Annotated in this window: 217 protein-coding genes and 1 other RNA gene (1 of these 218 cut by a window edge); 95 read left to right on the forward strand and 123 right to left on the reverse strand. The window is 61.9% G+C overall.

The annotated features are described in order from the left end of the window. Positions 1-134: 134 nt before the first annotated feature. The 9 genes from J3364_RS13265 to J3364_RS13305 all read left to right on the forward strand — a co-directional run bounded on the left by J3364_RS13265 (position 135) and on the right by J3364_RS13305 (position 4,036). Positions 135-557, forward strand: a complete 423-nt coding sequence (locus tag J3364_RS13265) for a hypothetical protein (protein ID WP_349558810.1) — start codon at positions 135-137, stop codon at positions 555-557. Between the two features lie 151 nt (positions 558-708). Then, positions 709-951, forward strand: a complete 243-nt coding sequence (locus tag J3364_RS13270) for a type II toxin-antitoxin system Phd/YefM family antitoxin (protein WP_123636482.1) — start codon at positions 709-711, stop codon at positions 949-951. After that, positions 948-1,211, forward strand: a complete 264-nt coding sequence (locus tag J3364_RS13275; RefSeq protein ID WP_349558811.1) for a Txe/YoeB family addiction module toxin — start codon at positions 948-950, stop codon at positions 1,209-1,211. The genes J3364_RS13270 and J3364_RS13275 overlap by 4 nt, the downstream gene beginning before the upstream one ends. A gap of 109 nt (positions 1,212-1,320) precedes the next feature. Further along, positions 1,321-1,659 (forward strand): DUF2750 domain-containing protein, encoded by a 339-nt coding sequence (locus J3364_RS13280; RefSeq protein WP_349558812.1) that lies wholly within the window; start codon positions 1,321-1,323, stop codon positions 1,657-1,659. Between the two features lie 7 nt (positions 1,660-1,666). Further along, positions 1,667-2,065 carry a hypothetical protein gene (locus J3364_RS13285; RefSeq protein WP_349558813.1) on the forward strand — a complete coding sequence of 133 codons (399 nt, stop codon included), beginning with the start codon at positions 1,667-1,669 and terminating at the stop codon, positions 2,063-2,065. Between the two features lie 86 nt (positions 2,066-2,151). Continuing rightward, positions 2,152-2,544, forward strand: coding sequence for a hypothetical protein (locus tag J3364_RS13290; RefSeq protein ID WP_349558814.1), 393 nt, complete (start codon positions 2,152-2,154; stop codon positions 2,542-2,544). Between the two features lie 201 nt (positions 2,545-2,745). After that, on the forward strand, positions 2,746-3,123 hold the full coding sequence (locus J3364_RS13295; protein ID WP_349558815.1) for a nuclear transport factor 2-like protein: 378 nt from the start codon (positions 2,746-2,748) through the stop codon (positions 3,121-3,123). A gap of 67 nt (positions 3,124-3,190) precedes the next feature. Then, on the forward strand, positions 3,191-3,523 hold the full coding sequence (locus J3364_RS13300; protein ID WP_349559005.1) for a YnfA family protein: 333 nt from the start codon (positions 3,191-3,193) through the stop codon (positions 3,521-3,523). Between the two features lie 114 nt (positions 3,524-3,637). Next, positions 3,638-4,036: a GFA family protein gene (locus J3364_RS13305; protein ID WP_349558816.1), complete on the forward strand. Its 399-nt coding sequence runs from the start codon at positions 3,638-3,640 to the stop codon at positions 4,034-4,036. A 24-nt stretch (positions 4,037-4,060) separates the two neighbouring features. Here J3364_RS13305 and J3364_RS13310 read toward each other — a convergent pair whose 3' ends face one another. Further along, the gene (locus tag J3364_RS13310; protein WP_349558817.1) at positions 4,061-5,044 is read right to left on the reverse strand and encodes a zinc-dependent alcohol dehydrogenase family protein; all 984 of its coding nucleotides are present in this window, start codon (positions 5,042-5,044) and stop codon (positions 4,061-4,063) included. Between the two features lie 146 nt (positions 5,045-5,190). Here J3364_RS13310 and J3364_RS13315 point away from each other — a divergent pair, with 146 nt between their 5' ends. After that, on the forward strand, positions 5,191-5,415 hold the full coding sequence (locus J3364_RS13315; RefSeq protein ID WP_349558818.1) for a hypothetical protein: 225 nt from the start codon (positions 5,191-5,193) through the stop codon (positions 5,413-5,415). Here J3364_RS13315 and J3364_RS13320 read toward each other — a convergent pair. Next, on the reverse strand, positions 5,412-5,852 hold the full coding sequence (locus tag J3364_RS13320) for an RrF2 family transcriptional regulator (protein WP_349558819.1): 441 nt from the start codon (positions 5,850-5,852) through the stop codon (positions 5,412-5,414). The two genes, J3364_RS13315 and J3364_RS13320, sit on opposite strands and share 4 nt — an antisense overlap. A gap of 157 nt (positions 5,853-6,009) precedes the next feature. Between J3364_RS13320 and hmpA the strand changes: the two genes are divergently transcribed. The 6 genes from hmpA to J3364_RS13350 all read left to right on the forward strand — a co-directional run bounded on the left by hmpA (position 6,010) and on the right by J3364_RS13350 (position 10,969). Beyond that, complete coding sequence (hmpA, locus tag J3364_RS13325; protein WP_349558820.1) at positions 6,010-7,233, forward strand: NO-inducible flavohemoprotein; 1,224 nt, start codon at positions 6,010-6,012, stop codon at positions 7,231-7,233. A gap of 256 nt (positions 7,234-7,489) precedes the next feature. Further along, entirely contained in the window at positions 7,490-8,509 is a 1,020-nt protein-coding gene (locus tag J3364_RS13330; RefSeq protein ID WP_349558821.1) for a branched-chain amino acid aminotransferase, read from the forward strand. Between the two features lie 161 nt (positions 8,510-8,670). Continuing rightward, a complete protein-coding gene (locus J3364_RS13335; RefSeq protein ID WP_349558822.1) occupies positions 8,671-9,459 on the forward strand; it encodes a sulfotransferase family 2 domain-containing protein in 789 nt (262 codons plus the stop codon). Positions 9,460-9,494: 35 nt separating this feature from the next. Next, positions 9,495-9,710 carry a hypothetical protein gene (locus J3364_RS13340; protein WP_349558823.1) on the forward strand — a complete coding sequence of 72 codons (216 nt, stop codon included), beginning with the start codon at positions 9,495-9,497 and terminating at the stop codon, positions 9,708-9,710. Between the two features lie 28 nt (positions 9,711-9,738). Then, positions 9,739-10,209 (forward strand): protein tyrosine phosphatase family protein, encoded by a 471-nt coding sequence (locus J3364_RS13345; RefSeq protein ID WP_349558824.1) that lies wholly within the window; start codon positions 9,739-9,741, stop codon positions 10,207-10,209. A 91-nt stretch (positions 10,210-10,300) separates the two neighbouring features. Continuing rightward, positions 10,301-10,969 (forward strand): substrate-binding periplasmic protein, encoded by a 669-nt coding sequence (locus J3364_RS13350; RefSeq protein WP_349558825.1) that lies wholly within the window; start codon positions 10,301-10,303, stop codon positions 10,967-10,969. On the opposite strand, the gene J3364_RS13355 is transcribed toward J3364_RS13350, so the two are convergent. The 15 genes from J3364_RS13355 to J3364_RS13425 form a co-directional block, all read right to left on the reverse strand. Next, complete coding sequence (locus J3364_RS13355) at positions 10,970-11,773, reverse strand: PaaX family transcriptional regulator C-terminal domain-containing protein (RefSeq protein ID WP_349558826.1); 804 nt, start codon at positions 11,771-11,773, stop codon at positions 10,970-10,972. Between the two features lie 96 nt (positions 11,774-11,869). Beyond that, positions 11,870-12,907, reverse strand: coding sequence for a threonine aldolase family protein (locus J3364_RS13360; protein ID WP_349558827.1), 1,038 nt, complete (start codon positions 12,905-12,907; stop codon positions 11,870-11,872). Between the two features lie 28 nt (positions 12,908-12,935). Continuing rightward, on the reverse strand, positions 12,936-14,231 hold the full coding sequence (gene pepQ, locus J3364_RS13365) for a Xaa-Pro dipeptidase (RefSeq protein ID WP_349558828.1): 1,296 nt from the start codon (positions 14,229-14,231) through the stop codon (positions 12,936-12,938). Continuing rightward, a complete protein-coding gene (locus J3364_RS13370; RefSeq protein WP_349558829.1) occupies positions 14,224-15,138 on the reverse strand; it encodes a LysR family transcriptional regulator in 915 nt (304 codons plus the stop codon). Before J3364_RS13370 ends, pepQ begins: the two co-directional genes overlap by 8 nt. 100 nt (positions 15,139-15,238) lie before the next feature. Further along, on the reverse strand, positions 15,239-16,258 hold the full coding sequence (locus J3364_RS13375; protein WP_203142892.1) for an ABC transporter ATP-binding protein: 1,020 nt from the start codon (positions 16,256-16,258) through the stop codon (positions 15,239-15,241). Then, complete coding sequence (locus J3364_RS13380) at positions 16,255-17,253, reverse strand: ABC transporter ATP-binding protein (RefSeq protein WP_123636507.1); 999 nt, start codon at positions 17,251-17,253, stop codon at positions 16,255-16,257. The genes J3364_RS13375 and J3364_RS13380 overlap by 4 nt, the downstream gene beginning before the upstream one ends. 3 nt (positions 17,254-17,256) lie before the next feature. Further along, positions 17,257-18,201, reverse strand: a complete 945-nt coding sequence (locus J3364_RS13385) for an ABC transporter permease (protein WP_349558830.1) — start codon at positions 18,199-18,201, stop codon at positions 17,257-17,259. After that, positions 18,198-19,247: an ABC transporter permease gene (locus J3364_RS13390; protein ID WP_349558831.1), complete on the reverse strand. Its 1,050-nt coding sequence runs from the start codon at positions 19,245-19,247 to the stop codon at positions 18,198-18,200. The genes J3364_RS13385 and J3364_RS13390 overlap by 4 nt, the downstream gene beginning before the upstream one ends. 313 nt (positions 19,248-19,560) lie before the next feature. Beyond that, on the reverse strand, positions 19,561-21,126 hold the full coding sequence (locus J3364_RS13395) for an ABC transporter substrate-binding protein (RefSeq protein ID WP_349558832.1): 1,566 nt from the start codon (positions 21,124-21,126) through the stop codon (positions 19,561-19,563). Positions 21,127-21,524: 398 nt separating this feature from the next. Further along, positions 21,525-22,844 carry a sensor histidine kinase gene (locus J3364_RS13400; RefSeq protein WP_349558833.1) on the reverse strand — a complete coding sequence of 440 codons (1,320 nt, stop codon included), beginning with the start codon at positions 22,842-22,844 and terminating at the stop codon, positions 21,525-21,527. Beyond that, positions 22,841-23,572, reverse strand: a complete 732-nt coding sequence (locus tag J3364_RS13405; protein WP_349558834.1) for a response regulator transcription factor — start codon at positions 23,570-23,572, stop codon at positions 22,841-22,843. The genes J3364_RS13400 and J3364_RS13405 overlap by 4 nt, the downstream gene beginning before the upstream one ends. 9 nt (positions 23,573-23,581) lie before the next feature. Then, positions 23,582-25,048 (reverse strand): ArnT family glycosyltransferase, encoded by a 1,467-nt coding sequence (locus J3364_RS13410; protein WP_349558835.1) that lies wholly within the window; start codon positions 25,046-25,048, stop codon positions 23,582-23,584. Continuing rightward, complete coding sequence (locus J3364_RS13415; RefSeq protein ID WP_349558836.1) at positions 25,032-26,054, reverse strand: glycosyltransferase family 2 protein; 1,023 nt, start codon at positions 26,052-26,054, stop codon at positions 25,032-25,034. Before J3364_RS13415 ends, J3364_RS13410 begins: the two co-directional genes overlap by 17 nt. Then, positions 26,047-26,445, reverse strand: coding sequence for a GtrA family protein (locus J3364_RS13420; protein WP_349558837.1), 399 nt, complete (start codon positions 26,443-26,445; stop codon positions 26,047-26,049). The genes J3364_RS13415 and J3364_RS13420 overlap by 8 nt, the downstream gene beginning before the upstream one ends. Positions 26,446-26,516: 71 nt before the next feature. After that, positions 26,517-27,596, reverse strand: coding sequence for a PA0069 family radical SAM protein (locus J3364_RS13425; RefSeq protein ID WP_349558838.1), 1,080 nt, complete (start codon positions 27,594-27,596; stop codon positions 26,517-26,519). A 328-nt stretch (positions 27,597-27,924) separates the two neighbouring features. On the opposite strand from J3364_RS13425, the gene J3364_RS13430 reads away from it, so the two are divergent. The 5 genes from J3364_RS13430 (at position 27,925) to J3364_RS13450 (ending at position 32,650) form a co-directional block, all read left to right on the forward strand. Continuing rightward, positions 27,925-29,517 carry an isocitrate lyase gene (locus tag J3364_RS13430; RefSeq protein ID WP_123636517.1) on the forward strand — a complete coding sequence of 531 codons (1,593 nt, stop codon included), beginning with the start codon at positions 27,925-27,927 and terminating at the stop codon, positions 29,515-29,517. A gap of 416 nt (positions 29,518-29,933) precedes the next feature. Beyond that, positions 29,934-30,902 (forward strand): dentin sialophosphoprotein, encoded by a 969-nt coding sequence (locus J3364_RS13435; protein WP_349558839.1) that lies wholly within the window; start codon positions 29,934-29,936, stop codon positions 30,900-30,902. A 57-nt stretch (positions 30,903-30,959) separates the two neighbouring features. Continuing rightward, positions 30,960-31,310, forward strand: coding sequence for a hypothetical protein (locus J3364_RS13440; protein ID WP_349558840.1), 351 nt, complete (start codon positions 30,960-30,962; stop codon positions 31,308-31,310). Positions 31,311-31,322: 12 nt separating this feature from the next. After that, positions 31,323-32,021 carry a C39 family peptidase gene (locus tag J3364_RS13445; RefSeq protein ID WP_349558841.1) on the forward strand — a complete coding sequence of 233 codons (699 nt, stop codon included), beginning with the start codon at positions 31,323-31,325 and terminating at the stop codon, positions 32,019-32,021. A gap of 5 nt (positions 32,022-32,026) precedes the next feature. Continuing rightward, positions 32,027-32,650, forward strand: a complete 624-nt coding sequence (locus J3364_RS13450; RefSeq protein WP_349558842.1) for a hypothetical protein — start codon at positions 32,027-32,029, stop codon at positions 32,648-32,650. 14 nt (positions 32,651-32,664) lie between these two features. Here the strand turns inward: J3364_RS13450 and J3364_RS13455 are convergent, their stop codons facing one another. From J3364_RS13455 to J3364_RS13465, 3 genes are all read right to left on the reverse strand, one after another. Beyond that, complete coding sequence (locus tag J3364_RS13455; protein ID WP_349558843.1) at positions 32,665-33,711, reverse strand: transporter; 1,047 nt, start codon at positions 33,709-33,711, stop codon at positions 32,665-32,667. Further along, the gene (locus J3364_RS13460) at positions 33,708-35,108 is read right to left on the reverse strand and encodes a sigma 54-interacting transcriptional regulator (protein ID WP_349558844.1); all 1,401 of its coding nucleotides are present in this window, start codon (positions 35,106-35,108) and stop codon (positions 33,708-33,710) included. The genes J3364_RS13455 and J3364_RS13460 overlap by 4 nt, the downstream gene beginning before the upstream one ends. A gap of 222 nt (positions 35,109-35,330) precedes the next feature. Then, on the reverse strand, positions 35,331-35,564 hold the full coding sequence (locus tag J3364_RS13465; protein WP_349558845.1) for a hypothetical protein: 234 nt from the start codon (positions 35,562-35,564) through the stop codon (positions 35,331-35,333). On the opposite strand from J3364_RS13465, the gene J3364_RS13470 reads away from it, so the two are divergent. From J3364_RS13470 to cadR, 3 genes are read left to right on the forward strand one after another with little or no spacing between them, the layout of a single operon-like run. Continuing rightward, positions 35,555-37,558: a CASTOR/POLLUX-related putative ion channel gene (locus tag J3364_RS13470; protein WP_349558846.1), complete on the forward strand. Its 2,004-nt coding sequence runs from the start codon at positions 35,555-35,557 to the stop codon at positions 37,556-37,558. The two genes, J3364_RS13465 and J3364_RS13470, sit on opposite strands and share 10 nt — an antisense overlap. Then, a complete protein-coding gene (ybaK, locus tag J3364_RS13475) occupies positions 37,555-38,025 on the forward strand; it encodes a Cys-tRNA(Pro) deacylase (protein WP_349558847.1) in 471 nt (156 codons plus the stop codon). Before J3364_RS13470 ends, ybaK begins: the two co-directional genes overlap by 4 nt. A 17-nt stretch (positions 38,026-38,042) precedes the next feature. Next, positions 38,043-38,495 (forward strand): Cd(II)/Pb(II)-responsive transcriptional regulator, encoded by a 453-nt coding sequence (gene cadR / locus J3364_RS13480; RefSeq protein WP_123636470.1) that lies wholly within the window; start codon positions 38,043-38,045, stop codon positions 38,493-38,495. 20 nt (positions 38,496-38,515) lie between these two features. Here cadR and J3364_RS13485 read toward each other — a convergent pair whose 3' ends face one another. From J3364_RS13485 to J3364_RS13545, 13 genes are all read right to left on the reverse strand, one after another. Beyond that, positions 38,516-40,093, reverse strand: a complete 1,578-nt coding sequence (locus J3364_RS13485; RefSeq protein WP_349558848.1) for a cation:proton antiporter domain-containing protein — start codon at positions 40,091-40,093, stop codon at positions 38,516-38,518. Positions 40,094-40,184: 91 nt separating this feature from the next. Then, positions 40,185-40,958 carry a substrate-binding periplasmic protein gene (locus J3364_RS13490; protein WP_349558849.1) on the reverse strand — a complete coding sequence of 258 codons (774 nt, stop codon included), beginning with the start codon at positions 40,956-40,958 and terminating at the stop codon, positions 40,185-40,187. A gap of 76 nt (positions 40,959-41,034) precedes the next feature. Continuing rightward, positions 41,035-41,991 (reverse strand): alpha/beta fold hydrolase, encoded by a 957-nt coding sequence (locus tag J3364_RS13495; RefSeq protein ID WP_349558850.1) that lies wholly within the window; start codon positions 41,989-41,991, stop codon positions 41,035-41,037. A gap of 65 nt (positions 41,992-42,056) precedes the next feature. Further along, positions 42,057-43,346 carry a phosphoribosylamine--glycine ligase gene (gene purD / locus J3364_RS13500; protein WP_349558851.1) on the reverse strand — a complete coding sequence of 430 codons (1,290 nt, stop codon included), beginning with the start codon at positions 43,344-43,346 and terminating at the stop codon, positions 42,057-42,059. 18 nt (positions 43,347-43,364) lie between these two features. After that, positions 43,365-44,942: a bifunctional phosphoribosylaminoimidazolecarboxamide formyltransferase/IMP cyclohydrolase gene (gene purH, locus J3364_RS13505; protein ID WP_349558852.1), complete on the reverse strand. Its 1,578-nt coding sequence runs from the start codon at positions 44,940-44,942 to the stop codon at positions 43,365-43,367. Between the two features lie 83 nt (positions 44,943-45,025). Then, on the reverse strand, positions 45,026-45,343 hold the full coding sequence (fis, locus tag J3364_RS13510; RefSeq protein ID WP_123636464.1) for a DNA-binding transcriptional regulator Fis: 318 nt from the start codon (positions 45,341-45,343) through the stop codon (positions 45,026-45,028). Further along, positions 45,340-46,338: a tRNA dihydrouridine synthase DusB gene (gene dusB, locus J3364_RS13515; RefSeq protein ID WP_349558853.1), complete on the reverse strand. Its 999-nt coding sequence runs from the start codon at positions 46,336-46,338 to the stop codon at positions 45,340-45,342. Before dusB ends, fis begins: the two co-directional genes overlap by 4 nt. Before the next feature lie 233 nt (positions 46,339-46,571). Continuing rightward, positions 46,572-47,894 (reverse strand): DUF3426 domain-containing protein, encoded by a 1,323-nt coding sequence (locus J3364_RS13520; protein ID WP_349558854.1) that lies wholly within the window; start codon positions 47,892-47,894, stop codon positions 46,572-46,574. A 205-nt stretch (positions 47,895-48,099) separates the two neighbouring features. Beyond that, positions 48,100-48,996: a 50S ribosomal protein L11 methyltransferase gene (gene prmA, locus J3364_RS13525; RefSeq protein ID WP_349558855.1), complete on the reverse strand. Its 897-nt coding sequence runs from the start codon at positions 48,994-48,996 to the stop codon at positions 48,100-48,102. Positions 48,997-49,152: 156 nt separating this feature from the next. Next, positions 49,153-50,493, reverse strand: coding sequence for an acetyl-CoA carboxylase biotin carboxylase subunit (accC, locus tag J3364_RS13530; protein ID WP_502882516.1), 1,341 nt, complete (start codon positions 50,491-50,493; stop codon positions 49,153-49,155). Between the two features lie 23 nt (positions 50,494-50,516). Further along, a complete protein-coding gene (accB, locus tag J3364_RS13535) occupies positions 50,517-50,981 on the reverse strand; it encodes an acetyl-CoA carboxylase biotin carboxyl carrier protein (RefSeq protein WP_123636459.1) in 465 nt (154 codons plus the stop codon). Positions 50,982-51,028: 47 nt separating this feature from the next. Further along, a complete protein-coding gene (aroQ, locus tag J3364_RS13540; protein ID WP_203142870.1) occupies positions 51,029-51,463 on the reverse strand; it encodes a type II 3-dehydroquinate dehydratase in 435 nt (144 codons plus the stop codon). 332 nt (positions 51,464-51,795) lie between these two features. Then, positions 51,796-53,409, reverse strand: a complete 1,614-nt coding sequence (locus J3364_RS13545; protein WP_349558857.1) for a diguanylate cyclase — start codon at positions 53,407-53,409, stop codon at positions 51,796-51,798. 337 nt (positions 53,410-53,746) lie between these two features. Here J3364_RS13545 and J3364_RS13550 point away from each other — a divergent pair, with 337 nt between their 5' ends. Both J3364_RS13550 and J3364_RS13555 read left to right on the forward strand, forming a co-directional pair. Further along, on the forward strand, positions 53,747-55,729 hold the full coding sequence (locus J3364_RS13550; RefSeq protein WP_349558858.1) for a bifunctional diguanylate cyclase/phosphodiesterase: 1,983 nt from the start codon (positions 53,747-53,749) through the stop codon (positions 55,727-55,729). 118 nt (positions 55,730-55,847) lie between these two features. Next, positions 55,848-56,894 carry a DUF2333 family protein gene (locus tag J3364_RS13555; protein WP_502882515.1) on the forward strand — a complete coding sequence of 349 codons (1,047 nt, stop codon included), beginning with the start codon at positions 55,848-55,850 and terminating at the stop codon, positions 56,892-56,894. Between the two features lie 94 nt (positions 56,895-56,988). Here the strand turns inward: J3364_RS13555 and ppa are convergent, their stop codons facing one another. Beyond that, positions 56,989-57,519: an inorganic diphosphatase gene (gene ppa / locus J3364_RS13560; protein WP_349558860.1), complete on the reverse strand. Its 531-nt coding sequence runs from the start codon at positions 57,517-57,519 to the stop codon at positions 56,989-56,991. Between the two features lie 299 nt (positions 57,520-57,818). Here ppa and J3364_RS13565 point away from each other — a divergent pair, with 299 nt between their 5' ends. Beyond that, entirely contained in the window at positions 57,819-58,142 is a 324-nt protein-coding gene (locus tag J3364_RS13565; RefSeq protein ID WP_123636452.1) for a DUF883 family protein, read from the forward strand. Between the two features lie 2 nt (positions 58,143-58,144). Beyond that, positions 58,145-58,636: a hypothetical protein gene (locus J3364_RS13570; RefSeq protein WP_349558861.1), complete on the forward strand. Its 492-nt coding sequence runs from the start codon at positions 58,145-58,147 to the stop codon at positions 58,634-58,636. Positions 58,637-58,653: 17 nt separating this feature from the next. Here the strand turns inward: J3364_RS13570 and J3364_RS13575 are convergent, their stop codons facing one another. After that, positions 58,654-59,796, reverse strand: a complete 1,143-nt coding sequence (locus J3364_RS13575) for an acyl-CoA dehydrogenase family protein (RefSeq protein ID WP_349558862.1) — start codon at positions 59,794-59,796, stop codon at positions 58,654-58,656. A 285-nt stretch (positions 59,797-60,081) separates the two neighbouring features. Here J3364_RS13575 and J3364_RS13580 point away from each other — a divergent pair, with 285 nt between their 5' ends. Beyond that, positions 60,082-61,503: an acetyl-CoA carboxylase biotin carboxylase subunit gene (locus J3364_RS13580; protein WP_123636449.1), complete on the forward strand. Its 1,422-nt coding sequence runs from the start codon at positions 60,082-60,084 to the stop codon at positions 61,501-61,503. A 12-nt stretch (positions 61,504-61,515) separates the two neighbouring features. Beyond that, positions 61,516-63,318 carry a sodium-extruding oxaloacetate decarboxylase subunit alpha gene (oadA, locus tag J3364_RS13585; protein WP_349558863.1) on the forward strand — a complete coding sequence of 601 codons (1,803 nt, stop codon included), beginning with the start codon at positions 61,516-61,518 and terminating at the stop codon, positions 63,316-63,318. Positions 63,319-63,676: 358 nt separating this feature from the next. Here the strand turns inward: oadA and rpiA are convergent, their stop codons facing one another. Continuing rightward, the gene (gene rpiA, locus J3364_RS13590) at positions 63,677-64,348 is read right to left on the reverse strand and encodes a ribose-5-phosphate isomerase RpiA (RefSeq protein ID WP_349558864.1); all 672 of its coding nucleotides are present in this window, start codon (positions 64,346-64,348) and stop codon (positions 63,677-63,679) included. Between the two features lie 220 nt (positions 64,349-64,568). On the opposite strand from rpiA, the gene ilvA reads away from it, so the two are divergent. Both ilvA and J3364_RS13600 read left to right on the forward strand, forming a co-directional pair. After that, positions 64,569-66,098 carry a threonine ammonia-lyase, biosynthetic gene (gene ilvA / locus J3364_RS13595; protein WP_349558865.1) on the forward strand — a complete coding sequence of 510 codons (1,530 nt, stop codon included), beginning with the start codon at positions 64,569-64,571 and terminating at the stop codon, positions 66,096-66,098. Between the two features lie 330 nt (positions 66,099-66,428). Beyond that, complete coding sequence (locus J3364_RS13600) at positions 66,429-66,590, forward strand: hypothetical protein (RefSeq protein ID WP_190294844.1); 162 nt, start codon at positions 66,429-66,431, stop codon at positions 66,588-66,590. Positions 66,591-66,642: 52 nt separating this feature from the next. Here J3364_RS13600 and J3364_RS13605 read toward each other — a convergent pair whose 3' ends face one another. The 4 genes from J3364_RS13605 to J3364_RS13620 form a co-directional block, all read right to left on the reverse strand. Next, a complete protein-coding gene (locus tag J3364_RS13605; RefSeq protein ID WP_349558866.1) occupies positions 66,643-67,362 on the reverse strand; it encodes a 5-formyltetrahydrofolate cyclo-ligase in 720 nt (239 codons plus the stop codon). Positions 67,363-67,411: 49 nt separating this feature from the next. Then, a non-coding RNA gene (gene ssrS, locus J3364_RS13610) (6S RNA) lies at positions 67,412-67,593 on the reverse strand. Between the two features lie 85 nt (positions 67,594-67,678). Next, positions 67,679-67,969 (reverse strand): cell division protein ZapA, encoded by a 291-nt coding sequence (locus J3364_RS13615; RefSeq protein ID WP_123634067.1) that lies wholly within the window; start codon positions 67,967-67,969, stop codon positions 67,679-67,681. A 54-nt stretch (positions 67,970-68,023) separates the two neighbouring features. Continuing rightward, the gene (locus tag J3364_RS13620; protein ID WP_123634066.1) at positions 68,024-68,230 is read right to left on the reverse strand and encodes a TIGR02449 family protein; all 207 of its coding nucleotides are present in this window, start codon (positions 68,228-68,230) and stop codon (positions 68,024-68,026) included. Positions 68,231-68,527: 297 nt separating this feature from the next. Here J3364_RS13620 and J3364_RS13625 point away from each other — a divergent pair, with 297 nt between their 5' ends. Genes J3364_RS13625 through J3364_RS13640 form a run of 4 tightly spaced genes read left to right on the forward strand, consistent with a single transcriptional unit; the run spans position 68,528 to position 72,964 of the window. Next, on the forward strand, positions 68,528-69,118 hold the full coding sequence (locus J3364_RS13625) for a UPF0149 family protein (RefSeq protein WP_349558867.1): 591 nt from the start codon (positions 68,528-68,530) through the stop codon (positions 69,116-69,118). Positions 69,119-69,132: 14 nt separating this feature from the next. Beyond that, positions 69,133-70,449, forward strand: coding sequence for a Xaa-Pro aminopeptidase (gene pepP, locus J3364_RS13630; protein WP_203142860.1), 1,317 nt, complete (start codon positions 69,133-69,135; stop codon positions 70,447-70,449). A 14-nt stretch (positions 70,450-70,463) separates the two neighbouring features. After that, entirely contained in the window at positions 70,464-71,738 is a 1,275-nt protein-coding gene (gene ubiH, locus J3364_RS13635; protein WP_349558868.1) for a 2-octaprenyl-6-methoxyphenyl hydroxylase, read from the forward strand. Next, positions 71,735-72,964: an FAD-dependent monooxygenase gene (locus tag J3364_RS13640; protein WP_349558869.1), complete on the forward strand. Its 1,230-nt coding sequence runs from the start codon at positions 71,735-71,737 to the stop codon at positions 72,962-72,964. Before ubiH ends, J3364_RS13640 begins: the two co-directional genes overlap by 4 nt. A gap of 4 nt (positions 72,965-72,968) precedes the next feature. On the opposite strand, the gene J3364_RS13645 is transcribed toward J3364_RS13640, so the two are convergent. The 9 genes from J3364_RS13645 to ubiE all read right to left on the reverse strand — a co-directional run bounded on the left by J3364_RS13645 (position 72,969) and on the right by ubiE (position 79,204). Then, positions 72,969-73,691: a 16S rRNA (uracil(1498)-N(3))-methyltransferase gene (locus J3364_RS13645; protein ID WP_349558870.1), complete on the reverse strand. Its 723-nt coding sequence runs from the start codon at positions 73,689-73,691 to the stop codon at positions 72,969-72,971. Next, the gene (gene tatC, locus J3364_RS13650; protein ID WP_349559006.1) at positions 73,688-74,419 is read right to left on the reverse strand and encodes a twin-arginine translocase subunit TatC; all 732 of its coding nucleotides are present in this window, start codon (positions 74,417-74,419) and stop codon (positions 73,688-73,690) included. Before tatC ends, J3364_RS13645 begins: the two co-directional genes overlap by 4 nt. Before the next feature lie 104 nt (positions 74,420-74,523). After that, a complete protein-coding gene (tatB, locus tag J3364_RS13655) occupies positions 74,524-74,973 on the reverse strand; it encodes a Sec-independent protein translocase protein TatB (RefSeq protein ID WP_349558871.1) in 450 nt (149 codons plus the stop codon). An 11-nt stretch (positions 74,974-74,984) separates the two neighbouring features. After that, entirely contained in the window at positions 74,985-75,218 is a 234-nt protein-coding gene (tatA, locus tag J3364_RS13660) for a Sec-independent protein translocase subunit TatA (RefSeq protein ID WP_349558872.1), read from the reverse strand. Positions 75,219-75,338: 120 nt separating this feature from the next. Beyond that, entirely contained in the window at positions 75,339-75,683 is a 345-nt protein-coding gene (locus J3364_RS13665; protein ID WP_349558873.1) for a phosphoribosyl-ATP diphosphatase, read from the reverse strand. Next, positions 75,680-76,105, reverse strand: coding sequence for a phosphoribosyl-AMP cyclohydrolase (gene hisI, locus J3364_RS13670; protein ID WP_349558874.1), 426 nt, complete (start codon positions 76,103-76,105; stop codon positions 75,680-75,682). The genes J3364_RS13665 and hisI overlap by 4 nt, the downstream gene beginning before the upstream one ends. A gap of 26 nt (positions 76,106-76,131) precedes the next feature. After that, positions 76,132-77,775 carry a ubiquinone biosynthesis regulatory protein kinase UbiB gene (gene ubiB, locus J3364_RS13675; protein ID WP_349558875.1) on the reverse strand — a complete coding sequence of 548 codons (1,644 nt, stop codon included), beginning with the start codon at positions 77,773-77,775 and terminating at the stop codon, positions 76,132-76,134. Beyond that, positions 77,772-78,419, reverse strand: coding sequence for a ubiquinone biosynthesis accessory factor UbiJ (locus J3364_RS13680; RefSeq protein WP_349558876.1), 648 nt, complete (start codon positions 78,417-78,419; stop codon positions 77,772-77,774). Before J3364_RS13680 ends, ubiB begins: the two co-directional genes overlap by 4 nt. After that, positions 78,419-79,204: a bifunctional demethylmenaquinone methyltransferase/2-methoxy-6-polyprenyl-1,4-benzoquinol methylase UbiE gene (ubiE, locus tag J3364_RS13685; protein ID WP_349558877.1), complete on the reverse strand. Its 786-nt coding sequence runs from the start codon at positions 79,202-79,204 to the stop codon at positions 78,419-78,421. The genes J3364_RS13680 and ubiE overlap by 1 nt, the downstream gene beginning before the upstream one ends. A gap of 222 nt (positions 79,205-79,426) precedes the next feature. On the opposite strand from ubiE, the gene J3364_RS13690 reads away from it, so the two are divergent. Continuing rightward, positions 79,427-79,708 (forward strand): polyhydroxyalkanoic acid system family protein, encoded by a 282-nt coding sequence (locus J3364_RS13690; protein WP_123634052.1) that lies wholly within the window; start codon positions 79,427-79,429, stop codon positions 79,706-79,708. A 125-nt stretch (positions 79,709-79,833) separates the two neighbouring features. Here J3364_RS13690 and J3364_RS13695 read toward each other — a convergent pair whose 3' ends face one another. After that, complete coding sequence (locus J3364_RS13695; RefSeq protein ID WP_349558878.1) at positions 79,834-80,763, reverse strand: alpha/beta hydrolase; 930 nt, start codon at positions 80,761-80,763, stop codon at positions 79,834-79,836. 494 nt (positions 80,764-81,257) lie between these two features. On the opposite strand from J3364_RS13695, the gene J3364_RS13700 reads away from it, so the two are divergent. From J3364_RS13700 to J3364_RS13715, 4 genes are all read left to right on the forward strand, one after another. Continuing rightward, positions 81,258-82,646: a WS/DGAT domain-containing protein gene (locus J3364_RS13700; RefSeq protein WP_349558879.1), complete on the forward strand. Its 1,389-nt coding sequence runs from the start codon at positions 81,258-81,260 to the stop codon at positions 82,644-82,646. A gap of 213 nt (positions 82,647-82,859) precedes the next feature. Beyond that, on the forward strand, positions 82,860-83,954 hold the full coding sequence (locus J3364_RS13705) for a porin (protein ID WP_502882517.1): 1,095 nt from the start codon (positions 82,860-82,862) through the stop codon (positions 83,952-83,954). A 230-nt stretch (positions 83,955-84,184) separates the two neighbouring features. Beyond that, positions 84,185-85,348 (forward strand): nitric oxide-sensing protein NosP, encoded by a 1,164-nt coding sequence (gene nosP, locus J3364_RS13710; RefSeq protein WP_349559008.1) that lies wholly within the window; start codon positions 84,185-84,187, stop codon positions 85,346-85,348. Continuing rightward, positions 85,341-87,923, forward strand: a complete 2,583-nt coding sequence (locus tag J3364_RS13715; RefSeq protein WP_349559009.1) for a hybrid sensor histidine kinase/response regulator — start codon at positions 85,341-85,343, stop codon at positions 87,921-87,923. Before nosP ends, J3364_RS13715 begins: the two co-directional genes overlap by 8 nt. A gap of 40 nt (positions 87,924-87,963) precedes the next feature. Here the strand turns inward: J3364_RS13715 and J3364_RS13720 are convergent, their stop codons facing one another. Together J3364_RS13720 and J3364_RS13725 are read right to left on the reverse strand one after the other, a co-directional pair. Further along, positions 87,964-88,638, reverse strand: a complete 675-nt coding sequence (locus J3364_RS13720) for a response regulator (protein ID WP_349559010.1) — start codon at positions 88,636-88,638, stop codon at positions 87,964-87,966. 109 nt (positions 88,639-88,747) lie between these two features. Continuing rightward, positions 88,748-89,329 (reverse strand): rhodanese-like domain-containing protein, encoded by a 582-nt coding sequence (locus tag J3364_RS13725; RefSeq protein ID WP_349558880.1) that lies wholly within the window; start codon positions 89,327-89,329, stop codon positions 88,748-88,750. A 176-nt stretch (positions 89,330-89,505) separates the two neighbouring features. On the opposite strand from J3364_RS13725, the gene J3364_RS13730 reads away from it, so the two are divergent. The 3 genes from J3364_RS13730 to J3364_RS13740 are packed head-to-tail and all read left to right on the forward strand — an operon-like array spanning position 89,506 to position 91,938. Next, positions 89,506-90,474 (forward strand): ABC transporter substrate-binding protein, encoded by a 969-nt coding sequence (locus J3364_RS13730; RefSeq protein ID WP_349558881.1) that lies wholly within the window; start codon positions 89,506-89,508, stop codon positions 90,472-90,474. Between the two features lie 11 nt (positions 90,475-90,485). Next, positions 90,486-91,280 (forward strand): ABC transporter permease, encoded by a 795-nt coding sequence (locus J3364_RS13735; protein WP_349558882.1) that lies wholly within the window; start codon positions 90,486-90,488, stop codon positions 91,278-91,280. Beyond that, positions 91,273-91,938, forward strand: coding sequence for an ABC transporter ATP-binding protein (locus tag J3364_RS13740; protein WP_349558883.1), 666 nt, complete (start codon positions 91,273-91,275; stop codon positions 91,936-91,938). The genes J3364_RS13735 and J3364_RS13740 overlap by 8 nt, the downstream gene beginning before the upstream one ends. A 311-nt stretch (positions 91,939-92,249) precedes the next feature. On the opposite strand, the gene J3364_RS13745 is transcribed toward J3364_RS13740, so the two are convergent. The 3 genes from J3364_RS13745 to J3364_RS13755 are packed head-to-tail and all read right to left on the reverse strand — an operon-like array spanning position 92,250 to position 95,411. Continuing rightward, on the reverse strand, positions 92,250-92,594 hold the full coding sequence (locus J3364_RS13745) for a YdbL family probable chaperone protein (protein ID WP_123634044.1): 345 nt from the start codon (positions 92,592-92,594) through the stop codon (positions 92,250-92,252). A 28-nt stretch (positions 92,595-92,622) separates the two neighbouring features. Beyond that, positions 92,623-92,826, reverse strand: a complete 204-nt coding sequence (locus J3364_RS13750; protein ID WP_123634043.1) for a YnbE family lipoprotein — start codon at positions 92,824-92,826, stop codon at positions 92,623-92,625. Positions 92,827-92,828: 2 nt separating this feature from the next. Further along, positions 92,829-95,411, reverse strand: coding sequence for an intermembrane phospholipid transport YdbH family protein (locus J3364_RS13755; RefSeq protein WP_349558884.1), 2,583 nt, complete (start codon positions 95,409-95,411; stop codon positions 92,829-92,831). A gap of 206 nt (positions 95,412-95,617) precedes the next feature. On the opposite strand from J3364_RS13755, the gene J3364_RS13760 reads away from it, so the two are divergent. The 3 genes from J3364_RS13760 (at position 95,618) to J3364_RS13770 (ending at position 98,312) form a co-directional block, all read left to right on the forward strand. Continuing rightward, complete coding sequence (locus J3364_RS13760) at positions 95,618-96,469, forward strand: cytochrome b/b6 domain-containing protein (protein WP_349558885.1); 852 nt, start codon at positions 95,618-95,620, stop codon at positions 96,467-96,469. After that, the gene (locus J3364_RS13765; protein ID WP_349558886.1) at positions 96,459-97,223 is read left to right on the forward strand and encodes a molybdopterin-binding protein; all 765 of its coding nucleotides are present in this window, start codon (positions 96,459-96,461) and stop codon (positions 97,221-97,223) included. The genes J3364_RS13760 and J3364_RS13765 overlap by 11 nt, the downstream gene beginning before the upstream one ends. An 87-nt stretch (positions 97,224-97,310) precedes the next feature. Beyond that, positions 97,311-98,312, forward strand: coding sequence for a Gfo/Idh/MocA family protein (locus J3364_RS13770; protein WP_349558887.1), 1,002 nt, complete (start codon positions 97,311-97,313; stop codon positions 98,310-98,312). 403 nt (positions 98,313-98,715) lie between these two features. Here the strand turns inward: J3364_RS13770 and J3364_RS13775 are convergent, their stop codons facing one another. Then, positions 98,716-100,641, reverse strand: a complete 1,926-nt coding sequence (locus J3364_RS13775) for a methyl-accepting chemotaxis protein (RefSeq protein ID WP_349558888.1) — start codon at positions 100,639-100,641, stop codon at positions 98,716-98,718. 620 nt (positions 100,642-101,261) lie between these two features. On the opposite strand from J3364_RS13775, the gene J3364_RS13780 reads away from it, so the two are divergent. Further along, on the forward strand, positions 101,262-102,197 hold the full coding sequence (locus tag J3364_RS13780) for a choline ABC transporter substrate-binding protein (protein WP_349559011.1): 936 nt from the start codon (positions 101,262-101,264) through the stop codon (positions 102,195-102,197). Positions 102,198-102,204: 7 nt separating this feature from the next. On the opposite strand, the gene J3364_RS13785 is transcribed toward J3364_RS13780, so the two are convergent. The 8 genes from J3364_RS13785 to J3364_RS13820 all read right to left on the reverse strand — a co-directional run bounded on the left by J3364_RS13785 (position 102,205) and on the right by J3364_RS13820 (position 110,112). Then, entirely contained in the window at positions 102,205-103,320 is a 1,116-nt protein-coding gene (locus tag J3364_RS13785; protein WP_349558889.1) for an ABC transporter permease, read from the reverse strand. After that, positions 103,317-104,249: an ABC transporter ATP-binding protein gene (locus J3364_RS13790; RefSeq protein ID WP_349558890.1), complete on the reverse strand. Its 933-nt coding sequence runs from the start codon at positions 104,247-104,249 to the stop codon at positions 103,317-103,319. Before J3364_RS13790 ends, J3364_RS13785 begins: the two co-directional genes overlap by 4 nt. Then, the gene (locus tag J3364_RS13795; RefSeq protein ID WP_349558891.1) at positions 104,239-105,216 is read right to left on the reverse strand and encodes an HlyD family secretion protein; all 978 of its coding nucleotides are present in this window, start codon (positions 105,214-105,216) and stop codon (positions 104,239-104,241) included. The genes J3364_RS13790 and J3364_RS13795 overlap by 11 nt, the downstream gene beginning before the upstream one ends. A 157-nt stretch (positions 105,217-105,373) precedes the next feature. Beyond that, positions 105,374-105,886, reverse strand: coding sequence for a hypothetical protein (locus tag J3364_RS13800; RefSeq protein ID WP_349558892.1), 513 nt, complete (start codon positions 105,884-105,886; stop codon positions 105,374-105,376). 510 nt (positions 105,887-106,396) lie between these two features. Further along, on the reverse strand, positions 106,397-106,828 hold the full coding sequence (locus tag J3364_RS13805; RefSeq protein WP_349558893.1) for a c-type cytochrome: 432 nt from the start codon (positions 106,826-106,828) through the stop codon (positions 106,397-106,399). Between the two features lie 176 nt (positions 106,829-107,004). Beyond that, positions 107,005-107,793 carry a hypothetical protein gene (locus J3364_RS13810; protein ID WP_349558894.1) on the reverse strand — a complete coding sequence of 263 codons (789 nt, stop codon included), beginning with the start codon at positions 107,791-107,793 and terminating at the stop codon, positions 107,005-107,007. Between the two features lie 72 nt (positions 107,794-107,865). Beyond that, positions 107,866-109,056, reverse strand: coding sequence for an AGE family epimerase/isomerase (locus J3364_RS13815; RefSeq protein ID WP_349558895.1), 1,191 nt, complete (start codon positions 109,054-109,056; stop codon positions 107,866-107,868). Between the two features lie 111 nt (positions 109,057-109,167). Further along, positions 109,168-110,112: a LysR family transcriptional regulator gene (locus J3364_RS13820; protein WP_349558896.1), complete on the reverse strand. Its 945-nt coding sequence runs from the start codon at positions 110,110-110,112 to the stop codon at positions 109,168-109,170. Positions 110,113-110,259: 147 nt separating this feature from the next. Here J3364_RS13820 and J3364_RS13825 point away from each other — a divergent pair, with 147 nt between their 5' ends. From J3364_RS13825 to J3364_RS13835, 3 genes are read left to right on the forward strand one after another with little or no spacing between them, the layout of a single operon-like run. Next, positions 110,260-111,501: an argininosuccinate synthase-related protein gene (locus J3364_RS13825; RefSeq protein WP_349558897.1), complete on the forward strand. Its 1,242-nt coding sequence runs from the start codon at positions 110,260-110,262 to the stop codon at positions 111,499-111,501. A 1-nt stretch (position 111,502) separates the two neighbouring features. Continuing rightward, the gene (locus tag J3364_RS13830) at positions 111,503-112,279 is read left to right on the forward strand and encodes a 2OG-Fe dioxygenase family protein (RefSeq protein WP_349558898.1); all 777 of its coding nucleotides are present in this window, start codon (positions 111,503-111,505) and stop codon (positions 112,277-112,279) included. A 19-nt stretch (positions 112,280-112,298) separates the two neighbouring features. Then, a complete protein-coding gene (locus J3364_RS13835) occupies positions 112,299-113,207 on the forward strand; it encodes a DMT family transporter (RefSeq protein ID WP_349558899.1) in 909 nt (302 codons plus the stop codon). A 2-nt stretch (positions 113,208-113,209) separates the two neighbouring features. On the opposite strand, the gene J3364_RS13840 is transcribed toward J3364_RS13835, so the two are convergent. The 6 genes from J3364_RS13840 to J3364_RS13865 all read right to left on the reverse strand — a co-directional run bounded on the left by J3364_RS13840 (position 113,210) and on the right by J3364_RS13865 (position 119,962). Then, positions 113,210-113,893: a YoaK family protein gene (locus J3364_RS13840; protein ID WP_349558900.1), complete on the reverse strand. Its 684-nt coding sequence runs from the start codon at positions 113,891-113,893 to the stop codon at positions 113,210-113,212. A gap of 9 nt (positions 113,894-113,902) precedes the next feature. Next, complete coding sequence (locus J3364_RS13845; protein WP_349558901.1) at positions 113,903-114,856, reverse strand: bile acid:sodium symporter family protein; 954 nt, start codon at positions 114,854-114,856, stop codon at positions 113,903-113,905. A gap of 175 nt (positions 114,857-115,031) precedes the next feature. Beyond that, positions 115,032-115,877: a substrate-binding periplasmic protein gene (locus J3364_RS13850; RefSeq protein ID WP_349558902.1), complete on the reverse strand. Its 846-nt coding sequence runs from the start codon at positions 115,875-115,877 to the stop codon at positions 115,032-115,034. Between the two features lie 126 nt (positions 115,878-116,003). Further along, a complete protein-coding gene (locus J3364_RS13855; RefSeq protein WP_349558903.1) occupies positions 116,004-117,017 on the reverse strand; it encodes an asparaginase in 1,014 nt (337 codons plus the stop codon). Beyond that, entirely contained in the window at positions 117,014-118,417 is a 1,404-nt protein-coding gene (locus tag J3364_RS13860; protein WP_349558904.1) for an aspartate ammonia-lyase, read from the reverse strand. Before J3364_RS13860 ends, J3364_RS13855 begins: the two co-directional genes overlap by 4 nt. A 69-nt stretch (positions 118,418-118,486) precedes the next feature. Next, complete coding sequence (locus tag J3364_RS13865; protein ID WP_349558905.1) at positions 118,487-119,962, reverse strand: alanine/glycine:cation symporter family protein; 1,476 nt, start codon at positions 119,960-119,962, stop codon at positions 118,487-118,489. A gap of 173 nt (positions 119,963-120,135) precedes the next feature. On the opposite strand from J3364_RS13865, the gene J3364_RS13870 reads away from it, so the two are divergent. Together J3364_RS13870 and J3364_RS13875 are read left to right on the forward strand one after the other, a co-directional pair. Then, on the forward strand, positions 120,136-120,963 hold the full coding sequence (locus tag J3364_RS13870; RefSeq protein ID WP_349558906.1) for a helix-turn-helix domain-containing protein: 828 nt from the start codon (positions 120,136-120,138) through the stop codon (positions 120,961-120,963). Positions 120,964-121,053: 90 nt separating this feature from the next. After that, complete coding sequence (locus tag J3364_RS13875; protein WP_349558907.1) at positions 121,054-121,905, forward strand: nuclear transport factor 2 family protein; 852 nt, start codon at positions 121,054-121,056, stop codon at positions 121,903-121,905. Positions 121,906-121,956: 51 nt separating this feature from the next. Here the strand turns inward: J3364_RS13875 and yghU are convergent, their stop codons facing one another. Continuing rightward, positions 121,957-122,829: a glutathione-dependent disulfide-bond oxidoreductase gene (gene yghU / locus J3364_RS13880; protein ID WP_349558908.1), complete on the reverse strand. Its 873-nt coding sequence runs from the start codon at positions 122,827-122,829 to the stop codon at positions 121,957-121,959. Positions 122,830-123,420: 591 nt separating this feature from the next. Here yghU and J3364_RS13885 point away from each other — a divergent pair. Next, a complete protein-coding gene (locus J3364_RS13885) occupies positions 123,421-124,869 on the forward strand; it encodes a helicase HerA-like domain-containing protein (protein WP_349558909.1) in 1,449 nt (482 codons plus the stop codon). Between the two features lie 111 nt (positions 124,870-124,980). Here the strand turns inward: J3364_RS13885 and J3364_RS13890 are convergent, their stop codons facing one another. Further along, a complete protein-coding gene (locus tag J3364_RS13890; protein ID WP_349558910.1) occupies positions 124,981-125,904 on the reverse strand; it encodes an NAD(P)/FAD-dependent oxidoreductase in 924 nt (307 codons plus the stop codon). 124 nt (positions 125,905-126,028) lie between these two features. On the opposite strand from J3364_RS13890, the gene J3364_RS13895 reads away from it, so the two are divergent. After that, positions 126,029-126,463, forward strand: a complete 435-nt coding sequence (locus J3364_RS13895; protein WP_349559012.1) for an Rrf2 family transcriptional regulator — start codon at positions 126,029-126,031, stop codon at positions 126,461-126,463. A 168-nt stretch (positions 126,464-126,631) separates the two neighbouring features. Here J3364_RS13895 and gcvA read toward each other — a convergent pair whose 3' ends face one another. Further along, positions 126,632-127,543: a transcriptional regulator GcvA gene (gcvA, locus tag J3364_RS13900; RefSeq protein WP_123634016.1), complete on the reverse strand. Its 912-nt coding sequence runs from the start codon at positions 127,541-127,543 to the stop codon at positions 126,632-126,634. A gap of 126 nt (positions 127,544-127,669) precedes the next feature. Between gcvA and J3364_RS13905 the strand changes: the two genes are divergently transcribed. Beyond that, positions 127,670-127,843: an RSP_7527 family protein gene (locus J3364_RS13905; protein WP_190294841.1), complete on the forward strand. Its 174-nt coding sequence runs from the start codon at positions 127,670-127,672 to the stop codon at positions 127,841-127,843. 161 nt (positions 127,844-128,004) lie between these two features. Here J3364_RS13905 and J3364_RS13910 read toward each other — a convergent pair whose 3' ends face one another. After that, positions 128,005-128,733, reverse strand: a complete 729-nt coding sequence (locus tag J3364_RS13910) for a hypothetical protein (RefSeq protein WP_349558911.1) — start codon at positions 128,731-128,733, stop codon at positions 128,005-128,007. 148 nt (positions 128,734-128,881) lie between these two features. After that, entirely contained in the window at positions 128,882-131,056 is a 2,175-nt protein-coding gene (gene katG, locus J3364_RS13915; protein ID WP_349559013.1) for a catalase/peroxidase HPI, read from the reverse strand. A gap of 812 nt (positions 131,057-131,868) precedes the next feature. Between katG and J3364_RS13920 the strand changes: the two genes are divergently transcribed. Continuing rightward, entirely contained in the window at positions 131,869-132,396 is a 528-nt protein-coding gene (locus tag J3364_RS13920) for a PEP-CTERM sorting domain-containing protein (RefSeq protein ID WP_349558912.1), read from the forward strand. 195 nt (positions 132,397-132,591) lie between these two features. Here the strand turns inward: J3364_RS13920 and J3364_RS13925 are convergent, their stop codons facing one another. Beyond that, positions 132,592-133,536: a LysR substrate-binding domain-containing protein gene (locus J3364_RS13925; RefSeq protein ID WP_349558913.1), complete on the reverse strand. Its 945-nt coding sequence runs from the start codon at positions 133,534-133,536 to the stop codon at positions 132,592-132,594. Positions 133,537-133,632: 96 nt separating this feature from the next. Between J3364_RS13925 and J3364_RS13930 the strand changes: the two genes are divergently transcribed. From J3364_RS13930 to J3364_RS13940, 3 genes are all read left to right on the forward strand, one after another. Beyond that, positions 133,633-134,574: a DMT family transporter gene (locus J3364_RS13930; protein ID WP_349558914.1), complete on the forward strand. Its 942-nt coding sequence runs from the start codon at positions 133,633-133,635 to the stop codon at positions 134,572-134,574. A 358-nt stretch (positions 134,575-134,932) separates the two neighbouring features. Then, complete coding sequence (locus J3364_RS13935) at positions 134,933-135,415, forward strand: MarR family winged helix-turn-helix transcriptional regulator (protein WP_349558915.1); 483 nt, start codon at positions 134,933-134,935, stop codon at positions 135,413-135,415. 301 nt (positions 135,416-135,716) lie between these two features. Next, entirely contained in the window at positions 135,717-137,000 is a 1,284-nt protein-coding gene (locus tag J3364_RS13940; RefSeq protein WP_349558916.1) for a porin, read from the forward strand. A gap of 295 nt (positions 137,001-137,295) precedes the next feature. Here the strand turns inward: J3364_RS13940 and J3364_RS13945 are convergent, their stop codons facing one another. The 6 genes from J3364_RS13945 to J3364_RS13970 form a co-directional block, all read right to left on the reverse strand. Beyond that, positions 137,296-139,023, reverse strand: a complete 1,728-nt coding sequence (locus tag J3364_RS13945) for a tannase/feruloyl esterase family alpha/beta hydrolase (RefSeq protein WP_349558917.1) — start codon at positions 139,021-139,023, stop codon at positions 137,296-137,298. A gap of 118 nt (positions 139,024-139,141) precedes the next feature. Continuing rightward, the gene (locus J3364_RS13950) at positions 139,142-140,467 is read right to left on the reverse strand and encodes a TRAP transporter large permease (protein ID WP_349558918.1); all 1,326 of its coding nucleotides are present in this window, start codon (positions 140,465-140,467) and stop codon (positions 139,142-139,144) included. Further along, positions 140,464-141,024: a TRAP transporter small permease gene (locus J3364_RS13955; protein ID WP_349558919.1), complete on the reverse strand. Its 561-nt coding sequence runs from the start codon at positions 141,022-141,024 to the stop codon at positions 140,464-140,466. The genes J3364_RS13950 and J3364_RS13955 overlap by 4 nt, the downstream gene beginning before the upstream one ends. Before the next feature lie 95 nt (positions 141,025-141,119). Next, positions 141,120-142,157 (reverse strand): TRAP transporter substrate-binding protein, encoded by a 1,038-nt coding sequence (locus J3364_RS13960; RefSeq protein ID WP_349558920.1) that lies wholly within the window; start codon positions 142,155-142,157, stop codon positions 141,120-141,122. 351 nt (positions 142,158-142,508) lie between these two features. Beyond that, complete coding sequence (locus tag J3364_RS13965; RefSeq protein ID WP_349558921.1) at positions 142,509-144,047, reverse strand: DHA2 family efflux MFS transporter permease subunit; 1,539 nt, start codon at positions 144,045-144,047, stop codon at positions 142,509-142,511. Next, entirely contained in the window at positions 144,044-145,150 is a 1,107-nt protein-coding gene (locus tag J3364_RS13970; protein WP_349558922.1) for an HlyD family secretion protein, read from the reverse strand. The genes J3364_RS13965 and J3364_RS13970 overlap by 4 nt, the downstream gene beginning before the upstream one ends. A 108-nt stretch (positions 145,151-145,258) precedes the next feature. Between J3364_RS13970 and J3364_RS13975 the strand changes: the two genes are divergently transcribed. Continuing rightward, positions 145,259-145,903, forward strand: coding sequence for a TetR/AcrR family transcriptional regulator (locus J3364_RS13975; protein ID WP_349558923.1), 645 nt, complete (start codon positions 145,259-145,261; stop codon positions 145,901-145,903). A 44-nt stretch (positions 145,904-145,947) separates the two neighbouring features. On the opposite strand, the gene J3364_RS13980 is transcribed toward J3364_RS13975, so the two are convergent. From J3364_RS13980 to J3364_RS14010, 7 genes are all read right to left on the reverse strand, one after another. Continuing rightward, on the reverse strand, positions 145,948-147,252 hold the full coding sequence (locus J3364_RS13980; RefSeq protein ID WP_349558924.1) for a TRAP transporter large permease: 1,305 nt from the start codon (positions 147,250-147,252) through the stop codon (positions 145,948-145,950). After that, complete coding sequence (locus J3364_RS13985; RefSeq protein WP_123634002.1) at positions 147,242-147,736, reverse strand: TRAP transporter small permease; 495 nt, start codon at positions 147,734-147,736, stop codon at positions 147,242-147,244. Before J3364_RS13985 ends, J3364_RS13980 begins: the two co-directional genes overlap by 11 nt. A gap of 60 nt (positions 147,737-147,796) precedes the next feature. Beyond that, positions 147,797-148,807, reverse strand: a complete 1,011-nt coding sequence (locus J3364_RS13990) for a DctP family TRAP transporter solute-binding subunit (protein ID WP_349558925.1) — start codon at positions 148,805-148,807, stop codon at positions 147,797-147,799. Between the two features lie 364 nt (positions 148,808-149,171). Next, positions 149,172-149,792 carry a hypothetical protein gene (locus J3364_RS13995; protein WP_349558926.1) on the reverse strand — a complete coding sequence of 207 codons (621 nt, stop codon included), beginning with the start codon at positions 149,790-149,792 and terminating at the stop codon, positions 149,172-149,174. 153 nt (positions 149,793-149,945) lie between these two features. After that, positions 149,946-151,907 carry an aconitate hydratase gene (locus J3364_RS14000; protein WP_349558927.1) on the reverse strand — a complete coding sequence of 654 codons (1,962 nt, stop codon included), beginning with the start codon at positions 151,905-151,907 and terminating at the stop codon, positions 149,946-149,948. An 88-nt stretch (positions 151,908-151,995) separates the two neighbouring features. Further along, on the reverse strand, positions 151,996-152,961 hold the full coding sequence (locus J3364_RS14005; RefSeq protein ID WP_349558928.1) for a zinc-binding metallopeptidase family protein: 966 nt from the start codon (positions 152,959-152,961) through the stop codon (positions 151,996-151,998). A 69-nt stretch (positions 152,962-153,030) separates the two neighbouring features. Further along, positions 153,031-153,381 (reverse strand): hypothetical protein, encoded by a 351-nt coding sequence (locus J3364_RS14010; RefSeq protein ID WP_349558929.1) that lies wholly within the window; start codon positions 153,379-153,381, stop codon positions 153,031-153,033. Between the two features lie 222 nt (positions 153,382-153,603). On the opposite strand from J3364_RS14010, the gene J3364_RS14015 reads away from it, so the two are divergent. After that, positions 153,604-153,936, forward strand: coding sequence for a tRNA-binding protein (locus tag J3364_RS14015; RefSeq protein ID WP_349558930.1), 333 nt, complete (start codon positions 153,604-153,606; stop codon positions 153,934-153,936). A 71-nt stretch (positions 153,937-154,007) separates the two neighbouring features. After that, positions 154,008-154,238: a ChaB family protein gene (locus J3364_RS14020; RefSeq protein ID WP_349558931.1), complete on the forward strand. Its 231-nt coding sequence runs from the start codon at positions 154,008-154,010 to the stop codon at positions 154,236-154,238. 16 nt (positions 154,239-154,254) lie between these two features. Here the strand turns inward: J3364_RS14020 and J3364_RS14025 are convergent, their stop codons facing one another. Next, positions 154,255-154,635: a DUF2750 domain-containing protein gene (locus J3364_RS14025; RefSeq protein ID WP_349558932.1), complete on the reverse strand. Its 381-nt coding sequence runs from the start codon at positions 154,633-154,635 to the stop codon at positions 154,255-154,257. Between the two features lie 80 nt (positions 154,636-154,715). After that, the gene (locus tag J3364_RS14030; protein ID WP_349558933.1) at positions 154,716-155,612 is read right to left on the reverse strand and encodes a LysR substrate-binding domain-containing protein; all 897 of its coding nucleotides are present in this window, start codon (positions 155,610-155,612) and stop codon (positions 154,716-154,718) included. 100 nt (positions 155,613-155,712) lie between these two features. Here J3364_RS14030 and J3364_RS14035 point away from each other — a divergent pair, with 100 nt between their 5' ends. Further along, positions 155,713-155,994 (forward strand): hypothetical protein, encoded by a 282-nt coding sequence (locus J3364_RS14035; RefSeq protein ID WP_349558934.1) that lies wholly within the window; start codon positions 155,713-155,715, stop codon positions 155,992-155,994. A 4-nt stretch (positions 155,995-155,998) separates the two neighbouring features. After that, complete coding sequence (locus J3364_RS14040) at positions 155,999-156,850, forward strand: alpha/beta fold hydrolase (protein ID WP_349558935.1); 852 nt, start codon at positions 155,999-156,001, stop codon at positions 156,848-156,850. 9 nt (positions 156,851-156,859) lie between these two features. Here J3364_RS14040 and J3364_RS14045 read toward each other — a convergent pair whose 3' ends face one another. After that, positions 156,860-158,239 carry an aminotransferase family protein gene (locus tag J3364_RS14045; RefSeq protein ID WP_349558936.1) on the reverse strand — a complete coding sequence of 460 codons (1,380 nt, stop codon included), beginning with the start codon at positions 158,237-158,239 and terminating at the stop codon, positions 156,860-156,862. Between the two features lie 331 nt (positions 158,240-158,570). On the opposite strand from J3364_RS14045, the gene J3364_RS14050 reads away from it, so the two are divergent. Further along, the gene (locus J3364_RS14050; protein ID WP_349558937.1) at positions 158,571-159,068 is read left to right on the forward strand and encodes a cytochrome b/b6 domain-containing protein; all 498 of its coding nucleotides are present in this window, start codon (positions 158,571-158,573) and stop codon (positions 159,066-159,068) included. 151 nt (positions 159,069-159,219) lie between these two features. Continuing rightward, a complete protein-coding gene (locus J3364_RS14055) occupies positions 159,220-159,912 on the forward strand; it encodes a class I SAM-dependent methyltransferase (protein WP_349558938.1) in 693 nt (230 codons plus the stop codon). A 9-nt stretch (positions 159,913-159,921) separates the two neighbouring features. Here J3364_RS14055 and J3364_RS14060 read toward each other — a convergent pair whose 3' ends face one another. Further along, the gene (locus J3364_RS14060) at positions 159,922-160,518 is read right to left on the reverse strand and encodes a hypothetical protein (protein ID WP_349558939.1); all 597 of its coding nucleotides are present in this window, start codon (positions 160,516-160,518) and stop codon (positions 159,922-159,924) included. A 223-nt stretch (positions 160,519-160,741) separates the two neighbouring features. Between J3364_RS14060 and J3364_RS14065 the strand changes: the two genes are divergently transcribed. The 6 genes from J3364_RS14065 (at position 160,742) to J3364_RS14090 (ending at position 171,535) form a co-directional block, all read left to right on the forward strand. Continuing rightward, positions 160,742-161,056: a co-chaperone GroES gene (locus J3364_RS14065; RefSeq protein WP_123633986.1), complete on the forward strand. Its 315-nt coding sequence runs from the start codon at positions 160,742-160,744 to the stop codon at positions 161,054-161,056. Next, the gene (groL, locus tag J3364_RS14070; protein WP_349558940.1) at positions 161,053-162,687 is read left to right on the forward strand and encodes a chaperonin GroEL; all 1,635 of its coding nucleotides are present in this window, start codon (positions 161,053-161,055) and stop codon (positions 162,685-162,687) included. The genes J3364_RS14065 and groL overlap by 4 nt, the downstream gene beginning before the upstream one ends. A gap of 545 nt (positions 162,688-163,232) precedes the next feature. Then, positions 163,233-165,200 (forward strand): methyl-accepting chemotaxis protein, encoded by a 1,968-nt coding sequence (locus J3364_RS14075; RefSeq protein WP_349558941.1) that lies wholly within the window; start codon positions 163,233-163,235, stop codon positions 165,198-165,200. A 175-nt stretch (positions 165,201-165,375) separates the two neighbouring features. Next, positions 165,376-167,694, forward strand: a complete 2,319-nt coding sequence (locus tag J3364_RS14080) for a hypothetical protein (RefSeq protein WP_349558942.1) — start codon at positions 165,376-165,378, stop codon at positions 167,692-167,694. 28 nt (positions 167,695-167,722) lie between these two features. Next, complete coding sequence (locus J3364_RS14085) at positions 167,723-169,342, forward strand: toxin-antitoxin system YwqK family antitoxin (RefSeq protein WP_349558943.1); 1,620 nt, start codon at positions 167,723-167,725, stop codon at positions 169,340-169,342. Positions 169,343-169,426: 84 nt separating this feature from the next. Then, a complete protein-coding gene (locus J3364_RS14090) occupies positions 169,427-171,535 on the forward strand; it encodes a WD40/YVTN/BNR-like repeat-containing protein (RefSeq protein WP_349558944.1) in 2,109 nt (702 codons plus the stop codon). Positions 171,536-171,601: 66 nt separating this feature from the next. On the opposite strand, the gene J3364_RS14095 is transcribed toward J3364_RS14090, so the two are convergent. From J3364_RS14095 to J3364_RS14110, 4 genes are all read right to left on the reverse strand, one after another. Beyond that, positions 171,602-172,348 carry a phosphatase PAP2 family protein gene (locus J3364_RS14095; RefSeq protein WP_349558945.1) on the reverse strand — a complete coding sequence of 249 codons (747 nt, stop codon included), beginning with the start codon at positions 172,346-172,348 and terminating at the stop codon, positions 171,602-171,604. Positions 172,349-172,457: 109 nt separating this feature from the next. Further along, a complete protein-coding gene (locus tag J3364_RS14100; protein WP_349558946.1) occupies positions 172,458-172,970 on the reverse strand; it encodes a P-loop NTPase family protein in 513 nt (170 codons plus the stop codon). A 293-nt stretch (positions 172,971-173,263) separates the two neighbouring features. Further along, positions 173,264-173,638 (reverse strand): DUF2569 domain-containing protein, encoded by a 375-nt coding sequence (locus tag J3364_RS14105; RefSeq protein WP_349558947.1) that lies wholly within the window; start codon positions 173,636-173,638, stop codon positions 173,264-173,266. A 105-nt stretch (positions 173,639-173,743) separates the two neighbouring features. Further along, positions 173,744-175,948, reverse strand: coding sequence for an OsmC domain/YcaO domain-containing protein (locus J3364_RS14110; RefSeq protein WP_349558948.1), 2,205 nt, complete (start codon positions 175,946-175,948; stop codon positions 173,744-173,746). A 197-nt stretch (positions 175,949-176,145) separates the two neighbouring features. Here J3364_RS14110 and J3364_RS14115 point away from each other — a divergent pair, with 197 nt between their 5' ends. Together J3364_RS14115 and J3364_RS14120 are read left to right on the forward strand one after the other, a co-directional pair. Continuing rightward, positions 176,146-177,108 carry an MBL fold metallo-hydrolase gene (locus J3364_RS14115; protein WP_349558949.1) on the forward strand — a complete coding sequence of 321 codons (963 nt, stop codon included), beginning with the start codon at positions 176,146-176,148 and terminating at the stop codon, positions 177,106-177,108. 512 nt (positions 177,109-177,620) lie between these two features. Continuing rightward, the gene (locus J3364_RS14120) at positions 177,621-179,246 is read left to right on the forward strand and encodes an arylsulfatase (RefSeq protein WP_349558950.1); all 1,626 of its coding nucleotides are present in this window, start codon (positions 177,621-177,623) and stop codon (positions 179,244-179,246) included. A gap of 64 nt (positions 179,247-179,310) precedes the next feature. Here J3364_RS14120 and J3364_RS14125 read toward each other — a convergent pair whose 3' ends face one another. Next, complete coding sequence (locus J3364_RS14125; RefSeq protein WP_349558951.1) at positions 179,311-180,198, reverse strand: LysR family transcriptional regulator; 888 nt, start codon at positions 180,196-180,198, stop codon at positions 179,311-179,313. A gap of 110 nt (positions 180,199-180,308) precedes the next feature. Between J3364_RS14125 and J3364_RS14130 the strand changes: the two genes are divergently transcribed. Next, a complete protein-coding gene (locus tag J3364_RS14130; RefSeq protein ID WP_349558952.1) occupies positions 180,309-180,950 on the forward strand; it encodes an NAD(P)-dependent oxidoreductase in 642 nt (213 codons plus the stop codon). Positions 180,951-181,026: 76 nt separating this feature from the next. Here the strand turns inward: J3364_RS14130 and J3364_RS14135 are convergent, their stop codons facing one another. Further along, complete coding sequence (locus tag J3364_RS14135) at positions 181,027-181,968, reverse strand: LysR family transcriptional regulator (RefSeq protein WP_349558953.1); 942 nt, start codon at positions 181,966-181,968, stop codon at positions 181,027-181,029. A 118-nt stretch (positions 181,969-182,086) separates the two neighbouring features. Between J3364_RS14135 and J3364_RS14140 the strand changes: the two genes are divergently transcribed. Beyond that, positions 182,087-183,124 (forward strand): zinc-binding alcohol dehydrogenase family protein, encoded by a 1,038-nt coding sequence (locus J3364_RS14140; RefSeq protein ID WP_349558954.1) that lies wholly within the window; start codon positions 182,087-182,089, stop codon positions 183,122-183,124. Between the two features lie 42 nt (positions 183,125-183,166). Here J3364_RS14140 and J3364_RS14145 read toward each other — a convergent pair whose 3' ends face one another. Next, positions 183,167-184,111 carry a homocysteine S-methyltransferase family protein gene (locus tag J3364_RS14145; RefSeq protein WP_349559014.1) on the reverse strand — a complete coding sequence of 315 codons (945 nt, stop codon included), beginning with the start codon at positions 184,109-184,111 and terminating at the stop codon, positions 183,167-183,169. Between the two features lie 284 nt (positions 184,112-184,395). Here J3364_RS14145 and J3364_RS14150 point away from each other — a divergent pair, with 284 nt between their 5' ends. Next, the gene (locus tag J3364_RS14150; protein ID WP_349558955.1) at positions 184,396-186,681 is read left to right on the forward strand and encodes an FdhF/YdeP family oxidoreductase; all 2,286 of its coding nucleotides are present in this window, start codon (positions 184,396-184,398) and stop codon (positions 186,679-186,681) included. Here J3364_RS14150 and J3364_RS14155 read toward each other — a convergent pair. Then, entirely contained in the window at positions 186,678-187,349 is a 672-nt protein-coding gene (locus tag J3364_RS14155; RefSeq protein WP_349558956.1) for an HAD-IA family hydrolase, read from the reverse strand. The genes J3364_RS14150 and J3364_RS14155 overlap by 4 nt on opposite strands. A 59-nt stretch (positions 187,350-187,408) precedes the next feature. Beyond that, the gene (locus J3364_RS14160) at positions 187,409-188,806 is read right to left on the reverse strand and encodes a DHA2 family efflux MFS transporter permease subunit (protein ID WP_349558957.1); all 1,398 of its coding nucleotides are present in this window, start codon (positions 188,804-188,806) and stop codon (positions 187,409-187,411) included. Between the two features lie 159 nt (positions 188,807-188,965). Between J3364_RS14160 and J3364_RS14165 the strand changes: the two genes are divergently transcribed. Together J3364_RS14165 and J3364_RS14170 are read left to right on the forward strand one after the other, a co-directional pair. Beyond that, positions 188,966-189,568, forward strand: a complete 603-nt coding sequence (locus tag J3364_RS14165; RefSeq protein ID WP_349558958.1) for a TetR/AcrR family transcriptional regulator — start codon at positions 188,966-188,968, stop codon at positions 189,566-189,568. Between the two features lie 139 nt (positions 189,569-189,707). After that, positions 189,708-190,970, forward strand: a complete 1,263-nt coding sequence (locus J3364_RS14170) for a DUF2254 domain-containing protein (RefSeq protein ID WP_349558959.1) — start codon at positions 189,708-189,710, stop codon at positions 190,968-190,970. A gap of 39 nt (positions 190,971-191,009) precedes the next feature. Here J3364_RS14170 and J3364_RS14175 read toward each other — a convergent pair whose 3' ends face one another. From J3364_RS14175 to J3364_RS14200, 6 genes are all read right to left on the reverse strand, one after another. Then, positions 191,010-193,589, reverse strand: a complete 2,580-nt coding sequence (locus J3364_RS14175) for an EAL domain-containing protein (RefSeq protein ID WP_349558960.1) — start codon at positions 193,587-193,589, stop codon at positions 191,010-191,012. Between the two features lie 264 nt (positions 193,590-193,853). Then, positions 193,854-194,030, reverse strand: coding sequence for a DUF1289 domain-containing protein (locus tag J3364_RS14180; protein WP_349558961.1), 177 nt, complete (start codon positions 194,028-194,030; stop codon positions 193,854-193,856). Next, positions 194,031-194,396, reverse strand: coding sequence for a hypothetical protein (locus tag J3364_RS14185; RefSeq protein ID WP_349558962.1), 366 nt, complete (start codon positions 194,394-194,396; stop codon positions 194,031-194,033). It abuts the gene before it with no gap. A gap of 106 nt (positions 194,397-194,502) precedes the next feature. Then, positions 194,503-195,570: a DUF1176 domain-containing protein gene (locus J3364_RS14190; protein WP_349558963.1), complete on the reverse strand. Its 1,068-nt coding sequence runs from the start codon at positions 195,568-195,570 to the stop codon at positions 194,503-194,505. A 231-nt stretch (positions 195,571-195,801) separates the two neighbouring features. Further along, a complete protein-coding gene (locus J3364_RS14195) occupies positions 195,802-198,240 on the reverse strand; it encodes a YbcC family protein (RefSeq protein WP_349558964.1) in 2,439 nt (812 codons plus the stop codon). After that, entirely contained in the window at positions 198,237-199,850 is a 1,614-nt protein-coding gene (locus tag J3364_RS14200) for an NADH-quinone oxidoreductase subunit L (protein ID WP_349558965.1), read from the reverse strand. Before J3364_RS14200 ends, J3364_RS14195 begins: the two co-directional genes overlap by 4 nt. A gap of 100 nt (positions 199,851-199,950) precedes the next feature. Between J3364_RS14200 and J3364_RS14205 the strand changes: the two genes are divergently transcribed. Beyond that, on the forward strand, positions 199,951-200,859 hold the full coding sequence (locus tag J3364_RS14205) for a LysR family transcriptional regulator (RefSeq protein ID WP_349558966.1): 909 nt from the start codon (positions 199,951-199,953) through the stop codon (positions 200,857-200,859). Positions 200,860-200,920: 61 nt separating this feature from the next. Here the strand turns inward: J3364_RS14205 and J3364_RS14210 are convergent, their stop codons facing one another. Next, positions 200,921-202,225: an MFS transporter gene (locus tag J3364_RS14210; protein ID WP_349558967.1), complete on the reverse strand. Its 1,305-nt coding sequence runs from the start codon at positions 202,223-202,225 to the stop codon at positions 200,921-200,923. Positions 202,226-202,515: 290 nt separating this feature from the next. Here J3364_RS14210 and J3364_RS14215 point away from each other — a divergent pair, with 290 nt between their 5' ends. The 4 genes from J3364_RS14215 to J3364_RS14230 all read left to right on the forward strand — a co-directional run bounded on the left by J3364_RS14215 (position 202,516) and on the right by J3364_RS14230 (position 204,122). Then, the gene (locus J3364_RS14215; RefSeq protein WP_349558968.1) at positions 202,516-202,857 is read left to right on the forward strand and encodes a hypothetical protein; all 342 of its coding nucleotides are present in this window, start codon (positions 202,516-202,518) and stop codon (positions 202,855-202,857) included. A 139-nt stretch (positions 202,858-202,996) separates the two neighbouring features. Then, positions 202,997-203,476, forward strand: coding sequence for a helix-turn-helix transcriptional regulator (locus J3364_RS14220; RefSeq protein ID WP_349558969.1), 480 nt, complete (start codon positions 202,997-202,999; stop codon positions 203,474-203,476). Further along, complete coding sequence (locus J3364_RS14225) at positions 203,473-203,904, forward strand: VOC family protein (RefSeq protein ID WP_349558970.1); 432 nt, start codon at positions 203,473-203,475, stop codon at positions 203,902-203,904. Before J3364_RS14220 ends, J3364_RS14225 begins: the two co-directional genes overlap by 4 nt. After that, positions 203,901-204,122, forward strand: a complete 222-nt coding sequence (locus J3364_RS14230; RefSeq protein ID WP_349558971.1) for a hypothetical protein — start codon at positions 203,901-203,903, stop codon at positions 204,120-204,122. Before J3364_RS14225 ends, J3364_RS14230 begins: the two co-directional genes overlap by 4 nt. A gap of 54 nt (positions 204,123-204,176) precedes the next feature. Here the strand turns inward: J3364_RS14230 and J3364_RS14235 are convergent, their stop codons facing one another. The 3 genes from J3364_RS14235 to J3364_RS14245 form a co-directional block, all read right to left on the reverse strand. After that, positions 204,177-204,500 carry a hypothetical protein gene (locus tag J3364_RS14235; RefSeq protein WP_349558972.1) on the reverse strand — a complete coding sequence of 108 codons (324 nt, stop codon included), beginning with the start codon at positions 204,498-204,500 and terminating at the stop codon, positions 204,177-204,179. Between the two features lie 188 nt (positions 204,501-204,688). Further along, complete coding sequence (locus J3364_RS14240) at positions 204,689-205,150, reverse strand: GFA family protein (protein ID WP_349558973.1); 462 nt, start codon at positions 205,148-205,150, stop codon at positions 204,689-204,691. A gap of 120 nt (positions 205,151-205,270) precedes the next feature. Next, complete coding sequence (locus J3364_RS14245; protein WP_349558974.1) at positions 205,271-206,350, reverse strand: aldo/keto reductase; 1,080 nt, start codon at positions 206,348-206,350, stop codon at positions 205,271-205,273. Between the two features lie 197 nt (positions 206,351-206,547). On the opposite strand from J3364_RS14245, the gene J3364_RS14250 reads away from it, so the two are divergent. Both J3364_RS14250 and bla read left to right on the forward strand, forming a co-directional pair. Then, positions 206,548-207,480 (forward strand): AraC family transcriptional regulator, encoded by a 933-nt coding sequence (locus J3364_RS14250; protein ID WP_349558975.1) that lies wholly within the window; start codon positions 206,548-206,550, stop codon positions 207,478-207,480. A 66-nt stretch (positions 207,481-207,546) separates the two neighbouring features. Next, positions 207,547-208,428, forward strand: coding sequence for a class A beta-lactamase (gene bla / locus J3364_RS14255; RefSeq protein WP_349558976.1), 882 nt, complete (start codon positions 207,547-207,549; stop codon positions 208,426-208,428). 64 nt (positions 208,429-208,492) lie between these two features. Here bla and J3364_RS14260 read toward each other — a convergent pair whose 3' ends face one another. Beyond that, positions 208,493-209,611, reverse strand: a complete 1,119-nt coding sequence (locus J3364_RS14260; protein ID WP_349558977.1) for an FAD-dependent monooxygenase — start codon at positions 209,609-209,611, stop codon at positions 208,493-208,495. A 103-nt stretch (positions 209,612-209,714) separates the two neighbouring features. On the opposite strand from J3364_RS14260, the gene J3364_RS14265 reads away from it, so the two are divergent. Next, positions 209,715-210,617, forward strand: a complete 903-nt coding sequence (locus J3364_RS14265) for a LysR family transcriptional regulator (RefSeq protein ID WP_349558978.1) — start codon at positions 209,715-209,717, stop codon at positions 210,615-210,617. Positions 210,618-210,642: 25 nt separating this feature from the next. Here the strand turns inward: J3364_RS14265 and J3364_RS14270 are convergent, their stop codons facing one another. Further along, the gene (locus tag J3364_RS14270) at positions 210,643-211,101 is read right to left on the reverse strand and encodes an Lrp/AsnC family transcriptional regulator (RefSeq protein ID WP_349558979.1); all 459 of its coding nucleotides are present in this window, start codon (positions 211,099-211,101) and stop codon (positions 210,643-210,645) included. Between the two features lie 158 nt (positions 211,102-211,259). On the opposite strand from J3364_RS14270, the gene J3364_RS14275 reads away from it, so the two are divergent. Next, positions 211,260-212,222, forward strand: coding sequence for a hypothetical protein (locus tag J3364_RS14275; RefSeq protein ID WP_349558980.1), 963 nt, complete (start codon positions 211,260-211,262; stop codon positions 212,220-212,222). 43 nt (positions 212,223-212,265) lie between these two features. Here J3364_RS14275 and J3364_RS14280 read toward each other — a convergent pair whose 3' ends face one another. Further along, a complete protein-coding gene (locus J3364_RS14280) occupies positions 212,266-213,099 on the reverse strand; it encodes an oxidoreductase (RefSeq protein WP_349558981.1) in 834 nt (277 codons plus the stop codon). Between the two features lie 163 nt (positions 213,100-213,262). Here J3364_RS14280 and J3364_RS14285 point away from each other — a divergent pair, with 163 nt between their 5' ends. After that, the gene (locus J3364_RS14285) at positions 213,263-214,213 is read left to right on the forward strand and encodes an AraC family transcriptional regulator (RefSeq protein ID WP_349558982.1); all 951 of its coding nucleotides are present in this window, start codon (positions 213,263-213,265) and stop codon (positions 214,211-214,213) included. A gap of 24 nt (positions 214,214-214,237) precedes the next feature. Here J3364_RS14285 and J3364_RS14290 read toward each other — a convergent pair whose 3' ends face one another. The 3 genes from J3364_RS14290 to J3364_RS14300 form a co-directional block, all read right to left on the reverse strand. Further along, positions 214,238-215,161, reverse strand: a complete 924-nt coding sequence (locus J3364_RS14290) for a M14 family metallopeptidase (protein ID WP_349558983.1) — start codon at positions 215,159-215,161, stop codon at positions 214,238-214,240. Positions 215,162-215,264: 103 nt separating this feature from the next. After that, complete coding sequence (locus J3364_RS14295) at positions 215,265-216,431, reverse strand: YbfB/YjiJ family MFS transporter (RefSeq protein WP_349558984.1); 1,167 nt, start codon at positions 216,429-216,431, stop codon at positions 215,265-215,267. Beyond that, a complete protein-coding gene (locus J3364_RS14300) occupies positions 216,428-217,303 on the reverse strand; it encodes a LysR family transcriptional regulator (RefSeq protein ID WP_349558985.1) in 876 nt (291 codons plus the stop codon). Before J3364_RS14300 ends, J3364_RS14295 begins: the two co-directional genes overlap by 4 nt. Positions 217,304-217,394: 91 nt before the next feature. On the opposite strand from J3364_RS14300, the gene J3364_RS14305 reads away from it, so the two are divergent. Further along, positions 217,395-218,459 carry an NAD(P)H-dependent flavin oxidoreductase gene (locus J3364_RS14305; RefSeq protein WP_349558986.1) on the forward strand — a complete coding sequence of 355 codons (1,065 nt, stop codon included), beginning with the start codon at positions 217,395-217,397 and terminating at the stop codon, positions 218,457-218,459. Positions 218,460-218,555: 96 nt separating this feature from the next. Here the strand turns inward: J3364_RS14305 and J3364_RS14310 are convergent, their stop codons facing one another. Beyond that, complete coding sequence (locus J3364_RS14310; RefSeq protein ID WP_349558987.1) at positions 218,556-219,146, reverse strand: YdeI/OmpD-associated family protein; 591 nt, start codon at positions 219,144-219,146, stop codon at positions 218,556-218,558. Between the two features lie 609 nt (positions 219,147-219,755). On the opposite strand from J3364_RS14310, the gene J3364_RS14315 reads away from it, so the two are divergent. Beyond that, the gene (locus J3364_RS14315) at positions 219,756-221,426 is read left to right on the forward strand and encodes a methyl-accepting chemotaxis protein (RefSeq protein ID WP_349558988.1); all 1,671 of its coding nucleotides are present in this window, start codon (positions 219,756-219,758) and stop codon (positions 221,424-221,426) included. Between the two features lie 124 nt (positions 221,427-221,550). Beyond that, complete coding sequence (locus tag J3364_RS14320) at positions 221,551-222,405, forward strand: delta-class carbonic anhydrase (RefSeq protein WP_349558989.1); 855 nt, start codon at positions 221,551-221,553, stop codon at positions 222,403-222,405. Between the two features lie 106 nt (positions 222,406-222,511). Here J3364_RS14320 and J3364_RS14325 read toward each other — a convergent pair whose 3' ends face one another. Next, the gene (locus tag J3364_RS14325) at positions 222,512-222,796 is read right to left on the reverse strand and encodes a hypothetical protein (protein WP_349558990.1); all 285 of its coding nucleotides are present in this window, start codon (positions 222,794-222,796) and stop codon (positions 222,512-222,514) included. 434 nt (positions 222,797-223,230) lie between these two features. Between J3364_RS14325 and J3364_RS14330 the strand changes: the two genes are divergently transcribed. Continuing rightward, positions 223,231-224,025: an alpha/beta fold hydrolase gene (locus tag J3364_RS14330; protein ID WP_349558991.1), complete on the forward strand. Its 795-nt coding sequence runs from the start codon at positions 223,231-223,233 to the stop codon at positions 224,023-224,025. Between the two features lie 11 nt (positions 224,026-224,036). On the opposite strand, the gene J3364_RS14335 is transcribed toward J3364_RS14330, so the two are convergent. Further along, a complete protein-coding gene (locus J3364_RS14335) occupies positions 224,037-224,945 on the reverse strand; it encodes a LysR family transcriptional regulator (RefSeq protein ID WP_349558992.1) in 909 nt (302 codons plus the stop codon). 329 nt (positions 224,946-225,274) lie between these two features. On the opposite strand from J3364_RS14335, the gene J3364_RS14340 reads away from it, so the two are divergent. Beyond that, positions 225,275-226,045: an SDR family NAD(P)-dependent oxidoreductase gene (locus tag J3364_RS14340; protein ID WP_349558993.1), complete on the forward strand. Its 771-nt coding sequence runs from the start codon at positions 225,275-225,277 to the stop codon at positions 226,043-226,045. A 222-nt stretch (positions 226,046-226,267) separates the two neighbouring features. Here the strand turns inward: J3364_RS14340 and J3364_RS14345 are convergent, their stop codons facing one another. Further along, positions 226,268-226,813: a type 1 glutamine amidotransferase domain-containing protein gene (locus tag J3364_RS14345; protein ID WP_349558994.1), complete on the reverse strand. Its 546-nt coding sequence runs from the start codon at positions 226,811-226,813 to the stop codon at positions 226,268-226,270. Between the two features lie 39 nt (positions 226,814-226,852). Further along, positions 226,853-227,215: the 3' portion of a hemerythrin domain-containing protein gene (locus J3364_RS14350; protein ID WP_349558995.1), read on the reverse strand. The gene runs 78 nt beyond the window's last position; 363 of the gene's 441 nt are visible here — the last part of the coding sequence; the start codon falls outside the window, past its right edge; the stop codon is at positions 226,853-226,855.

Below are 227,215 nucleotides of genomic sequence, written 5' to 3' on the forward strand. Positions count from 1 at the left end.
AAACGGACGGCATTTACGCCTGATATTGGCTATTTTATGGTCAACCCCGGCGTTGCCGGATGAATCGGCAGAGACCGGTAAATTGCTGGCTGTCTGAAAACGGCGTTTTTGCAGGGGCGACTAAGTATCTCGACATGATTGAGATACAAGAAACCTATAAAGACTGCCTCAGGATAGTGATAGCTGAGGCTGGTGTATCTGATGTCGCCCCGGAAATATCATCAGATGAAGAGCCAAATAAGGCGCTACGAAAGTTATTGAACGAGAGTAGGCCCATAGAGGTAACCGACGACAGTGCCCGCTATGAAATTGTCTTCGATGACTACATAGCGTATGCAGTTACGAATGAAAGCTATGCTGGAGGCATCGAAGAGAAATTCGAGGGTAGGCTTGCACGAATTTACTCGGAGTCAGCGTTTCTAAACTATATTGGCCAAGGAACATTCGCTACGGCAGATTATCCGGGCCCGTTTGTACACTATGGCTTTTGCTGCCTAAACCAAATCATAGATGTTGTATCTGAAAGGCCACCAACGGTGAAATTGATCAATGCCTAACAAGGCCAGTCACGGCGACGTCTACTCCATTGCGGCTTCGCCTTCATTCCGCAGCCGCGCGTGCTGGCGGCATTATGCGTGGCGTTCGTCTTGACGTACGTACCTATAGGCGTACACTTTGATTAAAAGTTAAACACGCAAGAGGTGCGTCATGACCGGAATCACAGCAACTGAGGCGCGCAGCAACCTTTATCGGTTGATTGATGAAACTGCGGAGTCCCACCAACCGATCATCATCACGGGTAAGCGGAACAAAGCTGTTCTGGTATCCGAAGAAGACTGGTCTGCTATTCAGGAAACACTATACCTGCTCTCAGTACCAGGTATGCGGGAGTCTATTCGTGAGGGGATGGATACCCCCGTGGACGAATGCGATAAGGAGCTGGACTGGTGACATGGAAGTTGGTTTACACCAAGCAAGCCCAGAAAGATGCAAAGAAGTTGGCCTCCAGTGGCCTAAAACCAAAAGCCCAGGAACTCTTAGCGCTGATAGCGGATGATCCATACCGCAAGCCGCCTCCGTTTGAGAAGCTCATTGGTGATCTTGCGGGAGCCTATTCACGCCGAATCAATATTCAGCACCGTCTGGTTTACCAAGTGCTAGAGGACGAGCAAGTGGTAAAAGTCCTCAGGCTCTGGAGCCACTATGAATAATGCATAACCAGCCGCTGTTGCCGGACAATTTTTCCACCGCTTCGCGGCTCCAAAATTGCCTCAAAGCTTCGCGTTGCGTTTCGTCGTCGACAATGCATCGAGTATTTGAATGAATGTAGAAGTCATCGGTGATCGCGAATTTATCGCCTCCGTTCAGGAGCAAGATGGTGTTTGGGTGCTCATGGCTGGCCAATCACTTTATGCCTTACCAACAGAGGGCGGCAGGGCTCTTCCTGTTTGGTCGTCAGCAGAAAAAGCAGAAGTGTTTTCCGAGAAGTTGGGCCAAAAAGGGCTGTCATCGATGTTTGTCCCGATGAGCAATTTCCTGGGTACTGCCTGGTTGGGTTCGCCAAGCCTACAAATCGTCGATGTTTTGGCTTCGCCTCGCTACGGCCAAGAGTCTCTCACTTACACCGCAGACGAACTCAGTGCCAGACTCAAAACGTAACAGGTGGGTGAAGCTGACCGTGGACTTCCCCCAGCGCGGTAGCGCCTCCAAATTGGTCGATTCGCATGGTGTTAAATGTAAGGAAATGATGAACAACATTCCTCGCTTCAAAAAGGTAGAGGTCTTGGTATTGGGTGTTGTTATGCCCGTGGTGCTGATTAGTCACACGGTGCTGCTTCTGTCGAACGCTGAAGCAGTTTTCTTGGGGCGTGGTTCGAACGCTGTTTATCATGGCTCCGGTGCTTATCTGGTCTCACAGTTGTGGTTTGGTGTGGCGGGCCTGCTTGTCGGGCACTTTTGTCTTCGGACATACCAGATATTTTCACCGGCAAATCACAGGATGCTCATGTGGGTGTCGGCCATCCTGGTGCTGGTGGGCTTGGTCTCAGCTATTGTGCTGGTCTAGACATATAACAAGGGCCGTGGACTTCCCCAGGGGCTTCGTGTGAAGCGATACCAAACGCCCGTTGATGACAACAAAGGAGCAAAGGAATGCTGGACGTCATCTTCTTCGTCGTGTTCTTGATCGTTGCCGTTCGAATTGCACTGTCTGTCCGTCGGGAATCATCGATTTTTGACGAATTCCAAAGTCCCAAGAGCCTTGCCTGGTTCGTTCTTTTGTTGCCTCTCGCTCCGCTCGTGTTAGTTCTCCTTCCTTATCAAACCGGCTGGCTACCGGCGGCTATTCTGGCCATCGTTTGCTGTTTGCCGGCTTTGTTGGCGTCTCGCCGATGTATTGCGGTGCTTGAAACGTCGGGAACATCCCGGAGCGATGTGGCGCTCAAGTCTGCACATACCGCCTTCGGTGCGTCGCTTGCGGGTCTGATATACGTGGCTCTCTCCGTGGTGCTGATCGTCTATGTGAGTGGCCTTGGTCAGTCTTGATGGCCTGAGCAAAGGACGGAAGCCCGCCATCGATGGCTCTGTTGCTGATCAGCACCCTTGCCCCAGCACTGAAAATTAATCCCCAAAGACTCGTTGTCATCACCCCACTTCTGGTATACACGTGAAACGGATGCCGGAGTTTTGTAGCATTCACCTGAATCCAGACGTCCAAACCGCCCCCACAGGAAGTGGAGTCCACCTATGCAGCCAAAAGACATCGTGGCGCAGTTTATCGCCGATATTCAGGCCCAGCGTTTCGATGAGGCGAAGGCCCTGCTTGTTGATCAGGGGTTCGAGTATGTCGGGCCGAACATGCACTTGCTCAGCCGCGACGACATGCTGGCCTATCAGTTCGGCATGGCGGCCATCCAGAAAGACCTGATCGTGCGCCAGCTCAGTGCTGACGATGATCACGTCTTCGCGATCCTGGATTACCAGACTTATTTCGAGCCCATCGGGGATGTGCGACTGGCGGTCTGGTTCCGCGTCCGGGAGGATAAAATCCAGACCGTTGAAACCTTCTACAACGCCGCGGTGGTCGAGAACATGCTGGGCGGCAATCTTCCTTCGGCCGAGTAACGGCATCGGTTTTCCCAAGCTGTCCTGAGCGCTCCAGGCTGATTCGAACGACGATAGGTCAATGCTTTTGCCTGTGTTCAAAACACTCTTTCTCTTCCTGTTAACCGCCCTCGCGGAAATCATAGGCTGTTATCTGCCGTACCTGTGGCTGCGCGAGGGGAAGACGGCCTGGCTGCTGGTGCCGGGCGCGTTGAGCCTGGCGGCTTTCGCGTGGTTGTTGTCCCTTCATCCGACCGCGGCCGGTCGGGTATATGCGGCGTACGGGGGCGTCTACATCTTTGTCGCCATCCTGTGGCTCTGGGCGGTGGATGGCATCCGGCCGACCGTTTGGGATCTGGTCGGGGCCTGTGTGGCGTTGGCCGGTATGGCCATCATCATGTTTGCGCCCCGAGGCTCCTGATGCATCGTTCCGGGCAGAGTAAACCCATGGAAGCGGCTATTCAGGAAGAATCGATCGGCTGCGGGATAGCGGCCTGTGCTGCGTTATATTTGAACCTCGAAAAGGGAACTACCGATGATCCATAAAGGCAGCTGCCTTTGCGGCGGCGTGACTTATGAAATCCATGGTGAACTGACGGATGTACTGAACTGCCATTGTTCCATGTGCCGCAAACTGCACGCCTCGGCGTTTCGCACGCGGGCGAAGGTGAATGCGGCGGACTGGACGACGTTGACCGGCGCGGAGTTGATCACGTTCTTTGAATCGTCGCCCGGCGAGCACAAGGGATTCTGCTCGCGCTGCGGTTCCAGCCTGTATACCCGCTTTGATGAGCATCCCGACATTTACGGCTTCCCGCTGGGAACGCTGGATACGGACCCGGGCGTCAAAGCGGAGCGCCATGTGTTCGTGGGGAGCAAGGCGCCGTGGTTCGACATCACCGACGACCTGCCGCAAGCCGCTGAATACGATTGAGGCCGACCTGGTCGGCTGAGGCTGTCACAGCGTCAATACGGCGGAGCCATTGAAGCGTCCGGCTCGCAAATCATCCAGTGCCTCGTTCGCCCGCTCCAGGGGGTAGGTGTGGACGGTGGTTTCCACCGGAATCCGGGCCGCCAGGGGCAGGAAGGCTTCGCCGTCGCGCCGGGTCAGGTTGGCGATGGAACAGAGTTCCCGCTCGCCCCAGAGCAGGTCGTAAGGGAACGACGGGATGTCTGACATGTGGATGCCGGCACAGACGACGCGACCGCCCTTGCGCACGGTGTGCAAAGCCTCGGGCACCAGTTCGCCGGCCGGGGCGAAGATGATGGCGCCGTCCAGAAGGTGTGGGGGCGTCATGGATGCATCCCCGACCCAGGTCGCACCGAGGGACAGCGCAAACGATTTGGCCTCGGTATCCCCCGGCCGGGTGAAGGCGTAGACGGCCTGGCCGGCATGGCAGGCGACCTGGATCAGGATATGCGCCGCCGAGCCGAAACCGTACAGGCCGATGTGTTGGCCATCGCTGATCCGCTGGTAGGCTCGGTAGCCGATCAGGCCGGCGCAGAGTAATGGCGCGGCCTGCTGGTCGCTGAAGCCGTCGGGAATCGGGAAGCAGTAGCGAGCGTCGGCGACGGTATATTCCGCGAAGCCGCCGTTGATCTGGTAACCGGTGTAGCGGGCGTTGTCACAGAGGTTTTCCCGGTCGCTTTTGCAATAATCGCAGTGGCCGCAACTGCCGCCCAGCCAGGGCACGCCGATACGCTGGCCCACCTCGAAGCCGCGCACGTTGCGGCCGGTTCTGGAAACGATGCCCACGATCTGGTGGCCGGGAATCAGCGGAAGCACCGGTTCGGTCAGGTCGGCATCCACCACGTGAAGATCCGTCCGGCAGATGCCGCAGGCGCTCACTCGGATCTGCACCTGATGGTCGTCGGGTTTCGGGATCGGAACTTCCTCTAGGCGGAGGGGCTGGCGTTGCTGGTGGAGAACCATGGCACGCATGGGCGGTGCTTCCTGCAGACTGAAGGTTGAACCATCAGCCTAACGCCGGTGGGCGATGGGGATATTGCCCCGGATCAATCTCATGGCCGGTTGCCCGATTGTGGTCGATTTTCCATACTCGGGTTTCCAACCGCGAGGGCAGGCCCATGGAGTATCAGGACGAACGTGATTTTATCCCCGATGTGCGCGATGGGCTGAACCGCGTGGAACGGCTGATCCTTTACGTGCTCAGCGAGACCCAGAAGGAGTTGGGCGGGCGCAATGTCCCCACGGCCATGCTCTATGGCCGGGTGGTCGAGCACATCAACATGAGCGAAGCCGAGCTGCATGTGTTTCTTGACCGGCTCGGCGTCAAAGGCAACACTTTCTAACTCGCCGCCTGTTTCGCCAGCAGTCCCCGCAATTCCTGCCGGTTCTCCACCACATCCGACAGCATGTACCGGTCCAGCACGTCGATAAACGCCTGTAGCGCTTCCCCCAGCACGCCTTTCAGGGCGCAGCCGGGTTCGATGGGGCAGGTGGAATTCGGCCCGAAGCATTCCAGCAGCCGCAGGTTTTCCGTGTTGCGGACCACTTCCCCGATGTTGATCTCGTTGGGCGCCCGGGTGAGTTCCAGTCCGCCGCCGCGACCCCGATGACTGGTCAGGTAGCCCAGCTGCACCAGGGTGCGGGCCACTTTGGCCACGTGGTTGGCGGAAATCCCGTAATGCAGCGCGACATCCTGCACAGTGGCCGGCTCGGCGTCCGTACGCACCGCCATGTAGATGAGCAGGCGTAGGGAGTAATCAGTATGCGCGGTGAGTTGCATGCCTATTGACCTTTCATAATTTGGTAAATAATATGCCTATTTAAAGAGGTAAGTAAAATACCAATTTAAGCGGCGCGCCCGAATCGCGATCGCTTTGGTGTCCTTGAAACTTGTGTCCTTGAAACCGCGTGCTTTTGATCCAGAAAGGAGATCGGCCATGCTCAATCCCACCACCATCGATGTCATCAAACAGACCGTGCCTGTCCTGCAGGAACACGGCGAAACCCTGACCCGCCATTTTTACCAGCGGATGTTCAGCCACAATCCGGAAGTGAAAGCGTTCTTCAACCCGGCTCACCAACAGGCCGGCACCCAGCAGCGGGCCCTGGCCGGGGCAATCTGCGCCTACGCCCAGCACATCGACAACCCGGCGGCCCTGGCCGGTGCGGTGGAGCTGATCGCCCAGAAGCACGCGTCCCTGGGGATCAAGGCGGAGCATTATCCGATCGTGGGTGAGAACCTGCTGGCGTCCATCCGTGAGGTGCTGGGCGAGGCGGCCACCGACGACATCATCAACGCCTGGGGTGAAGCCTATGGGGTGCTGGCGGATCTCTTCATCCAGCGCGAAGGCCAGATTTACCAGCAGCAGGAAGACACCTACGGCTGGGAAGGCTTCAAGCCGTTCCTGGTGGAGAAGCGCGAGCGGTGCAGCGACAACATCGAATCCTTCTACCTGTGCCCGGCGGACGGTAGCCCGCTGGCGATGCACCAGCCCGGCCAGTACCTCACTGTGCGGATTCCACTGGCGGACGGCACGACCACCATGCGCAACTACAGCGTTTCCAACATGCCGGGTGAGCCCTGGTTCCGCATCAGCGTCAAACGCGAAACGGGTGATGGCGCGGGCCTGCCGGACGGTGTGGTGTCCAGTTACCTGCACGACAAACTGCGCACCGGTGACAGCATCGAGGTAGCACCGCCGGCCGGCGAGTTCACCCTGGACCTGCCGCAGGAAGCCGACAAGCCGCTGGTCTTCGTGGCCGGCGGCGTGGGCATCACCCCGCTGATGTCCATGCTGCAGGTGGCGCTGGACGAATCCCCGGCCCAGCGGCCGATCGTGTTTATCCAGGCGGCCCTGAACGGCGCGGTCCAGCCCTTCGCGACGGAGCTTGAGGCGCTGGAGAAGCAGTACGACAATCTCACCCTGCACGTGCGCTTCAGCGAGCCGCAGGCCGGTGAGCTGGTGGCCGGTCGTTGCGACAGCGAGGGCTTTGTGGACAACGCCTTGCTGGATGAACTGGTGGGCGGTGAAAAGGCGGCCTGGTACTTCTGCGGTCCGACGCCGATGCTCCAGCATGTGCGCCAGCTGTTGAAGCAACGTGGCGTGGCGGACGAAGACCAGCACTTCGAGTTCTTCGGCCCGGCCAAAGCCCTCGACTGAGGGGCGAACCGGACACCTCTCCCGTCCCGCGCCGGGCCGTTGCGATCCCGCGGCTGCCCGGCGTCCTGTCCTGATGCGGTACAGTTTCCCGCTTTTTGACGAAAAGATCATTTCCCAAATCAACTGTACCGGTCCCGATTTTGAATCTGTCTCTGTGCGGTTTGCGCTGCAGGTGGTATTTTGAACAGTTCCCCCGGCCCGTCTTGTAACCCGCCGGGTGGGTCTCGCCACGCCACCGTTTTATGAGGACAGATTGATGGAAGAGGTTGCTCCCGAAACCGCAACAGCCAAGACCGCCGCACCGTTCGGCACGGCGTTCACCAGCCAGATGACCCTGGCGCGTTACAGCGACGGTCAGTGGCAGGGCGTGGAAACCGTACCGGTGGGCCCGTTGCCCTTGCATCCGGCATCGCACGTGCTGCATTACGGGAGTACCTGTTTCGAAGGCCTGAAGGCGTATCGCATGCCGGACGGCGAGATCAAGATTTTCCGTCTCGACCAGCACATTGCCCGCTTTCAGCGCAGTGCCGCCCTGCTGTGCCTGCCGCAGCCGCCGGCGGATATGATGGAAGCCATGATCCGTGAGGTGGTGGCCCTGGGGCACGACGACATTCCCGACGCGCCGGGTGCCCTGTACCTGCGCCCGACACTGATCGGCACCGAAGAGAACATCGGCGCGGCCGGTGCGCCGTCGGCGGAAGCGATGGTGTACGTGCTGGCCTCGCCTGTGGGGGATTACTTCGCCGGTGGCCGGGGCCTGAACATCCTGATCGAGGATCAGGAAATGCGCAGCACGCCGGGCTTCGGCCAGGCCAAGACCGGTGGCAACTACGCCTCGGCCTTGCGCCACGTGATGCGGGCTAAGAAGGAGTTCAGTGCCGACCAGGTGCTGTTCTGCCCCAACGGCGACGTCCAGGAAACCGGCGCCTCCAACTTCTTCCTGATCGACGACAACCGGCTGCTCACCAAGCCGCTGGATCCGTCCTTCCTGCACGGCATCACGCGGGATTCGGTGATCACCCTGGCCCGGGACCTGGGCTACGAGGTCATCGAGCGTGACTTCACCGTGGACGAGATCAAGGACTGGATCCGCACCGGCGAGGCGGCCCTGTCCGGCACCGCGGCGGTGCTGTCCGGCGTTGGCGCTTTTATCCACGACGGCGAACGCTATCAGGTGGGCGACGGTGGCGTTGGTCCCAACACCCGCAAGCTGAGCGAAGCCCTGCGTGCACTGCAATCCGGTCGCACGCCGGATCGTTTCGGCTGGCTCAGCTAAAAGTCACATAACCCGCTAACGCGGGCGTCCAATCTGCAGACAAAGTGGCCGTGTCGTTCCTGACCACACTGGTCACACTGGTTTGCGCCGCTATCCTTGGCGGTGTGGGCAGGGGAGAGCGTGTTCTCCCCTGTTCATCCGCCAGATAGGGAGATTGGGCCATGAAACACGACATCTGGGAGAAACTGCCCTCCCACCTGTATTTGCAACTCAAACGCTGGGACTATCGCCTGAAGGCAAAGGAAGCCTTCGAGGTGGAACAGCAGCGGCGTACCACCGTGACCGAGGATGGCTTTTCCTACCGGTCGTTCGACGAACAGCAGGCGATCTTCGTACACATCCCCAAGTGTGCCGGCGACGCCATCAACCAGTGCCTGTTCGGCAACCGGGGTGGCGGTTACACCACGCTGGAGCAGTACCTCAACATCTTCGAACCCCGCTGCATCGCCGACTACTTCAAGTTCACCTTTGTCCGCAATCCCTGGGATCGGCTGGTGTCCGCTTACTTTTACCTGAAGCGCGGCGGTGCCGGTGAACAGGATCGCCACTGGTATGAAGACCACCTGAGCGGCTATGCCGACTTTGACGAGTTTGTGCGTCACTGGCTGACCCGCCGGCAGGTGCGCCAATGGCATCACTTCACGCCGCAGTACTACTACATGCTGGATCGGCGTGAGAAGGTGCGCCTGGACTTTGTCGGCTTTGTCGAGAATATCGAGGCCGACTTCGCCCACGTCGCCGACCGCATCGGGGTGGATGCCCGGCTGAGCGAAGCCGCCACCGGGCATCACGCGGATTACCGGGACTACTACACGCCCCAGACCCGCGACATCGTTGCCGAGGTCTATGCGGAGGATATAAGGTTGCTCGGGTACAGCTTTGATAACGGCAACCTGCCCCAGCAGATCGCCAGTCGGGACAGCGGCCGGATCTACACGTTGCGTTCCTGAGGCACGATGGCGCTGGTGGCCAACCGGAGTGCGCCATGGCGATGAGCCTGAATGAAGTGGGACTGATCGCTGCTGCCTGCATGCTGATCGGCGGCAGTTTGAGTTTTTACCTGGGGCGGCGCAAGACCCGGACGCCGTTTCTTGTGGGCATCATCGGCACCTTTTTGTCGCTGATCCCGGTCCTGGGCCTGATCTATTTGGCGGTGCTCAGCGTGCGGCCGGATGTCAGCTCCGATAAACCGGCTGAATGATCCGCCAACCCATCACAGGGAGCCTGCCATGGATCGCATCTTCAATTTCGTGCCGCTCACGGAGCATTTCGGGACCGCGGGCCAGCCCACGCCGGAGCAGTTTGCCCTGATCGCGCGCCATGGCTATACGACGGTCATCAATCTGGCCATGCCGGACCATCCCCGGGCCCTGACCAACGAAGGGGAACTGGTCACCCGTGAAGGCATGTCCTACCTGCACCTGCCGGTGCCGTTCGATGCGCCGCAACCCAGCCATGTGCGACGATTCTGCCGGCTGTTGCAGGCCTTGCGCGTCGATGACCCAGAACAGAAAATCTTTATCCACTGCATCATGAACTACCGGGTGTCGGCCTTCATGTGCCATTACCTGCACCTGGTTGAAGGCCATGACGCCGAGGCGGCCCGCTCGCCCCTGTTCGGGCAGTGGCAACCCAATGCGACCTGGCAGGCACTGCTGGCCTGGGATCGGGACGACATAGGTCTGTGGCCGTTGTCCTGACGGGGGGCCGGTATACGACTGAAGGCCAGCGTCGCACCCGTCAGCGGGCTGGTAAGATGACCGATACGCTATCCAACCGAGGCCCTGATCCATGGCGATTCCTGCTGTTTTACATCGCCGCTTGCGGGCGGCTGTTGCCGGCCTTTGCCTGCTGGGTGCCAGCAGCCTGGCCTCGGCGGAATCGCTGCATCTGGTGACCGAAGCCTGGCCGCCGTTGGTGGACCAGCAGGACGGCCGGCCCAGCGGCCCGCTCTGGTCGGTGACCGAAGCGGTGTTCGAGCGCATGGGATACGACTCCCAGTTGGTGTTCGTTCCCTGGAAGCGGGCGCTGGATCTGGTGGCCCGCAATCGCGCCGATGCGGTGGTCGGAGCTGGCAAGACGAAGGACCGGGTGCGCCTGTTCCAATACCCGGACGAGCCCCTGGCCAACAGTGAAACCACCCTGTTTTCCAATCGCAAAGAGCCCGTGCAATTCACCGACTTTGATGCGTTGGCTGGCAAGACCATCGCCCTGTCCTCAGGGTATTCCTACACCCCGGAAATCTGGTCGGCACCGGGGGTGACACGGGAAGAGGTGCGCGATATCCGGTCCGGCCTGCAGATGGTGGCGCTGGGGCGCGTCGATGCGTTTGTCGCTAACCGGCAGGTGGGCTGGTACGAGGCCAATCGGCTGGGGCTGGCGGACAAGCTGACGGCCTTTCGCCAGACGGCGGACTATCGACGCCTGATGGCCGATTTTTCGGCTCCGGAAGCGGAATAGTCAGGCGGGCGCCGTGGCCCCGGAGCTGAGGTGATAGAGCCGGCGCCAGATGGCGTGGCCGGTCTGGTCGAAGGCGAGCAGGGTATCCAAAAAGGTCTGGCGGGCGGTGGTGTCGATCATCGGTGCCGGCAATAACGGGTCGAACACGATCTGACGAATGGCCCGATCGCCGATCACAAACGACTCCCGGGCCGCGGCGTCGGGCTCCAGCCGGTCGGCCTTGTCCAGCCACTTTTTCAGACGGCTGGCGGAATCCCGGTAACGCTGTTCCAGGGCGCTGGTGTCCCAGAGGCGCTGGGCGAGCCCGGCGTGGTGGTCGTCCAGGTCACTGAGCAGGAACACCGGGGCGCTGCTTTCCAGCCCCAGTCGATAGAGCCGCTCACGAATGCCGGTCACACCGCCGCTCAGGTTATCCGGCCGGATAAACAGATCCCGGCTCAGTTCCCGGAACCCGTTCATTTCCAGCGCCCGGTTGCGCCGGCGCAGGGCCGGTTTGTCGCTGCGACCCAGTCCACCCACGTGCGCGCCGATCCAGTGACCGCTCCAGTTTTCCAGGCGCTGCAGGGCAGTGCGCCAGCGACGCAGGTCGTCCGCGAGTTGGTGGGCGCGGTCGGTGAGCTGGTATTGGCCGCGACCACAGGATTCGATCAAGCCGTCGCCTGACAGTCGGGTCAGGGCCACCCGGGTGCTGTTGCTGGTGACCCCGAACAGGTCGCACATGCTGATGGCATCCCGAACCTGCAGGACATCTTCATCCATGGCGGTCATCAGGTTCATGATCAGGCGCTGGGGTTTGGGCTTCACGGGACTTCCTCTCCGGTCCAGAAGGCATTCCTGGCGCCGAGCATCAGGGCGCCGGGTCCGCAGATTAACATGGCCGCCCCGGTCGCTGTACCGACGTCAGCGATGGCGCATGACATCGCCGATATCGTGGACCAGCTGATCCACCCGCGCCAGGGTGCTGGACCAGGAGCAGACAAAGCGGGCGGCGCCGCCGATAAAGGTGTAGAAGTGCCAGCCCCGGTCCCGCAGGGCGGTCTGGACGTCTTCCGGCAGCTCTACGAAAACGGCGTTGGATTGCCGCGGGAAGCACAGTTCCAGTCCGTCGATCTGGCGGATGCCGGCTTCCAGGCGCTCGGCGCAGGCGTTGGCGTGGGCCGCGTTTTTCAGCCAGGTGTCGTCTTCCAGCAGGCCGCACCAGGGTGCGGAGATGAAACGCATCTTCGAGGCCAGTTGCCCGGCCTGCTTGCAGCGCCACTCGAAGTCCTCGGCCAGCTGGCGGTTGAAAAACAGGATCGCCTCGCCCACCGCCAGGCCGTTCTTGGTGCCGGAGAAGCACAGCACGTCGACACCCGCTTTCCAGGTGATCTCGGCCGGGGTGGCGTCCAGCGCGGCGGCCGCATTGGCAAAACGGGCGCCGTCCATGTGGATACGCAGCCCGTAGCGGTCGGCGACTTCGCGAATCGCCTTGAGTTCCTCGATGCTGTACAGCGTGCCCACTTCGGTGGACTGGGTGAGGGTGATCACCCGCGGCTTGGGGTAGTGGATGTCCGTGCGCCGGGTCACCATGCGCTCGATGCTCTCGGGCGTCAGCTTGCCGTTGGGGCCGTCGCCCACCAGCAGCTTGGAGCCGTTGGAGGCGTATTCCGGCCCGCCGCACTCGTCGGTTTCCACATGGGCCAGTTCGTGGCAGATCACGCTGTGGAACGACTGGCACATGGCAGCCAGGCTCAGGGAGTTGGCGGCCGTGCCGTTGAATACGAAGAACACCTCGCAGTCCGACTCGAACGTTTCGCGAAGGCGATCTGCCGCCATCTGCGTCCACGGGTCTTCACCATAGGCGCTGGCGTCGCGCTCATTGGCGCGGGCCATGTAATCCACGGCCTCGGGGCAGATTCCGGCGTAGTTATCACTGGCGAACTGTTCGTGGTGCGGCATGGGACTCCTCATGGCGATCGTGTCCGGTTCAGACGGGCAGGTGGGTGCGGGTGAGGTTGCGGGCGCCGGCTTCAGTGACCAGCACGTTGTCCTCGATGCGGATGCCACCGCAGCCGCGCAGCTCGTCGATCAGGCTCCGGTTCAGATACTGGCCGTCGGCGCTGTCCAGCAGCGGATCGAGCAGGGACGGGATAAAGTAGAGACCGGGTTCGATGGTCACCACCATACCCGGCTTCAGACTGTGCGTCAGTCGGAGAAAAGGCGCATGCTCGGGCGCCGGGCGCGGCTTGCCGGCCACGTCATGCACCTGGATCCCAAGGAAGTGGCCGAGCCCGTGCGGGAAAAAGGCGCGGGTGATGCCCTTGGCCACCATGGCGTCGTCGTCGATGTCCTGGACCAGTTCGCTGGCCTTGAGCAGCGCCGCCAGGCCCAGGTGGGCGCGCTGGTGCAGCTCGATGTAATCCACGCCCGGGGCGACCGCATCACACAGTCGCTTCTGCAGGCTTTCCAGGCCGGCGATCAGGGCGCCGAACCGGTTTTCGCCAGGCGCGGCGGTGGTGCGGGTGATGTCCGAGCAGTAACCGCGGTAACGAACGCCGGCGTCGATCAGCAGGCTGCGAGGGCGCCGGGGTGTGAGGCTGTCGTAATGCTGGTAATGCAGCGTGCCGGCGTGTTCGTTGAGGCCGATGATGCTGTGGTACGGCGCCTGGGCTTCCCGCTGGCCGGTGGCCTGCTGGTAGGCCAGGTTGATCTCGAACTCGCTGGCGCCGGCCAGGAAGGCGTCGCGGGCGGCGTTATGGCCGCGGGCGGCGATGGCGCTGGCCTGGTCCATGCAGGCGACTTCGTAAGCGGTCTTGATGACCCGCAGGTTGTCCAGGGCGGCCTGCAGGCTGGGCGGGTTGGCGTCGCCCGGTGCGCGGTTGATCTGCGCCGGGTCGCCGATCACGGCCAGGCGTTCGGGATAGACGATGTCGGGCGCGTCGATGCCGGCCTGGCCGGTCACCTCGATCAGCCGGGTCCAGCCTTCATCCGGAATCGGCGTGACGGCGTGCCAGAAGTCCACCGGGGCGTGCAGCCACAGGCGGACGCGGCCGTCTTTCTCCACCAGCAGCCAGCTGTGCTCGACGTCGGAGAGTCCGATCCAGTGCAGGAAATGGCCGTAGCCGTGGTGGTGATGGGCCTGGTCGTCGGCGTAGCGCATCGGCGCCGCCCCTGAACTGATCAGGACGCCGTCGTATCCCTGCTGGCTGAGGATGTCCGCATAGGCGGACTGCAGGTGTTCGATGTGTTCCGCTTGCAGGGTGGCGAGGCGACTGTCAGGCATACTGTTTCACCAGTTCATTCCAGAGCGTGAGTGTGTCGTCGGCGCGAGGTTGGCGCAGACGGATGAGCCGGATATCCACGAACACATCCCAGGTCTCGTCGCCGGCGCGCACCAGCTGGCCAAAGTGTTCGCTTTTCTCGCCCATCCGGTAGGGCAGCCAGCCCATGCCAAACCCCTGCTTGACCAGGGCCTTGACGCTGGCAGAGTGCGTGTTTTCATTCAGCGGCAGCAGGTGCGCCTGGGGATCGGTGCGCCCCAGGTGCGACAGGATCGCCGACGCCAGGAAGCCGCGCGGGTGATAGGCGATCACAGGTACCGGCTGTTCCGGCGTCCCGGGCAGCGTGAAGCGGGGTTCGCCGCTGTCCTGGCTGATGGTGAAGGGCGTTACCCGCTCCTTTTCCAGTGTCAGCCACTCGTAGCGCGCCGGATTCAGTCGGCTGCTCCACGGCAGGTTGTCGTGCCAGTAGCACAGCACCATGTCCACTTCGCCGTTATCCAGCGCATCCAGGAAATCCTCGCCCACCCAGTTGGTGGACTTGAGGTTGATCTCCAGCCGGTCGCGCATCCCGGTGCGTTCCACCCACCCGGAAAAGAAATGGGAGAACAGACCCTGGGTGGAGCCGACGCTGATACGGGTCGCGGCGTCGGCTTCCAGGGCCGTGATCTGGTCACGGGTGTCGCGCACGTCGCGGGTGATGCGCTCGCACATCTCCAGGAACACTTCACCCGCCGGAGTCAGCGACAACGGCAGGGTCTGGCGGTTGATGAGCGTGGTGCCCATCGCCTCTTCCAGCAGTTTGATGCGCCGGCTGAAGGTCGGTTGGCTGACGTGCTGCATTTCCGCGGCACGCGAGAAATGCTGCGTCCGCGCCAGCGCCATAAAGTCTTCCAACCAGCGTACTTCCATGCCTCGATTACCTGATGTGTGTGTTCACTATCTTGCACCTCAACGATACGCACCGTTGGCGTCATAACGATGAGTCACAGAACACTAATATAGACGGCCTCTACAAACGGCCTTCCTCGACGGCATGACACGCCACCTGCGCACCGCCATCGGTGGCAATCAGGTTCGGCACTTCAGTCCGGCAACGTTCGTTGGCATAAGGGCAGCGACCGTGGAACACGCAGCCTGACGGCAGGTTCACCGGCGTCGACACCTCACCGTGCAGGCGGATGTGGTTCGGGCGGTCGTCCTCCAGCCGCGGAATGGCCGACAGCAGCGCCTGGGTGTACGGGTGGCGCGGGCTGTCGAACAGCGTCTTGGTGTCCGCCAGTTCGCACACGGTGCCCAGGTACATGACCGCCACGCGGGTGCCGAAGTGTTCCACCACCGACAGGTCGTGGGTGATGAACAGGTAGGTCAGCCCGCGATCTTCCTGGGCGTCCATCATCAGGTTCAGGACCTGGGCCTGGATGGACACGTCCAGGGCGGAGATGGGTTCGTCGGCGACGATGAATTCCGGATCCACCGCCAGGGCGCGCGCAATGGCGATTCGCTGGCGCTGGCCGCCGGAGAACTCGTGGCCGAAGCGTTTGCCCCAGTCCGGATCGATCCCGACCGACTGCATCACGTCGTAGACCTTGTCCTGTACGGTCTGGCGGTTCCAGTCCGGATGGTGGAAGCGGATCGGTTCTTCCAGGGTCTGCTGGATCGTCATGCGCGGATTCAGCGACGCGTAGGGGTTCTGGAAGATCATCTGCATCTTGCGGCGATAGGGCAATACGGTCTTACCGTCAAGATCGTCGATGCGCTGGCCGTCGTAGTGGATCTCGCCGCCGGATGGCGACAGCAGCCCCATCACGGTGCGCGCGACGGTGGACTTGCCGCAGCCGGATTCGCCCACCACACACAGGGCCTCGCCCTTCTGGACCTCCAGGTTAACGCCGTTGATGGCGTGCACGTATTCCTGGTGCCGGGTGAAGCGGCCGTTGCGGAAGCGCAGCTGCTCCAGGAAGTTGCCGGACAGATCGAAGCGTTTCTCCAGATCCCGGATTTCGACTAACGGTTTTGCCGGGGCATTCATGACGTCATCTCCCGCTGTTGTTGCTCTTCCTCGATCAGCTTGCGCACCTCATGGCAGGCCACATCGACGTTGCCGGAGGTCACATACTCCGGCATCTCCTGCTTGCACAGATCGGTGGCGAACTGGCAGCGCGGATGGAACGGACACCCGGTGGGTATCCGGTTCAGCGAGGGCATGGCGCCCGGAATCTGATACAGGCGACGGCCCGGTTCCCCCATCTGCGGCAGGGCGTTGATCAGGCCCTGGGTGTAGGGGTGCTGGGCGTCGTTGATGATTTCCTTGGTCGGGCCCTGTTCGATGATGCGCCCGGCGTACATGACCAGCATGTTCTGGGTGACCTGCGACACCACACCCAGGTCGTGGGTAATCAGCATCAGGGCCACGTTGCGCTGCTCGCACAGCTCCAGCAGCAGGGCCATGATTTCCGCCTGGATGGTCACGTCCAGGGCGGTGGTCGGCTCATCGGCGATGATGATTTCCGGGTCCAGCAGCAGGGCGATGGCGATGATCACCCGCTGGCGCATGCCGCCGGACAGCTCGTGCGGGTACTGGTCCAGCCGCTTGTCCGGGGACGGGATCTGCACCTGCTTAAGCCGGTCCAGTGCAATTTGCCGGGCCGCCTTGGTGCTGATGCGCCGATGCGCCTTGAGCGCCTCGACCATCTGATTGCCGATGGTCAGGACCGGGTTCAGGGTCATCATCGGGTCCTGGAAAATCATGGCGATGCGGTTGCCGCGGATCTTGCGCAGCTCGCGGTCGCTCATGGCCGCCAGGTTCTTGCCTTCGAACAGGATCTCGCCGCCGGCGATGTAGCCGGGACGGGCGATCAGGTTGAGGATGGAGAAGGCCGCGACGGATTTACCGGCGCCGGATTCCCCGACCAGACCCAGCCGCTCGCCCTTGTCCAATGAGAAGCTGATCTTGCGCAGGGCCTTGAGGTCGCCGCCACGCACCGCAAAGCGGACATCGAGATTCTTAACTTCCAGCAGTGCCATGGTTTACCCCTTGTACAGTCTTGGGTTCATCACATCACGCAGCCAGTCACCCAACAGGTTGATGACCAGCACGAGGACCACCAGCACCAGGCCGGGAATCAGCGTGATCCACCAGGAACCGCTCTGGATGTAATCAAAGCCGGATTTGATCAGTGAGCCCAGCGACGGCTGGGTCTCCGGCATGCCCAGGCCGAGGAACGACAGCGCCGCCTCGGAGATGATCGCGTTGGCGATCTGCACCGTGCCGATGACGAAAATCGGCGACAGGGTGTTGGGCAGGATGTGCCGGAACATGATGCGGTTGGTGCGGTAGCCCATCACCTTGGCCGCATCCACGTATTCCTTCTTTTTCTCGGCGAGCACGGACGCACGTACGGTGCGTGCGATCTGCGGCCACTCGGCCACGCCGATGATCAGGATCAGCAGGTAGATGGCGATCTCGCCGAACATCAGGTTGCCGAAGCTCGCCTTGAACACGGCACCGACGATGATGGCGACCATCAGCGTGGAGAAGGACAGCTGCACGTCGGCGATGCGCATCAGGATGGAATCCACACGACCACCCAGGTAGCCGGCCAGCAGGCCGAACAGGATGCCTAGCGCCGCCTGGAGGATCACGGCACCGAAGCCGATCAGCAGCGACACGCGGGTGCCGTAGAGGATGGTGGATAGCAGGTCGCGGCCCTGGGCGTCGGTGCCCAGCGGGAACGACGGGTCACTGCCGTCCATCCAGACCGGTGGCAGTTCGGAGTTCATGATGTTGATGGTGGCCAGATCGTACGGATCATGGGGGGCCAGCAGCGGCGCCAGGAAGGCGGCAGCCGCAATCAGCATGAACACGATGAAACTGACGATGGCGACTTTGTCGCGCTTGAAGCTGTACCAGAGGAACGACTCCCGGAACCGGCTCCAGCGGGACGCGTTTGCGGTGGCGGTTGCTGTGGTCATGCCTTCTTACCTGTCAGTTTGACGGTCGGGTTCACCAGGCCATAGACCAGGTCAACCACCGTGTTGGTGATCACGAAAATCAGGCCCACGACCATGAGGTAGGCCACGATCAGGGGAATGTCGCTGCGGGTGATGGCCTCGAGGAACATCAGGCCCACACCCGGCCACTGGAACACCGTCTCGGTCAGGATGGTGTAGGCCACCATGATGCCGATCTGGACCCCGCCGACGGTGATCACCGGCAGCATGGTGTTCTTCAGCGCGTGCAGGAAGTTGATGCGCCAGGGCGAGATGCCCTTGGCCTGGGCGTAGCGGATGTAGTCGCTCTGCAGCACTTCCATCATTTCCGCGCGGATCAGGCGGATGAACAGCGGCAGCATGATCGACGCCAGCGACACCGCCGGCAGCAGCAGGTGCAGCAGGCCGTCCCAGGAGAAGAAGTTGGAATCCCAGGTGCCGAACAGGTGCGTCAGCTCCTGCCCGCGGCCGTAGGAGGGCATGCCGCCGTCGGTGGAGAAGAAATCGTTCAGCCATTGGCCCCAGCCGGTGTCCGCCGGGAACCAGTCCACCGTCACGCCGATGGAGAACAGCTGGATCAGGACGATGGCCGTGAGGAAGACCGGGATCGAGATCCCGACGGTGCTCACGCCCATGAAGAATTTCGACAGCCAGGCCCGGGGGCGGATGGCGGCGTAGACCCCGATGGGGATCGACAGGAAGATGATCATCAGACTGGCGGCAATGACCAGCTCCAGGGTGGCGGGCAGGTGATCCATGATCACGTCGAGCGTCGGCTCGCCGTAGAAATAGGAGTTGCCCAGATCGCCCTGGACCGCATTGGTCGCAAAGCGTGCGTATTGCACGACGATGGGATCGTTCAGCCCGAGATCCTCTCGCAGCTGTTCCCGCTCGGCGTCGGATACGGACTGGCCGACCATCTGTCGAAGCGGATCGCCCAGGCCATCCTGGATGGCGAAGCTGATCATGCTGATGACGAACATGACCAGGATGGCCTGGCCAATTCGCTGAACCAAAAAAGCTAACATGGGGTACACCGATAGCTGGCTTGGGCTTCACAGACGCTCGTGACGGCTGCTGGCCCGGGTTGTTTTGATTAACGGCTGTCTTGCTCTCTGTTTAGAGCCGCTGGAAACCCCCTCTCCCCCAGCCCCTCTCCCTCCAGGGGAGAGGGGAGGTTGAAACCCGAGTAAGCGGGCCTGTAAGCCTCTCTCCCCTGGTGGGAGAGAGGTTTGGAGAGAGGGGGTGCAGGCCGTTGGCCTGCCCAGTGTTCGCTCTGGATACAAAAACCGGGCCCCAGCGAGATGCTGAGGGCCCGGCTTCCGTGTCAGGCCCTTCGACTTACTTGACGACCAGGTCGCCGATGTAAGGGGAGTTCATTACGTTGAGGATCGGTTCGATCTCGACGTTCTTCTTGGAGGCCCAGGCCAGATCCTGCCAGTGCAGCGGGATGAAGGCCGCGTCGTCGTACAGACCCTGCTCGACTTTCTGCAGCATCTGGGCGCGCTTGTCCCGGTCGGTCTCGACGTTGGCCTGCTCGACCAGCTTGTCCAGTTCCGGGTTGCAGTAGTTGCCCGCGTTGTACTGGCCGGCACCGGTATCGGTGTTCGGGCACATGGTCAGGAACTCGTAGAAGTTGGCGGAGTCCTCGGTGTCCGCGTGCCAGCCGATCATCATCATGTCCGCGGCGCGGTTGTCGAACTCGGGCCAGTACTGCGCTTTCGGCAGGGTCTTCAAGTCCACCTTGATGTTGATGCGCGCCAGCATGGCGGCCACCGCCTGGGCGATCTTGTCGTCGTTCACGTAGCGGTTGTTCGGCGCCATCATGGTGATGGTGAAGCCGTCCTCGTAGCCCGCTTCCTTCATCAGCTCTTTCGCCTTGGCGATGTCGTAGCGCGGCTTCAGGCCGTCCACATGGCCCTGATAGCCTTCCGGCGACAGCTGGGCAGCCGGGGTGGCAAAGCCTTTCATGATTTTGGCGGCGATGCCTTCCTGGTTGATGGCGTAGGCGATGGCCTGACGGACACGCTTGTCCTTGAAGGCTTCAACCCGCTTCTGGTTCATCTCGAAGATAATGATGCGGGTACCGCTCATGGTGACCAGATCGGTGTTCGGGTCGCGTTTGATGCGGTCCAGATCGGTCGGCGGTACCGGCGCAATGAAGTCCACGCCGCCGGACAGCAGGGCGGAAACGCGGGTGTTGTTTTCCTTGATCGGGGTCAGGGTGATGTGACCGACGTTGCCCGGGGAGTCTTTGTCCCAGTAGTCGTCAAAGCGTTTGAACTCGACTTTCACGCCCTGCTGACGCGACGTCACGATATACGGGCCGGTACCGGACTCGTGACGCGAGGCGAAGGTGTCTACCTGCTTGGAAACCATGTCCTTGTCGCGACCCTGGTCGTCCTTGCCTGAGTAGAACTTCTTGTCCATCGGGAAGATGTAGGTGGCGGCGTTCAGCAGCAGCGGGTAGGGCTCTTTGGTGATCAGGTCGAAGGTGGTGTCGTCGATGATCTTGAGGTCGCTGAACGGCTGGAAGATGGCCTTGAAGTCCTGGCTCTTCTTCAGACGGTCGAAGGTGAACTTCACGTCTTCACTGGACAGGGTGTTGCCAGAGTGGAACTTGACGCCCTCGCGCAGGTGGAAGCGCATGGTTTTGTCGTCAATCCGTTCCCAGCTCTTGGCCAGGCGCGGTTCGAATTGCAGGTCCTTGGTCCAGCGGATCAGCGGGTCGAATGTCATGTGTGACAGCTGGAGGATGCCGCCGGAGAGCTGCTCGTGGATGTCCAGTGTCACCGGGTCGGCGTCATAGGCCATCTTCAGCTCTTTATTGGCTTCCGCGGCAGAGCCTGCCATGGGTGCCCCAGCCAGAGCCACGCAGCTCACAAATGCAGTGAGGAGTCGTTTCATAGCGATGCGTTTCCTGTCGGTCTTTTTTCTGAAATTTATTGGATCGTTCTTAAACGTTTTTAAGACAGTTCTGTCGCAATCTGCGGTAAGTACAGATTGCAGTGGTTTGTAAAGCTAGTGACTGACTGTTCACTGAGCAATCGAAAAAACGACATGCCCCTATTCGTGGGGTGAATGAACTGAATGGAGTCAGAAAAGCCGTTGTCCGACAGGATTGGGAAAGCGTTTTAAAAACAGAGGGGTAACCGCGTTTTTCGGAGGCGTTGACGGGAGCGGTGTGCCAGCTTGATGCGTGGATGCACCAGATCGGTCCGATGACTTTCGTAATGTTTTCGTGAACATTGGCGGCCTGATCGCGCCATTTCGATGAGAAGAAGTCGCATTTGGAAGGGCTGGCGTCAGGTCCGCTCGTGCAGCATCCGCCTGCTGGTGTCAGGCGTCCGGTCGAGCACCGAAGTGCCGAACGAGATGAACATCGCGGTGCCGTCGGGGCCGGATTCGGCCACATCCAGCGTCCAGCCCAGACGTTCGCAGATCAGCTGCACGATGAGCAGGCCGAAGCTGCTTTCCTGCATACCGGCCTTGCCATGCAGCGGTGTCGACAGGCGCTGGATGATCCGGTCCGGCAGGCCGCTGCCGTAATCGACAATCTGCAACCCATCGGCGGTGACGTCGATATCGACGGGGCCGCGGGTATGCTTCAGGGCATTCTGGAGCAGGTTGCGGATCAGCATCCGCAGCAGGGCCGGATCCGCCAGCAGGGTCAGGTCAAGGTCGCCCGCCTGCAGGCGCAATCGGCCGGGCGAACTGCCCGGGGTGCTCTCCAGATCCGCGATCGTGTCGTCGATCGCCTGGCGCAGACCGAGCCGGGCCCGCTGCTCTTCGTCCAGATTGCCGCGGGCCAGTCGAAGCAGCACGTTGACGTCGGCCTGCATGTCCGTGGCCGCTCGCCGGATACGGCTGACCGTGCGCGCATCGGCCTCCGACAGGGTGGCCCGCTTCTCGATGATATCCAGCGCGCCGGTGATGACGGCCAGCGGTGTCCGCAGTTCATGGCTGGCCAGTTTGACGAAGGATTTTTCCCGGTCGACGAATGCCTCGAGGGCGTCGAGGAAGCGGTTGAACGCCGAGGCAATGTCGGCAAATTCCGCGTCCTGGTAATCGGTGGACAACCGCCGCATGGATGACGCTGGAGCGGTGGCCTGAATCTGGTGAGTCAGCTGTTGCAGGGGGCGGGTCAGGCGGCGGGCGGTCAGGCGCGAGAGCATCAGGCCGATCAGCGCCATCGCGCCCAGCACCCCCAGGACGATCAATTGCAGCAGCAGCTGCTTGCTCTCCATGATGGTGATGTCCTGCGACAGGTAAAGGCGGCCGGTCGGTTGGTCGGTCGCGGCGATGAGCATAAGATAGGTTTTGTCACCGACCTCGATTTCGGCGGAATACGGTGTGGGCCGATCCTTCATGTAATCCGGCAGTCGGGTTTCGGGCTGGCCGTCACCAAGAAAGATGGCGTGCAGCAGGGCTGTGTCCCATTCCTGGAAATCATCGCGGTCGATGTGTTGGCGAAAGTGCGCCTGCTCTTCGGCCAGTTCGAGGTCGAGGATGGTGTCTTCCATATCCTCGAAAAACACCTCAATAGCGATGATCGAAAGAATGGCGGTCGCCAGGCTGACGGCAAAGACCGTTCGAAAAAGACGCGTGGTCAGCGAGGGTCTCAAGCCTCGGACTCCTCAGGCGCTTCCGGAGGATCGATCCGATAGCCCCGGCCATAAACGGTCCGGATCAGCGAGTGGCCAAACGCCCGTTGCAGGCTCTGGCGCAGCGAGTAGATGTGGGTACGCAGGGAGTGACCGTCGGTTTCGCCGGTGCTGTCGCCCCAGATGGCCTCGCTCAGTGCTTCATGGCTGAGGAAGTTGGGATAGGCGCGGATCAGCAATTCAAAGAGCCGAGCCGGGATGCCGGTCAACTCGGTGTCGGCGCCGTTGAGCTCGACCCTCAACGTACCGGGCTCAAAGTGGATCGTGCCGGCCTTCAGGCTGGTCCTGCGCGGCGTATAGCGGCGGTAAAGGGCATCGATGCGCAATTGCAGCTCGCGCAGCTCAAACGGTTTGACCAGGTAATCGTCGGCGCCGCACTCGAACCCCCGTTCCTTGTCGGCCAGGGCGCCGCGGGCCGTCATCAGGATGATGGGCGTGTCGCACTGGAGATCCTGACGGATGCGCTGGCACAGGTCGAAACCGGAGACGCCGGGCAGCATCAGATCCAGCACGATGACGTCGTAAGGATTGGTGGCCAGCAGATGCAGGGCGGTGAGCCCGTCCGCCGCAAAATCCAGGGCATAACGGGTATCTCCCAGGAATTCGAACAGGTTTTCAGCCAGATCGATCTGATCTTCGACAATCAGCAGTCTCAGGGCCTGCCGGTTGGCAGGAGCGGATGCAGACATCGTGAGTATTTAGCCTTTGTTAGTGGTCGCCGGATCGCTAAACGACAGCAGGGAGTAGCGCCGGTTGCTGTCATGGACTTGCGCGGTCGGGGGCAGCCGACTCAGCAGACGATCCGTCTCTTTCTTGGGAACGGCCAGAAAATACCGTTGGTACCGGTGATTCTGGCGCATAACGCCCAGCTGTTCCATGGTGATCTGTCTGGCCTGGCCCTGACTGTAATATTGGGCGGAGAACGGCAGGTCATCGAGGTAGAGCAGGTGGCTGTCGCCGGGTTGGCGGTTGTCGACGTAGTCGTCGACGATGGACTGTTCGGTCTTGAGCTGGCGGGTGTCGTGCATCGCGTAGAAGACGAACCCGGTGGTCAGCACCGGTACGCACACCGCTGCAGACACCGCCATGCGCCGGAATCCCCGCCAGGACAGGTTGAGCGACAGCAGCAGCCGGGCCAGGACCAGGGCCGAGAAGGGCAGGGCCGGCAGCACGTAAGTCCACAGCGTATTACTCGCCATCGTGAAGAACAGCATCGGGCCCAGGGCGGCCATCAGCACAAACTGGGCATTGGCGCCGGTCACTCCGATGGCCAGTCGAGCCCGCCCGTCGCGACGGAACAGCAGCCAGGCCGCGACCATCAACCCGACGATGCCCCAGGGGAAGGATGCCCAGATCCAGAACATCCAGATCATCCCCTTCGGTTGCAGGTGCGCGGTGCCGTACAGGTCGCCCGCCCAACCCGGATCCAGGAAACGTTTGAAGTGCTCGCCAATGATGAAGTAATCGATAAAGCCCGGTGTTTTCAGCTCCGCTGCGATGTACCAGGGCAGCACCAGGGCCAGTGTCAGCAGTGTCCCCCGAACCCAGGGGAACGCACCCAGCAGACGAAAACGGTCGCGGGCCATGATCAGCCACAGGCCAATCGGTAATCCCGTCAGGACCAGCGTCAGCGGCCCTTTGGCCAGCAGGCCGATCACCAGTCCCAGGAAAAACAACCAGCGCCAACCTCGTTCACGGCCATTGGCGACCATGCCGAAGCTGACCAGACTCAGGGTGGTGCCCAGGGTCAGGAACGGATCGGTCATCACGGTGCCGGCGCTGATGAAGGTCAGCGACATACTGGCAAAGATGATCGCCGTCCAGCGCGCCACCTGTTCGCCATACAGCTCCCGGGCAAAACGCCAGATCAGGTAGACCAGACCCAGGTTGGCCAGCCAGGCCGGCAGGCGCAGGGCAAATTCACTGAGGCCGAAGGTCAGGATCGACAGGGCCTGGAGCCAGAACGACAGCGGCGGCTTGCCCCAGAACGGGACGCCCGGCGAGAACCAGGGCGTGATCCAGTCACCGGTCTCGGCCATCAGCCGGGCAATTTCGGCGTAGCGTGGCTCGGTGGTGTCCACCAGGGGGAACAGGGCCATCCCGATCAGGCGGGTGGCGAGGATGGCCAACAGGGCCCACAGCCAGGGTTCAACCCGCTTCAACATACGATGAATCCTCGGTACGGGGTACGGCATGACCGGTTGTGGCTCGCGTCTGCTCAATGACATCGCGGGTGAGGTACACCGGCCGCTGTTTGGTTTCGATGTAGGTTTTACCCACGTATTCCCCGAGGATGCCCAGACCCATCAGCTGGATGCCGCCCAGGAACGTAATGATGGCCACCAGCGACGGATAGCCGGCGGTGGCGTCACCGAGGAGGGTCGCCTTGACCACAATCCACAAACCGAAAATGGCGCCGACGCTAGCCGCCAGCAGGCCCATTACGGTGGCCCAGCGTAGCGGTGCGACGGAAAACGACGTCAGCCCTTCCAGCGCGAGACCGACCAGGCCCAGGACATCCCACTTGGTTTGTCCGGCCGGCCGGGCTTCGCGGTCGTAGGTGAGGACCACGGTGGGCATACCGATCCAGGCGAACAGGCCTTTCATGTAGCGGTTGCGTTCACCCAGCCGGAGCAGGGCGTCCACCGCCTTGCGGCTCATCAGCCGGAAGTCGCCGGTGTCCACCGGGATCGTGGTGCGGCAGGTGCGATTCAGTAACCGGTAAAACGTGTAGGCGCTGGCGCGTTTGAACCAGCTCTCGCCGGCGCGGGAACGCCGCTGCATCAGCACCACGTCGGCGCCGGCTTCCCAGCGCTGGATCATGTCGGGAATCAGTTCCGGCGGATCCTGCAGATCGGCGTCGAGGATAATGACGGCTTCGCCCCGGGCGTGCTCGATGCCGGCGGTCAGCGCGGCTTCTTTGCCGAAGTTGCGGCTTAACCGGACCAGGCGAATGTTGGCCTGGTAACGCAGCGCCTGGATCAGGAAGGCGTCACTGCCGTCGTCGCTGCCGTCGTCGACAAAGACCACCTCGGCGGTGTGGGGCAGACCGGCCAGCACTTCCCGGATGCGGTCGAGAAACAGCGGCAGGACCGCCCGTTCGTTGTAGACGGGCACGACGATCGAGAGCAACGGTGGTGTAGCCGGTATACGGGATTGCGGACTATTCATGGAAGACGAGCCTCTCGTACATGAGGTAGTTGAGGCCGGTCACGAGTCCGGTGGTCAGCACCTGGGCGGGTGCCGCCGGCAGGCCGGCGACCTCAAACAACACACGGAAAACGACGAGATTGGCGAGCCAGCCCGTCGCACAGGAAAGCACATATCGCGGCAGGGTCCGTGTGTGCGGGCCGGCATTGCGAAACGCCAGCCGCCGTTGCAATCCGTAGTTCGCTGCCGCTCCCGTCAGGCTGCCGATGGCCGTGGCCATGGCGGCGGACAGGCCACCGCTCATCAGCAGCGCCATAGTGGCCCAATGGACCAGCGTGGCCGTGCCGCCTGAAACCAGGAATCCGAGGTAAGGCCGACGGCCGGACACAATCACGCTGACGAGTGCTTTCATGGGCCGACACCTTAATGGGCGACCCGTCAGGCAGGCGTTCAGGAAATGTCAGGAAAGTATCAAAGTGGCACTCAGCCGACGGTCTGCAGGGGGATCAGGTCCAGCTGTTCACCGCCGGGCCGGCGGAACAGGTCGGTCCGCAGGGGTTCCGATTCGTGCAGGTTGAGGCCGACTTTGCGGGCCTTGCGGTTGAACCGCTGGCGGATCAGGTCGGCATAGATGCCCTGGCCGCGCATACGGTGGCCGAAGCGGTTGTCGTAGACCTGGCCGCCGCGCATATCGCGGATGCGGCTCATGACGTGGCGGGCGCGGTCGGGGAAATGGCGCAGCAACCAGTCCTCGAACAGCTCATGAATTTCCAGCGGCAGGCGCAGCATGATCCAACTGGCGCGGCTGGCGCCGTTATCGGCCGCGGCGTCCAGGATGGCTTCGATTTCCGCGTCATTGATGAAGGGAATCACCGGGCCCAGGATGATGCCGGTCGGAATGCCGGCGTCGGACAGTTCCCGGATCATGCGCAAACGGGTTCCCGGCGAGGCGGTCCTCGGTTCCATGCGCCGCTTGAGGTCGCTGTCGAGGGTGGTGAGGCTGACCCGGACGGAGCACAGACCGTCCGCGGCCAGGCTGGCCAGCAGGTCCAGGTCGCGAAGGATCAGCGCGCCTTTGGTGATGATGGACACCGGCTGGTTGTACTCACGCATCACTTCCAGCACCTGTCGGGTGAGTCGCAGGCGTTTCTCCAACGGCTGGTAGGCATCGGTGTTCACGCCCAGGGCAATGGGCTTGCACTGGTAGCCGGGCTTGTCGAGGGCTTCCCGCAGGCGACGCGCGCCGTTGGGTTTGGCGATCAATCGGGTCTCGAAATCCAGGCCCGGTGAGAGGTCCCAGTAGGCGTGGGTGGGCCGCGCAAAGCAGTAGACGCAACCATGCTCGCAGCCCCGGTACGGGTTGATGGACTGGTCGAAGGGCACATCCGGCGACTGGTTGTGGCTGATGATGGATTTGACCTTTTCCTCGACGACGGTCGTTGCCAGGGAGTCCGGGCACAGCATGTCATCAGGGTCCCGGTACCAGCCGTCGTCGGTGGTCCGGTCCGAGGTCAGGGGCTGATAGCGGTTGTGGGGATTCCGGCCGGTGCCGCGTGTGCGCATGGTGACGTCCTGCCCTGTTGATGGAAGTCGAGGGCCAACAAAATACTGTATGTATAAACAGTATCTGATTAAAGCATAACCAAGGGTGGGGGCGGACGCAAGGCGCCGGGTGCGGCGACATGACATGTCGCCGCCCTGATTGTTTTTCGACCAAACAGGGTGTTGGCGTGCGTTTTTCTACATTCACCAAAAAAATATCCGGAATACACGATATAAATTTTAATGATGGATTCGACGTTCGTAGAATGGCTCCCATCGTCGGTCAGCAGCGGGTTGGGTGAAGTGCTGCGGCCGAACGTTGGCTCATCAACTGATAACAGGATCGACCATGTCACAGTACAACCAAGACATTGAGGCCATCAAAGCTCTGAAGGAAAAGATGAAGGGCTGGGATGCGATCAACCCTGAGCACGCCGCTCGCATGCGCGCCCAGAACAAATTCCACACCGGTCTGGATATCGCCAAGTACACCGCGAAGATCATGCGTGAAGACATGGCGAACTACGACGCGGATACCGCCCAGTACACCCAGTCCCTGGGCTGCTGGCACGGCTTCATCGGTCAGCAGAAGCTGATCTCCATCAAGAAGCACTTTGGTTCCACCAAGCGTCGTTACCTGTACCTGTCCGGCTGGATGGTTGCCGCGCTGCGCTCCGAGTTCGGTCCGCTGCCGGACCAGTCCATGCACGAGAAGACGTCTGTTGCCGCTCTGATCGAAGAGCTGTACACCTTCCTGCGTCAGGCGGATGCCTGGGAACTGAACCACCTGTTCCGTGACCTGGAAGAAGCCAAGAAAGCCGGCGACAGTGCCAAAGAGCAAGAGCTGCTGAACAAGATCGAAAACCACGAAACCCACGTGGTGCCGATCATTGCCGACATCGACGCCGGTTTCGGTAACGCCGAGGCGACGTACCTGCTGGCCAAGAAGATGATCGAAGCCGGTGCCTGCTGCATCCAGATCGAGAACCAGGTGTCTGACGAGAAGCAGTGTGGCCACCAGGACGGCAAGGTGACCGTTCCGCACGCTGACTTCCTGTCCAAGATCAACGCGGTTCGTCTGGCGTTCCTGGAGCTGGGTATCGACGACGGCGTTATCGTGGCGCGTACCGACTCCCTGGGCGCCGGCCTGACCCAGAAGATCGCCGTGACCAACGAGCCGGGCGACCTGGGCGACCAGTACAACAGCTTCATCGATGGCGACGTCATCGAGAAAGCCGAAGACATCAACAACGGCGACGTGGTGATCAAGCAGAACGGTCAGCTGGTCAAGCCGAAGCGTCTGGCGTCTGGTCTGTTCCAGTTCAAGCCGGGCACTGGTGAAGACCGTGTTGTGCTGGACTGCATCACCAGCCTGCAGAACGGCGCTGACCTGCTGTGGATCGAAACCGAGAAGCCGCACGTGGGCCAGATCGCTGCCATGGTGAACCGCATCCGTGAAGTGGTGCCCGATGCCAAGCTGGTCTACAACAACAGCCCGTCCTTCAACTGGACCCTGAACTTCCGTCAGCAGGTCTTCGACGCCTGGAAGGAAGAAGGCAAGGACGTGTCGGCTTACGAGCGTGGCGACCTGATGAACGCCGAGTACGACGACACCGAGCTGGGCAAACTGGCTGACGAGTGGACCGCTGACTTCCAGCGCAAGGCGTCTGCAGAAGCCGGCATCTTCCACCACCTGATCACGCTGCCGACTTACCACACTGCGGCCCTGTCTACCGACAACCTGGCCAAGGGCTACTTCGGTGACGAAGGCATGCTGGCCTACGTGGGTGGTGTTCAGCGCAAGGAAATCCGTCAGGGCATCGCCACAGTCAAGCACCAGGACATGGCAGGTTCCAACATCGGCGATGACCACAAAGAGTTCTTCGCCGGTGACGCCGCCCTGAAGGCCGGTGGTAAAGACAACACGATGAACCAGTTCTAAAACCGGTTTATCCGTTGTCATCGGTCGGGACACCCCCGTCCGTCCCGGACCGATACCCGAAAGCCCCGCCATCCGGCGGGGCTTTTTTGTGCCTGAATGACGCCGTCAGTTGCAGATACACCCCATTGCTTCCCTATCTGATTGAGTTGCCAATCAATTTTTCCCACGCCTCAGAAGAAACCGCCATCGGCCTGTTTCAACGGTGAAACAATCCCGTAGGCCTGATCCACAGGCACGGTTATGGGGCGCCTTGAAAATCCTTATGGATGAGAGTGTTAGGCCGAAAATCGGGCGATTGGCACGGGAATCGCTCTGGTTACCTTCGCGGATCATGCGTCCTTGGTCCGCCGTCGTCGAATGGACACGGCACCGACGTGGATCCATAACAATGCCAATACGATAGAAGGAATGGGATCATGAGAGCACAGAAAAGCTTGCTAGCGATGGCTATTGCGATGAGTCTTGGTCTGTCCGGCGTCGCGCTGGCGGATCAGGGTGGTGATGGCGACCCGAATACCAACGCGGATGACACCTCCACTGCGAACAACGGCTATTCCGGCAATACCGACTCCGGAAACGACAACTCCACGGATAATTCCGACAACTCTGACAACAGCACCAATACCGCCGCGTCCAATAACACGCTTGCCAGTGGCAACGACAATTCGGACAACAGCGACAACTCCGATAACAGCACCAACACTGCGGATTCGAACGACGACAATTCGAACAACAGCACCAACACGGCTGCGTCCAACAACACGCTTGCCAGTGGCAATGACAACTCGGATAACAGCGACAATTCCGACAACAGTGACAACTCGGACAACAGTACGAACACCGCTGCGTCCAACAACACGCTTGCCAGTGGCAACGATAATTCGGATAACAGCGACAATTCCGACAACAGTGATAACTCGGACAACAGCGACAACTCCAACAACAGCACCAATACCGCTGCGTCCAACAACAATCTTGCCAGTGGCAACGACAATTCGGATAACAGCGACAATTCCGACAACAGCGACAACTCGGATAACAGCGATAACTCCGACAACAGCATGAATACCGCTGCTTCCTACAACACAGTGGATAGCGGTAACGACAACTCAGACAACAGCGACAACTCGGACAACAGCACCAACTCGCTGAGTCTGAGCGTGTTCCTGAACAACGCTGATCTGGAAGGCAGTGTGTCCGGTGTGACCACCAACTACGGCAGTGCCGACAAGAAAGGTGCATACACCTGGGTCAACCACTCCAACGAGATCTCCGGTGGGTCGGCCAACTTCACCGGTGTCGGTGCCTTTGCCCAGAACGCCGGCAATGCCAGCGTGACTCAGGCCAATGTGAGTGTGCAGTCCAACCTGACTGCAGGTCAGTGATCGGTTCGGATCACGCCCCAGCTGCGGGCGTGATCCTTTTTTCCAGGAGGTGCAGCCATGGTTGAAAGACGGCGTAATACCCGGCACGCACTCTGGATAGTTCTGCCATTGTTGAGTTCGCTGGCCGCTGCCGATGACGCATTGTTCACCGGTGAAGCGCTCAACGCGGACCAACTCCAGGAGGCGAATGGCCGTCAGGGCATTCCCTTCCAGTGGCAGGTGAACGACACCGACCAGAATGCGATCGTCGCCGACAACGTGCTCAACGGTACGGTTATCACGGGTGACAACGTCATTTCGGATCATGCCTTTGACAATATGAATGGTGTCGCGACGGTGATCCAGAACACCGGTAACCACGTGGTGATTCAGGACAGCACACAGATCAATGTCCTGATCAACCACTAGAGGAGAAGCGCCATGGGGAGCAGGGCTGCCGCACTTGTGTGGGCCGGGCTGGTCGCTGTCAGTCCCCTGGCGTTGGCAGGGACCGTCCGGTTGCCCGGACTGGGCGGCGATATGCCCGTCAAGGTCATGAGCTTTCAGGAGCGTCGCTTCCTGACCGTCGTGCAGCAGCAGTATGACTTCAGCTGCGGCTCGGCGGCCCTGGCGTCGCTACTGACCTATCATTACGGCCACCCGGTGAGTGAACAGACCGTGTTTCGTTCGATGATCGCGGTGGCCGATGAGGAGAAGGTCCGGCAACAGGGCTTCTCCATGCTCGATATGAAGCATTACCTGGAGAGCCAGGGATTCCAGGCGGACGGTTTCCGCATGGGCCTGGCGGATATCCGGGACAAGGTGAGGATTCCCCTGATCGTCCTGCTGGACATGAATGGCTTCCGCCACTTCGTCATCGTCAAGGGGATCACGGAGAAGGAAGTCCTGGTGGGCGATCCGGCCCGCGGGCTCAAGGTCTTCACCCATCAGGATTTCGAGTCACGTTGGGATGGGGTGGCGTTTGTGATTCGCAGCCACCTCGGTGATGGACGGGCGCACTTCAACCGGGATGTGGAGTGGCGACAGGTGGCCCGTGCCCCGATCAGCAACAACAATGCACCGGGCGACTCGGCCCTCGCGGCACCGACGTTGTTTGCGCCGCTCGGTGTGGAATGGTGACACTTATGGAAACCCACAAAGAATACGGACAACCGCTACGCCGCAGAACGCTCGTCCTGGCGCTGCTGGTGGCGGGTCTCGCCGGAGCCGGACCGGTCGGTGCGGCCACCGAATGGGGATTGTCGACCCTGGACGATCCGATTCTGGATCAGCAACGGGGTGGCTTCCGCATCGGCAATCTGGAAATCAGCATCGGGCTGGAGCAGGTGGTGGCCATCGACGGCCAGATCGAAGTGATCAACCGGCTGCTGATTCCTAACCTGAATCAGTCCGTCGGCAGTGGCGCCGTAGCGCACCAGATTGAGCAGGTGCGAGTATCTCGCCCGGCAGCGTCTCCGACATCCGGCAGCAGCGGCAGTGGTGTGGGCGGCAGCTCGGACCAGTCCACCCCGGTGGCCTCATCATCGCCCACCCAGGGCACGACCATCAGCTCGCCGATGATCAGCACCGGCGCCAATGCGACCACGATCGTTGCCAGCGAGTTGCGCAGCGGCGCCTGGGCGACCCGCATCCAGAATGACGTCAATGAACGGGTTATCCAGAACATCCGCTCGCTGAATATTCAGCTCAACAACGTCGGCCTGCCCAGTTACCTCCCTGACAACTTCCTGCAAACCCCGGCTCGCTGAGCCGGGGCGTGTCTTCAGAAGGCGATCGGCAACTTGAGGGTGAGTTCCGTCGTGGGGGCGTTTTCGGTGACGCCGATGCTGACGGACAGACTCATGCTGGTATCCGGCGTCAGCTGCTGGGACAGTCCGAAGGACAGTGAGCCCACCTGGATGCGATCGAACTGCGCGTTGTTCAGGTCGTTGTCGAACTCGACATCGGTCTTGGGAATCACGGAATGATCATAGCCGAGACTGAACGACGTGCGCTCGTTGAAGGCAAACCCCATCCCGAACCCGAAGCGGATGATATCGCCGGGATCAATGGTGCCGCCGTTCTCGAAGCCCTCGTCTTCCTCGATGGTGTAGGTGTAGCTGAGGTTGCCGAACAGCACCGCCGGATCGGAGGGGTAGATGAATGAGAAGCCGGGCTCCACGCCCCAGAAGCCGGAGCCGGTGGGGCGCTCTGTGAAGGCCACCCCAATCGGGTTGCCCTGGCTGTCTTCCAGCACACGCCGGTCCACGTCGTAGGGCCCCTCACCGGTCGGGGCCTTCACCCGGAAGGTGCCGATGATGTAGGGCCAGCCCTCGACGCCGTCATTGAACTGATAGCGGAGCGTGGCCTCCACGTCCCCCAAACCCTGGCCGGACGATTCGGTCAGCCGGTCCACCGGTGTGCCCTGGAACGCCTCGCGCTCGCGCAAATCTTCGTGGATATCCAGGTAGGGAACCCGGATCGTGGTTTCCAGACGGCTGGTAATGCCGTATTTCAGGGTCAGCGCGCCGACAAAGATATCGCGCTGCACTTCGGAGACATTGATCAGCCCGACCAGCAGCGCCGGAATGACCGTGTACCCCTCGATCGCCACCAGCGTCGAGTTGCTGTTGGCGTAGGAAAACGCGGGTTCGATGACGAACTTGCCGGGGCGCGTCACGATTCCGCGATCGGTGGTGATCGACGCGATTTCGCTGGCCTTTTCGTTGACACGTTGGGCCTGCTCGTCGGCGGTTGACGTCTGGGCGAGGGCGGGTTGCAGGAGCAGACTGCTGCCAAGGACAGCGGGAACCAGGGCATAACGGATCATGACAATCCTCCTTTGCGGACGACCGATGACCGACCGGATTCCGGCGTGGTGGGGCCGGTACCGTGCTTCGCCATCAGCCGATAGAGCGACAGGCGCGAGATCTGCAGCATGCGCGCGGCCGCGGAAATGTTGTTGTTGGAGAGATTCAGGCAATGGGTAATGGCTTCGCGCTCGGCGCGGGCGCGGAAGCGGGCGAGGGAGAATTGGGCAGAGACAGTGGCATCCGGGGTATGATCCTGCAGGCCCAGGTCGGCCGGCGTAATGGTGTCTGACTCACTCAGCAGGATGGCCCGTTGCAGCCGGTTTTGTAGTTCACGCAGATTGCCCGGCCAGTTGTGCTCCAGCAAGCTGGCCATGGCGTCTTCGGACAATCGCCGGCGATGGTGGCGGCCATGCCGGGCGGCGGCCCGCAGGATCGAGCTGGCCAATTCGGGCAGATCCTCCAGGCGATCGCGCAACGGAGGCAGCGACACCTGCAGGTTGCCCAGCCGGTAGAAGATATCGGCACGGAACTGATCCTGCGCCACCAGCGGCTCCAGCGGTTGCGAACTGGTGGCGATGACGCGGGCGTGAACCCTGCGCTGGCGCTGGCTGCCCAGGCGCTCCACCAGCCCTTCCTGCAGGAAGCGCAACAGGGTGGATTGCTGTTCCGGCAGCAGCTCGTCAATGTCACGCAGGATCAGCGTGCCGCGATCCGCCTGTTCGATGCGGCCAGGGCGGGCGGTCAACGCATGGGTGAAGGCGCCTTTCTCGTGGCCGAACAGCTCGCTCTGGGTCAGGTTGACCGGCAGGGCCGCACAGTTAACGGTGACGAACGGCCCCTGCTGGACCGCCGAATGCTCGTGGATGAACTGGCAGGCCGCGTTCTTGCCGGTGCCGCTCTCGCCGGTAATCAGCACCGGTTCGGCGGTCTGGGCCAGGCGCCGGAGCAGGGCCCGGGTTGCCTGGATGGCCGGCGAGCGTCCGGCCAGCGCGTGGAGCTGGAACGGCTGGCGGACACGGCCTTGCAGGCGGCTCAACAGATCCGCCATGCCCCACAAATGACCCAGGGCGTTATCCATGCGCAGCATGTCGTAGGGCAGGGTGTGGTAATCCATGCAGTGAGCGGCAACAATCTCACTCAGCGGGCTGTCCGGTTCCGGCTGTTCAGCCAGCAGTCCGACCCATTGGGTCGGGCAGAGCGCTTCGATCCAGCCCTCCAGCAGCGTGGTCAGTTCCGGCGTGAAGTGAGTCAGGTCGATCACGCCGACCCGTACCTTCGGCAAGTTGGCGGTCCGGCGACGCGGCGGTATCGTAAGATCCGCCGGGTAAAGGGCCCAGTGTCGGGCCAGTTCGCTGCACGAATCCGGTACCGCTCCACCGGGCGCCAGCCAGATGAGGGTTTTATGGTTGTGCATAGCCTAGTGCCTCTGAACACAAGTTCGTCGTGAGTCGGCGCAACTGTGCGGCTACCTTGACCGGAGCCGCGTTCACTAGGCAGGAATCAGGGCGGACAGCCTCGGCCGTTCTTATAGGCACTCAATGCTCCTGATGCCCGGGGAGACTGCCCTCTTTCCAGGCGCCGTTTAATTGTCTGGCGGCAAGCTGGAGAATGCTCCCTCAGGGCCAGTCAGATCGCCTTACACTGGCAGGCTGAACAGGCCCCGGAACTGGAATTGAGCATAATTGGTGCCATCCGGGAAAATGCTGTGGTTTCTGACCACTTGCAGATCCTGAACAGCTAGCGCCGGCTCTTCCTGTAAATATTGTCGACGTACCGCTAACTGCGTCGGAGGTAGTGGCTTGCCTTGACCGCTTCCGGATTTGCCAACATGATGATTTTGTTCACGTAAGAGGACAGCCCATGCTGCCATTGCCGTTCCTGGACCGAGTGAAGTACATCGTTGAACGCCAGTTTGTGAAGGGCGCGCTCTTCCAGTTGCTGGTCGTTGGTGTCTTTATCGGACTGATTTCACTGGTCGGCGGACTGCTGGTCTGGCCGGGAAGCGACTCCTTTAGCGACCTGGGCGACGCGGTCTGGTGGGCCTTCCTGCGGCTGACGGACCCGGGCTATCTGGGGGATGACCAGGGCGACTGGCGGCGGTTGGTGTCGACCCTGCTGACGATCACCGGCTACGTGGTGTTCATGGGCACGCTGGTGGCGATCCTGACCCGATCGCTGATTGCCCGCATGACCGATCTTGAACGCGGGCTGACACCGGTCACCCTGCGCCATCACGTGGTGGTTCTCGGCTGGAACAATCGGACGATTCCCCTGATCCAGGAGCTGCTGGCCTCCAGTGGCCGGGTGCGGCGTTTCCTGGCCTTGCATGCCACGCGTCGACTGCGCATGGTGGTGCTGTCGGATGAAGTGTCGTCGGAACAGGTGCTGAGCCTGAGCAGCGACCGGGAGATTGGCCGGCGCGCGCGCCAGATCGTACTGCGCTCGGGCACGCCTCTGCAGCCGGAAGCCCTGCACCGGGTGGCCTGTCTGGACGCGGCGGCGGTGATCGTTCCCAGCGGGCGGGAACATGGCTCCGACAGCCTCGTATCGGCCGATGTCCGCACGGTCAAGGCGCTGCTGTCGATGGCGTCCCAGGCCCAATATCAGCACCGGTCGCTGCCTTATGTGGTCGCCGAGATCGACGATATCCGCAAGCAGGCGGTGGTGGAACGGGCCTATCCCGGACCGCTGGAGGTGATTGCCGGCGATGCGGTGATCAGCCGGCTGATGGTACAGACCATCCTGCATCCCGGGCTGTCGGAAGTGCTGAACGAACTGCTCACGGCGCGGGTGGGTAATGACATCTATGTGCGTTCCGGCGATATCGCCGAAGGCCTGACCCTTGGGGAATTTGCCCGGACCTGTCCGGAGGCGATTGTGCTGGGGATCCTGCAGGACGGATCGGGAGGCTGGCAGGTTCGCCTGAACGCCCCGTCAGACACGCCGATTCGGGACGAGGACCGGCTCATTATCCTGGCCCGGGATTACTCGGAAACCCAGCCGCCGGCCGATCTCAAGACCCCATTGGATTCGATTGAGCGCAGCGCTACGCCGGTGCTGTCGCTGACCCATACCGGCCCCCGCCACCGAATCCTGATGCTGGGCTGGAACGATCGGGTGCCGGCGTTGCTGGCGGAAATGGCGGGTTATGACAGCCATGCCTTCCAGGTTGATCTGGTGTCGATCGTGCCCGCCGACGATCGGCAACTGGCGATCGACCGGTACTTTGGCGACAGCCAGGGCGTCCGCCACCATCAGATCGAGGCGGATTTTGTCGTGGACGCCGAGCTGCGTGCGCTGGAACCGGCGGGGTACGATTGCATCCTGCTGCTCAGCAGCGATCGGCTGGCGTCCGGTGAGGAAGCCGATGCCCGCACCATGATGGGCTATCTGCAACTGCAGGAAGTGCTGGCTGGCGCCGACGTCCAGCCGCAGGTGATCCTGGAACTGAGCGATCCGGACAACGAAACCCTGCTGGTCACCAACCAGAGCGAGACGATGGTCAGCCCGATGATCCTCAGTCACATTCTTGCCCAGGTGGCCCTGCGTCGGGAGCTGCGGGTGGTATTGGAAGAACTGTTTACCCCGGGCGGTGCTGAAATCATCTTTCGCGACCCCGCCGATTACCACCTGCCTGCGGGATCGGACTTTGCGGCCCTGGAAGCGGCGGCCGGACGTCACGGCGAGACCGCGCTGGGCGTCTTCCGGACCCGGCCGGACAGCAACGGCTCTTGGGTCATGCTGAATCCCGATCGGCCGACACCGCTGGATTTGCAGACCGGAGACCGGTTGGTGATTCTTGGCGGCAGTGCCGGCCAGACCAGCGCATCCGCCGAACATGAACCCAGGGAGGTCCCTGTATGACACCGGCCATAGACCAGGCCCGCAAGGCCGGCATTGCCTTCGAGATTCAGGAATACGATCACGATCCGAACGCTGAAAGTTACGGTGAGGAAGCCGTTGTTAAACTGGGCCTGTCACCGGACCAGGTGTTCAAGACGCTGGTCGTGAAGCTGGACAGCGGGGCGCTGGCGGTGGGCGTTGTGCCGGTCACCGGCAAGCTCAATCTCAAGCAGATGGCCAAGGCGGCCGGCGCCAAGAAGGCGACCATGGCCGAGGCCCGGGACGTGGAGCGGGTGACCGGCTACGTGCTGGGCGGGGTGAGCCCGCTGGGCCAGAAGAAGCGCCTGAAGACCGTGGTGGATGCCTCCGCCGAGTCCCTGCAGACGGTGCATGTGAGCGCCGGTAGGCGGGGGCTGGAAATCGCGCTGGCGCCAGCGGATCTGGTGGCCCTGACCGGCGGGGCCTTTGCCCCGATCGCCCAAAACTGATAGCGAGGCAACGAGTCATGCGAATCGGAACCCTGGCGCGCAAGACCGGTTTTTCCCAGGAAACCATCCGTTACTACGAAAAGATCGGCCTGATCCCTCAGCCCGGTCGCAACGAGGCCAACTACCGGGACTATGGGGACGCCTTCCTCGATCGGTTGCGCTTTATCGCCAACTGCCGGTCACTGGACATGACCCTGGATGAAGTCCGCCACCTGCTCGAGCTGCGGGACAATCCCGAGGCTCGCTGTGGCGAGGCCAACGCCCTGCTTGGGGAGCACCTGGAGCATGTCCGCCACCGCGTTGAGGAGTTGAATCAACTGGCGCGTCAGTTGGAAGTGATTCAGGGTCAGTGCGATGTGGATCAGCCAGCACGAGACTGCGGCATTCTGAATGAGCTGGACCGGATGGAGCCGGTGGAGGAGCCGGAAAACAGCCACGTGCCCGGCAGTCACGGTCACCGTCCCGGCTGAGGGCATCGCTCAGAAGTTCCCTAGCCAAGACTCTCCGGCAGGGGGGTGCGGTCCACGGGGTTGAGGTGCTGGTTGACGTGGCCGGCCAGGGCCACACCCGTCTCGTTCATGGTCAGGTAGGCGTCGTCGGCGCCGGCCTCGCGAATTTGCGGCACCTCGTCCTCATGCAGGGTGTGCGCCGCAATGAAGCCAGTGAAGCCCCGTTCCCGGAGTTTGCGGGCCGCAATCTTCTTACCCTCGATATCGTGCAGACACAGGATGACCGCTTCCAGTTCAGGCATGTCCAGGGTTTGCCAAAAGTTAAAATCCTCCGCGTCGGCGAAGGACACGTTGCGGCCGGCGGTGCGGTGGCCCTTGAGCCGCGCCGGGTCGGAATCCAGCCCCATCAGTCGGGGCTCGGTGTGTCGCAGTTCTTCGTAGGCGGCCGTGCCGGTCCGGCCCATACCGATGATCAGCACCCGGGTGTCGCCCAGGGAAACCGGTTGCTCGTCCGGATGGCGCTTGCTCGATTCCAGCGGGTCGATGTAGCGGGCCAGGCGAGCGTAAAGCGGATGGGCGAGGCGGTTGAGCGGCGCCGAGATGATGAATGACAGCGCCACGGTCACGGCCAGTGGCACCAACCACTGGGGCAGGGCAACGCTCGCCAGGATCAGGCCGAATTCACTGTAGTTGGTCAGCAGCAGGCTGGACAGGAAGCTGCTGCGTGCCCGCAGACGGAACACCAGCAACAGCCCGAAGAAGAGCAGGCCCTTGAGCGGCAGCAATAGGGCCGCCACGATGGCAAACAGCAGCGCGTGGTCGTCCGGCAACCCGCCCATCCCGATCTGCAGGAAAAAGCCCACCAGGAAGACTTCCTTGACGCTCCACAGGGAATTGGACAGCTCCACCGCGCGTGGGTGCTTGGCCAGCAATGCCCCCATCAGCAGGGCGCCCAGCTCGGAGCTGAGGCCGGCCAGTTCAAAGCCGATGCCGCCGACGGCCAGGGCCAGCATCAGACCCAGCAGCACCAGCAATTCATCGTGACCGGACGCATCCAGCAAGCGGAACAGCAGAGGTCGCAAGAGCGGCAGCGCAAACACCAGGAGCGCGTAGACAGATGGGGAATGGCCGGCGGTCAGGCTCATGACGACCAGGGCAATCAGGTCCTGCATCACCAGGATGCCGATGGCCACCCGGCCATGAAATGCCCGCAACTCCTGTTTGGATTCCAGGACCTTGGCGGCCAGCACGGTGCTGGAAAACGACAGGGCGATCGCCAGCATCAGCGCGTCGGTGGTGTTCAGATCCAGCAGCAGGTACAGCCCGGGCATGAAGACCAGGCAGGTGATGGCGAAATGGAGCAGGCTGCCGCCGATCACCTCCGGGCGGATGATGGAGCGGAATTTCAGCTTGAGGCCGACGGTAAACAGCAGGAGCAGGACGCCCAGGTGAGCCAGCTCCCTGAGGATGAGATTGTCTTCGGTGTGCAGGTCAAACGGCGCCGCCAGGCCGTTGAGGGTGAAGCCGGCAACCAGGTAACCCACCAGCGGCGGTAGCCCGGCGGAGCGGGCCAGCAAGCCCAATGTGAAAGCGAAAAAAATCCAGAGTGCTTCAGTCATGGTTGGCCTGTCGTGATGTCCCTATGCGCTTTCGCCACGGCCCGATTGTTACAAGTTCTGTCGGGGCTCGCCAGTGCTGTGGAAGCGGGTCTTAATCCTGGGGGCTGTTCAGGACGATGCGGTACTTGTCGGCCAGTTGGTCCAGTTCCCCCGATTCCCGGAGCGCCTGCACCCCCTTGTCGAGAATGTCGGCGTAACGCTGGGCGTTGGGATCGGCTGGGGAAAAGGCGATGAACAGGGGCTCGCTGGACGCAACGCCGGCCTTGCGCAGGGTCGTGGGATTGCGGGATTGGCTCAGGTAATAGCGCATGACGGCCTCCTCCTCGACGAAGGCATCGATGCGCCTCAGGCCCAGCATGTCCAGAAAACGGCCGAGGACATTCTGGCCGTTGAGGATCATCAGTCGCTGCCGGTCCGCGCGATGGGGAAGAATGTAGCGATCATTGAGGTCGCCGTAGGAATAGTCGTCGATCACGCCCAGCCTGATATCGGATAGGGAATCGTCGTCCCTGTATTGCCAGGTGGAATCGCTCTGGGTGAAGAAGGTGTGCCGCGCCATGGCGAGATAGCGTTTGGGAAAGACGAGGTTCGAGACTTCTTTTCGGCCGGTGCCGACAAGGGCGGTGTATTGGCCCGATTCCACTTCCTTGATGGCGCGGCTCCAGGGGCGGGTCAGGTAAATGACGGTGTAGCCGGCGCGACCGAAAATCCGGTCGGCCACTTCGATCATGAACCCAGGATCGTCGCTTTCCGGCTGACAGTTGAACGGGCACCAGTAATCGGCCACCAGGGTCAGCGTTTCGGCACGTAGTGGGAGAAGCCAGGCAAACAGAACGAGGCCAACCGCAACCCGGAAACAATGCAATGGAGGTGTCCCTGACTGTGAGAGCGTGCCGTTATTATATGAAAGCTGGAAGTGTTTGCCAGTGCCCGGACGGCCTTCAGCTGTCGGGCTGTCCCTCGATAAAGTGGCGGATCAGTCGGGCGGTCTGTTCCGGAACTTCGATCATCGGCGCATGGCCGACGTGGTCCAGGATGACCTTGCGCGCATTGGGGATACGCGTCTCGAACACGTCGGCATTGCGATAGTCGATCACCCGGTCGTCCCGTCCCCAGACGATCAGCACCGGGGCTCGGATGCTGGCCAGTTGGTCGCGAAAGGCGGTGTCATAGCCGGAGTTTTCAATCTGCTCAAAGATCCTGTGATAGATGGCCCGGTTGGCCAGCGCCCGGTCTTCCATCACGCTGTAGATGGGCCAGGGCACAAAAGGTTTCTGCTCCAGGGCAAAGTCCACCAACTTTTCGAAGTCGCCAGGCTGCTCCACGATCAGCGGATTGTCTCCCGCCTTGACCCGCTCCACGAGTTCGCTGTCGTACGTCATGACGCCGGCCGGATCCAGTAGTGTCGCGCTGGCCACCCGGTCCGGGTAGGTGGCGGCAAACTGCGCGGTAATCGCCCCACCCATGGAATTGCCCACAAGGTGCACCCGTTCCAGTGTGAGCGCATCCAGGATGCCCTTCACATAGCCGGCCTGGGCGGCGATGCTGTAGTCCCAGTCCAAGCTCTTGTCGCTGGCGCCGTGCCCAGGAAGGTCAATGGCGTAGACGTTGTAGTGGTCGGTCAGTTCGCGGGACAGGCGCAACCAGTTTTCCTTATTGGCGGCGAAGCCGTGCAGCAGGACCAAGGTGGGGCCGTCGACGGGGTATTCGTTGTGCAGGTAGGCCATGGTCCGGTCACCCACCTCAATTTGTGCATCCAGCAGACCGGCGGCCTTGCGTTCGTGGGCCATCATGGCGTCGTAGACGGCCTCCCGGGAGCAACCGGACAGCAGCAGGATCGACAACACGAGTGTCAGCATCGCATAGGGGCGGGTAGCGGCAGGCAGCGGCGACGGCATAGCGGGTCCTTGTCTGTGGATCGGGCACAAAAAAGCCCGGTCGGTGACCGGGCTTGGGGCTCAGCTTAGTCCTTGGTCTCGCGGGCAATGGCCCGGTAGGCGATGTCCTTGCGATAGAAGGCGCCGTCCCAGTGGATGCGGCTGGCCAGTTCATAGGCCCGCTTCTGGGCCTCGGTGACGCTGTCGCCCAGGGCCGTCGCGCAGAGCACCCGGCCGCCGCTGGTGACCACGGTATCGCCGTCGAGCTTGGTGCCGGCGTGGAACACCTTCTCACCTTCGATCTCGCTCTCCGGCAGACCGCTGATGGCCTTGCCCTTCTCGTAGCTGCCCGGGTAGCCGCCGGCAGCCAGTACGATGCCGACAGACGCGCGCGGATCCCAATTGGATTCGCACTGGTCCAGTTTGCCGTCGACCGCTGCAGAGCACAGTTCCGCCAGATCGGACTGCATGCGCAGCATGATCGGTTGGGTTTCCGGGTCGCCAAAACGGCAGTTGAATTCGATCACCTTGGGTGCGCCGTTGGTGTCGATCATCAGGCCGGCATAGAGGAACCCGGTATAGGGATGACCTTCTTTCGCCATGCCTTCGACGGTGGGTGTGATGACCTCGTCCATGATGCGCTGGTAGACCGCATCGGTGACCACCGGTGCCGGCGAGTAGGCGCCCATGCCGCCGGTATTGGGGCCGGTGTCGCCGTCGCCGACACGCTTGTGGTCCTGGCTGGTGGCCATCGGCAGCACGTGCTGGCCATCCACCATGACGATGAAGCTGGCTTCCTCGCCGTCCAGGAATTCCTCGATCACCACGCGACTGCCCGCATCGCCGAAGGCATTGCCGGCCAGCATGTCACGGATGGCGTCTTCGGCCTCTTCCAGGGTCATAGCGACGATGACGCCCTTGCCGGCGGCCAGGCCGTCGGCCTTCACCACGATCGGTGCGCCCTGTTCACGGACGTAGTCCAGTGCTTCGTCCATGTCGGTGAAGTTGGCGTAAGCCGCGGTGGGAATCTGGTGGCGGTCCAGGAAGTCCTTGGTGAAGGCTTTGGAGCCTTCCAGCTGGGCCGCGCCCTTGTCCGGGCCGAACACCCGCAGACCGCGCTTGCGGAACAGGTCCACCACGCCGGCGACCAGCGGAGCTTCCGGGCCGACGATGGTCAGGCCGACATTGTTGGCTTCGGCAAAGTCGGCCAACTTGTCCAATTCCATCACGTCGATGTCGACGTTTTCCAGGTTCGGCTCGCGAGCGGTGCCGGCGTTGCCCGGGGCCACGAAGACCTTGTCTGCGCTGGGGGACTGGGCGGCCTTCCAGGCCAGGGCGTGTTCACGGCCGCCGCTGCCAATAATCAGAATGTTCATGGTTGTCGTCCTGTCGGCTCAGTGGCGGAAGTGGCGCATGCCGGTGAAGACCATGGCGATGCCGTGTTCGTTGGCCGCGTCGATGACTTCCTGATCGCGCATGGAACCGCCCGGCTGGATGACGGCCTTGATGCCGGCGGCTGCCGCCGCGTCGATGCCGTCCCGGAACGGGAAGAAGGCGTCGGAGGCCATGACGGAGCCCGGCACTTCCAGGCCTTCGTCCGCCGCCTTGATGCCGGCGATCCTGGCGCTGTAGACCCGGCTCATCTGGCCGGCGCCAATACCAATGGTGCGGCCGGCCTTGGCGTAGACGATGGCGTTGGATTTAACGTACTTGGCCACTTCCCAGGCGAACAGCAGGTCGTTCAGTTCGTCCTCGCTGGGCTGGCGCTCGCTGACGACTTTCACATCGTCCATGGACACCATGCCCAGATCGCGATCCTGCACCAGCAGGCCACCGGTCACGCGCTTGTAGTCCATGGCCTTTTCGCGTTGGTCGGCGAATTCGCCGCAGGCCAGCAGGCGCACGTTCTTCTTGGCGGCGACAATCTCGACGGCCTCGTCGGCGATGGTCGGCGCGATGATCACTTCCACGAACTGCCGATCGATGATGGCCTTGGCGGTCTCGGCATCCAGTTCCCGGTTGAAAGCGATGATGCCGCCAAACGCGGAGGTGGGATCGGTGGCAAAGGCCAGGTCATACGCCTGGCGGATGTCCGCGCCGATGGCTACGCCGCAGGGGTTGGCGTGCTTGACGATGACGCAGGCCGGATCCGCGAATGGCTTGACGCATTCCAGGGCCGCATCGGTATCCGCCACGTTGTTGTAGGAGAGTTCCTTGCCCTGCAACTGTTTGGCGGTGGCTACGGACGCTTCCTGCGGGTTGCGCTCAGCATAGAAGGCCGCGCGCTGGTGCGGGTTTTCGCCGTAGCGCATGTCCTGCACCTTCACGAACTGGGTGTTGAAGGTACGCGGGAAATCCGGGTTGTCGTTGTCCGCGGTGCGCCCGCCCAGATAGTTGGCGATGGCGCCGTCGTAGGCCGCGGTGTGCTCGAAGGCTTTCACGGCCAGATCGAAACGGGTGCCGTAGCTCAGGGCGCCGTCATTCTCGAGCTCGTCCAGGACACGATCATAGTCCGTGGCGTTGACCACGATGGCCACATCGTCGTGGTTCTTGGCAGCGGCGCGGACCATGGTCGGGCCGCCGATGTCGATATTCTCAATGGCCGTAGGCAGGTCGCAATCCGGTTTGGCGACGGCCTGCTCGAACGGGTACAGGTTCACCACCACCATGTCGATGGGCTTGATGCCGTGTTCATCCATCACGGTGTCGTCGGTGCCACGACGGCCGAGGATGCCGCCGTGGACTTTCGGATGCAGGGTCTTGACGCGACCGGCCATCATTTCCGGGAAACCGGTGTAATCTGACACTTCGGTGACCGGAATGCCGTTTTCCTGGAGAAGGCGGAAGGTGCCGCCGGTGGAGAGGAGTTCAACGTCGCGGGCGCTCAGGGCGCGGGCGAAGTCAACGATGCCGGTTTTGTCGGAGACGCTGATCAGGGCGCGTCGGATCGGGGTGGGAGCCTTGTTTGCCATGAGAGTACGATTTTTCCGGGGACTGAACGAAATGAGGGCCGCGCGGTGGTTACCGGAGGCCCTCGTCGAAACGGGTTACGCGATTATAGCAGACCGTACTGCTTGAGCTTCTTGCGGAGTGTCCCGCGGTTGAGGCCCAGCATGGTGGATGCCTTGGTCTGGTTGTTGCGAGTGTAGCGCATGACCTGCTCCAGCAGCGGCGCTTCCACTTCGCTCAGCACCAGCTGGTACACGTCGGTGACCGGGGCGCCGTCGAGCTGCTCGAAGTAGTTGGTCAGGGCAACCTCGACGCTGTCGCGCAGGGTCACGGTGGTGCCGTTATGCCCGGGCGTCTGCAGGCCGGGATTGCCGTCGCCGTTGGGGTTGGTGGTCTGTTCGTTGGCCAGTGTCTCAGCGGTCATGCTGCGAATACCTCTCCATTTCGTAAGCCTGAAAAGTACTGTTCAATGTGGTCGAGTTGCGCCTGGGCCACTTCAAGCTGGTTGAAGTGGCGGCGGAACTGTTTGTCCTCGTCGTGGGACTGGAGGTACCAGCCCACATGCTTGCGGGCAATGCGAACGCCCATGTGTTCGCCGTAAAACCCGTGCAATGCGATCAGGTGCTCAATGAGCAGCGTCTCGACCTCGTCCAATGAGGGGCCGGCCATATGCTGGCCGGTTCGCAGGAAATGCTCGATTTCCCGAAAAATCCAGGGGCTGCCCTGGGCGGCCCGTCCAATCAGCAGGCCGTCGGCGCCGGTATGCTTTAGCACATGCTGTGCCTTTTCCGGCGAGTCGATGTCGCCGTTGGCAAAGACCGGAATCTCGACACTGGCCTTGACCGCGGCAATGGTGTCGTACTCGGCTTCCCCCTTATAGGCGTCTGCCCGGGTCCGGCCGTGAATCGACAGGGCCTGGATGCCCGCGTCCTGTGCCATGCGCGCGATCAGTGGCGCATTTCGGTGCTCGCGGTCCCAGCCGGTGCGCATCTTCAGGGTGACCGGTACATCCACGGCGTCGACAACCGCATGCAGGATGTCGCGAACCAGCGGCTCGTCCTTCATGAGCGCGGAGCCGGCGGCCTTGTTGCAGACCTTCTTGGCCGGGCAGCCCATGTTGATGTCGATGATCTGGGCGCCGTTTTCGACGTTCAGTCGGGCGGCGTTGGCCAGCATCTCGGCATCGCCGCCGGCGATCTGCACACTGCGGGGCTCTGGCTCACCGGCGTGGTCCAGACGCAGCCGGGACTTGCGGGTATGCCAGAGCCGGCTGTCGGCAATCACCATCTCGGACACCGCGAGTCCGGCGCCGAGACGACGGCAGAGCAGACGAAACGGTCGGTCCGTCACACCCGCCATGGGCGCAACGATTAACGAGTTGGGTAGTGTGTAGGGACCGATTTTCGCTTCGGGTAGCATCTGCTCGCACCTCGTTGATCTGGTTAAAAGTCAACCAGTTCTCAAGGGGCGACAATGATACCCCTGACCCTCACGGGATTGAAGGGGTAATGTCGCGAAAAAATTGATTATTTTTCGCTCTATCTGGTTGACTTTTCGACGCCGTGATGCGTTTCGGGGGCGGGCTTCTCGTCAATCGGCTATTGACGAAAAGGCCGCCCGGCGTTCACTGCCGGGCGGCCTGTCAGGCGGTTCTACTTCGTCGAACGAGCGATGAAGGTGATGTTGTAGTTGACGGCATCCCGACCCGGATCGCGAATGTGGATGGAAATCCGGATGGGTGTCTGGCTGGGCATCATCGACAGGTCCTGGGCCTCGCCGGACAGGTATTCATCCGGCTCGAACAGGCTTTGCGCCACGACGTCGCCGTTGAGGTTGGAGAACGTCAGGCCGATGTTGGGGAAGGGTTGCTCGAAGCGCGCTTCGTTGACCAGGACCGCATCCACCACCAGCGTGCCGCGCTGTTGCGGATCGGTGCGCACCACCAGTTTCTGGCTCTGGATGCGGTCGATGGCTACCAGCGGCGGCAACTCGCAGCCCAGGACCTCGCAGCCCTGTTCGTAATAAGGGCGCAGTTCCGGAATGCTGGACAGGCGATCGAGCTGGAAATAGGTGACCTGTGAGACCAGCACGCCCAACAACGCCAGGATGAGCAGCGTCCAGATGCTGCGGCGCAACCAGGAGCGTTGTGGTTTGCCGATGGCGATCGGTTCGTGGCGCAGATCCTGGAACGCGTTGCTGCTGCCCAGTCGGCGGGTGGCGGCCAGTGGGTCGTCCCGTTCCGGTCGAAAGGCGTCTGGCTCCGGCTCGAGTTCTGGTTGGGCCGGCTGCTCCGACCGGGCGCGCGGCGTTTCCGTCGCCGGACCGAAGGATTCGGTGTCCGGTTCAGGCGCGGGCTCCGGTTTGGCCTTGGGGCGAGGTTGCGGGCGCTCCGTCTCGGATTTGGGGGCCTGGAAGGCGGTACGCTGGCTGAACGGGTCGTCCAGCAAGTCCTCGTCGTCCGACGGCGGCGTCGGTTCCGGCTCAGGCTGGCTGGGCCTGGAGGCCGGCGGCTTGCGGGTCATGGACTCGCTTTCGTCGAGAATGGCCTCTGCCCAGCTCTCGTCGATGTCGGTCTCGATCTCGTCTTCGTCGTCGCGGTATCCGCTATCCCGGGTTTCGTCAAAATTCAGGAAGCTGTCGCTCAGCTCGTCGTCATCGAAGGTGGTCTTGGTGCCGGCGTAGTTGCCCTCGGCGGCGTCCTCTTCGGGATCGTCTTCGAAGATGAGTTCTTCTTCCTCCATAAAGGAACTGGAGGATGCGCTGGGCGACGGTGCCGATTCAGGTTTGGAAGGGGATGCGGTCGTCGCGGCAGGCCGGGGCTTGCTGGTTTCGGTTTCGCTGTGTTCGAGGGCGTTGAACACTTCCATGCAATTGCCGCAGCGGACCTTGCCGCGGGCAATGCCGAGCTGTTCCTCGGTGACCCGGAAACGGGTGTCGCAATGGGGGCAACGTGTCAGCGTACTGCTCTGGCTCATCCTTTATTCCTGTCGCAGGTCACGGCTCGGAATCCCTGTCGCATCGTAAAGGCCCGGCGAACCTCGCAAGCGCCTCGATTGTGGGCTCGCAGGAGGCTCGCCGATGTTGGCCTGGCCGGCTACCCGTCCTTGTTGTCCGCCCCGATGGGAGCGGCGGGCCGCAGGATCTGTGAGGGCCACAGTGTAGACGGTCCGCCGGTTGTCGTCATCTGTCGCGACGTTGTCCGGTGAGGCGGACCCAATCCTCCTGCTGGACCGGCTCGTCCATGATAAACCAGGGCTCGTAGGCGTCCATTACCTCCCGGGCCTGGTTGGACAGAATACCGGACAGCACGATGTCACCGCCATCCTTCACCCGGCTGGCCAGTTTGGGAGCCAGGCCAAGCAGCGGCTGGGCGAGGATGTTGGCCAGCAGGACGTCCGCCTGGGTGTCCGGCTCCTGGTCCGGCAGGTACAGGTCGAGCCGCGGATCATCGATGCTGTTGCGACGCGCATTGTCGCGGCTGGCTTCGAGGGCCTGGGGATCGGTATCGACGCCGATGACGTGTTTGGCGCCCAGCAGCAGGGCCGCCAGTCCCAGAATGCCAGAGCCGCAGCCGTAGTCGATTACCTGGGTGTCCTGCAACGGCTTGCCGTCGAGCCATTCCAGGCACAGGGCGGTGGTCGGGTGGGTGCCGGTGCCGAAGGCCAGGCCCGGGTCGAGCATCAGATTGGCGGCTTCCACATCGGGAACGTCGTGCCAGCTGGGCACGATCCACAGGCGCTGGCCGAAGCGCAACGGCTTGAAATCGTCCATCCAGGCCCGTTCCCAGTCCTTATCCTCGAGCAGGGAGACCTCGATCTCGCCGATTTCCTGCTGGGTCTTCTGGTGGTAAGCCTCGGCCAGCATGGCCTTGAGGCTGTCGATGCCGGTGTCGGCATTGAACAGGCCGGTTACCCGGGTCTGGCCCCACAGCGGCGTGGTGCCCGGGTCGGGTTCGTAGAGGGGCTGGTCGGCGGCATCCTCCATGGTGACGGCGTCGGCGCCGGCTTCCATGAGGATATCCTCCAGTAAATCCGCGTGTTCCGGATCGGTGGGAACGCGCACCTGGATCCAGCGCATAGGGGTACTCCGTCAATGTGAGGGTGGCGACTGCAGTCGGTCTGGCCCCGAGTGCGAAAAGATCAGCCTTCCTGAAGGCAGTGCCCCCAATGCCGCATCGCGTCGGCGCATCATTGGGGGCGCTGAGGCCGTCAATACCACATTGACGCGGCACGACTAGTCTTTGATCAGCTTCTCGAGATAGTGGATGGTAAATTCCACATTCTTGAAGCCGCCGTCAAGGATCAATCGGCGGTGCAGGGGCTGATTGGTCTTGATGCCTTCCACGACCAGCTCGTCCAGCGCGTTCTTCATGCGCTTGCGGGCGGTTTCACGATCCTCGCCAAAGCTGATGAGCTTGCCGATCAGAGAGTCGTAGTAGGGTGGGACCGAATAGCCGGTGTACATGTGGGAATCGACCCGCACGCCATTGCCGCCGGGGGCGTGGTAGTGCTTGACCTGACCCGGGCTGGGAATGAAGGTCTGCGGGTCTTCCGCGTTGATCCGGCACTCCATGGCGTGACCGGTCACCCGGATCTCGTCCTGGGAGAAGGTGAGCGGCAGGCCGCTGGCCACGCGCAACTGCTCCTTGACGATGTCCACGCCGGTGACCATTTCCGACACCGGATGCTCCACCTGGACCCGGGTGTTCATCTCGATGAAGTAAAAGCGGCCGTCCTGGTACAGGAATTCGAAGGTGCCGGCACCGACGTAACCGATTTCCTTACAGGCATCGACACAGGCCTGCAGGGTCTTCTCGCGCGCTTCCGGATCGATGTTCGGTGCCGGGGCTTCTTCGATCACCTTCTGGTGACGACGCTGCATGGAGCAGTCGCGATCGCCCAGGTGAATCACGTTGCCGTGCATGTCCGCCAGGACCTGGACCTCTACGTGACGGGGCCGCTCCAGGTACTTCTCCAGGTAGCAGGTCTCGTCACCGAAGGCGTTGCGGGCCTCGGATTGCGTAATCTGAATGCTCTTCAGCAGCGACGCCTCGGAGTGCACCACCTGCATGCCGCGACCACCGCCGCCGGAAGCGGCCTTGATGATGACCGGATAGCCGATCTTGCGGGCCACTTCCAGCGTGTGCGCATCATCATTGGTGATCGGACCGTCGGAGCCCGGTACGGTGGGGACGCCGGCCTTCACCATCGCGTTGATGGCGGACACCTTGTTCCCCATCAGGCGGATGGTTTCGGCGCGCGGGCCGATAAAGCGGAAGCCGCTCTTCTCGACCTGTTCGGCGAAATCGGCGTTCTCTGCCAGGAAACCATAGCCCGGGTGGATACCGACCGAGTCGGTTACTTCCGCGGCGCTGATGATGGCAGGAATATTGAGGTAGCTTTCAGTCGCACTGTTGGGGCCGATGCAGACGGATTCGTCGGCGAGCCGGACGTGCATCAGGTCACGGTCGACCTGGGAGTGAACGGCAACCGTGCGGATGCCCAACTCCTTGCACGCTCGCAGGATACGAAGCGCGATCTCGCCCCGGTTGGCGATCAGGACTTTTTCAATCATGGCCATGGGTCAGTCGTCTTCGATCAGGAGATAATAAAGAGCGGCTGGTCGAACTCTACCGGCTGCCCGTTCTCTACGAGAATATCGACAATGGTACCGCTCTTGTCGGCTTCGATCTGGTTCATCATCTTCATGGCTTCGACGATGCAGATGACGTCGCCGGCGGCAACTGTCTGACCGACTTCAACGAAAGCCTTGGCGGTGGGCGACGGCGAGCGATAGAAGGTGCCGACCATCGGTGAGCGAACCTGGTGGCCCGCCGGCGTGTTGTCGGCCGGCGCTTCGGCGGCGGCAGGCTCTGAAGCCGGCTGCGGTGCCGGTGCGGCCGCGGGTGCCGGTGCATAATGGGCCGGCATCATCTGCGCGAATTCGGCCTGGCCGCGGCGACGGGTGATGCGAACGGTATCCTCGCCTTCGCGGATCTCCAGTTCTTCCACGTCCGATTCTTCAATCAGTTCGATCAGCTTCTTTACTTTACGAATATCCATAGTCTGTTCTCGCCGGAATTAATTGACAGCTCTCGTCGACATTGAATCTAAAGTCGTGCCAGTGCGGCCTGCAGCGCCAGGTCATAGCCCTGGCTGCCGAGGCCGCAAATCACGCCGACCGCCACATCCGAAAAATAGGAGTGATGGCGGAAGGGTTCACGGGCGTGCACATTGGACAGGTGCACCTCGATGAAAGGGATCTCCGCCGCCAATACGGCGTCGCGCAGGGCAACGCTGGTGTGTGTAAAGGCCGCTGGATTGATCAGGATGAAATCCACCCCTTCCTGTCGTGCCTCGTGGACACGGTCGATCAATTCATACTCTGCGTTGGATTGCAGATGCAGCAGATGATGACCCGCCTGACTGGCCTGCCGATGCAGGCGATCGTTGATGTCATTGAGGGTCTCGTGGCCGTAGACGTCCGGTTCCCGAACGCCAAGCATGTTCAGGTTGGGGCCGTGCAGCACGAGAATCGTGGCCATGGGGAAAACCTTGTTATTGGCTCGTTTTCTGACAGGATCGCCGAATATAGCGACATTTTCCAGTCATCATGACCAGTATAGTCTATGACTTCAACACATTTTGACAATCGGGCCGGGTCAGTCACGCCGACATTGGCACCATTGTTGTCAAGCGAGGTAGACCCGTCCATAAGACGTTGGTTTCATATCGGGTGGTCTAAGGCGCCGAAAGCCCTTCTTTGCGGAGTCTGCCGGTAATGGTCAGGAAGTGGCAGGGAACGGGGAGGTTTGTGCGGTCGTGAGTGTCTGTGGAATCGCGCTCCGACCCTCGGGCGGGCCGGAGCGTTGACCGGTTACTGACTGGCCGAGACGACCGTGTTGCGACCCAGGCCCTTGGCGTCGTAGAGGGCGCGGTCGGCCCGTTCGCACAGGCTCTGGGCACTTTCGCCCTGCCAGGCGGCAACACCGCAGCTGAAGGTGACCTTGAACTCCTGGGCGCCGGCCGGTTGCAACAGCTCGGCAAAGCGCTCGCGAATTTCGTTGATCACGTTCTTGGCGTCACTCTCCCGGGTGTTGGGCAGGATCAGCGCGAATTCTTCACCGCCGTAGCGACCGATGTGGTCGGTCTTGCGCAGACGCTGCTTGAGGAACATGGACAGGCTGCGCAGCACCCGGTCGCCAATCGGATGGCCGTAGGTGTCGTTGATTTTCTTGAAGTAGTCGATGTCCAGCATCGCAAAGCACAGCGGCTGGTCCTTCTGCTTCGCCTTGACGATTTCCTGGTCGAGCAGGTGCAGCGTGTGGGTGTGGTTGTACAGGCCGGTCAGGCTGTCGCGGATCATCAGCGCCAACAGGGAGCGGGCGCGCCGGCCCCGGTTGTGAATGGTGGCGATCAGGTGCTTGGGATCGATCGGCTTGGTGAGGAAGTCGTCGCCGCCCAGGCTCATGGCGTGCAGCTGTTTGGAAACGTCGTCCTCCGCGGACAGGTAGATGATCGGCACGCTGTGCAGGCGGTCCTGCTGGCGGATCACCCGGGCGATTTCCATGCCGGTGCAGCCGGGCATGTACATGTCCAGCACGATAATTTCCGGTGAGAATGCTTCCAGCGCGTGGATGATCTGCATGGGATCGGTAATGATGTGGGCGGTCATGCCGGCCCGGGTCAGGACGTTCTCCATGAATTTTGCCTGGGCGCGGGAATCGTCCAGGACCAGCACGCGGTAGGGTTCGACCGTGTTGCCGTGGGTATAGGTCTCGATCTTCTCGATCAACTGGCCCGGATCCACCGACGGGAAGAAGAACTCCTCGCCGCCGCAACGGGACGCGCGCAGCCGGGTCTCAATGGTGCCGTCCTCATCGCTCATGAAGATCACGGGGATCGGCGTGTCGTGGCGCTCCTGCAGCGCCTCGACGGTGGCGATGCCGGCCAGTGCGCTACCGCCGAAATTGACGTCCATCAGGATGGTTTCCGGCTTGTGGCGGCTGCAGGCGTCCATCAGCCCTTCGGCGTCTTCGAAAGCAGCAGCGCGGAATCCAAAGAACTCCAGCTGCTTGATCAGGCGGTTGGCCATTTCCAGTTCGCAGAGGGCCACATAAACCGGGGTGCGCAGGTAAGTGCGGGGCGCTTCGTCCAGATCCTGGTCGGTGCGGCGCAGGGTGCACTGGCTGAGCTGGTCCATCGCCCCCTGCAGTTCCTCGCGCACGGTGTCGGGCAGCGAGGCGTCAGGGGCCCAGCGTTGCAGGATGCCCAGCAGGGCCTCGCCGGCGCTGGCGTGCTTGACCATCTCAAAGCGCTGGGCGTAGCGCACCAGCTTTTCGGTCGCACTGGACAGGTCGCGGTGCAGGATTTCCGCCTGACTGTCGGATTCCTTCACTTTTTGCCAGGTGTCGAGGACGACTCTTGCCTGAGTCGTAACGCGCCGCGCAAAATGCTGTTTCAGCTTTTCCTTTTGATTGTCGTCAGTCATTGGGTCTCTGGCCTGTCTTCTTGCGCAGTGGCCGAGCCAGGTTGCTGTCTCCGGCCACTTCCTGGTCCGGTACGCTTTCGCAGCCGTTCCGGATGGTCGGTTCCCTCACGCCAAGGCAGTGAAGCTGAGAACATCGTTTTTATGGGGCGTTGAACGCCGTCAGGCGATTCAGACGCTCTGTTGTGATTGTAGAGCTCTCAATGGCTCTCTGGAGAGTCTATAGTGTTTTATGTTGTCGGCGTAGGTGACGCTGTGTAAATGTTTGTCATATCCGACGCTTTTGTCGCGTCGGGAGCCATTGAATCCGATCGATTCATGCCAGGGGGCTGGCCAGGGAATGCGGAAAACACGCCGTGGCATCATTTCATTGCAACTGCTGTTGCTGCTGTTCACCGGCAGTCTGATCCTGCTGCTCATGGTGGCCAGCCTGCTCGCCGGTATGATCGGCTTTCGCGGGTATATCGTCGAGCAACTGGAGGGGCACGCCCATGACGGGGCGGTCGCCGTGGGCCTGTCACTGTCCAACGCCATCGACGGACGGGATGCGGTGGCGGCGTCCTCGCTGATTGACGCGACCTTCGACAGCGGCCGCTACCTGGTCATTCGCTACAAGAATACGTCAGCCGATTTCGAGATCGAGCGCCGCGATCGTTTGCGGACACCGGGAGTTCCGGGCTGGTTCGTGTCTCTGGTGGATCTGCCCATCGAGCGCTTCGGCCAGCGCGCCGAGGTGGTTCGCGGTTGGCAGCGCCTGGGGTTCGTCGAAGTGGTCAGCCACCCCGGGCAGGGCTACCGGGATCTGTGGCGAATGGCGCGGCAGATGGCGCTGGGGGCGCTACTGATCGGCATCGTCGCCTTGCTGATTCTCTTCTTTATCCTGCGCCGGGTTCTGCGGCCACTGGCCGGGCTGGAGCGTCAGGCCGAAGCCATCCGCAACCGGGATTTCCGATCGCGGGCGCCGGAGGCGGGCACCCGCGAGCTGGCGCGGGTGACGTCCGCCATGAACCAGATGACCCACGACCTGGGTGCCCTGTTTGAGGGGCAGGCCAAGCTGATCCAGCATCTGCGGCGCATGAGCAACGAAGACCGCCTGACCGGCCTGGCCAGTCGCAGCGCGTTTGAACAACGCATGTCGGTAGCCGTCGAGAGCCGGGATTCCCGGCGCCAGGGCGCGCTGGTGCTGCTGCAGCTGGCGGATTTCGGACGCTGCAACCAGCTGGAGGGTCGTCAGGCGGCGGATAATCTGTTGCTGGCGGTGGCCGAACGCATCCAGGCGTTCGTGCGCGAGCATCCCGGCAGCTTTGCCGGTCGCCGTAACGGGGCCGAATTTGCCTTGTTCCTGCCCGGTGCAGCGCCGGTGGACGCCGAGTTCTGGGTGCGCCAACTGCTGGCGGACCTTGATGGCATCTACGCGGATCGTTCGGCCGGCCGCGATGTGGCCGTCCACGCCGGGCTCGCCGCTACCAATGGCCATATGGCCGGCACCCGAGAGCTGCTGGCCGCCTGTGACGAAGCCCTGCGCCAGGCCCAGATGTCGCGGGAAACCGACTGCAAAGTGTTCGACACCACGCAATCCGTGCAGCACAGTGTCGAACAGTGGCGCGAGCACCTGGAATCGTCCCTCGACGCCGAACGCATCCGGTTGGTCTACCAGCCCATGCTGCGGACCGTCGATCAATCCGTTCACCATTACCACGTGCTGTCGCGCATCGAGGTCAATGGCGAGTGGGTGGCTGCGGGTATCTTCCTGCCCATGGCCGAGCGGTTCCGGATGATGGCGCGGCTGGATCGTATCGTGTTCCGGCGGGTGCTCGATCTGCTCCGCCAGTACCCGCTGCAGTCCTTCAGTCTGACCCTGGGGAGTTCCTCCATTGCCGATGCCGGTTTCCGGGACTGGCTGGCGAGGACGTTGTCCGAGGAAGGCGCTGCGGTGCTGGCCCGGCTCTGGGTCTACCTGCCTGAGGATGCGGTGCACCACCACCGGGCGGATGTGGGCAACTGCGTCAAGTTGCTGCGGCGACATGACGTGCGGGTGCTGGTGGATCACTTCGGCGTCGGCGGCGTGCCGTTCAGTTACCTGCGTAATCTGCCCTTCCAGGCCCTGCGTATTGACCCCAGCTTTATCCGCAATATCGATACGCATCCGGACAACCGTTTTTATCTGGAGTCCATTGTGCCGATCGCTCACAGCCGTGGCGTCGAGGTGTTTGTGGCGGGCGTCGAAACCGCCGCTGAATGGCACTTGGTTTCGGTGCTTGGCGTCGATGGGGGCATCGGTTACCACCTGGCTCGGCCGGGGGATACCTTACCGTCGGCCTGAGTGGCCCGTCCCACAATTGCGGTGCCCATGACAATCCGGCAAGGTATGGGCTCCCGGTGGCCAGGAGGCTCCGGCGGCGTTCGAATAACGACGAATCAGAACGAATGACACAAGGTGGATGGTTATGTTGAGCAAGACCAGAGGATTTTTCCGGGAGCGGCTGGAGGACATCCAGGACTATCTCGGTGGCGGCAAAGTGTTCAAGGGCCTGATTGTCCTGCTGGTGATCTACCTGATCGTCGCGGTGGTGCTGGGGATCTACTGGAGCAGCGAGCCGGACACCTACTCGGTCCGCGATGAGGCTCAGCAGCGGGCCCAGGCCATGAATCGGGAGATGGTGACCGGCTTCACCACCACCTCGACGCTGATTCACATGGCCGAGACCCTGCTCGACAAGCCGGGCGGCTACATCACCAACGACATCATGCCGCCGGGGCTGTGGATGGATAACATGCCGCACTGGGAATACGGGGTGCTGATCCAGCTGCGCGACATGTCCAGAGCGCTGCGCCAGAACATCAGCCGCTCCCAAAGCCAGTCTGCGGAAGACCCGGATCTGACCATCGCCGAACCCCAGCTGCACTTCGACAACGGCAGCTGGATGCTGCCCTCCACCGAATCCGAGTATCGGCGGGGTATTGCCGCGCTCAAGCGTTATCTGGATCGCCTGTCCAACCCCAACGGTCCCCAGGCCCAGTTTTACGCCCGGGCGGACAATCTCAACAGCTGGTTGGCGGATCTGGAAACCCGTCTGGGCAGTCTGTCGCGCCGGTTGAGCGAGAGCGTCGGCAAGCAGTCGGTGGACGAGAACATGGAAGAACTGCCGGACCAGGCGAAGGAGGACGACATCGCCTCGGTGCAGACGCCCTGGACCGAGATCGACGACGTGTTCTACGAAGCCCGCGGGACCTCCTGGGCCCTGCTGCACATTTTCAAGGCCATCGAGGTGGATTTCCGCGATGTCCTGAAAGACAAGAACGCGCTGGTGAGCGTGCGGCAGATCATCGTCGAGCTGGAGGGTTCCCAGAAGGCGATGTGGAGTCCTGTGATCCTCAACGGCAGCGGCTTTGGCATCCTGGCCAATCACTCGCTGACCATGGCGTCCTATCTGGCCCGGGCCAACTCCGCCATCATCGATCTGCGGGAACTGCTGAGCAAAGGCTGAGTCGACCCGTCAGCCATAAAAAAGGCAGCGGCCCTATGGCTCGCTGCCTTTTTTGTGTCCGGCCGCTACGGGCGGGAAATCCGTACCGGAGCGCTTACTTCCGGTAGGCGGCGACGGCGGATTCGATGGCCTTGCAGGCTGCGGCGGCGTCATCCCAGCCGTCGACCTTGACCCACTTGCCCGCTTCCAGGTCCTTGTAGTTCTCGAAGAAGTGCTGGATCTGGTCGCGCAGCAGTTGCGGCAGGTCGTGTACGTCTTTTACGTCGGTGTACTGCTTGGTGACCTTGTCGTGAGGGACGGCAACCAGCTTGGCGTCGCCGCCGGCTTCGTCTTCCATGTTCAGGACGCCCACCGGACGACAGCGGATGATGCTGCCCGGCATAACCGGATACGGCGTGACCACCAGTACGTCCAGCGGGTCGCCGTCGTCGGCCAGGGTATTCGGGATAAAGCCGTAGTTGGCCGGGTAGAACATCGGCGTGGCCATGAAGCGGTCCACCACAACGGCACCCATGTCCTTGTCGACCTCGTACTTGATCGGGGAGGAGGCGTTGGCCGGAATCTCGATCAGTACGTTGATGTCTTCAGGCGGGTTCTTGCCGGGCGGGATATTGTCGAAGTTCATGAGGCGTCCTTCTTTACTGTCGTCGGTGAAGTGAAATGGAACCGGTGAATGGCCACGGATTATACCCGTCGGTCCCGTGGGGTGAAACATACCTTCGGGCCTGTTCGTCGGACAGTCGCCATCCTGTACGAATGGTCATGTGCTCGTCAGAGGTTCAGCCACTGCTGTGCTACAGTGAAAAAGTCTGGTGCGTCATACCGGTACACAGAGAGCGGTAGCGCCAGATGGCGGGCGGATTTGCCAGTGACCGAACAGTGCGGGCGGATCCGCCGGGTATGTTTCATTCAGGGAGACACACCATGGAAGCGCAAACACCCCAGGACGATTACAAGCGGGTCAAGGAAGACATCCAGTTACTGCGTGAAGATCTGGCCAAGCTGACCCGGGCGGTGGCTGACGGCCAGAAAAGCAACATCAGCAACCTTCGCGACGAAATCCGCAAGGAAAGCCGCGAGGCCCTCCGGCATGCCCGCGAGCGGGGAGATGAAGCGTTCAATCGCGCCCGAGAGGCCGGCGACAAGGCCATTCACGACGTCGAGCACAAGATCGAGGAACGTCCGTTCCTCAGCGTGGTGATCGTATTCCTGGTCGGCCTGCTGGTCGGCAAGCTGCTCGATCGCTGATCATGCCTTTTTCCGGCGAGTTGCAAGCCCTGCTGCGTAAAGCCCTGGCCGCGCTGATTGGCGCGGCCCTGGGGTTGGTGTTTCTCAGCGCGCTGCTGATCGGCGGCTTTGTGCTGTTGGTAAAAGCCGCCGCCCTTGGGCTTGAGCCTTGGGTGGGGCAAGCCGGCGCCTTCGGGATCACCGGTGGTGTCTGTTTTGCGCTGCTGGGCCTCTTTTTCTACCGGATGATGCGCACGCCGGCGCCGTCCCGTGATGCGTCGACCGGTGGTGGATCGTCGCCGCTGGCGGCATTCCGCAAGTTGATTGTGGAAAACCCCTGGGAATCGGTGCTGACGGCCTTTGCCCTCGGTATTACCGAACAGAGCGATCCGCGCATGCGGCAGTTCCTGATCCAGAGCGGCCTGGCGTTCCTCAAGGCCGCCAACGCCATGGACGACGGGGAGGCCGAGAATGACGAACCGCCGCCGGAGACGTCTGCCAACGACGGCGCCTGACATTCGTTTTACCGGCCTTAAAGGCCCATCTGTTTGCCGATCATTTCCTTCATGATCTCCGTGGTGCCGCCGCCAATGGAGAGCAGCTTGCCGTCGCGGTAGAGCCGTTCGACACCGGTCTCGCGCATATAGCCCATGCCGCCGTGAAGCTGGATCGCCTCCCGGGTGACTGTTTCGCACACCTCGGCCGCGAAGTTCTTGGCCATGGCCACTTGCTTGATCGGATTCTTGCCCGCCTGCATCAGCGCTGCGCAGCGGTAGGTGTATTCCCGCGCAATCTCCACTTGAGTCGCCATGTCCACCAGCTTGTGGCGCGTGACCTGGAAACCGTTCAGGTTGCGTCCGAAGGCTTCACGCGATCGACAGTAATCCAGAGAGGCTTCCAGGGCGAGCTGGGCGCCCATGTAGCCCATGATGGCCAGCATCAGGCGTTCAGACAGGAAGTTGGTCATGATGGCAATGAAGCCTGCATTTTCGGCGCCCAGCAGGCGGTCCGCCGGCACCCGGCAGTCCTCGAAGAACAGTTCGGCCGTATCGCTGGCCCACCAGCCCATTTTCTGCAGCTTGCGGCCGCGGGTGAAGCCGGGTGTGTCCCGGTCTACCAACAGCAGGCTGATGCCGTTGTGGCCCGCCTCTCCGGTGCGGACGGCCACCGTGTAGTAATCGGCCCGCTGCCCGCTGGTAATAAAGGTCTTGCTGCCGTTGATGACGTAATGGTCACCATCGCGCACCGCCCGGGTTGTCAGGTTGGCCACGTCCGAGCCGCCGCCCGGTTCGGTAATGGCCAGGGCCATGATCTTGTCGCCCCGCAGGGCTGCCGGTACGACGGCTTCTTTCAACGCCGGTTGTCCCCAGCGAACGACCGGGGGCAGGGCGATATCCAATGACCCGAGTCCGGCCACCAGGCCACCGGACGTTGAGCGCATCAGTTCCTCGCTGATGGCCACTTTGAGAAAAATATCCCCTTCGCTGTGTCCACCCAGCGCCTCCGGATAGCCGGCGCCGAGAATGCCGGCTTCGCCGGCCAGCCGGTAGAGATCGCGGGGAAACTCGCCGGCCTCCTCCCAGTCGTTGATGTGGGGAAGCACATGGGTTGCCACAAATTTTCTTGTGGTTTCGCGGACCTGGCGGTGGGTGTCGTTAAAGTAATCGGTGTCCATGGCGTAATCCGTTGTGCCCCCTGTCTAAGCCGTATTGGATGCGAGAGATAAGTGAGTGTCGCTTATCAAGCATAATCTAGCAAGCGCTTGGTCAGATAGTTGATCTGGATCAATTTGGGTCTGGTCGGGCCATGGGTCGGCGGATAGAGTGTTCGGCCGCTTTTACGTGTGTACAATATTCATGCGTTAAAGTACGTACTCCCGCCCAGTGGATGGCTCTTCGGGGCGGGTGGCCAATGACGGCCTTTCATCCCACTTCCTGACGAATGACAGGGAGCACCTCAGATGACCATAAAGAAAGTTCTCATCGCTAACCGTGGTGAGATTGCGGTCCGAATAGCGCGCGCCTGCCAAGAGCTTGGCGTGAAGGCTGTGGCGATCTATTCCGAAGCCGACCGCTATTCCTTGCACGTTAAAAAGGCGGACGAGGCGCACTGCATCAGTGCTGATCCACTGACGGGCTACCTCAACCCCCATCACATTGTGAACCTGGCGGTGGAAACCGGCTGTGATGCGCTGCATCCCGGTTATGGTTTCCTCTCCGAAAACGCCACGCTGGCGCAAGTCTGCAAGGAGCGGGGCATCCGCTTCATCGGGCCGGCGGCGGACGTGATTTCCTCAATGGGCGACAAGACCCAGGCGCGTCAGACGGCAGTGAATGCCGGTGTACCGGTCACCCCAGGTTCTGAAGACAACCTCACGGATGTCGAAGACGCCGTGAAACAGGCCGGCGAACTGGGTTATCCGGTGATGCTCAAGGCCACCTCTGGTGGCGGCGGCCGGGGTATTCGCCGCTGTGACGACGAGGAGAGCCTGCGCCAGAACTACGACCGGGTCATTTCCGAGGCCACCAAGGCCTTCGGCAGTGCCGATGTCTTCCTGGAGAAGTGCATCGTCAATCCGCGTCATATCGAAGTCCAGGTCCTGGCGGACAGCTATGGCAACGCCATTCACCTGTACGAGCGTGATTGCTCCATCCAGCGCCGTAACCAGAAGCTGATCGAGCTGGCGCCATCACCCCAGCTGAGCGACGAACAGCGCGAGTACATCGGTGACCTGGCGGTTCGCGTCGCCAAGGAAACCGGTTACGAGAATGCCGGCACGGTGGAGTTCCTGCTCGCCGACAACGGTGATTTCTACTTCATGGAGATGAATACCCGGGTGCAGGTGGAACACACCATCACCGAGCAGATCACCGGGGTGGACATCGTCAAGGAGCAGATCCGGATTGCCGCTGGTGAAAAGCTGCGCTTCAAGCAGGAAGACATCAGCTACCGCGGTTACGCGGCCCAGTTCCGGATCAACGCCGAAGATCCCAAGAACAACTTCCTGCCAAGTTTTGGCCAGATCACCCGTTACTACTCACCGGGCGGTCCCGGCGTGCGGACGGATGCGGCCATTTACACCGGCTATGAAATCCCGCCGTACTACGATTCCATGTGCGCCAAGCTGATCGTCAGCGCCATGGACTGGGAAGAGCTGCTGGACCGTTCCCAGCGGGCCCTCAAGGATATGGGGATCTACGGCATCAAGACCACGATTCCCTACTACCTGGAAATCCTCAGCCATCCGGAGTTCAGGGCTGCTTCGTTCAACACCGGGTTTGTCGAAGGCCACCCGGAACTGATCAACTACAGCATCAAGAAGCGTCCGGAGTCGCTGGCCGCCGCTGTGGCCGCCGCGATCGCCGCCCAGGCCGGAATCTGATGGGAGTCTTTTATGACCAAGCGTAAAATCGAAATCACTGACGTCATCCTGCGGGACGCCCACCAGTCCCTCATTGCCACGCGTATGCGTACCGAAGACATGCTGCCGGCCTGTGACAAGCTGGACAAGGCCGGTTACTGGTCCCTGGAATGCTGGGGCGGTGCCACCTTCGACAGCTGCGTCCGCTTCCTGAAGGAAGACCCCTGGGAGCGCTTGCGCCAGTTGCGCAAGGCCCTGCCCAACACCCGCCTGCAGATGCTGCTGCGCGGCCAGAACCTGCTGGGCTACCGTCACTACGCGGACGACGTGGTTGAAGCCTTCTGCCAGAAAGCGGCGGACAACGGCATCGACGTGTTCCGTATCTTCGACGCCCTGAACGACGTGCGTAACCTGGAAACCAGCATCAAGGCGGTCAAGAAGGCCGGCAAGCATGCCCAGGGCACCATCTGCTACACCGTGAGCCCGGTGCACGGCACCGACAAGTTCCTGAAGCAGGCCAAGCAGATGGCCGACATGGGCGTCGACAGCATCGCGATCAAGGACATGGCCGGTCTGCTGACCCCGTCCGCCACCGCCGATCTGGTCAGAGCCCTGAAGAAAGAGCTGAGCCTGCCGGTGTTCCTGCATTCCCACTACACCTCGGGCATGGCATCCATGTGTCAGTGGGCGGCCATCGAGGCTGGTGTCGATCACATCGATACCGCGCTGTCGGCCTTTGCCGGTGGCACCAGTCACCCGCCCACCGAGTCGCTGGTGGCGTCCCTGAAGGAAGCCGGCTATCAGGTGGACCTGGATCTGGAAACCCTCGACGAGCTGACCGGCCACTTCCGTGAAGTGCGCAAGAAGTACCACCAGTTCGAGAGCGAGTACAACGGCGTCGATACTGCCGTACTGCTGTCGCAGGTCCCGGGCGGCATGATGTCCAACCTGGCCAACCAGCTGAAAGAGCAGGGCGCACTGGACAAGATCCGTGACGTGTTCGCCGAGATTCCGCGTGTGCGCAAGGACCTGGGCTACCCGCCGCTGGTGACCCCGACCTCACAGATTGTGGGCACCCAGGCGGTGATCAACGTGTTGTCCGGCAAGCGCTATGAGAACATCACCAACGAGGTGAAGAAGTACCTGCAGGGTTGGTACGGTGCCGCGCCGGGTGAGATCAACGCCGACCTGCAGAAGCGTGCGGTGGGTAACGAGGAGCTGATCGAAGAGCGTCCCGCCAACCAGCTGAAGAACGAGTTCCACACGCTGAAAAGCGAGATCGGTGATCTGGCCGAGTCCGAAGAGGACATCCTGACCTTCGCCATGTTTCCGGATCAGGCACGCCAGTTCCTGGAGCAGCGCAAGGAAGGCACCCTCAAGCCGGAACCGCTGGAACCGCAGCCGAGTGCCGCCAACCCGGGCTCCGTCTCTACCGAGTTCAAGATCACCGTTCATGGCGAGACTTTCGACGTCAACGTCACTGGTGTCAGCCCGTCGGGCGACGACGAGCGTCGTTTCTTCATGACCGTCGATGGCGTTCCGGAAGAAATCAGCCTGGAAACCGTGGGCGGCTTCGAGCGTGAAGGCAGCGGCGGCTCAGGTCGTGGCAAAGCCTCGAAGGAAGGCCACGTCACCACCAGCATGCCGGGCAACATCGTTGACGTTCTGGTCAATGAGGGCGACAGCGTCGACGCCGGCAAGCCGGTGCTGATCATCGAAGCCATGAAGATGGAAACCGAGGTCAAGGCCCCGATTTCCGGCAAGGTGGTCGGCGTGTTTATCAAGAAGGGCGACCGGGTGACCCCATCCGAAGTCCTGATGGAAATCGAACCTTGAGCGGTTGGATGACCTGAACCAAAAAAGCCCGGCTTCGGCCGGGCTTTTTTGTGGGTGCCAGGGCATCCCCCGGAGGCTGTCGGTAAAGCAGGGCAGCTCTGCGAGCTGCTCCGAAGCCGAAGCGTCGGCTACACTTGCCTTAACTCGGGCATCGTAGGTTGGGCTGACGCAGGAAGCCCAACAGGCCGGGTTTGCCGCCAATCTCATTCCCTTCCGTGGTCGCCAAGCCGGCTTTTTTGAGAAACCATGCTCCAAGCGTGTCTGCGATTATGGGGACGTCCGGTGCCCGCTTGTTGTTGGGCTTCCTGCGTCAGCCCAGCCTACGATACTGGCCTTCGCCCTCGGCGCTTTTAAAAACCTACCGCTCCACCGTCTCCACCCCGTTCTGCGTCCCCAGCAGCAGAATATCCGCCGGGCGATGCGCAAACAGGCCATTGGTCACCACGCCTACGATCTGGTTCAGGTCCCGCTCCAGTTCGATAGCGTTGTTAATGGTCAGGTTGTGAACGTCAAGGATCACGTTGCCGTTGTCGGTCACCACACCTTCCCGGTAGACCGGGTCGCCGCCCAGTTTGACGATCTGCCGGGCCACGTGGCTGCGGGCCATGGGAATGACTTCCACTGGCAGCGGGAAGGTGCCCAGCAGCTCGACCCGCTTGGATTCGTCAGCGATGCAGATGAAGGTCTTCGCGACCGCCGCCACGATCTTCTCCCGGGTCAGGGCCGCGCCGCCGCCCTTGATCAGTTCCAGGTGGTCATTGGCTTCGTCGGCGCCGTCGATATAGAACTCAAGGCTGGTGACCGAGTTGAGGTCGTAGACCGGGATGCCGTGTTGCTTCAGGCGATCGGCGGTGGCTTCCGAACTGGCGACCGCGCCATCGAAGCGCGATTTCAGGTCGGCCAGTTGATCGATGAAATAGTTCGCTGTGCTGCCGGTGCCCACGCCGATCACGCTGTCTTTGGCCAGCTTGGGAGTGATGATGTCGATGGCGGCCCGGGCGACGGCCTGTTTCAGTTCGTCCTGGGTCATAGCGTCCTCGCCAGATGGAAATGGGAATTGTCGAAGGGCCACCAGTATACCGGCCCGGTTCACAGGCATACAGGAAAAGCTGACCTGCGTCGCGAACACGCGCCAATAGTGCTGGACGCCCCGACCGCTAAGTCCTTAGACTTGAGGGTTTTCACCCACCATTCACTCACGAGTCCATCAGGGCTCACAAACCCGAAAACCCAGAGAAGGGAATTGCTCCATGCCACAGCGCTACATCAAGAAAATACTCGATGCCCGAGTCTACGATGTGGCGATTGAATCGCCGCTGACTCATGCCCGTAACCTGTCCAAGCGGTTCAACAATCACATTATTATTAAGCGGGAAGACCTGCAGCCGGTTTTCTCGTTCAAGTGTCGTGGCGCCTACAACGCAATTGCCCATCTCACTGAGGAACAGCGGGAAAAGGGTGTGATCTGTGCTTCCGCTGGTAACCACGCACAGGGTGTGGCCATGGCGGCCCAGGAGCTGGGCATCAAGGCCGTAATCGTGATGCCGCAAACCACACCGGAGATCAAGGTCAAATCGGTTCGCGATCGCGGTGCGAAGGTCGTCCTCAAGGGCGATGCCTTTGACGAAGCCGCCGCCCATGCCGCCGAGCTGATGGAAAAGCAGGGGCTGACGTATATCCCGCCCTACGACCACCCGGATGTGATTGCCGGCCAGGGCACCGTGGCCATGGAACTGCTGTGGCAGTTCACCAAGCCGCTGCATGCCGTGTTTGTTCCGGTTGGTGGCGGTGGTCTGATCGCCGGGATGGCGGCCTACATCAAATACCTGCGTCCGGAGACCCGCGTCATCGGGGTGGAGCCGGAAGACTCCAACTGCCTGCAGGCTGCCCTGGCGGCCGGTGAGCGCGTGGTGCTTGATGAAGTGGGTATCTTTGCCGACGGTGTAGCGGTCAAACAGATCGGCAAGAACACCTGGGACGTCTGCAAGGAGTGTGTGGACGAGGTGATCACCGTGTCCACGGACGAGATCTGCGCCGCCATCAAGGACGTGTTCGACGACACCCGCTCCATCTGCGAGCCGGCCGGCGCGCTCTCTGTTGCCGGTATCAAGAAATATGTGCAGCGCGAAGGCATCGTGGGCCAGAACCTCGCGGGTGTCCTGAGTGGCGCGAACATGAACTTCGACCGGTTGCGCTACATTTCAGAGCGGACCGAGATCGGTGAGCAGCGCGAGGCGATCCTGGCGGTCACCATCCCGGAGCGGCCGGGCGCCTTCAAGTCGTTCATCAACGCGCTGCACAAGCGCAACATCACCGAATTCAACTATCGGTTCTCCGACGGAGACGAGGCGCGCATCTTTGTGGGCATCCAGATCCAGTCTGGCGGCCTCGGCCGGGACGAACTGGTGCAGGATCTGCGCGACGGTGGCTATCCGGTGATCGACCTGACCGACAGCGATATCGCCAAGCAGCACATCCGTCACATGGTGGGCGGTCATGCGCCGCATATCCACAATGAAAAGGTCTTCCAGTTCGAGTTCCCGGAGCGCCCGGGCGCGTTGTTGAAGTTCCTGATGTCGCTGGGTACGCGCTGGAACATCTCCATGTTCCATTATCGCAATCATGGTGCGGCCTACAGTCGCGTGTTGATGGGCGCGCAGGTCGAGGATCATGAGACCGGCGCCTTCACCAAGATGCTCGACAAGGTCGGTTTCCGCTATGAGGAGGTGACCGACAATGAGGCCTATCGGCTGTTCCTGGGGAACGGCAACGGGCGCTAGGAACTTACCGGGACCACCTCAGTCTCACTCCAGGCCGGCCGGAATCCGCGTTAAATGGTGGATTACGGCCGGTTTTTTACGGGCCTACGAACGCTTTCAAAAAATGAACCTTCTGTAACCTGTAAAAAATTGTAATACCGCAGTTAGCTGATACTATTTAGAGCAATTCTCTGAATAAAAAATAAACACCTGATTGATGTAAGGTTTTGAAGTCCGGGATTCATGACGGACTCGTCATGCTTTCAGTCCGGTCGGGTGTCCAGGCTGCGCACATTAAAAACAGAGATAGAAAACGGCCAATTAGCCGTTCGCATTGGGGGATGCAAAACCATGGAACGAAAGCCTGACGTCATACGGGCGCTCGTTTTTCTTTTCGTTATTGGTCTGGCGGTGACCGGATTGACCTCGCTGCAGGCGTCCGAACCGAAATCCAGGGCGGTCAGCATGGCCGACTCGTCGGATTCACCGCTGCTGCAATTGCTGGAAGACTGACAAGCTTTTCGAGCGTAAAGAAAAGTCCCGACACTTTGTCGGGCTTTTCCTCTCAATTCCGGGTGCGGCGCCGCCGTCGTCCCTGTCGTTTCTCACCCAGCCGATAATGGCCGATAAACAAGCGGCTAGGTTCCTGTCGTTCCTGCACACCACCCGTATTACAGGCCACCTGCCGTGCGGGTGTAATCACCGCGTTCATGGGCACGTCCCAGGACTGGACCGGAAGTCGTTCCACCTGCTGGCTGTCGTGGGCCAGTCCGATAAGAACCGGCGGCCGCGCAGCCTCCAGATGCTTGAAGGCGAACGTACGGTCGTAAAAGCCGCCTCCCATGCCCAGTCGTCCACCTTCCCGGTCAAACCCCACCAGCGGCATCAGAACCGCATCCAGCGCCCAGGGCGCCCGACGCGGAGCATTCCGGCAGGCCGGCTCGGGAATGCCGAAGCGGTTTGGCTCCAGGCGGGTGGTGGGATCCAGTCGATAGAACCAGAGGCGGTTGCCGAGAATCGGGTGCAGGACCGGCAGGTAGACCGTCTGACGTCGGCGACGCGCTTCCACGATAAACGCCCGGGGATCGATTTCACCGTCGTTGGGGAGATACAACCCGATATGGCGTGCGCGGGACTGGCCGAAGTAGCGCATCAGCTGGCGGACCAGGGCTCGTGAAGCCATACGCTGGGCGGCTGGAGATAACGAGCGGCGGCGCTGGCGCAACTGGCGGCGGAGGCTTTTGCGATCCGGACTGGCTGGAAGGGGAGGCAAGAAGGCAGTCACGTGCGGTCCGTTGTCCTGAAGCAGTGAGGGCGGGCGCAAGAGAGAAAGAAAGCTTCCCGGGATGCCGTTATCGGATGTGGCCCTTGAACCCAAAAGTTCAAGGTGGTGGCCGCTGTGACACATTAGGCTTTCCCCTGCGTGGGGGACATGCTCACAATGCCCTGAAGTAGCCACCTGGGTATTGCGCATCGGCTCGAGGACGTATCCGACCAGCGAACATCCCAGGAAGTGAGGTCATTATACGGGCTAGACCGGGTGCGATTGCAAACCCGTTTCGGAAATCCCCATCATTGGAAATGACAATGAGATCACGGCATCAGTTGCCGGACTCGCCCAGGGCTTCATCCAGCCGGCTGTTCATCCGATCGAGCACCTTGGAGGCGCCTTCGGACACGTCGTTCTGGAGCAATTCGTGGGTGATGTTGAGGGCGGCCATGACGGCGATCCGCTCGGTGCCGAAGACCTTGCCACTGGCGCGGATTTCACGCATCTGTGAGTCCAGGTGGCGGGCAGCCTGCTGCAGCTCGCTGCGGGCTTCGTCCGGGCAGGCAACCAGGTAGGACTTGTCGAGGATGTTGACTTCGACCGTGGTAGGTTTGTCGGGCATCGGGAACCTCTGATTAAGTCGGGTGGCGATTCTGGCGGCCCCTGAAAGCCGGAATCAGTGTTGCTCCAGTGCTCTGAGGCGGCCAATCATCGCTTCGATCTTGTTTCGGGCGAGATCGTTTTTCTGCATAAGCTGGGCGCGTTCGCGGTTCCAGTCATCCTGCATCTGACGCATGGAAGCGTTTTCCTGCTCCAGTTTCTGACAACGAGCAATCAGGCGATCCACCTTGTCGGCGAGGGCCTGCAGTTCGGACTGATCCATGGCGTTCTACTTCCTGGGCGAAGAGTCTGGAAGAGGAATTCTCCGTAAGTTACCCGATCAACTATAAATGCGGCCCGTTAGGGGGTCAATTTGCGGACCTTGCCGTCCCGTCATGTTGGCCGGATCTGCGACGCTGTACGCATCCGGGAGCCCGGTGGGCGTGACGGGCAAGTGGAACGTAAAAAGTGGCGTCCAGTCATGGCGAACGCTGCTTATAGACGGGATGCGCCCGATGCCTTTGCCGGCTGCGGGTGCTACGATAGTGACCCATTCAATGCAGCCAACGTAAGTCGAGTAATGACCGAGAACGAAACCACAACACCGTCCCTGGGTGACTTCGAATCCTGGGCCAATCTGTTCGCCTCCTATAAGGCGTTCAGCCACCCCGCCGAACTGCACGGTGGTCTCTGTGGCCGGCTGGCCGCGGGCGGTCGCCTCAAGACGGAAGAATGGCGCGCCCTGGCCTGCGAGAACATGGGCGTGGCGCCCGAGGCGGTTGAGAACAGTGAAGAACTGCAAACTTTCCTGGACACCGCCTATGAGGTCACCTTGGCCTCGCTGCAATCGTCCGACCTGAGCTTTACCCCGCTGCTGCCGGACGACGACTATGCCCTCGATCAGCGTCTGCAGGCTCTTTCCGCCTGGGTCCGTGGATTCCTGGAAGGCATGGCCGTCATGGCCAGCCGCCAGTTGGGCGAAGCCACCGGCGAGGTCCGCGAGCTGGTGGAAGACCTGGTCGCCATCAGCCAGGTCGCCGAAGGCGAGGGCGACAGCGAGGAAGGCGAGCAGCAGTTCAACGAGATTACCGAGTACGTGCGGGTGGGCGCGCTCACGGTGTTTACCGAGTTCAACGCCCCGGAACCGCCCGCCGATAAAACGCTTCACTGAGAGAGGCCCCGTTTATGTCCATGCCGATCAAAGAATTTGCCGCCCGTCGCAAGGCCCTGAGTGAACTCATGGCGCCGGACAGCATTGCCATCGTTCCGGCCGCGCCCGAGCGGGTGCGCAATCGTGACGTGCTGCATCCGTACCGGCAGGACAGCGATTTCTACTATCTGACCGGTTTCGAGGAGCCCGATGCGGTGCTGGCGCTGATCCCCGGCCGGGAGCACGGCGAAGCGGTCCTGTTCTGCAAGGAGCGCAACCCCGAGAAGGAGTTGTGGGACGGTTTCCTGATGGGCCCGGAAGGCGCCATCGAAAAACTTGGCTTCGACGACGCGTTTCCCATTGCCGACATCGACGACATCCTGCCGGGCATGATCGAGGGCCGCAGTCGGGTCTACTACCCGTTAGGCAAGGATAAGGCGTTCGACAACCAGGTGATGGACTGGGTCAAGACGATCCGTTCCAAGGTGCGGACCGGGGCTCATCCCCCGGGTGAATTCGTGGCCCTCGAACACAGCCTGCACGACCTGCGCCTCTACAAGAGCGCGGCGGAAATCAAGGTGATGGCCAAGGCCGGAAAGATCAGCGCCGAGGCCCACTGCAACGCCATGAAACGGGCGCGCCAGGGCGGCCATGAGTACAACCTGGAAGCCGAGCTGCTGCATACGTTCATGTCCCACGGTGCCCGCTCCACGGCGTATCCGTCGATTGTCGGCAGTGGCGCCAACGGCTGCATCCTGCACTACATCGAGAACCGTGCGCCGCTGAAAGACGGCGACCTGGTCCTGATCGACGCCGGTTGCGAGCTGGACAACTATGCCTCGGACATTACCCGGACCTTCCCGGTCAGTGGCCGGTTTACCGATCCCCAGCGGGCGGTCTACGAGATCGTGCTGGCGGCCCAGGATGCGGCCATCGAGGCGGTCAAGCCGGGCAATCACTGGAACCATCCGCACGAGGCGGCTCTCAATGTATTGACCCAGGGGCTGATCGATCTGGGCATCCTCAAGAACATGACGCTGGAGGAAGCCCTGGAGCAGGAAGCCTTCCGGCCGTTTTTCATGCACCGCACGGGACATTGGCTGGGCCTTGATGTGCACGACGTCGGCGATTACCGGGTCGGTGGCGCCTGGCGGGTGCTGGAGCCCGGCATGGTGCTCACGGTGGAGCCCGGCCTGTACATCGCGCCGGACAATATGGATGTGGATGAGCAGTGGCGGGGCATCGGCATCCGCATCGAGGACGATGTGGTGGTCACCAAAGAGGGCTGCCGCGTGCTGAGCGAAGGCGCGCCAAAAACCATCGCCGACATCGAAGCCCTGATGGCCGACTGAGGACCGCACGACCCGTGAGCGAGCCGCATTCTTCTGCGTTCGATACCGATATCCTGATTGCCGGTGGCGGCCTGGCTGGCGCCACCCTGGCGCTGGCGCTGGCCCATCGACTGCCGCAGTTGCGGGTGACCGTGGTGGAAGCCTTTCCCCTGTCGCCGGACGCCCGCCCCGAGGACTACCAGCCCAGCTACGACGCCCGTTCCACGGCGTTGGCCTGGGGCTCGAGGCTGATATACGACGATCTGGGGTTGTGGTCCGCGTTGAGCCCCCATGCCACGCCAATCCGTCGTATCCATGTGTCGGACCGGGGCCGCTTCGGCGCGACCCGTCTGTCCGCGGAGGAACACGACCAGGATGCGCTTGGCTACGTGGTGGACAACCGGCTCCTCGGGCTGGCGTTGATGCGGGCGCTGGGGGAACAGCCTTCGGTCAGCTGGAAGGCCCCGGCGAAAGTGGTCGGTGTCGAGCCGCTCAGTGAAGGTGTCCGGGCGCGGCTGGCGCAGGATGACGAGCCGTCGTCCCTCACGGCTCGCTGTCTGGTGGTGGCCGACGGCGGTCGCTCCGGTCTGCGCGAGCAGCTGGGCTTCAACGTCGAGACCAGCGAATATGGCCAGAATGCCCTGATTGCCAACGTCACGTTCAGCAATTCCCATGATTTTGTGGCCTACGAACGGTTTACCGACGCCGGACCGCTGGCCTTGCTGCCCCGGGGCAAGCCCGGTCGGGCCGGGCGTGAGGCGGCCCTGGTCTGGACGCTGGCCGACGCGGCCCTGGAAGAAATCCTGGCCCAGGATGACGGCGAGCGGCTGGCACGACTGCAGGCCCGCTTTGGCTGGCGCCTGGGCCGTTTTGTGAAGATGGGCGAGTGCGCCCATTACCCGCTGACCCTTACCACTGTGCAGGAGGCCGTGCGCCCCGGCATCGTGCTGGTCGGCAATGCCGCCCACACGCTGCATCCGGTGGCGGGGCAGGGCTTTAACCTGGCGTTGCGAGGGTTGATGACGCTGGTGGAGGCGTTCGAGCAGGCTACCGCATCTGCCCGCCCACTGGGTGATATCGGTGTGTTGCAGGGCTATCAGTCCCGTCACCGGCAGGATCAGCGGGACACCGTTCGATTCTCCGATTCGCTCATCCAGATTTTTGGTCATCACTCCCGGACGCTGTCGGCAGCCCGGGACGCCGGGCTGGTGGGTCTGGACCTGGTTCCCGGCGCCCGGCGCTGGTTTGCCCGCCGGGCTATGGGGCTGGGCCCCAACGCAGCCGGCCGTTCTGCAGGAAAACGCTCATGAGTGACGTCCAACGCTTCGATATCCTGGTGGTGGGCGGTGGCATGACCGGCGCCGCCGCCGCACTGGGTCTTTGTCAGCAGGGCTGGCGCGTGGGTCTGGTGGAAGCGGCGACGCTGGAAGAAACCCTGCGCCCGCTGGAGCCCGCCGCGACGGTGGATGACTTCGAGCCGCGGGTCAGCGCCCTGTCGCTGGCCAGTCAGGCGCTGCTACACGCCCTCGGCGTCTGGAGTGACGTGACGGCCGAACGGCATTGCCCCTACGCGGATATGACCGTCTGGGACGCGGACGGCACCGGGCGCATCCACTTTGAGGCCCCGGCCATGGGCGTCTCGTCGCTGGGCACCATTGTCGAAAACCGGATCCTCGTGCGCGCCCTGATGGCCGCTGTTTCCGATGCTTCTCTGGACCTGTTCGCCGGGGTGTCGGTGAGCGGCTGGACGGAAGCGGCCGCCGGGGGCCATTGCATTCAACTCGAAGACGGTCGTCGTCTGGAAGCCGATCTGGTGGTGGCCGCGGACGGTCCGCAATCCCGGGTGCGCCAGTGGGCCGGCCTGCCGACGCGGGAATGGGACTACGACCAGCAGGGCATCGTCTGCACGGTGGAAACCGTCCAGCCGCATCAGTCGACGGCCTGGCAGCGTTTCTCGCCCACCGGCCCGCTGGCGTTCCTGCCGCTGGCCAACGAAACCGGCAGTGGCCACTTTTGTTCCATCGTCTGGTCGCAGGATACGGTCGAAGCGCGGCGGCTGATGGCATTGGACGACGCGGCGTTCACCGCGGAACTGGAAGCGGCCATCGAACGCCAGCTGGGTGCGGTGAAGGCCGTCTCCCGTCGCTTTGCCTTCCCGCTGCGCCAGCGCCATGCCAAGGACTACGTCAAACCGGGCCTGGCGCTCATCGGCGACGCCGCCCACACCATCCACCCACTGGCGGGCCAGGGCGTGAACCTGGGCTATGGCGATGTGCGGGTGTTGCTGGAAGAAATGGCGCGTCTGCGTGACAGTGGGTTGCCTGCCGGCGAACCGTCGACCCTGGCCCGTTACCAGCGCCGTCGCAAAGGCGAAAACCTCGCCATGATGGCGGCGATGGAAGGCTTCAAGCAGCTGTTTGCCCGGGATGAACTGCCCCTGCGCTGGATCCGCAATGCCGGCATGCGCTGGCTGGACGGGCAGAGTGGCATCAAGAACCGGCTGGCGGCTCAGGCGATGGGTATCGAAGCCGTCTGAAGGCTCAGAATTCGCAGGCGTCGAACAGGCGGCTCACCAGCACCGGCACCGCCGCTTCCACCCGTAAGATGCGTGAACCCAGGTGGACAGCTCGCGCGCCGGCTTCCACCAGTTTATCCACCTCGTAGGGAATAAAACCGCCTTCCGGACCGATGCACAGGGTCGCCGGGGTGTTGGTGTGCGCAGGGCAGGGCACATCGGTGCCGGGATGGGCGACCAGGCCAGGGCGTTCCCGCATCAGGCCCGGCAACTCGTCCTCCACGAACGGCTTGAAGCGCTGGCGGATGTGCACCTCGGGCATCCGCGTGTCCTTCGACTGTTCCAGTCCCAACGTCAGGTTGTCACGCAGGTGCGCGTCCGAGAGCCAGGGCGTCTGCCAGAAGCTTTTTTCCACCTTGTAGGCGTTGATCAGCCAGATGTCCTTCACCCCCAGGGCTGCGCAGGTCTGCAGGACGCGTCGGAACATCTTGGGGCGCGGCATGGCCAGTACCAAGGTGAGTGGCAGGGGAGCCGGCGGTGGCGTGTCGAGTGTCACCGAGAGGTGGGCTTCGCGTGCGTCCAGGAAATCGACGGTGCCGTAACCCATCGCGCCGTTGACGCGGCCCAACGGCACGCGATCGCCAACGTCGACTTTCAGGACCTCTTCCAGATGCTTGCGGCGCCGGTCCCGCAGGATCACCCGGTTGTCGTCCACGAAATCCTCGTCAAACAGCAGGCCGAGGTTCATGGCGCCTCGTTGGCGGGTGCGTCTTCCGTGCGCCGGCGAGCCAGCCGGCCAAACAGGATGCCCAGCTCGAACAGCACCCACATGGGCACGGCCAGCAGGGTCTGGGAGATGATGTCCGGCGGGGTCAGCAGCATGCCGATGATGAAACAGCCGACCACCACGTAGGGGCGTTTGGCGGCCAGATCTTCCGGAGTGGTGATGCCGGCCAGGATCATCAGGATGACGGCAATGGGAATTTCGAAAGCGACCCCGAAGGCAAAGAACATCTTCAGCACGAAGGTCAGGTAGCTGCTGATATCGGGCATCTCGGAAATGCCTTCCGGCCCGACCGTTGTGAAGAAGCCGAACACCAGCGGGAACACGACGAAGTAGGCGAACACGGCACCCAGGTAGAAGAGAACGACCGATGAAAACAGCAGCGGGAAAGCCAGCTTCTTCTCATGGCGATACAGGCCGGGCGCCACAAAGCTCCACAGCTGGTAGAGGATGTAGGGGATGGCCACGAACACCGACAGCACCAGTGCCAGCTTTAACGGTGCGAAGAAAGGCGAGGTGACGTCGGTGGCGATCATCACCTGGCCTTCCGGCAGAAGGTCGCGTAGGGGCTGGGAGATCCACAGGTAGATCTTGTTGGCAAACGGATAGATGCCGGCAAAACAGATCAGGGTCGCCAGCACCATCTTCAGAAGCCGGTTGCGCAGCTCCAGCAGGTGATCGATCAGCGACATTTCCTGATGAAGTTCTTCCTCATCCGGACCGTCGTTGGCGGGCGGTGGCGTCTTGAGCTTTTCCTCGTCGGTGGAGGACACGGCATCTCCAGAGGGGCGCGACGTCATGTTCGGTTTTCCGGTGTGGCCTGTTTATCCTGCGGGGCATCGGAATCGGAGGCGCGCTGTTCAGCGGCGGCGGCCGCCGCGTCCTGCTCGGCGTAATAGCCGGCTTCTTCCAGGGCTTCCTCACGGGCGGGCGGTGCCGAGCGATCGCTGCGTTTGTCCTCGTCGGACACCAGCAGGTGCTCGTAGTCACGGGCCTTGCTCAGGCCGTCGCGGACGTTCTTCTCGACGCCATCCAGGTCGATCCCGCCTTCCTTGCGGAGCTGCTCCTTGAGCTCTTCGGCCTTGATCTGCCGATCCAGCTCACTGGTGAACTGCCGCACCAGACGGCGCGTGCGTCCGACCCAGCGGCCCGCACTGCGGGCGGCACCGGGCAAACGCTCGGGGCCCAGCACCAGCAGGGCGATGATGCCGCAGATCAGCAGCTCCATGAAGCCAATGTCGAACATCGGGCGTCGGCTCAGCTGTGGGTTTTCTTGTCAGCGGATTCAGTGCTGGAGGCTTCGTAAACGTTACCGTCCTCGCTCTGGTCCAGTGACTCCTTTTTCTGGTTCTGGTCTTCGTCGGCCATGGATTTCTTGAAGCCGCGGACCGCTCCGCCCAGGTCGGTACCGATGTTGCGCAGTTTCTTGGTGCCGAACAGGAGGACCACAATGCCGAGAACGATCAGTAGTTGCCAGATGCTGATACCCATGTCAGAGCCCTCACGATAGGTGTTGTGTCTTTGATTGTACGCTACCTGCAACGGGGTTGGTAAAGCCGCAGATGACGGAGCGATTACCAGACGGCACAGTAGTCGTTGTTTGTTACTGTTTTATTGCGGCTTTCGGGCCGCCTTCTCGTCCAGGCCGGACAGGTCGAAGCGTCGCGCCAGTTCCTGCAGGACGTCATCCGGTCCCAGGCCCAAGTGAGACAGGGCGACCAGGCTGTGGAACCACAGGTCCGCCGTCTCGTAGATGAGCTCGTCTTTCTCGCCCGTCTGCTGCGCGTCTTTGGCGGCCAGCAGCATCTCGGTGCATTCCTCGCCGACCTTTTCCAGGATCTTGTTCAGGCCCTTGTGGTGCAGGCTGGCGACGTAGGAACTGTCGGGACTCGCGGCCTTGCGCGCTTCCAGAACCCTGGCCAGCTCGCCCAATACATCGTTCCGAGTATCACTCATGCGGACGGATCTCCCTTGTGACCGTAAATGGCGTCCGGATCTTTCAGCACCGGCTCGACGCTGACCCACTGGCCGTCTTCGAGGCGCCGGTAAAAACAGCTGCGCCGTCCGGTGTGGCAGGCAATGCCGCCCAGTTGCTCGATTTTCAGGACGATCACGTCGGCATCGCAGTCCAGGCGGATTTCGGACACCTGCTGCACGTGGCCGGAGGACTCGCCCTTGCGCCAGAGTTTGCCGCGTGAGCGCGACCAGTAGATGGCGCGATTTTCCGCGGCGGTCAGCTCCAGGGCTTCGCGATTCATCCAGGCCATCATCAGGATATCGCCGCTGGCGGCGTCCTGGGCAATGGCGGGCACCAGGCCCTGGTTGTCCCACTTAATCTCATCCAGCCAGTCGGTGGGGATGGCAGTCGTGTCTTGCATGGTTCTCCGGTCCGGTTGTGTCTCGTTCAGGTGCGCCGGCCAATCAACAGCCAGCCGGCGGCGGCAATCAGGATCCAGCCCTGAGTGGGGATGGTCGAGATTGCGGCCCAGCTGACCGGCTGTGTCGTCAGCCAGGCGCCAGCCAGACAGGCCACGCCCAGCAGCGTTCGCCGGAAACTGCGGCGACGGCCTTCCTCGGCGTCCTGTAAGGCTTTCAGTGTAGCCTGATCGGCCGCCGGGGCGCGATCCAGGTCGCGTACCCGCAACAGCGCGTCGTGCACCAGTTGCGGCATTTCCGGCGACTGTTCCAGCCAGGCGGGCAGGTGTTCCTTGAGGGTCTTGAACATGCCCGGAGGGCCGATGCGACGGCGCATCCAGGTTTCCAGGAAGGGCTGGGCGGTGCTCCACAGATCCAGTTCGGGGTAAAGCTGGCGACCCAGGCCTTCCACGTTGAGCAGGGTCTTCTGCAGCAGGACCAGCTGTGGCTGGACCTCCATCTCGAAGCGCCGGGCGGTCTGGAACAAGCGCAGCAGGAAGTGACCGAAGGAAATCTCGCTGAGCGGGCGTTCGAAAATCGGCTCGCACACGGTGCGGATGGCGGCCTCGAATTCGTTGACCCGGGTGTGGGCCGGAATCCAGCCGGACTGGATGTGCAGTTCGGCCACCTGCCGGTAATCCCGGCGGAAGAAGGCGAGCAGGTTGCGGGCCAGGTAGCTCTGGTCTTCCGGCGCCAGGGTACCGACGATGCCGAAATCGATGGCGATGTAGCGCGGGTCCTGCGGGTTGCTGGCGTCCACGAAAATATTGCCCGGGTGCATGTCGGCGTGGAAGAAGCTGTCCCGGAACACCTGGGTGAAGAAGATTTCCACGCCTTTCTCGGCCAGCACCTTCATATTCACGCCGGCGGCGTTGAGGGCTTCGGTATCGGCCACGGGAATGCCTTTCACCCGCTCCATCACCAGCACCTTGCGGGCGGTGTAATCCCAGAACACTTCCGGGATGTAGATCAGCGTGGAGCCTTCGAAGTTGCGGCGCAGCTGGGAGGCGTTGGCGGCTTCCCGCTGCATGTCCAGCTCGTCGTGGATGGTCTGCTCGTAATCGCGCACCACCTCGACCGGACGCAGGCGCCGGCCTTCCGACCAGTACCGCTCCAGCGCCCTGGCCATCAGCAGCATCAGGGCGATGTCCTGGCGGATGACCCGGTCAATGCCGGGGCGGATGACTTTGACCACCACGGACTGTCCGGAATGCAGGGTCGCCTCGTGGACCTGGGCCACTGAGGCGGACGCCATGGGGTTGCTGTCGAAGGTCTTGAACAGCTGACCAACGGACTGGCCGAGGGAGTTCTCCACAATGGCCTGGGCCTCGCTGCCGGGAAACGGCGGCACCCGGTCCTGGAGTTGCTGCAGGGCGTTGGCCATGTCGTCCGGCAACAGGTCGCGGCGGGTGGACAGGATCTGGCCGAACTTGACGAAGATCGGGCCCAGTTCCTCCAGGGCCAGGCGCAGTCGCTCACCCCGGCTGGCGCGATAGGTGGGGAACAGGTGCCAGGGAGCGAACAGCAGCAGGAACCGCAGTGGCCAGGGCAGGTCGGCCAGGGGGAGGAATTCGTCCAGTCGGTACTTGCTGAAAACCCAGGCAATGCGGAAAAGGCGTTGAATGCGCGTCACGACGACTCCGTCGACGGGGATGAATCGGCATCGAGCTGCTGTTGCAGGCGGTCCAGGCGGGCGGCCAGACGGTCGGTCTGCAGGGCCAGTTGGTCGATGTCTTCAAAGGTGGCGGCCAGTTCGTTGCGCCCGGGCAGGGACCGGCTTTCTTCGTGGATGTACTCTTCCAGGTTGGCGTTCAGCGAGGCGAACGCCTGCTTCTGCCAGCGCAGGGCGCCGCGCACGCGCTGACCGATGAAATGCGCCGGCACATCACCGGTGTAGCGGGCCAGCGCGGCCTCCCAGTCGGGTTGGAGCCGCGCCAGGGCGCGCTGCAGCGCATGGGCCCGGCTGACATCGCCCTGCACCTGCAGCCGCTCGTCGCTGAAGACCCGATCGTCGCTCTGGGCGAGCGCTGCAAACGCCATGGGGCGCCCGCTGACGATCAACACGGCGTCCTCCGGCGGCGTGCTGCCCACCTGCACCTGTTCGCCCACCGTCCGCAGGGACAGGCAGAGCCCGAGACCGCTGAAATCGAACTGCACCGGCGCCGCCACGGCGTCCAGAAGGGATTGGCGTGCCGCCGGATCCAGGGCCAGCGCCCGGTTGAGGGCCTGTTCGACGACCTGGGTGACCGCCGCCTGCAGGGTCGGGCCTGGAAACATCAGGGCTTGATCCCGGCGTGCAGGGCGACGATGCCGCCGGTCATGTTGTGGTAGCGGGTCTGTACGAAACCGGCCGCATCCATCATGCTCTTGAGTGTCTCCTGGTCCGGGTGCATGCGGATGGATTCCGCCAGGTACTGGTAGCTGCTGCTGTCGCCGGCGATGAGCTGGCCCATCAGCGGCAGGGCGTTGAAGGAATACAGGTCATACGCCTTGTTCAGCAGCGGGTTGGTGGGCTTGGAGAATTCCAGCACCAGCAGTTTTCCACCGGGCTTCAGCACCCGGCACATGTCGCGCAGGGCCTGGTCCTTGTCGGTGACGTTGCGCAGGCCGAAAGCGATGCTAACGGCGTTGAAGCTGTTGTCCGGGAAGGGCAGGTGCTCGGCGTCCGCCTGGACGTACTCGATGTTGCCCACGTAGCCGCGGTCGGTAAGGCGGCTACGGCCCACCTGCAGCATCGACGCGTTGATGTCGGCCAGCACCACCTGCCCGTCACGGCCCACCAGGTCGGAGAACTTCATGGTCAGGTCGCCGGTGCCGCCGGCAATGTCCAGTACGCGGTGGCCGGGACGCACGCCGCTCAGTTCGATGGTGAACCGTTTCCACAGCCGGTGGATGCCCATCGACATCAGGTCATTCATGATGTCGTACTTGCCGGCTACGGAATGGAAGACCTCTGCCACCTGGCCAGCCTTTTCTGAACGCCGCACCTGGCGATAGCCGAAGTCGGTGCTTTCGTCCGGTGACGACTGGGTCTCGGCGTGTTTGGTCTGCGGGTCAGTCATGAGCAGTGGTCCCCTCGGGAAATGAAGGCGCGGGCTGAACATTCAGCCGTCCTCGCCGGGCAATCCTGTATTCTAACGGGAAGACGGCAGGCTACAAGCGGGAAGCGTTGCCAGGCACCCGGTTGCGCCCGTATGGGAAAGCCTTAAACTGCCGGGTAAACCATTTAAAGGCCCTCCCAGAAGGCGCCCGAATCAACCTTTCCATCATTTACCGGGGTAAGCATGTCCACCATTGATATTAACCGTCACCACTCCCTCGATCACGACCACGCCCGCCAGGCCGCCGAATCCCTGGCCCAGGATCTGTCCAAACAGTTCGACGTGGATTACCAGTGGGAAGGCGACACCCTGCGTTTCAAGCGCAGCGGCGTGAAAGGGCATCTCAACGTGACGCCGGAAGAATTGCAGGTGCACCTGGAGCTGGGTCTGATGCTGCGACCGTTCAAGTCGCGGTTCGAATCGGAAATTCAGTCCCAGTTGGACAAGCTGGTCGACGGGGCTTGAGGAAATTCTTAGCGCCCGAATTCCAGTCATTCACCCCCCCTCTCCCCAAACCCCTCTCCCGCCAGGGGCGAGGGGCTTTACGGCGTCTCACTCTTGATGAGTCGGCTATCAGTCTCTGAGTCGATTCAAGCCATCCCGGACGACGCCTGGGGCAAGGTCTCCAGCGACGGAATCCACTCCTTGCTGTCCAGCGTGATGAAGTGGCTGGGCGCTTCGGTTTCAATGATGCGCATGGTGGTCGGACTCTGGCGGGCGCTGTTGAGCATGGCGCCGCGATCGAGGATGCGGTCCACCTGGGGAATCAGGAACGTGCCGTGGCGGATCTCGTTGTAGACGTCCGTCGGGGTGCGTTCCATCCACGCCATGATGTTCTCGATGTTGCGCACGATGGTCAGGTGATCCCGCGTCGCGGAGAACAGGTGGCTCAGCAGCTGCTTCTTGCGCGGGTTCATTTTGCCGAAGAAGGTCTGGCCGTAGGCCGATGACGGCGCGGTGTTGATCAGGCGGATCAGCCAGGGCCACATGCCGTGACTCACCGGTTCCAGCAGGGTGGTCACCAGCGCGTGCAGCCTGGCCTGGGGCAGCACGGGCGCTTCCAGCACCACTTCCACGTTCTCGTACAGTTCCGGACGCTGGCGCACGCCTTCCAGAATGACCGCGCCACCGCGGGAATGGCCGTGCAGCCGCACGCGCTCTGTGGTGGGCAGGTTGGCCAGCGCCTGGTTCAGGATACAGGCGTCGTATTCGATGGTGGCTTCCAGATGCTTGATCGGCACTTCCCAGTCCGGCGTCTCCGGCGTTACGCCGTTGACCGGTATGTGGTAGTTACTGCAGGTCAGCAGGATCAGTTCGGTGGTGGGAGACTCGTAGGCCTGGGTGAAATAGCAGTGGTTCTCCAGGAAGCCATGGACACCGATCACCGTCTGTTCCGCTTCACCGCTGTGGTTGCGCACGGAAACCGCACCTTTGCCCACGCGATAGACGCGGCCAGACAACATCTCCGAATAGGCGCTGTCGATCGGCTTGATCAGCTTGCGAACGTGACTTGCTTTCATGTCGGCCTCCCGTATCCGGGTTATGGTGCCCTGCCTGGTTATACGTCAGAAAGGAACGGCACGGCTTATTGTTTTGTGAGGTTCACCCGGTCAGTGCTGGTGTCCTTGAATGGACACTAACCCATTATTCCAGACCTTTATTGGCGCGGATTACCCCTTTTTCGCTGCCATTTGGGTCACCCCAAGTTATAGCATGAAGAATCAGGGGGTTAGGGTGGTTGTTAGACTATGGTCTTAATACTGCATTGGCCCGGGATGACAAGTTAGGGTGCAATCTTTTCCTTACCCCGAGTATAAGGATGTCCGCCCGGGTGCGGGTTATTTTTTGTAATATCGCGTTGTTACGGGTTTTTCAGTTTGTGGCAGGCGATATGGAGCGGGTCCTGCATGTCTGGCACAATGCTTTGCCTGTCATGGGAATGTCACCGGTACCAATAACAACCGCCGGGGCGTTGTTCAGCTACCGCATCAGTTAGGGTCAGACGTTGAGTCACATGGAATCCAGCTTATTGTCCCCGGTCGATGCCGCCTGGCTTTCCATGGAGTCTCCCGCCAACCCCATGACCATCACCGTCCTGTTGCGGGTGGACGGTCTGACGGCCCCCGTCTTTCGGCATTTCCTCGAGAACCACTGGCTGCGCATTGCCCGTTTCCGCTGTCGACCGGTTCGCAAAGGCGCGGCCTGGGTCTGGGAGGAGGACGAGCTGTTCCGCCTGCGCCACCACTTCCACGTTGAACCCGACCCCATGGACGAAGCGCGCCTGCAGGCATGGCTGTCGGCCCGCCTCAACCAGCCGATGCCGGACTACCGCCCGCGCTGGGGCTTCTGGCTGATCCCCCGGGCCCAGGGTGGGGCGGCGTTGCTGCTGCGCATGCACCATTGTTATGCCGATGGTCTGTCCCTGATTGAACTGTTCAATGCGCTCACCACGACGGCACCCGACGCCATGCCGCCGGATCTGGCCGGAGGCGAGCGAATCACCGGTGCCAATCGCTGGCTGGACGCGGGTTGGGACTGGTTGCAGTCGCAGGTCACCCTGGCGGACGAGGGGCGCGTCGATGACGTCGATGAGACCGGTGCGCCGAAGGATGCACGTTCAAAGCGGCGTCAGCAGCTGGAAAAGGCCGCCTGGACCGGGTTGAAACTGGTTAACGAACTCAGCGAATACGTGCTGGAGCCGGAAGACACGCCGACGCGCCTCAAACCGGGTCTGCTGGGCCGGCGCCAGTGCCGCTGGTCGGCGCCGATTCCGCTGGCGGCGTTCCGTCACATCGCCAACACGACCCACTGCAAGATCAATGACGTGCTGCTGGCCTGCGTGGCCCAGGCCCTGCGGAAACAGCTGGAAGACGACGACCTCGACCTGGAGGACGTGCTGCTCCACGCCGCGGTGCCGGTGGATATCCGTGGCCTGCTGCCGGACTCGGTGAAGCCCGAACCCGGCGAACTGGGCAACCTGTTCGGCACCGTCTTCGTGCCGTTGCCGGTGGATGCCCACAGCCCGCTGGAGTGCCTGTACCGGGTCAAGCACGAGACCCGCCGCCTCAAGCGCTCTTGGCAACCGGGGATTTCCTGGGGGCTGATGTGTTCGGCCGGACTCCTGCCCCGGGGCTGGCAGCAATCGGTGGCGGACCTGTTCTGCCGTAAGGCCAGCGCGGTGGTTTCCAACGTCCCGGGCACGCCGGAGCCGCGCTATCTGGCCGGTTGTAGGGTGCGCGAACAGATGTTCTGGGTGCCCCAGTCCGGCGACATCGGACTGGGGGTGAGCATTGTCAGCTACGCCGGCTGCGTACAGTTTGGCGTGGTGGCGGACGAGGCCGTCATGGCGGATCCCAAACCCTTTCTCGATGATTGCGTCAAAGCTCTCCAGAGCTGGCAGTAACTCTCCGGTATAGCACCATCGGCCGGTACGGTCGTAAGGCTAAAGTCGCTTCTGCGTTACCTCCCAAAAGACCGCCAAATCAGCGCTCTTGGCGCATATCTCCCCCACAGCCCTTAACCGACCATGGGCCTGTGCATCCCGACGGATGCCCGCCAGGGCGACCGGTTCCGCTGTCCGGCGACCCTGAAGATCGAACAACAACATCTGGGGGCTATGATGAACAACAAGAAGCTTCTCGCGCTCGCGATTGCTGCGGGTGTGACCGCTCAGGCCAACGCGGCCGTCGAGCTTTATAACGAGGACGGAACGACTTTCTCTGCGGACGGCTATTTCAACGCGTTCTATGTGAACCGGGACGACAACATCGCGGATGTGCGCCAGTCCCGGGTCAAGATGGGCTTCCTGCCCAACACCATCGGCTTCAATTTCAGCAAGGAAATGGGGGATCTGACCCTCGGCGGCCGGTCCTCCTTCTGGACCAGCATCAACGACAGTCTGGATTCACCCACCGACACGTCCATTGACGTGCGGCAGTTCTACGCCACGGTGGACGGCAGCTTCGGTCAAGTGCTGATCGGTAAGGACTTTGGCCTGTACTCCCGCAACAACATCTTCCTGGACGAGATCCTGATGGGCTTCGGATCGCCGGGCGCGCCGGGTGGCGTATCGTTCGGCAACATCCGTACCGGTTACGCCTATCCGACACCCACCGCCCAGATTACCTACCGGTCTCCGGATATGGGTGGTCTGAACATCGCGGCCGGTATCCTGGATCCTGCCTCGACTGCCGGTTCGGACGCCTATGAGGAAGCACCCCGCTTCGAGTCCGAGATCACCTACAACATGGATCTCAGCGGCGTGGCCCTGACCGCCTGGGTCAACGGTCGCTACCAGACCTCCAAGAGTGACACCACGGACACGGAGGTAAATTCCTCCGCGGTGGGGTACGGCCTCAAAGCGACGGTATCGGGCCTGACCCTGGCCGCCTCGGGCTTCAACTCGGATGGGGATCCGCCCGTGCTGATCACCAACCAGGCTGCCGCATTGCCGGAGGACAACGCCGACGGTTTCCTGGTACAGGGCGCCTACCAGTTGGGTTCCAACAAACTGGTGCTGTCCTACGGTGAAACGGACTCCGATATCGGTGATTTCGAAACCGAGAACACGTCCATCGGCCTGTTCCACGACATCAACAGCAACTTCAAGCTGGTCGCCGAATACAACATGTTCGAGCAGACCACCAAGTCCACCGGTGCCAAGGCCGCCGATGCTGACACCATCGCCCTGGGCGCCATCGTGCTGTTCTGACCCGCCCGCCGAAGCAGGCGGCCGGTGAATTGGGCCGGCCGCCTACTACCAAAGTGTCGTTTTGCCGGCCAGGTGCGGTTGCAAGGGTGTTGATGGGCGTTCCCAGAGCTTGAGAATCAATGGCCTACGTTCGAATGCGTCGTGCCCGCAGCGGCACTGAAGTTGAATTGGACGCGTGGCTGGAGCGCGTAGAATCGGAATGGAAACATTCTGGTTGCGAGCCCAAAGCCATGCTACCCGTTACCTCCGTTGCACCGGTCCGCGTGGCCAGCTCCGATGCCCGCGATCCACAACTGGCCGCCACCAGTCTGGCCAGCCAGCTCTACCATCCCGATCTGGCCTGCGTGCTGTTTTTCTGTTCCGCCGAGTACGACCTGGCCAGGCTGGGTATTGCTCTGGAACACGTTTTTCCGGAGATCCAGGTCACCGGCTGCACCTCCGCCGGGGAAATCACGCCGAAAGGTTACGGTCGCGGCTGCATCACGGCCATCGGTTTTGACCGTCGCTATTTTTCCGTGGACTGCGCGCTGATCGGTGAGTTGGAACAGTTCAGCCTGCAGGATGCCCAGAGTCTTGTGGACAACCTGCTGGCGACGTTCCGCGAGGCGTCCCTGGCGCCGGTTAAGGGGCACACCTTCGCCATCACCTTGCTGGATGGCCTCTCGAGCCGGGAGGAACTGGTCCTGACAACGCTCAATGCGGCGCTGGGCAGCATTCCCCATTTCGGCGGGTCCGCGGGCGACGATGAGCGTCTGGCCAATACCCATGTCTATTTTCAGGGCGCTTTCCACACCAACGCCGCCATCGTCCTGATGGTGAACACTTCGCTCGATTTCCGGGTCTTCTCCACCCACCACATGCTCGAAGGGGACGACAAGCTGGTCGTTACCCGGGCCGATAGCGAACAGCGCACCGTCTACGAACTCAATGCCGAGCCGGCGGCGGAAGCCTATGCCCGTGCGGCCGGCGTCACCGTCGCCGAACTGGATCGCAAAGTGTTTGCCCTGCGGCCCATGGCGGTGCGCATTGGCGACCAGTATTTTGTCCGCTCTGTGCAGCGGGTCAACGCCGACGGCAGCCTGACCTTCTATTGCGCTGTGGAGACCGGCATCGTGCTCACCGCCATGCGCCCCGGGCCACTGCTGGCCAACCTGCGCGAACAGCTGGCACTGGCCGAGGAAGAAGTGGGGCCGCCGCTGCTGACCATCGGATGCGACTGTTTCCTGCGTCGATTGGAGGCCGAATATTCCGGCTTCGTGCAGGAAACCTCCGATTTCCTCGTCGAGCACCGGGTTATCGGCTTCAACACCTACGGCGAGCAGTTCGACGGCATGCACATCAACCAGACATTTACCGGAGTGGTCATTGGCCAGCCCCCTGCCAATCATGAATGAGCCGGATGCGCGGGATCAGCGCATCGCCGAGCTGGAAGCGGAAAACGCCCGCCTGCGGACCATCCGGGACGCCCTGATCACCCGGGTGGAGTCCAGCGGTGCCCACAAACCGGCACCCTATGCCGCCTTCGAGCACTCGGTCGTGCTCGCCGAGCAGGTCCGCGAGCGCACCGAAGCCCTGAATCTGGCGATGGCTGAGCTCAAGTCGAGCAACCGCGCCCTGACCGCCGCCCGGGAAGACGCGGAAACCGCCAGTCAGCGCCTGATCGATGCCATCGAAAGCATCGGCGACGGCTTTGTGCTGTTTGATCACCGGCATCGTGTCGTGCTCACCAACAGTCGCTTCCGCAGCTACTGGGCGGACAATGGCGAGGCCATCCAGCCCGGCGTGGCGATTGCCGACATGAAGCGCCTCGCCGTGGAAACCGGCCTGGTGGTGGAGGAGCAGCGCGACAGCCAGTCCGGCGGTGTGGTCTATCGCCTGGCCAACGGGCGCTGGGTGCAGGTGAGCGAGCGACCCACCCGGGAAGGCGGACTGGTGATCCTTTACTCCGACATCACCGACGTGAAGAACACTGAGGACGAGCGTCGGGAACGGGCGCTGGCGGAGAAATCCCGGCTGCTGCAATCGACCGTGGACAACCTGTCCCAGGGGGTGGTGCTGGTCAACGACGAGGGCAAGCCGGAAATCTGGAACGACCGCTTCGTCACCCTGACCGGCCTGTCGCCGGAGCAGGTCGACCCGGACACACGCCTCGACGCCCTCATGGCCCTGTCCGACACCCCGCTGCTCACCCCGGCCAGCGTCGACACGCAGGGCCACCCCTGCCACGCGCTGGAACACCGGGCCCGGGACGGCCGGGTGCTGGAAATCCGCACCCATCCCATGGCGGACGGGCGCTACGTCAACACCTACACCGACATCACCGAGCGCTACCGTTACGCCGAAACCCTGCGCGAGAGTGAGCGCTGGATCCGCGTGGTGACCGACCACGTACCGGCTCTGATCGCCTATGTGGGTGCCGACCTGACGGTGCAGTTCTGCAACAAGGTCTACGAGGCCTGGTACGGTGACGGCAGCCAGTCGCTTTTGGGACGTCACCTGGAAGATGTACACACGCCGGAGCTCTACGCCCGGTTGATGCCGCACGTCGAGGACGCGCTGGCGGGCAACAACGTCACCTTCGAATTCGAGGAGAGCAACGCCCGCGGCCAGCAGCGCTACATGCTACGTTCTTACGTGCCCAACCGGGGCAGTGACGGTCGTGTAATCGGCTTCTTCGTCCTGATCCGCGACATCACCGACCGCCGCCGCACCGCGCTGGCCCTGCAACAGGCTTACGACAACCTGGAGCAGCGGGTGAAGGAGCGCACCGCCGCGCTCACCGGCCTCAACAACAAGCTGCGCCAGGAGATCAGCGAGCGGGCGGTCATCGAGGCGCGGCTGCGCGACGCCAAGATGGAAGCGGAACGGGCCAACCTGTCCAAGACCAAATTCCTGGCCGCTGTCAGTCACGACCTGCTGCAGCCGCTCAACGCCGCACGCCTGTTCACCAGCGCCCTGATGGAGCAGTCCTTCGGCCCGCGTGCAGAAGGTCTGGTGCGCTCGGTCAGCACCTCTCTCGACGATGTGGAGAACCTTCTGGGCACGCTGGTGGACATCTCCAAACTGGATGCGGGCGTGATCAAGCCCGACATCAACGACTTCGACCTGCGTGACCTGCTCAACAACATCGCCCGGGAGTTCCGCCAGATGGCGACGGCCGAGGGCATCGACCTGCACTTCGTGCCGTGCTCGGCCGTGGTGGAGTCGGACTCCCAGCTGCTGGCCCGCATCCTGCGCAACTTCCTCACCAACGCCATACGCTACACGGGCGAGGGCCGCATCCTGCTGGGCTGCCGCCGCAAGCGCCACAGCGTGATGCTGGAGGTCTGGGACACCGGACCGGGCATCCCCGCCGACAAGCTCACCGAGATCTTCCAGGAGTTCAAGCGCATCCGCCCCGCCGGCGCCCCGCAGGACAAGGGGCTGGGTCTCGGGTTGGCGATTGTGGACAAGATAGCCCGGATGCTGGATCACCGGATTACCGTACATTCGGTGGAAGGCCAGGGGTCGATGTTTGCCGTGGAAGTCCCACTCGGGCAGTTGCGGCCGGACCAGCAACCGACCGACGCGTCCGTGCCGGTCCATCCGCAGTCTCTCGATGGCAGCCGGGTCTGGGTGATCGACAACGACCGGTCCATTTGCGATGGCATGCGCACGTTGTTGGAAGGCTGGGGCTGTGACGTGGTGACGGCGGTGTCAGTCGGCGATCTGGACGAGCAGCTGGATATTTCGGGCACGCCGGTGGACCTGATCCTCGCCGACTACCACCTGGATAACGACGAGAACGGCGTCGATGCCGTCGCCGCTATCCATGCCCGGCGTGACGACGCGGTGCCGGTGGTGATGATTACTGCCAATTACACCAACGAGCTCAAGCAGCACATTCGCGGTCTCGGCTATCACCTGATCAACAAGCCGGTGAAGCCGTTGAAGCTACGGAGTGTGCTGCATCATCTCTTGTTGGGGTAGGTGATCGTGCCCCGGGGCGGGGAGCGATGGTTAGCCCCGTTTAACGCTTCAAATATTGATTAAAATCGATATCACTCGCTGACAGGATCGCCTGCACCCGGTTATGCACCCCCAGCTTGCGCAGGATGGCGGACACGTGGGCTTTCACCGTGGTTTCGGCGATATTGAGGTTGTAGGCAATCTGCTTGTTCGACTCGCCCTTGGACATCCGCTCCAGCACCAGCAGCTGGCGGCGGGTCAGGGAGTTCAGCAGCTCCGGTGAAATGTTGTTATCGTCGTGGCGATGGCGCCGGGTACTTTCCTTGCCGGTGCGGATGATGTCCGACGGCAGGTACACGTTCCCCGCCAGGATCTGCTCGATGGCCTGGGTCATCTGCGCCCGGGGCGAGGATTTGGTGATGAAGCCTACCGCCCCATAGGTGATGGCCTGCAGCACCACCTGTTTGTCTTCCTCGGCGGAAACAATCACCACCGGAATGGTCGGGGCCTCGTTGCGCAGGGCAATCAGCCCGTTGAGCCCGTTCATCCCCGGCATGTTGAGATCCAGCAGGATCAGGTCGAAGTCATCCTGTTCCCGGGTCAGTTCCAGGGCGGTGTCCAGATCGTCCGTTTCCACCACTTCGCTGCCGCCAAAACCGGCTTCGATCACACTGGTAATGGCTTCACGAAACAGCGGGTGGTCGTCGGCGATCAGTATCTTGTAGGCAGGTTCCATGCAGTCGGGTGCTCGGGTGTCGTCAATCTCGGGTTTCTCAGGCGTAGCATAGCCCAAGTTGTCGTCCAGGGTATCGGTGAAGGCAAGCGGAGAAGTCATGGCCCCGTCCTCATGAATGCGTGGGTTTGACCGGATCGGCGATCCGGGTCGGCAGTCCTGCGCCCATCCAGCTGTCGATACCATCCTTGTACCAGTAGACGTGACTGTAGCCCGCCTCGGTGATGCGCTTGACCGCATTCCAGGACAGCCAACAGTCGGATTTGCAGAACACCACCACCGGCTGGTCCGGGTGATCGCCCGTCAGCCGCGCCAGGTTTTCCAGCAGATAGTTTTTCCACGGGGCGTCGATCTGGCCCTTGCCGGTGTTTGGCAGCCAGTGCGCCTGGGGAATGGTGTGGTGTGGTTCATCCTGCAGGAAGCGATCGTGCCGGTATTCGGCATTGATCACGTCGATCAGGACCAGATCGGGACGCTCAGCCAGCATCGCCTGCAGTCCGGGCGTGTCGATGGTCGTCGCGCCGGGGGCGGATTCAGGTGTGGGGCTGCGATAGCGATCCTGGCGAAAGCCGTCGCTTGAAAACAGCGCTGGGTTGTCGGCGAGAGCCCTACTGGCGGTATCTGGTATCGATTCAGCCAGGGCCGGGACGGCCAGGCTGACCAGCAACGCCAGGTTCAGCATGCTTCTGAACATGGCCAGACCTCTTGTTTATTCATGACAGGCTGGCGGCGGATCGCCGGGCCAGCTGTCCTCTATTGTTTGATCCCATTACACGCCATAAGGCGTGTGGCTTGAATGCGACCATCGCACCAAAAAACAGGCACTAAAGTACTATTCTGGCGCCCTGGTGGGGTTCGTATCGTGAGTACATGAATCTGAGACCGCTTTTCCGGACCCCGCTGAAACCAGCCCTGATGCTGGCCGGCTGGTTGCTATCAACCGCCTTGGCCGCTCAGCCGGCGCTGCGGGTCAGCGTGCTGCAATTTGGTACGGCGCACTGGGAACTGGTCGCCATGCAGGAGGCCGGGCTGGACCGGGCCAACGGCTTTGAACTGCAGGTCCAGCCGGTTGCCAACCTGGCTGGATCGCACCTGGCGGTCACCAGTGGCTCCGCCGACTCGGCGGTGGCGGACGTGGTCTGGGTGCAGGCCCAGCATGAACGCGGGATGGACTACCGCTACCTCCCGTTCTCCGCGTCCATCGGTGACATCGTGGTCCCCGCGGATTCGTCGGTGCAATCGGTCGCCGACCTGGCCGGACTGCGCCTGGGCGTCGCCGGCGGGCCGAACAGCAAGGGCTGGATGCTGCTCAAGACCGTGGCCGCGCGACAGGGACTGGACCTGCCCCGTTCCGCCCGGATTCAGTACGCGGCACCGCCCCTGTTGAGTGAAGCCCTGCGCCGGGGCCAACTGGACGCGATTGTGACCTACTGGCACTTCGCCGCGCGCCTGCGCGCCGAGGGCCGGTTCCGCAGTGCCTTCGCCATGCGCGACCTGCTGACGGCCCTGGAGCTGGATCCTGACCTGCCGGTGCTGGGCTACGTCTTCCGCGACGATTGGGCCGACGCCCATGTGGAAATCCTGGCGGGGTTTGCGGCGGCCCTGGAACAGACCCAACGACGCCTGTCGACTGAGCCGGACGCCTGGCAGGCCCTGCGCCCCATGATGCAGGTGACTGACGAGGCCACCTTTACGCTGCTCCGGGACGGCTTCCTGAGCGGGGCGCCATCGCCTCTTACCGCCTCCCGGGTGGGCGATCTGCAGCGGCTGCTGACACTGCTGGGAACCGGTGAGTCGGCGCTGATGCCGGCCCGCCTGTTCTACGCGCCGCCCTCCTGAGCGAGTTGACCATGTCCCGTAGTCTCGTCACCAAGGCTTCCTCGCCACCGGTCCGTTTCTGGACGCGCTGGATCGCCCTGCCGGCGCTGCTGGCCGTCTGGGCACTTCTGGCTCACGGACTGGCGACGCCGCTGTTGCCGACGCCGGTGGACGTGGCGCAGGCCGCCTGGCGGGAAGCGGCCTCCGGCGAACTGTTCCATCACCTGGGCGTCACCCTTTGGCGGGTGGCGATCAGCTTTGTGCTGGCGATGGCGCTGGGCACCGGTCTGGGGGTGTTCATGGGCCGGCATACCCGCGCCAACGCCATGCTCGACCCGCTGCTGGTGTTCTTCCTCAACCTGCCGGCCCTGGTCACCATCATCCTGCTGTACGTCTGGTTTGGCCTGGTGGAGACGGCGGCCATCCTGGCCGTGGTGATCAACAAGGTTCCCAATGTCACGGTAACCCTGCGCGAAGGCGCCCGCAGCCTGGATGGCCGGCTGGAGCAGATGGCGGACGTGTACGGTTTCACCTTCGGTCAGCGGGTGTGTGAGGTCTGGCTGCCGCAGCTGTTCCCCTATCTGATGGCGGCCACCCGCGGCGGTCTGGCGCTGATCTGGAAAATTGTGCTGGTGGTGGAGTTGCTGGGGCGTTCTGACGGCATCGGCTTCAAACTCCATATGGCCTTTCAAGTGTTCGATGTGGCCACCATCCTGGCCTACAGCCTGGTCTTCATCGCGGTGGTCCAGTTGGTGGAAATCGTCCTGTTGCAGCCACTGGAACGCCGGGCTTCGGCATGGCGCTACGTTGGAGGCGCACATGCTTGAACTGCGGATCGATCGCCTCGCTTATGACAAAGTCGTCGTGGAGGGCATCCACACCGGAGTGATGCCCGGCGATCACGTCTGTCTGCTGGGGCCTTCGGGGATCGGCAAGACCACGCTGCTCAATGCGGTTGCCGGTCTGGTACCGCGACTTCCGGAAAACGCGGTGGTTGGCCGGGACCGGATCCGGTTGGCTTACCTGTTTCAGGAACACCGCCTGCTGCCGTGGCGGACGGTGCGCCAGAATATCCGGTTGGTGGGCGCATCGGACGAGACGATCGATCGATTGCTGGCGGACGTGGGGCTGTCGGAGCATGCCGAATCACTGCCGGACCAGCTGTCGCTGGGCATGGCCCGGCGGGCCGCGCTGGCCCGGTGTCTGGCGATCGAGCCGGACCTGTTGCTGATGGACGAGCCATTTGCCTCACTGGATGCCGAGCGGGCAACCGAACTGCGCTATCTGATCGGCACGCTGCTGACGCGCCGTCCGGAGATGGCGATGATCTGCGTGACGCACGATCCGGCGGATGCCACCGAGCTGGCCAATCGGTTGTGGTATCTGGATGGAACACCGGCGACGTTGCGGTGGGATGAGCGGATCAATGGAATGGATGAGGTGGGGACGTTAATGGATCGCCTGAGAGGGGTGGTATTGGCTTGAAGGCGGGCGCCTGTTGGCGCCTCAGAAGCTGAAGCATCTGCTACACGCTCGAGTGGGTCTTAACATGTCGACGATCATTGGGCAGGCAATGCAGCATTGCACCGCATTTGCGTCAAAAAACTCCCTCTCCCCTCGCGGGAGAGGGCCGGGGAGAGGGGGCGTCATTCCATGTCGGCTATGACTCTCAGCGAGGCTTGCGCCTCGTCCCCCTCTCTCCAAACCTCTCTCCCTCCCGGGGAGAGAGGCTTTAAACACGTTACGCTCGTCATTGTTCCGGAATAGCCCAGCAGGGCTGCCCCCATCTTCTTGGCCTACTTCTTGACCCACTTCCCATCCTGCTTGACGTACTGCCCGGACGGCGTTTTTTCGATGGCCTTCTGGCCGGCCACGGATTCCACCTTGGTCACCGCGATGCCGTGCTTTTCGGCAATGCGGGCGTACTCGGCGCGGCGGGCTTCGTTGATGGCCTCGACGATGTCGGCGGCGTCGCCCTGGGGTTTGACCACTTCCAGGTAGCCGGTCGGGGTTTCGCCCACCAGTCCCTGGGTCTTGGCGGTTTCGAGTTTGCCCTTGGCGGTGTTCAGGTCCATCGCCAGGGCCGGCAGGCTGAGGCAGAGCGCGATCAACAGGGCGCCGATGCGTGCGGATACAGTCATGTCAGTTTCTCCTCCAGTGCGATGACGATCAGAACAGGCCTTCGTCTTCAAACAGTGCTTCCACATCTTTGTCGACCTTCACGTAAATCTCGTGCTGGATCTTCACGTTCAGATTGACGGTGATGGGCTCCTTCGGGGCCTCCATCTTCACCGTCGGCGTGCAGGCCGCCGCCATCAACCCCAGTGCCACGGCAGCCAGCGCCGCCCGGGACCGGGTTCCGGTTATCGTCATGGTTACTGCTCCTTCGTGTTGTCGTTCTGCCGTTGCTCGATCAGTTTTTTGACCCGCTCGGTCACCGTATCGTTCACCCGGCCGCTCAGCTGCAGGCTGGTCAGCAGGGCGGGAATGTCCTCTTGCAGGTTCACGTTGAGGACCACCGGCTGGCCGCCGTGGACATCCGGGTTCTTGCCCTCGATGTGCAAACCCAGTTGCAGGGTGCCGTCCCGAGCATAGTCTATGGTGCTGTCCAGCACCGAATAGTGAAAGTTTTTCATAGCCTCGGCGACGATGCCCATTGCCATATTGTCACCGGCCAAGGCTTGCAGCCTGCTACCCGGCAGCACCAGGCGGCCACCAGGCGAGAGCGCCCTCAAGTCACCGCCTTCCACCGCCACGCCGTCCCGGCCGATGCGGACCGGTACGGTACCACTGAGTTGGCCGGAGCCGGCCAGATCCTCGCTGGGGTAAAGCTTCATGATCTGTTCCAGATCCAGTTTCTCGACGATCAACGGTATCCGGATCGGCAGGCGGGCCAGGTTCCACTGTTGCGGTTCGACGTGGACCTGGCCACCCACCAGATCTGCCCGTGCCGTTTGCAGGGTCAACGTGCCTTTGAGGAACTGGCCCTTGGCCGCTGCGTAGTCAGCGGCGAACTGGATGGGCCCGATGGGCACACCGGGATTGACCGTCTGGATCGACAGGTCCGGCATCCGGGCAGTGAGCCGGTCGCCCTGCAGGGACACTGAAACGGGACCGGTCATGCCGCTCCAGGCGGTCCGGTTGAAGGTGCCGCCGACATTCTGGAGCTCGGCGCCGCTGTCCAGTTGCAAAGGACCGGACGCGGGTCGGGTCAGCGTGGTGTCGATATCCACCGTCCCCGCCGTGACATCCAGCAGCTTTGGCCAGCCTGCCCAGGTGGCCGCCCAGGCTTTACTGTCCTTCGGCGCCTGCAGGTGGCTGGTGATCTGGGCATTCAGGTCACCACCAAACGGCGCCTGCAATGCCACCTGCGCATTGGCACCGGACTGGGCCGTGAGCTGGCCGTCCAGGTCGAATTGTTTCAATGTGCTGGCCAGCGACCCTTTGAAGCGCCAGGACTGGGGCGTCAATTGCGGATGCGTGATCCGCCCGGTGGACAGCCAGACTGGCCCCTTGAATTGCAGGCTGTCGAGTGTGGGCTCGTCCGTGTGGTAACGGGCGTTCAGCGTCACGGAAGGGAAGTCGCCGCGAACGGTGTCCAGCTTAACATCGAGGTTAGTCGGTGCCGTGAGCTGGGCCAGCGTGACATGAGCGTCGGGACCGGTTTTCAGACTCAGGGACGAGGCGTCCGCTTGGCCGGTCAGCTTCAGGTCCAGCCGTGGCGATGCCAGCTGCCAGTCTCCCACTTGGGTTGTCGGCAGGCGACCGGTCAGCCGGGTCTGGTCGAACGCTACCGACCAGGGCGATGTCAGGGCCAGGGTCACCTGGCCATCCAGGGTGAGCTGGCTGCGTCCCTGGCTGGTCAGCGTGACGGCCAGGGGGAGAGTGCCGGGTGGGGCGTTGGCTCCGGGCTCAAGTGGCTGCGTTTCCAGGGTCAGGGTGTCTGGCCGGATGAGCGCCGGCAAGGCTTTGGACCAGTCCGCCGGCTCGGTCAGGGTCAGGTCGGACCGCAGCGAGTGTGCCTGCCACTGGCCCTTCGAGGCGGCCAGGTCGACGGCCAGGTCACCGGACACGGTGCCGACACCGGGCACCGGCCAGGGTTGGGGCAGTTCGCCTTGCAGGGCCACAGACCCGGAGGCGGATTTGAGCGGCGGTTGGCCGTCCGGCCAGTCCAGAGCCCAGTGCGCATCGACCTTCGCAGCGGCTGGCTGGCCGGGCAGGGCGTCGTCAGGGACCGGTGTCCACTGCTGCAGCCAGTCCACAAGCCATGGGGCCTGGGTCCATTCCGGGATCCGGGCGGTGCCGGTCCAGTGATGGGTGGGGCCGCTGCTGTACTCGGTTTGGGCTGTCAGGGTGGGTTGATCGTCGATGGCCAGTTGGGCGCTGGCGTTGATCTGTTCCGGCGGCTGGCCGTCCACCGTCGTGCGGAGATCCAGACGATGTCCGTCCCGTTTCAGTTGCAGGTTGAGCGCCAGGGGGTAGGGCTTACCGTTGAGGCTCAGACTGGCGGAACCGGCCAGTTCGCATTGTCCCGTCTGACAGGGCAACGTCGCCTGGAAGTGGTCGACGTTGACGCGGCGGGGCAGCCAGATGGGCCATTCAATCGGTGGAGAGGTGTCGTCTGTGCTATCCGGAGTGTCAGCCTCGGAGCCGGTTACGATCAGCTGAAGCCGGTCGAGGTGGAGCTGGTCAAGCTGAGGGATCATCCCCTTCCAATGCCATTGCAGGGACAGATCATTCCCACGGATCGCCCACTGCTGACCTGATCGGTTCAGCGCCACCTGGAAGTCGGTTGCGCCAAGGTGCGACAAGCCCAGATCCAGCCCGTGCCAGTCCAGTCGTTCGATGCCCTGCGACTCACGGGTCGCCTGCCACCATTGGCGCGCCCACAGCCCGCCGATCAACAGCAGGACAATGACGGCAATCACCAGCCCGAATACGACACGTCTCCGGCTCATGACGTTCCCTGACTCCCTCTGCGTATGGCCCGTCCGCGATCGGTTTCACCGACCGCCAATCCGTGATGTTCAAGCCCGACTATACAGGTCTTCGCCGGCATTCAGGGAGCGCGTGATACTTTGGTGATGATTTGGTGATGGCGTTGTCATGCAATCCCACTGTGGCGGGCCTAAGCTGGAGGCGATTCATAACGGAGCACACCGTCATGGCCCGAACCCGCCTGAAAACCGTCTACCGCCACCCGTTGCCTGTCCGCATCGGGCACTGGGTCAATGCGCTGTGCCTGTTCATCCTGCTGTTGAGCGGCCTGCAGATCTTCAACGCCCACCCGCATCTCTATTGGGGCAGCGCTTCCGACTTTGAGTCGCCCTGGCTGTCAATTGATTACCACTGGTCCCGGGATGATGGTTATTCCGGCTGGACCCGTGTCTACGACTGGCAGGCGGACACCACCGGCGTATTGGGCGCGTCGCCGGGTTCGAACGGAGAACTGGAAGGCCGGGCCTTTCCGTCCTGGCTGACCATCCCCGGCTCCCGCTGGCTGGCGATGGGGCGCAGTTGGCATTTTTTCTTCGCGTGGATCCTGGTGATCAACGCCAGCCTGTTCCTGATCTGGGCGCTGTTCGCCGGCCACCTGAAGCGTCTGGTGCCCACCGTCGAGGACTGGCGCGGTTTTGGCCGGTCCGTGATCGATCACCTGCGGCTGCGCCACCCGACCGGTGAAGCGGCGACCCGCTACAACATCCTGCAGAAGCTGGCCTACCTGACCGCGATCTTCGGTCTGGGCGGGCTGATCGTGCTGACCGGCCTGTGCATGTCACCGCGAATGGATACGGTTCTGGAGCCGGTACTCGAATTCTTCGGCGGGCGTCAGTCCGCGCGCAGTATCCATTTCCTGGCGGCCGGCGGCTTTGTCCTGTTCGTCGCCATCCACCTGTTTGAAGTGATTGTCAGTGGCCCCATCAACCAGTTGCGCTCGATGATCACGGGCTATTTCCGCTACCACGACGACGCCACCGGGGTGGCCTCAAACCGGGAGAACCGCCATGACGGATAACACGCGCCGCCGATTCCTCAAGACCCTGCTGGCCGGTGGCGGCATGGCTACCCTGACCGGCTGCGACTATCTGTCGGAGAAACCCTGGTTCCGCGACACCCTGGCCCAGGGCGAAAAACTCAGCGATGCGGTCCAGCACGCCATCACACCGCGCAAGGCGATGGCCCGGGAGTTCACCCCGGCGGATATCTCGCCCAGTTTTCGTGCCAACGGCACCACTGATCCCGACGGGACGGAATACCGTGGACTGGCCGCCAACGGCTTCCGCGATTACCGGCTTAAAGTCGGCGGTATGGTGGAGAACCCCATGACGCTGGATCTGGCGGCCATTCGCGCGTTGCCGTCACGCACGCAGATCACCCGACACGATTGCGTGGAAGGCTGGAGTGCCATCGGCCAGTGGACCGGCGCCCGGCTCAGCGCCCTGGTGGAACAGGCGCGTCCCCATCCGGACGCGCGCTACCTGGTGTTCCATTGCGCTGACCGTTACGGCCGGAGCGACAGCCCCTATTACGAAAGCATCGATATGGAAGACGCCCATCATCCGCAGACGCTGTTGGCGTACGAGCTTAACGGCGAACCGCTGCCGATCGCCAATGGCGCACCGCTACGGCTTCGGGTGGAACGTCAGCTGGGCTACAAGATGGCCAAGTACGTGATGGCCATCGAGGTGGTCGACCGTTTCGATCACATCGGCCGTGGCAAAGGCGGCTTCTGGGAGGACCGGGGCTACGCCTGGTATGCCGGCATTTGACCTGGATCGGGACGTGACTTGTCGCTTCCGGAAACATGAACCAAGCTGGAGTGCTTCGATTCATGGGTTCTTATCCCGGGGAGCGTCATGTCCACGACCGACCGTTTCCGCTGGGGCATCATCGCGCCCGGCCGTATCGCCCACACCTTCGCTGAAGCCCTGGCGGGCATCGACGACGCCGTGCTGACGGCTGTCGCCAGCCGGGATCCGGTACGGGGCGCCGAGTTTGCCCGAGCCTATTCGACAGAAGACCATTCGGTCCGCGTCTGTCCTGACTACGACAGCCTGATCGACGAGCCCGATATTGATGGTGTCTACATCGCCAACCCGCACCGCTTTCACGCCGACTGCGTACGGCGCTGCCTGGAAGCGGGCAAGCCGGTGCTTTGTGAAAAACCGCTGACCGTCACGACGGCCGGCGCGGAGTCTCTGTTCGAACTGGCCGAAGACCGGGGCGTGTTTCTGATGGAGGCGGTTTGGTCACGCTTCTTGCCCGTCTGGGATCAGGTCCGCGATTGGGTCAGGCAAGGTGCCGTCGGTGAGATTCATTCCGTCCACTCCGACTTCTGCTTCCGGCTGCCGTTCAAATCCAATGGACGGCATTGGGACATCAACCAGGCCGGCGGTGTGACGCTGGATATGGGTATTTATGCGATCTCCCTGTCCAACTTCCTGTTCGGGCGCGGGCCGGACCGGGTGCAGGCGTCGGTGTTGAAAGGGGAGACCGGTGTGGATATTCGCACTGCGGCACTGCTGGATTACGGCCACGCCGTCAGCGCCTTCACCAGCAGCTTTATCGCCCGACGCGACAACACCATGCGCATCGAGGGCAACGCCGGCCGCATCGTGATCGACGGGCCCTTCTGGGGCTCGGATCGCGCCACCCTGACGCGTCACGACGCCGAGCCGGACGTCGCGGACCGGCCTCGCCGGATCAACGGCTTCGAATATCAGATCGAGGCGGCCATGGCCGACATTCGTGCCGGTCGACTGCAGAACGCCCGCATTCCCTGGGCGGATACGCTGGCGACGGCGCGGGTAATTGATCGGATTCTGGAAGATGGCGGTGTGGACTATCCGTTTCTCTAGTTTTTTAACGTTGTCGTTTCAAACGTTGATCAATTGGAACCCAAATTTGGCCTTGGGAGTCTGAAACCAATGGAGGCCATCGCTTCCGTCGCCTAAGAGGGCCGTCCATAGCCGCTTATGCGACGAGGACATCCTGTCCTCTGCTCCAGCGATGACCTCCATTGGTTTCGATCGGGCCTTTTGCAAAGCCCTGTAAAAGACATGCACTACTACCGGGTCGTTTCTAGTCAGGCATAACGCCAAAATCAGATGGAAGGAAGCGAACGTCCTTGCCGGAGGAAGGACAGGGACGTCCTGGTTGCAATAGCGGCCATGGACGGCCGTCTAGTGCAGCGGAGGCAAGGAGGTTCGCTTACTTCCCGCACAAGCTCGCAGGCAAGTGCTTTCTCAATGTTGCTCTGAATCAAACCTTGTAGTGCGCCAGCTCCTTCTGTAACCGCTCCGCCAGGGCAATCAACTCCTGACTGGCCGCACGGGTCTGATCCGCCTGGGAGGAGGTTTCCTGGGCATTGTTGTGGATGCGTTCCAGGGTGTTGTTGATCTCCTCGGCCACCTGGCTCTGCTCCTCGGCGGCACTGGCAATATCGGTGTTGCGCTCGGAGATGCGGGCGACCGCCTCGCGAACCTGATTGATGGCATCGCCGGATTCCTGGGCCTTGGCGGACAGGTTGCCCGCCAGCTCCCGGGTGGCATCCATCTTCTGGGACGCACCCTTGGCACCGGACTGCAACCGCTCGATCTGCTCGCGGATGTCGTCGATCGAATTCTGCGTGCGGGTGGCCAGCATGCGCACTTCATCGGACACCACCGCAAAGCCCCGACCGTGCTCACCGGCCCGGGCGGCTTCAATCGCGGCGTTCAGCGCCAGCAGATTGGTCTGCTCGGCGATGGAGTGAATCACATCCAGTACGCTGCTGATGGCCTCGCTGTGCTCATCCAGCTCCGTGACGGACTCGGCACACTCGGCGATGGTCCGGGTCTGCTGCTCGATGATGCGGATGGTTTCCTGCACCAGCGCATGGCCGGATTGGGCGTCGTTATCGGCGCCCTTGGCGGCTTCCTCGGCGATGGACGCGCTTTCCGCCACGTTCTGTGCCGTCAGCGACATCTCGTGCATGGACGAGGCCACGTGCTCGGTATCACCGGTCTGACGGGCAATGGACGCGCTGGAATCCTCTGCCACCTTCACCAATCCCTGGGACGCATTCAGCACTTCACGGGACGACGCGCTGACATCGCGGATAGTGTCCTGCACCCGGGCCAGAAGCTTGTCGAAGCCATTGGCCATCTGACCGAACTCGTCCCGGCTGGTGGCATTGAAGCGGATGGTCAGGTCACCTTCGCCCTCGGCAATGTCGTTGACCGCACCGATCATCCGGTTCAGCGGGCGCGTGATGACGGCAGACACCAACAGGTGGATGGCGAGAATCAGCAGGGCGCCCACAATCACGATGACCAGGGCGGTGCCGAGAGAGTCGGCGGTAATCGTGTCGGTCAGCTCGTCGCTGGAGTAGGCCGACACCACTTTGTAGCCCCAGGGATCGAAGGGCGTTTCCGATTTTACCCAGTCGCCGTTATCGCCAGTGAGGGCGGCCTTGACCACATCGTCGGTCTGGTTGTCCGAATGCATCCGGATACGGCCCTTGTCGTCCACCAGCGCTACGAAGCCCCGGTCCAGAACCCGCGAGCCGGCGATGGCGTCCTCAAGCAGCGACATATCCGCCGAGTAGCCGACATACCAGATGCCCACCACCTGGCCGGAACCATCGCGCATCGGGGCATAGCCGGTGAGGTAGGGTTTGCCCAGGATATCCACCTGGCCATAGAACGCCTTGCCGGACTGGATGGCGCGGAAAGCGGCGCCCTCCGGGTTGAGAATGGTGCCGGTAGCCCGCTGGCCGCCGTCTTTCTTCACATTGGTGGAGACGCGCACGTAGTCGCTGCCGTCGTAGACGAACAGTGTGGCGGTGCCGCCCATGTCATCGGTCAGGGCGTCGACCAGCTCATAGTGGTTGGCCATGGGCTCGCCGCCCAGCTGCAGATCCGGCACGGTGCGGTCGCCCACGCGGGTGTCGTCGCCGCGTCCCGGTACGCCGATGGCTTTGCCGCGCTTGATCAGCACGTTCATGCTGCTCTTGACCCGCTCCATCATGATGGAATCGGTGACCGAGAGCAGTCGTATGACCCGCTGTCGTGCGTCGGTGGACTGGCTTTCCGCCGTGTGGGTCAGTTCGTTGTCGCGGGAAACGATGGTGAAAACGGCGCCTGCGATCACGACAACGGAAATCAGCAGGGTGATGGCAAGGAAAAACTTCTTCTTGACGGACATCGAGTCGGGCTCCTGATCGATAAGGCACCGCCGTCCTGCTGGCGGCATTCGTTGGACGTTTATCGACCAATAGTCGACAAACTTTACTCTGTCACCCAGCCCGGCGTTGCCCAGATCATCGCTGGCTGACGGTTGCTCGGGATAACATCAAATCGATTTTGGGAGCGGCACCCGGAAAGGCCGCGAGTGCCGCTGCATCCAGCCGATGCCCCGGTCGGTCGAGCGACGTTATGAGTGATTGCCGGCCAGCAGATAGCAGGGGGAGATTCGATGTTCGGTATTAGCTGGGGTGATGTCAGGCATTAGCCAGACCTTGGTTTACAGGCTGCCTGGCCACGCGCACCATAAATGGCTTCATGTACATGCCGCTTATGACCCTGATAACAACGAATCGGATCGATAGCGCGTTGACGGATGGGTCATTATCCAGCCATTACACATTGATCGACCCACACAACAGGTGCTGCCGGCCGCCTATCCCCCGAGCAGTGCGGAGTTACAGGCTGATTCGGCTGGCCAGCCTGATGGAACTGGACAGTCTCTGGCGCCGGATGTGCCTTCCTGTTTTGGACCGAATAATTAACGAAGCACAAAGGAGAGAATCGACCATGCAGCATCGAATGCGAGCGCTGAAATCCCTGCTGTTGGCGGGTGCCTGCACGCTGGCCGTCTCGGCCCAGGCGGCCGTTCCGGAACAATGCCAGACGGTCCGCTTCAGCGATCCCGGCTGGACCGACATCAACGTCACCAACGCCCTGACCACGACCGTACTGAAGGGGCTCGGCTACGACACCAGCATCGATCTGCTGTCCGTTCCAATCGGCTTTAGATCACTGCAAAACAACGACATCGACGTGTTCCTGGGCAACTGGATGCCGGCCCAGCAGAAGTTCGCCGACCAGTATGAGGGCGGTTACGAACGCCTGCGGGCCAACCTGAAGGGCGCCAAGTTCACCTTGGCCGTGCCGGATGACGTCAAGGAGAAGGCAGGCGTGACGAGCTTTGCCGATCTCGACAAGCACGCGGACCAGTTCGACCACAAGATTTACGGCATCGAACCGGGCGCGCCGGCCAATAACCTGATCCAGAAGATGATTGATAACGACGACTTCGGCCTGGGCGACTGGAAACTGGTGGAGTCCAGCGAACAGGGCATGCTCAGCCAGGTCAGCCGGGCCGAACGGCGAGACCAGTTTGTGGTGTTCCTCGCCTGGGAACCGCATCCGATGAACCTGCAGCACGACCTGACCTATCTGTCCGGCGGCGACGACTACTTCGGGCCCAACTACGGTGGCGCCACCATTTACACGCTGACCCGGAACGGCTACAGCGACGACTGCAGCAATGTGGGCACGCTGCTGGATAACCTGCAGTTCAAACTGGATATGGAAAGCCAGATCATGGGCAGCATCCTCAACGATGGCGAGGAGGCCGACGAGGCCGCGCGCGCATACCTGAAAGCACACCCGGACGTGCTGTCCGCCTGGCTGGACGGCGTGACCACCGTTGATGGCCAGCCGGGGCTGCCCGCCGTCAAGCAGGACCTGGGGCTGTAACCGGCGCTCAGTCCAACCGCTTATGCACCCGCAAGGTGGCGATCCACATCGCCACCGACGCGAACACCACCAGCGCCAACAGTTCCGGCCACAGGTCGACGAGACCGGCGCCCCGCAGCATGATGCCCCGCACCAGGCGGATAAAATGAGTCAGTGGCAGCACCTCGGCCAGCCACTGCGCCGGTGTGGGCATGCCTTCGAACGGAAAGATGAAACCGGACAGCAGCATCTGCGGCAGGAAGGTGAAGATCGCCGCCTGCATGGCCTGGAACTGGGTGGTGACCAGCGTCGAAATGAAAATCCCCAGGGCCAGGCTGGCGATGATAAAGACCAGTGCCGCAGTATAGAGGGCGAGCAGGCTGCCGCGCACCGGCACCTGGAACACCAGGGCGCCAAGGATCAGCACCAGCGTCGTCTGCACCAGCCCGATGCCGATGAAGGGCAGGACCTTGCCGATGGTCAGCTCTGCCGACGACAGCGGCGTGGTGATCAGGAATTCCAGGTTGCCCTGTTCCCGCTCCCGCACCAACGCGATCGCCGTAAACATCACCATGGTCATGGTCAGGATCACGCCGATCAGCCCCGGTACCGTGTTCAGCGGCGCTTCCCGCTGGGGATTGTAATAGCTCACGATTTCCACCGCCGAGACGCTGTCGGCGGTCGCTGACGCGTCGCCCCGCATCAGGCTTCGCACCGGGAACTGGCCGATTTGGCGGGCGGCCTGCTGGACCACCTGGTCCGAGCCGTCCACCACCAGCTGGAACACTTTGCGATCCGGGTCTGACAGCCGCTCCTCCAGATCCGGAGGAATGATCACGGCCGCCTTGATGGCACCTTGCTGCAACAGACGATCGGCCGCTACCGGTGCGGTCAGGACCTCATTGAAATCGAACACCCGGGACTGCAGCAGCTGCTCGGCCAGCTCGCGGCTGGCACTGGAACCCGCCTGATCCACCACCGCGGCAGGCAAGTGGCGAACGTCCATGTTGATGGCGTAGCCGAACAGCAGCAGCTGCATCAGCGGAATGCCGACGATCATGGCGTAGGTCAGCCGATCCCGGCGCAGTTGACGCAGTTCCTTGCGGATCACGGCGAGCAGGCGGCGCAGGCTGAAACCGCTCACGGTCCGTTGCCTCCCCGGGTAGCGGCGACGAAGACATCCTCCAGGTTGGGATCGGTGGGGGCCACTCGTGCCTCGATCCCCTCGGACTGCAGGCGGTCGGCGACCGGTTCCCGGGTGTTCTCGCTGTCTACCAGTACCCGCAGGCTGGCGCCAATCTGGGCGCTGGACAGCACGCCGGGCAGGTTGGCCAGCGCGAGCTCGGCCGCGTGGGGACGGGCCGTTTCCACCAGCAGGGGCAGGGCGCCCAGATCCGCCTTGAGCTGGTCCGGCGAGCCTTCCCGCATCAGCCTGCCTTCCTGCAGGATGGCCAACTGATGACAGCGCTCGGCTTCGTCCATGTAGTGGGTGGACACAAGCAGGGTGGTGCCCGCCTCGGTCAGCTTGAACAACTCGGCCCAGAAATCCCGTCGTGATTGTGGATCGACCGCACTGGTGGGTTCGTCCAGAAACAGCAGTTCCGGTTCGTTGAGTACCGCGGCAGCCAGCGCCAGCCGCTGCTTCTGGCCACCGCTGAGGGTGCCGGCCAACTGCGTCGTCAGCGCGTCCAGGCGATAGGTCTGGATCAGTTCCTCCAGGCGCTGGCGGGTCCGGGTGCGGTCGAGGCCAAACAGGTGGGCGACGAACTGCAGGTTCTCGGTCACGCTCAGGTCCCGGTACAGGGAAAAACTCTGGGTCATGTAGCCGATGCGGCGCTTGAGGGTTTCCGCCTGTCTGGGAATGTCCAGATCCAGCACCCGGATGTCGCCTTCGCTGGGCAACAGCAGTCCGCACAGCATGCGAATGGTGGTGGATTTGCCGCAGCCGTTGGGGCCGAGGAAGCCGTAGACGCGGCTCCGGGGAATCTGGAGATCGAGATGATCGACGGCCGTCAGGTCGCCAAAGCGACGGGTCAGCCCGTGGGTGACGATGGCGGCCGGCTCATTCGCCATCGACCGGCTCCGTTGATGCGGGCCATGCCTGGGCGGGCACACCGGCCGGCAGTGATTGTGCCCGTTCGCCCTGGAGCACGAGCTCCGCCCGGTAGACCAGGCGGCTGGCGTCGTCACCACTGAGGGCGTAATACGGCGTGAAGGCCGGATCGCTGCGGATGCTGCGGACCACGGCGTCGAAATCCTCGGCCACACCGTCTACTTTGACACGGAAACGGTCGCCCGCCTGGATGACGGTCCTGCGGGCTTCCGGGACAAAAATGCGGACGTAAGGTGCGTCACCACTGAGCAACGTCACCAGCGGATCACCCGCCCGCGGTTGATCGCCGAGTTTGTGGGGCAGGCTGTCCACCCGCCCGCCCCGCGGCGCGTGCACATCCAGTCGTTCGCGGCTGACGGTCAGCTGGCGCACTTTGGCATCCGCACTCTGCACCGCCGCCTGGGCCTGGTCCAGCTGCTCGGCCCGGGTGCCCTTCAGCAGCTCATTGAGCTGGGCCTGGCGGGATTCCACGGCGGCATTGGCGCTGTCCAGGGCGCTTTCCCGGTCGTCGAGCTGGGCTTTCGGAGCGGTGCCGCGTTGATAGAGCGTTTGCGTACGCTGAAGGGCCTGCTCGGCGTTGCGCGCCTGGCTGATGGCACCGGCCAGGTCGGCCCGGGCGGCTTCGATAGTTTCCGGTCGGGCGCCATGGCGCAGCTCCTCCAGGCGGGCCGTCTGCTGCTGTAGCGTGGCCCGGGCCTCGTCCAGTTGGGCCTGCAACCGACGGGCATCCTGGCGCAGGATCAGGGCGCCTTTGGAAACCGTTTGCCCCTCGGTGACGGCCATCTCGGTAATGGGTTCGGACGCTTCCGCCAGAACCACAATACGGTCCCATTCGACCGTTCCCAGCAGTGGCTTGGCTGCGCGATCGCATCCACTGACCAGGGGCAGGCCGAGGCACGTGATCAGGAGCAGTTTCAGTGCAGCCATGATGGCATCAGCGTCCTTTAGCAGGGAGAGAAAAAGCGGTGCGCATTCCGTGACTTGCTGATGAGTATAGACGCCGGACCGGCGGCGTCGCACTGAGCGGGATCAAGAACCCGGACGATAAGGGGGTCCCGGATCGGGACCCTGTGGGGGATAGGAGTCAGAAGTTGAAGCCAATGCCGGCGCTGTAGGCCCAGGCACCGTCATCGAAGTTGTTCTCCGCTTCGTCGGCGTTGTCGAAAAAGATCTGGTACTCCGTCTGCACCGTGATGTAGGTCTTGGGCAGCACGTAGTACTTCACGCCCAGTTCCGGTCCGGCGAAAAACGTCTCATCCACATCGTCGCCATAGATGCCGCCCAGGTTGGCGCCCACGAAAGGCCGCCAGTCGCCGGCGTTGAAATGGTAATCCCCGAAGAATCGGCTGGCGCCGCTCCAGCTGGAATTGTCATTGGTGTCCGCGAAGCCGATGCTCTGGCGCAGCCCAAAGGCGGTCGAGGTGCTGTAGAACTTACCGAGGTCGAAGCTCACGCTGGCCGTGTTGTTGTCGAAATCGGTATCGCTGGACCCTGAGCCGGCCAGGGTAAAGAGGCGGTCTCCCTTGGTGGGTTCGGCCGATGCCAGCATCGGCAGCAGCGTCAGACAAAGGATTGCGATTGAAGGGGTGCAGCGCATGGCGTTGCCTCCTGCTTGTCGTGCGGGCGCGCACCGGAGATCGTTTCCTCCGGCCCATGGAACCTTGCCCTCCTGAATCCCTGCGCGCGTGGAATGTCAGGGACCGCACCGTGACTTCTCATTCTGAGCCTAGAAGTCAAAACAACGGCGCGACCGCCTCACGCCCGATTTGTAATGTGAGGTTCCGGACGTGTCGAAACCAGGGCCGGTCCTGATGGGCAAACCTGTCGTGTTTTGATCCTGGCGGGCGGTGCGCCAGGCTTGGGGTTTGCTGATGGGGCGCGCATGCAGGCGGCTGAAAATAAAGGCGAGGTGTGAGCATTTGTGAGTGTCGGATCAGCGGCGACGACGGTCGGTTACCGGGTAGGCCGGCGCTGACTTGGGGCTGTCATGTTTTACAGGTCGTTCCAGCCCGTCCGGAGCGTTAACGAAGTTTAATGCGCCGGGCCATCGACGAGGGGGAAGGAGGAGCCCGGTGCCGAAACGACGTCCGGCACCGGCCGGCATCCGCTATTGCGGCGGTGCCGGGAACTGAACGTAAGGTCCCCGGGGTTCCTGGTCCGGTGGGAGGTAAGCCGGAGCCGGCTGCCCGGCGGGTCCCTGGTGGCGGATGAAGTGGTAGATCGCCCGCAGGTCCTGGTCCGACATGTCCCGCAGGGCAAACCAGGGCATGGGCGGTCGGTACTGCGTATTGCGGGCCAGGCTGAGCCACTGGTCCTCCGTCAGGGACTGCATGGTCAGCCGCAGGTTGCTGGGGTAAGTTGTGCCCCAGGGGCCGCGCCAGCCGAGGCTGTCGCCCGTCAGCCAGTTGCTGTCCGGGACCTGACCGCCGGACATGGCATAACCCGGCGTATGGCAGTCGTTGCAGCCGGCGATCTGGGTGAGGTAACGGCCGTGACGAATCAGCTCGGTGTCGTCATCGGCGGCGATAGCGGCGTTCACGGTCGACAATAGCCAGACCGTAAGAGCCAGGAGGGTTTTGGAACAGCGAAAAAATGGGGATGGGTGAACAGTGCGCGCGACCATAATGGCCTCCGACACGGGACGCGATCACGCTTGACCGCAAAATTTAAGGTAATCCCTTTGGCGGCCAAGTCAATCACTCTCGAATCCGGTCTTTAAACGCACGCCTCCTGCGTCGCTTCCCGTGGTACGCGTGCCCCGCGCAGCCCCAGTTCATCGGCGTACAGCAGGTTGCCGATGCCCATGACGACGTTGCCGATGGAGATGTGGCCGGGTGGGGCGGTTCCCTCGTCGGTGACGCCTTCCTGTTCCGCCTTCAGCAGCACCCGGAGCACATCGCCAAGATGAATCAGCAGGTCCAGCGCGCCAAAGTCTTCGGGAGGGTTGTCCATCTGCCCGGTCACATAGGCTCGGGCTTCTTCCACGATCGCGGCCTGGTGGCGGCCCAGGAACTCGGTATCCAGGCCCATCATGGTCTGGTAACGGCGCTGTCGTTCCAGACGAATGGCTTCGATGCAGGTTTCTTCTGCCTGCGCGTCACCGGTCGGCACACGCGTCATTCCGGCGAGGCGGAAATCCACATTGCCTTCGCCGAGCTGCCGGCGGACTTCATCCCGCACTTGATGCCGGGCCCGGGGCAGGAACTGGTTGATGGCCTGCCGCTTGGTCCGGGCCAGGTCCTCCCGGGTCACTTCCCGCACCAGCATGGCGAGGATGCGGGCGCATTCCACCAGGTCCGGCCACAGGTCCACATCGATCGCATCGAGATCGTCCGGCAGCAATCGGGTGATGGTTTTTGCTTCGAAGTACAGGCCGGTGATGTCGGCGGCGGTGAGGCTGGATCGGGCAATCACCTTGCGAAGGCCCAGTCGCTCGATCTCGCTGAGGAGGCCGGGGAGCAGGAGGAGGGTGTAGTGTTGTGCGCCTGTCGAGGGTAACGCCATGGCATTTCCGGGGTGGCCCTTCCTACCTTTAAGCGTAGCAGGTGAGCCCCCGGTGTGCCTGAGTGCGGCTGGTCAGCGCCGCTTGAGCGTCCGGATCACCTCGTAGCAGGCGCCCATGGTGTGGTAGTCCGTCTTGCCGGCCGGGCTCTTTTCGTCGGAGTACTGGCGGTTGTCCCGGGTGAGTATGCGGTACCAGGCGCCGTATTCATGATCGACAAAATGCGACCAGACATAGCGCCAGATGCGGTCGTACCAGTCCCAGTACTGCGACTCGCCGGTGGCTTCGGCCAGCAGCGCCGCGGCGGCAAAGGTTTCCGCCTGCACCCAGAAATACTTGTCGTCGTCGCAGATCGAACCGTCCGGCGCAAAGCCGTAAACGATGCCGCCGTGCACGTCGTCCCAGGCGGTGGCCAGGGCCCGGTCGAACAGGTCCCGGGCGCGGTCGATCATCCAGGGCTCGGGGCGGTGGCGGTGCAGGATCAACAGCAGCTTGGTCCATTCGGTCTGGTGGCCGGGCTGAAAGCCCCACGGGCGGAACAGGTGGCGAGGATCGTCGCGGTTGTAGTCCCAGTCGATCTGCCAGTCGGCGTCATAGTGCTCCCAGATCAGGCCATCGCCCTGTGCGGCCTGACGTTCGCAGATGTTGCGGGCAAGCGTATGGGCCCGGTCCAGGTAGCGGGTTTCACCGGTGGCTTCGAATGCGGCCAGCAGCGCTTCGCAGGTGTGCATGTTGGCGTTCTGGCCGCGGTAAGGTGACAGCACCGACCAGTCGGCGTTGGCTTCGTCGGCGTAGAGACCGGCGTCCGGTAGCCAGAAGTGGTCTTCCATCAGGTCAAAGGCCTTGCCGATGCCGTCCCGGGCTTCGCTGATGCCGCATTCATAGGCCGTGGCGTAGGCCAGCAGGACGAACGCCATGCCGTAACAATGGCGGGTGCTGTCTTCCGGCTGGTGATGGTCCAGGGTCCAGGCATAGCCCCGTTGCGCCGGCTCCCAGTGGACTTGTTCCAGATAATCGAGCCCGTGGCGCGCCAGCTCCAGGTCGTCCGGCCGCTGGAAAAAATGGCCGGCTTTGGCGTAGTTGAAGACGAACCGCGTCGAGCTGACCAGGTGGCGATGGTGCGCGTTGTAGACCGTGCCGTCGTTGCGGAAATACTGGAAAAAACCGCCGTCGGGGTCTTTGCAGCGTCCTTCGTAGAACGCCAGGATGCTGCGGATGTGATCGGTCAGGAACGCGGGGTCGCGGAAATTCGGGGTCTCGCTCATGGGGCCGTCCGTTGCTGGGTGGATTGTTGTTGTCTGCGCCACCCTATCCTACCGGACACCCGACGTCTGTTGGCCGTTGGGATGACCTGTGTGAAGGGGCAACGGGAGCCATTAGCCGCCGTAGCCGTGGCCGGAACTTTTGAAATCCCCCTCCAGGAAACTGCTGGCAAAATCCACAAAAGCCCGCAGCTTCGGTGAAATATGGCGAGAGCGGGGGTACTGGATGTTGACGCGCCCCTGGTAGCGGCCCTCGATGGCCCAGTCGTCGAGGACCGTGACCACCGTACCTTTGCGCAACTGGGTATTCACCGTGAAATCGGGAAAGATGCCGATGCCGAAATGGTTGCACACGGCGTCCATGCGAATTTCCGTGTGATTGACGATGTAGCGGCCGTTGGTTTCCACGGTGACGGTTTCGTCGCCGCGGCGGAATGTCCAGATGTTGTCGGTGACCGTCTCGCCCAGGGACAGGCAATCGAAGTTGACCAGCTCGCTGGGGTGACTTGGCTTGCCGTGCTGGGCGATGTAGGTCGGCGAGGCGCAGAGCACCGCTTTGACCACGCCCAGCCGCGCCGCCACCAGGCCCTCGATGGGCGTGTCGGTAATGGTGACCACCGCATCGATGTCGTCGTAATGGGGATCGAGGGTGCGGTCCGTCACCACCAGCTGCACTTCCACGTCCGGGTAGCGGTTCAGGAAGGGCGGGACCGCATGGCGCAGCACCTGCGCGCAGTAGGCCTTGGGCACGCCGATCTTGAGCCGCCCATGGGGTTCCCCATGGGCCTCGTCGGCGATATCCAAGACATCCTGGGCGGAGTCCAGCACCGACTTGCAGTGGGCGAAGACTTTTTCCCCGGTGGCATTAAGACGCAGGCTTCGGGTGGACCGTTCCAGCAGGCGCACCTTGAGGGCGTCCTCCAGCCGGGAGACCTGGCGACTGACCGCAGACGGCGTGGAACCCAGCTTCTGGGCCGCTGAGGTGAACGATCCGGTTTCCACCACCGTCACGAACACCGCCACGTCCTGCATGATCGACATCACGCGATTTGCACTCACTGTGCACAACTCCTTTTCCGTAACCCGGGCTAATCCGATTCGGGTCAGTTAGTTAGCATAACAGTGGACCTGGCAGGAAACCTCCCCTGGCTTCCTGCGGTTCTCCCCTCCAATAACACCATGAAATTCAAACGGGAAGGCGTGACGATGAAAAAGCTGCGCAGTGTGACGGATCTGGATTTTGTGTGTGAACGGGTTGACCACGTGGTGGCCCTTTTCAGTGGTGGCCTGGACAGCACTTACCTCCTGAAATTACTCAACGACCGGAACGTGGCCGTCACCGCCGTCGCGGTGGACCTGGGCGACGATCCGGATATTGCGACATTGCACCATGTCGCCGCGAAGTTCGGTGCGCGGCTGCGCATTGTTGATCTCAAGCAACTGTTCACCCGGGAAGCGGCCCTGCCGGCGATCCGCGCCCAGGCCCGCTACCTCAGTACCTTTCCAATCAGCTCCTCGCTGTCACGTCCCTTTATAGCACGGGCCGCGGTGGATGTTGCCGAGTCGTTGGGATGCGGTGCCATTTTTCACACCGCGACCCAATCGCAGAATAGCCTGCGGCGGCTCAACGGCGCCATCGAGCAGCTCGGGTTCAATGGTTTTTACGGTTCACCCTACGAGTACACCTCCATCAGCCGCAGCGACAAGATCCGCGCGCTCAAGTCGGCTGGGCTGATGTCGTTCGAACAGCGTATCGTCAGCGGTGACAGCAACCTCTGGTGCCGGGAGTTCGAATCCGGCGTGCTGGATAATCCCGAGAGCTTCAGCGTGCCGGAAAACCTCTACGCCTGGACCCGGGTCGACGCTACTCGCCAGTCGGAATCGACCGGCCACAAGCTCTCCATTACGTTTCGCGCCGGCGAACCCGTGGCCGTCAACGATGGTGCCATGGAACCGCTGCCGCTGATCAAGCACCTCAATAACGTGGTGGGCGCCTACGGCATCGGCCGTTTTGCCGGACTGGAGCATCTGGCCGGTGGCGAGAAGGTGCTGGAAGTGCGTGAGGCGCCGGCGGCCCTGGCGCTGATGGACGCCTACCGCCACCTGGAAACCGCAGTGCAGGATTACGAACTGCTGCGGGAAAAACAGGCGCTGGAACAGCTCTGGGTCCGGGAAGCCGTGGAAGGCCGCTGGTACGGCACATTACGGGCGTCGATCGACGAGTTCCTGTTGCGTGCGTCCCAGGACGTGTCCGGCAAAGTCACCTATGACCTGTCCGCTTGCACGCTTTGCCTGGAAGCCATCCAGGGCGTCTGCCCACGTTATATACGCAACCGCGACGAGTGGGAGGCGCAGACCGCCGCGACGGCCAGCGCCCGCTCACTGGCCGACCTGGAGCCGGAAGAGGACGTGCTGCCTCTGGCCACCCGTCTTGCCATGGGAGCCTGACATGAGCGCGCAGGAAGTACCGCTGCCCCGCCAGACCCTGGGGCCGGCAGCGGAGGCGGCCGCAGCCGACCTGATCATCCAGGACTTTGCGTTTGTGCCCGGCCAGACCCTGGCCGGGCTGCTGGACCTGGCGCCCGGAACTTCGGACGCCGAGTGGCGGGCTTTTGCCCATTGCTGGAACCGGCTTACCCGGGATAACTATATGGCCGATCACGGGCGATACCGATACCGACGCTATGGCCGCTTCGAATACCGGGCGGACCGGGACTCGCTAAGGCTGTTGCCGCACCAGCCTTATTCCCAGCCCCTGTCGGTGAACCCGCTGAACGGTGGGATCCAGCGCTACTTCGATCCGCTGGAGGACGTGTTCGTGGCCAGCCCGGTGCTGCAACGTCTGTTGCGGACTATGGCCAAAATCTACGCCGCCGCCGACGGATACGCCTCCAACTGGCGTATCCGCCTGCATCCCTACCGGATCCTGGCGGCGACGGAAGCGCCGGGCCGGCCGACGCCGGAGGGGCTGCACCGGGATGGTGTGACCTACATCGCCTCGATGCTGGTGAACCGGCACAACCTGACCGGTGGCGAGACGCGCGTCACCGATACCGAGGGGGGCATCCTGTCGTCAGTCACCCTCGCCGAACCGATGGATCTGCTGTTGTCCGACGACGAAACCACCCTGCATGAGGTCTCGGAGATTCATCCCCTGGATGACCAGGGCCCGGCCTACCGGGACGTCCTGGTGATCGCCTTCGAGCGTATGGAAGCGCTCCTTTAGCACAGGAAAGGATTCAACCATGACACACACACGACACGGTTTCCCGGTGGCCGAGTGCCTGCTGTTGCTGGTCGCTGCCTTCTGGGGCACCAGCTATGGTCTGTCAAAACAGGCCCTGGTTTTCTATCCGGTGATGGGCTTTATCGCCATCCGGTTTCTCGCCACGTTCTTTACGCTGCTGCCGGTGCTGGTGCGGGAGTATCGCGCCGGTGGCGCGCGGGACTGGCGGGTCGGCCTGCCGACGGGGCTGATCCTGCTATCGGTCTTTATCTGCGAAACGTTCGGGGTACTGCACACCACCGCCGCCAACGCCGCCTTCCTGATCAGTCTGTGCGTGCTGTTTACCCCGTTTACCGAGTGGCTGGTCCTGCACCAGCGACCGTCGTTCGAGAATGTCGTGCTGGCCGGTGTGTCGTTTGTCGGTGTCGGGTTACTGACCACCGGCAGTGACGTCACGCTGAATATCGGCGACTTGTTGATCCTGTGCGCGGCGGTCCTGCGGGCGCTGATGGTGACCGTGACCCGCAAGGTCACCACCGGTAAGCGGATTTCCACCCTCAGCCTGACCGGTATCCAGTCCGGTGTGGTCGGGGTGGGCGCGCTGGCGGTATTGGCCCTGTCGGACCCGGCCGCCTTCGTTCAACTGCCGATGGATGCGAGTTTCTGGTTGATCGTGGTGTACCTGGTGCTGTTCTGCACCGTCTTTGCCTTCTTCGCGCAGAACTTCGGTGCCCGTAATATCGCGCCCACCCGGGTCTCGCTGCTGATGGGAACCGAGCCGGCTTTCGGGGCGTTGTTTGCGGTCTGGTGGCTGGGCGAGCAGGTCGCCCTGTCCGGTTGGGTCGGCGGCTGCCTGATCATCTTCTCGGCGCTGTATTCCATGGTGCCGAGAACGCCGCGTGGCGTGGTGGCGACCAGTTTGAACTGATTTCAGTCGCCGAGATCGCTGGCCTGGGTGCGAGCGCGCACGGTGTAGATGCGATAGCTGAGGGCCAGTACCAGGCAAGTGATCGCCGGTGCGGCGAGTGCCATAAAGTGCAGCGCGGCAAACAGGCTCGCGCCCACGGCGCCACCCAACACGAAGCCGGAAATGATCAACAGGAAAAGGATGGCCTTGCGCCGGTCAAAGCTCTCACCGCGCAGGGCGCCGCCCAGCATCAGGCCCAGATCCGTGAAAATACCGGTGACATGGGTGGTGCGTACGATGGCACCGCTGTAGGTGGTGACCAGTGCGTTCTGGGTGCCGCAGGCGGCCGAGGCGAGGCAGGCCCCCAGGAAGTGCCCGTTTTCGAGCAGGTAGATCGCCGACAGCAGCAGAACGCCCTCGATCACCAGCAGCGAATCGTAGTGGCGCCCCAGTTCCAGGGACTGACCGGAGAGCATGAATCCCGACAGCGCCGCCCCCAGCAGGAAACTCCCCAGAATACCCACCAGGAGCAGGGCACCCGACAGGTCGAGTGCGGCCAAAGAGGTGCCGACCGATGTGGCCGTACCCGACAGATGGGACAGCGCCTGGTGGGAGACCCCGAGTAGCCCGATGGCGTTGATGCAGCCGGCCGTCAGGGCCAGTACGAACGCGCCGTATTCCACCCACCGGGGCAATCGCGAGGTCATGGCGTCGCCTCAGGCGGAGGTATCGGCTTGCATGGACCGACCGTCGTCTTCAGCCGGCCGGCGTTTCCAGTAGCCAGCCAGCAACGACCCGGACACGTTGTGCCAGATGGAGAACAGAGCGCCCGGCAGGGCCGACGTCGCCGTGAAGAACTGGTTGGCCAGTGCCACCGCCAGTCCCGAGTTCTGCATGCCCACCTCGATGGCCATGGTGCGTGCCACCCGCTTGCTGAAACCCAAAGCGCGGCCGGCCGCATAGCCACCGGCCAGGCCGATCATGTTATGCAGCACCACCGCCACAATCACCAGGGGCCCCAGGGTGGACAGCTTGCCGGCATTGAGTGCGACCACAATGGCAATGATGAACACGATGGCGGCCATCGCCAGCGTCGCCAGGGCCGGCTCCACCTGCTTAATCTGGCGTCCCAGGAAGTGGTGGATGATCACACCCGCCGCAATCGGCCCGATCACCAGCTGGGCGATGCTCAGGAACATGCCAGCGACCGGTACGTCCACGGTCTGACCCACCAGCAGCGCGGTCAGCAGCGGTGTGGCGGCAACCGAGATGAGCGTGCTTGTCAGCGTCATGGAGACCGACAGCGCCACGTGGCCGTTGGCCAGCCAGGTGATCACGTTGGAGGCCGTGCCGCCGGCGGTTGCGCCGACCAGCACCATACCGATGGTCAGTTCCGGCGACAGCTGCAGGAACCAGGACACGAACAGAGCAGCCAGCGGCATCACGGTAAACTGCAGCACCACGCCCACACCGACCGGCAACGGGGCCCGGATCACGCCCATGAAATCGTGGCGTGACAGGGTAAGCCCCATGGCAAACATGATGACGCCCAGCAACAGCTTGATGAGGAAGGCAAAATCGGTGAACCAGGCGGGCTGCCATGCGGCGACGGCGGCGAAAAGGATCGCCCAGACGGGAAACAGTCGGTTGATGCGTTCGAATACGGGCATGAAGAGTCCTGCAAGTTGGCTAACGGTAAGGCCCTCTGCAGAGGGTTCTGGTTATGGGGTGCAAGCGTACGATATTTGAGCGGCCGGGTCTTGTCCTGGCCATCGCCTGACTCATGCCTGTGTCTGACTGCAGGTGCCTCGCTCGCCAAATCGACGCCGATTGACGGAGCCGCGTCTATGGGGCCAAAGCCGGGCGGCGGCCCAGTGTGGGCAGAGGGCCCATCCACACATGCCGCTCGATTTTCAGGTCGGCCGGCGTCAGTTGTTCCGCGACCGGGAGGGTGATGTCCTCCAGTTTCAGCTGTCGTGCGAAGGCGGCGTGCCGGGCCGCCAGTTCACCGCTTTGCGACAGGCGCTCCAGTATCCTCCGGACCTGGGGAGCCAGTGCCCGGTGGCGGCTTTCGAGATAGTGATAGACCGGCACGATCTTTAGCGGTGCACTGACGATGCGAAGGTCTTTCAATCCGTTTTTCTGGATGAAATAGGCGCCCACCAGGTCTGAATCCACGGCGACATCAATGCGATTGCGCGCCAGCAGTTCCATCATTTGCTCGGTGGTGTTTGAGAGAATCGGCTCGACCGGCAGCGCATCGAGGCCGGACGTCACACCGCGAAGCAGACCCAGACGATAATGGCCGCCCTGTCGCAGCCCGGTGACCCCATCGTTTCGGGCGAAAGCCACCAGCTGCAGTTGGGTCAGGGGAACCTCAATAGGCACGGCATTGGGGATTTGACGATTGAGCCCGGCAGGGCGCGCGATGACACCGTCGACCTGTTGGTCCCGGAGCATGGCTCGGGCCCGCGCCGGAGGTACTTCACGCACGTGGATGCGAATGCCCAGTTCGGCATAGACATCGCGGATCAGGGGAACACCAACCTGGTTCAGCGGATTGCCGGGCATTGCGGCAAAGGTGAGAGTGTCCGGTAACGCCTCCTGAGCCTGGGCGGATCGCTCAAACCAAAGCCAACCGGAGACCATGGCCATAGCCAGGGCGAGGATCGCAGGATGCGCTGATGTCACACACCACCCCCCGGGAACATACCCTGATTCGCAGAGAATGCTGTCTAATCATAGTACGTTTACGGGCAAACTTCGTCTCAAAAAAAGGGGGGAGGGAAGCGTGCGATAGACGATGATCACCGGCGCTTATGCCGGTGTGCAGTCCTCCGCCAGCGGCCGCACCATGAGCTCGCGGATGATGTCCTCCGGGCAGCCCAGGCCGAGCAGGAAATGCAGCTTGGTGAATGCGGCTTCCGGCGTCAGGTCAAGGCCCGGTAAGACACCCAGGCTGTTCAGTTCAGCGCCGGTTGCATACGCCCCCTGGTTTACCGGGCCCTGGTGGCACTGGCTGACGTTGACCACGGTCACCCCCCGATCGATCGCCTCGCCCAGCGCATCCATCAACGTCACATCGGCATTGGGCGGGTTGCCGACCCCGTAACTCTGGAGGATCAGGCCCCGGGTCTGGTCCGGGTCCAGGGCAGCGTCCACCAGCCGCGCGGGAATGCCGGGGTAAAGCATGAGCAGCGCGACGGCGTCCGGTTGGCTGTCGGGGAAGGCAAAATCCGGAGTGCCGGGTGCCATCAGCCGGTCGCCATACAGCGCTACGTCAATGCCAATGCGTCCAAGCGGCAGCGCATTGGGCGAATCGAACGCCGCGAAAGCGGTGCTGTTCACTTTGCGGGCCCGGTTGCCGCGCAACAGCCTGCCCCGGAAACAGAGGCAGACTTCGCTGATACGGGCGTCAGCAGCCAAAAGCAGCGCATGGGTCAGGTTGTCGACGGCATCATTGCGTGGCTGACCCAGCGGGATCTGGGCGCCGGTGAGGATCACCGGTTTGTTGCATCCGCGCAATTGATACGACAGCGCCGACGCGGTGTAGGCCATGGTGTCCGTGCCGTGCAGGACCACAAAGCCGTCGTAATCGGACCAGTGCTGCTGCAGTACCTGCCCGATCCGCTGCCAGTCCGCCGGCAGCAGGTTGGCGCTGTCGATCAGTCGGTCCAGTTCGAGCAGATCGTAGCTCGGCAGTATCGCGGCGGCATCCGCGAGTTGCTTGCGGATGCGCGCCTCCAATCCGGCCGCCGGAACGTACCCCTGATCAGACGGCACCATCCCCAGGGTGCCGCCGGTGTAGACCACCAACACCCGGGCCGTCATGCGTCCACCGCGGCTGGTGCCAGCATCGCCTGCGGGCTGAGCAGCCGGTCCAGGGTTTCCGGTGCCAGCAGGCCTTCGCCCAGCACCAGCTCGCGCACCGTCGAGCCCGTGTGCAGGGCCTGTGACGCAATCCGGGTGGCGTTGGCGTAGCCGATGTGCGGCACCAGCGCGGTAACAATGCCAATGCTGTTATCCACGTGCCGGGCGCATTGCTCGACGTTGGCGCGGATGTCCCGGATACATCGCTCTTCCAGCATGGAGCAGGCGGCGCCCAACATCTTCATGGCGTTGAGCAGGTTGTAGACGATCATCGGCTCCATGGCGTTGAGCTGGAGCTGGCCAGCTTCGGCCGCGAGGGTCACTGCCAGGTCGCTGGCAATCACCTGGTAGGCGGTCTGGTTCACAGCTTCCGGAATTACCGGATTCACCTTGCCGGGCATGATCGAGGATCCGGGCTGGCGCGGCGGCAGCAGGATCTCGCCCAGGCCGGTGCGCGGTCCGCTGGACAGCAGGCGCAGGTCGTTGCACATCTTGCCCAGTTTCACCGCGAACCGTTTGAGAATCCCGGAGAAGAGCACGAACGCGCCCATGTCCGACGACGCTTCCACCAGGTTGCTGGCGGACACGATGGGCTTGCCGCTGATCTCGGCCAGGTAGTTCACCGCCAGCGCCTGGTAGCGGGGATGGGTGTTGATGCCCGTGCCGATGGCGGTGCCGCCCAGGTTCACTTCGCACAGCAGCCGGCTGGCTTCGTGCAGGCGGTCGATGTCCTCGCCCAGATTGACCGCGAACGCCTCGAACTCCTGGCCCAGGGTCATGGGCACGGCGTCCTGCAACTGGGTCCGGCCCATCTTGACGATGTGGGCAAACTCGCGCCCCTTGGCCTCCAGCGAGGCCTTCAGGTTCAGGATCGCGGTTTCCAGGGGCTCGGCGGAAAACTGCACCGCCAGGCACACAGCCGTGGGGTAGGCGTCGTTGGTGGACTGGGAACGGTTGACGTCATCGTTGGGGTGCAGGTGCTGGTAGGCGCCCTTGGGATGGCCCAGCTTCTCCAGCGCCAGGTTGGCGATGACCTCGTTGGCGTTCATGTTGGTGGAGGTGCCGGCACCACCCTGGATCAGGTCCACCACGAACTGGTCGTGCAGGTGGCCGGCGATAATGTCGTCGCAGGCGGCGGTGATTGCGTCGGTCTTGTGCGGGGCCAGGCTACCCAGGTCGCGGTTGGCCAGGGCCGCCGCTTTCTTGACCATCGCCAGCGCCCGTATGAACGGCGGGAAGTGACTGATCGGCACGCCGGTGATGGCGAAGTTGTCCAGCGCGCGCTGGGTCTGGATGCCGTACCAGGCATCGGCGGGCACCGCCAGATCGCCCAGGAGATCGTGCTCAATGCGGGTGTTCATGGTGTCGTGGCACCTTCGGTGTTCTCGGGTTGGAGTAGGGCGGCGCCGGGTGGCGCCGCCCGGATGGCATCAGGACTGGCTTTGCAGGGTGCCGCTCGCCTCGTTGCGTTCGCGCAGGCGCTCGACGTCTTCCGGTTCCAGGTCCCAGGCTTTCAGGTCGATGTTCATGTCCTTGAAGTTGCGGGCCTCGAAAATCGGCTGCTCGTTGCCTTCGGCAATCTGACGATCGAAGTCCTTCAGGATGCGCAGGCCCGGCTTGAACAGGCCGATCAGCGCGATCAGGTTGACCAGCGCCAGCAGGCCCATGGTGACGTCGGCGAAGCCGAACACCGTGCCCAGGTCGGTGGTCGCGCCCCAGCACACCAGGCCGATAACGGCCACACGGAAGGCGTGGGCCAGCGGGCGGTTGGCCGTGCTCAGGAAGTCGACGCTGTTCTCACCCAGGTAGTAGTTGTAGAGGATCGTGCTGAAGCCGAACAACAGCAGCGCGATGCTCACAAAGCTGCGACCCCAGTCGCCCACATGGTCCGCCAGGGCGGACTGGGTCAGTGCGACGCCGCCGACATCGGCCATGTTGGACGGATCGTAGATGCCGCTCAGCAGGATGATGAACGCGGTGGAGGAGCAGATGATGATGGTGTCGATGAACACCGAGAACGCCTGCACCACGCCCTGATTGGCCGGGTGCGGTACGTAGGCCACCGCCGCCACGTTCGGGGCGCTGCCCAGGCCGGCCTCGTTGGAGAACAGGCCACGTTTGACGCCCATCAGGATGGCCGCACCGATGCCTCCGCCGATCATCGGCTCGAGGCCGAAGGCGCTCTTTACGATCAGGGTGATCGCATCCGGGATGCGTTCGATGTTCATGACCAGGACGACCGCGGTAATGACCAGGTAGCCGGCGGCCATGATCGGCACCAGTACTTCGGAGACCCGGGCAATCCGCTTGACGCCGCCAAAGATGATCGCAGCCACGATGACGGCGAGGACAATGCCGGTATACAGGACGGGAACACCGAACGCATCGCCCACCGATGTGGCGACCGCGTAGGACTGCAGGGCCGTGAAGCCAAAGCCGAAAGTGACCAGCAGGAGCAGGGAATAGATGCCCGCCATCCAGCGCCACTTCGGCCCGAGGCCCCGGGCGATGTAATAGGCCGGGCCACCACGATAGGTGCCGTCCGCTTCCGATTGTTTGTAGGTCTGGGCCAGGGTGCATTCCAGGAAACTGGTGGCCATGCCCATCAGGCCGACCACCCACATCCAGAATACGGCGCCGGGACCGCCCAGGGTAATGGCGACCGCCACACCGGCGATGTTACCGCCACCGACACGACCGGCGATGGACAGCAGCAGCGCCTGGAAGGAACTCAGGTGACCGTGCTGATCGCGCTGGAAGGCCTGGCTGGCACTGAGAATTCGGAACATCCGCCCGAAATAGCGGAACTGGACAAAGCGGGACGCGACACTGAAGCCGACGCCGACGGTGATCAGCAGGGCAATGAGTACCTTGCCCCAGAGCAGATCATTGAGGAATTCCAACATAAAGGGCCTCTCCGGAAGTTGTTCTTGTAAACAGGCAACTCATTTAAACAACCGTCGGGGGCTGATAGAATTTTGCGCATTGGCGGCACAGTGGCGCGCTCTGATGCGCTAAGTGCGTCACTTTGCGCCATCGCAAACTGGCGCCTTCCAAACCCAAGCGGGGACTAATGGTTATGAGCGAAGCAGGTGTCCACGAAGACCTGGCGCTGAATCTCCGGCTGCTGTGCAGCTACTACAAGTCCATCGCCGAAGTCTGCCGGCGGCTCAATATCAACCGGCCCCAGTTCAACCGCTATCTCAGCGGCCAGCATCGACCATCCGCCAACACCCTGCGCCGGCTTTGTGAGTTTTTCGGGGTGGATGTGCAGGACATCGAGCGGCCTCACCAGGAGTTTGAGCGCCTGGTGCAGGTTCGTCCCCGCGTGCGGCCGGTCGACGATGAACGGTCAGGCTCCGCCGGCCATCATCTGGACCGGTTGCAGCACGCCGGCGGCTCGATGGATCGTTACCTGGGCTACTACTTCGAGTACTACCTGTCCATGTCTGCACCGGGCAAACTCCTGCGTAACCTGGTGTGCCTGGAACAGCGCGACGGCCAGGTGGTCTTCCAGCGTACGGAGCGGATGGAGCCGGTTGCCGGCGAGCCGCCGTGCCACAACCGCTATCAGGGCATGGCGTACCTGCTGAGCGACCGCCTGTTCCTGGTGGACTACGAGACCCTGAACCGCCACGAAATTACGCAAACCATCCTGTTCCCCAGCTTCCGCAACCGGGTGACCCGCCTGACGGGCATCAAGATCGGCGTGTCCGACAACAGCCAGCGCATGCCGTGCTGCGCCCGGGTACTCTACGAATACCTCGGGCCCAGTGTGCAACTGAGAAAAGCCCTGCGGCTGTGTGGCTTGTATCGCACCGACGATCCCCGGGTGGACCAATCCATCCTGGATGCGGTCAGTAACGACATGGCGCCAGGCGAGATGCTGTTCCGGGCCCGCCACTGAGCGCCCTGGCGAATCCTTAACAATCGTTATTTGGCGGTACGAAAGTCGCTCGATAGACTGCGCTTTCCCGTTCACTGAAGACGTTGATTTATGCGCGCTATCAAACGCTATTCCCTGGTCATCCTCGGTACGCTGATGCTGTCCGCCTGCGGCGGTCCGGAAACCCCTCAGGAGGTTTCAAAGGCCTTCTGGCAGTCGGTCATCGACGGCGATGCAGGTGAAGTGGCTGATCTGTCGACCCTGGATGATGAAAGCCGCTTCGACGGGTTTGGCCAGGACTGGCAGGGTGCCACGGCCTCGTCTGGCCGGATCGTGATTGAAGGGCCAACCGCCCGGATTACGACCCAGATCAAAGGGCTGAAGGACCAAGACGACAAGCCACTGGAAACCACAACCTATCTCGTCCAGGAAGACGGCGAGTGGCAGGTGGACTACGCCCACACCAAAGAGGCGTTCACCAATCGGCCGCTGTTCGACCAGATGATGCGCAAGCTGGAAGACTTCGGCGAGCAGATGCGCAGCAGCTTCTCGGCGTCGTCGGATAAGGCGGCGATGGACATCGAGAGCATGTCCGAGCAGCTCAAGGACCGGATGGCCGCCGCCAATGAGGATGTCTCGAAGCAGATGGACGACTTCGCCGAGAAGCTCGGCGAGGCTATGGAGGCGTTGTCCGAGTCCATCAGCAATGCCCTGGAAGACAATCCCCAGGCTGCCCCTCAGGACCGTCGGACCCTGCAGCAGGCGGTGATTCGACTGGATGAGAATCGCGAAGAGCTGGACGATCCGACCGTTCAGTCCGTCGCCGACGGCAGCAAGACGCTGGCCCAGGTGCAGCTGTCACTGAATCAGCTGGGAGATCGTTTTGCGGCGTACCAGAAAGCGTGGGGCGAGCAGGTGAAGCAGGTCGAACAGGAAATGACTCACCTCACCCAGGGCTCCTGATTACTTTTTGCTCAGTGATCGGCGCCCCATTCGAGGGCGCCGATCGCCGGGTTACTCCGCCGTTTCCAACTTATCCTGGGTGCGCAGCTCGAAGTCACTGGCGTCATGCCGCTCGTGCAGCTGCTGGTCGGGCTCCCCCCAGGTGCGGTTGACGATCCGGCCCCGGCGCACGGCCGGCCGCTTCGCAATCATCTCCGCCCAGCGCACCACATGGGTGTAGGTGTGGGCTTCCAGGAACTCCGCCGCGTCATACACCTTGTTCTTCACCAACGCCCCGTACCAGGCCCAGATCGCCATATCGGCGATGGTGTACTCTTCACCCGCAATGTAGGTGTGCTCGGCCAGTTGGCGATTCAACACGTCGAGCTGGCGCTTCACTTCCATGGTGTAGCGGTTGATCGGGTATTCGTAGCTTTCCGGCGCGTAGGCGTAGAAATGCCCGAAGCCACCGCCAAGCAGCGGTGCGCTGCCCATCTGCCAGAACAGCCAGGACAGGCATTCGGTCCGGCCCGCCACGTCCTCCGGGATAAACGCCCCGAACTTATCCGCCAGGTACAGCAGGATACTGCCGGATTCGAAGATCCGCAGTGGCGGGTCCATACTGTGATCGACCATGGCCGGGATCTTGGAGTTGGGGTTGGCGTCGACGAAGCCACTGCCGAACTGGTCGCCATCGAGGATGCGGATCGGCCAGGCATCGTATTCCGCATCACCGATGCCGCGCTCCAGCAGCTCTTCCAGCATCACGGTGACCTTCACGCCATTGGGCGTCGCCAGCGAGTACAGCTGGAGGGGGTGCTTGCCAACCGGCAGGGTCTTGTCGTGGGTCGGGCCTGCGATCGGACGGTTGATGCTGGTGAATTTGCCGCCGCTCTGGTTATCCCATTTCCAGACTTTGGGTGGGGTATAGGTTGAGTCGCTCATCACTGCCCTCTGTGTCGGTTCGATGCCTCATAGTGCCCATAGGGCCAGAGTGAGACAAGCCGTTGGGTTGCTGCAAACAACAAGGTACGACCAGCGCTGGGCTTTCGTTCACTGTCGAGCGCTTGTCCACACAATCCGTGGATAACGCTGTGAGCAACTCCGGGAGAAGGTCCGGTGAGCGCTACAGTCACTTCGTTTCAGCAACATGGCGGGCAAATGACCAAACTTGGCCCGGGTGATTGCCCGGTGATCAGAGTGCTGGTTTCTCACCCAATAGCAGGGCATGAATCAGTGCTACTGGTCGTGCCACCGAACGGTTTTTAAGCGATCTGGTTTATTGCCGAAAAACAGCTCTCTATTGTCCACAGAATCCGTGGATAACGCTGTGGGTAACGGAAGGAGAATCGCCCTGAAGCCGGCCGGCGTCTGGCCCTCAGCGTTCTGGTTCCAGAATGACCGGCGCGGTTTCGGCTGCCCAATCCATGAGCCGTGGCCGCTGCGATTGATTATTTTCTGACCCTGGCCTTAAATCCAAAGGTTCCCTCCCAAAAATCGCCTGAGGCCGGATCTTCGCCGGCAGGGACGGTGGTGATGAATCGCGTTCTGATCGGTGCGGCGGATGGCAAGCCGCAATATCTGCTGGGCACTATGGCCAACCGCCACGGACTGGTCGCCGGCGCCACCGGAACCGGCAAGACCGTCACGCTGCAAGTGCTTGCGGAAGGCTTTTCCCGGCTGGGCGTTCCGGTATTCAGCGCCGACATCAAGGGCGATCTGAGTGGTATTTCGGCACCGGGCAGCCGCAACAAACATGTGGATAAGCGCATCGAAGCCATTGGAATCACCGACTGGGCGCCGGCGGGCTGTCCCACCCGATTGTGGGATATTTTCGGTCAGAGCGGGCAAACGGTGCGTACCACGGTCGCTGATCTTGGGCCGACGTTGCTGGCCAACCTGCTGGAGCTCAATGGCACCCAGAGCGGCTTGATGCAGCTGGCCTTCGATTACGCGGATAGGCAGAACCTGCCACTGTTGGATCTGAAAGACCTGGAAGCCGTCATCAACTGGATGATGGGCCACCGCAAGGCGCTGGAAGCCGACTACGGCCACCTCTCCACCCAGAGTCTGGGTGCCATCCTGCGGCGGGTTCTGGTGTTGAAAAACGAGGGTGGCGAGGTTTTCTTTGGCGAGCCGGCGCTGGCGATCCAGGACCTGATCGCCACGGAACAGGACCAGGGCGTGATCAACCTGCTGGATGGCCGCCAACTGATGATGCAGCCGCGGGTCTACACCACCTTCCTGTTGTGGTTGCTGGCGGAGCTGTTCGAGCAACTGCCGGAACGGGGCGATCAGCCCCTGCCGTTGCTGGTGTTCTTCTTCGACGAGGCACACCTGCTGTTCGACAGCGCGCCACCGGCCCTGCTGGAAAAACTGGAACAAACGGTCCGCCTGATCCGTTCGAAGGGCGTGGGGATCTACTTCGTCACCCAGTCGCCGTCGGACATTCCCGACAGTGTGTTGGGCCAGCTCGGTAACCGTATCCAGCATGCGTTGCGGGCCTACACACCCAGTGATCAGAAAGCCGTCAAGGCGGCCGCCCAGACATTCCGCCCGAATCCGGCCCTGGATACCGCGCAGGTGATTACCGAGCTGGGTCTGGGGGAGGCATTGGTTTCGACCCTGGATGACCAGGGCGTGCCTTCGGTGGTGGAAAAGACCCTGATCGCGCCACCGCGTAGCCAGATCGGCCCCATCGAGGGCGCGGCGATGGATGCGCTGCGGGACGACTCCCCGCTGGCGGTCAAATACGCCGAAGCCATTGATCGCGACAGTGCCCATGAGCGTTTGCAGGCGCGTCGTGCCGAGCAGGAAAAAGCGGCGGAAAAGCAGCAGGCCCCCGAAAAGGACGCCAGCCTCAAGCGCAGTCGCCGACAAACACCCACCGAAGCGTTCACCAAGAGTTTCCTGCGCAGCCTCGCCACCCAGATCAGCCGCATCCTGGTGCAGATGCTCAAGCAGATGATGAAACCTCGCCGTTGAGCGGGAGCACGGTTGTCCACACAATCCGTGGATAACCCTGTGAGCAATCGCTGTAGAGACGTGGGTAAGCCGCCAGCTGCTTGCCCTGTCGCGGTTCTGGCGAGTCAGTGATCAGGCCTGTGCGGCGACCCTTGCGGGATCTTCCTGCATCAGGAGGCGGTGGGCGTTGAAACCGGCGATCACCCCGGAGCCGGCCGCCAAGGTGGCATTCTGCATGGGGTTGGACATATCGCCGGCGGCAAAGACACCCTGGACCGTCGTCTGTTTGAGATCATCGACCTGTACGACCGGTCCCATGGGGCCGTCGTAAAACACGCAGCCAAGCTGCTCCGCCAGGGGGCTGGCCATTCGCGTTTTGGGGCCGATGTACAGCCCACCGAGTTCGATCACCCGGTCATCGGCGAGCCGGACGCCGGACAATGCCGGAGCCTCGCCCAGAACCTCGACCACGGGGGCGTGTTCAATCGTCACGTCGCGTTTTTGGAGATAGTCGCGTTGCTCCGGGTCCGGCTCAAAAGTGCCCTGTGTGAAATAGGTCGTCGGGCCCCAGTCCGGAATCATGCCGGCCTGGTGGGCAGAGAGGTGGCTGGTGGCCAGCACACCCAGTGGTCGGTTTCGCAACTCGAAACCGTGGCAGTACGGGCAGTGTATGACGGTCTGCCCCCAGCGCTCCTCGATGCCCGGGATGTCCGGCAGTTCGTCTTTGAGGCCGGTGGCGAGGATCAGTTTGCGGGCGCTGAACGCGGTACCGGAGGCCAGTGTCACCAGGAACCCGCCTTCGATCTGCGCCGCCGTTGAGGCCTGGCCTTCAATCACCCGGGCGGTTGGGTATCGAAGCAACTGCTCCAGGCCCCGTTCATGAATCTCCTCCGGCGAGACGCCGTCCAGGCCGAAAAAACCGTGGGACGCCGCCGCAAACCGGTTTCTTGGGCTGCGACCGTCAATCACGATCACCTGTCGCTGTCCCCGCACCAGTTGCAGGGCCGCTGACATTCCCGCAAAGCTGCCGCCAATCACCATCACATCGGCATCCATCGTCCATCTCCTGAGTGGCTTTCATGTAACATTTATTGTTACCTGAAGGTTGTTGGATTGGCAATACATGAAACATTAAAAGTTACATGATAAGCTGGTGCGACATTCACGAGGCCTTATGGTCATGCGCAAAGACAGCCGTTTATCCCGCGTTCTCCACGTTCTCGTTCATATGGATCAACTGGACGGACCGGCCACCTCCGACACCATTGCCCGGATGCTCAACACCAACCCGGTGGTGGTGCGCCGGACCATGGCTCTCCTGAAAACAGAGGGTTACGTCACGTCTGTGAAGGGGCACGGTGGCGGCTGGTCGCTGGCCAGGCCGCTCTCAGCCATGACGCTCTACGATGTCCACAGGGCATTGGGCGAGGGCTCGGTCTTCACCATCGGTCTGACGGACGAGCATACCGACTGCCCGATCGAGCAGGCCGTCAACGGTGCGATTGATGATGCCCTGGAGGAAGCGGAATCGCTTCTGCTGGCACGCTTCCGGGACGTTACCCTGGATCGGTTGCAGTTCCGAAGCCGTTCCGCGAAGGCCTCCAACAGTGGGTAAGAGGCTCGCCGGGCTTGTCCACAAATTCTGTGGATAACACTGTGAGCAGTGGCAGGAGAAGTGGCCCGGAGCGGGTTGGCGTGGGGCTTCCAGCGGATTGGCGCGCAATTGGCCAGGGCCCGGCAGGTCGGTCTGTTTCGTGATCAGACCGCTGGAAAAGCGACCGATTCAGACCGTCGCCGCGTCCTCTTCGTCGTGGGCCTGCATTTCACTCATCAGCCATTCCTTGAACGCGCGCATGCCGGTGGTGAGGGGGCGGTGCTTGCGATAGACCAGATAGAACGCCTTGTGGGTATCGAGCTTGATGTCGAACGGCACCACCAGGCGACCGGATTTGATTTCCCGTGAGGTGAGCGTGCTGTCGGCCAGCGCCACTCCCAGGTTTTCCTGCGCAGCGGCGGTGGCCAATTGGCCACTGGACATCTGCAGGCTGCCCTTGGGGGTGATGAATTCCACGCCCGCCTGCTGCATCCAGTCTTCCCATTCCCAGGTGCGTTTGCTGACGTAGATCAGTGTGTGGTGTTGCAGGTCTTCCGGTTTCTCCAGGGGATAGGGGCCTTTCAGCCGCTCCGGGCTGCATACCGGGACCAGCATGACCTTGCGCAGGAAATGCACTTCGATATCGTCCCACTCGCCGCTGCCGAAATAGACCGCCATATCGGTGCTGGTCCGGTTGAAGTCCAGCAGGCCCATGGAGGCGTTGATCTGCAGTTCCACGTCCGGGTAGAGCGCCTGGAAGCGGGCCATCCTCGGCATCAGCCAGCGCGTCAGGAAGTTGGGCGCCACGCTGATCTGCACCACGTTGGTTTCCTGGGCGGCCGTCAATCGGTGGGTCGCCATCTCGATTTCGTCCAGCGCGTGCCTGACGGAGGTCAGGTACTGTTCCCCGGCCGGCGTCAGTTCCACCTTGCGTTTGCTGCGGCTGAACAGGGAAAGACCCAAATATTCTTCAAGCGTCTTGATCTGGTGACTGACCGCGGATGCGGTGACAAAAAGTTCCTCGGCCGCCGCTGCAAAGCTCTTGTTACGGGCGGATGACTCGAATACACGGAGTGCATTCAGGGGTGGAAGACGGCGCATACGGGTTTCCACTACTGTTGAGAAACATTCAGCATTCTCCTTAGAAATGATCGCTTTTTCAACAGCGGCGGTGTCCTTACTATTAGCGATGTAGAGATTGAACACAGCCAGACGAGGACACCCACCATGGCCAAGCAAGCACTGAAAACAGATTCTCTCGGTAACATCGATATTGATTACTACATCCAGGTTGCCCATCAACAGCGCAGCGAGTACGTTGCTGAACTGGGTTCTGCACTGAAAGCCAAGATCAAGGGTCTGTTCAGCGCCCAGCCGGCAAAACTGTCTACCAGCCACTAAGCGCTGCGATCCTCGTGTGGAGATTGGCTGGCCTTCCTGGCCAGCCTGTCTGCCTCACGGCTCCACCGGGATACGCTGTTTCGGACAGAGGAGCGCCTCCTGCAAGACACCGATCGAATCGTCCTGCTTCTGTTTCGCTGAATACGTAAGCCCGCTCGTACTCATTCCCTGACGGATGAGCTTTCCCCGGCTTCTACCGCCGCGCAATACAGCCGATACGCAAAGACACCGCCCGCGACGTAGAAAAACAGGGACAGTGACGCGATAAAGCGGACCAGCAATGCGACACCCGGGTCGTAGGCTACGGTTGGCTCACCGGCCAGCGCGAGCTTCACAAAGACGACATGCACTAACCAGGCAAACAGCCCCGATCCGACGCCCGCCAGTACCGATGACAACACCAGTGCGACCATGAACCCCTGCGTTCGCGTCCAGCTGGCTGATAGGGATTCAAGCACCCCCCGCCGCATGCGGACCACTTCAAAGACCGCAAACGACAGCTTCACGCCCGCCAGGAAAATCAGCAGCATCAGCACCCAGGACGGCCAGAACAGCAGCGGCAGCGCTGCCAGCTTCAGTGCCAGCAACAACGTGAACAGGGGCGCGAAGAAGCGCGGTGCCCGGTTCAGGTAGCTCAGCACGGGTTGAGTGGCATCCGCCCGCAGATCCTCAAACAGCTGCAGCATGGACGAAAAGGCAAAGGCCGTGATCACGCAGTCGACGATCATGAATCCCCAGCTCAGCATCTGCTTTTGTGCCACCACAGGGTAGAGCTGGGTGTGTAGCCAGTCCGCGGCGGCGAAGAACACCAGGTAAACCAGGAACAGGCTGAAGATCCGGCGAAAGTGGGCGGTCAGGAAATGGAAAGACTGTTTGATGTAGGTACGCAAGGGAAAACCTGTTTTGAGCGGACAGCGTGGGTGTTTCAGAAACAACAGGTTAGCGCAGGACAGCGGGCTTGTCTGTGATGCGGCCGGGCAGCCGGCCACAAAAAAGGGCGCCACCGGCCGTGGCGCCCTTCGGTTTCCGACGACTCGATCAGGCGAGATCGAAGCGGTCGGCGTTCATCACTTTGGTCCAGGCTTTCACGAAGTCCTTCACGAATTTCTCCTTCGCGTCGTCCTGGGCATAGACCTCACTCAGGGCCCGCAGCTGCGAGTTGGAACCAAAGATCAGGTCCACCCGGGTGCCGGTCCATTTCACGTCGTTGGTCTTCACGTCGTGACCTTCGAACACATCGCCGTCGCTGGGTGAGGGCTTCCACTCCAGCCCCATGTCGGTGACGGTGACGAAGAAGTCGTTGGTCAGCGCGCCGACCTTGTCCGTGAACACGCCGTGCCTGGAGTCGCCCGAGTTGGCGCCGAGGACCCGCAGGCCGCCGACCAACACCGTCATTTCCGGCGCGGTGAGCTGCAACAGCTGGGCGCGATCGATCAACATGTCCTCATCCGGCACCGCGAACTTGGTGCGACGGTAGTTGCGGAAACCATCAGCCTGGGGTTCCAGCGGCTCGAACGCCTCGACATCGGTCTGGTCCTGACTGGCGTCGGTCCGACCCGGCGCGAACGGCACTTCGATGTTGTGGCCGGCGTCCTTCGCGGCCTTCTCGATACCGGCACTGCCACCCAGCACAATCAGATCGGCGAGCGAGATCTTCTTGTTGCTGGACTGGGCGTCGTTGAAGGACTTCTGGATGCCTTCAAGCGTCTGCAGGATCTTGCCGAGTTTGGCCGGCTCGTTTACCGCCCAGTCCTTCTGCGGGGCAAGACGCAGACGCGCACCGTTGGCCCCGCCGCGCATGTCGGAGCCGCGGAAAGTGGAGGCGGACGCCCAGGCCGTGGACACCAGCTCGGAGACAGACAGGCCGGAATTCAGCAGCTTGCTCTTCAGGTCGGCCACGTCCTGATCGTTCACCAGGTCGTGATCCACCGGGGGTACCGGATCCTGCCAGAGCAGATCTTCGGCCGGCACTTCCGGGCCTAGGTAGCGGGATTTCGGCCCCATGTCACGGTGCGTCAGCTTGAACCAGGCGCGGGCGAACGCGTCGGCGAACTCTTCCGGGTTTTCGTAGAAGCGACGGGAAATCTTCTCGTATTCCGGGTCGTAGCGCAGTGACAGGTCGGTCACCAGCATGGTCGGGGCACGACGCGGGGAATCCTTTTCCGGTCCCGGCATTTCATCGCCTTTGGCACCCTTGGCCACGAACTGCTTGGCACCGGCCGGGCTGGTGGTCAGCTCCCACTCATAGCCGAACAGGTTCGCGAAGAAGTTATTGCTCCACTGGGTCGGCGTCTGGGTCCAGATGACCTCGGGGCCACCGCCCATTGTGTCTTCGCCTTTACCCTTGCCGTAGCTGCTCTTCCAGCCCATCCCCATCATCTCGATGGGAGCGGCTTCCGGATCGGGCCCCATCTGGTCTTCGCTGCCGGCACCGTGGGTTTTACCGAAAGTATGGCCGCCGGCAATCAGCGCGACGGTTTCCTCGTCGTTCATCGCCATGCGCTTGAAGGTTTCACGGATGTCGTGAGCTGCCTTGACCGGGTCCGGTTCGCCCTCGGGGCCTTCCGGGTTCACATAGATGAGGCCCATGTGGGTTGCACCCAGCGGGTTTTCCAGCTCGCGGTTGGCCTTGTCGACGATACGCTCGTCACTGCCCAGCCACTCTTTCTCGGCGCCCCAGTAAACGTCTTCTTCCGGCTCCCACGTATCTTCACGGCCGCCGGCAAAACCGAAGGTCTTGAAGCCCATGGATTCCAGCGCCACGTTACCGGCCAGGACGTAGAGATCCGCCCAGGACAGTTTGTTGCCATACTTTTTCTTGATCGGCCAGAGCAGTCGACGTGCCTTGTCCAGGTTGACGTTGTCCGGCCAGCTGTTGAGAGGGGCAAAGCGCTGCTGACCGCCACCGGCGCCACCGCGGCCATCGCCAATGCGGTAGGTGCCGGCGCTGTGCCAGGCCATGCGGATCATCAGACCGCCGTAGTGCCCGAAGTCCGCCGGCCACCAGTCCTGGGAATCGGTCATCAGCATGGTCAGGTCGCGCTTGACCGCGGCCAGGTCCAGCTTCTTGAATTCTTCGGCGTAGTTAAAGTCTTCGCCCAGCGGGTTGGATTTGCTGGTGTGTTGGCGAAGGATGCTAAGGTTCAACTGGTTGGGCCACCAGTCCTTGTTGTAGGTGCCTTTGTCTTCGAGCCTCGTATGGGCCCCATGCATCACCGGGCACCCGCCTGACTTTCCTATGTTCTCGGCCATTTGTTCTCTCCGTTATTCCTGCGTTGTTGGAACAGCGATCGAGGCTTGACGACACCTCGGATGTCGCGTCTGTCGATTTAATAAACGTAGCAACCCGCGGCCAATGCACAAATTTGCTTTTTTTTACCAGAGCAATAGTTTTTGACTGTGACATGCCAAGCCGGTAATTGGTTCAATTGATTAAAATTATGGGATTCCAGGAACCGGCGCTGTCCACAGAAACTGTGGATAAGTGTGTGGGTAGGCTGGAGACGAAGCGGTCAGAACGAGACGGGGTAAGGGCTGCGTGAAGACGGTCGGCAATTGACCCGTTTCTCGCCCAGAGGCTTTATGGCCGTTTCACTGATGGCGAGCCTTTGACAGGGGACGTGTACCTGAACAGTTGATGGCAACATTTCCGACGCACCGATGATATGGAGAGTCAAAACAAGCCGTTGGCCACGCCGGATTCAGGTTCGTTCGATGCCGGTGTAAAAGGGGCTGCAGCCTCTCAATCGCAAAGTGTCAGGTTATTTTACGGTCCTCCTTCACGTTGCCCCGCAACTCCCTGAGATAACAGTTTGTGGCCCGGTTATTGCCCGTGTTTTCTGAAGACGTAACTGGTCGGAATCCGACAGGGATTTGGTGAGAAAAAGTGACCTCCGGGTCTTTGCGGCAACGCCTGCTTTTCAACCCGCCATGTGTGAGGATTCCGGCTTCAACAATGACAACTTCCTGCTCTGGGATATACAGGCCCGTTATCACGTCATCCGAGCAAGGATCCGGAGATCGTTATGAGAGCCCTGCTACTGCTGCTGGCGCTGAGTTTTATCGCACCCGCTCATGCCGCACTGATTACCTATGCGTATACCAACAAGATTGAAAACCCGTATGAGTCCTATGATGCGGTCGGGCTTTTTACTGTGGATGACCAGCGCCGGGGCCTGGTGTCTGCCACGTTTGCCAGTACACCGGTAAACTTCGAGTGGGAGGGCTTCGTGCCGCTGATGTACGATCAGCCGGTATCGGATGTCGGACAACTTTACGAAAATGGTTTTGAGCCGTTTACAGTGGGGGATGTGTCCTGCTTCCTGTATCTGGATCTTTTCTTCCTGGAAGCCGGTGAGGACATTTTCCACAACCTGGATAAAACCGCGCCGTTCGAGGGGGCGTCCGTTGAAGTGGTCAGTACCCACACTGGCTACTTTTTCATCGCCGGTTTGACCAAGATCAGCACGGTTGATGTACCCGAACCCGCCAGCATGGCGTTGTTCGGTCTGGGGCTGGCGGGAATACTGGCCGGTCGGCGCAAACGCCGCTGAACCGGGATTGGTCGACTGCATTTACGGTGTTGCGAGCCGATCCCGGCTTTTGCAAAAAAGATACGCCTGCGTGAAACGTGATTGGGCTTGGGCCCACGGATCTGGAATGGTTAGAGGGTGCCCGGAGTTGGCGCTTTCGGTTGGATCTGAGGGGCCGGAAGCGCCAACTGCGGACAGCCTGTCGACCCTCTATGCTCACTCGCGAACCAGCGTCTCTTCCTGAAATCGTCTGGCCTCATCCACCAGCCAATCCACAAATCGCTGGATCGCCGGCGGTGCGCTGCCGGTGGCGGGCAGGACCAGTTCGTATCGAAACGGTGAAGGCAGCACGTAGGCGTTGCCGAACGGCCGGACCAGAACGCCGCTGGCCAGGCGGTCTGCAACGACGGGGTAGGTGGCCAGTACCACGCCGCGCCCGGCAATGGCCTGGTCGAGCGCCAGGCTGTAGAGCGAATAGTGGCGTTGCATCAGAGCGCTGGGTGGCGATACGCCAGCCGCTTCGAGCCAGGCTTTCCAGCCGGGAAATTCGCGTCGTTGCTGTGAGCTCCAGTCAACGGTGAGAAGCGAATGATCCAACAGGTCCGCCGGTGTGTTGATCGGGGAATGGGCCAGCAACGAAGGTGCGCAGACCGGGACCAGGGCATCGTCGAACAGCGGCAGGCTGCGAACGCCGTTCCAGGGGCCTCGACCGTAGCGCAGTGATAGCCGGGCGCTGTCGGCCTGCCACACGGGCGGTGTCAGTTTCGAATCCGCATCCAGCGAAATTTCAATGTCGTGTTCCTGTGTCTCGAACTCGTTGAGGCGAGGGAGTAGCCAGAGCTGCAGGAACGAGGGCGGTGCACTGATCACCAGCCGCGTGGTTTCACGAGTGCGCTCGGTGGCCAACTGCACGCCGTTGGCAATCCTCGCCAGACCGGCATCCACATCTTCGGCCAACAGACGGCCCGCCGGGTTGACGCTGACGCCATTGGCATGCCGCTCGAACAGCGGCACCCCCAGGCGCTCCTCCAACTGTTTGATCTGTCGACTTACGGCCCCGGATGTCACCCCGAGTCGGTGCGCGGCCGATTTGAAGCTGCCCGTACGGGCGGCCTCGGCAAAGGCGCGGAGGGCATTCAGTGGCAGGCGTTCGATTTTCATGGGTTGAGTTTTCCTGAGCCTAGACTGCCAGATTAATCGGTTGCTGGCCGGTGGGGCAAATGCTGGAATGGCGCCCTCAGAAAAGGAGGGCGACCGATGACCACTTCCCGAGCAGCGACATACCAGGATCAGCCTGCCGTCATACCGGCACTGGGCCGTAAGCCGGTCGATATGACAGCCGGCCTGCTCATGACGTTGTTCTGCCTGGCTCTTGGGCTCCAGCAAGTGGCCATCAAGGCAGTGGCTGTGGATATCTCGCCACTGGCGCAAATTGCCCTGCGATCGATGATGGCGGCGGTGCTGGTCGGTGTCCTGGTGCGTTGGCGAGGCGTTCGGCTGAGTGATCTGCGCGCCCAACTGGGAGCCGGCATCCTGGTGGGCCTTGGCTTTACCTTTGAATTCGTGTTTGTCGCCTGGGGGCTGAACTACACCCTGGCCTCGCACATGTCGGTGTTTCTCTACACCGCCCCGGTGTTTGCCGCGCTGGGGCTGCATTGGCTGGTACCGGGAGAGCAGCTGGCCCGCCATCAGTGGTGGGGCATCGGGACAGCGTTTATCGGGATGGTGTTCGCCATGGCGCCGACCACCGAAGTCGCGAATGCCGGCAACATCCTGATCGGCGACCTGCTGGGACTGCTGGCCGGGTTGTCCTGGGCGGCGACGACGCTGGTGCTGCGACGGACCTCGCTGTCTGAAGCGCCAGCGGAGCAGACGCTGGTCTACCAGTTGCTGACGGCCACGTTGCTGCTGGTCCCGGCGGCTTACGTCCTGGGCGACTTGAGCTCAGTTTCCTTCACGAATAGCGCCATCGCCAGCCTGACTTTCCAGACGCTGGTCATCTCATTCGGCGCCCTGCTGCTGTGGTTTGCGTTGCTGCGCCGCTATTGGGCGTCGCAGTTGGGTGTGTTCTCCTTCCTGTCGCCGATATTCGGTGTCCTGTTCGGTGCGGTGTTGCTGGATGAGCCCTTGACGACGAACTTTGTCATCGGTGGTGTGATTATCCTGTCTGGCATCATCCTGGTGACTCGACAGCGGTAGGTGCCGGTTCAGTCGGCCGGTACGTCTCGGGCCTCGATGAATTCGATAAGGTCGCTCAGCGGCGCTGGAGCGGGGGGCCAAACCTGAGTGAAGCCATCTCGAGTCTGCCCAGGCCATCCACAGAATCTGTGGATAAGGGCGTGGGTAAGCTCAGGATGAATGACCGTCAGCCAGATGAATAGCGGCGTGGCGGACTGTGGCTGGTATTTGAGCAAGGGGCGTTTGGGCGGAACCATCAAGAAGGGGCATGGTCAGGCTGAAGCTAAATTGTATTAAGTAGCTTGATTTGATGTTGATACTCTATAATCGGCGTCGACTGGGTATCAGTTTGTTCAAAGACTCGATGGAGGATTCAGAATTGTCGACCAAGAAGACGCTGCCGGAAGACAAGCTCAGAGGCACAGACGATTTGCCGACGGAGAAGCCTCTGGGGGTGGCCTACATTATTGGTCGTCTGGACCGTTCGCTGAATCGCCATATACGGCACGCCTTGTCGCCACTGGGGCTGACGGTGGGGCAATACACCGCGCTGTCTGTTGTCGACATTCGCGGGCAGCAGTCCAATGCGCAGCTGGCAGAGCGCACCATGGTGTCGCCGCAAGCGGCCAACGAATTGATCAAGGTGATGGAAAAAAACGCCTGGATCGAACGCAAACCGGATCCCACCCACAAACGCATCATTCAGATCAGCCTGACCGAGGCGGGCAAGGATATCCTCGCGGAGGGAGACAAGGTGATCGCGGAGCTTGAGCGTCGCATGCTGGCTGAACTGTCCGTTGACGAAAGCCTGGCGCTGAAGAATCAGTTGCGCAGCCTGGTCAGAATGCTGGCGGAACTCTAAGCCTCTCCTGTTTGACTCGCGTTTCCGCCGGATAGCCGGCCTTTCCGATTCGAAGACGTCAATCGCATTCCACCCCCTGGATGGTGACCTGTCGGCTGCGTAGCGCCTGCTGCTGAGGCGCTGCCGGCATTGTCTTGCTTTTGTTCAATAATAGGAATAGCATCAATTCAATATCAACTAAGTTGATATTGAATTGATTGTTGAGGTGCCTGCCACTCAGGCGTCACTCGCAGCGATCAACATACCGTTCCGGAGACCGGGTGCAGCAACACCCGACAAAAGCCTGATAGGAGGTTGATGAATGAGAACAAAAACAACAAAACAACAACGAACGAGCCTACCTGCAAAGCGGGAGCTGAACCTGGCCCTGATCGCGGCTCTGTCTCTCCCGGCGCTGCCTGCTGCGGCAGCAACGAGCCTGGAGGATCTTCAACAACAGCTGGAAGTCCAGCGCCAACAGATTGAAGCGCTGCAGAAACAGCAGGCGCAGGCACCGGAGCCGGGGTCGCTTGCAGATCGCTCCGACGTGTCCCTCTACGGTGTTCTGGATACCGGCGTCGAGCACATCACCAACATCGGCGAAGACAGCGACGGGCTGACACGAATCCCCGCCATCACCGGCACCATGGCATCGCGGTTGGGTATCGACGCCCACATTGACATCGCCGAGGGCTACCGAGGTCTGGCCAAGCTGGAGATGGGGTTCAACGCCGATGACGGCACCCAGGGCCAGGGCGGTCGACTGTTCGGTCGCCAGCTCTATGTCGGGTTGCAAACCCCCTATGGCCGACTGACCGTGGGGCGTCAGTACTCGGTCTTTCTGTTCGCCCAGGGGACCTCCGATCTCATCGGCCCCAACATCTATGCGCTGGGCTCGCTGGACGCTTACCTGCCCAACGCCCGCTACGACAATTCCCTGTCCTGGATGCATCGCTTCACCGACCGGATTTCCGCCGGTGTCAGCTACTCCTTCGGTCGCGACACCAGCGGGGGGGTGCCGGCATCCGGTACCTGCGGCGGCGAGTCCCTGCAGGTGGGCGACTCCTCCGCCTGTCAGGCCTGGTCGGCCATGCTCAAATACGATACCGGCACGTTTGGTCTCGCCGCGGCGATCGACACGCTTAACGGCGGTGACGGTGCGCAGGCGTTCTTCTTCAACGGCCAGCCGCCCGTGGATATGAGCGACTCCGGCGACACGGATCGCCGCACCAGCCTGGGCGGCTACGTGAAGCTGGGGGATGGCAAGGTCGGCGTGGGCTGGCTGGGGCGCGAACTGGATACCGCGGCCACCAACATCCAGTCGGACGCCTACTACGTGACCGCCAACTACAAGTTCACGCCAAAGTTCACGCTGGATGGCGGGGTGTACGACATCACGAACGATGACCAGGACGCCGACGCCACGCTGGCGGTGATCCGGGGTATCTACAACCTGGCTTCGGGCCTGGATACCTATGCCCAGATGGGTTACATCACCAATAGCGACAATGCGGCCTACGCCGTGTCCGGTGCCGGTCCCAATACCGCGCCGGCCGCCGGCGAGAGCCAGGAAGGCTACATGGTGGGGTTGCGTTACAAGTTCTGAAACCCAGGTCCTGCAACGCGGGAAGAAAGGGGCTGGCGGATGTCAGCCCCTTTTTTGTGGGCGACTCACTGAGCTCGGACGGTGTACAGATCCCGGAATGTCCCGGAACAGACAAGCCTCTTCAACATCGGGCATAGGGCTCTGCACCCTCGAGTCGTGGTGGCCTGGTGGCCTCTGACAACGCGCCCAACAAAAATGGCGTGGTGGCGATGGTAACCGGGAAGAAACCCGGTCCCATGCCGTCACGCCATCAGGGTGGCCCTGGATTGGGATCCCCAGGGCCGCGAGGCCATACCTAGGGGGTGCGGCACTCAAAGTTGCTGGCGTCCTCGATATCGCCGGATCCCGTGTAGTGGGCCTGCTGGGGATACGCGCAGAGGGGCCGCGTCCTGCCGGGCCAGGGCGTACTTTCCGGCGCGGTCGCCGTAATGCGCTCGGGTGCCTGGTCCTTCTCGACCCACTGCTGCAGCGCACTGAGCGAGTCGAACTGTGAAGTGCTCGGGCCGCCGCCGCAATGGTTCATGCCGGGAACAACGAAGATCCGGGCAAAGTTTTGGGTCGCCGCCAGCCCGCCGTTGGCGGAGACCAGGTTGTTGTACCACTGCAGATGGTACTTCGATGAGAACACCGGATCGGCCTGGCCCGTATACATCAGCAACTTGCTGCCGTGGTCCCGGAAGCCGGCATAGTCCGTGGAGCTGGTGCCCATAAAGGTCATGGCCGCTTCGGTGTAGGTGTCATCGGTTGCGTAGATCTTGGGGGCGTCCGTATCCATGTTGAAGCCCAGGATCCACTGCACGAAGGCGCCGCCATAACCGCTCATGCCCGGTTGATCGAGGGGGTTGGCGTCTTCCACCTGGCTACCGGTGGTGATTGCGGTGCCGTTGGTCATCGAATTGGGTGGAGTGGTGAAGACGAAAGGCAATGAACCGCCGCCGAGGGTGACGTTCAGGCCGCTGTTGCCGGGAATGTCCGGGGACAGTGGGCCGGTTTTCCACATGCGCCAACCCTGGGCGGCTATGCCCGGATCCCAGAACCAGCCGGCATAGAGCGGTTCATCCAGGGCGTTTTTGGCGCCGCCGAAGACCTTTTGCAGTGCGGTCACCTGCGCGGCCGTCAGATCACCCGTACCGCCGGGCCCCAGGGTGCTGGGGTCGAAGTCGCAGGCCTGGGGATCGAATACCATGCCATCAACCAGGCCGTCGTCGGCGTCGCAGGCATCCAGAATGGCGTTGCCAATGGTCGACAGGTCGTCGTTGCTGAAGGCGCTGGCCAGGTCCGGGTTGCCGAACTCGGTGGTTTGCGTCGCGGCCTCGGCGAAGGCCTGCGAATCCCAGGCTTCCGCGACCGCCGCCTTGGGCAGGTCCATGCCCGGGTTGCCCGCGACGATGCCGTCGAAGTAGGTCGGATAACGCTGGGAGAACATCAGCCCCTCACGCCCGCCTTCGGAACAACCCTGGAAGTACGAGTAATCGATGGCGTCGTCATAGAACGATTCCGTCAGGGCCTTGGCTTTCAGGGTCGCCTGGGCCGGGCCGTTGTAGCCATAGTCCAACCGGGCCTGGGGATCGAGGCCGAATTCGTTGGTGCCGGCCAGTTCCGAGACGTTGGTGTCGTTACTGTGACCGCTGTCAGAAACCACGACCGCCCAACCCTCAGCCAGCAGAGCCGGATCCACGGACTGAATCGCTCCGTCGGTGCCACCGCCGCCCTGATAGTAGAAGCGGCCGTTCCAGTCCACCGGCAGCCACAGCTCAAAGCCGATGGCGTAGGTCTGCCCGTCCACGGGGCTGGTTCGCTCGTTGATTTTGCCGGCGACGTGGCAGGCCTGCATACCGTCGTCCCCGGTGGTCTCCAGGGTGGACGAGGTGAGCTGCGTCTCGTCCAGCGCCTGGTCCTTCAGTGACTCGCAGCGCTGGGCGGGGGTGTTGGCGGCTGTATCGTCAGACGAGTCGTCCGAATTGCACCCGGTGAGCAGCACGGAACCGGCAAGTATCCATGCCGGATACCTTTTTCTGATCATGATGAGCTCCTTGGTATTGTCTTAATTGTTTAAAGCATTCATGAAGCAGAGGGTCGTCGGGCGACCCTCTTTGAATCGATTCGAGTACAGCGCGGGGCTCGAACCGGAAAGCGGCGGGTCAGGAATAGAGCAGTCGGACCAGCCACAGACTGATCGGCGGGAACAGCACCAGCACCAAGGTGCGCAGGATGTCAGCCGAGATGAAAGGCAGGATGCCGCGGTAGGTGTCGCGCATGGGAACGCCGGGCGCCATCGAGTTGATGATGAACAGGTTCAGTCCGACGGGCGGGGTGATCAGCCCCACTTCGGCGACCACCAGGATGAGGATGCCGAACCAGAGGGCGAACTCTTCGGGAGGCAGACCGAAATCCATGGCGCTGACGATCGGGAAAAAGATCGGCACGGTCAGCAGAATCATGGACATGGAGTCCATGATGCAGCCCAGAACGATGAAGAGCGCCAGGATGATCGTCAGGATCAGCCAGGGGGAGAAGCCCTGTTCGACCACCCAGGCCGCGCCGCTCTGGGGCAGCTGGGAAAAGGCCAGGAACGTGTTGTAGACGCCGGCCCCCAGCACGATAAAGAAGATCATGCCGGATGACACCGCCGTCTTCTTCAGGCAATCCATCAGACGCACGCGGTCCAGGCCACCCTTGATCCAGGCCACCAGTCCGGTGCCGGCCGCACCAATGGCAGCGGCCTCCGTAGGCGTGAACCAGCCCAGGTAGATGCCGCCCACCACCAGGAAAAAGATCACCAGCACCGGCCAGATTTCGATGACGGCTGACAGCCGGGCCGGCCAGGGGACGCGGTCACAGGTGGTTTCGGCGTCCTTTGAGACCCGCACGATCACCGAAATGGCCACCAGGTAGAACACAGCGGCGAGGATGCCCGGCACGAACGCGGCGACGAACAGTTTCGCGATGTTCTGCTCGGTCAGGATCGCGTAGATCACCAGCACCACCGACGGTGGAATCAGGATGCCCAGGGTCCCGCCGGCGGCCAGCGCCGCCGTGGCCAGCCCACCCGAGTAGCCGTAGCGCCGCAGTTCCGGCAGGGTCACCTGGGCCATCGTCGCGGCGGTAGCCAGTGACGAGCCGCAAATGGCCCCGAACCCGGCACAGGCGCCGACGGCGGAGATGGCCACGCCGCCCCGGCGATGGCCCAGGAAGGCCTCGGCCGCCTTGAACAGCGACCGGGACATGCCGCCGTGCGCGGCAAACTGCCCCATCAACAGGAACAGCGGGATAATCGACAGGGAATAGTTGGCAAAGTTGGACCAGCTCAGATTCTTCATCTGGGCCAGGATGGGCGTCCAGCTCCCGGTTACCAGCCAGGTGCCCACCAGGCCGGTCAGCAGCATGGCCGCGCCGATGGGAATGCGGATAAAGATCAGCGCGATCAGGACGGGGAACGACCACAGGGCGATGTCGATACTGCTCATGCTTGCTCGCCTCCGGAAGCTGAGTGATCGTCGAACGATCCCGTACGCAGCGCGACGACGTCCCGCCACACGGTAAACAGGCTGGTGAGCCAGAACAGGGCCAGCAGGATCATGGCCACGGCATAGGACCACCAGACGGGAATCTGCAGGATGAACGACGTTTCGCCATAGGCGTGTTTGTCGAGGGTGCCGGCAAAGTGACGCCAGGCCATGACCGTCACCAGTCCGGTCATCACCACGTCGCCCAGCAACTGCGTCCAGGCCATCGCTTTGGGGCCCAGGCCCTGGATGAACAGATCCACACTGATATGGCCCCGGGACAGCTGGCAATAGGGCATGAAGGCAAATACGGCCAGGCCGCACAGGATTTCCACCAGTTCGTAGTCACCGGGAATGGCGGACAGTCCGATCGGCGTCAGAGCTCGCCCGGTGATGCTGGAACAGGTAATGAGAATGGCGCTGATGAGGAGGAACCCGCTGAAGACAATCAGTATTCGGGCGGATGCGGTGACCAGCGCCTCGATACGGCTATAGAGACCGGCGGAGGAAGAAGTCATTGGTTACCTTGATCTGGAACGGCTTGGGCTCAGGGCCCGGCCGTTTGCGGCCGGGCCGTTGTCATGGAGAACTGCAGGCAGTGTTCGCCTGCCCTTCAGATCTCGGCGTCGTATTTGTCGATCAGCGATTTGGCCGCGTCGTAGAGTTCCTGGCCGTGCAGGCCCTTGTCGTTCATTTCCTCGATCCAGTCAGTGGTCACCGCTTCACTGGCCTTGTGCCAGCGCGCGGTTTCCTTTGCGTCCAGGGTAACGGTCGTGTTGCCGGCCTTGTCTGCCGCTGCGCGGCCTTCGCGGTCGCCCTCATCCATGGCCTCGCCGAAGCGTTTGGCGAGCGCCATGCCGGAGTTGTCATCAATGACTTTTTTCAGGTCGGCGGGCAGGTTCTGGTAGCGGGCGTCGTTCATGGCGAACAGGAAGGTGCCCGTATACAGGCCACGCTTGCCGGAGAATTCGGTGTGGTAGGGCGCCAGCTCCGCGATCTTCAGGGCGGTGGTGACCTCGAAGGGCATCACGGTACCGTCGATCACCCCTTTGGAGAGGGCTTCCGGAGTGGCGGACACGGGCATGCCGATGGCGCTGGCGCCCAGGGAGCCCAGCATGGCGTTGACCACCCGTGAGGTGCCGCGGATTTTCAGGCCGTCGAGGTCCTCAAGGGAGTGGACCGCCTGGTTTCGGGTGTGGAGCAGGCCGGGACCGTGGGTATGGACCGCAAGCACATGGATGCCCTTCAAATCCCCTTTCATGTACTTCTCGTAGTACGCCTGGAACGCCATGGACGTGGCGGTGGCGTTGGTCATCATGAACGGCAGTTCAAACACTTCGGTCTTGGGGAAGCGGCCCGGGGTATAGCCGAACAGTGTCCAGGTGAGGTCCACCACGCCGTCCCGCACTTGATCGACGAGATCGGCGGGGCGGCCGCCAAGCTGCATGGAGGGATATAACTGGACTTCGATTCGCCCACCGGATTCCGCTTCGATCTTCTTGGCCCAGGGTTCAAGGACTTTGGCGGGAATCGTCGCCTGCGGCGGGAGCATCTGGTGCAGGCGCAGGACGACATCGGCAGCCTGGGTGGATGCCGCACTTCCTGCCAGGAAGAGAACCAGCAGCAACCTGGAAACCAGCAACTTCAACATGGGATCACCTCGTCTTGTTTTTGTAGTGCGTACGGATTGTCGTGCGTTGATAGCCCCTTGCGCGCGGCGGGCATTCTGAGGGCTTGTTTTTATCAATAAAATATCAACCTTGTTGATACTGTGTTTGCAATGTATACCCGTCGACAGGTGAGCGCAAGGTGTCCCATGAAAAAGACATCAGTGCGGCCGGTATCATCCACACAAACTGTGGATAACTCCGTGGGTAAGCTCAGGAAGAGTGGCTGTAAGCCTGATGAGCGCTGGCGTGACACTGGATGTCTGGTAAATGACCAGGGCGTGTCAGCGCCCCGGTTAATGGATCAATGGTTGACCAGCGACCGCGGGAATCGCTCAGTGGCCGCCGCTGACCGCAGCCTGCGGCGGGCTCATGAACAGCAGCAGTGGCACGGCCACAACGTAGATCACACCCATCCACAGGAAGATATCGTTGAACGCCATGGTTTCCGCCTGGGTGCTGATCTGTTGCGACAGCATGGCAATAGCGCCGGCCTGCGGATCGGGCGATGCGCCAGTCAGTGTGTGCTGCAGGCTTTGCAGCCGTTCTACAACGACCGCACGCCCCGTGTCGATGTGGGGAATGAGCTCATTCCAGTGGAAATCGAACTGTTGATCCCGCGTGGTGTCCAGCATGGCCAGGCCAAAGGCGCCGCCGAGGTTTCGGAGGACATTGAACAGGCCGCTGGCGTTTCCGACCTCTGACTTGGGCAGTGTGCCCAGTGCAATACGGGTAATGGGGATGATGCACAGCACCAGTCCGATCCCGCGTATCACCTGCGGCCAGAAGAAATAGTCGTAGCCGGCCTGGCTGTCCAGACTCGAGTTCATCATGGTACCGACGCCCACGCACGAGAGTCCGATTGCCAGCAGGATGCGGGGATCCACATGGTCCGAGGCGCGGCCCGCCAGCGGCGCAAAGCAGAACATGGCGGCTCCGGTGACGAACATGATTTCGCCGATCTGCAGGGCGTTGTATTGCCGGACGGCGCCAAAGAACTGGGGCATCAGGTAGGTCAGCCCGTAGAGCGCGATGCCCACGCAAAAGCCAAGACCGGCCCCAATGGCGAAGTTGCGGTTGCGGAACGCGCGCAGATCGACGATGGGCGTATCGATCTTCAGCACACGGGCAAAGAAGGCCGCCCCTGAAATCACCACCACCGCACTCAAGCCGCAGATCAGGGAGCTGTCGAACCAGTCGTCGCCGGGGCCTTCTTCCAGGACGTACTCCAGGCACCCCAGGAAAACCGCCATCAACAGCAGACCGACGACATCCAGCTTTCGGATCAGGCGACGATCGCCGGTGTCGATATCCAGCGTGTTCCAGACCACGACACTGACCAGGATGCCGGGTATGACGTTGACGAAAAACAGCCAGTGGTAACTCATGGTCTGTGTGATCAGGCCACCCACGGTGGGGCCGATGGATGGCGCCATAGTGGCTACCAGACCCATGACCGCCTGCACGATGCCCATCATCGGGCTCGGGAACACCGAGAAGCTGATGGCGTAGGCAATGGGAATCATCGCCCCGCCCAGGAAGCCCTGCAGGGCACGGAGGGTCACCAGCATCGGCAAGGAGCTCGCCAACGCGCAGCCGATACTGGCCAGTGTAAAGCCCACGCAGGACGTCACGAACGCGACCCGCGTGGACAGAATACGGGTCAGCATGCCGGACAGTGGGATCATGATCACTTCGGCGATCAGATAGGCGGTCTGAACCCAGGAGATCTGGTCCTGCGTGGCGGACACGCCTGCCTGGATTTCGTTCAGGGAGCTGGCGACGATCTGGATATCCAGGATCGCCATGAACATCCCGAAAACGACGGCCACGAACCCGATCCGCTGTTTCCAATCGGGGACCTGCTCACTCACGGCCGGGTCTGCTCGCTGTCCGCCAGTCGGGAGCCGACCGCGGCGTGGGCGGGCAGGTAAGCGATGCCTTCACCCTGGTCCCGGGTATCCACCGCCGGAATCACCGACAGGCCCGGCCGCAGTCGGTTCAGCCGGTCGGCCGACTCGGTAAATCGGATCCGTACCGGTACCTTCTGCACGATCTTGTTGAAGTTGCCGGTGGCATTGTCCTGCGGCAGCAGGCTGAACTGGGTGCCGGTGCCGGGGGACAGGCTGTCCACCACACCCCGGAAAACCTGATCAGGGTAGGCGTCCACATGGACCTCGACCGGCTGGCCGATGGCCATGTGTCCGATCTGCGTTTCCTTGAAGTTGGCCACGACATAGACGTTGGGGACGGGTACCAGATGGAATAGGGTCCGGGCCGGCTGCACCATGGAGCCTGCTTCGACGGTGAGATCGCCAATCACGCCGTCTTCCGGTGCCCGAATCACGGTCTTGGCCAGCTGATCGGCGGCATCGGCCAGATTCTCCCGGGCCTGGGTCAATTGCGCCTCGGCGCTGTCGGTGTCGGACTTCAGCACCGGCAGTTGCAGCGTCTGGGTCGCGAGTGTCGCTTCCGCGGCCTTACGCTTGGCCACGGCGACGGCGTAATCCGCTTCGGCATTCTGCAACGATTGCGTGGAGCTGTATTTGCGGGCCTCCAGTTTTTTGGCCCGTTTCAGATTTAGTAGCGAACGATGCTCTTCCGCCCGGGCCGAATCCACATTGGACTGGGCTTCTTTGATACGGGATTGCTGGAGCGCCACTTGTTGCTGGGTTTTGGTCAGCGACGAACGCGCGAGGTCCACTTGCGCTTCGGCGGCCTTCTTGCGAGCCGCGAGGCCTGTGCGATCCAGCTCCACCAGCACGTCGCCCTGATGCACGCGTTGGTTCTCTTCAACCGGAATGGCGGTGATCCGGGCGCTGATCTCGGGCTGTATCGCCACGCTGTCAGCATGAATGTAGGCGTTGTCAGTCTCTTCGATAAACCGGCCAACCCGGTACCAGTGCAGGCCATAGAACGCGCCGGCGAGGAGCAGGACACCGGCGATGCCTGCCGCTAGACATTTTTTGATGGTCACAACCAACCTCAAAGAGTAATGAGTGTTACACTTTGGGAGTGTAATGATCGTTACACTTAGTGCAAGTGTTATTCTGTGATTTTGAATTCCTGGATGTTGGAGCCCTGCATGACAGACGCCGTATCGACCAAGGCGACCACTTCCCGTGGCCGGAACCGCGCCGAGCGGATACTGGCGGCGGCCTCTGAAGTCTTTCTCGAGCAGGGGTATGGCGCGGCGACCATGAGTGAGATCGGTCGGCGTGCAGGTGGATCGATGCAGACGCTGTATCGCCTGTTCGGCAACAAGGAGGGCTTGTTCCGGGCCATCATGGAGGACAAGGGGGCACAGGTATACGGGCAGATGGAGGATGCGGCAATCTTCGAGAAGCCGCCGGAGCAGGCATTATACGAATTGGGCGTCCGTCTGAATGAGCTGATCCTGAATCCCGAGAACCTGGCAACGCACCGGATCGTCATGCTGGAAGGCCCGAATCACCCGGAGCTGCAACGTATTTTTCATGATAACGGTCCGGGTCGGGCCCGGCGTGTGCTGTCGCGGTATTTTGAAGCGGAGTGCCGACGTGGACGGCTCAATCTGAAGGATGTGGATGCGGCAGCCGGCCAGTTTCTCGATATGGTGAAAGGCGCGTATTTCCTGCCGGCCATCCTCGGGCGCCTGGGCGCATCGTCCGAGATCGATATCCCTAGCTCAGTGCGTCAGGCGGTCGATATCTTCCTGCATGGCGCTGCGTGTCGGGAATCCGGCTCATAGGCTGTCCTGGGATGCGTCGAGGTTCGCTATCAATCCAGACGCGGCTACCAGGACCCAACGACGTAGCCCAGCTTTTCCGGCAACCACAGCGCAATCCCCGGCATCAGCATCACCAGCACCAGACTGACCGCCATGGCGGCGATAAACACAAGCGCCCAGCCTATTGTGTGTTCCAGCCGGATGTTGGCCACGCGCGTAGTGACCATCAGGTTGACCGCAACCGGTGGTGTGAACTGGCCGATGGCGATGTTCATGGCCAGCAGAATGCCGAACCAGATCGGGTTCCAGTCGAAGTGATTCATCATCGGCAGGACGATCGGGATCAGGATCAGGTAGATCGAAATTGCGTCCAGCAGCATGCCGGCAATCAGCACCAGCACCATGACCAGACCCAGCAGCACCCAGCCGTTGTCCGACAGCGACAGGAGGGCATTGGCCAGGTGGTTGAACGTGCCCAGGGTCGTGCCGGCCCAGGCGAAAATACCGGCCAGCGCAATGATGAACATGACCACGCCGGAGGTCACCGCGGCTTCTGACATCAGGCCCCATAGATCCCGCAGGCTCAGGTTGCGATAGATCAGGCAGCCCACCAACACGCCGTAGGCCACCGCGACCACCGCCGCTTCGGTGGGTGTGAACAGGCCCGAGCGCAGGCCGCCCAGGATGATCACCGGCGCGAACAGGGCGGGAATGGCCGCCTTGAAGCTCGGCCAGAACGCTGGGCGCTCGACGGTCTCCGGGTCTTCCCAGCGGTATTTTTTTGCGAAATACAGCGCCGGTGCCAGCAGGGAAATGCCCGCCAGGATGCCCGGGAACAGCCCGGCGGCGAACAGGGCCCGCAGGTCCACGCCCGGCACCACGATGGAGTAGAGGATCAGGGCGATGGACGGCGGAATCAGGATCGCGGTTGAAGAGGACGCCGCGATCAGCGAAGCGGAAAACGGCTTCGGGTAACCGGCTTTGTGCATGCTTGGCAGCATCACCATCGCCACTGCGGCGGCGTCCGCCGGCCCGGAACCGCTCATGCCGCCCATGATCAGGCACACCAGCACGGCGACGACAGTCAGACCGCCGTGACGCGGCCCGATAATGGCCTGGGCGAAACGCACCAGACTGGCGGCAACGCCGGCCCGTTCGAAGATCAGGCCGGTCAGGATAAACAGCGGAATCGCAATCAGCGGATACTTGGCCACGCTGTTGTAGGTGTTGGTGCCGAAGGTACCCAGCATCGTCGGCGGCAGGCCCGCGACGATGCCCACCAGACCGCCGAGGCCCAGCGCGATCGCCACCGGCATGCCCAAAAGCAACGCCAGCAGGAAACTGCCGATCATCAGCAGATCAGGACTCATGGACCACCTCCGGGTCGTGCTTGCCGCGCAGGCGATCGATCAGGTTCTGGGTCATGCGGAGGATGATGACTACGGAGAGGATCGGCAACCACACCACGTAAATCCAGTTGGGCAGCCCCAGCCCCGGTGACAGCGAGTCCCACTGATACTCCTGCAGGGCAAAGGTGCTGCCATACCAGGTCATCACGCCCAGCACCGCAACGCTGGCGGCCCACTGCAGCACAAACACGATCTTCCGGGCCCAGGGCGGCAGGTGGTGCTCGATCAGCTCGATGCGGATGTGCTGGTTGTGGCGCGCCGCTACCGCGGCCCCGGCAAACGTGAGCAGCACCAGGCAGAACACCGAGAATTCCTCGGTGAAGGCAAAGGACGCATCCGTGGCGTAACGCACGATCACATTACCGAGGCTGATCAGGCAGATCGCTACCAGGGCGAGGGTGGCCAGCCAGGCATCGGGCCGGAATTTGGGGCGACGGGAGGGCATGGGAACTCCAGGTGGCAGGAAGACGCCCGCCAAAAAAAGCGGGCGTTGGGGCGATCGGTATTACTGAGTGCGTTTAGCAACCGCGTCCTGCGCCTGCTTGACCAGATCTTCGCCGATGCGCGGTGTCCATTTGTCGTAGACCGACTGGGTCGCCTTGACGAAGGCATCGTGCTGGGCCGGGGTCAGCTCAGTGACTTCCACGCCACGATCCTTGATCGCAGCCAGGGTGTCGTCGAGTTCACCGCGGGACTTCTGGATCTCCCATTGGCCGGCGTCGATGGCAGCCTGTTTCAACAGCGCCTGGTCTTCGGGGCTGAACGTGTCCCACACGCGGTTGCTGATGGCAAACACCAGCGGGTCGGCCATGTAGTGCCAGCGGGTCAGGTGGTTCTGGCCGACCTGATCGATGCGGGCCACGTCAAACACGGACAGCGGGTTTTCCTGGCCGTCGACGGCACCGGTGGTCAGGGCTGGCTTGGCGTCCGCCCAGCTCATCTGCGTCGGGTTGGCGCCCAGCGCGGTGAAGGTGTCCTGGAACAGCGGCGAACCCACCACGCGGATTTTCAGGCCGTCCAGATCCGCCGGCTCGTCGATGGTCAGCTTGGAGTTGGACAGCTCGCGGAAGCCGTTCTCGCCCCAGGCCAGCGGGGTCACGCCGCGCTTCTTGATGGCCGCGAAGATGGCCTCGCCGGCGTCACCCTGGGTAATCGCATCGATCGCCGCGTAGTCCGGCATCAGGAACGGCAGGGAGAACAGGTTCAGCTCCGGCACCTGCGGCGACCAGTTGATGGTGGAACCGACCGCCATGTCGATCAGGCCGGAGCGCATGGCCGAGAACTCCTTGGTCTGGTCGCCGGAGACCAGCTGGGAGTTGCTGTAGATCTTCATATTGATGCGCCCGTCGGAGCGCTCCTTGACCAGTTCGACCCATTTGTCGGCAGCCTGCCCCCAGGGAAAGGCGGACGGCAGGACTGTGGACACCGTGTATTCGTCTTTGTACTGGGCCTGGGAGGCGGCACTGAACAGCAGCGTAGCCGCCGCGGCAGCCAGAAGGGTGCAACGTTTTAACATGTTGTTTTCCTTTTTATTGGAATGGGACGACCGCGGCGCGGCAATCAGAGTGCGCTTCGTTAGGCGATTATAGGAAGGGTCCTATCGGGACGCAAAAGGTGGGATTGCTAACCGGTTGTTCTCTCACCGAATTGGCGCTATCCGAGCCGTAAACGATTCGTTGAATCACCTGAAAGGGCAGAGCGCTGGTTGCTCGTTATCCACAGACGATCATGTCCACAGAATCTGTGGATAAGTGCGTGAGTAACGCCTGGAAGAACGTCGGTAGGCGGGTTGGCTGTAGCGGTGGCCGGTCATGGCTGGCAAATGACCAGCCTGTCTAGGGTTTCGCCAGGCTGGTCATCGAATCGCCAATCCGGTGCCGTTATTCGGCCTTGTCCACCGACAGCGCCACGGCGGCGGTGATCTGGATCACCACTTCCCGGCCGACCTGGTCGTTGCTCAGTTTGATGTCGTCACGCACCGGCACCTGACGGACATCGCCGTTGGGAAATTCCAGCGTGGCGGTGTGGTGTTCCAGGTTGACCGATTTGACCACCGCGGTGACCTGCGCCGTACCGCCGGCAAACCCGCGCGGCTTCTGGCCTTCCGGGGCGGCAGCTGCCATGCCGGCGGCACCATCGGTGGACGTCTCGCCGATCGCTTTCAGGTAAACGACGGTTTCTTCGGTGTAGACCACGGTGACCCGGTCACCGACCTCCACCTGATTGAAATTCACTGCGTCGGGTCCGACGGTGATGGTCTTCATGTTGCCGTCGTCGTCTGCGAGGGTGACGGTGCGGGCGTCAAAGTTGATGGTTCTGACGGTGGCTTCAAGACGTTCGGTGCGGGTGTGGACGCCGCCGGGGACGCCTTTTTCCATGGTTGTGGATTCCGACACCTCGGTCTTCATCGGTTTTTCCGCCGGGGTGCTGCAGGCGCTGAGCAGGCCGGCAACCAGAACGAGAGCGGTGGCAATACAGGGAAGTCGGGATAAGAAAGGCATGCCATATCCTCCGTTAGCCTCATGGGCTGAATTCGGTCCATTCATCAGCTGACAGGCCAAACGGCGACACGGCGGGAGTCATATGACGCCAGCAGGATCAGTATAGGCGAAGGCGCCGGCCCTGTCCGGTGGGGCCAAGGCCGGCGCGGTAGATCAGGCGGCCAAGGACTCTCGCATCAGGTTGAGCAGGCCGCCCTTGAGGATCATCCGGATCTGGCGGTCGCTGAGATCGTGGGTCAGCTCGTAGCGCTGACCGCTGCGGGTGTTTTTTGCGGCCAACTGACCGCCTTGCGCCAGCGTCTCGGCTAGGGCGTCCAGCGCCAGTTCGTCGCCCTGTTCGATGTCGTCGTAATCCTCGGGGCGCGTAAAGCGCAGCGGCAAAATGCCGAAGTTGCACAGGTTCTGCCAGTGGATGCGGGAATAGCTCTTGGCAATGACCACCCGCACGCCGAGGTAACGCGGCGCCAGTGCCGCGTGTTCGCGGCTGGAGCCTTGCCCGTAGTTCTCGCCGCCGACGATCATCGAGCCGTGTTCCTGATACTTCTTCGCCCGTTCCGGATAGGACGCGTCGACCCGGGTGTAGGTGAACTCGCTGATCGCCGGGATGTTGCTGCGGAACGGCAGGATCCGCGACCCGGCGGGCAGGATTTCGTCGGTGGAGATGTCGTCGCCCACCTTGAGCAACACCGGCGCGGTCAGTTCGTCCGGCAGGCCATCGAACTGGGGCAGGGTGCTGATGTTGGGCCCCTTCTCAACGACGGTCAGTTCCGGATGCTGCGCCGGCGGCCGGATGTTGCGGTCCTCCACGTAGAACGACTGGCTGTCGTCGAAGGTCGGGTAGTCCATGTCTAGGTCGCGGGGGTCGGTGATCTCACCCATCAGGGCTGATGCCGTGGCGGTTTCCGGACTGCACAGGCAAACCTTGTCCTCCTCGGTACCTGAGCGCCCGGCAAAGTTGCGCGGCACCGTGCGCAGGCTGATCTGGTCGGTGGCCGGTGCCTGGCCCATGCCGATGCAGCCGTTGCAACCGGTCTGGTGCAGGCGGGCGCCGGCGCTGAGCAGGTCACTCAGGTGCCCGAGTTTGGCCAGGTTTTCCAGGGTCTGTCGGGACGTCGGGTTGATGTCGAACGACACCCGCTCGTGCACCTGGCGCCCCTTCACCACCATGGCGGGTACCGCGAAGTCCCGCAGCCCGGGGTTGGCGGAGGAGCCGATGTAGGCTTGATAGATGGGCTCACCCGCCACTTCGCGCACGGGCACGACTTTGCCCGGGCTGCTGGGCAGGGCGATCAGCGGCTCGAGCTTGGCCAGGTCGATCTCGTCGTGTTCGTCGTAGGTCGCGCCCCTGTCGGCTTCCAACCGCTCGAAATCGTCGACCCGCTGCTGTTGTTTGAGGAAATCCCGTACCGCGTCGTCTGCCGGGAACACCGTGGTGGTGTGGCCCATTTCCTGGCCCATGTTGGCGATCACGTGGCGATCCATGGCGGACAGGTGCTTGAGGCCGGGGCCGTAGTACTCGATTATCCGCCCGGCACCGCCTTTCACGTCATGGCGGCGCAGCATCTCCAGCACCACGTCCTTGGCGCTGACCCAGTCCGGCAGCTTGCCGGTGAGCTTCACGCCCATCACCTTGGGCATGTTCAGGTAGAACGGCTGTCCACAGATGGCCATGGCTACCGCCAGGCCGCCGGCACCTATGGCCAGCATGCCCAGTGAGCCCGCGGCACAGGTGTGGCTGTCCGAGCCCAGCAGGGTCTTGCCGGGTTTGCCGAAGCGCTCCATGTGCACCGGATGGCTCACCCCTGAGCCGGGCGGACTGAACCAGAGGCCGAATTTCTCGCAGGCGCTGCGCAGGAACAGGTGGTCGTCCGGGTTGCGGTGGTCGGTCTGCAGCAGGTTGTGGTCGACGTACTGGGCGGACACTTCGGTACGGGCGTGATCCAGACCCATGGCTTCCAGTTCCAGCATCACCAGGGTGCCGGTGGCGTCCTGTGTGAGGGTCTGGTCGATGGTCAGGCCGATTTCCTCACCGGCTTTCATGCGGCCGTCGGCCAGGTGGGCCGCGATCAGTTTCTGGGTGACGTTGCGCGGTTGATGCTTGCTCTGTTCCGCCATTGGGACCACCTCCTTGGCGAGCCGAATGTTGGATTCGTTTTGCGACGCTATGGCTGTATATGTGTGGCTGATTGGCCGGAAACAACCCCTACAAACCCTGGGCGCCCCGTCGGAGCCAGTTGTGTACGAAGGCCAGTTTCTGCCGTGCGACATCCGAAAGCACAAACGGGTAGAGGTCAGACAGCCCCATAGACCGGTTGACGTGATTCACGCCGACTGTTAACGAGGCCGCGATGTGGATCAGGCGGTCCGCATCGGGCTCCGAATACGGATCCCAACCGGGACTGGGCAACTGCGGCGAAGACAACCCCGAGGCAATGAAGCTGTCCGTAATATCGGTCAGGTGCAGCAGGTGGGCGGCCGTTTCGGCCCAGTCTTCGTGGGGGTGGGCCGAGGCGTAGACAGTCAGGAAGCGCTGTTCCCAATGGGGAGCGGGGCCCTGTTCATAATGGCGCTGCAGCGCGGCGGTGTAATCCTCGCGTTCGTCGCCGAACATGGCGCGAAAGGCGTCTAGAAAATCCTCGCGAAGGCTCAGGCGCCACCAGAGCATGTGCGAGATCTCGTGGCGCATATGGCCGATCATGGTGCGGTAAGGTTCTGCCAGTTGTTCTCGGCGAGACGCGCGCAACACCGGATCGGCCTCGGCCACGCTGATGGTCACGACTCCCTGGGCATGACCCATCAGCACCGGTGTCAGGCCTTCAGCGAGCATATGGAAAATCGGCCGAACACCCGGATCCTCCGGCCGGAACCAGTGCCAGCGTCCCAGGTTGTCGAGGGTCCAGCGCTTGGCGGCTTCGGTCAGCGCCCAGTTGGGGATGGCGTTGGGGATGTTCGGATCCGGCGCCAGCGCGGTCATGGCGCAGGAGCGACAAAACGCGCCGGGCCGGGGAGCGATCCAGTTGCAGCCGATGCGGTCACGGTTGGCACAGAATGGTGGCATGGGCAGAAAGGCCCGCGCCTGTGGATCATACGCGACGGGCGTGCCGTCGGCGGTGGTCAGGTTATCGAACCAGAGCGACCCGGAACCGATCGGGTTATTGAAAACGCGCATGGTAAAAGCCTTCGGACGGGCAGGTGACCCCAGTATAGGGACTGTGATCGCTGCTTGTCAGATTATTCTTCAATGCGGAGAGCCGGGCGGCGCGTCGTCGGAAAAGTAGTCTTCGATCCACTCGAACAGGCGATTGGCGCTCATGTCGCTAAGCGCCATGCGCTGGAAGTCGATATCGATGTCCTCGTCGATGGTCGAAAACTGGTAGAGCAGGGCGCCTGGGTCTTTGTCGTGCAGGACCATCACGATCCGTCGACGGCTGCTCAGGCAGTCGATGGTCATGGCGTCCGCCGGAATGCCAATGTCCCGCATGCCCCGGCGCACACCCACCACCGGATTGATGTGCTGGTGGGTCGCCTGGATACGGGCGTGGGCCTCGCTGGCCATATCGGACAGGGTTTTCATGGCTTGTTCGGACATCGGCTGCTCCTTGATCGATCACGGGGCGCAGGGTAGCAGAAATCGCGGTCTGCGCCCTCCGAGTCGCCCGGGCCATCACCCGGCCCGTTCAATCAGGATGTGGTTTGAATGCATCCAGCCCCTTCTGCATTCTGGCTCGATGATGGCTTTGCGCATTAGACTGCGTGCTCTACCGTTCGGCGCTTGACGGCGCCCGGCAAACCAGACCCTGGAGAAACCCGAATGATCAGTTGGGACGACTTTGAGAAAGTGGAATTGCGTGTCGGCACCATCATTGAGGTGTCGGACTTTCCCGAGGCCCGTAAACCGGCCTACAAGCTGAAGGTGGATTTCGGCCCGGAAGTGGGTGTGCGCAAATCCAGCGCACAGATTACGGATCTCTACGACAAGGATAGCCTGCTGGGCAAGCAGGTGCTGGCAGTCACCAATTTCCCGCCGAAGCAGATCGGCCCGTTCGTCTCCGAATGCCTGGTGACGGGCGTTCATAATGAGGAGGGTGCTGTGTCCCTGGTCGGGCCGGACTCGGGGGTGCGTAACGGTCAGCGACTCTGCTGATTGATGGCGATCGGTGCGATGATGGCAGGCGAAGCCCCTGATTCTGCCACCTAAACGGGAGGAGCATCGCCATGCCTTATCATCGCAAAGACGATCTGCCCGAGAGCGTCCGCAGCCACCTGCCATCCCATGCCCAGGAGATTTATCTGAAAGCCTTCAATTCAGCGTGGGACGAGTACAGCGATCCCGACAGCCGCCGGGGTAATGAGAGCCGCGAGGCGGTAGCCCACAAGGTGGCCTGGGCGGCGGTCAAACAGCAATACCGTAAGGACGGTGATCGCTGGGTAAGAAAGTTGGATTAGCGCCTGGGGAGGCGCTTTACAAGCTGGCCATTTCGTCCTGCAGGTCTTTCTTCAGGTCCACGGGTGAGGTGATCCATAAAGTGCCGTCCGTCCCCGGAAAAACGCCGATGTCCAGACCGTCTTTGGTCAGTCCGGGCACCCATTTGTTGAAGAATTCGGGCAGCGACAGGCGCTTGGGTGTGAGGCCGTCTGCGTTGCCGGCGTACTGTGCGGCAAACGATTCGCTGGGCCAGACCGGCAGGTAGGCCACGTCGTCGTCGGAGACAATCTTCAGGAAGCGGTTGTCAGTGTTGATGAGGATCCAGATGTCGCGCTCTTCGATCACCGTATCGAGGAAGTAATCGAAACGCTCCTCGCCGTCGAGTTCGAGGATGGTGTCCAGCGGTTCCTGATTCATGGGAAAACTCTCTGTGTGATGCGTCGCCCACTATAGCATGGCGCCCGGCTTGTCTGCTGTCCTGAAACCGCGCCGACAGATCAGGCAAAAAGGCGCATGCCCCTTTCGGAAATAGCCTTGAAGCCCGAGACCACATGCTCGGCCAACGCCTCTTCAATCGGGCCCGATCCGTCCCGCTTGGCCAGGGTCATCCGGTACTCACCCATCTCCGGCAGGCCATGGTCGGCACTCAGGTGGATCATGTCGTGGTCGATCACGCTGATGGGCAGCGGCGCAACCGCCAGGTCGGCCCGTACCGCGGCGATCTGGGCCTGGCAGAACTCGCTGGTGTAGGCGATGCGGTAGTCGATACCGGCATCGTCCAGTGCCTTGAGCGCCATGTCTCGCCAATAGCAGCCGGGCTCGGCCAGGGCGATCGGCAACGGCCGCGTGTCGAGGGTGGTGCCGTTTCGCGCGCCGAGCCACACCAGTGGTTCGGAGTGGATAGGCGCCTGGCTGTCCAGTTCCGGATCGAAACTGAAGATCGCGATATCGATCTCGCCGGCGTTAATACGACGGCGCAGGTTATTGGTCGGGCCCAGATGCACATCCACTTCGACATGAGGATGGGACGCAGCGAACCGCCGCAGGATTTCCGGCATGGCGACAATGCCGTTGTCATTGGGCGCGCCCAGCCGGACACGACCCTGGAACTCGGACGACCGGAAGCGGGAGAAGGCCTCGTCGTTCAGGCGCAGCAGCTTGCGGGCATAGCCCAGCAGGATCTCGCCATCACTGGTCAGGCTGACCCGTCGGGTTTCCCGCAAGAAGAGCTCGCGGCCCACCATCTCCTCCAGCTTCTTGACCTGCAGACTGATGGCAGAGGCGCTGCGGTTTACCTGCGTGGCGGCCCGCGAGAAGTTGCCGGTCTCGCAGATGGCCACAAAGGTCCGGGCGAGATCGAGATCCAGGTTGGGCAGGGGCGATGCGAGGGACATGACTGTGTATCTTTGAGAATTTCTCAAAGCATGAGTCAAATCTTCTCGTTTGTCTAATCAATGGGCGCAGGGCAAGGTGATCGAAACACAGGAGGTTTCGATGGCTACTTTCACGGCACATCAGAGGACAGAACGCACCCGGCTCCCTCGCTTTCTGCGCGATTGGGCCCGGGATCACCGCAGATGTCACGTCGTCCGCCACCAGCAGCAGGCCCGGCTCAAACAACTGGAACGACTCCTGGCTACGCTGGATGATCGGGCCCTGGACGATGTCGTCGGCGTACCGCGAGACGCTCTTGAAACGGCCTTGCGGCTACCGCCCGAGCGCGCCTTGGAACGGGTGACGACGCTGATGCGCGATGCCGGCTCGCAGGAGGGATGAATCGATGGCGAACAGGAACGGTGTTGATGCCTATCGCGACTGGGTGCTCCCCGGTGCTGTCGATTATCAGGGGCGCGAAGTCCGGTACGGTCGACTGGGAGACGGCCCGCCGATGGTGCTGGTTCACGGTACGCCCTGGTCGTCGTTCAATCTGCGTCACCTGATCCGGTCGCTGTCCGAAAATTATACCGTCTACTTCTACGATTTACTGGGCTATGGCCAGTCGAGCATGGCCGAGGGTGACGTCTCGCTGGGCGTGCAAAACGAAGTGCTGGCGCGTCTGCTGGATCACTGGGGCCTGGAGAACCCGTGGGTGGTTGGGCATGACTTTGGTGGGGCCGCCGTCCTGAGAACGCACCTGCTGAATGGGCGATCCTTCCGGAAAATCATGCTGATTGACCCGGTGGCCGTCTCACCCTGGGGCTCGCCGTTCTTCCGGCACGTTAACGAACATCAACCCGCCTTTTCAGGCGTGCCCGACTTTATCCACGAGGCGATCGTTCGCACCTACGTGCAAACAGCGGCCCACAAGCCGTTGGATGACGCCACCCTGGAAGGCATTGTCCGGCCCTGGACCGGCGAGCAGGGGCAGCCCGCTTTCTATCGTCAGATCGCCCAGGCGGATTCGCGGTACACGGACGAGGTCCAGGCTCGTTACCCGACGATCACCACGCCGACCCTCATCCTGTGGGGACGGGAGGATCGCTGGATTCCTCTGGAACGCGGCGAAACCCTCCACGGCCTGATCCCGTCATCGGAGTTCCATGTGGTCGACGACGCAGGCCACCTTGTGATCGAGGAGAAACCGGACCAACTGGTGCAGCACATTATGCGCTTTGCCGGGACGAGCCCGTGACCGCGACGATCAGAGCGTCGGTGTCACATCGTGCAGGGCCCGGTCCAGGCGTTCGACGATGGTGTCGATTTCCTGGTCCGTCGCCGTCAGAGCCGGGCTGAAGTTCAGTACGTTGTTGAAGCCCGGCACGCAACGATTGGTGCGGCCAATCAGCAAGCCATGGGCCTTGCAGCGGGAGACGATGGCCATGGGGATGGATTCGTCCACCGGCTGGCGGGAGGTTCGATCGGTCACCAGTTCGATGCCCTGGAACAGCCCTTTGCCGCGGACGTCCCCGATCAAGGGATAGCGCTCGGCCAAATCGCGGAAGCCGGCCATCAGCCGTTCCCCCTGGCGCGCACTGTTTTCCACCAGACCCTCGCGCTCGATGATCGACACGTTGGCCAGTGCCGCCGCCTGGGACGCTAGGCAGCCGCCGAAGGTGGAAATGTCGCGAAAATAACCGAGGGTATCGCCCTCGGCTTCTTTAAGCAGGCTGTAGACATGTTCCGTGGTCACGGTGCAGGAAATGGCGGCGTATCCAGACGCCACGCCCTTCGCCATGGTCACGATGTCCGGTGTGATGTCATCGTGCTGGTAGCCGAACCAGGTACCGGTCCGACCCATGCCGCAGACGACCTCGTCCATAATCAGCAGCACATCGTGACGGTCACAGATCTCGCGCACCGCCTGCAGGTAGCCAGCGGGCGGCGGGATAATGCCACCTCCGGCGGTGATAGGTTCAATGATGACCGCGCCCACAGTCTCGGGACCTTCCCGCAGGATCACGGCCTCCATGGCCTGGGCCGCCCGGGCGCCGTAGTCGTCGACCTCGCCGAACTGGCTGCGGTATTCGCAGCAGTGGGGAAATTCCACGAACCCCGGCAGGAAGGGACCGAAGTGCTCCCGCCGCTCCATCTGCCCCGTCGCGCTCAGTGCCGCCAGGGTGGTGCCGTGGTAGTCACGCTCACGGTAGAGGATCTTGTGTTTGCGGCCACCGTGGTGTTTGTGGGCAATCTGGCGCACCATTTTGAAGGCTTTCTCGTTCGCCTCCGAACCGGAACTGGAGTAGTAGACCCGGCTCATGCCCGGCATCTTGCTCAATAGCTTCTCGGCGAACGCCGACGCCGGTTTGCTCGCCATGGAGCCGGCGAAATAATTCAGGTCCAGCAGCTGCTGGTGGACGGCATCAGCGATCTCCCGACGACCATAGCCCACATTGGTCACCCAGACACCGCCGGCGGTGGCGTCCAAGTACTCCTGGCCGTCGATGTCCCAGAGCCGGAGTCCCTCGCCACGGACGAACATGGTCAGCCCCGCGTCCGCCGACTGCCCCGTCGTCATGTGGTGCCAGACGTGGGCCTTGTCCCAGGCTTTCAGCGTGTCGGTATCCTGCTCGAAGGTGTTCATCGACTCGTTCCTCAATATCAAGCGGTTGCTGGGGCTCGCCGGCAGAGAGCAGCCCCCCTTCTGTCACTGTAGACCCGTCCCCGACAACATTCCGGTCGGCCGGTTGACCGATGTGACGTCCACGATTCAGGGCGAGTCCCCTAGAGAGCGTGACGGTCGCAACGGCGGTAGGCAAGGACATGATGGGTTTATAAGAAACACTTAATGTTTCGTGCATAGACTTCCCCTGTCAGTAGGGAGCCTCGGTTGGGCCACTTGCTCTGGCACTGGGCCAGGCGAAGGCACGCCGTGGTTACGAAAGGATCCACTCAACAGGAAGCCGAGACCGATCATGTCCACCACCACACGCACCAAAACCTACAGCATGCCCCAGATCGTCCTGCACTGGGCCATCGCGATATTGATCGTTGCGAATTACATCGTCAGTGACGGGATGGGTCACCAGTTGGACGAGCATCTTGAAAACGCCGGATTCCAGACGAACTGGGTGGGGACGTTTCACGTTTATGTGGGGCTGACGGTCATTGGCCTGGTGCTGGTCCGCCTGATCGTCCGAGTGGTCAGCCCTGTCCCGGAAGTCGTCAGCGCAGGGCATCCTCTGCTCGATAAGGCGCAGAAACTGGCTCATGGCCTGCTTTATCTTCTGATGTTGCTGGTGCCGGTTTTCGGCGCGATGGCCTGGTACCTGGGCATGGAGTTCATGGGTGATGTCCACGTGATCGCCATGAACACCATGATGATCATCGCCTTGCTGCATGCCCTCGCTGCCCTCTATCACCACCATGTGTTGAAGGACCGGGTACTGATGCGGATGCTGGGGCGGGATTGACGCCCTTTCAGGAGGGCGGACTTTCGGGTTCCACGTTCCAGCGTCTGGCGTCATTGCCTTTCCGAATCGTCCGATGTGCTTGACCCTGTAATCACTACAAGGTTTGAAATGGTCATACTCCATTTCATAGTCGGCACTCTGGAGCCCTACAATGCAACGCGAAGAAATCAACGATTACTACAACAAGGCTGCGCGCTATTACGACCTCCTGACCGGCTGGATCTTCCAGCGACTGTTTCGGGTCGAGGACCGGTATCGCCAGCGTAGCGTCGATCTCCTGGGTGATATACACGGCGCCCGGGTTCTTGATATCGGTTGCGGAACGGGGCGCAACTTTCCCTACCTGGTGCCGAAGCTGGGGCCGGAGGGGAGGTTGCTCGGGGTTGACCTGTCCCGTGGAATGCTTGCCAGGGCTCACCATAAGGTCGAACGGAACGGGTGGCACCAGGTCGCCGTTGCACAGCAGGACGCCGCCCGCCTTGACGACGTTGCGCCGTCTTTTGACGCGGTGATTGCCAGCTGGTGCCTGGGTATCGTCTACGATTTGCCAGCCGCACTCGAGCGGGCACTGAGCCTGCTACGCCCGGGTGGGCGACTGGTGATCCTGGACTTTCAGGGCAGCCGGCCGGAACGGGGTCTGCTGCGCCACCTCTATCCGGTCTACAGCAAGCTGCTGCAAGTCACGGGTATCGACACGGCTGAAGACCTTGACCATGAGCGGCTCAAGGCAAAATGGGCGGAAGGCCGGGCGTATCTTGAAGCGCAGTTGGACGATGTCCAGCAGGAAGATTACCTGAACGGCCTGGGACTTTTGATCAGTGGCACAAAACCGGGCTCCCGTTAAGCCCGCCGGTCAGTGCAGTTTCCTGTCATCGTCCAGGGCGATTCCCAGGGCCCGCAATTGCTCGCCCAGCTGTTCGTCACCGGTGGCCCGCCAATGCTGGTAGAGCGTCAGCACATCATCAACACTGGAGCCTGCCTTGCGGATGCAGGCCCGGGCGACCAGGTCCAGGAAGGCGGCGAAGCGATCCGCCAGGTCGGCAAACACGTGGCGGTGGCTGTGGGCGTTGTCGGCCAGGTAGTCGTAGGCGCCACCGCCCATGCCGACGAAATAGTCCTGACGGAAGCCCTTGCGGGCATAACGCTCCGGAAACAATGCGCCGACGAACAGGGCCTGGTCGCCCAACTGCCGTAGAATCAGGCAGCGTTCGTGATCGGCGCTGGCTTCGTGTGCGTCTTTGTAGAGCAGGGCCAGTGGCCGCAGGCTCAATTGACCCTCGTCATAGCTGAACAGCTGGCGGCTGTCCCCCAGGCGCGCCAGGACCGACCCGACATACCACAATGTATCCTCTTCGGGCCGTGGCGCCAGTGCCTCGGCGCAGTGGACAAGACGCTCCCGGAAATAATCACCCAACGTGCGCTCAAACGTCTGAACAGCGCGTTCCTGCATGGCGACACCTCATTCTGGCTGACCTTCTTTGACTATAAAACAGCCAATCGCCAATTCAAGGTATAAAGCCGCCGCCTGTTATAGAAAAAGAGTTGATTGAAAGTGCTCAACGTCCACTTGAAAGCGCCGGGACTGCACTTATTTTCGCGATCAGAGAGGGCCGCAAAGGCCCATCTATGCGCCGTTTCTTTAGTGCATCACCTATACTCAGGAGGACACCTCAATGCAGATCAAACCGCTCTATGACCGGGTGGTTGTTCGTCGACTGGAAGCCGAAACCACCACCAAAGGCGGCATCCTCATTCCCGACAAGGCGGCCGGCAAATCGACCCAGGGAATCGTGTTGGCGGTGGGTGACGGCGCCTTGCAGGACAACGGCGTCCAGCGTCCGTTGACCGTGAAGGTGGGGGATCGCGTGCTCTTTGAAAAGCACGCCGGCACCGATATCAAACTGAACGACGACATTGGCCTGGTGATTCGTGAATCCGACATCCTGGCTGTTCTTGAAGATGTTGATGCGCAGGAGAAAGCCGCATGAGCGCGAAAGTCATTACCTTTTCCCAAACCGCCCGCGAGCGCATGCTCAAAGGCGTGAATGTCCTGGCTGACGCCGTCAAGGTCACCATGGGACCGAAAGGCCGCAACGTGATCCTGGACAAGAGCTACGGCGCCCCCCGGGTCACCAAGGACGGCGTGTCCGTGGCCAAGGAAATCCAGCTCAAGGACAAGTTCGAGAACATGGGTGCCCAGATGGTGAAAGAAGTGGCGTCCAAGACCGCCGAGTTGGCCGGCGACGGCACCACCACGGCCACGCTGCTGGCCCAGGCTATTGTGCGGGAAGGCCATAAAGCCGTGTCGGCCGGCATGAACCCGATGGACCTGAAACGCGGCATCGACCTCGCCGCCAGCGCCGCCGTGGAAGAGCTGAAAAACCTCGCCAAACCCTGCGCCGACAACAAGGCCATCGGCCAGGTTGCCACCGTGTCTGCCAACTGGGATACCGCGATTGGCGACATCCTGGCTGAGGCCATGGAGAAGGTCGGTCGGGGCGGTGTCATCACGGTCGAAGAGGGCAAATCCCTGGAGAACGAACTGGAGGTCGTGGAAGGCATGCAGTTCGACCGCGGCTACCTGTCCCCCTATTTCATCACCAGCCACGACAAGATGCAGGCGGAACTGGATAACCCCTATGTGCTGCTGTTCGACAAGAAGATCAGCAACATCCGGGATCTGTTGCCCGTGCTTGAAGCCGTCGCCAAAGCCGGCCGGCCGTTGATGTTGATCGCCGAAGACGTCGAGGGCGAAGCCCTGGCCACACTGGTGGTGAACAACCTGCGCGGCATCATCAAAGCGGCCGCGGTGAAAGCCCCGGGCTTTGGTGACCGTCGCAAGGCCATGCTGCAGGACATCGCCACGCTGACCGGTGGGCAGGTGATCTCCGAAGAAGTCGGGCTGTCCCTGGCGAAGGCCACCCTGGACGAGTTGGGTTCCGCCAAGCGGATCGTACTCACCAAGGAGCACACGATCGTCGTGGATGGCGGCGGCAAGAAGGCGGACATCGAGGCCCGGGTTGCCCAGATCCAGAAGGAGATCGATGCCTCCAAGTCCGACTACGACCGCGAAAAGCTGCAGGAGCGCGTCGCTAAACTGTCCGGCGGTGTTGCGGTAATCAAGGTCGGCGCGGCCACGGAAATGGAAATGAAGGAGAAAAAGGACCTGGTGGACGATGCCCTGCACGCGACCCGTGCGGCGGTGGAAGAAGGCATCGTACCGGGCGGCGGGACGGCCCTGATTCGCGCGGCCGATGCCGTGCGCCAGACGCTCAAAACGGCGGCCAACGAAGATCAGAAGGCCGGTGTCCGCATCGCCCTGCGGGCCATGGAAGAGCCGTTCCGGCAGATTGTCTCCAACGCCGGGGTCGAGCCCAGCGTGGTGCTGGACAAGGTGCGCAGTAACGACAGCGTCAGTTGGGGCTACAACGCCCAGACCGAGGCCTACGGCGACATGCTGGACATGGGCATCCTCGACCCGGCCAAAGTCACCCGAACCGCCCTGCAGAACGCCGCCTCCGTGGCCGGCATGATGCTGACGACCGAGGCGATGGTGAGCGAGGCGCCGGAGGAGAAAAAAGCCTCCCATTCCCATGACATGCCGGATTACGATTTCTAGTCGGATCGTTGGATCAGAATCAGGGGGCTGTTATGGCCCCCTTTTTTATCGGGATCAAACTCCCTGGGCCCGGCGCGCCTTGACTGTTCCGGGTTGACCATCCCCTCCTTGGCAAACCAACCGATAGCGTCCTGCGATCAGGTACTGACCGGGTTGGTTCTTCGAACCTCGGGAAAGGCCAGCGAGGTCAGCACGCCGAACTGGACGAATTCGCATAGCAAATGATTGTCTTATCCGGCCAGAGCTAATGATTTAACAAAGTTTTTCTGCAGTCAGACTTGTTGTTGGGGCGCCTGTGATACCGTCAAACGCTGTTGCGTAAAGCGGCTCGGCAACGACACAAGCTGGGCGCAACGCAACGGTCTAGAGACACGTGCCATCGAAAGCCGTCACATCCCGCAAACCAACCCGGCCAGATCGCTTCATGCGCAAACGGCCCGACAAAAACGAACAGCGGCTCCATCGCATCGTGAAGCGATGCGTATAACCAAACGCAAGGCGTTTCTTGCGTCGTCAATCATTCCTCAAAGGCAAGGGTGTTGTGTATGAAGAAGCTGCTTCAGGTCACGGGGCTGGCCAATCTCCCGGTCAAGTACAAGCTTATGGTGGGTTTTGGGCTTGTCACACTGACGGTGATTGGTTTGATCGTCATGGGCAGTCTTGGGCGGGACGCCGTCGGAGAGCGCGTGGCCAAGGCGGATCAGGCGAACCGGATTGTCAAGCTCCTGCTGGCCGCTCGGGTCAGTGAAAAGAACTTTGAACTGAGGAGCGACCCCCAGGCCGTCTCCGACGCCGGTGACCGGCTTGATGAGGTCATGGCATTGGCCAAGGACCTCAAAGCCCGTTTTGAGGACCCCGACAATCAGGCCTTGACAGACAAGGTGCTGGATCGATCCGGCGCGTACCGGAATAGCCTTGATCAGTTTGTGTCGCTGGTGGACCAGAGGAAAACCACGCTCGCCCAGATGCGTGATGCGGCCCGGGAGGCGGAAGCGGCACTGCTCAAGTTGCGCACCAATCTCGCACAGGACGCCTCGCAGTACATCCAGGACCAGAAACCGATTGCCCTGATCCAGGATCGGGTTGAACAATCGCAGCTATCCGGCGACCTGATTCGCGGTATCTTCGAAGTCCGTGAGGCCGAAAAGAACTTCCTGATCAGCGGCGACAACCAGTACGTGGACGCTGCCAACGCCGGAGTCGAGCAGCTTGATGAGAAAGTCGCCCAGCTGAAGCAGGCTCTCGACAAGGCCGACAACATCGCCCTGGCCGATGCGGCATCCACGCAGGTCAAACAGTACGAGGATGCCTTGCGGCGCTACTTCGGTATCGATCGCCAGGAGAAGGGGGCGAAGCAGGGAATGGTCGCCTCCGCCCGCGATGCCATGCAGGTGGCCGAGCAAATCCGTGCCGACCAAAAGCAGGAGATGATGACCTTGAAGCAGGATGTCGAAACCTGGTCACTGGAACTCGGGGTCCTGGCCATTGTCATCGGGATCTTCGCCGCCTGGATGATCAACCACCTTATTGTGCCGCCCCTGTTGCAGGCGCAGCGCCTGGCTGAATCGGTTGCGGCAGGTGATCTGACCGCCCAGGTTCCCGACGCATCCAGGGACGAGGTGGGTCGGTTGATGGCATCGCTGGGGCGGATGATGGAAGGCCTGCGCGATATGGTGACCCAACTCGGCTCCAGTGCCGACCAGGTTGCCTCGTCATCGGAAGAACTGTCTGTGGTGACTAACCAGACGGCTTCCGGTGTCAGCAGCCAGCGCCAGGAAATTGAGCAGATGGCGACAGCTCTGCAGGAAATGGCGTCGACCATCCAGGAAGTGGCCCGCAATGCCGAGCAGGCTTCCGATACGGCGGCAGAGGCGCGCGATGCCGCCAGCCGCGGCGACGAGTTGGTGGGCAACAATCGAACGGCAATTGCGGCACTGGCCGGTGAGGTGCAATCGTCGGCCACCCAGATCGAAGAGCTGAACGAAGAGTCCAAGCAGATCAGCAGTGTGATCGAGGTGATCCAGGACATTGCCGAGCAAACCAACCTCCTGGCACTGAACGCCGCCATCGAGGCCGCCCGTGCCGGAGAGCATGGCCGGGGCTTCTCCGTTGTGGCGGACGAAGTCCGCAACCTGTCCCAGCGCACCCAGGGATCCACCGAGGAAATCACCGGTCTGATCGACGCCCTGCAACGTAAGGCCCGGCTGGCGGTCGATTCGATGAACAGTAACCGCCAGACCGCTGAGGCGTCGGTCACTGCCAGTGAAGACGCAAGCCAGGCGTTGCGCCAGATCGCAGAGTCGGTAGAACGGCTTTCGGATATGAATACGCAGATTGCATCGGCAACCACCGAGCAGAGCGCGGCATCCGAGCAGATCAGCCAGAGCGTTGAGACCGTCCGCGATATTGCCGAGCAAACGGCGAGCGGCGCCGAGGAAACGTCGTCGGCCAGCGAGGAACTGGCGCGCTTGAGCCAGGATCTCCAGAGCCTGACGACCCGCTTCAGGCTGTAACCCGATGGATGTCACCTGTGCCTTCCGCAGGTGACATCGCCCCCTGTTTTTGGAAAGACTCTGAATTTCGGTTTCCCCGGCCTGCAAACCTAGCTCCGGCTTCTGTAAACTGCGCGATCGCTCGGAAGCCCTGATCGGCTTCCATGGAATCGGTAAGCGATAAGGACATCGGTAAATGACAAGGACGAAGTCTGTGGCCGTCCTGCTGTCTGTCGTTCTGGCAGTCGGGGCTGGCGCACTTGTGTATTGGCAAACCCGTGAACGGCTGGCGTTTAAACCCGAGGTGGGTGACGACTATGCCTTCAACCTCACCTACCAGCTCGACCTGACGCCCGACAAACGCGGTACCCGCCTGCCGATGCGGGAAATGCACATGGACGCCCTGTCGCGCAGTACCGTCACGGGACGCAGTGGCGGTGGATTCGAGGTCGAGACCGGCGTGGACTTCCTCGCCTTCGACAGCGATGGCCGCGAAGTGGTCAACACCCGCAAGCTGGATCACGGCTCGGACCGCAAGCGGGCGATGGCCCGGCTGCTGCGCGGTGGCATCCGCCAGACGGTGGATCCGCAGGGCGTCGCCCACCGTGCTGAATTTGTCGATACCGAGACCCTGGCCTCTCTTGAAGAGGACCTGCCTGACGGGGCGCTTGCACAGCTCAGCCAGAGCATGGTGCAGATGAACCTGTTCAACGGCGGCCTGCCGACGGCGCCGCTCAGGACCGGCCTGACCTGGCAGTCCCCGGCGGTGACGGGCAGCCACCACAGCGCCGCGCTGCCGGCCATGACCTACACGGTGTCGGCGGTCGACGCGGACACGGTGTCTGTCGACGTGACCCAACCGAGTGAAGACGGGACACCGGACAAGGTCGGTTACATCCTGTTTGAGCGGGGAACGGGCTGGCCGCTCCAGGCCACGCTGGACTACACCGTCCACACCAACATGATGGACCATGCGCTGGTGGCTCGCGCCCGGATCAACCTGCGCCGGGCGGACCAGCCATCGCCCGTCCCGGACTTGCGCTACGAGCATATGGTGCGCATGGCCCTGGAAGGTTTCCCGGTGGACCTGTCGAACCCGGACACGCGCCGCTACTTCCTGCCGCCATTCGGTATCAAACCCGCCGATGAGGTACTGGACGCCTTCAACAGCGAACTGATGTGGATGCCGCCTAACGACGCCGGTAAGGAGGAAGGGCTGGATATCCCGATCCGCTGGCTGACCGAAAATTTCATCGACCCCCTGAAGGTGACGTCCGTGACACTGCGGGATGCCAGCGGCGCGACGCTGAGCGGCCCGTCAGCGCCTAATCCCCGCTTCGACCTCCAGGCGCGGATCAGTGCCGATTGGCCGCCCTCCCGTCGCGCCACCGCGCCACTTTTGAAAGAGCCGTTGAACGACGGGCTGCTCAAGGCCCTGGACACCCTCGAGATGACGGTCGAGACGAGCGTCCCGGATACGGTGTACGAAGGCACACTCAAGAAGGGTACGGCCTCGGTGAAGTTGGGTGACGCCATCACCGTGTCGGTGGACGACTGGTCCTCCGACCGCATCGTACTGCGCGTTTCGCGTCCCGGCGGCTTCCGGGTGAAGGACTGGACCTTCCTGGGTGTGATTCCCCGGGACGCTGAGGGCAACGAGCTTCCGTCCTATCACTACACCGCCTCGAACACGGCGCTGGAGCGGCTGATGGCCACGCCGGCCCTGGCCGACCGGGAGGTGGACAACGAGCTGCTGCGTGACGCGGTCGACGCCCTGCGACTGCAAAGTCCGGCACAGCGTCGTGGTGACAAGCGGATCACCATCGAGCCGGACGCGCCGGTGGACTCGCTTCAGCTGAAGGTCATGCCGGTGAAAACCGTTTCCCAGACCTGGGTGGCCCACAATGCCGGATTCACCCTGAGTGGAGGCCCCGTTGTGGGAGAACGGACGGTGTCGGAGGGCCTGATCCGGAGCTGGGATTTCCAGATCCTGAACATGGACGACGCCGCCATCGAGGGGGTCGGGCATCACCAGCTCAGGCTGCGAATGCCCGGTAGTACCTCCCGTTGCGAGGCAGGAGTGGCGGACGCCCAGGCCTACAAGGGTTATTCATTGAAGCTGTATTCCGCCCGCTATGGATCGGGCCTGCAACTGCAGACCACCAACGGCCTTCAGTTCTTCTACGACCTGTCCCTGGGTATCACATTGCAGTGTGTCACCGAGATCGAGATGACGACCGTGGATGTGGATCACAGTGACCTGGTCAAGCGTATCGACGCCAACACCGTCCAGCTGTCCGACAACGCCCGGCAGCAGCTGGATCGTGTTTCCGACATGGCCGTAGCGTCCATCGAACCCGTCGGACGCCGGGCCGATGGCGCGGCCTTGAAGCAGCTCGAGGCAAGCGGGACCAACCAGTACCGCTTCTGGGGCGAGGTCCAGACACTGACCCTGCCCAGGATCAGCAAGCGCGAAAGCCGGACATTCAATGTCACGTTCGAGCCACTGCCCTGATCAGGGACACGACAGAAGGGAAGCAACAATGAAGACGCTATGTTTCATCCTGGCCATGGTCCTGTCGCTGCCGGTCCTGGCTGGCCAGCGGGTGTGGCTCAATCAGTCCGAGGCGTTCTACGATCCGGCGGATCCGCACGACCGCCAGGTGTATTACATGACGCTACCGCTGGAAAAGGCCGAGAACGGGGATCGCTACGTGCTCCGTTATTTCCACGCGAACGGCCAACTGGCCATGGAAGGTTTTTCTCCGGATCCGCAGTGGTCCCAGCGGGAACTGGTGGGTCGTTTCCAGACCTATTACCCGGACGGCGCCCGAGGCGCTTCCGGCCGCTATCAGGAACGGCAGCAAGACTGCGGCTGCGGGCACATGCACGCCCTGGAGAATGGGCGTTTCGTGTCTTACTACCAGAACGGCCAGCTCCAGTACGAGCGGAACTACGTGGACGGCGTGCTGCAGGACGGCGACTACACCGAGTTTGATGCCGAGGGCCGGCCCACCAAGACTTACACCTACGTCGATGGTCACTACGACGGTGCGGTCAAGACATTCAAAGAGGGTGAGCTCACCCAGGAGACTCACTACCAGGACGGCCAGCGGGATGGCTGGCTGGTCCGCTACGAAGATAGCCAGCCGGTGTATCGCAAGAGGTACCGGGACGGCCAGGCCGATGGTCCGGAGATCGCCTACACCGACGGACAGAAGCGCAGCGAGTACCAGTACGTCGACGGCTCGAAACGCGGTGTGCAGAAACGCTACCACCAGAACGGCGTGCTCCGGGAAATCTGGATCGTCGGCGAGCATTCGCGTTCGGTGGGCGAGCACAGCTATTACAACGAGAAAGGCATTCGAACCCGCCTTATTGACACCAAACGCGATGACCGCGGGCGCGAGGTCTCGAAAACGGACAAACAGTACGACGACGAGGGGCACCTGAAGTACCGGCGGGTGGAGCGGAATCACTACCGCCTGGTGGAGACCTATGCGCCGTCTGGCGAGCTGGTGGAGCGGGACGAGCGTGATCGCGACGGTCGCCAGGGCCTGTACCTGGACCAGGGCTATGGCCGGACCATCCGTGCCCACTATGTCGACGACCAGTACCACGGGGAATACCGCGAAACCGACGACGACGGTGCGCTGCTCAAAGGCCTCTACAAGCATGGCAAGAAAACCGGCCTCTGGGTGGACGTGTCCGCGGACGGCAAACGCACCGAGACCCACTATCGCAATGGCGTCAAGCACGGTGACTTTGCCGCGTACAACGCCAGCGGCAAGCGGGTGGAACATGCCCGCTATATCGACGGCGATCTCGACGGCAGCGTCGACATCGTCAACGCCTATGGCCGTCGCATCGTGGCCGGCTTTCGCCAGGGCAAGCGACACGGCGATTTCCGGGCTTACACCGACGACGGCCGGTTGCTCGAGAAGGGGCACTACATCCAGGGTGAACCGGATGGCCTCATCTACACGTTCAGCCCCCGGGGGCGGATGGAGAGTAAGGCGTCGTACACCCGGGGGACACCCGACGGTGAGTGGCTGAAGACCGACTACGAAGGAGCGATTGTCAGCCGCAAGGTCTATCGCGACGGTGAGCTGGTCCTGGAGATGACCCGGGACGACGCTGACGGGGCTTCGGGCCTTCTCTGAACGCAGTATTGCGCTGATACGGAACAGGAAATGCCGTGCCCCGACAGCGGGCTCGGCTCAGGGTAAAGGGACATTACGCTAGACATGAAATCGAGAATCTGGATTACCGCACTGATTGCCGTGCTCGTGGCCGCCCTGCTGGGCGGCCTGGGCTACCGGGCCTACATGGCCGCTCAGGAACCCCAGCGAACGCTGGCCGAACAGCTGCGTGCCGGCGGTCCGGGTGTACAGGATCATCTGTTCTTTGACGTGGCCCATGCCGGCGACGTCGTGATCGCCGTCGGTGACGCCGGGCAGGTGCGCCGCTCTGCGGATCAGGGCAAGACCTGGGCGACCGTGGCGACGCCGACCGCGTCGACCCTGACCGCCGTGACTTTTGCCGGGCCGAAGACCGCCTGGGCGGTCGGGCACCAGGGCACTGTCCTGCGCTCCGACGATGCCGGGCAGACCTGGCAGCGCGTCGCGCTTTCGGCGGAGTTGCCGGAACATTTCGCGGCCTTCGACGTGCTGTTCACCGCGCCGGACACCGGATTCATCGTCGGCTCCGACGGCACCCTGCTGACCTCATCCGACGGCGGCAGCCATTGGGCGCGGGATGAGGTGCCGTACCGGGCTTCCCGGGATCACCTCTATTCGATCCAGCAGTTACGCTCGGGCGCTGTTGCCATCACCACATCCGGTGGCGCGCTCCTGCGGCGCTCCAATGATGAGACGGAGTGGCACCGGGAGAACGCCAGCTGGTCTGGTCGGCCCCTGTACGGGGTTGTCGAACAGGCGGATGGCACATTGCTGTCCTTCGGTGCCGATGGCGGTGTCTTCCGTCGCGGACCGGACGACGACCGCTGGGATCGTGTCGACGCCACCAGCAAGGCGGACTTCTATAGCGGTCGGATCGAGCCCGATGGCACCGTCGTCCTGGCCGGGTCCGACGGTGTTATTGTTCGCCAGGCGCCCCAAACCGAGGCATTCCTGGTGGACCCGGAGCTGGACAAGGGCGTCGTGCTCGCTATGGATCGCCTGGAAAACGGCACGCTGCTGCTGGCCGGGCAGTCTGGACTGGGGCGCCAGACCGCGGACGGGTACCGGTTCCAGGGGCAGGACGCGGGAACGGTGGGTGATTTTCGCCGACGCCAGCTGATGGCCATGCCCATGACGCGCCACCTCCTGGACATAGGCAAGCCGCAACCCTATTGGCGCCGTTCCCGGACGCCGTCCTCGGAAACCGGCTGGCTGGCCTGGACGTTGCTCATGCGCTCCGGCGATGACGACACGACGACCGAAAAGGACCTGCTTTCCCCCGGAGTCTACGAGCAGGTGGCCGGATTTCAGGACGAGCTGGCGGAGCAGTTGGGTGTTCGGTCTTCGCGGCTTCAGTCGGTATGGTCCGGCAGCCTGGAAGTCCGTGCGATGGGGGGTTACTACAGACGCCGGCTGCTGAACGTATCGGCGGACCCGGCGCGCTACGAAGCGCTTGGCGATCCCGAACGCCGGGCGCTGATTCGCCGGCTGGAGCAGGGCGGGTACCTGGGGCTCTACATCGACCCGGATCACGCGCGCGCGTCTTTCGTGGTCGATGCGTCGGACATCGACGAACCATCGGCCGACGGCAAGACCGTGTCCCTGGCGAAGAAGGTGGCCGCCATGCCCCTCGATGGCAAGCCGTTTGCGATTGCCGGGGCGCGTCGCTATACATTGCGGGAGGTGGCGCCGGTACCTGAGGCGAAGGCTTCGGAAACATCGCCTGCCGATTCCGGGGCGAAGCCCCAGCCGGCTATCCAGGCCTACACGGTCACGCTGGACCCGGACATCCGGCGTTGCGAAAGCCAGCCGGTGGTCGCCGCTACCATGTCGCTTACCGGACCGTTGTCAGACGTGAAAGGGACCGGAGCGATCCTGTCCGCCACTGCCGAGGCGAGCTGGATCCGGGCCGTGGAGCACGAGGGCAGCTGGAAGTGGTTCGCCCCCGGTGCCACGCCACGTTACGGTGCGCCGTCGTTCGGCCATTGGGGCGATGACGACTGTCCTCGCACGCTGATGATCATATATACGCAGCCGGGAACCGGTGACCTGCGCCCGGCGCTCAAGATGGCGATCGAGCAGACGCTGACTGACTCGAACACCGGGCTGACAGCCGGGGACCTGGTGGTCAAAGCGTATACCCTGGAACAGAAGCCCGTGCCTGGCGGTGTTTAGGTCGTCCTTGATCCGGAGTGGTGCTCCCTCTTGAGGGCGCTTCACCCCGGAGCATAGAATTAGCGCTTAATAGTAATGAGCCTCCGATCCCGCCATTGACTCTCCTTCGGTCGCCTCGGGGGCGTCAACAACACGCGCCAGACCGAACACGCAGCCGGCCACCAGAACGCTGATCAGCCAGGCCAGGCCCATGGTGACCAGGGTATGACTGAGGAAATGGTCCCCAATGAGCATCTTGTAGAGCCCCAGCGTCCAGCCCAGGGCCATGGCGCCGTTAAAGGCGATCATCCGGTTCCGTTTTGTGCGAAACAGGAAGAACAGCGAGAGCAGGGCAAACCCGCCGCTGGCATGCCCGGCGGGAAAGCAGCGGATCCGCTTCAGGTGCTCTGCGGCGGGGACCCGGTGCAGCAAGGTGACGTAGGGATAGGTTCCGTCGTAATGGGACAGGTTCGTGGGACAGGGCACGTTGGTCACCGCTTTGAGCAGGTTGACCACCCCAACCGTTAACAGGCTGGCGATCAGCACCGTCAGCAGGCCGCGTTTGTATCGCTGGACCCAGGGCTTTTTGCGCAGGCCGATCAGGCTGACCAGCAGGGCCACCGCAAACAGGATAAAAACCGCCTTGGGGCCGGTGTAGAACAGCAGCCTCAACACCTCGTTGTGCTTGCTCAGCAGCCACTGCTGGCTGCCGAACTGATAGAAGGCGTCCTGGACGATCATATCCAGACCGGTGGCTTCACACACCAGGACGGCAGCCACCAGGAACAGCAGGGTGCCAAGGATCTGGGCAACAAAGAAACGACGGCTGATCACAACAGGTATTCCATGCGTGGGTGCTTGTTCCGGTATGCGGGCATGGACGTCATGATAAAGCCCGGACCTTAAGCTTCCCTTAGGGCTGGGTGATGGCCCGGGCCTTCAATTATCGGTGAGCCTGCAGCAGTCGACTGATGTCCCGAGGCGAGGTTAGGTGGTGCACCGTTTTCGTCGCTTGGGCCTCTGCAATCATTCGCCGGTAGGCCGGCGTTAATTTGCGGTGGCACAACCAGAGCACGCGGTAGCTGTTCAGGCTGCTCTTCAGGACTGGGCTGTTCTCGGGCCAGCCTTCAGGATTGACCAGAAGGCCCTTGACCAGCCGCTTCGTTACCCAGTAGCCATGGGTGAGCAGCGGCAAATCGATGTGAATCAATGTGTCGGCTGCGTCAAAACGCTCCCAGGCGGAGGTCATGCAGCCGAAGCCGTCGATGATCCAGCTATCCCGCTGCAGCAGGTCCGCATGACGAGCAAGGTAGTCTTCATGGGGAACCCTCTCACCGCCCGGGCGATACTGGATTTTGTCGAGAGTGTAGAGTGGGAGTTGGGTGGCATCCGCCAACTGGCGGGCGAGTGTCGATTTGCCGCCGCCGGCATTGCCAAAGATCGCGACTTTTTTCATGGTGCCTCCTGCGCTTTGTGGAAAGCCCAGGATGCCGATACAGAAAACCCGCCTCCTGGGCGGGTTTCAAAAACGTACTACGCGTCGGAACCCACCATTCCTAGGGAATGATGGTAATGATCTGGAGTAAAGACGGCGTTAGGTGTTGGGTCATGAAGTAAGCATTCATGTTGAGGGGCTGAAAGTCAACAGTCTTGATGGGGCTTGCCGAGAGGCAACAAAAAATCGCTCCGGCATGTACCTGGCGAGCAAATGCCGGAGCGATCGGTTTGGGTTTATGGACGGAACCTGGCTCAGGCTGATGACCTAAACGTTTGAGAGACGCGCCTCGAGAGCAACATGTAGGGAATCCAGATGGCCGACGACACCGCCACACGAACCATGTTCTTCGTGGTCTCGGGATCGAACATCGGATCATCCGGAAAGATCAATGTTGCGGCCCAGGCATCCAGGGGAATGAAAATCAGGTTGGCCAGCATGAACCCAACGAAAACAATCGAGAACAGGTAGTGTTTCCTGAAAAAGAGGTAGATCAACCATAGGGAGATGGCAAAAACGATCACGTTGAACGTCATTTCTCCCAGCAGCAATGGCTCCCAGAACGGGTTGTAGAGCGAACTTCGAGGGTCGGTCAGGGTAGGCCACAGACCTTCTGAAAAGATAGGCACGAAGTTGCAGCACGATCAACCAGAGGATAGCCGGCTACGTCAGCACTTTCTGTTGTCTCGTGTAAAAGATTGAAAATTTAATGGCCCCAATAACGCCGGGCCCTTCTATTTGGCAGATGCGATCCCAGTCTTCGCCTTCGCGGCCCTGGCGGCATGCAGTTTCTTGTAGCTCTCCACCAGCCGCTGGTGTTTTTCCAGTCCTTCCAGCTGCATGTTGGTTGGCTCCAGGCCATGGAAACGCACGGTGCCGTTCACGGATCCGACGACGGCGTTCATGGTGTCCTCGCCGTACATGCGGGTAAAGTTGGTGAGGTAGTCGTCCAGGGCCATTTCCTCGTCGAGGATGACTTCAAGGACTGCGTTCATCGCCCGGTAGAACAGGCCACGCTCGACCGTGTTGTCGTTGAACTGCAGGAACATATCAACAAATTCGAGCGCTTCCTCGTGCCACTGCAGGGCCAGGCAGATCAGGATCTTCAGCTCCAGAATAGTCAGCTGGCCCCAGACGGTGTTCTCGTCGAACTCCACGCCGATCAGGGTGATGATCGTCATGTAGTTGTCGAGCTGGCTGGCTTCCAGACGCTCCACCAGATCGGCGAGTTGCTCGTCGCTCAGGCGGTGCAGGTTGAGGATGTCCTCCCGGTAGTCCAGCGCCATGTTGGTGTTGTCCATGATCAGGTCCTCGACCGGATACACCTCGGAATAGCCCGGCACCAGGATGCGGCAGGCCGGCGCCCCCAGTTCTTCGTAGACAGCCACGTACACTTCCTTGCCCAGTTCACTGAGGATGCCGAACAGGCGCTCGGCCTCCTCGGCGTTGGTGCCGGAGAAGTCCCATTCGCAGAACTCGACGTCGTGCTTGCTGCTGAAGAAGCGCCAGGACACTACGCCCGTGGAGTCGATGAAGTGCTCCACGAAGTTGTTCGGCTCGGACACCGCCAGGCTATTGAAGGTGGGCGCCGGCACGTCGTTCAGGCCTTCGAAGCTGCGACCCTGCAGCAGCTCGGTCAGGCTGCGCTCCAGCGCCACTTCAAAGCTCGGGTGCGCGCCGAAGGAGGCAAACACACCGCCGTTACGCGGGTTCATCAGGGTGACGCACATCATCGGGAACTGACCGCCCAGGGAAGCGTCCTTCACCAGCACCGGGAAACCTTGCTGTTCCAGCGCTTCAATGCCCTCGACGATGTTGGGGTATTTCGCCAGGACGTCTTTCGGCACGTCCGGCAGTGTGATTTCTTCCTCGATGATCTGCTTCTTCACCGCCCGTTCAAAGATCTCGGACAGGCACTGCACCTCCGCCTCTTGCAGCGTGTTGCCGGCGCTCATGCCGTTGCTCAGGAACAGGTTCTCGATCAGGTTCGACGGGAAATAGACCGTCTCGCCGTCGGACTGGCGCACGAAGGGCAGGGAACAGATGCCACGATCGGTCCGCCCCGAGTTGGTATCGATCAGGTTGGAACCGCGCAGGTCACCCTCGGGATCGTAAATGGCGCGGCAGTGCTCATCCAGGATGCCGTCTGGCAGCGCGTCGTCCGGGCCGGGCTGGAACCATTTTTCGTTCGGGTAGTGGACAAAGTCGCTGTAGGCGATCTCCTCGCCGAAATACTGGTCGTTGTAAAAGAAGTTGCAGTTGAGCCGCTCAATGAACTCACCCAGCGCCGAGCACAGGGCACTTTCCTTGGTGGCGCCCTTGCCGTTGGTGAAGCACATGGGGGAAGCGGCGTCGCGGATGTGCAGTGACCATACGTGCGGCACGATGTTGCGCCAGGAGGCGATCTCGATCTTCATGCCCAGGTCGGCGAGGATGCCGGACATGTTGGCGATGGTCTGTTCCAGCGGCAGATCCTTGCCCTCGATAAACGTCTGGGCCTCGTTGTCCGGCTCCACCATCAGCAGGGCCTGGGCGTCTTCGTCCAGGTTGTCGACCGTCTCGATCTGGAAATCCGGTCCGGTCTGCACCACCTTTTTCACCGTGCACCGGTCGATCGAGCGCAGGATGCCTTCCTTGTGCTTCTCGGGCAGGTCCTCCGGCAGCTCCACCTGGATCTTGAAGATCTGGTTGTAGCGGTTTTCCGGATCGACGATGTTGTTCTGGGACAGGCGGATATTGTGGGTCGGGATATCCCGTGCCTTGCAGTACACCCGCACGAAGTAGGCCGCGCACAGGGCCGATGACGCCAGGAAATAGTCAAACGGACTGGGGGCCGATCCATCGCCCTTGTAGCGAATCGGCTGGTCGGTGACGACGGTGAAGTCGTCGAACTTGGCTTCCAGTCGGAGGTTTTCGAGGAAGTTGACTTTAATTTCCATGACGTAAGCACCGGGCTTGGAGAATTTGGCGAGCCGTGTGGCTGAACCGGCCATTATCCAGTTTTTGAGGGGCGGCGTCTTGGTGCGGATTTCCACTGGTCCGGTTGTCCGGGTACGACAGAGCGGTTGCCTTCATGCGCAAAAGGCGATATCCGTGTCGATAAGCGCATGGCCACCTGAGGAAGAGGAATACCCCCATGACCTTCCAGACCATCGAAGACCTTGGTCACCAGATCACCCGCATCGATACCGGCATGATGCGCGATGAGTTGGCGGCCTGCTACCTGATCCGGGGCGCGGACGAGTACGCCATCATCGATACCGGGACAAACCGGACGGTGCCGATCATCCTGGGGCTGCTCGAAGCGCGCGGCATCCCGCGCTCACAGGTTCGCTATGTGATCCCCACCCATGTGCACCTGGATCATGCTGGCGGTGTCGGTGGACTGATGCAGGCGCTGCCGGAGGCGACGGTACTGATCCACCCGCGCGGGGCCCGGCACATGATCGATCCGTCCAGGCTCAAGGCAGGGGTACTGGCGGTCTATGGCGAAAAGACATTCGCCGAAGTCTACGAAGACATCATCCCGGTTCCCGAAGAGCGGGTGCGTACCCTGGATGATGGCGCCGAGATTCTGCTTGGCGATCGTAGGTTGTTGTTCCTGGATACGCCCGGTCACGCCCGCCATCACTTCTGTATCTACGATGCAGCATCCAACGGTATCTTCACCGGCGATACGTTTGGGTTGTGCTATCCCCCGCTGGTGACCGAAAACGGGCCCTTTATCTTTCCCACCACCACGCCGGTGCAGTTTGACCCCGAGCCCTTGAAACAATCGATCCACAGACTCCTGGCGCTGGAGCCCGAACGGATGTACCTCACTCACTATGGCCTGGTGGAGAATCCGCAGCCGCTGGGTGAGCGTTTACTGGCGATGGTGGATGGCTTCGTGGCACTGGCGGAGCGTGTGGAAAAACAGGAAGAGCCGGACCAACTGGAAAGCGCCCTGGTCTCCGCCATGAAAGACTTCCTTTTCCGCAAGCTCCGGGAGCATGGCTGCTCGTTGGATGACGATCGACTGATGGCACTGCTGGGCATGGATATTCGATTGAATTGCCAGGGGTTGCGGGTCTGGCTGCAGCAGCGCCAGGCGGCATGAGTCTGTCCGGCAAGGATGGCGTGCAAATTTTGATCAATCCGCGTTGCACATGCCCGGTGATGCTCTAATCTTAAAAGTGCAAACTGGAGTTGCACGGTCAATATTTCGAACACCCCAGTTTTCAATTGGCAGTGTCAGCCTGTCCATCGGCCAATGCAGTTGTCTGTCGGGAAGCTTCACGGAAAGGAGTTTGCTGTGGGCACTAGACTTTTGGGCGCTCAAAATCTCTTCCATACAATGCGCTGCGCTGCCTCCCGGCGGCCTGCGTTCTGTCGTCTGTCTCTTCCTGTCAATCATCCGGGATGCCATGGCCATGGCGTTGGCGAACAAACCCTGATTTGGAATCACCCGTTGTCTGGTTATGCCGATCATTAGTCGGCGCACAATGATCGGCGGTGGATATCCGGGCGTCCTGAGACGGGCACACGAGAGTGCCTGGTCCAACGTCAGGAACATGAGTGGCGTGGCGCGAGTGCTGTGCGTGCCGCCTTTGAACATGGGTTGGAGGCGTTATGGAAGGGCATTGGAGAAGGTATCCGTTACGTCTGCAGATGGTTGTCGCAGCGTTGCTTGGCCTGTTTGCCTGCGGAGCATTTGCCGCACAGCAACAGGACAAGCCGAACATTCTGGTGTTGTGGGGGGACGATATTGGCTACTGGAATATCAGCCACAACAACCACGGCATGATGGGCTATCCGACACCCAACATCGATCGGATTGCCGATGAAGGCATCGCCTTCACGGACTATTACGGACAGCAAAGCTGTACGGCCGGTCGTGCTGCATTCATTGGCGGGAACGTGCCGGTGCGCACCGGGATGACCAAAGTGGGGCTGCCCGGCGCGAAAGAGGGCTGGCAGAAAACCGACGTCACCATGGCCACGGTCCTCAAAAGCCAGGGCTACGCCACAGGCCAATTTGGCAAGAACCACCAGGGCGACCGCAATGAGCATTTGCCGACCGTCCACGGCTTTGACGAGTTCTTTGGCAACCTCTATCACCTGAACGCTGAGGAAGAGCCGGAAAACGAGGATTATCCCGGCGATATGAAACTGGCCAACGGCAAGACCTTCCGGGAGCAGTTCGGTCCCCGTGGCGTGTTGCATTGCTACGCCACGGACAAGGTGGATACCACCGAGGTGCCGCGCTTTGGCGAGTGGGGCAAGCAGACCTGCGAAGACACTGGCCCACTGACTCGCAAACGCATGGAAACCATCGACGACGAGACCTCCGAGCGGGCGATGGAATTCATCAAGGAGAAGACCGAGGCCGGTGAGCCCTGGTTCGTCTGGTGGAACGGCACCCGCATGCACTTCCGCACCCACGTCCGGGAAGAGCATCGTCACAAAGGGAACGATGAATACACCGACGGGATGATCGAGCACGATGCGACCGTCGGCCAGTTCCTCACCCTGTTGGACGATCTGGGCATCGCCGACAACACCATCGTGTTCTATTCCACGGACAACGGCCCGCACTACAATACCTGGCCGGATGCCGGCACCACGCCGTTCCGGGGCGAGAAGAACTCAAACTGGGAAGGCGCCTACCGTGTTCCGGCTTTTGTCCGCTGGCCGGGCCACTTCCCGGATCACACCACGCTGAACGGCATCGTCTCCCACGAGGACTGGTTGCCCACGTTCGCAGCGGTCGCCGGTGCGCCGGACATCAAGGAAAAGCTGCGGGACGGCGTCACCCTCGATGGCCGTAAGTACAAGAACTACATCGACGGCTACAACATGGTCGACTACTTCAGCGGCAAGAGCGACAAGTCGCCGCGCAATGAGTTCTGGTACGTGAATGACGACGGTAACGTCGTGGCGGCCCGTTACGACGCCTGGAAGATCGTGTTCCTGGAAAACCGCGGGCAGGCCTTTGGCGTGTGGCAGGAGCCGTTTGTCGAACTACGGGTGCCGCAGATCTTCAACCTGAGACGCGATCCGTTCGAGAAGGCCCAGCATAACGCCAATATCTACTACGACTGGCTGCTGGATCACGCGTTCATTATCGTGCCCATCCAGGCCCTCGCGACCCAGTTCCTGAAGACGATGGAGGAGTACCCGCCGAGTCAGTCTCCGGGCTCTTTCAACCTCAGTTCGATCGAGAAAAAACTGAGCAGTATGCAGGGGTCCCACTAACCTATAATCCACGCGGATCAACCGGGGCAGTGACGTCCGTTGCTGCCCCGGACTACCACCATCGTCAGTGCTGCACCAGCCAGGTGCGGTAGAAGTCCACGAAGGCCCTCACTTTGGCAGGAATAAACGCACCGGGTGGAAACACGGCGTAGATCCCGCCCCGGGTCAACTGCCAATCCTCGAACAGCCTGACCAGACTGGTGTCGTCATGACGTGCGACTTTCGCCATCGCCGACAGTCCGGCACCGTTCCTGACCAGACTCAGCAACGCCCCCGTGCTGTCCACTTTGATCCGGCTGCTCATCTGGACCTGACATTGCTCGTCGCCTCGGGTAAACGACCAGGTCAGCGGCGTGGGTAGCGGTGTGAATTCGATCCACCGGTGGTGGCTGAGTTCGGTCGGGTGACGGGGCGTGCCGAATTCGCGCAGGTAATCCGGGGACGCCACCACCTGCTGATCAAACTCCCCCAGCTTCTGGGTCCGCAGCGTGGAGTCTTTCAACCAGCCCATCCGGATCGCGAGGTCAATGCCTTCCTGCACCATGTCCGCCACCTTGTCGCCGCTACGCAGCTCGATGCTGAGGTCCGGATGACTCCGGCCGAAGGCCGCGGCTGCCGGGGCCAGGGTCTGCGTCATGTGGTCCATCGGCGCCGTGATGCGCAGGGAGCCAGACAGCGAACGCGCGCTGGTGCCGGCCTCACTCAGCGTTTCCCCCAACTGGGCCAGCAGCGGCTGGCAGTCCCGATAGAGACGTTGGCCGGCCTCGGTCAGGGCGACCTGTCGGGTGGTCCGGCTGAACAGCGTCAGCCCCAGATGTTTCTCCAGGGCGCGGATCTTGAGGCTCACTTTGGTCTTGGTGCAGCCCAGCCGGTCCGCAGCGCCGGTAAACGAGCCGGCCTCGACCGTCGCGATAAACAGGGGCAGGTTGTTGAGGTCCAGTTCGTCGATCATGTCTCATCGTTTTAAATTCAATAACAATGAATTATTGAATGACCTGTTTTTCGAATCAATAGGCGTCCTCATACTGTCCGCCATAACCATCACCCAGAGAGGACAGACACATGAACGTTGCATTGATTGGCGCCAGTGGTTTTATCGGTTCCGCCCTGCGGGAAGAAGCCCTGAACCGGGGGCACGACATCACGGCCCTGGTGACTCGCCCGGACCGACTGACCGCCCGGCCCGGCCTGACGATCCGCACGGTCGATGTCCAGGACACCGCCGCCCTGACCGAGGCGCTTGGCGGATACGATGCCGTACTGAGCGCGTTTTCCGGCCATGCCCAGTCCGACGTGGCGGGCTACTACAACCGGGGCTTCGACAGCATCCTGGCGGCGGCGAAAGGCGCGCAGGTATCTCGCCTGTTGGTGGTTGGCGGGGCCGGCTCACTGGAAGTGGCGCCGGGACAGTTGCTGATCGACACGCCGGCGTTTCCGGCCGAGTACAAGGCGACGGCCGAGGGCGCCCGCTATGCGCTGGAGTCCCTGCGGAACCAGCCGGACGTTCCCTGGACGATGCTGAGTCCCGCGGCGATGATCGCTCCCGGAGAACGCACCGGCGATTATCAACTGGGCACGGATCAACTGCTGACTGATGCCGACGGGAACAGCCGGATTTCGGTGGAAGACTACGCCAAAGCCATGATCGATGAGTTGGAATCGCCCCAGCATCCCAACCGTCGATTCACACTGGCCTACGCCTGATCCAGGGCATCGTATTTCAAAAAAACCGCGGCTTTGGCTGCGGTTTTTTTATGGCCAGACCCGTGGGGCTTCTCGTTTACTGCGATCCAGCGGCGGGTGTTGGCAGCAGGCCGCGGGCGCTCAGTTCCGACAGGATGCCGGCGCAGTGCTCGCGGAGTCGATCCCGGATCAGTCGCATCGCCGGTGTGATGGACTGGCGACTTGGGCAGATCAGCCAGAGCTCGGTCTTGCGGGGCTGGTAATCGGGCAGCACCGGCACCACCCGGCCGGCGAGCAGGTCCGCCGAGATGTCCAGGCAGGATTTGACCGCCACACCCTGGCCGGCGACACACCAGCGGCGCACGAGATCGCCGTCGTTGGAGGACCGGTTGCCCCGCATGCTCACCCTGAACGTCTGGTCGCCCCGGGTGAAACTCCAGACGTCATGGGGGATGCCCTGAAGCTGGTAGAACAGCCCGTTGTGCGCCGTCAGTTCATGGGGGTGCGTGGGCGTGCCGTGCTGGTCCAGGTACGCCTGCGTCGCGCAGAGCACACCCTGGACATCGCAGATTTTGAAGCCGTGCAGGTGCGCGTCCTCGGGCGAGCCGTAGCGCAGGGCCATGTCCACCGAGTCCCGGTAGAAGTCGATGTTGCTGTCGCTGATGTTCACCCGCAGGCTGAGGCCCGGGTGCTCCGCCATCAGCTCGTCCAGCCAGGGCATCAACCGGTTCCGCCCCAGGTCCGACGACACCGCAATCCTCAGCTCCCCCTCCACCGCATTCTGATCGTCGAGGATGTTGTTGCGTGCCTGCGCCAGCAGCTGGAGCGCCTGCTCGCACTGCGGCAGGTACTTCTCGCCCGCGCCGGACAGGCGAAGCTGACGCGTCGTCCGGACAAACAGCTCGGCGCCCAGCGCCCGTTCCACCCGCTTGACGGCGGCGCTGGCCGTGGCGGATCTCATGTCGAGGCTGGTGGCCGCGGCCGTAATGCTGCGGAACTCCGCCACCTTGAGGACAACCTGCAGGTCTTCGAGCGTCATATTTTCAAATAATGTTTGAGAAAGTTTCAGTGATTAGGCTGTTTTTGGAAGTGTAAAACAGCGCCACACTGACCGCCATCGAATCTCATACACGCATGACCCTTCAGGAGGTCTTCCGATGAAAGCGATTGGCTACACCCAGGCACTGCCCATTACCGAACCCGACGCGCTCGTGGATATCGAACTGCCCCAGCCGGTGGCGGAAGGCCGCGATTTGCTGGTCAGAATCAGCGCGATTGCCGTCAATCCGGTGGACTACAAGATCCGTCAGAACGTCCCGGCTGAAGATGGGAGCTACAAGGTGATCGGTTGGGACGCCGTGGGTGAGGTGGTGGCCACCGGGCCCGACGTTACGGGCTTCCAGGCGGGCGACCACGTCTACTACGCCGGCGACCTGACCCGTCCGGGCAGCAACGCCGAGTACCAGTTGGTGGACGAACGCATCGTCGGTCACAAGCCGAAGAGCCTGTCCGATGCGGACGCCGCCGCCCTGCCGCTGACCACGATCACTGCCTGGGAGCTGCTGTTCGAACACCTGGAACTGGCGCAGCAGGCGCCCGGTTCGTCGGCAACCTCGGACGAGGTCCTTCTGGTCGTCGGCGCGGCCGGCGGCGTGGGGTCCATTCTGGTCCAGCTGGCCAAAACGCTGACCGGCGCGACCGTGATCGCAACCGCTTCACGCGAAGCCTCCCGGAACTGGGTACAGGACCTGGGGGCTGATGTTGTGGTGAATCACCGGCAGCCCCTCAAGCCGCAGATCGATGCGCTGATCGAGGCCGGCCAGGTCGGTCCCGTGACCCACGTGGCCAGTCTCAACGCCACCGACCAGTATTTCGACAGCTACATCGATGTCCTGGAGCCGTTCGGCCGGATTGCGTTTATTGACGATCCTGGTGCTTTGGACGTGATGAAAATCAAGACCAAGAGCCTGTCGCTGCACATCGAGTTCATGTTTGCGCGCTCTATGCATCATGCCCGCGATATGGAAGCGCAGCATACCCTGCTGGAACGGGTGGCCGAGCTGGTGGACCAGGGATACATCCGCTCCACCGCAGGCAAGCACCTCGGTACCATCAACGCCGACAACCTCAAGGCCGCTCACGCGGAACTGGAGTCTGGGCAAGCGGTGGGCAAGATCGTGCTGGAAGGTTTCTGAGCCTTGAGGAGGCGGTCGCATTGCCCGGACGTCAGGTGGCCGTCAGGTCGCCAATACCACCTTGCAGATGGCCTCTACATGCCGCTCGTCGGTCCCGCAGCATCCGCCAAAGACGTTGAGGTTGGGCAAAAGTCGGCGCACATCGCCGTATTGCTGCGCCAATTCATCCGGATCACCTTCGTCCAGTTCCGTGGCCTCATCCAGCTCGGCATGACTCTTGGCCGAGGCGTTGGCGCGCAGGCCGTGGATCCGGAATCGCCAGGCCCCGCCGGCCTCCAGGGCCGCCATGAAGTGGGTCGGGTGGGCGCAGTTGATCATGTAATACACCGGCGCCGCGTCCGTGGCGGCGTCGACTTCTTCAATGGCTTCGCCCAGGGGCTTGCCGCTGGGCAGCCTGCCATCCGTTTCCACCGTGAATGACAGGACCACGGGCATGCCAACGGCTTTGGCCGCGCGGGCTATGCCGATGGCTTCGCTGGTGTAGGTCATGGTGATCGCCGTCACCAGATCGGCTCCCGCATCACGGAACGTGGTGACTTGCGGCAGATGGTAGGCTTTGGCCGTGCTGTCGGTCATGAAGGTGTCGGGATTATAGCCATCGCCCCGGGGGCCGACGCAGCCACTGATAACGATTGGGGTATGACGGGTTTCGTATACCTGACGTATCTCATAGAGCAGGGCGATGGCCTGACTGTTGGTTTCGGCCAGTTGCTCGGCCGAATAGCCCAGCTTGTCACCCCAGTCTGAACTGGCCCGCCAGGTGGCGCTCTCCAGAACGCAGCCGACGCCATACTCTGCCGCCAGGGTGGCGTAGGTCTGGAAGTATCGGCGTAAGGCTTCTTGGCCCTGTGGCGATTTCAGTAGGGTAAAAGCCGCAAAACAGGGCAGGTCCAACCCGTCGTGGAAGATCAGTGTGGTTTCGATGCCACCATCGGTCAGGAACACATCCCCGGACATCTGAGGCAGGGCATTCAGGTATTTCGCCATGGTCACCCCCGGATCCGGCAACCGTTGACTTCGATCCCATCCCTTCGCACGTACGCCAGCCGTCCCTTAGCTTCTGGAAGTATCAGCGACTTACGTGACTCAGGGGAAGTAACTTGGCGGTGTAAGACCGTACGCCCTTATAAAAATCCATTCTTATGTCTCGGATGCGTCTCCACGTTTTGAGGCATACCGAACTTGATCAAAGCAAAACCAGTTGGCCTCTGGTCTCGATCCGGGTCGTATAGTGAGACTTGCGAATCAGTGAACTCATCAGGAGGGAACTTATGAGCCAAGACGACGAGATCACCGAGGGACAGGGCCCTGCTGGTGGCTGGGGATCGTTGAAAGGCATTGCCAGCGTCTCCGTTGAATCGTCCGCTTCGCCGACCGCGATGGACACGCTGCGGCGCATGAACAAGCCCGGCGGTTTCATGTGTAATTCCTGCGCCTGGCCAAAGCCAAAGAACTACAGCGCCTTTGAGTTCTGTGAAAACGGCGCGAAAGCGGTGATGTGGGAACTGACCCGGGACCGCTGCACGCCGGATTTCTGGGATGATCACACCGTTCACGAGCTGCGCCGCTGGACCGATCACGAACTGGAGAAGACCGGCCGGCTCACCCACCCAATGCGCTACAACCCGGAGTCCGATCGCTACGAGGCCGTGGACTGGGACACCGCGTTCCGGGAAATTGCCAGGGAATTGAATGCTCTCGACCCAGAGAGCGCCGTCTTCTATTCCTCCGGCCACGCGGGGCTGGAAGCCTCCTATCTTTACGCCCTGATGGCGCGACTCTATGGTAACAACAATCTGCCGCAGAGCTCGAACATGTGCCACGAGACCACCTCGGTGGGTCTGAAAAAAGTCATTGGATCGCCGGTCGGAACGATCGTCTGGGAAGATCTGGAGCAGACCGACGCCTTCTTCTTTTTCGGCCAGAACCCCGGAACCAACAGTCCGCGCTTTCTGCATCCGCTGAAGGATGCGAAAAAGCGGGGTGCCAAAATCGTCACCTTCAATCCCATCATCGAGCAGGGGCTGGTGGCGTTCGTCGATCCGCAAAGCGCCATCGACATGACAACGGGCCGCGAGACCAGGATTTCAGACCAATACCATCAGCTCAGTGCCGGCGGCGACGTGGCCGCGATCATGGGCATGTGTAAACACGTCATCGACGCCGACAAAGCCGCGCAACGCGAGGGCGGCGCGCGCGTCCTCGATGTGGCATTCATCGAGCAGCACACCCAGGGATTCGACCGTTTCCTGGCATCCGTGGAGGCGGCCGAGTGGGCGGACATCGAGTCCCGCAGTGGCTTGTCGAAAGCCGCCCTGAAGGACGCGGCCGACGCCTATATGGCGGCGGAGCGTGTTATCGGGGTATACGGCATGGGGCTGACACAGCATACCCACGGTTCCGTCAATATCGGCATGTTGGTGAACCTCCTCATGCTGCGCGGCCACATCGGCCGGCCTGGTGCCGGCGTCTGTCCGGTGCGGGGGCATTCCAACGTCCAGGGTCAGCGCACGGTGGGGATCGCCGAGAAGGCCGATCTCGTGCCCATGGACAAGCTGCGGTCCCTGTTCCAGTTCGAGCCGCCCACCAAGGACGGTGTCAACATCGTGGAAATGGTCGAAGGGCTGATCGAGGGCTCGGTCAAGGCGAGCGTCTGCCTGGGCGGCAACCTGCTGCGGGCGGTGCCGGATCAGCAGCGGATGGAAGACAGTTGGGCCCGCCAGAACCTCACGGTGATGATTTCTACCAAACTGAACCGCAGCCATCTCTATCCGGGTAAGACCGCCTACATCCTGCCGTGCCTGGGCCGCGCCGAAGTGGATCAGCAGGCAACCGGCCCGCAGGCGATCTCCACCGAAGACAGTTTCTCGATGATCAGCGGTTCGGCGGGGCATCGCGAACCGGCATCTGAACACCTGAAAAGTGAGCTGGCGATTGTAGCGGGCATCGCTAAGGCGCTGCTTCCCGACAACCCCAACGTGAAGTGGGATGAATGGGTCGGAGACTACGCCAAGGTGCGAGATTTGATTGAGCAAACTTATCCGGATGACTTCGGTGATTACAACCAGCGCCTGTTCGAACCCGGCGGTTTCTATCGCGGCATCGCCGCCCACGAACGCATTTGGAAAACACCGGAAAAACGCGCCCTGTTCACGACACCGGAAAAGCTCACCTCACTGGGGTTTGAGCCTCGACCAGGTCGCTACAGCCTGCTCACGATGCGCTCGAACGACCAGTTCAATACCACTGTGTACGGCTATTCGGACCGGTTCCACGGCATCGAGGGCACGCGGGACGTCCTGCTGATGAATCCGGAGGACATGAAACAGGCTGGTTTCGAGAAAGGCGATGTCGTCCGATTGGTCACGGATGTGGACGATGGGGTGGACCGGCGGTTGGGCGGCCTGGTGGTCACCCCGTACCGGATACCCGTCGGCACGGTCGCCTCCTATTACCCGGAGTGCAACGTGCTGGTGCCGGTGAGTCACCATGATCAATTATCGAAGACGCCGGGATCGAAGTCGGTGCCGGTGCGGATAGAGCGCGATGGCGGTTAGCCGGAGGTGATCCCGAGCACGGCGACCCCGCTGGCTTCCGATACGACCCGCAATCCGTGATAACTCTCAATGGCGGGGTGCGCTCCGCCTGAGGCGTGATTGTGGGTCGCCGTGACGACCACAACGCGGGCACCCGCGGAAAGGCCGGATTCGATGCCGGCCGGCGCGTCCTCGAAAACCAGGCAGTCGCTGGCGTCGACCTTTAGCTGCTCGGCAGCGAGCAGATAGCCGTCCGGCGCCGGCTTGCTGCGCGACACATCTTCAGCCGTGATCAACACCGCCGGCAACGGCAGGCCCGCCGCTGCGATGCGTCGTTCCGCCAGTGCTCTCGGCGCCGATGTGACAATCGCCCAGCGTCTGGTGGGCAGGTCTTCCAGGAACGCCGCAACGCCCGCAATGGCCTCCACATCCTGCACGTTGTCGATCTCCGCGCGGGTGATGCGCTCGGCCTCAACCACTGGATCCACCCCGGGCAATCCCAGACGTCGGATGGTCTCGACCGCCTGGATGCCATGGATCGTCGGCAGGAAGGCTTCCACATCAAGGCCCTGTTCCCGGGCCCAATCGGCCCAGACACGCTCGGCGGAAGCGATGGAGCTCAGGATCGTGCCGTCCATATCGAAGAGGAGGGCGGCGAAGCGGTTTTCCGGAAGGTTTATGGATGCCATGGGTGATAGGGCCTATGCAGTCGTGGCGGGTGAGCCCGTCATACTACGCGGTGCCGGTTTCAAGATCGATCGTACGGGTTGCGCTCGGGAGCGCACATACGTGCCGTAGAGACCAGGGCCAGGGCGGCCAGACAGGCCAGCGCGGCGAACGCGCCAACATAGGCGTCGATCCGGGCCGTACCGCCGGATGATGTGAGGACGATCACGACGCCGACAGCGCCCATCGCACCGCCGAGACGCTGGACGATGTTGACGAGGGTTGCCGCATCGCCCATCTGATCCCGGGTAACCGTTCCATAGGCGGCGGTCATGGCAGGCAGTTGTGCCAGGGCGAGGCCGATACCTCGTGAGATGAGCAGTACCGTCTGGGTCGTGATGGACAGGGCTGTCGGGTTAACGACGAACGGAATCGTACTGGCCAGCAGGAGGGCCGCTCCTGCAATGGCTGTGGCGCCGGTGCCGAAGCGATCGGTTAATGAGCCGGCAACAGGCAGAACGACGGCACTGCCCAGCCCCATGGCCAGCAGCAACAGACCGGTTTCGCCGGCGCTTCGGCCTGCTGCCAGTTGAAGGTAAAGCGGCAACAGGAGCAGTCCGCCGTACATACTGGCGCCCGTCAGGCCCGTTGTAATCGTCGCCGCTGAGAAGGGACGGCGGTGCATCAGGCGTATATCGATCAGCGGGTAGCGTGTCCGCAACTGAGCGGGAACAAAGCAGGCGGTCATCACGACGCCGATGGCAACCGCTGAAACGGCTATTATGTCGGCGCTGTCAGTACCGATTCTATTCGCGCCATACAACAGCACGGGCAAGCCCAGACCAACCAGGACGAACCCCATCCGGTCCAGGGGGCGACCTTCATCCTTTGATCCTCGCGGTACCAGATCCCGTGCTGCGATAATGGCCAGGATACCGATCGGCACATTGAGCAAAAACAGCCAGCGCCATGAACCCATGTCAAGAAGGAAACCGGCAATGCCGGGCCCAACGGCGGGACCCAGCGCAATCACCAGACCCAGCGTGCCCATCAGTCGTCCCAGCTGGTTCGCGTGGGCGGTTGATCCGATAACGGCCTGTCCGGCCGGGACCATCAGTCCGGCTGCCAAACCTTGCAGGAGCCTTGCGGCGATGAGCGTCGTCGGCCCTGGGGCCAGACCACAGAGAGCGGATGAGATGATGAACGTGGCCATGGAAGCGGCCCAAACCCGGCCATAGCCGTATCGGTGACCCAACCAGCCGGTGGTGGGAAGGGACACGGCCAGGGCGATGAGGTAGCCGGTAGCCACCCATTGGGTAACGGCAAGCGAGCTCTCGAAATCACGGCCGATAGATTCCAGCGCAAGATTCGCCACCGTCGAATCCAGCATGGCCATGAAAGCGGCGGCCCCGGTTACCGCCGCGATTTTCCATAGCCGGGGCGGAATATGGGGCGGGTCGTCATTCTGTGACAGAGTCATGCCAGTGTAGCTCCATGCTGCGCAATGGCGGGTCTCCCGTTGATCGGAGTGATTACCCGTCGGTCGCTGTCATGAGAACGCGAGGTTGTGTCTCACGCGGTCATCTTTTAATGATACATTTGTATCATAAAAACTGAAAAAACCACCAGGGAGCTGGCATTGCCGAAAAAAGTCGACCATGAAGAGCGCCGAAACCGGATTGCAGAAGGGCTGATACGCCTTGCCGGCCGCGACGGTCTGCACGCCGTCACGATGCGGGGTGTGGCCATCGAGTCCGGAGTGTCGCTCCGGCTGGTGCAGTACTACTTCGATAACAAGGCCAGCCTGATGCAGTCCGCGTTGCGGCTGCTGGAGCGGCAAAGCCATGAACGATGGAAAGCCTACCTCAGCGAACAGCCAGGCCCGCCGTCGCTGCGGGGGTTCCTTGAAACGTTTTTCGCTGCGGCGTTGCCAACCGATGAGCGCAGTCGCACGTTCCATCTCGTCTGGACGTCCTTCGCAGTGTTGGCGATGACCCATTCCGATTTGGCGGACCAGCCGTTTGTTGAGGGGCCCAATCGCCTTGAGCAGCAGCTGGTCACAGCGCTTCAGGATGCCCAGTTAACCGGTGAGCTGGCGCCGCATCTGGAGGCCTCTGTCGAAGCTGCCCATATACTTGCCATCACTCACGGGCTCGGGACGAGCGTGTTGGTAGGGCAACAAACGGTGGAAGCCGCCATATCGGTGTTTCACAACCACCTGGATCGCTTGCTGGATCTGTAGAGCCATCGGCCGGAATGGACCACAATAGAATTCAGCTTCCCGTTGTTCATCACGTTCTCGTAAGGCCAGCGGTCGCTGCAACCCGCATCTTGCTGCGACTTTCAGACACTGCATTCTTTGGTAAGGACACGAGATGCCCATGGATCGATTAGCCGGTGAACTGCGCTTCTACCTCAACCGGGTGAACGAAAAGCTCTGGGTGAAACCGTTCGCCGCCTGTGTATTGTCCATTGGGGGCGCCTTGCTGGCGCAGCTGGCGAATGGCACCGGGTTGGGGGGCTACGTGCCCGACGTCTCCGGCGAGTCGGTGGAAACCCTGTTGTCGATTATGGCCTCCAGCATGCTCGTGATTGCATCGTTGGCGGTGGGGTCGATGGTGTCCGCCTATGCCTCGGCCAGCAACACTGCCTCGCCCCGGGCATTTCCACTGGTGGTAGCCGATGATATTTCCCAGTTCGCGCTGTCCGCGTTTATCGGCACGTTCATCTACAGTCTGGTGGGTCTGATCGCTGTGAAGAACAGCGATTACGATGCCGGCGGGCATTTTGTGATGTTCATCCTGACGATCCTGGTGTTCGGCATCGTGATTTTTACCTTCGTCACCTGGATCGACCGCATCGCCAGGCTGGGACGCCTCGGCATGATCATGGGCAAGGTCGCGGCCGCCACCGCCGTGGCGCTGGACACCCGCAAACGGGCGCCTCACCTGGGCGGTGTGCCACCCCGGGATGAAGCCGCGGGACGGGCCGTCTTTACGAGCCGGGTGGGTTATCTGCAGCACATCGACATCCGGGGATTGCAGGAGCTGGCTGAAGCGGTCGACGGCCGTATTACCGTGGCCGCGTTGCCGGGCACCTGCATCACTCCCGACATCCCCCTGGCCTATCTGCACAATGACGCGAACAATGGCGATGGCTGGGATCCCGACGAGGTTGTCCAGCAGTTCCAGATTGGCAGGGCCCGAACGTTCGACGAAGATCCCCGCTATGGATTCGTGGTGTTGTCGCAGATTGCCTGCCGGGCGTTATCGCCCGCGATCAACGATCCGGGAACGGCCATCGACGTCATCGTGGAGAGCCAGGCCCTGTTGACTCGGTGGCAGGAGCCCTTATCGGAGGACAGTGCGCCCGATAAGGCATGCTGCCGAGTCATGGTGCCGGCGTTGGACGTCCGGGACCTGTTTGACGATGCCTTCACCGGCATCAGCCGGGACGGAGCCGGGTTTATCGAGGTAGGCACCCGCTTGCAGAAAGCCCTCCGTTCACTGCGGGCGTGTGGAGATTCCGAAACGCAGGCCGCCGCAGCCCACCACGCCCGCCGGTCGATCGGGCTGAGCCAGGAAGCCTCCCTGACGGATGACGACCGGGCACACCTGCGGGCGATCTTCGAGCAGGGCAAGTGATCCCGTTTGGCGGTCACCCGATCCCCCCGCAGAGAACGATCAGACCGGACACGCCACCCTGGCGGCCAGCCACGGTTTCAGTTTCTCCATCGGCAGGGGATGGCAGAGCCAGTATCCCTGCAACGTGTCGCAGCCCATGCTCTTGAGCAGACGGGCGGTCTCCTGGTCTTCCACGCCCTCGGCCACCACGCTGTAACCCAGGCCGTGGGCCATGTTGATGGCGGTTTCCACGATGACTTTGGAGCCATCGCTGGCGTCCACATCCAGGATCAGGGAGCGGTCCAGCTTGATCTCCGACGCCGGAAGCTGCTTGAGGTAGGACAGCGACGAATAGCCGCTGCCGAAATCGTCGATCGACACCCGCAGACCCATGTCGGCCAGCGTCTTCAGCGCCTCCAGCCCCTTTTCCGGATCTTCCATCGCGGCGGTTTCGGTGAGTTCGATGGTCAGGCGGTCCGGGCGGATCCGGTGCCGCGACAGCTGGTCTTCGATCAGCACCTTGAGCTCGCCGGAGACCAGATCCCGGGCGGAGATGTTGATCGAGACCTCCAGATCGGGGTAATCACCCTGCAGCGTCGTCAGATCCTGTATGCCGCGCCCGATCGCCCAGCGGGTGAGCTGGTTGATCACGCCGGTTTCCTCGGCCAGGGGAATGAAGTCGCTGGGAAAGACCCAGCCCCGCTCCGGATGGTGCCAGCGAATCAACGCCTCAATCCCCGTGACCTCGCCGCTCTGAAGGCAGATTTTGGGCTGATAGAACAACACCGTCTGATCCCGGTGCAGGGCTTCACGGAGATCGGACATCAGCGTCAGCCGGCCTTCGCTGTAGATGTCGAAGTCTTGAGAATACAGCCCGGTTTCATGGGAACCGACGGGTGCGATCTCCATACCCACGTGGGCGTTGCGGATCAGCAGGGCGGCGTTATCGCCGTGCTCGGGGTAGCTGGCAGCGCCGAACTTCGGGTGCAGCTCGATGGCCAGATTGTCCAGGGCGATCGGCTCCGAAAGCAGCCGCAAGGCCTGGTCCAGCCCCTCGAAGCTATCATCCACCCGCTGCGAATTGATCAGCAGCCCGAAGCTGTCGCCAGACAGTTGGTACACCCGCTCATCTCGTCCCTGGTGATCCTGGGTACCCTCCACGATGGGCAGTTCCGAGGCCAGATCGGTCATCTGTTCCGCAATGCGTTTGAGCAAACGCTCGCTGCGGCTCAGGCCCAGCGTGCGGTTGATTTCGTCGAGGCGAGTGATCCTCGCGACGCCCACCATGTACTGCCCCTCCGGATCCAGGCGCAGCTGCTGGTTGACCATCCACTCGAAGCGGTTGCGGTTGGGCAGACCGGTCACCGGATCGTGCGTCATCGCCTCGGTGAGTTTGTTGTGGGCTTCGTGACGGGCCTTCTCCTTACGCAGGTTGTCCGCCTGGGCCTCGATTTTATCCTCCCGTTCGCGATACAGGCGGTCGGCCAGGGCCAGGGTCAGGATAAACGCTTCCAGGCCTGAGCCGATCTGCATCGCGTATTCGGTGATGAACGTGGCGGGAAAGAACCCCAGGGCGCGGCCGGCGGTCGCAAGAACGCCGACGGTGAGCGGCGTCCAGGCCAGTGTGAAGAAGGCGCCGGCTCGCACGCCGGCCGCCCAGGTGATCGGGCCCGCCACAAACAACAGCGAGAAGAAGACCAGCGCCGACACGGACGAGAGCATCACGGCGTGGTTGTAACTCAGCGTCAGGGCGGCGATGAAATTGAACGCTTCGAACAGGATCATCCCGCGAATGGCGATATCCAGCCGCGGGCTGTGGGTTTTGATCTTCAGGAACTCCCGGCAGAACAGAACCGAGAAAAACGCCAGAATCGGCATCGACACCAGCAGCGCCCGCGCGTGCAGGGCCGGGAACTGCGGATAGATATGCTGGAAGCTGTAGCCCTTGATGGACAAAAAGAACAGCAAATAGCCGCTAATGGCCAGGGCGTAAAACAGGTACAGCTTTTCCCGCAGCGTCAGGAAGACCGCCAGGTTGATCAGGATGATGACGGCCAGGCTGCCGTAGTAGAAGAAGTGTAGCTTCTGCTCGTTCGCGGCGGCCTCGAAGAATTTATTCTCCCGCCAGACCCGTAATGGCAGGACCAGCGAGCCTTCCGTCTGGGCGCGCACGTAAATCGTCTTGACCTGACCGGGTTTCAGCTCGAAACGCATCAGCATGCTGGGGTGATCGACTTCCCGCGGATAGAAGGGGCGAGTGTCGCCGGTCTTGAAGGTGTGCGTTTCCCGGTCGCCGTCGAACTCATGGAAAATCACGTCGTCCAGCTGCGAGTAGCTGATTTCCGCGATCAGGTTAACCCGTTCCGGCGTCTGGTTCTGGACCGCAAACCGCAGCCAGTAGGCCGATTCAGTGATGCCAAAGGTGGCGCTGTCCGTCGCATTGGTTTGCCACTGGTTGTCGGGCAGAGCCCGTACCTGATCCATCGTGGCCTGGCCGTCCGGATCTTCCCAGTACTGGAAGTGGGCCTCGATCGGTGAAGAGGGCAACACGGTAACAGGCTTCAGGTCCGCGTGGGCCAGTTGCCAGTGGCACAGCCACAACAGGGCAAAGGCAAAACGCAGCGGTTTGAAGAGGATCACGAACAGCTAACCCCGCAGTAGGCCGTTGAGCGTTATGGTCTTGTTTTGGGTAAGGATGCTTCCATCATCATATCGGCGCCGGGGCGGCGGACCTTAGATTTTTGTTGTAGATAATTGTGAAATGTGAAGTCGCTCTGGCCTGGCCTTGGCTGAGCAAGACCACGGCCGCATCGCCGATGTCTTTGATCCTCCTCGTCGAGCAATCACCGCGCGAGCGAATCCGACGCCTGACGACGACCCAATGAGGGGGTTGCTTACAGGATGTTAGCCGGAAGCTATCTTCTTCAGTCTCTGTTCCGCCCGTTTGGACGCTTTCATCTTTTCGGGTCGCTTCATGGATTTCCATTGCCGGATGTCCTCAGTCGTGCGACCACAGCCAGTGCAGAGCCCACCCTTGAGCTGACACACTGATTGGCAGGGGTTGTCGATCTTAGTGGCCATTCAGTGGTTCGCCGGCTTGGCTTTCAAGCGGCGCTCCCAGTTGCCGGCATGTGTACGCTGGCACGCCTCTTCGCTGTCCAGATCGACATGCAGCGCGACATCACTCACCTCAACGCCCGCATCGGCCAGCGCGTCGACGGTCAGCTCCTGTATCCGCAGCCGGTCGTCGCTCTTCAGGGCGCTGGCGAGGTGGGCATCGGTATCGAAGACCCAGGTGATCATCAGGCTCTCTGGAAAACGTTGGTAGTCGACCTCGTGGGTAAGCCACTTGAAGCCCGGGAGTAGGGGTTTGGCGTCTTCACAGGCCCGTGTCAGCGTTCTGATCAGCCGGCGCTCCATCCGGCCGCGTTCTCGCTTGGCGATCATGCCATCTCCTGAAGTGGTGTGCCCGATCCAGACACTGCTTTCTTGGTGAAAAAACGGATCATGTGACCCGCTAAATCGAACCGCTCTAAATTGGCCTCTGTGCCGTTCACTTTTGAATTTCTGGCGTCTTGCGAACTTCCGCGACCAGTGTCGGCAACGTCCAGGCACCGCCTGCGGCAATCAGCCGGCATTTCCCGGTGGTAAACGAGGCCGTGTGGACAAACTGATCGCCGTTCCAGGTCCAGTCGTCCCGGGACCAGCAGTCGCCCAGACCTCGTCCTTTTTGGGCGGCATAGATCGTACCATCCTCATAGCCGCTGCCGGACAGGGTGACCCGTTCAGGCTGATAGGGCGGTGTGTCATTGACGACCCAGTAGCCGGTTCCCATGTTGTAGGCGCCCATCCAGCAGGTGGTGGACACCAACAGGCGGCTGTCGGTCAGTCGAACCGCGTTGAACCCGCCGGTCTCTCCCGGCGATGTCAGGCCGGTGCACTCGTCATCGCTTCCCAGCGTGGTGCCCAGTGCGGCTCGCAGATTGGGCCGGTCTCCGGTGGGCAGCGGCTGATTCGATCCGTTGTTCTCCGCCACCGGCGCCGCGACCACCACGGGCGCAGGCGTTGGCGGCAGCACATCTCCTTCGCTGTTGGAACCGGTGGCCACGAGGGCGCCCGGTGTGCCTACGCGGCCCTGCACGTCATCCATCTTGGTGAGCACCGCAGTCACACCGGAATCGGACAGATGCCAGCGATAATCGCCATGGGTCCATTCGATATCGCTGTTGTCGCGAGAGACACTGAGCAAGGCAGCGACGAGCTTATTCGGTAGGTCCACCATAAGCGAATCCGGATCGATCTCGACGGTGCCGATGAGCTTGCCATCAATGCGTAACGCGATATGGCCGTCGGCCCGCAAAGAGTCCAGGAGCGCGTCGTCCAGGTTCACCTCACCGATCCGGAGGGTTCCGGTCACCGGGGAGTCCGGTCCGGCTTCACGCGTCAGCAATACCGAGACCGACTGGGGATCGTCGAAGTCCTGGTAGCCCGCCGCCCGGCAGGTGCCGGTGTTGTCGCAGGCGATTTCCCAGTCGTGATGGGAAAAGTAAACGCCGCTGTCTGCGGCCTGAGCGCCGGAAGAAAGGGCCAGCAGTATCCCCGCCGCCAATAATCGTTGCATGGTTAATTCCTTTTGGATCCATGTCGAGGATGCATGTTGGGTCATCCCCGTGTCCCTCGGTTCTGTTCCCGGGGCCTGGAGCCAGAGATTACCGAAAGCCGGAACGTGCCGCTATCGGACAGGGCTGCGAAGGGCATGCTCCCAATCGGCGCCGGAACGTTCGTCCGTGACGGCATGCGAACCATTCGGCGAAGCCGGCCCACGACCATCCAGGGCGCGGGTCGGTGGGTGTCAACACGCCTGCCAGTCACCGTTGCGGTACTGCTCGACGCCATCCCCGGCGAAACGGAACAGCCACAGCCAGTGGTTCTCCACCAGCCGCGCCACATCGGGTTGCTGTGCCAGAACCCGCTCGATGTGCTGGCGCGGGGCGTCGATGAACACGTTGAGCCTCACGGGCTCGTGGCGCCAGGTCTTGCCGTCGTGGACGGACTGGATCGCCAGGCCGATCCGCAGGTCCGGGTCGTTGCCTTCGATCACGCCCACGTTGCCGCCGACCACCGAATGCAGCAGCTTGTTGCCCGCGCCGAAGGTCTCCGGCGCCGCCACCGAGCCTAAATACTGAAGGTTGATCCAGTTGGCCACCACCATCGGCGCGGTCATCAGGGCCTCAAGCACGGTGCCTTCCGGATCCTGCGAGGGCTTATAGTCATGCAGGAACGTGCGTCCCTTCAGGTTCAGCCCCCGCGTCCGGGAGCGGTCGGCGAAGAGGATGGCCGCGTTGTTCGCCAGCCCCCATTCCGGCCGGACTTCGGACCAATTTACCGTGCGTTTGGTCATGTGTTGCAGCAGGCGGTCGTCGTCATGGCCGGCGAGGCCCAGGGCTGCAGCCCGCTCTCGGCGACTGCGCCGGGCGGCTTCGGTGAAGGCATTTTCCAGGCGGATCAGCTTTTTCAGGTAGCTGTCCGGCACCTGCTCGCGATTCAGGACCGTGACCCGATCCGTCACCGTGCAGTGTTCCGCAGCCAGCGCCAACGTGAAGTCGGGAATGCGGATGCCCCGTGCCACCAGGCCGGCACGGACCTGGGGATCGTTGATCAGACGGGCTGCCAGTGCCGCATTCACTCCGCCGTTCTGGCCCCCGCAGGCACCGCATGCCAGCCCGGCCTGGTGCGGATTGTTGTCGGTATGGCTGCCATGCCCGACGAACACCAGCAGCGGCGCGAAGCCGGTGGTCAGCGACAGGCCACGCAGCATCTGTTCGGCGAGATCGACTTTTTCCGGGTCGGACACCGGGTCACCGCCATAGCGCTGAAAAAGGCCGCCCTTCGCCGGGTTGGACGTGGTTGACTTCGAACGGTTCCGGTACAGGCTGTCGCGGAGCAACTTCCAGCCCCAGGCCAGTCCGGTGGTTTCGACCAGCGTGAAACTGGACAGGCTGCTGTACTTGGCTTTACGCACCGTCTGCCGGGTCATCTCGCGCTGGCTCGCAGCCTGGTACTGTGCCCGGTCCTCCTGACGGTCGCCGGTGGAGTCCGCCAGCCGGTAGACCGGAGCCAGCAGTCCCGGAAGCCTGGGCATGTCGTCCTCCGGCCCCAACCCCCGGTGCGTCACCGGCATGCCGAAGAAGCCGGCGAAACCGAGGGTCTGGACCGTCGGGCACGCCGCTTCAAGATGACGGCGCATCACCTCAGACCGCACATCGATGCAGAACACGGCCTGGATCTCGCTTTCGATTCCGGCCGGCGGCGCCGTGCTCTCCGGATCTCTGGCGTCGGTCAGCGTGCCGATCAGTTCCCGCTGATAGCCCAGCTCGTAAGCGCGGTGCCAGAGCCACAGGGTGGGCTCATGGGGTTGCGTCGCGCCTTTGAGGTAGGTGTTCCAGGCCGCCTGCCACTGGTGCCGCTGCTCCGGCGCTGCCAGATGGACGCCAATCGCCTCCCATACCAGCAAAATCACCAGCAGCTGGTCGCACAGGTCGGCTTCGCCACCATCCAGCGCGGTCTGCCATTCGATACCCTTGCACCAGGCGCTCCAGCCAACGAGCTCGAACAGCAGCCGGTGTGCCAGGGCTTCCAGCTCGCCTGCCGAGAGGTTCAGGATGCCGATGGCCCAGTTGCTGGCCTGCGTCGGGGCGGCCGGCATGTCTTTCAGGATCGACCGGGCCCCGGCGAGACCGGTCCGGCGGTCCAGGAGCGGGTCGTGCTGGCTTTGCTCCAGCCAGCTCGCAAAGAGGCCATCGGACACCAGGTCCACCAGCCACCGCGACTGCCGGGTATCAAAGAACAGTCCGCAGGTTCGCGCGACCTGTTGCCGAACGGCCACCATGGCCGGACTGGCGCTGCTGCCGAACGTCTGGTCGAGGACCGAGGGCGCCGCCATGCCGCTGTCCGTGTCGCCTTTTTTCAGGGCGGCAAGCAGGGTGTCCCGCGTCGCATGGCCGCCGCTCTCGCGCTGGGCTTCACGCAGGTCTTCTTCCCGGATACGGCCCCGTTGCCAGGCATCGCGGTAGAAGGCGGGCGGCATCAGCATGGACGTCTTGGCCCGCGCGCCGGGAATGCGGGAGGCCCGCTCAGCAGGAAGGTGCCGCAAGCCCCACCAGGGGTTCACGGCAATCCAACGGTCCAGCGGCCAGCTGGGTGGAATCACGGACGTTGCCCGGGTCAGGGCGTCTTTCTGGTCGGACGCCAGTGCCGGTTTACCAAAGCGGGATACGCTGACCTGATTCATGACTTGTCTCCCAGGATGGACAGATCGTTCTTCGACGCCGCTGTAGCCGGCTGCAGCCAGGCGAGGCTGTTCGCCAGCCGCGTTGTCAGGTGGTCAAAAGGCAACATCAGGTAGAAGCCGTAGCCCACGTGGAACCGCAGCGTTCGGGCTATCCGGCTCTGCGGATTCAACAACAGGATCAGCGAGACCAGGGCGAGGGTGCCGACCATCAGCAGTCCGATCACCACACCCGCCAGGGGCAGTGGTCCGGTAGAGTGCGGGGCGACGACCGGGCCCAGCAGCCAGTGGGCGAGCCCATAAATCGGTATCAGGCTAACGGCCAGGCCGCCCAGGAGCAGCTTCTGACGCAGGCGGATCCCCGCCGGCAGGCCGAGCACCGACCCGAAAATCGCCAGGATCAGCATGGCCCCCAGTACCGGGTTATTCTCCACAAGCCCCGGGTTCAGCCACAGGAGCGCGAGCCCGAAGCCGGCGGCGGCCGCACTCCATGCCAGGCGCGAACGGATGTCGGCCGTTGCGAACGGCGCTACCCGGGACGCCGACACCGTGCGTCCCGAAGCCAGGAATGAATGGGCCTTGTAGAGCGAGTGGGCCAACAGGTGCAGGAAAGCCAGAGTGTAGGCGCCCATGCCGATCTCGAACAGCATGAACCCCATCTGGGCAGACGTGGACCACGCCAGGGCGTGTTTGACGGAGGCCTGGCTCATCATCGTCAGTACCCCGACCACCGCCGTCAGGCCGCCGACAGCGAGAAGGACCACATGCCCCGGGGAGAAACCGTCCAGCACCGGGAACAGCCGCAGCCAGAGAAAGCCCCCAAGGTTGATGACGCCCGCGTGGAGCAGGGCGGAGACCGGCGTCGGCGCTTCCATGACGCGCAGCAGCCAGCCATGGAACGGCACCTGGGCACACTTCAGCAGCGCGGCCACGGCGAGCAGGACCGAGGCGATCTCAAGATGGGTGCTGCCTTGGGCCGTGTCACCGGCGGATGCGACCATGGCGGGCAGGTCGAAGGTGCCGTAGTGGCGGTAGAGCAGCCAGACGCCGGTCATTACACAGATGTCGCCGATACGGCTGACGATGAACTTCTGGAACGCCGCGAGACGGGCCTCCGGGCGGTCATGGTACAGGGTCAGCAAGTGATGCAGGGCGAGGCTGACACCGACCCAGGCCCCGGCCAGGACCAGCAGGTTGTTGGTGAAAACCAGGAGAAGGACGCTCGCCAGCGTGGTCAGGAACCAGGGCAGGAAACGATGGCGCGCCGGATCCCCCTGCAGGTAGGTGTCCGCGTAGCGGAGAATGATCCAGCCAATGAAGCCCACCATCAGGGCCATCCAGACCGCCAGCCCATCGGGTTGGAGCCCCAGGCGATGGCCCATCTCCGGCAGGCCGGTGTCGGCGATCCAGGCGTCGACCACCAGCAGCACGCCGATGAGGGCGGTGGCCCCGATCGAGAGCGCCAGCAGGCGGCTGGCGAGGCGCCAGCTGAGCCCGGTGGTCCGTGTGCTGGATTGCCAGCCCGTGAAGCCTGCCAGCAGCAGGAGCGACACCGGCAGAAGGAGCCAGGCCAGGAGGGCTGGCATGGAAAATACGGTTGCAAGGTCGTTCATAAAGGCCTCCCGTTGACGTTGTGCTTACTTTGCCGGGAATGCATTCATATAAAAAATGGTTTAAAAATATCCTATCGTTCTTTTTTAGAGAACAATTGCCATGAAGCTGAATTACCATCACCTGTTCTATTTCTGGACTGTGGCCAAAACCGGACACCTGACCCGCGCCGCGGAGTCCCTCCACATTTCGCAGTCGGCGCTGTCGGGCCAGATCCGCAAACTGGAGGACAGCCTCGGCTACGCGCTGTTCATCCGGGAGGGCCGCCGGCTGAAGCTGTCAGAGGCCGGTCGCGTGGCCTTCGGTTATGCCGAAGACATCTTCCGGCAGGGCGAGGAACTCACGGAGCTGTTCAGCTCCGGCATCCAGGCCAACCGGGAAAGCCTCCGGATCGGGGCGGTAGCGACCCTTTCCCGCAACTTTCAGGAAGGGTTCCTGAAACCTCTGCTCGGGCGAGACGACATCGAGCTGATCATCCAGAGCGGCACCCTGGACGACCTGATCCGCCGGCTCTCTGCTCACCGACTGGACCTGGTGTTGTCCAACCAGCCTGTCCATGGCGATGAAAAGAACCCGTGGCGCTCGCGTCGTATTGCCCGGCAAGGCGTCAGCGTGATTGGCCCGCCGGGGGTAACCGGTGTGCAAACGTTTCCCGAATTGCTGGTGGAGCGCAGCCTGATCGTGCCGGGACCGGAGAACAACATCCGCCATGCGTTCGACCAACTGTGCGACTATCACAACATCAGCCCGCGTATTGTTGCGGAGGTGGACGACATGGCGATGATGCGTCTGCTGGCGCGGGACACTCGCCACTTTGCGGTATTGCCGCCGGTCGTTGTCCGTGACGAGCTGGAGCGGGGTAGCCTGGTGGATTACGGTGCGTTGCCCGGCGTGTTTGAGGAGTTTTACGCAGTCAGCATCCGGCGGCAGTTTGAACCGCCCCTGCTGACCCGGTTGTTATCCCAGCCATCAGAAGCGTTGCTGACCCGGTCGGCGAACTGGTCGTTCTGAAGCCGCCCGGCGGGTTCACGGACTTGTGGCTGGCTTCGAAGCAGCGGTGGATAACCGTCTTTCAGCTCCGGTCCTCTTCCGTCTCCAGCTTGGACGCCGTCCCCGACTTGGGCAGCCCGTGATCTTCCCACGGCTCGCCGTCCTCGCCCTGGAGCTGGTAGTCGTAAGCGGCCTGCAGGCCCGTTTCATCCTCCTCGACTTCTTCGGGCTCCTGGTCGATGTGGCGGGGGTAGAGCGGCGACAGCAAAGCCACGACAACGCCGATGGCGGAGAACATGGCAAACGCATCGGCGTAACCGAACGTCTTGACCAGCAGGCCGACGGCGGGTGAACCCGTGGCCTGGCCGAGTGAGATCGCCATGAAGGGCAGCACCGGCCCCATCGACAACCGGCCCGGCAGCAGGCGGATGCCGGTCATCAGGTAGAGTCCGGTCAGACTCATATAGGCCAGACCAAATACCAGCGCCGAAAACGCGGTGATCACCAACTGACTCGGACTGGCTGCCAGCAGGGCCAGGCTTGCCGCCAGCATCATCAGCATCAGGGCCTGGGTGATGGGTGGGTTGTTGCGGTCGGCCAGGTCGGCCACCACCGCGCCTCCAAGACCTGCGATGCCAACCGCCAACCACAGCCAACCGGTGGCGCTCGGCGGTTGGGAGCTGAGGTTCACCATCAGGTCCGGGGCAAAGATCCAGTAGGCGGCGGACACGAAGCCCATCGCGAAGGCAAACAGCGAGAGCCGGAAAAGCCGCCACCAATGCAGTCGCGTGATCGGCGTTGGCGGGGCCGCGTTCAGGGGCGTGACACGCGATACCGACGGAATAAAGGTGCGGGCGGCGATGACCCCGACCGCTGCCAGAATGGCAAAGACGAGATACGCCGAACGCCAGGCACTGGCAACAAACAGGATGGCTGGTACGGCCACGATCACACCGACGCTGGTCCCGGCGTTCATCACCGAGCTGACCCGCCCGTGCAGGGAGCGATTGACCAGGGCCTGCATGGCCGCAGTCAGCGCCGGCATCATCAAACCCGTGCAGATGCCGCAGGCGAACACGCCCACCCCCAGCGACAGGGCGCCTGAAGCCTGGCTGATCACCGCCAACCCCACCACGCCGAACACACCGGAAAGCACCGTCGTATTGCGGGCACCGAAACGAATGGCAACCACCGGCGCAACCAGCGTGGCCATTGAAAAACTGATCAGCGGCAGAGCGCCGATGACACCGATGACCTCCGGCGTCAGTGCCAGGTCATCGCGAATGGGTGGGACGAACAGGCCAAAGGCGAAGCGTGCCAGGCCGTAACTGATGGCAATCAAGCTTGCCCCGATCAGCGCAAAGCTGGTGCTTGACGGCACTTTCACAGAGCGGCCCAACGGGTGTGGAGAAGAACCGCGTTGACCGCGGTTAGAGGAAAAACGTCCGTAGTGGTCACCGTGCGACCCTCCTGCATTGGGGGCGGACCCTGCCGCTGAATGTCCTACCCGACCAGCCTAGGAATGGGCCAGGCCGGATTCAAGCCGGTGTGGTTAAAAGAGGCATGGTTTGTCGTTCCTGTTCATAAGCACCCATTAAAGGGTCGTCACGCGGAGGGCGGTTCAATCCGGTCCGTTTTTTTTCCTACACTGGAGGCACAGCCAACACGGAGGAGCGTATGCGATTCACCAGACTGGCCGTGCGTGTCACCTTGCCTGCCTTGGCCCTGTCCGTTCTGACGGCCGCTCACGCGTGGGCGGAGGTGCCAGCGAAAAAAGCGCAGCAGTTGGTCGAGCAATGCCGGGAAAAAACGGTGCAGCAGCCAGAGGGGAAGGCGCTTACCGGCTATCCGCTTGAGGAAGAAACCAACGCGGGAAGCTACCGGCCCGGAAAGCCTTTCGAACTGCATATCAATATTCGCGGGCACGGCAATGCCGTGCATAACGTGACCTGCCATATCGATGCGCAAGGCCGGGTCAGTTTCGAAAGCATCGAGGAAAGGGGCAGTGCGATAAAATAGGCGAGTATTTCCGATAACATAATGACCAAAAGACGACTCAACCAGGGACGGGGCCGTGGCCTGCTCAAGCGCCAGTGGCCGGGTTCGTTCACGTCGCTGTTCTGGCAGAGCCGTCACTGGTTGGGAGTGAACATCAAACATGGCCCAGAGCCCCGAACTGTTGCGACGGCTACTTCGCGCGAAAGACCGGATGGATCGCGCGTCCCACGAAGCGTGGCCGATTCATCGCCTGGCGCACGTCAGCGCCGTTTCGGCGTCGCACTTTGCCCGCTCGTTCAAGGAAGCGTTTGGCGTTCCACCGCATCGTTATTTGCTGACCCGCCGCATCGAGCGGGCCGTCGCACTGCTTCGCGACACCGACCTCCCGATCACGGACATCGCCTTTCAAACGGGCTGGAAAAGCCTGGGAACCTTCGGGCGCATTTTCCGTGACATCACCGGCGAGAACCCGGGGCAGCTCCGGGCACGTGAGCGGTCGTCTCCGGATGACCGGGAAAACGTCCCCGAGTGCATGGTGCGCGCCGCCGATCGTCCGGACCTCAAGATGGCAGTTTTGGAGAAGCGACGGAAGACCTCCGTTGAGAGAATGGACCGCTCATCAACGGAGGATCTTCTATGACACAAGGTATCGGTGTGGTTGGTCTGTATGTCAGGGACCAGGACGAAGCGCTGACGTTCTATGTTGAACGGCTGGGATTTCGGGTCCACACGGACGTGCGCAACGGGAACTATCGCTGGCTGACGGTGCAGCACCCGGAGCAGCCCTCGTTCCAGCTGGGTCTGTTCAAGCCGGGCCCGCCGGTCCACGATGACGCGACAGCGCGGACTCTGAGTGAGGTTGTGGCCAAGGGGGCCATGCCACCGCTGGTGCTCCATGTGGAGGATTGCCGAGCGGCTTACGAGCGGCTGAGCAGGCTGGGGGTGGAGTTCACCCAGGAGCCGATCGACCGGTATGGCGCCGTGGATGCCGGTTTCCGCGATCCGTCCGGCAACGGATGGAAGATGATCGAAGCCCGGGCACAATCCACAGCGGAGGCCTCGACATGAACGGGAGTCTCTGGATGCGGCAGGGCCATCGCTGGCTGTCGATCGTTTTCACGCTCACTGTCATCGCCAACTTCGCGTTCAGGGCGGTGGCCTCGGGTGAGCCGCCGATGTGGCTGACCTACGCGCCGTTGCCGCCGCTTTTCCTGCAGCTGGTCTCGGGCCTGTACCTGTTTGCGTTGCCGTACCGCTCCAGATGGCGCGGCCAGCCTTGTGACTGATCGACCCAGGTTGCCGACGCTGGAACCGGATTACTGGGTTCCGGCGTCGGGCGCCTACAGCCTGCTCTCTTGTGTGGCCTCAACAGCAACCACCGTATTGTTCTCGACGGTTATGACCACCAGGGACTGACCGCCCAGCGAACTCTGCAAACGGTACGTCAGGATTTCCCGTTTAACGGGATTCCCGCCGGCGCCGTCATCGACTGCGATCGTCTCAACCTCCCGGTTAACGGGATCGCCAGCAATATAAAGGATCTCCTGCTTGCTTTGCCCTTCCTGGATCAGCTTGCCATTGGCAAGCCGGAATGAGTCGTTGGCAAGGGCAAAGGATGCGCTCGCCAGCAGGGCCATCGTGACCAGGATTTTTAGAGGTTTCATCTTTATTCCATTCCTGAAAAACCGTTATCGATCCATTGTGGTTTTCACTGTGTGCTCACGCCAGAAGATCGCGTCAGCATGATGACTTTCCAGTATGCCAACGGTCGCCAGACACCGCTTCTCCGAAACCGCTATGTCGAAAATCGGGACGCTATCGCCTGCCCCTCTTTTTACCTCGGGGACTCCTGTTAATTCTGGAGGCTTTGCGCATACTCCCGTGCCAGGTCTTCATAGGATTCTGGCGGTGGAAACTTCTCGAAACTGTGGGTCGCTGGCGTGGTCGCCCAAGGCAGTTTTTCGCTGGTGTAGGTTTCGACAAACGGTTCGAACCAGCTGCAGTCTTCCAGCATGGTTGGGCGCACATTGACGAAAGGCATTGAGGCGTCGAAACGCGTGAACATCCAGCTCATGCAATCCGGGCAGAAGAAATGCCGCACATCGTTGCCGCGAAGCCCGCCAATCACCGGATCGCCGCGCGTGACAGAAAAGGCCTCGCCGGGAACGAGGGCTGACAGCGAGTAGGCGCTCGAACTCATCTTCTGGCATCCCGTGCAGTGGCACGCCATCGTCAGGATCGGCGCCGCATCAATCTGAATACCCACACGGCCACAACGGCATTCGCCTTTGATAGGCAGTAACTTCTCGATCATGGTTTCACGCTCCCTGTTGTTGTCGTACGGAAATGGTTTCCAAACTATAGCGTGTTTATCTGGCAGGGCGCCCCGGTCCCTATTCAATGCGCGGACGACCGGGGCTGTTCCTGTTCCGCCTTAATTCGAGGAGCGATACCCGCCCTGACGCTCCAGCATCCAGCCCGGATACTCGGCCGGCAGGCGGCTGACCTCATCCAGGGCGGCCCGTTCGTCGTCCGAGAACCGCACCTGGGCGGCCCGTATGTTGTCTTGCAGCTGGTCCACCCGTTTGGCGCCCACAATAACGCTGGTCACGGCGTTCTGGTGCAGCAGCCAGGCGAGGGCGATCTGGGCCACCGAGACGGGCTGGCCGTCCACCGTCTTGCCGGCGGCGATTTCGCGCATCACCGCGATCACTTCGCTGCCACGTTCCCGGTTCACCGGCGGGAAGTCGAACTTGGCGCGGCGATTTTCTTCCGAAACGTTCGGGCCTTCGTACTTGCCGGACAGGTAGCCGCCCGCCAGCGGACTCCACACCATCAGGCCGATGTCCTCGGACTCCAGCATGGGAATCACCTCGCGTTCCAGATCGCGACCCACGAGCGTGTAATAAGCCTGCAGCGACAGGATCGGGCACAGTTGGCGGGCCCGGGTGATCCCGACCGCTTTCATCACCTGCCAGGCGGCCCAGTTCGACAGGCCGACGTAGCGGACATGGCCGTGTTGCACCAGATTATTCAGCGCCTCAAGGGTCTCCTCGATCGGCGTGGCTGGATCGAAGCCGTGGATCTGGTACAGGTCGATGTAGTCCGTTTGCAGGCGTTCGAGGCTGGCCTTGCACTGAGTCATGATGTGACCCCGGGACGCCCCGCGGGCGTTGGGGCTATTGCCCATCGGGCCGAGTACCTTGGTGGCCAGCACGACGTCCTCGCGGGGAACGCCCAGGTTCTTCAGCGCCTGCCCCGTGATGCGCTCGCTGGCGCCACCCCCATAGACGTTGGCGGTGTCGATGAAATTGATGCCCGCATCGAGGGCGGTTTTCACCAGTTCATCGGCCTGCTCCTGCTGCAACTGGCCGATCAGTTCCCAGATGCCGTCCTCGCCGCCGAAGGTCATGGTGCCCAGACACAGTTCCGAGACAAACAGGCCAGAGTGGCCCAGGGGCCTAAGGCGCAGTGGGGTGTCCTGACTGGTTTGGGGCATATTGGGTGTCGTCATAGCGGATCCTCTCCTTTTGATGGATGCACCTGCCAGGGCAGGGCCTTGGAGTCATGCTACGGTGGCGCGTGGTCAATCGGGCTGGCGGAAACTCTCAGACGATTGCACGATCCTATCAGCCTGGCCTCAGACGGATTCTGGCTGTGCTGAATTGTGGCGCCGGAAAGCCTATGATCGGATCAGCACAGGAGGCGCCCATGAACGCACAACCCAACGTCATTCCGATGCAACCGGACAATCCCACCCTGAACCGGCTGCGCGATCTTGTCGAGCAGCAGTGGCTGGCCCACGGGCCGGAGACCGCCATCGACGGACTGCGGCTGACCCGCGCGCCGGAACCCAGCGGCACCATCCGGGCCCTGTATCAAACGTCGTTCTGTATCGTACTGCAGGGCGCCAAGGTCACGGCCATCGGGGAACAGGCCTTTCATTATGGTCAGGGCGACTGCCTGTTCGCGTCGGTCAATCTGCCCGTGAACTCCCGCATCATTGAGGCGACGCCGGACAAGCCGTACCTGGCGCTCAGCCTGTCGATCGATCCGGCGATGATTTCCGAACTGTTGGTGGCTCACCCGGAGATGGCTTACCGGGGCCCCAAACGAACGGCGCTGGCGACGGCACCGGTGCCCGGGGACCTGTACGATCCTGTCATCCGTCTGCTCCGGCTGCTCGACCAGCCGATCGATCGCGAGGTCATGGAGCCGCTCATCCGCCGGGAAATCGGCTGGCGTCTGTTGCGCTCACCGCTGGGGCCGGCCCTGCAGCAGATTGGCATGAAGGACAGCGACACCGCCCGCATCGGTCGGGTCACTGCCTGGATGCATGCGAACTATCAACAGCCTTTCAAGGTCGCGGACTTGGCCAACATGGCAAACATGAGCCCGGCGTCCTTCCATCGGCATTTCAAGGCCATTACCCAACTCACGCCGGTGCAGTTCCAGAAGCGGGTGCGATTGCAGGAAGCCCGCCGGCTGCTGTTCAGCGAGCAGGAAGTGGCCAGTGTGGGATACCAGGTTGGATACGAGAGCCCGTCCCAGTTCAGCCGCGACTACCGCAAACTGTTCGGTGCGCCACCGGGGCGGGACAAGGCGGTAATGCGGTCCAGTGTGGCGATTGAGAGTGGGGTTTAAGATGTTCATTTAGCAAGGTTTAGTCCATTCTTCCTCCTCAATCTGGCATCAACAAAGGAACGGTTCATGCGCTTTAGCACTTCGATTCTCCCTCGCGCTGCACTGGGGCTCGCCCTCGGGCTATTCGTGACGACAGCGGCTGTTGCAAAGACGGCCCTGGAAGATTTGTCCGACACCGTCGAAAAGGTCGAAGACCAGCTCGACGCCCGGGTTGGCCTCGCGATGACGGACACGGGCTCGGATTTTTCCTGGTCCCATCGCGCGGACGAGCGTTTCCTGATGAACAGCACGATGAAGGTGCCGCTTTGCGGAGCCGTACTGGCGCAAGTCGATGCGGGCAAAATGTCCCTGTCCGACGAACTGCCCGTTCACCAGGACGATATCCTGTCTTACGCGCCGGTCACCAAAGAGCGCGTCGGACAGAGCGTGACCCTGGGTGCGTTGTGCTACGCCGCGCTGGATATGAGCGACAACACCGCGACCAACCTGTTGATCAAACACTTGGGTGGTCCGGAGGCGGTCACGCAGTTCCTGCGCCGCATCGGAGATTCCGTCACCCGTTCAGACCGGTATGAAACGGCGCTGAACACGTTGATACCGGGCGACCCCAGAGACACGACGAAGCCCGTCGTCATGATCAACACCCTGCGCAAGCTGTTGCTGGGTGATGCCTTGACCACCGGCTCCCGCGACCGGTTGGTGGCCTGGATGAGCCATGGTGGCGTGACTCAAGCGCTGCTGCGCGACGATGCGCCCTCAAGCTGGAAAATCGCCGACAAGTCCGGCAGCGGCGACCACAACCGGAACCTCGTGGCGCTGATTACGCCGGATGACGGCAACCCGAGGATCGTCACCATCTACATCTCGGATACCGATGCGGACTTCAAGACCCGTAATGCGGCGTTGAAAGAGTTGGGGGCGGCGGTCATCAGGGTGATTGAAGACTGAGCTGGCGCTTTGGCCAGAGGCGTCAGCGGTTCGCAGTAGGCCAACGAATCAACCAAACGGAACACTAGGCTCTATCCAAACCCTGCATCCAGAAATGGCTTAACCGCTCGGCAGACAATCCGGGGCCAGGCGGCTGAGGCTCAGTTTGGTCTCCGAATATCTGCTGGGCCACCTGTCGACCTGCAGCTTGTGCCGCGGATGTCTTGGCGATGCGCCGTTGATAGAAGCCGGTGAGGGCGGATGACAGTTGATCATGCTCTTCCAGCATCCAGACAAGGTGCCACGCGTCTTCCAGCGCCTGACAAGCCCCCTGGCCGGACGTCGGCAAGGGGGCGTGGGCCGCATCTCCGATAATCAGGGCATTGTCCCGATGCCAATAGGGCAGCGGGTCGAGATCGTGAACGAAGATGCGATTCAGCGATGCCGGATCACGGGATTGAAGGACCTGTCGCACGGGCTTGGGCCAATCGCCAAAGCGCCGGTCCATGTCGTCGTACCCGGTGGAAAGTCCCCGCTCCTTGTCGATGGAGGCACGCCAGGCTCCCGCCCAGAAGCAGCGGTCAGTGCCCACCGGCACGATGCCAAAACGCGCTTCCGGACCGCGCACATCGTGAATGGCGTTATCGAACGTGCTGTCCTCCAACCGACTGATGCCAATGATGTTTACGAAGCCCTGGTAGCGAGGGGGCACCGGTTCGGGGTAGATCGCCTGGCGGACCACCGAGTTCATTCGGCCATCGGCGCCAACCACGAGATCGTATCGTTGCTTCAGATCGTCAATATCCTGCGTCGTTATTGAGCAGCCAAAGCGAATATCGACAGCCAAATCGCTCAGCGCCGCGGCCAGTGCGCTCATCAGATCACGACGCAATATCGTCACACTGGGAAAACCGCACAGCCTGTTCACGGCATCAATATCAAACTCGCCCATCGTGTTGCCGTGACGATCGAACTGCCTCATATAGCGGGGCGTGCCGCCAAGACGCTGGATGTCGTCGCACAACCCCATCCGTTCCAGAACAAACACGGCGTTCGGCCACAGGGTCACCCCGGCCCCCATGGATGAGACTTCCCGCCCTCGCTCAAACAGGGTGACGTGATGACCTCGCCGGGTGGCCAGGATCGCCAGTGCCATCCCGGCAACGCCAGCGCCGACGATGGCGATCCGCTTGCTGTGATTCATCGACTCTCTCCCGATTCTGTATCCGGGTAGAATTGTCGCGAGGTCATAAATCGGGATAAATGGGGTTATATGGGCTTATTAATCCCGTTAGATGGGTGAATTGATGATTGAGAATATCGAACTTCAGTGGTTGCGGTGCTTCCAGGCCGTCTATGAAAAACTGAGCTTTAAAGAGGCCGCCGAGCAACTTCAGTTGCCAACGTCCAATGTCAGCCGTCACGTTGCCTTGCTGGAGCGACAGCTCAATGTGCGACTATTGGAACGCACGACGCGGAAGATGAATCCCACTTCAGCCGGCAAGCAGTTGTATCAGTCCATCGCGCCGCTGGCGCGCGCCATGGATCACGCGCTGGAAGAGGTTTCCCGGTATGGGGATTCCCTGTCCGGGCATCTCAAAATCATTACGCCTGACCTTCCGTTTATGGCGGACATACTCGCGGACTTTTGCCTTCGGCATCCTCAAATACAGCTCAGTTGCGATACTCAGCTGGATCCCTCGGAAGGGCTACTGGAAGGATTCGATCTGGTCTTGCGCTTTGGGCGCGGGGCTTTGGAGGATTCCGGCTGGGTCGCCCGGGAACTCCTGCGCTGGCCGAGCTGTGTGGTGGCGGCACCAGAGCTGCTGGGACAGCACCCTTTGCCGCGCTCGCTGGGTGAGTTGAGCCAAGCGCCCTGCATTACCAGCCTGTCGGTGCTTCAGGGAATGCCCTGGCGATTCAAGCCGGATCAGACTGTGCAGGTGCGGTCCAGTTACAAGGTCAACAGCGGCCATATGGCCCGGGCGGCCGCACTGAAAGGACTTGGCTTTGCGATCCTGCCCGTGCATGCCTGCCACGCCGATATCGACAGCGGCGCACTCGTCAAAGTCGAACTGGATCGCGAGCCCGAGGACCTGGTGTTGTACGCATTCTACTCAGGGGGAACGTATCCACGGGTCAAGGTGAAGGCGTTTCTGGAGCACCTGCGGTTGGGGCTTGCTGACCTGGACGCAGGCTCACAACCCTAAACCTGAGGCAAGGCTCCGGGCCGGTTCACCGCAGCCTGTGAATGGTGGTGTCGAACTTCTTGCGGTCGCGTGAGATCAGCGTTCGGAATTTCTTAACGTTGTCGTCGGCGTAGAGCAGTTCGTCGCAGAAGCGATCGTAGGCGTCCATGTCCGGGACTTCGACGATCAGGACGAAATCCACTTCCCCGGTTACCTGGTAACACTGCTTGACCTCATCGACCGCAATGGCGCTTTTCAGGAAGCGCTGGTAAAGGTCCTTGCGGTCCCGCTCCATGATGACCTCCACCACCATGTGCATGCACAGGCCGACAGAGGCCGGGTTGACCAGCACCACCTGACGCTCGATCACACCACTTTGCCACAACCGCTTGACGCGCTTGAGACACGCTGAGGGTGACAATCCGACGGTGTCGGCCAGCGCCTGGTTGGTGAGGCTGGCGTCTCTTTGCAATTGGATCAGAAGGCGTTGGTCGATCGCGTCCATCAGTGGCTCTCTACGGTTCCGGGTTGATGAGTCAATAATCTGCACTTTTATGGACAAAAAACAATACAAAATAGGTTGTCGAGTCGGCTTTTGACAGAAGATGTTGCATTGCCGCTGCTACCATAAAGGCTTGTTGATTGGGGCCAACAGGAGGCGGTATGCCATCTCGTGCTCTCGAGCGTCTACGCGGGTTCATGCGCGATGTACTCGGGGTCTATGTCACTCTGCTAAAGGTGCTGGTGCCGGCGCTGGTCGTCGTCAAGGTTCTCGATGAGTTCGGAGCCACGGTCTGGCTGGGACATATTCTGGCCCCACTGATGCAGCTTTTTGATCTGCCTCCCGAGTTGGGCATCGTCTGGGCGACCACACTGCTGACCAATATCTTTACGGGCATGGTGGTGTTCTTCGAGATCGCCGGCGACATGCCACTCACGGTCGCGCAGATCAGTGTCTTCAGCGCGTTGCTGCTGATCGGCCATTCCCTCCCGGTAGAGGGGGCCGTGGCGAGGAGAGCCGGCGTGCCCTGGTGGGCCACCCTGGTCCTGCGTGTGGGCGGTGCGCTGGTTTTCGCCGGATTGCTGAGTGCGGTTTACCAACTGTTGGGTACCGGCAACCGACAGGCCGAGTTGATGTGGCGTCCGGAGCCAGCAGCTTCGGGGCTGGATAGCTGGTTGCTGAGTCAGCTTGAGACGCTGGGCATGATCTTCCTGATCATTCTCGCCTTGATGATCCTCCTCGCCGTGCTCCGCTGGCTGAAGTTCGAGCGCTTGATCCATATGGCCCTGTCGCCGTTGCTGAAGACGCTGGGTATCGGTCGGGCTGCTGCGAATGTCACGGTGATCGGTACCACCCTGGGGCTGACTTATGGGGCGGGTCTGCTAATCCGGGACGTGGACAGCGGGGTGATGAGCCAGCGTGACAGCGTACTGGTGCTCTGCTTTCTCGGGCTTTGCCACAGCGTGATTGAAGACACGTTGCTGATACTGTTGCTGGGCGCCGACCTGTGGGCCGTGCTCTGGGCACGGGTGGCCTTTGCGATCCTGGTGATTGCGTGCCTCGCGCGCTGGCCCAGTCACTGGTTACCGGTTCGCAAGGAGAATCCGGTCGTTGATTCGCGATGACGACCGGATCATCAAAGGGCGGATAAGGGCGCTGGCTGTCGGATCAACCGTCCGTCGAGACTGTCAGGGCCTCCCAGTCTTCGATTTCCCGGGTCATGCCGGCCAGTCGATCCCGTACCCGTTTGAGCGCATCACTTCCCAGCAGCAGATGCGCGGGAGGCGTGTCGCTTTCAATAATCTCCAGCATGGCCTTGGCGGCTTTGCAGGGATCCCCGAGTTGCTGGCCGCTTTTCTCCAGGCGGGCCTGGCGGACCGGATCGAACAGGGCATCGTAATCGGCAATCTGCCGGGGCGATCGGCGCATGGAGCGGCCTGCCCAATCGGTCCGGAAGGAGCCCGGCGCCACGGCCGTGACGTGGATATTGAATGGGGCCAGTTCCTTTCCCAGGGTGTCGGAAATGCCTTCCAGCGCGAACTTGCTGCCGCAGTAGTAGGCGATGCCGGGCATGGTGATGTACCCGCCCATCGATGTGATGTTGATGATGTGTCCGGCCCGGCGCTGGCGGAAGAAGGGGAGCAGCGCCCGGGTCAGTTCGACCGCACCAAACACGTTGACCTCGAATTGCCGGCGCATTTCCTCGGTTGGCGATTCTTCCAGGATGCCCTCATGGCCATAGCCGGCGTTATTGACCAGGACATCAACGGGGCCGAGGCTGGTCTCAATCTCTTCCGCGACCCGGGCGATGGCCGGGGTGTCGGTCAGGTCAAGCTGGCGGGCATAGGCATTGCCGGAGGCGTGGGATTCGAATGCTGCAACCGCGTCGGCCTGGCGCACGGTGCCAATCACCCGATGCCCGGCTGCAAGGGCGGCCTCGGCTAGGGCCTGGCCGAACCCGCTGCTGACACCGGTAATGAGTAGGGTCTTGCTCTGTTTCATGGCGTTGCTCTCTGTTTGAGGGTGGATCAGGCCATCCTAGAGCGGTGGGATACGGTACAGAACGCGAGATCTTCTGAGTTTGTTGCCTATTCCTATGAGAGGGATTGCCCGCGGGCCTGAATGGCCCAGAATAAAGGCACAAAACGATCGGGAGCGAAGGTTCATGAGTATCGAGGCGAGTGCCGGCCGCGAGCGCGAGCGGCGCATGGTGGCGTTGCTGGAGTCGATGGCGCCGCAGGAAGGCTACAATCTGACGGCGCTGCCCGATGTACGCTTCCTGCGCTCGAACCGCCCGCTGGAGAGAACGCCTGTACTTTACGATCCGGGGATCGTTATCGTCTGTCAGGGCCGCAAGCGCGGTTATTGGGGGAACAAAGCCTACGTTTACGATGCGCAGCACTACCTGGCGGTCTCCATTCCGGTGCCGTTCACGATGGAGACCGATGCCTCTGCCGAAAGGCCTTTGTTAGCCATCTACCTGCATCTCGACATGCCGCTGACGGCAGAACTGCTGATCGAACTGGAGGAAGCCGGGATACCCGCGTCGGCGCCTCCCTGCGGCATGCTGTCCTCCGAGATGGAGCCGGCACTCGGGGCCACCGTGGAACGCTTCCTCGAAATCATGGCCTCGCCCGAGGACAGCCGGATCCTGGGGGCGGCGATGGTGCGTGAGATCTACTTCCGGGTCCTGACGGGCGCCCAGGGCGGCGCCATGCGGGCCGCCCTGGATATGGAAGGCCATTTCGGGCGAATCTCCCGCGCCATCCGCCTCATCCATGCCGGGTATGCCACGGCTCTGGATGTGAACCAGTTGGCCCGTGAAGCCCGCATGAGCACACCGAGCTTCCACACGCATTTCAGGCAGGTAACGCAGACATCGCCGATGCAGTACGTGAAAGCCGTCCGGCTTCATCAGGCCAGACTGCTGATGTTCCGGAACGGCATGACCGCAGCGGCGGCCTCAGCGGGAGTCGGCTATGAGAGCTCGTCGCAATTCAGCCGGGAATTTCGCCGCCTGTTTGGACGCTCGCCCCGGGAAGAGGTGGCCTGGATGCGCTCATCTTTCGAGCTGCCGCCCCCGGAGTCCCCGTCTCTCTATGTGTCTTCCCATTGAGCAGGGGGCGATCCCTGCGCTGACTTACCGGTGTGCCAGGGCGTAATCGATCGCCGCACACACGGCGGTAACCTGCGCGGCATTACATTGCTCGGTCGTCGCGCGGGGGCTGTCCGGGTAGACCTCGGTCGTCGTCCGGTAGGGCGCGCGGGTGAGGTTGGTGCACAGGCCCATTTGCTGGATCGGATACTCGATAACGCCGCGGGCCGCCACGGGGGTACCGAAGAGCTCGCCTTTGGCATCGGCCGGCGCGATGTGGGTCACCTGTTCAACCGCCTCAATCACCGCCTGCTGGAATTCGGGCTGCGGGCTTTCGCTGTCATCGACCAGATAGAAACCGTCGGGAATCCCGCCCGGTTCAAACGGCTTGCCGTCGCGGGCCGCCAGGGCAGGGCGAAACTCACTTTCGTCGGTATCGGTGGTTTCGTGCAGGTCGATGTGCAGCAGGGCCTGATCGCGGATGGGCGCCACCAGCCGCATGAGGGCCGCCGCCTCTTCCGCCTGACCGTCATCCCGGAACGAGCGGTTCGGATCGACCGCGTTGGCGTTCCAGCGGTGGATGCGTTCGTAAGCCCAGGGGCTAACGCAGGGCGCCACGAGCAGGTTGATGCGGTCCGCGTAATCCGCAGCACGCTGCTCGACGAATTGCAGCGCACCATGGACACCGCTGGTTTCATAACCGTGGACACCGCCGGTCACCAGCACGATCGGCCGATCGTCCCGCCAGTCGCGACTCCGGATGGCCATCAGCGAATAACGGTCGGCGCCGTACTCCAGCTGGCCATACGCCTCCACATCGAAGCGGGAGCGCAGGCGCTCGATCACGCTCACCACCTCGGACGCGTAGCTGCGCTGGCGGGTCTGACGGGACAGCCACTCGGCACGTTCGGCATCGCCCCAAGGGGTGCCGGGCGTGCCGATGGGATACGGGGAGGGAGTCGTATTCAAATCGCTTTCTCCAGTGATGGCGGGCGCAAACGGGCATTGTAGCAATCCGGGTGGATATCGCGAGCGCCGTCCACCGCTGTCCCGTTTCACCCTGAGTGAAGGCCTACAGACGAAAGCTGATCAGGGTGGCGATGATCAGGGCGGCCGCCGCGGCCAACAGAGAGCTGGCAAAGGTATGGCTGAGCGCATACAGACCATCCGTCAGGAGCGGCCCGATAATCTGGCCGATGCCGTAAGCCAGTGTCATCGTTGCCAGCAGGTTGGCGCCCGCCTGTCGCGCCGCCCGCTGTGCGGCGGGCATGGCAATGGTGACCGTGCCCATGAAGGTGCCGCCAACCAACAGGGCGCTCAGTAGATAGCCGGCTCCGGAACCCAAAGCCACGGGCAGGGCGACACCACAGGCCTGGATGATGAGGTTCAGGCGCAGGGCACGACGGGTTCCCAGCCGGTCGTGGACGCGGTGCCAGAGATAGCAGGAGGGTGCTGCGCCCAGGCCAAAGACCGCCCAGACGTGAGCCGGGTCCAGGTCGGGGAAGGCGGTTTTGACCAGTGTCGGCAGATAGGTCGCGGTAACGATATAGCCCAGGCCGGCGAGTCCGTAGATCAGGATGAGCGGCCAGGCTGCAACGATGGCCGCATCGGCATTCGAAGGTGCCGTTTTACGCAGGCCCTCGACGATGCCCCGCCCGCCGTCGCCCGTGAGGAAGGCGGGGGCCGCCATCAGGCCGATGGCCAGCGTCGCGATGCCGAGCATCAGCCACATCCCGAAACTGTCCAGACCCATCGCTTCCGCAAGTACCAGCAATTCCGCTGACACAGCAATCCCGACGCCCACGCCCGCATACAGCAGCGGCGCACCCCACGAATGACCGCGATGTTCCAGCAGCCACAAAGAAGCAGCGACCATGGACAACGCACTGAACAGTCCGGCGAGGCCACGGACCGCGACAATCGTTCCGGTAGAGGTCAGCAGCGCCAGTACAGTCAGGCAGAGGGCGGTACCCAGAATTGATAACTGGCAAAACCAGTGAGCCTTATGGGCGCGAAGACGGACGGCGAGCAGGGCGCCCAGCAGATAGCCGGCGTAATTGGCGGAGGCGGCCAGACTGCCACCGCGCAGGCTGAGCACCCCTTCGTCGACCATGTGCGGGTAAATGGCGGTAAAGGCAAACCGGCCGAAGCCCATGCCAATGGTCAGCACCAGGGCGGCCTGGATCGCGGATTTCCACTCGGAGCGGTCGGCCGATTGCAGGGCGGATGACGTGTTCATGACCGCACACCGTCCAGTTGCTGCATCAGGTGCTGAAACGCGGGCACGTTATAGCCCTCACGCCAAACCAGCAGGGTGTCCGCCTGGCCGGCCGGCAACGCTTTGCAGTCGGACGGCGTTCTCGTCAGCGCCAGTACGCTTTCCGGTAGCAACGCCACACTTGCCCCGGCGGCAACGCAAGCCGCCATCGCGTGGTAGGAGGCCATTTCCTGGACTCGCCAAGTAGTTGAGCCAGCTATGCCGAGCAGGGTCTCGGCCATGCTGCGATAGGTGCAGCCCTGGGGGAAAGCGGCCAGTGAGCGCGTCTGGATGTCGGCGACCTGATCGCAGCCGGATTCATGAGCGGGCAGCAGCAAACGCAGGTCTTCGCGCCACAGGGGGCGGCACGTCAGCCCCAGATCCTCCAGCGCCGAGGCGTTCTCGAAGGAGGGGGGCAACGCGATGAAAGCACAATCGAGCTGACCGGCACGCACCTTCTCAAGCAGTGGACGCGATGGGCCGGTGGTCAGTTCCAGGCGGGTCTCCGGGAAACCGGCGTGGTAGCCAGCCAGTACCGATGGCAGCCGGCTCGCGGCCGTACTTTCCATGCTGCCGATGCGCAGGGTGCCGCCGTTCACGCCTCCCGAGACCACATGCCGGGCCTCTTCTTCAAGCGCCATCATGCGCTTCGCATAGTCGAGAAAATCGTCGCCGGCGGCGGACAGTGACAATCGCTTGCCGATCCGCACGAACAGGTCCGCGCCCAAATCCGCTTCCAACTGCTGGATGCGAGTGGTCACGTTGGAGGGTGCCCGGCCCAGCCGGGTGGCGGCATGGGTGATGCTCAGTTCGCTGGCCACCGCGCAGAAGATGCGGAGTGATTCGGAATCCATGCTTTTTCCCCTTGAGAGAATCTTTCCTGTGAAATATTCTGTTTTAAAGAATATATCATCTCACTTATTCTCAAATCCAGAAGGAAAAGCCATGAACGTCGATCAGGAACTTCTCGCCAGACTCGGCATCCGCCTCCCGATCGTCCAGGCGCCGATGGCCGGGGTCTCCACGCCTCAGCTTGCCGCAGCGGTCTCCAACGCGGGCGGACTGGGATCGATCGGGATCGGTGCCGTGCCAGCCGACCAGGGGCGTCAGCAAATTGAGGCAACACGTGCTTTGACGGACCGCCCCTTCAACGTCAACGTGTTTTGCCACGCCCCCGCACAACGGGATCCGGAACGCGAAGCCGCCTGGCTGGAACACCTGGCCCCGTTGTTCGCAGAGGTCGGCGTTGAACCCCCGGCGATGCTCAACGAGATCTATACGTCCTTTCTTGAGGACAACGACGCTTTCGACATGTTGCTGGAGCAGCGCCCGCCGGTGGTCAGTTTCCACTTTGGATTGCCCTCGCCGGACCGGGTCCGGGCTCTGCAGCAGGCTGGCATCTACACGATGGCCACCGCGACCCAGGTGTCCGAAGTCGATCTCATCGAGAAGGCCGGTATCGATGCCATTGTGGCGCAGGGAGTCGAGGCTGGCGGACATCGCGGCATCTTCGATCCGGACGCTGGCGATGAGGGGCTTGCCACATCGGTGCTGGTGCGGATGCTGGTGGGAAGGACCCGACGACCCGTGATCGCGGCGGGTGGCATCATGGATGGCCAGGGTATTCGTGCGGCGCTTGACCTGGGGGCGGCTGCGGCGCAACTCGGCACCGCTTTTGTCCTGTGCCCGGAATCCGCCGCCAATGACAGCTATCGCGCGAACCTCAAGGGTACCCGAGCGGCGACAACCCGGCTGACTCGAGCGTTGTCGGGCCGTCCTGCGCGGGGGCTCGTCAACCGTTATGTGCGGCACGGCGAAGCTGCAGGCAGCCCGAAGCCAGCCGATTATCCTGTGGCCTATGACGCTGCCAAACAACTGGCAGCTGCAGCGGCCAGGCTGGGCAAAACCGAATTCGCCGCGCAATGGGCGGGGCAAGGGGCGCCGTTAGCCCGGGAACGGCCGGCCGCAGAGCTTGTTGGCATGTTGGCGCGTGAACTGGACGGGCGCTGAACCCTTTGGGGGGCATTGCCTATGGATCCCGACTGGCTGGTGGGTGCCCTATCCGCCCCGCCGGTCAGACCAGGGCCCTGGCGTATTGCCGTGGGTTCACTCCTGGACCCGCTTTTTATCCGCGCTAACCAAGTCGGCTCCCGCCGCCTGTGGGGCACTGAGCGCCTTGCTGTAGTAGCCGGACGGATCGAAACAGCACACTCGCTTTTTACCCGAGGCGAGCATGTCGCACGCGTCGTGGATCCGCTTGGCCCGCGTCTTGGCCTGCTTGGCGGACGTCATCCAGTGAATCCAGTCCAGGCGTGCAATGGGCGTGGTTGCCTCCCACACCGCACGCGCTTCGGGGGCCGCTGCCAGGGCCTCCTGGAAATCCGGCGGGATGTCAGGCTCGGGTTCCTGCGCGACGGGGGCGATCTCGAACGAAGCCGTGTCGCCAACCGCGGCGCCGGCGGATTCGAGCGTCTCAGGCTCCAAACGCAGCCAGTGGCTCAGTTGCCCGTCCGGGTCGAGGGTGGCCTGGAAATCATGGCCGTTCACGGTGACATCGACGGTCGTCCGACCCCGGCGCGGCAAGATATCGCTGGCGCTTTTGGGCAGGATCACGAACGCCCAGGCGGCTTCGCCGTCGGGCTTGGCCGGGCGCAGGATAGTGGCCTGGAACCGGGCTGGGTTGTCACTCGGACTCATGATCGCGTCTCCCTGTTAGCGAATCACACCCAGCTAACCATCAGCCGTTCGATGCGTCCAGCCTGTCGTGTGGTTTCTTTCAGCCTGCCGCCGCGACACCGTGATCCTTTTCGGCATCGGTCTTCTCTTGCGTTGGCGATGCGCGATCTCCAAAGTGAATTCATCTGACTCCTTTCTGCTTTCTGACTCCTTTTAACCCGGGGTGGCAAGTCCGGCCCTGTGCCTTTCAAGAGCGCAAGCCGCGCGTGTTCTGTGGTGACCTGAGGGGGCTGGGAGCCGGACATCGACTTGTTGGGCGGGATACATCAATGGGGATTACCCTTAGCATGGTCTAAGGGATTCCCTGAGTGGGCCTGGTGGAAACCCTTACGACGTTCGTAGAAAAGTCTTTTTAAATCTAAAGGTTAGCTTGGATTGGCTTTCAAAATGTTTTTCTTTTCGCCTACAAAACGTTGCACTATTTAGCTTTGAAAACTATTTGGAGAGGAATACATTTCAGTCGCCGCCCCATTGCAGCCTGACCAGGGGGAGTTGGCTATGTCCTGGACATAATGCTGGACAAGGAGAGCCGTGAAAGAAAAGTGTTAGGCGCCGTTGTGGAGAAAAGACATGAACCGTTTCCTTAATGCGCTGACGCTCAGGACCAAAATCGTCGGCACGGCCATCCTTATACTTCTGATTTTCTCGATCAGTTCCGGTTACACCCTTTACGCCATGTCGGGTATCGGCAAGGAACTCACCCTGATTTCAGAGAAAGACCTTCCCCTTACCCAGGTGATTTCTGACATTACTGTTCACCAGCTCGAGCAGACTATTGCCTATGGGGATGCTGTTCGCTTCGCCTATTCAGACGGGACGAAAAGCGCGCCTGTCAGTGAAGCCATGGATAAATTCCGGGCGCTCTCGATAACGCTCGATGAAGAACTCGAACGAGCCCATGACATTGCCGCGGCCGTCAACGGGATAGCGGATGTGCGTACCATCAGCGAGTTGGAGGAGATCGACGCCGCGATAAAGAAGATCACGGAAGACCATAAGGCCTATGAGCAGTCGGTGGAACGGGCCTTTGGCGCATTGCAAAAAATGGAGTTTGAGGCCGTTGCCGCCATGTCCGCCTCCATCTATGACCATAAACAAGGACTTGGCCGGGCCATGGAGGAACTACAGCGAGAGATCATGAGCTTCACCGAACACAGTGCCGTCATTGCGACAAACCATGAGAAGAGCGCTCTGAATACCACCGTGAGCCTTGTTGCCATCAGCACCCTTGTTGGTCTTTTGGTGAGCTGGATTGTGGCGAGCGCAATCATAAAAGGCATTCGGAAAGCGATTGTGACGGCTTCCGGTGACCTGACCTCAGAGCTCACCATAGACAGTCGTGACGAAGTCGGCGAGCTGCTTGAGGCTATGAACGGTATGCGCCAGAAGCTGTTGGCGATGATCAACCAGATCTCGAATATTACCGCCCAACTGGCCGCCGCCTCCGAAGAAATGTCGGTTATTACCGAGCAAACGGCGCGGACGATCGATGAACAGGGTAGTGAAACGGGACAGCTCTCGGCCGCCATCCATGAAATGTCCGCTACCGCCCAGGAGGTTGCCCGAAACATCAGCGATACCGCCAATGCCGTCGCTGAAGCGAGCCAGCACGCACAGGAAGGGCGCTCGACGGTCGAGAAAAGTATCGACGAGATTACCGCCCTTTCCGACGAAATCGAAGCGTCGGCCCAGGCGATAACACGGCTCGAAGAGACCACCTCTACGATCGCCGGTGTACTGCAGGTCATCCGGTCGATTGCCGAGCAGACCAACCTGCTTGCCCTGAATGCCGCTATCGAAGCGGCCCGGGCTGGCGAGCACGGCCGAGGATTCGCAGTGGTTGCCGACGAAGTCCGGGCCCTGGCCTCTCGCACACACACATCGACCCAGGAGATCGACGACATGATGGCTCAACTGCAATCAGTCTCACATGAAGCGGTCATGTCTATGGAGAGTAACCGGCAGCAGGTGAGTAAAACCGTGGACTTTGCCGCCGAGGCGGGGAACAAGCTCTCCACGATTACCCGGGTTATGACGTCGATTAACGATATGGCCATCCAGATCGCAAGCGCGTCTGAGCAACAAGTGGGCGTTACCGAGGAAGTCAGTTCAAACATCATCAGGCTCAACACCATGTCCGAGCAGACCGCCCAAGGCGCTGAGGAGACGGCTACGGCTGGGCGGGATCTCACCCGGATGGCGAACGAGCTGCAATCGATCGTCGTGCAGTTCAGGGTTTGATGAGCGATCGCTCGACGAACCGAAGAGCACCTTGGGCCCGTCGATGTGAATGTGGCCCGGTTAACCGAAATGGCCAGACGGATTACCGCTGGCGGTTACTGAATCCACAGTTGGAGTTCTTGCAATGAAGCGTTCCGTTTTACCGATGTGCCTGCTGCAGTCGCTGATCGCAACGTCCGCCCTTGCGGCTGACGGACACAGGGAGGCGTCCTCAGGGGGCGTAGAAGAGCAGCGCCAGGCACTTATCGAGGACACGCAAGGAGAGGGGTACGGACCCCAATCCCCGCGGGATATCGACCAGCATGCAGGCAGTAATGATCGGGTGTTCAGTGCCGCGCCTCCACACGTGGAAATGAACCTCTGCAATATCCATTTCCACAAGAACGCAGAGCATAAAGGCGGTGAGTTCACGACATACGCAGGCCCGGGCGATGGCGCCGGGTATCAGAGTGGCTACCGGTACTCCGGCCAACTGACATCCTCGGAGCGTGCCCCTGTCAGAGGCGCCATGTGCGCCTCCGATCACAGTCGGCTCCAATCCGGTGACACGATCGAAGTCCACTATGTGTTCTCGACTGCGGACGTCAAGCCCGGGGCGACACTGGGCGCCTGTCTGAGCGACGCTATTGGCAACCCGCAGCTTCGGGTCGAGTCTCAGGTGTTCGCGTTAGTCAACGACCGGGATGCGTTGGACTTTGGCTTGCTGACCGATCTGGGCATGCGTGACGGGCGGTACCAGGCGGTCAATATTCCCGACGATACGGGAGTGCCGGTCCAATACGCAGGCTCTACCACAGGGCCGGCATACAACGAGAAAGGTTCGCCTTTCCAGGTCACCTGGAATGTGCGCCCCAAGGTAGCCAAGGTCGATATACGTACGGTTGGTGAGTGGTGCAAAGGCAACATCTTCGATGAGGACCATGCCCACGGTGTCAGGAACCTGGTTACCCACCCGGATCTCCTGTCAGAGATCGAGTGATTGAAGGGAAGGGGCTATCGCCCCTTCGCCTTGGCGTCCATAGAAAACCGACCACCACAAAGGAGCCATGGTGGTCGAAATTCAAAGGTAGACCCCTTTGATCTTTTTAGCTAAGGATGGATACGCCACCCTGTTCAGCCACCGTTTTGGCATCCGCGCGCTCAATGATTTTCACGAGAGCCGACTGGATCGTCTCGTCTTCCCGGGCGTCCTTGTCGCTCACGAACGTCTGCTTCTGGGGTTGGGCGCCTTCTTCCGCGGTAAATGAGATGACGACTTCGGATGCCAGGTCCGGCGTCTTTCCAAAGTACTCCAGTGAAATCAACGGGTAGCCATGGAAGCCTTTCTTAACCTGCTTTGCGATACGCTTCTTTGCTTTATCCACATTCATGATGAGCGCCAGGTGGTGACGGGGTTGGAAAAGACCGGATGGCGGCAATGCGTAAACTGAGATGACGGACCGTCGCTAAACCATTGCCCCATTCAGTACAACGTATCCTATAACGAGACTGGCGGCTACCGGACCCGTCTCCGGTGGTTTGGCGACTTTCATTCAGACCATCGCCAACACGAATCCGGTTGAACAAATCCAATGCGCTCTGACCCCTTTAGTTGCTTGACCCCTTTAGTTGGACCCTTTAGTTGCTTTAGTTGGACCGCTTTAACTTTGGCCTTTTTAATTTGCTATTCGATCTCATTTCGATCGACACCCTATAGTGAAAACCGGATTATCAACAATGGCGATGCTATCTAAGATGGCTCCGTAAGCATGGATGACCCTGAGTTGGACATCCTGTCTTTAACCAGCAACTACGGAGTATCGCCATGTATATCCAGACCAGAGAAACGAACATTCATGTCAGGGAACGGGGAAAGGGAGAGCCAACGCTCGTGTTTCTTCATTACTGGGGAGGCTCGTCGCGTACATGGAGCGGTGTTGTCGGCGAGTTGTCGCACCAATACCGGACGATCGCCCTTGATCATCGCGGATGGGGAGATTCCGGGGCGCCTGAACACGGTTACGGGATGAATGACCTGGCCAACGATACGCAGGACGTCATCGAAGCGCTGGGCTTGCAACGCTATGTCTTGGTCGGGCACTCGATGGGCGGGAAGGTCGCGCAGTTGTTGGCATCCCGCCGCCCGCAGGGATTGGAGGGGCTTATTCTGGTGGCGCCGTCACCGCCTTCGCCCATGGTGTTGCCCGATGAGGAACGGGCAATGATGGCGGAAGCGTACAACGCCCGGGAATCGATTGAATGGGTCGTGGATAACGTACTGACGGCGAGTCCACTTTCCCCGCAGCATCGCGCTCAAGTGATTGAAGACAGCTTGCGCGCCGCGCCACAGGCCAAGGCCGCGTGGCCACAGCAGGGGATGCTTGAAGACATCGCCTCGGCGGTTGGGGCCATCGACGTGCCTGTCAGGGTGATTGCGGGCGAAAAGGATCAGGTCGACCGGGTTGAAACCTTGCAGCAGGAAGTGATGCCCAGAATCGCCGGCGCAAGTCTAAGCATTCTGGCTGGAGTCGGGCACCTGTTGCCACTCGAGGCACCGACCGCACTGTCCGATGAGATTCGGGATTGCCTGGAGACATGGATGGCCTCCGCGGAAGCCTGACACCATTCCGACTAAAAGCGATCCCAGGGCGGCTCGTCTCCGAAAGCGTCGACCAGATAGTCCAGGAAACGGCGAACCTTGAACGGCATGTGACGGGAACTGGGAAAGATCGCCTGTATGGTGAGGTCTGACGAATGACACTCCGGCAGTAACTCGACGAGGTTTCCGTTTGCGATCTGCTCGCCGAACACAAACGACGGACCGTAGACGATTCCGGAACCTCTCAAGGCAGCGGCCAGCAGCATCTCCGTGTTGTTGGCCGACATCCGGCAAGGCCCGTCAATACGATGGGCCTTGCCATCCGGGTCGAAAAGCGTCCAGTCGCCGGCGGATACGGCGTCACTGAAGGCAAGCCTGGGAGCACGGCGCAGATCATCCGGCGTGTGTGGCGTGCCGTTGTGCTCAAGGTATTCGGGCGACGCACAGATAACCATCCGACACGGAGCGAGTCGCCGGGCAATCATTGAGGAGTCTGGTAAGCGACCGATGCGTATGGCCATATCCGTGCCCGTTTCGAGCAGATCAACGTAGCGGTCGTTCATCGATACCTCAACGTTGACCAGCGGGTGGTCCTCCATGAATTGCGCGATCACGTCACCGAGATGCATCGTCCCGAAAGTCGTCGGCGTGGCGATGCGCAGGACCCCAAGGGCGGTGCCGTGTGCATCGCCGGCTTCGCGTTTTGCTTCGTCGTAGGCTTCGAGAATGCGTTTGCAGCGCTCGAAATAAACCTGGCCGGTGTCCGTCAGGTTCAGGCGCCTTGTCGTGCGATGAAGCAGACGAGCACTCAGCTCGACCTCCAGGGCACTGACATATTTCCCGGCCATTGCAGGAGATAACCCAAAACGTCGCGCCGCCGCCGCAAAACTCCCTTCCTCAACGGCCGCAACAAACACCCCCATGCCCGTCAATCGATCCATAGGCCCCTCAATTCGATCATCAAAGTCACTGGTGGGATAGAAAGTGGCGAGATTATAAAGGAAATGGGTGTGTGTTGGACTGCTGGCGTCTGTTCCCTGGCTAGCAAGCAGGCCGGGTTTTCCCACAACGGGCTTCCCGACAATGAATACGCTCTGGACATCTCTTTGTGTCCAGCCTGACTCCACGCTCCGATCCATCTGATCTGACGCATGCTTTGATCTCAATCAAAACGCCGAAAGCCGGGTTGTATAACGTTTAAACACCAGGCGGCGTCGGAGGTGGGAGATGACGCCACGGATGAGTTCTATTGGTTAAGCGGGAGAGTGTCATGGACAGATTGAAAGGCAAGGTGGCCGCGGTCACCGGCGGCTCCATGGGAATTGGCGCTGCCGTTGTCCGGCGGATGGCGGAAGAGGGCGCGGCCGTCGCCGTTCTGGACCGGGAGGAGCGCGAGGGCCAGGCACTGGCGTCCGAACTGACGGCCAAAGGCCACCCGGTTCGCTACTGGCACTGCGATGTCACCGACGGAAACCAGTTCAAGCGCGTTCTGGATGAGGTTGCCGAGGCCTTTGGCGGCCTGACGGTCCTGGTCAACAATGCCGGGATCTCCGGGCCGAACAAGCCCACACACGAACTGAGCGAGGAAGAGTGGGACCTTGTACAGACCGTTAACGTAAAAGGCGTGTTCCTTGGGACCAAGCATGCGATCCCCCACATGAAGCGGGCCGGGGTAGGCAGCATTATCAACCTGTCGTCGATTTACGGCATTGTCAGCGCGCCGGATGTTCCCCCTTATCACGCCTCCAAAGGCGCGGTGCGGCTGATGTCAAAAACGGACGCCCTGCTGTACGCGCCCGACAGGATCCGGGTGAATTCCGTCCATCCCGGGTTTATCTGGACACCGATGGTTGAACACCACCTCCAGACCACGGGCATGGCGATGGACGACGCCAAACAGGCCACCGCAGACCTTCACCCTCTGGGCCACATGGGGGAACCGGCCGACATTGCCTGGGGCATTGTCTATCTCGCGTCCGACGAGTCGAAATTTGTGACAGGCAGCGAGCTGGTCATTGATGGGGGTTACACGGCGTGCTGAGTGAAAACGCACCGAATTGAAAATACCCGTTCCGGGGCGGATTTTGTCTTTTGCTGTGAGTAACAAGGGTAGGGCGCTAGATCAGGCTCCTGGCCACTCCTTGGATTTTCAAAATTAATGCGCTCTACCCTTTTCAATCGCCGTGAGCGACTTGGCGTGTCCAAGCCAACCGAAGGGGCTAGTGCTACGGCCCCTTCGAAGCGCAACCTGACGCCTCAAGAATCAGGAAAACGGTGAGAGAACTTCAATCAACTCGGCACAAAACGCGTCCAGGTCATCCGGGACCCGGCTCGTGATCAACCCGTTGTCGTTGTGCACCGGCTCATCGACCCAATGGCCCCCGGCGTTCTGAATGTCGGTTTTCAGACTCGGGAAAGAAGTGAGCGTCCGGCCTGCGACCTGGTTCGCTTCAATCAGTGTCCAGGGCGCGTGGCAAATGGCCGCCACTGGCTTGTGCTTATTGCAGAACTGCTTGACCAGCTTAACGGCATGGGCGTCGGTTCGCAGGGCGTCGGGATTGGCCACGCCACCCGGCAGGACCAGGGCGTCGTAGTCGTCTGCGTTGGCGTTCGCCGCCGTTTTATCCACCTTGAAGGTGTGGGCCTTGTCCAGGTGGTGGTAGCCCTGAATGTCACCGCCTTCGAGAGAAATCAATTCCAGCGCGGCGCCGGCTCCCTGGAGATCCTGCCAGGGGCGGGTCAACTCGATTTGCTCCACGCCGTCGGTGGCCAGAAATGCGACTCGTTTTCCGTTCAGTGGTGCACTCATCCGTTGTCCTCCTCATTTCTGTTTGGCATCGTCGCCTTTTCAGGCGGTTTTCCTTTCCTCCATTTCGTTGCGGTAATCGGTTCCGAGAGAGGTTTTCTGATCGTCTGCCAACACCTTGCCCGCAACGGTGAACACCTCCTTTTCTTCCTCCTCGAGGTGGTGCAGCAGCTTGTGAGCCAGGTTTTTGGCGTGAGCCAGCCAACCGGGTGAATCCTGGTCGGATGAAGAGACGGCGTCAACCAACTCATCGAGCTCATGGTGCTCGGCAACGCTGTGCCTCGCTTTTTCCTGGGTCGTATCGAACTGCATCAGGGGCACGTAGAAATGACGTTCCTCTGCCAGCGCATGATCGGCCAGTTCCTTTTTCAGGTTCAGAAACAACCGGTCCCGCTCGTCGCTGGC

This window comes from Marinobacter sp. NFXS9 (assembly GCF_040148665.1).
GTDB classification, from domain to species: domain Bacteria; phylum Pseudomonadota; class Gammaproteobacteria; order Pseudomonadales; family Oleiphilaceae; genus Marinobacter_A; species Marinobacter_A mangrovi.

Excerpts from the sequence above, each read along its gene's own strand:
- J3364_RS13780 (WP_349559011.1), top strand. The coding sequence starts at position 101,262 with ATGCGAGCGCTGAAATCCCTGCTGTTGGCGGGTGCCTGCACGCTGGCC.
- J3364_RS13790 (WP_349558890.1), bottom strand. The coding sequence starts at position 104,249 with ATGGCGAATGAGCCGGCCGCCATCGTCACCCACGGGCTGACCCGTCGC.
- yghU (WP_349558908.1), bottom strand. The coding sequence starts at position 122,829 with ATGAGCGACTCAACCTATACCCCACCCAAAGTCTGGAAATGGGATAAC.
- J3364_RS13645 (WP_349558870.1), bottom strand. The coding sequence starts at position 73,691 with ATGAACCTCGGCCTGCTGTTTGACGAGGATTTCGTGGACGACAACCGG.
- J3364_RS13305 (WP_349558816.1), top strand. The coding sequence starts at position 3,638 with ATGATCCATAAAGGCAGCTGCCTTTGCGGCGGCGTGACTTATGAAATC.
- J3364_RS13730 (WP_349558881.1), top strand. The coding sequence starts at position 89,506 with ATGAATCTGAGACCGCTTTTCCGGACCCCGCTGAAACCAGCCCTGATG.
- oadA (WP_349558863.1), top strand. The coding sequence starts at position 61,516 with ATGACCAAGCGTAAAATCGAAATCACTGACGTCATCCTGCGGGACGCC.
- J3364_RS14040 (WP_349558935.1), top strand. The coding sequence starts at position 155,999 with ATGGCGAACAGGAACGGTGTTGATGCCTATCGCGACTGGGTGCTCCCC.
- ybaK (WP_349558847.1), top strand. The coding sequence starts at position 37,555 with ATGACACCGGCCATAGACCAGGCCCGCAAGGCCGGCATTGCCTTCGAG.
- J3364_RS13870 (WP_349558906.1), top strand. The coding sequence starts at position 120,136 with ATGAGCGAAGCAGGTGTCCACGAAGACCTGGCGCTGAATCTCCGGCTG.
- J3364_RS14335 (WP_349558992.1), bottom strand. The coding sequence starts at position 224,945 with ATGGATCGATTGACGGGCATGGGGGTGTTTGTTGCGGCCGTTGAGGAA.
- J3364_RS14265 (WP_349558978.1), top strand. The coding sequence starts at position 209,715 with ATGATTGAGAATATCGAACTTCAGTGGTTGCGGTGCTTCCAGGCCGTC.
- J3364_RS13350 (WP_349558825.1), top strand. The coding sequence starts at position 10,301 with ATGGCGATTCCTGCTGTTTTACATCGCCGCTTGCGGGCGGCTGTTGCC.
- J3364_RS13750 (WP_123634043.1), bottom strand. The coding sequence starts at position 92,826 with ATGACGATAACCGGAACCCGGTCCCGGGCGGCGCTGGCTGCCGTGGCA.
- J3364_RS13575 (WP_349558862.1), bottom strand. The coding sequence starts at position 59,796 with ATGGACACCGATTACTTTAACGACACCCACCGCCAGGTCCGCGAAACC.
- J3364_RS13700 (WP_349558879.1), top strand. The coding sequence starts at position 81,258 with ATGGAATCCAGCTTATTGTCCCCGGTCGATGCCGCCTGGCTTTCCATG.
- J3364_RS13715 (WP_349559009.1), top strand. The coding sequence starts at position 85,341 with ATGAATGAGCCGGATGCGCGGGATCAGCGCATCGCCGAGCTGGAAGCG.
- J3364_RS13455 (WP_349558843.1), bottom strand. The coding sequence starts at position 33,711 with ATGATCCGTTATGCCCTGGTTCCCGCTGTCCTTGGCAGCAGTCTGCTC.
- J3364_RS14340 (WP_349558993.1), top strand. The coding sequence starts at position 225,275 with ATGGACAGATTGAAAGGCAAGGTGGCCGCGGTCACCGGCGGCTCCATG.
- J3364_RS13875 (WP_349558907.1), top strand. The coding sequence starts at position 121,054 with ATGCGCGCTATCAAACGCTATTCCCTGGTCATCCTCGGTACGCTGATG.
- cadR (WP_123636470.1), top strand. The coding sequence starts at position 38,043 with ATGCGAATCGGAACCCTGGCGCGCAAGACCGGTTTTTCCCAGGAAACC.
- J3364_RS13955 (WP_349558919.1), bottom strand. The coding sequence starts at position 141,024 with ATGACTTCTTCCTCCGCCGGTCTCTATAGCCGTATCGAGGCGCTGGTC.
- J3364_RS13640 (WP_349558869.1), top strand. The coding sequence starts at position 71,735 with ATGAGTGACGTCCAACGCTTCGATATCCTGGTGGTGGGCGGTGGCATG.
- J3364_RS13320 (WP_349558819.1), bottom strand. The coding sequence starts at position 5,852 with ATGCAACTCACCGCGCATACTGATTACTCCCTACGCCTGCTCATCTAC.
- J3364_RS13905 (WP_190294841.1), top strand. The coding sequence starts at position 127,670 with ATGGCCAAGCAAGCACTGAAAACAGATTCTCTCGGTAACATCGATATT.
- purH (WP_349558852.1), bottom strand. The coding sequence starts at position 44,942 with ATGGCAAACAAGGCTCCCACCCCGATCCGACGCGCCCTGATCAGCGTC.
- ubiE (WP_349558877.1), bottom strand. The coding sequence starts at position 79,204 with ATGACTGACCCGCAGACCAAACACGCCGAGACCCAGTCGTCACCGGAC.
- rpiA (WP_349558864.1), bottom strand. The coding sequence starts at position 64,348 with ATGACCCAGGACGAACTGAAACAGGCCGTCGCCCGGGCCGCCATCGAC.
- J3364_RS14025 (WP_349558932.1), bottom strand. The coding sequence starts at position 154,635 with ATGAATCAGGAACCGCTGGACACCATCCTCGAACTCGACGGCGAGGAG.
- J3364_RS13745 (WP_123634044.1), bottom strand. The coding sequence starts at position 92,594 with ATGACTGTATCCGCACGCATCGGCGCCCTGTTGATCGCGCTCTGCCTC.
- J3364_RS13840 (WP_349558900.1), bottom strand. The coding sequence starts at position 113,893 with ATGACCTCGCGATTGCCCCGGTGGGTGGAATACGGCGCGTTCGTACTG.
- prmA (WP_349558855.1), bottom strand. The coding sequence starts at position 48,996 with ATGCGCTGGATCCAGGTGCGCGTTCCCACCGATCCGGAACACGCGGAT.
- J3364_RS13830 (WP_349558898.1), top strand. The coding sequence starts at position 111,503 with ATGAGCGCGCAGGAAGTACCGCTGCCCCGCCAGACCCTGGGGCCGGCA.
- J3364_RS14035 (WP_349558934.1), top strand. The coding sequence starts at position 155,713 with ATGGCTACTTTCACGGCACATCAGAGGACAGAACGCACCCGGCTCCCT.
- J3364_RS14190 (WP_349558963.1), bottom strand. The coding sequence starts at position 195,570 with ATGCAACGATTATTGGCGGCGGGGATACTGCTGGCCCTTTCTTCCGGC.
- J3364_RS14045 (WP_349558936.1), bottom strand. The coding sequence starts at position 158,239 with ATGAACACCTTCGAGCAGGATACCGACACGCTGAAAGCCTGGGACAAG.
- J3364_RS13345 (WP_349558824.1), top strand. The coding sequence starts at position 9,739 with ATGGATCGCATCTTCAATTTCGTGCCGCTCACGGAGCATTTCGGGACC.
- purD (WP_349558851.1), bottom strand. The coding sequence starts at position 43,346 with ATGAACATTCTGATTATTGGCAGCGGCGGCCGTGAACACGCCCTGGCC.
- J3364_RS13795 (WP_349558891.1), bottom strand. The coding sequence starts at position 105,216 with ATGGCTGCACTGAAACTGCTCCTGATCACGTGCCTCGGCCTGCCCCTG.
- bla (WP_349558976.1), top strand. The coding sequence starts at position 207,547 with ATGCGCTTTAGCACTTCGATTCTCCCTCGCGCTGCACTGGGGCTCGCC.
- J3364_RS14090 (WP_349558944.1), top strand. The coding sequence starts at position 169,427 with ATGAAATCGAGAATCTGGATTACCGCACTGATTGCCGTGCTCGTGGCC.
- accB (WP_123636459.1), bottom strand. The coding sequence starts at position 50,981 with ATGGATATTCGTAAAGTAAAGAAGCTGATCGAACTGATTGAAGAATCG.
- J3364_RS13665 (WP_349558873.1), bottom strand. The coding sequence starts at position 75,683 with ATGAGTGATACTCGGAACGATGTATTGGGCGAGCTGGCCAGGGTTCTG.
- J3364_RS13950 (WP_349558918.1), bottom strand. The coding sequence starts at position 140,467 with ATGAGCAGTATCGACATCGCCCTGTGGTCGTTCCCCGTCCTGATCGCG.
- J3364_RS13330 (WP_349558821.1), top strand. The coding sequence starts at position 7,490 with ATGGAAGAGGTTGCTCCCGAAACCGCAACAGCCAAGACCGCCGCACCG.
- J3364_RS14310 (WP_349558987.1), bottom strand. The coding sequence starts at position 219,146 with ATGAGTCCGAGTGACAACCCAGCCCGGTTCCAGGCCACTATCCTGCGC.
- J3364_RS13430 (WP_123636517.1), top strand. The coding sequence starts at position 27,925 with ATGTCACAGTACAACCAAGACATTGAGGCCATCAAAGCTCTGAAGGAA.
- J3364_RS14075 (WP_349558941.1), top strand. The coding sequence starts at position 163,233 with ATGAAGAAGCTGCTTCAGGTCACGGGGCTGGCCAATCTCCCGGTCAAG.
- J3364_RS14145 (WP_349559014.1), bottom strand. The coding sequence starts at position 184,111 with ATGGCGAAATACCTGAATGCCCTGCCTCAGATGTCCGGGGATGTGTTC.
- J3364_RS13835 (WP_349558899.1), top strand. The coding sequence starts at position 112,299 with ATGACACACACACGACACGGTTTCCCGGTGGCCGAGTGCCTGCTGTTG.
- J3364_RS14000 (WP_349558927.1), bottom strand. The coding sequence starts at position 151,907 with ATGGCGGAACAGAGCAAGCATCAACCGCGCAACGTCACCCAGAAACTG.
- ilvA (WP_349558865.1), top strand. The coding sequence starts at position 64,569 with ATGCCACAGCGCTACATCAAGAAAATACTCGATGCCCGAGTCTACGAT.
- tatB (WP_349558871.1), bottom strand. The coding sequence starts at position 74,973 with ATGTTCGACATTGGCTTCATGGAGCTGCTGATCTGCGGCATCATCGCC.
- J3364_RS13845 (WP_349558901.1), bottom strand. The coding sequence starts at position 114,856 with ATGCCCGTATTCGAACGCATCAACCGACTGTTTCCCGTCTGGGCGATC.
- J3364_RS13495 (WP_349558850.1), bottom strand. The coding sequence starts at position 41,991 with ATGCCGTCGCCGCTGCCTGCCGCTACCCGCCCCTATGCGATGCTGACA.
- J3364_RS13865 (WP_349558905.1), bottom strand. The coding sequence starts at position 119,962 with ATGTTGGAATTCCTCAATGATCTGCTCTGGGGCAAGGTACTCATTGCC.
- J3364_RS13990 (WP_349558925.1), bottom strand. The coding sequence starts at position 148,807 with ATGTTAAAACGTTGCACCCTTCTGGCTGCCGCGGCGGCTACGCTGCTG.
- J3364_RS13460 (WP_349558844.1), bottom strand. The coding sequence starts at position 35,108 with ATGCACAACCATAAAACCCTCATCTGGCTGGCGCCCGGTGGAGCGGTA.
- J3364_RS14185 (WP_349558962.1), bottom strand. The coding sequence starts at position 194,396 with ATGATCGCCAAGCGAGAACGCGGCCGGATGGAGCGCCGGCTGATCAGA.
- J3364_RS14115 (WP_349558949.1), top strand. The coding sequence starts at position 176,146 with ATGACCTTCCAGACCATCGAAGACCTTGGTCACCAGATCACCCGCATC.
- J3364_RS13705 (WP_502882517.1), top strand. The coding sequence starts at position 82,860 with ATGATGAACAACAAGAAGCTTCTCGCGCTCGCGATTGCTGCGGGTGTG.
- J3364_RS13940 (WP_349558916.1), top strand. The coding sequence starts at position 135,717 with ATGAGAACAAAAACAACAAAACAACAACGAACGAGCCTACCTGCAAAG.
- J3364_RS14230 (WP_349558971.1), top strand. The coding sequence starts at position 203,901 with ATGAACGGGAGTCTCTGGATGCGGCAGGGCCATCGCTGGCTGTCGATC.
- gcvA (WP_123634016.1), bottom strand. The coding sequence starts at position 127,543 with ATGCGCCGTCTTCCACCCCTGAATGCACTCCGTGTATTCGAGTCATCC.
- J3364_RS14055 (WP_349558938.1), top strand. The coding sequence starts at position 159,220 with ATGCAACGCGAAGAAATCAACGATTACTACAACAAGGCTGCGCGCTAT.
- dusB (WP_349558853.1), bottom strand. The coding sequence starts at position 46,338 with ATGCTACCCGAAGCGAAAATCGGTCCCTACACACTACCCAACTCGTTA.
- hisI (WP_349558874.1), bottom strand. The coding sequence starts at position 76,105 with ATGCAAGACACGACTGCCATCCCCACCGACTGGCTGGATGAGATTAAG.
- J3364_RS13380 (WP_123636507.1), bottom strand. The coding sequence starts at position 17,253 with ATGGCACTGCTGGAAGTTAAGAATCTCGATGTCCGCTTTGCGGTGCGT.
- accC (WP_502882516.1), bottom strand. The coding sequence starts at position 50,493 with ATGATTGAAAAAGTCCTGATCGCCAACCGGGGCGAGATCGCGCTTCGT.
- J3364_RS13945 (WP_349558917.1), bottom strand. The coding sequence starts at position 139,023 with ATGATCAGAAAAAGGTATCCGGCATGGATACTTGCCGGTTCCGTGCTG.
- J3364_RS13360 (WP_349558827.1), bottom strand. The coding sequence starts at position 12,907 with ATGCCGCACCACGAACAGTTCGCCAGTGATAACTACGCCGGAATCTGC.
- J3364_RS14080 (WP_349558942.1), top strand. The coding sequence starts at position 165,376 with ATGACAAGGACGAAGTCTGTGGCCGTCCTGCTGTCTGTCGTTCTGGCA.
- J3364_RS13265 (WP_349558810.1), top strand. The coding sequence starts at position 135 with ATGATTGAGATACAAGAAACCTATAAAGACTGCCTCAGGATAGTGATA.
- J3364_RS13315 (WP_349558818.1), top strand. The coding sequence starts at position 5,191 with ATGGAGTATCAGGACGAACGTGATTTTATCCCCGATGTGCGCGATGGG.
- J3364_RS14015 (WP_349558930.1), top strand. The coding sequence starts at position 153,604 with ATGATCAGTTGGGACGACTTTGAGAAAGTGGAATTGCGTGTCGGCACC.
- nosP (WP_349559008.1), top strand. The coding sequence starts at position 84,185 with ATGCTACCCGTTACCTCCGTTGCACCGGTCCGCGTGGCCAGCTCCGAT.
- J3364_RS13465 (WP_349558845.1), bottom strand. The coding sequence starts at position 35,564 with ATGGCAGCATGGGCTGTCCTCTTACGTGAACAAAATCATCATGTTGGC.
- J3364_RS13770 (WP_349558887.1), top strand. The coding sequence starts at position 97,311 with ATGTCCACGACCGACCGTTTCCGCTGGGGCATCATCGCGCCCGGCCGT.
- J3364_RS13755 (WP_349558884.1), bottom strand. The coding sequence starts at position 95,411 with ATGAGCCGGAGACGTGTCGTATTCGGGCTGGTGATTGCCGTCATTGTC.
- J3364_RS13825 (WP_349558897.1), top strand. The coding sequence starts at position 110,260 with ATGAAAAAGCTGCGCAGTGTGACGGATCTGGATTTTGTGTGTGAACGG.
- J3364_RS14135 (WP_349558953.1), bottom strand. The coding sequence starts at position 181,968 with ATGACGCTCGAAGACCTGCAGGTTGTCCTCAAGGTGGCGGAGTTCCGC.
- J3364_RS13680 (WP_349558876.1), bottom strand. The coding sequence starts at position 78,419 with ATGTTTCCAGGCCCGACCCTGCAGGCGGCGGTCACCCAGGTCGTCGAA.
- J3364_RS13415 (WP_349558836.1), bottom strand. The coding sequence starts at position 26,054 with ATGAATAGTCCGCAATCCCGTATACCGGCTACACCACCGTTGCTCTCG.
- J3364_RS13615 (WP_123634067.1), bottom strand. The coding sequence starts at position 67,969 with ATGCCCGACAAACCTACCACGGTCGAAGTCAACATCCTCGACAAGTCC.
- J3364_RS14245 (WP_349558974.1), bottom strand. The coding sequence starts at position 206,350 with ATGACGACACCCAATATGCCCCAAACCAGTCAGGACACCCCACTGCGC.
- J3364_RS13295 (WP_349558815.1), top strand. The coding sequence starts at position 2,746 with ATGCAGCCAAAAGACATCGTGGCGCAGTTTATCGCCGATATTCAGGCC.
- J3364_RS13405 (WP_349558834.1), bottom strand. The coding sequence starts at position 23,572 with ATGTCTGCATCCGCTCCTGCCAACCGGCAGGCCCTGAGACTGCTGATT.
- J3364_RS14050 (WP_349558937.1), top strand. The coding sequence starts at position 158,571 with ATGTCCACCACCACACGCACCAAAACCTACAGCATGCCCCAGATCGTC.
- J3364_RS14060 (WP_349558939.1), bottom strand. The coding sequence starts at position 160,518 with ATGCAGGAACGCGCTGTTCAGACGTTTGAGCGCACGTTGGGTGATTAT.
- J3364_RS14240 (WP_349558973.1), bottom strand. The coding sequence starts at position 205,150 with ATGATCGAGAAGTTACTGCCTATCAAAGGCGAATGCCGTTGTGGCCGT.
- J3364_RS14120 (WP_349558950.1), top strand. The coding sequence starts at position 177,621 with ATGGAAGGGCATTGGAGAAGGTATCCGTTACGTCTGCAGATGGTTGTC.
- J3364_RS13760 (WP_349558885.1), top strand. The coding sequence starts at position 95,618 with ATGGCCCGAACCCGCCTGAAAACCGTCTACCGCCACCCGTTGCCTGTC.
- J3364_RS13440 (WP_349558840.1), top strand. The coding sequence starts at position 30,960 with ATGGTTGAAAGACGGCGTAATACCCGGCACGCACTCTGGATAGTTCTG.
- J3364_RS14320 (WP_349558989.1), top strand. The coding sequence starts at position 221,551 with ATGAAGCGTTCCGTTTTACCGATGTGCCTGCTGCAGTCGCTGATCGCA.
- tatA (WP_349558872.1), bottom strand. The coding sequence starts at position 75,218 with ATGGGTATCAGCATCTGGCAACTACTGATCGTTCTCGGCATTGTGGTC.
- J3364_RS13310 (WP_349558817.1), bottom strand. The coding sequence starts at position 5,044 with ATGCGTGCCATGGTTCTCCACCAGCAACGCCAGCCCCTCCGCCTAGAG.
- J3364_RS13270 (WP_123636482.1), top strand. The coding sequence starts at position 709 with ATGACCGGAATCACAGCAACTGAGGCGCGCAGCAACCTTTATCGGTTG.
- J3364_RS14065 (WP_123633986.1), top strand. The coding sequence starts at position 160,742 with ATGCAGATCAAACCGCTCTATGACCGGGTGGTTGTTCGTCGACTGGAA.
- J3364_RS13565 (WP_123636452.1), top strand. The coding sequence starts at position 57,819 with ATGGAAGCGCAAACACCCCAGGACGATTACAAGCGGGTCAAGGAAGAC.
- J3364_RS14125 (WP_349558951.1), bottom strand. The coding sequence starts at position 180,198 with ATGATCGACGAACTGGACCTCAACAACCTGCCCCTGTTTATCGCGACG.
- J3364_RS13580 (WP_123636449.1), top strand. The coding sequence starts at position 60,082 with ATGACCATAAAGAAAGTTCTCATCGCTAACCGTGGTGAGATTGCGGTC.
- J3364_RS13485 (WP_349558848.1), bottom strand. The coding sequence starts at position 40,093 with ATGACTGAAGCACTCTGGATTTTTTTCGCTTTCACATTGGGCTTGCTG.
- J3364_RS13810 (WP_349558894.1), bottom strand. The coding sequence starts at position 107,793 with ATGGCGTTACCCTCGACAGGCGCACAACACTACACCCTCCTCCTGCTC.
- J3364_RS14215 (WP_349558968.1), top strand. The coding sequence starts at position 202,516 with ATGCGATTCACCAGACTGGCCGTGCGTGTCACCTTGCCTGCCTTGGCC.
- J3364_RS13280 (WP_349558812.1), top strand. The coding sequence starts at position 1,321 with ATGAATGTAGAAGTCATCGGTGATCGCGAATTTATCGCCTCCGTTCAG.
- hmpA (WP_349558820.1), top strand. The coding sequence starts at position 6,010 with ATGCTCAATCCCACCACCATCGATGTCATCAAACAGACCGTGCCTGTC.
- J3364_RS13925 (WP_349558913.1), bottom strand. The coding sequence starts at position 133,536 with ATGAAAATCGAACGCCTGCCACTGAATGCCCTCCGCGCCTTTGCCGAG.
- J3364_RS14250 (WP_349558975.1), top strand. The coding sequence starts at position 206,548 with ATGAACGCACAACCCAACGTCATTCCGATGCAACCGGACAATCCCACC.
- J3364_RS13600 (WP_190294844.1), top strand. The coding sequence starts at position 66,429 with ATGGAACGAAAGCCTGACGTCATACGGGCGCTCGTTTTTCTTTTCGTT.
- J3364_RS13890 (WP_349558910.1), bottom strand. The coding sequence starts at position 125,904 with ATGGATGCCGATGTGATGGTGATTGGCGGCAGCTTTGCGGGAATGTCA.
- J3364_RS14225 (WP_349558970.1), top strand. The coding sequence starts at position 203,473 with ATGACACAAGGTATCGGTGTGGTTGGTCTGTATGTCAGGGACCAGGAC.
- J3364_RS14285 (WP_349558982.1), top strand. The coding sequence starts at position 213,263 with ATGAGTATCGAGGCGAGTGCCGGCCGCGAGCGCGAGCGGCGCATGGTG.
- J3364_RS13390 (WP_349558831.1), bottom strand. The coding sequence starts at position 19,247 with ATGTTAGCTTTTTTGGTTCAGCGAATTGGCCAGGCCATCCTGGTCATG.
- J3364_RS13340 (WP_349558823.1), top strand. The coding sequence starts at position 9,495 with ATGGCGATGAGCCTGAATGAAGTGGGACTGATCGCTGCTGCCTGCATG.
- groL (WP_349558940.1), top strand. The coding sequence starts at position 161,053 with ATGAGCGCGAAAGTCATTACCTTTTCCCAAACCGCCCGCGAGCGCATG.
- J3364_RS13425 (WP_349558838.1), bottom strand. The coding sequence starts at position 27,596 with ATGCGCACACGCGGCACCGGCCGGAATCCCCACAACCGCTATCAGCCC.
- J3364_RS13450 (WP_349558842.1), top strand. The coding sequence starts at position 32,027 with ATGGAAACCCACAAAGAATACGGACAACCGCTACGCCGCAGAACGCTC.
- J3364_RS14300 (WP_349558985.1), bottom strand. The coding sequence starts at position 217,303 with ATGGATTCCGAATCACTCCGCATCTTCTGCGCGGTGGCCAGCGAACTG.
- tatC (WP_349559006.1), bottom strand. The coding sequence starts at position 74,419 with ATGTCGCTGATCGATCACCTGCTGGAGCTGCGCAACCGGCTTCTGAAG.
- J3364_RS13395 (WP_349558832.1), bottom strand. The coding sequence starts at position 21,126 with ATGAAACGACTCCTCACTGCATTTGTGAGCTGCGTGGCTCTGGCTGGG.
- J3364_RS14160 (WP_349558957.1), bottom strand. The coding sequence starts at position 188,806 with ATGACTCTGTCACAGAATGACGACCCGCCCCATATTCCGCCCCGGCTA.
- J3364_RS14180 (WP_349558961.1), bottom strand. The coding sequence starts at position 194,030 with ATGGCCACTAAGATCGACAACCCCTGCCAATCAGTGTGTCAGCTCAAG.
- J3364_RS13555 (WP_502882515.1), top strand. The coding sequence starts at position 55,848 with ATGGTTATGTTGAGCAAGACCAGAGGATTTTTCCGGGAGCGGCTGGAG.
- katG (WP_349559013.1), bottom strand. The coding sequence starts at position 131,056 with ATGCATGGGGCCCATACGAGGCTCGAAGACAAAGGCACCTACAACAAG.
- J3364_RS13930 (WP_349558914.1), top strand. The coding sequence starts at position 133,633 with ATGACCACTTCCCGAGCAGCGACATACCAGGATCAGCCTGCCGTCATA.
- J3364_RS14220 (WP_349558969.1), top strand. The coding sequence starts at position 202,997 with ATGGCCCAGAGCCCCGAACTGTTGCGACGGCTACTTCGCGCGAAAGAC.
- J3364_RS13290 (WP_349558814.1), top strand. The coding sequence starts at position 2,152 with ATGCTGGACGTCATCTTCTTCGTCGTGTTCTTGATCGTTGCCGTTCGA.
- J3364_RS13420 (WP_349558837.1), bottom strand. The coding sequence starts at position 26,445 with ATGAAAGCACTCGTCAGCGTGATTGTGTCCGGCCGTCGGCCTTACCTC.
- J3364_RS14155 (WP_349558956.1), bottom strand. The coding sequence starts at position 187,349 with ATGGCATCCATAAACCTTCCGGAAAACCGCTTCGCCGCCCTCCTCTTC.
- J3364_RS14085 (WP_349558943.1), top strand. The coding sequence starts at position 167,723 with ATGAAGACGCTATGTTTCATCCTGGCCATGGTCCTGTCGCTGCCGGTC.
- J3364_RS14200 (WP_349558965.1), bottom strand. The coding sequence starts at position 199,850 with ATGAACGACCTTGCAACCGTATTTTCCATGCCAGCCCTCCTGGCCTGG.
- J3364_RS13335 (WP_349558822.1), top strand. The coding sequence starts at position 8,671 with ATGAAACACGACATCTGGGAGAAACTGCCCTCCCACCTGTATTTGCAA.
- J3364_RS13720 (WP_349559010.1), bottom strand. The coding sequence starts at position 88,638 with ATGGAACCTGCCTACAAGATACTGATCGCCGACGACCACCCGCTGTTT.
- J3364_RS14010 (WP_349558929.1), bottom strand. The coding sequence starts at position 153,381 with ATGTCCGAACAAGCCATGAAAACCCTGTCCGATATGGCCAGCGAGGCC.
- J3364_RS13960 (WP_349558920.1), bottom strand. The coding sequence starts at position 142,157 with ATGTTGAAGTTGCTGGTTTCCAGGTTGCTGCTGGTTCTCTTCCTGGCA.
- J3364_RS14020 (WP_349558931.1), top strand. The coding sequence starts at position 154,008 with ATGCCTTATCATCGCAAAGACGATCTGCCCGAGAGCGTCCGCAGCCAC.
- J3364_RS13920 (WP_349558912.1), top strand. The coding sequence starts at position 131,869 with ATGAGAGCCCTGCTACTGCTGCTGGCGCTGAGTTTTATCGCACCCGCT.
- J3364_RS14195 (WP_349558964.1), bottom strand. The coding sequence starts at position 198,240 with ATGAATCAGGTCAGCGTATCCCGCTTTGGTAAACCGGCACTGGCGTCC.
- J3364_RS13370 (WP_349558829.1), bottom strand. The coding sequence starts at position 15,138 with ATGGAAGTACGCTGGTTGGAAGACTTTATGGCGCTGGCGCGGACGCAG.
- J3364_RS13695 (WP_349558878.1), bottom strand. The coding sequence starts at position 80,763 with ATGAAAGCAAGTCACGTTCGCAAGCTGATCAAGCCGATCGACAGCGCC.
- pepQ (WP_349558828.1), bottom strand. The coding sequence starts at position 14,231 with ATGCCTGACAGTCGCCTCGCCACCCTGCAAGCGGAACACATCGAACAC.
- J3364_RS14110 (WP_349558948.1), bottom strand. The coding sequence starts at position 175,948 with ATGGAAATTAAAGTCAACTTCCTCGAAAACCTCCGACTGGAAGCCAAG.
- J3364_RS13570 (WP_349558861.1), top strand. The coding sequence starts at position 58,145 with ATGCCTTTTTCCGGCGAGTTGCAAGCCCTGCTGCGTAAAGCCCTGGCC.
- J3364_RS13520 (WP_349558854.1), bottom strand. The coding sequence starts at position 47,894 with ATGAGCCAGAGCAGTACGCTGACACGTTGCCCCCATTGCGACACCCGT.
- J3364_RS14130 (WP_349558952.1), top strand. The coding sequence starts at position 180,309 with ATGAACGTTGCATTGATTGGCGCCAGTGGTTTTATCGGTTCCGCCCTG.
- J3364_RS13435 (WP_349558839.1), top strand. The coding sequence starts at position 29,934 with ATGAGAGCACAGAAAAGCTTGCTAGCGATGGCTATTGCGATGAGTCTT.
- J3364_RS13550 (WP_349558858.1), top strand. The coding sequence starts at position 53,747 with ATGCGGAAAACACGCCGTGGCATCATTTCATTGCAACTGCTGTTGCTG.
- J3364_RS14235 (WP_349558972.1), bottom strand. The coding sequence starts at position 204,500 with ATGAAACCTCTAAAAATCCTGGTCACGATGGCCCTGCTGGCGAGCGCA.
- J3364_RS13775 (WP_349558888.1), bottom strand. The coding sequence starts at position 100,641 with ATGTCCGTCAAGAAGAAGTTTTTCCTTGCCATCACCCTGCTGATTTCC.
- J3364_RS13995 (WP_349558926.1), bottom strand. The coding sequence starts at position 149,792 with ATGCCTTTCTTATCCCGACTTCCCTGTATTGCCACCGCTCTCGTTCTG.
- J3364_RS14005 (WP_349558928.1), bottom strand. The coding sequence starts at position 152,961 with ATGCGCGTTTTCAATAACCCGATCGGTTCCGGGTCGCTCTGGTTCGAT.
- J3364_RS13690 (WP_123634052.1), top strand. The coding sequence starts at position 79,427 with ATGTCCACCATTGATATTAACCGTCACCACTCCCTCGATCACGACCAC.
- J3364_RS13410 (WP_349558835.1), bottom strand. The coding sequence starts at position 25,048 with ATGTTGAAGCGGGTTGAACCCTGGCTGTGGGCCCTGTTGGCCATCCTC.
- J3364_RS13975 (WP_349558923.1), top strand. The coding sequence starts at position 145,259 with ATGACAGACGCCGTATCGACCAAGGCGACCACTTCCCGTGGCCGGAAC.
- J3364_RS13765 (WP_349558886.1), top strand. The coding sequence starts at position 96,459 with ATGACGGATAACACGCGCCGCCGATTCCTCAAGACCCTGCTGGCCGGT.
- J3364_RS13385 (WP_349558830.1), bottom strand. The coding sequence starts at position 18,201 with ATGACCACAGCAACCGCCACCGCAAACGCGTCCCGCTGGAGCCGGTTC.
- J3364_RS14140 (WP_349558954.1), top strand. The coding sequence starts at position 182,087 with ATGAAAGCGATTGGCTACACCCAGGCACTGCCCATTACCGAACCCGAC.
- J3364_RS13855 (WP_349558903.1), bottom strand. The coding sequence starts at position 117,017 with ATGACGGCCCGGGTGTTGGTGGTCTACACCGGCGGCACCCTGGGGATG.
- J3364_RS13625 (WP_349558867.1), top strand. The coding sequence starts at position 68,528 with ATGACCGAGAACGAAACCACAACACCGTCCCTGGGTGACTTCGAATCC.
- J3364_RS13735 (WP_349558882.1), top strand. The coding sequence starts at position 90,486 with ATGTCCCGTAGTCTCGTCACCAAGGCTTCCTCGCCACCGGTCCGTTTC.
- J3364_RS14315 (WP_349558988.1), top strand. The coding sequence starts at position 219,756 with ATGAACCGTTTCCTTAATGCGCTGACGCTCAGGACCAAAATCGTCGGC.
- J3364_RS14030 (WP_349558933.1), bottom strand. The coding sequence starts at position 155,612 with ATGTCCCTCGCATCGCCCCTGCCCAACCTGGATCTCGATCTCGCCCGG.
- J3364_RS14345 (WP_349558994.1), bottom strand. The coding sequence starts at position 226,813 with ATGAGTGCACCACTGAACGGAAAACGAGTCGCATTTCTGGCCACCGAC.
- J3364_RS14275 (WP_349558980.1), top strand. The coding sequence starts at position 211,260 with ATGCCATCTCGTGCTCTCGAGCGTCTACGCGGGTTCATGCGCGATGTA.
- J3364_RS14170 (WP_349558959.1), top strand. The coding sequence starts at position 189,708 with ATGGATCGATTAGCCGGTGAACTGCGCTTCTACCTCAACCGGGTGAAC.
- J3364_RS13800 (WP_349558892.1), bottom strand. The coding sequence starts at position 105,886 with ATGCGCTGCACCCCTTCAATCGCAATCCTTTGTCTGACGCTGCTGCCG.
- J3364_RS14260 (WP_349558977.1), bottom strand. The coding sequence starts at position 209,611 with ATGAATCACAGCAAGCGGATCGCCATCGTCGGCGCTGGCGTTGCCGGG.
- J3364_RS13815 (WP_349558895.1), bottom strand. The coding sequence starts at position 109,056 with ATGAGCGAGACCCCGAATTTCCGCGACCCCGCGTTCCTGACCGATCAC.
- J3364_RS13740 (WP_349558883.1), top strand. The coding sequence starts at position 91,273 with ATGCTTGAACTGCGGATCGATCGCCTCGCTTATGACAAAGTCGTCGTG.
- pepP (WP_203142860.1), top strand. The coding sequence starts at position 69,133 with ATGTCCATGCCGATCAAAGAATTTGCCGCCCGTCGCAAGGCCCTGAGT.
- J3364_RS13620 (WP_123634066.1), bottom strand. The coding sequence starts at position 68,230 with ATGGATCAGTCCGAACTGCAGGCCCTCGCCGACAAGGTGGATCGCCTG.
- J3364_RS13470 (WP_349558846.1), top strand. The coding sequence starts at position 35,555 with ATGCTGCCATTGCCGTTCCTGGACCGAGTGAAGTACATCGTTGAACGC.
- J3364_RS13725 (WP_349558880.1), bottom strand. The coding sequence starts at position 89,329 with ATGTTCAGAAGCATGCTGAACCTGGCGTTGCTGGTCAGCCTGGCCGTC.
- J3364_RS14280 (WP_349558981.1), bottom strand. The coding sequence starts at position 213,099 with ATGAAACAGAGCAAGACCCTACTCATTACCGGTGTCAGCAGCGGGTTC.
- J3364_RS14305 (WP_349558986.1), top strand. The coding sequence starts at position 217,395 with ATGAACGTCGATCAGGAACTTCTCGCCAGACTCGGCATCCGCCTCCCG.
- J3364_RS13895 (WP_349559012.1), top strand. The coding sequence starts at position 126,029 with ATGCGCAAAGACAGCCGTTTATCCCGCGTTCTCCACGTTCTCGTTCAT.
- J3364_RS13445 (WP_349558841.1), top strand. The coding sequence starts at position 31,323 with ATGGGGAGCAGGGCTGCCGCACTTGTGTGGGCCGGGCTGGTCGCTGTC.
- J3364_RS14330 (WP_349558991.1), top strand. The coding sequence starts at position 223,231 with ATGTATATCCAGACCAGAGAAACGAACATTCATGTCAGGGAACGGGGA.
- J3364_RS14100 (WP_349558946.1), bottom strand. The coding sequence starts at position 172,970 with ATGAAAAAAGTCGCGATCTTTGGCAATGCCGGCGGCGGCAAATCGACA.
- J3364_RS13885 (WP_349558909.1), top strand. The coding sequence starts at position 123,421 with ATGAATCGCGTTCTGATCGGTGCGGCGGATGGCAAGCCGCAATATCTG.
- J3364_RS14150 (WP_349558955.1), top strand. The coding sequence starts at position 184,396 with ATGAGCCAAGACGACGAGATCACCGAGGGACAGGGCCCTGCTGGTGGC.
- aroQ (WP_203142870.1), bottom strand. The coding sequence starts at position 51,463 with ATGGCCACGATTCTCGTGCTGCACGGCCCCAACCTGAACATGCTTGGC.
- J3364_RS13545 (WP_349558857.1), bottom strand. The coding sequence starts at position 53,409 with ATGACTGACGACAATCAAAAGGAAAAGCTGAAACAGCATTTTGCGCGG.
- J3364_RS14205 (WP_349558966.1), top strand. The coding sequence starts at position 199,951 with ATGAAGCTGAATTACCATCACCTGTTCTATTTCTGGACTGTGGCCAAA.
- J3364_RS13985 (WP_123634002.1), bottom strand. The coding sequence starts at position 147,736 with ATGCCCTCCCGTCGCCCCAAATTCCGGCCCGATGCCTGGCTGGCCACC.
- ppa (WP_349558860.1), bottom strand. The coding sequence starts at position 57,519 with ATGAACTTCGACAATATCCCGCCCGGCAAGAACCCGCCTGAAGACATC.
- J3364_RS14295 (WP_349558984.1), bottom strand. The coding sequence starts at position 216,431 with ATGAACACGTCATCCGCCCTGCAATCGGCCGACCGCTCCGAGTGGAAA.
- J3364_RS13980 (WP_349558924.1), bottom strand. The coding sequence starts at position 147,252 with ATGAGTCCTGATCTGCTGATGATCGGCAGTTTCCTGCTGGCGTTGCTT.
- fis (WP_123636464.1), bottom strand. The coding sequence starts at position 45,343 with ATGACCGCTGAGACACTGGCCAACGAACAGACCACCAACCCCAACGGC.
- J3364_RS14325 (WP_349558990.1), bottom strand. The coding sequence starts at position 222,796 with ATGAATGTGGATAAAGCAAAGAAGCGTATCGCAAAGCAGGTTAAGAAA.
- J3364_RS13375 (WP_203142892.1), bottom strand. The coding sequence starts at position 16,258 with ATGAATGCCCCGGCAAAACCGTTAGTCGAAATCCGGGATCTGGAGAAA.
- J3364_RS14270 (WP_349558979.1), bottom strand. The coding sequence starts at position 211,101 with ATGGACGCGATCGACCAACGCCTTCTGATCCAATTGCAAAGAGACGCC.
- J3364_RS13860 (WP_349558904.1), bottom strand. The coding sequence starts at position 118,417 with ATGAACACCCGCATTGAGCACGATCTCCTGGGCGATCTGGCGGTGCCC.